Raw genomic sequence first — 225,698 nt, forward strand, 5'->3', positions numbered from 1 at the left:
GAGCCGGGCTGGCGGTTCAAGAACTGGTACATCAATCTTGAGCAGCCGCTGGTCCGTTGGGGTGGCGGAGTGGACTCCGAGGACCACTTCCTGGACATCTCCGTGCATCCGGACCGGAGTTGGCGCTGGCTCGACGAGGACGAGTTCGCGCAGGCCCAGCGGGACGGCCTGATGGCCGCTGAGACGGCCGAGCGGGTGCGGGCGGCGGGACTGGCCGCGGTGGACTCCGTACGGGCCTGGGAGGCGCCCTTCTCGGACGGCTGGCAGCACTGGCGCCCGGACCCGTCCTGGGCGGTACCGTCACTGCCCGAGGACTGGGACCGTACACCCGCGCACGTGTCCACATGAGACCCTTGATGCGCCCCCGGTCCGCAACCGTAGGATCGTCCTCCGCAAGGGCGCGTTGAGCACAACTCCCGGATCATGTGCCGGGCTTGACCGAACGTCACCGAGGGGCGGCAGGACGTGAGCGAGGGGTACGAGGGCAACACCGGCGAGCGGTGCGCGGGCCGCAGATCGTTTGCCGGTGGCACAGAAACAGCCTCCAGCCACGCCGGAATTCCGTTCCTGGGGCACGTAATCCGGGTATCGGGACTTCGGCGGGACCACCTGCGCGCCCGGCGCGCAGCCCCGGACGGACGGATTCGACACGCGTGACGGAGCACCCCACCTCCTACGAACGCCCACAGCCGGGCGTCGACCCCGCGGAGGCCCGCGGGGCGCTCCTGCGTTCCTCGCAGCCACCGGACCGGGCACAGCCGCCGGCGCAGCCCCGTCCGCTCGGCACCACCGCCTTACCGGCGCAGGCCCGCGCGGGCGAGACGCCCTCCGGTCCCGGTACCAGCACGTCCAAGGAGCACTCCGTCAACGGCCCCGAGCACGCCCAGCCCACCAGCGCTGAGCCCGATCCACACCGGCCGCGCCCCACTCCGGAGGGCATCCCGCCCCAGCCGGGCGCCGAGCAGGAGCGGGTGGCGGGTCCGCAGGAGCGCCGTACCGGACGCGGGCTGCCGCCCGGCCGTCCGATGCCGATGCGGCGGGACGGCGACCGGCTGCGTTTCGTGGGCGCCGCGACCCGGCGGATCGCCCGGGGCATAGACCTCGACGAGATCGTGATGGGGCTGTGCCGGGCGACCGTGCCGACCTTCTCGGACTCGATCCTGGTCTATCTGCGCGACCCGCTCCCGGTCGGCGACGAGCGGCCCACCGGCCCGGTGGTGCTGCGGCTGCGCCGTACCGACCGGATCCCGGAGGAGCGGGACTCCGAGGGCGGCGGCTTCCTGCCGGTGCCCGTGCCGGAGCCGGACCCGACCGACATCGGCCTGGCCGCGCTCACCGCCGATCTGTGCGAGGTACGGCCGGGCGGCGCCCTCAACGAGGTGCTGCGGGGCGTACGGCCGGTGTTCGCCGACGCCCCCGCCGCGCGCGCCGCCCTGCCCGAACTCCTCGGCGAGGGCAACGAGTCGCTCGTGCCCGGCGGACAGCACGCGATCCTCGCCCCGCTGCGCGGCCGGCGCCGGGTGATCGGCGCGGCCCTGTTCCTGCGCCGCCCGGAGCGGCTGGCGTTCGAGACGGACGACCTGCTGGTCGCCGCCCAGCTGGCCACGCACAGCGCGCTGGGCATCGACAAGGCGGTGCTGTACGGCCGGGAGGCCTACATCGCCGACGAGTTGCAGCGCACCATGCTGCCCGAGAACCTGCCGAGCGCCACGGGCGTACGGCTCGCCTCGCGCTATCTGCCGGCCGCGGAGACCGCGCGGGTCGGCGGCGACTGGTACGACGCGATCCCGCTGCCGGGAAGCCGGGTGGCGCTGGTCGTGGGCGATGTCATGGGGCACTCGATGACATCGGCGGCGATCATGGGGCAGCTACGGACGACCGCGCAGACGCTGGCGGGGCTCGATCTGCCGCCGCAGGAAGTGCTGCACCATCTCGACGAGCAGGCCCAACGGCTCGGCAGCGACCGGATGGCGACCTGCCTGTACGCCGTCTACGACCCGGTGTCGCACCGCATCACCATCGCCAACGCCGGGCATCCGCCGCCGGTGCTGCTGCATCTCGGCGGACACGCCGAGGTGCTGCGGGTGCCGGCCGGGGCGCCGATCGGGGTGGGCGGGGTCGACTTCGAGGCGGTGGAGCTGGACGCGCCGGCCGGGGCGACGCTGCTGCTGTACACCGACGGTCTTGTGGAGTCCCGGCTGCGGGACGTGTGGACCGGCATAGAGCAGCTGCGGGAGAAGCTCGCCGCGACCGCGCAGCTGACCGGTCCGGATCATCCGCCGCCGCTGGAAGCGCTGTGCGACGAGGTGCTCGACATGCTCGGGCCGGGTGACCGCGACGACGACATCGCGCTGCTCGCGGCCCGGTTCGACGGGATCGCGCCGAGCGATGTGGCGTACTGGTTCCTGGAGCCGGAGGACGCGGCGCCGGGTCGTGCCCGGCGGCTCGCACGGCGGGCGCTGGCCCGCTGGGGGCTGGAGGAACTGTCCGACTCCGTCGAGCTGTTGGTCAGCGAAGTGGTCACCAACGCGGTGCGGTACGCCTCGCGGCCGGTGACGCTGCGGTTGCTGCGCACCGATGTGCTGCGGTGCGAGGTCGGGGACGACGTGCCCCAGCTGCCACGGCTGCGGCAGGCGCGGGCGACGGACGAGGGCGGCCGGGGGCTGTACCTCGTCAACAGACTGGCCAGACGGTGGGGAGCGACCCGGCTCAGCACCGGCAAGGTCGTGTGGTTCGAGCTGAACCGGTAGCGCCGCAGGGCCGCCTGGGGCCGTCGGGAAACCGCGGACCGGCCGTGGCTGGTCGCGCGGTTCCCCGCGCCCCTGGGGAGTTGTGCCCGCGGCGTTGCCGGGTGCTGAACAGATATCGCCGTGGGACTTGAGGTTGTCGGGGAACCGCGGACCGGTCTTGGCTGGTCGCGCCCAAGCGGCGGTAGCCGCAGTTCCCATACAGCCCCGCGCCCCTTTCGGGGCGCCTCAGCCCGTGGCGTTGTGAGGTGCCGTCGTACATCGGAAGAGCCCCGCGTCCCTTACGGGGCGCGGGGCTCTCGCGTTACTGGCCGCCGCCCTGGTCCAGCGGGTTGTCGGTGATGTCACCCGTGGGGGTGGTCGCCGGTGCCGACGGGGGCGTGGTCGTCGCCGGTGGTGATGTCGTCGGCGACAGGCTCGGCGACTTCGACGGGGTCAGGGACGGGCTCGCGGACTTCGTCGGGGTCTGGCTCGGCGTCTGCGACGGGGTTTCCGACGGGGAGGAGCTGAGGGTCGGCGTCGCCGACGGCTTGACGGCCGCGCCCAGCTCGGTGTCGAGTTCGAACTTCTGCTTCTTCGTGACCCCGAAGGTGTAAGCCGCCCAGATCTGCGCCGGGTAACCGCCACCGTTGATACGGCCGGTGCCCGGGATGAGGCCCGTGGCGCCGGTCAGCGAGACCTGGTTGTGGGTCTTGGCGTCCTCGCCGAACAGGCCCACCGAGGTCACCAGGTCGGGCGTGTACCCGGTGAACCAGGCCGACTTGTTGTTGTCGGACGTACCCGTCTTGCCGGCCACCTCCTGGCCCTTGCGCAGCGGGTTCTGGGCCACCGACACCTTGGCCGTACCGTCGTCGACCACGCCGGTCAGCACCGAGGTCACCTGGTCGGCCGCGGTCTTGTTGATCACCTGGTCGCCGATCGGGTTCGGCAGGTCGACCTTGCGGCCGGCCTGCTCCGCCGACGCGATGATCGTCGGGGTGACCTTCCGGCCGTGGTTGTCGAGGGTGGCGTACACCCCGGCCATCTCCAGCGGGCTCGCGCCCATGGTGCCGAGGGTCATCGCGGGCACCGCCTGGACGTCCGTGGTGTCCAGGCCGAGGTCGTTCGCGGTCTTCAGCACGTTCTTCATGCCGACGTCGACGCCCATCTGTGCGAACACCGAGTTGACGGACTTGTTCATCGCCGTCTGGACGGGGATCTTGCCGTAGTCGGCGTCGTCCTCGTTCGGCGGTGCGAAGGCGATGTCGCTGCCCTTGACCGGGCGGCCGCTGGTGCCGTCGTAGATCGTGTTGGCGTCGATCGCCTTGCCGTCCTGCGTCTGCGCGTTCTGGTCGACCGCGGCGGCGAGGATGATCGGCTTGAAGGTGGACGCCGGCTGGTAGTCGGCGCGGGTGGCGTTGCTCGTGTAGTGCTTGTAGTAGTCCACGCCGCCGTACATGGCGAGGATCTTGCCGGTCTTGGGGTCGACGGAGACGGCGCCTGCCTGGACGTTGTTGTCGACCTTGCGCTTCTTGCCGTCGAGCTTGCTGGTGAGCTGGCTCTTGATGGCCGCCTCCAGCTTGGCCTGCTTCTTCGGGTCGATGTTCAGGGTGATCGTCCACCCCTTGTCGATGACCAGTGACTCCGCGTCGGACCTGGAGATGCCCTGCGACTTCATCAGATGGTTCTCCAGCTGGGTGTTGGCCAGTTCGACCAGATAACCCTTCTGGCCCTCCAGACCGGAGACGGCCTTCGGCTCCTTGGGGATCGGGAACTTCATGGCGTCACGCTTGGTCTTGTCCAGCCAGCCCTGGCCGACCATGTTGTTCAGGGTGTAGTTCCAGCGGTTCTGCACCAGCTTCTTGCCGACGGGACCCGCCACCGCCCAGTCGTACTGGCTCGGCGCCTGCAGCAGCGAGGCCAGATAGGCGCCCTGCTGGACGGACAGCTTCTGGGCGTCGACGCGGTAGTAGGCCTGTGCGGCGGCCTGGATGCCGTAGGCGCCGCGGCCGTAGTAGCTGGTGTTGATGTAGCCGGCGAGAATGTCGTCCTTCGTCCTCTCGCGGTCCAGCTTCAGCGAGATGACCAGTTCCTTCAGCTTGCGCGTGACGGTCTGGTCCTGGCTGAGGTAGTAGTTCTTGACGTACTGCTGGGTGATCGTCGAACCGCCCTGGGTGCCGCGGCCCATCGCCGTGTTGTAGAGGCCGCGGGCCATGCCCCTCAGGTCGATGCCGTTGTCGGTGTAGAAGGACTTGTTCTCCGCCGCGACGAAGGTGTGCTGGACGTCCTTCGGGACCTTGGAGAGGTCCACGTTCTCGCGGTTGACGGTGCCCTTGCGGGCCAGGACCGAGCCGTCGCTGTACTTGTAGACGTTGCTCTGCGTCTGCGCGAGCGGGTTGCCCTCGGGGACGCTCACCGACATGTACAGCGCGATGAAGGCGCCGATGCCCAGCAGACAGACGCCGAGGAACGCGCCGAGCATCTTCTTCCAGGTGAACAGCCTGCGTATCCGGCCCTTGGCGGGCTTGCCGTTCTTGCCCTGCTTCCCCGGCGTGCCCGGCTTCCCCTTGGCGGCGGCCTTGCGGCGCTCCGCGCGGGTGGCGCCCTCGGCGACCGGTGACTCGACCGCGGTCGCGGTCCCGCCCGACGCAGCCGGTGTCTCCGGCGCTGTCTCCGGCGCGGCCTGCTGCGGCGAGCGGTGCCCGGGCGCGGCGCGGCGGCCACCGCGCTGCCGCGCTCTTCTGTCGTCCGCTCGTCCCATGAGTCCGTCTGCTCCGCTTCGTCTCGGCTGTCAAACGTGTGTACGGCTGTCACACAAGTACGTGGCTCAGGTCAATCCCGAAAGCTAACACCGCTGCCTGAGACAGAGAGCGCACGATCTGTCCTTTTTCGGACGTGACAATCAGCACCCCGTCCAACGGAACCGACGAGCGGAGAAGGCGGAGGGTTGCGTGGCGCGATAAAGTGTTATCACTTAGATAGAAGGAAGCTAGACAGCTTGCCACTCAAGGGGACCCCATGTCCGTTCACGACTCCTCGGCGACCGCCGACATACCCGAGATGCCGGCCCCGCGCGTGCGGGAGTTCGCGGCGCACAGCATCGGCGGCGGGCCGGCCCTGCTGCTCGGGCTCGTCGGACTCGCGGCTGCCGTCGCGCTGTTCGTGGCGAGCTCCGCCGTGAACCCCGCCTTCGCCGTCGGCGGCGTCCTGGTCTTCCTCGCCGCCGTCATCGCGATGCGCGGCCTGAACACGATCGCTCCCCCACTGCCTAAAGGGCGCGGGAGGTACCCCCATGGCGAGGCCCGGGTCGTCCAGCTCTTCGGGCGGTACCGGGGCACGATCCGGGAGGACGGGCTGCGCTGGGTCAACCCCTTCACCTCGCACAGGAGGATCTCCACGCGGGTCCGCAACCACGAGACCGCCGTCCTGAAGGTCAACGACGCTTACGGCAACCCGATCGAGCTCGCCGCGGTCGTCGTCTGGAAGGTCCAGGACACCTCCCAGGCCGTCTTCGAGGTCGACGACTACACGGAGTTCGTCGCGACCCAGACCGAGACCGCCGTACGGCACATCGCGATCGAGTACCCGTACGACGCCCACGACGAGGACGGGCTCTCGCTGCGCGGCAACGCCGAGGAAATCACCGAGAAGCTGGCCGTCGAGCTCCAGGCACGGGTCGAGGCGGCCGGAGTGCGGATCATCGAGTCACGCTTCACCCATCTCGCGTACGCTCCCGAGATCGCCTCGGCGATGCTGCAGCGGCAGCAGGCCGGTGCGGTGGTGGCCGCGCGGCGGCAGATCGTCGACGGAGCGGTGGGGATGGTGGAGGCGGCGCTTGCCCGGATCGCCATGGGGGCACCTCCCACGCCCTTCAGGCTGTGGGGGAAGGACATCGTGGAGCTGGACGAGGAGCGCAAGGCGGCGATGGTGTCCAACCTGATGGTGGTGCTGTGCGGGGACCGGGCGCCGCAGCCGGTACTCAACACCGGGACGCTCTACCAGTGACGGATTCGCCCGCACCCTCGCCCGAGGAGGCGCCCCGGCGCCGGCCGCAGCAGCGCAAGCAGGTGCTGCTGCGGCTCGACCCGTCGGTGTACGACGCGCTGGCGCGGTGGGCCGGGGACGAGCTGCGGTCGGCCAACGCGCAGATCGAGTTCCTGCTGCGACGCGCGCTCGCGGAAGCCGGCCGGTTGCCCGGCGAGGCCGGTCCCCTGCCGCGCCGGGGGCGGCCGCCGGGAGGCTCCGCCCCGGGGCCGCCGGCCGGCTGAGCGCGGGGTGCGGCCTCGCCGGGTGCCGGGAGGCGGGTCCGGACCGTCACCAAGTGCCGGCCGGTGGGGGCTGGTCGCGCAGTTCCCCGCGCCCCAAAGAAGCGGGCAGTACCCGCACCTCCATAGAACGCGCAGTTCCCCGCGCCCCTCAAAACAGGGGGCTCCTAGTCGGTCATGGCGTCAGCCTCTCTCGGCAGTGCCCATGCGTCTCCCACCGGGCCCACGTGGCGCAGCTTGTCCGGGTTGAGGATCGAGCGGATCGCCTGGATTCGGCCGTCGAGGATGTCCAGGACCATGGTGCTCAGGACCCTGCCCTCGCGGTCGTGGAGGACCGCGCCCGGCTGGCCGTTCACCTCGCGCGGCTCCAGTACGACTCCGGCCCCGTGCAGCCTCGACGTCAGTGCGCCGATGACCTCGGTCACCCGTGCGACGCCGACCAGGCCGCCGCCGCTCCACAGCGGCGCCTTGCCGCCCGCGTCGCCGGTCATCCGGACGTCGGCCGCCAGCAGCGCCCGCAGGCCGTCCACGTCGCCGTCCCGGAACGCGTCGAAGAAGCGCCCGGCGAGTTTTTCGCGCTCCTTGCGGTCGGCCTCGAAGCGGGGGCGCCCGGCGTCCATGTGCCGGCGGGCCCGGACCGCGAGCTGCCGGCAGGCCGCCTCCGAACGGTCCACCGCCGAGGCGACCTCGGAGAAGGCGAAGCCGAACACCTCACGGAGGACGAAGACCGCCCGCTCCAGCGGGGACAGCCGCTCCAGGAGGAGCAGGGCGGCCATCGACACCGAGTCGGCCAGCTGGGCGGAGCGCTCCGGGTCCTCGTAGGGGTCGGTCAGCAGCGGCTCGGGGAACCAGGTGCCGACGTACTCCTCCCGTCGTACCCGGGCCGAGCGCAGGACGTCGATGGAGACCCGGGTGACCACCGCCGAGAGGTAGGCCCGTGTCGAGGCGGGACGGGTCGCTGCCGTCGTCCAGCGCAGCCAGGTCTCCTGGACCGCGTCCTCGGCCTCGCCGACGCTGCCCAGGATGCGGTACGAGATCGAGAACAGCAGCGGGCGCAGCTCCTCGAACTCCTCGGCCGGGCTCACGCCAGCGCCGCCTTGAACCCCTGCCGCCAGGACGGGTACCGCAGCTCCCAGCCGAGCTCCCGCTTCGCCTTGGCGTTGGAGAAGCCGCGGCCCTGGGTCATGATCACCACCGCCTGTTCGCCGGCCAGCAGCCGGGCCAGCCAGACCGGCGCACGGTACGGCCGCTTCGCCCCGGCGCACTCGGCCAGATACGGCAGCCAGTCGGCGGCCGGCGCCGGTTCGTCGTCGACGATGTTGAACACGCCCCGCGCCTTCTGCTCGACGGCCAGCACGGTGGCGCTCGCCGCGTCGTCCAGGTGGATCCAGCTGCTGTAGCCGGTGGCCCGGCCGACCAGGGGGTACTGACGCTTGCGTACCAGCTCCACCTGGTCGTCGATGGCACCCGGGCCGTAGAAGGCGCCGTACCGCAGGGCCGCGCCGCCGGCGCCGAGCACCGCGTCCTCCAGGTGCTGGAGAGCCAGCATGCCGCCGTGTGCGGGGGTGCCCGCCATCAGGTCCAGCGGGTCCTCCTCCGTCTTCACCCAGCCGCCCTCGCGGGCGCCGTTCCAGCTGGCGTGGCTCTGCGCGACGACATGGGGGACACCGGTCGCCTCGGCGGCGGCCAGCAGATGGTCCGTGCCCTCGGTGCGCAGCCGGTTGGTGAGGGCGAACCACCGGTCCGGGTGCTTGATGTCGGGCTTGCCCGCGTGCGCCACGGAGATCGCGGTCAGCTGGTGCACGATCACGTCCGGGCGGGCCTCGGCCACCGCCGCCCCGACCGACAGCGCGTCCAGCCCGTCCATCACGACGCCCTCGGCGCCCATTCCCCTCAGCAGCTCCAGTTTGGCGGCGCCGGTCGTCGTGGCCGTCACCTGATGCCCCCGCGCCACCAGCAGCGGCACCAGCCGCCGTCCCAGAACCCCACTGCCACCTGCCACAAAGACCCGCACGGCGATCACCTTCCAGGTACGAGAAACCGATTCCGCACCAGAGACGAGGCAGGGCCGCCCGGATGTGACATGGCGCTGTCGCACAACCGTGACAATCGGTCCCCACCTGCGCGGAAACACAGCGAACGCACAGTGGGCCGCCACCTGCACACGGTGCGTATACATACCGCGTATACACCGTGTGTAGAGTCAGCGTCATGTCCATCGGTCACACCCTTTTGGGGCTCCTGGAGTCCGGCCCGCGCCACGGCTACGACCTGAAGCGGGCCTTCGACGAGAAGTTCGGTCACGACCGGCCGCTGCACTACGGCCAGGTCTACTCGACGATGTCCCGGCTGCTGAAGAACGGGCTCGTGGAAGTCGACGGCATCGAGGCGGGCGGCGGGCCCGAGCGCAAGCGGTACGCCATCACCGACGCCGGCGTCACCGACGTGGAGAAGTGGCTCGCGACCCCGGAGAAGCCGGAGGAGTACCTCCAGTCGACCCTGTACACCAAGGTCGTGCTCGCGCTGCTGACGCACCGGAACGCCGCCGACATCCTCGACAGCCAGCGCTCCGAGCATCTGCGCAGCATGCGGATCCTCACCGACCGCAAGCGCCGGGGCGATCTCGCAGACCAACTCGTCTGCGACCACGCCCTGTTCCACCTGGAGGCCGACCTGCGGTGGCTGGAACTGACCGCCGCGCGCCTCGACAAGCTCCGCACGGAGGTGTCCAAGTGAACGCTCCCGCCGGTTCGTTGCTCGCGGCCGAGGCGCTGCGCAAGACCTACGGCCCGACCGTCGCGCTCGACGGGGCAGAGTTCTCCATACACGCGGGCGAGGTCGTCGCCCTGATGGGTCCCTCCGGCTCCGGGAAGTCCACGCTGCTGCACTGTCTCGCCGGGATCGTGACCCCCGACGCCGGGTCGATCGTCTACGCCGGGCGGGAGATGGCGACCATGAACGACGCCGAGCGCAGTGCGCTGCGGCGCAGCGAGTTCGGGTTCGTCTTCCAGTTCGGGCAGCTGGTGCCCGAGTTGACCTGTGTGGAGAACGTGGCGCTGCCGCTGCGGCTGAACGGCACCTCCCGCAAGGAGGCCGAGCGGACGGCGCTGGACTGGATGCAGCGCCTGGAGGTCGACGATCTGGGGCGCAAGCGGCCCGGTGAGGTCTCCGGCGGCCAGGGGCAGCGCGTCGCGGTGGCACGGGCACTGGTGACCAGTCCACGGGTGCTGTTCGCGGACGAACCGACCGGCGCGCTGGACTCGCTCAACGGCGAGCGGGTGATGGAGCTGCTGACCGAGGCGGCACGCTCGACCAACGCGGCCGTCGTCCTGGTCACGCACGAGGCACGGGTGGCCGCCTACTCCGACCGCGAGATCGTCGTACGGGACGGGAAGTCCCGGGACATGGAGCGCGCGGTATGAACGCCAGGCAGTGGTCCAGGGATCTGGCCATGGGGGTTCGGTTCGCCTTCGCGGGCGGGCGCGAGGGCTGGTTCCGGGCCACACTGACGGCGATCGGCGTGGGCCTGGGGGTGGCGCTGCTGCTGCTCACCACGGCCATCCCGAACGCGCTCGCCGTGCGCCACCAGCGCGATGTGGCACGGGCGGACTACACGTACGTCTTCGGCCACCCCATGAAGGCCGGCGAGAAGACGTTCGTCGTCGCGGACATCGACACCCCCTACCGCGGCGCCGACATCCGCGGCCGGATGATCCAGCGGGAGGGCGCGCAGGCGCCGGTACCGCCCGGGCTCACCAAGTACCCGGCGCCCGGCGAGATGGCCGTCTCACCCGCGCTGAAGCGGCTGCTGGGCTCCTCCGACGGAACGCTGCTGCGCGCCCGGCTGCCGTACCGGATCACCGCCACCATCGCGGAGAGCGGGCTGACCGGCTCCCAGGAGCTCGCCTACTACGCGGGCTCCGACAACCTCGCCGCCCACATCGACCCGCCGAACGTGGCCCGGATCGACCACTTCGGCAGCCCCAGGTCGCCGGACTCGGAGTCCGACCCGGTCCTCACCCTGCTCGTCCTCGTGGTGTTCGTGATCCTGCTGATGCCGGTCGGCGTGTTCGTCGCGGCCGCCGTCCGCTTCGGCGGCGAGCGCCGTGACCGGCGGCTGGCCGCGCTGCGGCTGGTCGGCTCCGACGGCTGGATGGTACGGCGGATCGCGGCCGGCGAGGCGATGGCGGGCGCGCTGCTCGGTCTTGTCCTCGGCGTCGGCTTCTTCCTGATCGGCCGTCAGCTCGCGGGCACCGCCGAGGTGTTCGGCACCAGCGTGTTCCCGAGTTATCTCAACCCCTCCCCCGTGCTGGCAGCGCTGGTGGCGGTCCTGGTCCCGGCGGCCGCCGTGCTGGTGACCCTGTTCACGCTGCGCGGGGTGGTCATCGAGCCGCTCGGCGTGGTGCGTACGGCGAAGCCCGCCCGCCGCCGGCTGTGGTGGCGGCTGCTGCTCCCGGTGGCCGGTCTGGCCGCGCTCTACCCGATGATCGGGCAGGGCCGCGGCGGGGGCAACTTCAACCAGTACCTCGTGACCGGTGGCGTCCTGCTCCTGCTGGTCGGCGTCACGGCGCTGCTGCCGTGGGTCGTGGAGACGGTCGTCGGCCGACTCGGCGAAGGCGCGGTCGCCTGGCAACTGGCCGTCCGGCGACTCCAGTTGAGCAGCGGTACGGCAGCCCGTATGGTCAACGGGATCGCGGTGGCGGTGGCCGGGGCGATCGCGCTCCAGATGGTCTTCGCGGGCGTCGAGGCCGACTACACCAAGCGGACCACCAACGACCTGACCCGCGCGCAGATGTCGGTCCAGGTTCCGGACGGCGTCCAGGTGCCCGATGTCGCCAAGGCCATGACCGCCACCAAGGGGGTGCTGAAGGTGGTCTCCATCGCCGACGGCCAAGCCGGCGACAAGGACAAGGACCCGAGCCAGACCGCCTCGGTGAGCGTCGGCAGTTGCGCCTCGCTGCGAGAGATCGCGACCCTGCCGTCCTGCCACGACGGCGACGCCTTCGCGCTGAAGGGCTCCGACTCCGAGACCGACTCCGAGACGGCGAAGCTGCTGACGGCCGCGGAGAAGCACGGCCGGACGCTTTACCTCAACCCCGCCTACGTCGGTGACATCCACCACGGCGCCCTGAGCCGCTGGACGGTGCCGACGGGGCTGAAGCAGGCGGAGTCCCGCAAGGACCCCACCGGCTACGAGCGCGGCGGTTTCCTGCTCACTCCGGGCGCACTGCCGCGCGGTGCCAGCACGGCGGTGCAGGGCGTGGTCTACCTGTCCATCGACTCCGGGGTGCGCGACGCCACGGAGTACGTGATCAACACGGCGGTGCGGATCGACCCGCTGATGCAGCCGGAGACGCTGACCTCGGTCGAGCGGGACGGCCAGTTCGAATCCATCCGCACCGGGCTGTTCGTCGGCGCCGCCGCCGTACTGGCGCTGATCGGCGCGAGCCTGCTGGTCAGCCAACTGGAGCAGCTGCGCGAACGTAAGAAGCTGCTGTCGGCCCTGGTCGCCTTCGGCACCCGGCGCCGCACGCTGAGCCTGTCGGTGCTGTGGCAGACGGCGATCCCGATCGGGCTGGGCCTGCTGCTGGCCGGCGTGGTGGGGCTGACGCTCGGCACGGTACTGCTGAAGATGGTCGGCTCCACGGTGCGCGTGGACTGGCCGGGCGTGCTGGCGATGACCGGCTTCGGCGCGGCGGTCGTCCTCGCGGTGACCCTGCTCAGCCTGCCGCCGCTGCTGCGGCTGATGCGCCCAGAGGGGCTGCGCACGGAGTAGCCGCGGCCTCCCCCTTCACATGGGCCCCTTCCCACCGGGAGGGGCCCATGTGCGGTGCGGTCACAGGCTGTGCTCCCGCACCACCCTCCGGGTCTGGGCGAACAGCATGCCGACGTTCACCGATTTACGGCAGACGACCACGGCCACCACGTCCTGCTGCTCGTTCATACGGATGAACAGGTGGGTGAGATTGTCGCTGTTGACCAGGATCTCCTGGAAGAAGTGGTTGTCGGAGGTGATGCCGCGGCGCTCCTTGAAGACGTCCTCGATCATCCCGACCGTCCGGCCCTGGAACAGGTCCAGGGTGGCGCCCGCCAGCAGGTCGAGGACCTCGGCCGGGTGGTTGTCGATCGTCTCGTACGCGAGCAGCATCCCGGTGGACATGTCGACCACTCCGGACGCGACGCACTCCGGCGCCTCGTTCCGCAGCGATTTGACCAGGCTCATCACCTGGTCCGAGAAACTTGCGGCCATGCGTTTCGTCGCCATCCCTTCACACTCCCTCTGGAGCCTTCTCGGTGAGGATCGAGCCGATGCGGTCGAGGGCCGGATGGGTCGCCCGGTGCAGGCGGTCCACGTCCATCCCCTCGTCGCCGAGGACGACCATCAGGGCGGTGTCGCCGACGGCGTAGAAGGCGACGCAGCCGTGGCTGCCGTACGTCACCGTCTGCCGCAGCACACCGCGCGCGGTGGCCTCGGCGGTGCGGCGCGCAAGGCCGAGGCCGGCGGCCGCGAGGGCGGCGAGGCCCTCCGGATCGATGGAATTCGCCGTGTCGGCGGCTATCAGCATTCCGTCGGCCGCCGCCAGGGCCGTGTCGGTGATTCCGGTGACCCGTTCGCGCAGCCCGCGCATTTCCTGCGCCAGGGCTTCGTGATCCATGTGCTCAACTCCCTTGTTCCTGACTGAATTCGACCGCTACGGCAATCAACCCGCGCTTCTCATTTGGCGGTTCCGTGCCGGAGCCGGAAGAACCCTTTCCAGCTCGCCCCGCTCTTGGACGGGCCGAGGGCTTCGGTGATGCCGCTGGCGCCCGGCTCGCGGCGCGGCAGTTCGGCGGGGACGGGGATCGGCTCCGGAGCCGGCGGCGGGGGCGGGGGCGGGGGCGGCGTTTCCCGGTGCCGTACGACCGGTGCCCGCACCGGCATCCGGATCGGGATCGGTGCGGTCGGGCCGGCGCACTCCAGCAGCCCCTCGCCGAGCATCCGGGCGACCTCCACTGTGACCGTGTAGACCCCGCGCCCGGTGCGGAAGGCCAGGTCGCGGGCGGTGCGGCGGCCGTCGGCGTGGCCCATCAGCTCCCGCTGCAGCGGGGTGAGGGGGCGGTCGACCGCGGCGGGCAGCGGGCGTTCCCGGTCGGGGCGCACGGGGTGGGGCAGGGCGGCCAGGGCGGCCAGTTTGCGGTTCGCCTCCTGGAGCAGCCGGGCGGGCGGCTCGCCGACGGCGACGGGGGCGTACGGCTCGGTGCCGAGGACCGCCTCGCAGCCGTCCACCCGGCCGGCGACGATGGCGAAGGCCGCGTCCTGCAGCGCCATCACGCAGACCACTCTGAGCTGGGCCGCCCCCGCGTAGCCGTGGGCGATCAGGCCGGCGACCGGCCAGCGGGCCCCGCCGGACTCCCGTACCAGCTCGGCCCACTGCTCGCCGTCGATGCGGTCGGAGCGCAGCAGCAGCGCCTCGGGGCCGGGGGCGCCGGGGCTGTCGGCTGCGACCACCAGCCCGGCGCGCAGATGGAAGGCACCGCCCGGGCTGCCCGGCACCCGCAGTTCTCCGCTGAATCCCTCGCGTCCGCACGCGATCAGGGCGTGCGCGAGCCGGCCGTAACCGGCCCTGCCGAGGGGATCCCGAACCTCCGACATCGCCCCCCTTGGCATATCGGCATTTCGCACAGACGCCTGACGCGTCGCACCGAGGAGGTAGGTGTATCAGTTCGAGAGCGCATTCCAGCGACGGATTTCCCACCTGTCGCCGGCTGATGGAAGTTGGACTATTAGGCCACTCAAATCACTTTGTTCGACACTCATTTGATCGAACGGAGGGCGAAGTCAGGCACCCCCGCCGAGGAGTTGGTCATCATGCGCGGCCGCATCCTCGATCTCCTCGATCTCCTCGATCTCCTCGACCGCCTCGGCCCTCTCGGTCTCCTCGGGATCGCCGACGGGGGCCGGTTCGGGTGGTGGGGCGCCGTCGTCGGGCTCCGCGTCCACGTACCACTCGTTGGAGTACTGGCGCAGATAGCTGACCACCGTGTTCGAGACCGCCACCAGCGGTACGGCCACCACCGCGCCGCCGATGCCCGCGACCATGCCGCCGGCCGCGACCGAGAGGACCACCGCGAGGGGGTGGACGCGGACGGCCCTGCCGAGGATGAACGGCTGGAGGATGTGGCCCTCGATCTGCTGCACCGCGAGGACCACGGCCAGGGTCATGACCGCCGTGAACACGCCCTGGGTGACCAGCGCGACCACCACCGCCAGGGCCCCGGAGGCGACCGCGCCGACCAGCGGGATGAAGGAGAACAGGAAGATGAAAACGGCGAGCGGGACGGCCATCGGGACGTTCAGGAAGTAGATGCCCAGGCCGATGCAGATGGCGTCGATGAGGGCGACCAGGACCGTGCCCCGGACGTAGGCGGTGAGCGTACGCCAGGCACGCGGGCCGGCGCCGCCGACGCCCTCACGGGCGGCGGAGGGGACGAGCTTCAGGAACCACTGCCAGATGCGCGCGCCGTCGTACAGCAGGAAGAGCGTCGAGAAGAAGACCAGCAGGATGCCGGTCAGGGCCTCCACGACGACCTGGACGCCCTCCAGGCCGAACGACGTTATCTGGTCGGTGTTGGCGCCGATCGCCTCGCGGAGGTTCTTGGCGATCTGGTTGATCTGTTTGTCGGTGACGTGGAACGGGCTCTTCAGCAGCCAGTCGCGCAGATCGTCGATGCCGCTCTGGATCTGGTTGGAGAGCGTGTCGGTGTTCTCCATGACCTGCCAGATCACGAACCAGCCCATCAGGCCGATCACCACGAACCCCAGGATCGCGGTGAGTGCGGTGGCCGGGCCGCGCGGCACCCCGCGGCGGCACAGCCAGGCGACCGTGGGCTGGAGCAGCGCGGTGACCAGCAGCGCGATGACGAAGGCGAAGACGACCAGTTGTACGGCGCTGATGACCCGCATCAGGACCCAGACCGTGCCGGCCAGCACCAGCAGCCGCCAGCCGGCCTCGGCGGCGACCCGTACGGCCCAGGGGACGGCCGTCACGGGGTCGGGGCGGGGGCGGGGGCTGGTCGGAGGCTTCCGGGCGGCGGGCACGGGCGTGGAGGCGGAGGCGGAGGCCGGGACGGGTGACGCCGCCGGCACGGGCGCGGGCGCTGGGGGCGGTTCCGGCTCGGTGCGCTCCACCTCGGCCCTGCGCTCGTCCAACCGCTCGCCCATCTCGGTGAGTCCCGCACCGAGCCGGCCGAGCCACTCCGGCACTCGCGACATGATCCGCCCTCTTCCCCCGCGTCCTCGGGTGCTCCTCACCACTCCCCCCTGGAGTCGTTCGGTCCGACCGTACAGGGCGACAGCCCCTCCCCCTAGGACGGGGAGGGGCTGTCGGAGGTTGAGAAAGAGGTGTGTCTCAGTACCAGCCGTTGGCCAGGTGGAACTGCCAGGCGGCACACGGGCTGCCGTACCGGCTGTTCATGTAGTTGAGACCCCACTTGATCTGGGTGGCCGGGTTGGTCTGCCAGTCGGCGCCGGCGGAGGACATCTTGGAGCCGGGCAGGGCCTGCACGAGACCGTAGGCGCCGGAGGAGGCGTTGACGGCCTGGTAGTTCCAGCTGGACTCGGTGTTCACGATGTCGCTGAAGCACTGGTACTGACCGGACGCGACCATCTGCTTGGCCATCGCCTGGACCTGCGCGACCGTGTACGAGCTCTGGACCGGGAAGCTGGACGCGGAACGGCTGGCCTCCGTCTTGGCCTGGGCGCGCTCCTTGGCCTCCTTCGCCGCCTGCTCGGCCGCGGCCTTCTTGGCGGTCGCGGTCTTGGCGGCTGCCACGCGGGCGGCCTGCTCGGCGTCCTTCTTGGCGCTCGCGTCGGCCTGGATGGCCACGGCGTCGGCCTGCTGCGTCAGGGAAGCGGTCTGCACCGTCGCCTGCTGACCTGCGGGCAGGTCGGCCAGGAGCGTGGTGTCGGCTGCTGTCGCCTCTGCGTCGTTGTTCGGCTGCGCCACGCTGCCCGAGGCAACACCGACGACGCTTCCGACAGCGGTGACCGCGGTGGCCGATGCCACTGCGAATCCCCGGACCGAAATCCGGCTCACACGGTTTCCTTCCAGCAGCGCCCGCTTGGGTGACCCTGGCGGACGCAATCGTGCCCCTGGCGCTGGCCTCCTCACTACTTGGGTCACGGGAGACACGGGCCCGGTGGGCAACTCCCTCGAAGGGAGCGCCGCGTGGTGCTCGGGCGGCATACGACGTCGCTATGGAATTGATGTGGCGCTTCTGTTGTTCCGTACCGCTGGGGGTACAGGTGTGTCGTATGCGGGGCCTGACAGGAGTGAGACTCTGCCGTAACCGGACGCCGGGAGGCAATTCCGAGTTGCGTGTGAAAGCTCACATCCCGTTTCCCCCCGGGGATTTCAGGAAACCGCCACACGCGAAGGCGCCGCCCGACTAGGCTCAGGGCCTTTGCCGGACGGCGCCAACCGGTGGGTAATCAACCCAAGTTGGACACGGCGATCAGATGTGCCCGTCCTCCAGCATTTCGGTCACAAGTGCGGCGATCTGGGACCTCTCGGACCGGTTCAGGGTGACATGCGCGAAGAGCGGATGCCCCTTCAGCTTCTCCACCACGGCGACCACACCGTCGTATCGTCCCACCCGCAGATTGTCCCTTTGCGCCACATCATGGGTCAGAACGACCCGTGAATTCGCGCCGATCCGGGACAGAACGGTCAGCAGGACGTTCCGTTCCAGCGACTGGGCCTCGTCCACGATCACGAAGGCGTCATGGAGGGAACGGCCGCGGATGTGGGTGAGCGGCAGCACCTCCAGCATCCCGCGGGCGGTGACCTCCTCGATGACCTCGCGGCTGGTGACCGCGGAGAGCGTGTCGAAGACCGCCTGCGCCCAGGGGCTCATCTTCTCCGCCTCGGAACCGGGCAGATAGCCCAGCTCCTGGCCGCCGACCGCGTAGAGCGGACGGAAGACCATCACCTTCTGGTGCTGGCGGCGCTCCAGGACCGCCTCCAGCCCCGCGCACAGCGCCAGCGCCGACTTGCCGGTGCCGGCCCGGCCGCCCATCGACACGATGCCGACGTCCGGGTCGAGCAGCAGATCGAGCGCGATGCGCTGCTCGGCACTGCGGCCCTTGATGCCGAACGCCTCCCGGTCGCCCCGCACCACCCGGATGTTGCCCTCGGCCGTCACCCGGCCGAGCGCCTTGCCGCGCTCCGACTGGATGGTCAGACCGGTGTGCACGGGGAGGTCCGCGGCCTCCGGGGCGTACACATGGCCTTCCTCGAAGAGGATGTCCACCTGTTCGCCGGACAGGGTCAGTTCGGACATTCCGGTCCAGCCGGAGGAGTCCGTGATGGCGAGTTCGGCGCGGTACTCCTCGGCGAGGAGGCCGACCGACGACGCCTTGATCCTGAGCGGCAGGTCCTTCGAGACGACGGTGACGTCGTACCCCTCGGCCTGCAGATTCCGGGCCACCGCGAGGATGCGGGAGTCGTTGTCCCCCAGGCGGTAGCCGCTCGGCAGCACACTGGGGTCCGAGTGGTTGAGCTCGACACGGATCGTGCCGCCGAGATCGCCGATCGGGATGGGGGCGTCGAGACGGCCGTGCCGGACCCGGTAGTCGTCGAGCAGGCGCAGTGCCTGCCGGGCGAAGTAACCGAGTTCGGGATGGTGCCTCTTGGCCTCCAGTTCCGTGACCACGACGATCGGGAGCACTACCTCGTGCTCCTCGAAGCGGGCCATGGCGTTCGGGTCGGCCAGCAGGACGCTGGTGTCGAGAACATAGGTGCGCCGGTCGGACTTGCGGCGCGTTGTGCTGGTCACCACGGAAGGACGTACCCCCTCGGATGAGGTCGGGGAGCGACGAAAGCGAGCTGGACCGGTCGACGGCCGCCCTGCACGGGCCGAAAACCGGCCCCCCGCTGCTTCTTCCGTGCCGTGACCGCACGGTCGGGCTGGTGCAAAGGGCCTCCCGGGCGGACGGCCCCGAGCCGCCCGCTGAGATCCGATGCCCGTGGTTCGGGCATCGACCTGCTTGGCTTATGCCCTCGAACATGCGCCGCCATGCAACGGTCTGCAACGACGCGCAGGTGAACTCCGCGTTACTCGCGCCCCGAAATGGGTGATTTACGCCTCATGGGTGACGTGAGGTCATCCACCGTGACGGATGGGTCATCCAGCGTGACGGCCCCGCCTGGCATCGTATGCCGTGTTGACGACCGCCGTCACGATGAGGTCACCCGCCGTAGCGGCGGTGGCGGGCCGCGTAGTCACGCAGGGCGCGCAGGAAGTCGACCTTGCGGAACGCGGGCCAGAAGACCTCGCAGAAGTAGTACTCGGAGTGCGCGGTCTGCCAGAGCATGAATCCGGACAGCCGCTGCTCGCCGCTGGTGCGGATCACCAGGTCCGGGTAGGGCTGGGCGCCGGTGTAGAGGTGACGGCCGATCATGTCGACGTCGACGGAGTCGGCGAGGGCCTCCATCGAGACGCCCTTGTCGTTCGCGTCGAGGATCATCGAGCGGACGGCGTCGGCGATCTCCTGGCGGCCGCCGTAGCCGATGGCGACGTTCACCAGTATTCCCTCGACGTGCGCGGTGGCCTCCTCGGCCTCCTTCAGCGCGGTCTGCATCTGCGAGGGCAGCAGGTCGGGGGTGCCGACATGGTGGACACGCCAGCGGCCGTCGGCGGCGAGGGTGCGGACGACGTCCTCGATGATGCCGAGGAGGGGGACCAACTCCTCCTTGGCACGGTCGAAGTTGTCCGTGGACAGCAGCCAGAGGGTGACGACCTCGACATCGGTCTCGGAGCACCAGCCGAGGAATTCCTCGATCTTCTCGGCGCCGGCGCGGTGGCCGTGCACGGTGGTGGAGCCCGCGGCCTTCGCCCAGCGGCGGTTGCCGTCCATGATGACGCCGATGTGCTTGGGCACCTGTGCGTGGTCCAGGTGGCCTTCCACCCGGCGCGCGTAGAGCCTGACGAGCAGGCCGCGCAGCTTGTCGCGCAGGTTCACTTGAAGTCCGCCCCTCGTGATTCGGCTGCGGGAATGCGGGAGTCCGCGGGCCGAAGCCTACCCCGCTGGGAGTTGGGCGGTGGGGCTCGGGTTGGCGCCCACAGGGGTGGGGCTTGGGCCGTTCGGCGGCGGCCGGCTTCGTCGTGGCTGGTCGCGCAGTTCCCCGCACCCCTTCGGGGGCGTGGCACCGAGGGCGCCTGAAAAGTGGGTGAAAACCGCGGACAAAAAAACGGGCCGGTCCGTGGGGGGGAGACGGACCGGCCCGAGGGGGGGTTTCCACCATAACCCTTTGTAAGTGATGCTGCGTGCATCGGCGCGCCTCAACTACTCTCCGCAGTCGCCCGACGACGCCGCGATGGGCCTGGAACGCTGGATTCAAGGGTCTCGCGTGGCCGGTTCGCAGCGGAATCCCAGGAAATGTTGCCGCATACGGGGAGATCAAGAGGGTTAGAGCCGTCTTGGGGATGCCTCGGCGGGTTGTTCGCCCATCCCCCCGACGGGCGACTCCGGCTGCGAACGGCGGCTTGACGGCAGCCCCCGGGGTATTGCGGCACCGCGCAGCCCCCTCCACTGCGCGGTGCCGCCCGCGCAGCTTTGCTCACGCGAATTACCTTGGTCTGAACTTACGTGAGTCATTTGGTTGATGTGAACCCTCAGCGGTAACGATGTGGGAACGCTGTGACAAGAGGAGATGAACGGGAAGGGTGAACATTCACTTATGCGTAGCTCCATGAACTAAGGAAGGACTTGACCTCATTGACCCATGGCGTCACGACATGCCCAGCGGGGATCGTTTGTGATCACCCGGGCCGGAGCGGGCGTCCGACGGCTCGGACGGCGGTTCCTGGCCATTCTTCGCCACCTGGCATTCCAAGGCCGGTGGATCAAGCCCGGTCCGCGACTCGCCCGGCCTGCTCGGCTCGCTCGGCCTGCTCGGCTCGCCCGGCTTGCTCGGCTCGGTGCAGGTCATGTCCCCCACGATCGCAGCGGGTTGTCGGTCCCCGCTGCTAGTTTCGTCCGCCATGACCACAGACGGCGGCAAGTACACCACTGGTGAGAAGGAAACCCTGCGAGCGAGCCTGGAACGGCACCAGGACGCGGTGCTGTGGAAACTGGAGGGCCTCGACGACGAACAGCTGCGCCGGCCGATGACCCCGTCCGGGACGAACCTGCTCGGACTGGTGAAGCATCTGGCGTCCGTGTACTACGGCTGGTTCGTGGAGACCTTCGGCGAGGAGGTCGAGCCGCTGTGGTTCGACCCGGCCACCGAGGACATGGCGGCCGGCCCCGAGGAGACGACCCAGCAGATCATCGACTTCTACGGCCGTGCGCGCGCCGCGTCCGACCGGGTGATCGCGTCACGGCCGCTGGAGACCCTGGGCCGGCCCTCCTGGCACGACATGACGGTCTCGCTCCGCTGGGTCCTGGTCGACATGATCGAGGAGACGGCCCGGCACGCCGGGCACATGGACATCCTGCGGGAACTGATCGACGGCGCGACGGGCGCACACCCACCGGTCACGGCAACGGCGTGACCGGGTCGTAGGCGGCCGCCCCCGTCCCGGAGTCGCCGCGCAGGACGAGCAGCACATACCCCTCGTCCACGGGGTGCTCCGGGTCGTCGTCGGCCGGGACGAACCCGCTCTTCTCCAGCAGCCGTACCGAGGCGGTGTTCGCGGCGAAGGGGTCGGCGTACAGGGGCCGTACGGTCTCCTCCCGGAGGAAGAGGGCGAGGGCGCGACTGCCGACGCCCCGCCTCCAGTACGCCCGCCCGAGCCAGTACCCGGTGAACCGCCGCTCGCCCTCCCACCAGGCGACGATGTTCCCCGCGACCTCCCCGTCCACGAGAACGGTCCGCACCAGGCCGCTCGGATCCCCGAGCACCCTCTCCCTCCAGTGCCGCAGAAAGGCCTCCCGCGGCCGGGGCGTGAACCTCGACCGCCGGACGGCTTCCGAGTCGTGCTCGTAGGCGAGGAAGAACTCGAGGTCGTCGTCCAGCACGGGACGCAGGCGAACGTCATCGGTCGTCGTCATGCCTGTGAGTGTGGCACCAGCCACTGACACCGCCCCTTTTGTTGCTACGGCACGAGCGGCCGGACCTCCTCCGCGGTGAACCGTACGAAGCCCTCGGGGTCGGGCTCGTCCCCCGTCGGCTGGAGGATCACGGTGTCGGCACCGGCCTCCACGAGCCGCTGCACGGACTTGGCGACGGCTCCCGCGTCTCCGGCGACACCGAGGTCGGGGACGGACTCCAGCCCCTCCTCGACAAGTTCGGCGCGAAGCCGGTCGGCGGCGTCGGGCCCGGTGGCAGTCAGGAGATAGACCACGACCTCATGCCGCTCGTCCTCCCCCCGCCCGGCAGCGGCCCGCCCCTCCTCGATGAGCCGCCGCGCCCGGCGGACGCCGTCGGGTGGGGTGGCGGCGGTGAGAACGGTCCCGTCGGCGGCCGCACCGCTGAGCCGCAGGGAGCGGGGGCCTGTGGCACCGGCGAAGACAGGAACGGGCCCGGCGGGCGGCCAGTCCAGGGCGACATCGTCGAGCCGGACGTACCGCCCGCTGACGGTGAGCCGCTCCCCTCGCAACAGCGCCCGGAGGGCGTCGAGATGCTCCCGCAGCAGGGTCACCGGCGACTCCGCACGGGCCCCGACCTGCCCCATCCAGTCCTGCACACCGTGCCCGACCCCGAGGACGGCACGCCCCGGGAACATCCGGTGCAGCGTTGCGGCCTCCATGGCGGTGATGGCGACGTTCCGCAACGGCACGGGCAGCAGCCCGACCCCGATCCGCACCCGCTCGCTCCAGGCGAGCGCGGCAGCGGCAGCCGAAATCCCCCCTTCCCGAAAACAGTCCTCCCACAGCCACAACTCTTCGAGCCCCACGTCATCAGCAAGCCGAACCACGTCACGCAGCCGCTCGGGGGGTAGTTGGGGGCGAAACACAGCGCCGAGTGCAGTCATGGGGATGTCCTACCGGGGGGCCGAGGCCGCGACAACTCCTTTTGACCGCAGAGGACTTACGAGGAAGCCGAGCTCGGATCCGGTAGACGTACTCCTGCACGGCGGGCGCGTTCGAGAGCAGCCGGACTCGCGCCACAGGGATCGGCGACGCCTCGCTTGTTCATCGGGCGCTGATGGATCACATAGAAGCGACGGGGCCCGGGGGCCGCGATGACGGCGGCGAAGCGGGGGTCGCCAGCGAACCACACTTCCCTGGCCTGCGCGGTCTTCTCACTGGCGTGGCCGCGCCCGAGACGTCGTCTCCACCACATCGACCGAATGTGCGACTTCAGAATCATCGGCAGCTTCTCATCCGGACGCTCGGGATTGGGGAAGCGCAGCCAGACGTCCCCGGCGGTGGCTTCTGGAATCTTCCCGATCCCGCTCTCCGGCTCCTCGAACGCCTGCCACGGGTAGGCGCGCAGCAACCGTCGTGTGTGGAAGGCCCAAGAGATATAGGCCGGTTGGAGAAAGGCACGGTAGGCGCAGTAGAGCAGAGGAACGAAGAGGAGCCACAGCGTCCAGCTGATCGACATGATCACGTACCAGGCCAGCAGGCCCAGCCACGCGGCGGGCCACAAGATCTGGCCCAAAAACGCGCAGGTGACCAGCCTTGCCCAGGCACTGCGGGTCGCGGGATCGTCCCAGGCCGTGGGGTGATGCGTGGGGGGCATGTCAGTCCTTGTTCGGTACGACATCGGAATCGGACGCATCCGGAAGCGGGTCTTCGAAACTGACCGAACCGGCGATGTCCCTGAGCAGATCGCGGTAGTGCTCGGCATGCCGGACAGCTGTCGTGGCCAACGAGAGAATCGCGATGCGTCGGCCGTCGAAGCACGGAACATGCGCAGTGACCTGAAGGAGTTCGTACGGGGCGCCGAGGCCAAGTTCCGATGGCGCGTCCAGACGTGTCTGCACAAGCGCGGCCGGACCGCACGGCAGGTCCAAAGACTCGATGTGCTCTGCCTCTTCCGCGCCGACGACCGCCCGTGCCGCATGGACACTGCGCGGGACCCAGCCGGTGGCTCGCCAGGCAAGCGTGAAGAGAGACAGCAGCGGTCCGCCATCCCCTTCGTCGTCCGAGTGGAGACCGAGGCAACAGTGCACCGCTCCGGCCTCCACGAACAGCCGGGCTAGCCGGAATACCGGACCGAGACCGGTGAGCGGCCCCGGCGCCTGTGCCGGATCGTGTGCAGCCGCCATCAGCTCCTGGAGTGGAAGTGGCACGAAGCCGGGAGGCAACGCGAACCAGACCTGGGCATCCTCGCTGCGGGCGGAGTCGTCGACCACATAGGCGGCACCTCTCATGACGCTTCCCCCGCACCGCGCAGCAGGAAGTGAAGCGCACCCGCTGTCGCCGGAACGTCGAGTCCCAGGGTTCTCGGCCCGTCGAGCAAGTTGTTGACCGTCTTGGCAGTGTCGTTGTCCAAGGCGCCGACGAAACTGCTCGCGACACCGTAGACGGCCGTGCCGGCTCCCAGGATCGTCGCCGGTTTGTCGACCTTCTCGACGATCGGCGCCAGCCGTCCGCCCAGCACACGGGGATGCGACAGGACGCTCACAGCTCCCTCTGCCGCTGCTGCTTCCGTCCGGATCGAGACACCCACCGTCTTGATCGACGTCCCTGCCCTGACCCCGACCCTGGCAATTCTCTGCCCCAGGGTCAGCACCTCCTCGGCCTCACCGGCCGGTCCCGCGGTGGCGGACAGCAGCTCGGGAGCTTTCATGACCCCTTTGGCCACCGCCCCCAACCCCGGCAGCATTCCGAGGAAGTCGCCCGCGACCCCCAGCAGGTTGCACCAGAAGTCGATGTCCAGTTCGCCCTTCGTGAAGCCGTCCTCCAGGGACGCCAGCACTTCCGGGTCACTGACCCGCAGGCCGAAGGCCGTTGCGCTGAGCAGGCCCGCCGCGAGGAACAACAGCCACGGGGCGATCGCCGTGAGACCCAGCAGTGCGATCACGCCCAGGACCGCGGCGCACGCGCTGAGAATGTCCGGGAGGTTGTCTCCGACCCAGTCCGTGAACTTGTCCCACGCACCCGGCTCGTGAGGCGCCAGCCTGTGCGTGGCGTCGATGATGTGCCGGGCCCGCTTGCGTGCGGTGTCCTCGTGCTCGCCCGCGAGGGAGCGGGCGCGTTTCAGCACGTCGTCAAGGTCGCCCTGTGCCGTCTCGACCCTGCTGTCCGCCTTGTCGAGAGCCACGCCCCCGTCGACGCGGGCGTGGCCCGTGCCCGACTTCGCCTTGTCCGCGTGCCCCTGCGCACGCCGCAACGCCTCACGCGCGGTCTCGGCCTCACCGTCGAGCTTCTTCGCACGCCGCTGGAACTCACCCAGTTCCATGGCCCACAGATCCAGCTGTTTCGCGGCCTTGTCGACGGATCGGGCGCCGTTCTTCAGGTTGAGCGGCAACGGCCCGCCCTCCAGTTGCTCGCGGAAGGCGACGGCCGCGTCCCCCTCCCAACAGCTGCCGTTCATCAGCCTGGCGACCTTGGAGCGCGCCTTCTCCATCTCTACGGCGCAGTCGGACAGCCTGCGGTGCATGTCCCGCACAAGGTCCATGTCACCCGGAGCCGGGTTGAAGCCGAGGTGGGGATAAGGGCCGGTGCTCGTCACTGACTCCCGCCCTTTCTCCTCGCCTTTTCCAACGCCCTCTCCAAGGCCACGTCCACCTCGTGAAAGTCGTCCTTGGCCTTCCTGGTGATCTCCGTGAGCTCCCCGATCTGTTCGGCGATCTCCTTCGCTCCGTGGTGCCAGTCCTCTTGGAACCGGTCGCACGCGTCGTCCAGATCGCCCGTGCCCAGGCCGTTGACGCCTGGGTCGTGCAACACCTTCTGCAGCGCGACGAACGAGTTCCTGGCCCTCGTCAGGTCCTTGAAGAACTTGTCGAGCTCCGAACCGTCGACCTTCAGCCGGTCAGCCATGGGCTCCTCGTCACGTCGTGGCACTCGTGCGTCAGCGGTGGGCCGACCGGACCTCCTGGACCGGGACGCCGTGGTGGTTTCGAGCGCCAGATGGAGCGGTTCACTTGGGGACTCCGGGTGGGGCTAGGGGTCTCTTGATCCACCCAACGACGTCCCGGTCCCGAGTGACACGTGTCCGGCCCCCGGAGGCATCACCTGTCGCCCACATTTGTGGATACGGTCGGTACGAGCAGCTGCGGCGGAGCCATGGAAAGAGGCTGGGCATGGGGCGCTGGCGGGATGGGCGCGGGACGTTGGTGGTGCAGCGGAGTGGGGGTGCGGCGGTGAGTGTTCCGCTGGAGATCGCAACCTCTTATCGCGCCCGCACCAAAGGGCTGTTGGGGCGGGACGGCGTCGAGGGTGCGATCCTGCTGTCCCCGGCCAACGGGATCCACACGTTCCGGATGCGCATCCCGATCGACGTCGCCTATCTCGACCGCCGGCTCACGGTGATCGCGGTGCGCACCATGCGCCCCGGCCGCCTCGGCCTGCCCCGCCTGCGCTCCCGGCATGTACTGGAGTCCGAGGCCGGGGCCATGGTGACCTGGGGCGTGGAGGCGGGCACGCGGGTGACGGTGCAGGAGCAGGAGCAGGAGCTACCGGAGTAGACCCCTGCCCACTCGACCCTCAAACAGGGGGCAGACGGTAGGCACCGGCCCCCGCCCGCGGCAGTACCGCCCACATGCGGGTGCCGCCGCCCGGTTGCCTCGCCTCGCCGAATCCCCAGTCGCCCTGGCTGACACGGACGACCTCAGCCAGGGTGGCTAGCGCGTCCCGGCGGCGGCTGTCGCATGCGGTGGCCAGGCGTGTGTTCACGTGGCGGGGGTGGCCGTCGTAGAGGATCACGCGTAGCGCGTCGTCGCGGTAGCGCAGAGCCAGGTACACCTCGTCGGTGGGAGTGAAACGGCAGGCGCAGGCGGTCAGTTCGGTGGTCACCAGCTCGGCTGTCGGCGCCACGTCCTCCAGCCCGTGGGCCCGCAGGATCGAGCAGGCCGCCTCACGGGCGATGGCCGGGCTCTGCGGAGCTGCGGGGAGGGTGAGGCTGTAGGTGAGGGATTCGGGGGCCGGCGGTTCGGGGGGCATTTCGTCACGGGTCGGGATCCAGCAGGACGCGAGGATTGCGGACATCACAACTCCCAGTGGCGGTGAATGGGTTGACCTCCGGTGGGTGGCTCGTCTCCCTGGCACGGCCTGCCCCTCCCAGGGAAGGAGACGGTGGGCTGGGTCGTGCGATGCGCTTCCGGTACGACGGAGGGGCTGTACGTAGTCGTTCAGTTACTGACTGTAGAGCGACTGGCGTTACAGTGTCCACCCGACTGGAGATAATTACCCCCACCATGGATACGGCAGACTGTGGTCCACCACACCGCGAGAAGGGACGGCATGGCCACGAGAACCACGCCGACGGAGCGGCAGAGGCGGCTGGGTGCCGAACTGCGGAAAATGCGGCTCGCAGCCGGGGTCACCACGGAATACGCCGCCGGGCTCCTCGGCATCGACCGCACTCGGCTGTCCAACATGGAGTCCGGAATCCGCTCCTTCTCAGCCGAGCGCATCTGGACGCTTGCCTGCAACTATGCCTGCGCAGACCAGAGTTATGTCGAGGCATTGGCCACGGTGGCCGAGACCAAGGACCGGGGCTGGTGGGAGCGTCATCGGGGCACCCTTCCGGCCGGGCTCCTGGACATCGCCGAGTTGGAGTGGCACGCGGCGCGGGTACGGACCGTGCAGTTCATGCACGTACCAGGGCTGCTCCAGACCGAGGAGTACGCCCGTGGCGTCTTCGCCGCCGTACTGCCGCCTCTCAGCCGACTTGAGGTCGAACTGCGGGTGGCCCACCGTATGGAGCGCCAACAGGTGTTCACACGCGCGGAGCCCCTCCCGTATGTCGCCTACGTCCATGAAGCCGCGCTACGCATGCGGTTCGGCGACACCGAGGTGACCCGGCAACAGCTTGAACACCTGGCCGACCAGTCGGAGCGCGAGGGTATCGACGTCCGGGTCGTTCCGACGGCTGTGCGCGGTTTCCCCGGAGCCGGACACGCGTTGTTGTACGCCGACGGTGCGGTGCCCCAACTCGACACCGTTCAGCTGGACTCCGCACATGGGCCTGTATTCACCGGCGCGGAGGCACAACTCACCAAGTACCGTGCACATCTGGACTGGATGGACGACGCGGCGCTGCCCCCGGCTGCCTCCCGCGACCTCATCCACGCCGTCGCCCGCGAACTCTGAGGAGCCACCATGACCGGCATCGACTGGGAAGACCCGTTCTGCGGGGAAGGCAACAACTGCTTCCGCATAGGCACCGACCCCGAAGGCAACGCCTACATCGCCGTGGCCGGCCAGGAGGAGCACCACCTCACCGACAGCCGCGAAGCCCTACGCGCGCTCATCCTCGGGATCAAGGCCGGACAGGCCGACCACCTTCTCTAGCCGAACCCGGTTCACCCCTGCGCCCCGCCGGTCACCCATTGTGATGACGAGCGTCGATTTCGCCGGTTACGGTGGACAGGCAGGCCGAGAATCCCGCCCATGGGAGGAATCATGACCGCCGAGCCCCTCGCCGAGCCGAACGCCGCGCCCGGCCGCCGCTGGCCGGTGCCGCCCCGGGACGGATACACCGTGGACGACCTGTTCACGTTGCCCGACCTCCCGCCGCACACCGAGCTGATCGACGGGAGCCTGGTCTTCGTGAGCCCGCAGCGGGATTTCCACAGCACCATGATCGACCTCCTGGTGGCAGGTCTGCGTCGAACGGTGCCCAAGGCGTTCAAGGTCCGCCGTGAGATGACCGTCGTCCTGGACCGCCGCAACGGCCCCGAACCCGACCTCTCCGTAGTCCACGCCGAAGCCGTCACCGGGCTGGAGCAGACCCGGTTCGAGGCCGCCGACGTCGTGCTCGCCGTCGAAGTCGTATCGCCGGACTCGGAGGCCCGCGACCGCGACACCAAGCCGCACAAGTACGCCGCCGCGGGCATCCCGCACTTCTGGCTGGTCGAGATGACGGGCACGGGCAAGCACCCGGTCGTACGGGTCTATGAACTCGACCCCGTGACCAAGGCCTACACCTTGGCCGGCGCCTACCGAGAGCAGCTCAAGGTCGGCGACCCGTTCGACATCGACGTGGACATCTCCCTGGGCGCGCTCCAGGAACTGTGACCGTCGCACCGCTCCCCGTCAGCGGTTCAGGTCCATGACCCCGACTCCGAGCCCCGCATAGGCCTCCGGTGCGACCGTCGCCACCAGCGCCCCATCGGGGAGCATGGAGTTCGGCCGCGCCGCATGCACGGCAGCCGCCACACCGAAGCCGACATCGACTCGGCACAACTCGGCTACGGTCACGGCTGTCGCGTAGTCGTCGTCGACGAAACGAAGGACGTCCACCAGGACGCCGACCTGAGCGACGATCCCGGAGCACTCCCGCCCGGCCTCCAAGAGACACAGAACCGGCACCCAAAGGCGCACATCATCACTTGCCGCCGCCGCGTGGATGAGTCCGGACACCTGCTTGTTGCCCCCCATTGCCAGCAGCGTGGCACTGTCGAGGACATAGTGCTCGGTGGCGTTCAACGGGGTGGCTCCGTCTCGGCCAGCTTGGTCCGGTGGGCAGCCGTGGCCTCCCGCATCTTGCGCCGCATCTCTGCGGACTCCTCGTCGGTCACGAAGTGCCCGAACCGTTCGGCAAGCAGGGTACGGGTGCGCTCGGCCCGCTCCTGGACCTGCTCGGGAGTCAGAGTCTGAGCCGCTATCTCCTGCATGAGAGCACGGAGACTGGTCCCGCGCGCCTCTGCCACGGCGGCGAGTTGGTCACGGACTTCGGCGGGCACGCGGATCATGACATCGGACATGGCGAAAGTATACGCCACGTATACGTCCAGCGGCAGGCTTCGCCGCCGCTCAGCTCCCAGTCCGCGGGAACGTGACCTCCACCCGGCGGTTCTTCTTCCTGCCCTCCTCCGTGGAGTTGTCCGCGATCGGGTACTGCTCGCCGTAGCCGCGGACGTCGAAGGTGATGTTCGGGTCGTTCAGGTCCTGGTCGAGTACGCCCTGTACGGCGTTGGCGCGCTGGCGGGAGAGGACGTCGCCGTGGGCCGAGGAGCCCAGGTTGTCGGTGAAGCCGAAGACGCGGACCTGGGTCGCGTTCTGCTTCTTGATCTCGTCGGCGATCGCGCCGATCCGCGCCTTCGCCGCATCGCTCAGCTTCGCGCTGTCCTTGCTGAACAGCACCTCGGCCTGGAGGGCGAACGTCACGTCCGCGTTGGTGTCCTCCCTGCGCTCGTCACCGCTCTGGTCCTCCACGACCGACTTGATGTCCAGGACCTTGGGTTCGGCGAGGGTCGCGCCCTCGGGGAGCTTGAGGTCGGGGTCGGTCGGGTCGATCTTCACGGGGGCGGAGGCGGAGGGTTCGGTGCCCGGCGGGACGCTCGGGTCGGTGCCGTCGGCCCTCGCGGCCGTCGCGCCGTAGAGATTCGCGACCAGGAGGAGCGTTGCGGCGCCCAGGGTCAGGGGCAGGCGTGGTGTGGTCACTTCGGCCTCACCCGGAGATCTTGATCGTGCCGCTGGAGAAGGTGGGGAGTTGGAGGGTCACTTCGGTGGTGTCGGCGGGTGGGGCGGGGAACTGCATGAAGACGGGGATGGTCTGGCCGGCCTCGATCGAAGAGAGATCGGTCGTGGTGAGCGGCCGCCCGTCCGTGTCCCGCAGCACGTAGTACCGCTTCTTCCCCTTGGAGTCCACAAGCGTGGCGCCGCCGAACGACGTGCCGTGCTGGACGATCTCCGTCTCGTCGCCCCGTAGCGCCACGGGGACCACTGCCGTTTGGGAGCCGTCGTTCTTCAGGTTCGCGTTAACAGTGAGGAAGCCGCCCGAGTCCCGGATGGCGGAGGTTACTTGAAGAACCAGTCCGGAGGGCCCCGAGAGTTCGGCGAGGGGCGCCTCGGACTTCCCCTCCTGCGCACTCGGCTGCGACCCACCGCTTCGGGAAGCAGACGCCGACGCACCAGGCTTCTTGTCGCCATCGCCACCGCTGCCGCATCCGGCCGCACCGAGAGCCAGACCGGCCGTGACGGCCAACGCGACCATCCCCCTGCGAGCCTTCGCAGTGAACCGAATGCTCATCGCACCGCTTCCTTCTTCACTCGTCGATTCGCTCGTCAGTCAGCCAGATGGACGTCGAAGAGGTCCTCGGGGCCCGGAAGATCTGTGAGATCGGTCGGGTCCAGGGTCCAGGTCCGGTCCCTGCAGGTGAGTTCGGGCAGGACGCCGTCGGCACCGGTAGGCGTGAACGTGCAGAGTTTGTCGATCACGGCGGTGGCCCGTGCCGTCTTGTGCATGTCCTCGGTGCCCGGCACGACGGAGTCGCCCACGGACTTGAGCGTCTCGGCGTCGACCTTGTAACTCAGCGGCCCGTCGGCGACGCAGCGCGCCGTCGCGTCGTTCTGGGCCGCCAGCTCGGTGGCACGCCAACACGAGTCGGGCACCCCCACCTTGCCGTCGAAGATCTCCTGCCACTTGGTCGGGTCGAGTACGTCCTTCACCCACTGGTCCGCAAGCTCGTCACGCGTGTTCATGGCCGCCGCCAGCGCCGCCGCGTCAGCGGCTGTCTGGGCACCGTTCCGGTTCACCGCGGCCTGGCCGACCGCGAAGTACGCGAACGCGAGAAAGAGCAGGCCTCCCACTACCGTGATGTAGATAGGGAAGGCCTGCCCAGAGTCGCCATAACGGCGGACTGATATCACTTGATTTTGGCGATTTGCGTCTGGATGGCCTGCATGATCGTGGTTCCGATGCTCGTACCTGTAACCGCCAGCACGATCGCCACCACCACCGCGATGATCCCCAGGTACTCGACCGCGGTCTGACCCCGGTCGTCGCCGCGCCGCTGCATCGCAACAAGCATCCTCAGCATCAAGTTGCTCATGGTGCTCCCCTCCGGGTTCGGTTCCGATCGTCGCAACGTACGACGGAACATACCCATCGGCGGAGGGTCCCAGGGCCCAAATCCGGACCCAGTTCATCCTGTTCATCTCAGACGACCCCCAGCCACTTGGCCGTCGCCTGGGCGCGGGTGGTGGTGTGGAGCTTGGCGAAGATGCGGTTGATGTGGTTCTTGACCGTCTTCTCGCTGATGAAGCAGACGGCGGCGATCTGCTGGTTGTTCATGCCGGACGCGATGAAGTCCATGATCTCCGCCTCCCTGCCGCTCAGTTGAAACCGGGACCGTGATGACTGTCCCACATTCGGTTGCATTCGCGAAAGGTTTTGCGGAGAGATTTGTGGAGGCTCGGGCCCGAGTTGGGGTTTCGGGTGTGCGGGTGCATGGTTTCTGATATGCGCCAGCAACGCATCCGTCGCGGTCGGCGTGAAGTGCGGGCGGCCGCCGCCCACGTCCCGTACCGCCTGGGTGAGCTGCTGCGTCGTGAACTCGCCGTGGACCAGGTAGCCCCCGGCGCCCAGCCGTACGGCCTCCTGGACGATCTCCGTCTCGTCGCTGTACGTCAGCATCATGACGGGGGCCAGACGGACCAGGTGCGGCAGTGCCGCCATACCGTCCACACCCGGCATGCGGACGTCCAGGAGGATGACGTCGGGGCGGTGGCGCAGGGCCGCGTCGTAGGCCGCACGGCCGTCCTCCGCCTCGGCCACCACCGTGAGGTCGTCCGCCGCGGAGAGGACCGCCGTCAGGCCCGCGCGGATGACCGGGTTGTCGTCGGCCACCAGGACGCGCAGGCCCTCCCTCGTCTCGATCATGTCAGTGGCACCTCCACACGGACCTTCGTGCCGTTGTCACCCTTGTCGGTGGTGAGTTGGATTCGGGCGCCCACGGACGCCGCTCGCTCCGTCATGCCCAGAAGGCCGAAGTGGCCGGTGCGGGCCAGGTCTTCCAGTGTCGTGTCCGGGGAGAGGCCCCGGCCGTCGTCGTGGATCGTCATCACCAGGTGGGTGGGGGTGGTCTCCGCCCGTACGTCCACCCTCGTCGCCCGCGCGTGGCGATGCGCGTTCTCCAGGGCCTCCCCCGCGATGCTCAGCAGCTGACGGGTCGTGGCGGGGGGCAGGGGGAGGGGGGCGGTGGGGCCGTCGTACGACGCCGGCAGGGCCGTACGTGTCGCGAAGTCCCTTGTGAGGGCGTGCAGTTCGGAGAGCAGGTCCGGGGCCATGTCTGCCCTTTCGCTCCGCAGGTCCGTCAGGAGGTCCCGGGATTCCGCCGCCGCCTTGCGGGCCGCGCTCGCCACCAGTTGCGCCTGCTGTCTGATCAGCGCCGGGTCCAGGCGGTCCGGGGACGCGGCCGCCGACTCCGCGAGGCCGTCGGCGACGAGCGCCACGCCGTACAGGGTCTTGGTCACCGAGTCGTGCATCTCGCGGGCCAGCCGGGCGCGTTCCGCGCTCACCGCCTCGGTTGCGGCGAGGCGGGCCCGGGTCTCGGTCAGGGCCTCGGTCGCGGTGCCGAAGCGGAGCATGAGCGTGCGCAGAGTCGAGCCCATCGCGCCCGTGATCACGCACAGGCCGGGCAGGAGGAGGGACTCGGCCACGGCCGGTGCCGGGTGCTTCAGCGTCGTCTCGACCAGGAGCAGGATCACCGACTGGAGGGACGCGAAGACGGCCGCTCCGCGCCAGCTGTAGAGGAGGCCGGCGAGGAGCGGGGTGCAGACGCTGACGTAGGCCAAGGTCGTGTCGGGGCCCGCCGAGACCAGGAGGAAGGAGCCGAAGAGGGTGTCGACGGCCAGGAGGGTGGGGTGGCGCAGGAGGAGGGGGGCGAAGCGCTGCCAGTCGCGGAAGAGGACGTACGAGATCATGAAGGTGACGACCACGGCCGAGCCGACCAGGCGTGCGCCCAGGCCGGGGGTGGCGTTGAGCAGGGCCGCGGGGGTCGCCACCGCGATCATCGCCAGGCGGAAGCCGAAGACCTGGCGGCACATCGCCTGGAGGGCGCGGATCTCTACCTTCTCGCCGGCCTCCCTGGTCGCCACGGTTGCCACGGTCGTCACCCCGTCTACTTCCCCGTGACCGAGCCGAGGTTGATCCCGGAGCCCAGCAGCAGGCCCGCCGCCAGCAGGAGCATCGTCGCCGGGACCATGAACGTAGTGATCATCAGCGTGGCCTTCGGGACCGCCCGGGCCGCCTTGCGGCGGGCGTTCTGGGCGTCCGTACGGCGCATGTCCTTGGCCAGCGCCACCAGGGTGTCGACGATCGGCGCGCCCAGTTCCTCGCCCTGCTGCAACGCGGTCACGAACATCGCGACCTGTTCGGAGTCGTTGCGGCGCCGGAGTTCCGCGAAGGCCTGGCGGCGGCTCATGCCCAGGTCCATCTGGCGCAGGGTGATGCGGAGTTCGTCCGCCCACGGGCCCTCGTAGTGGGTGGCGACGCGGTCCAGCGCCTGGCGGAAGCCGAGGCCCGCGCCCACCACGACCGCCAGGACGTCGAGGAAGTCCGGCAGGGTGCGTTCGATGACGTCCTTGCGGATGCGGATCGCCGACCAGATGCCGACCTCCGTCCAGAACGCGCCGAACAGCAGGAGGATCAGGGCCACCAGGTACTGGCCGCGCAGGAGGAAGACCAGGCAGCCCACGGCGCCCAGCGCGCCGTAGACCGCTCTGCGGGCCGCGTAGCGGTCGATGGTGAGGCCGCCGGGGTTGCCCGCGAGGTCGATCTTGCGGCGGTACTTGGCCACCAGGCGCGGGCCCATCAGGCGGAGCACCGCGGGGGCGTACCGCATGCCCATACGGTCGATGAGGGAGTTGGCGGCGCCGGTGCGGGTGGCGCCCACCTCCAGTGCGATCGCCAGGTCGGAGGGGAGTTTCGCGTCCGCCCGGTACATGCGGACGCCCGCGAAGGCGCCCCAGATGCCGAGGGCCATGAGGAGGGCCAGGATCAGTGCCATGACGACCCCTATACGTCGATTCGGCTCAGGCGGCGGATGAGGACGAAGCCGACGACGTACAGGCCGAAGGCGATGAGCACCGCCGCCTGGCCGAGCGCGGAGCCCGTCATGCGGTCCAGCGTGCCGTCCTTGACCCCGTTCATCAGGAACAGGGCGCCGATGCCCAGTGCCGGGACGGCGTACGACGTCATCGTCACCTGGGAGAGCTGGGTGCGGATCTCGCGGCGGGTCTCCTTGCGTTCCTCCAGGGTCTCGGTGAGGTTGCGCAGGGCCGACACCACCTGGCCGCCCGCCCGGTTGGAGAGGACGAGCGTGGTGACCAGGACGACCAGTTCGCGGGACGGGAGGCGTTCGGCCAGCTCGCCCAGCGCGTCGTCCATGGAGTGGCCGATCGCCAACTGGTCGGCGACCTTGGCGAGTTCCTCGCCCGCCGGGGCCTCCAGCTCCTCCGCCGCCATGCCGATCGCGGTGCGCAGGGCGAGGCCGGCGTGGGTGGCGTTGGCCAGGATGCGGGCGAGTTCGGGGAGTTGGCCGATGAACCGCTCGATGCGTTTCTGCCGCTGCCAGTTGAGGAACTGGACGGCGGCGAAGACGCCGAGGAGGCCTGCGATCGGGCCGAAGAAGGGGGCCAGGGCGGCCTGGCCGATGAGCCAGAGGGCGACGACGGTCGCCAGCATGTAGACGAAGAACTCGCCAGGGGTGACGTCCAGGCCCGTTGCCGCCAGGCGGAGTTCGAGACGGCGGCCGAGTGACGTGCGCCGCAGCCGGCGGTCCAGGTCGCGGAAGCGGCGGCGCCGGCCGGACAGCGGGACCTGGCCCGTGTAGGAGAGGCGGTCCACCAGGGCGGCGCGCTGGGCCCGGCCGGAGGCGTAGGTGTGCAGGCCCACCACGGCCAGCAGGCAGGCCAGCAGGGTGACTCCGGTGGTGAGGCCGACGAGGTCGTGGAGGGACATGGTCTACCTCGCTTCTCGGGTGGTGAGCTGGTGCAGGTGCTCGGCGACGCCGAACGCCTGCGGGATCGGCTGGCTTGCCATGTAGAGGCGGTCGGCGGTGCGGCGCGGGAGCGGGAAGTACCGGAAGTCGCCGTAGACCCGGCCGTCGTGGGTCATGGGCTGGGCGTCGAAGCGGGCCACGGTCGCCAGCCGGTACGGCTCGCTGCCGTGGCTGTCCAGCATCGCGATCTCGGTGATCCGGCGGGCGCCGTCGCCGAACCGGGTGAGCTGGACGATCACCTCGACCGCGCTGTTGATCTGGTCGTGCAGGGCAACGAAGGGGACCTCGACGTCGGACATGGAGGCCAGGGTCTGGAGGCGGGTCAGGGCGTCCTCGGCGCTGTTGGCGTGGACGGTGGCGAGAGAGCCGTCGTGGCCCGTGGACATGGCCTGGAGCATGTCGAGGGACTCGCCGCCGCGGACCTCACCGACCACGATCCGGTCGGGACGCATGCGCAGCGAGTTGCGGACCAGGTCGCGGATGGTGACCTGGCCCTTGCCCTCGACGTTCGACGGGCGGGACTCCAGTCGGACCACGTGCGACTGCTGGAGCTGGAGTTCGGCGGAGTCCTCGATGGTGATGATGCGTTCGTGGGCGGGGATGAGGCCCGAGAGTGCGTTCAGGAGGGTCGTCTTCCCGGTGCCGGTGGCTCCCGAGACGATGATGTTGAACTTCGCCTGCACCAGGCCCGCCAGCAGGAACACCATGTGCTCGTCGAGCGAGCCGAAGCCGATCAGCTCCTGGAGGGTGAAGGAGCGCGGGAAGCGGCGGATGGTGAGGATCGGGCCGGTGAGCGAGAGCGGCGGGATGATGACGTTGACGCGTTCGCCGGAGGGAAGGCGGGCGTCGACCATCGGGTTCGACTCGTCCACGCGGCGGTTGACCGTCGAGACGATCCGTTCGATGGTCTGCATCAGCTGGTCGGAGGAGACGAAGCGCAGCGGCAACTGCTCCACCCGTCCGCCGCGTTCGACGAAGATCGCGTCGGGGCCGTTCACCATGATTTCCGTGATCGACGCGTCTTCGAGGAGCGGCTCCAGGATGCCGAGGCCCAGCGCCTCGTCGACGACCCGGCGGATCAGCTGGGAGCGTTCGGCGGTCGACAGGACCGGGCCCTCGCGGCTGATGATGTGGCCGAGGACGCGTTCGAGCCGCGCCCGGCGCTCGGCGGCGGCCAGCGCGCTCATCTCCGCGAGGTCGATCTCCTCCAGGAGCTTGGCGCGGTAGGAGGAGACCAGGTGGCCGTCCTCGCCCCGGCTGCCGGTCTCCTCGGGGGAGTTGATACGTGCCCGCAGGCTCATGTTGCCGTGCTCCTCTTTCAGTGCTCGACGTTCAGTGGTCGACGGGCATCGTGGCGGACTTGGTGGCGTTGCCCAGGTCCCAGACGATCTTGGGGATGTGGACCGTGGCGGTCACGGTGACCGAGTCGCCGCCGCCGGAGGAGGCACAGCTGACGTCGATCCCGCTGCTGACCGCGCTCGCGCAGGCCGCGCCGACGTCCTCCTGCAGCGAGGCGGCCCGGGCCCCCGCCCGTGCCGCGGTCCCGGCCTGCTCGGCGGCGTAGGCGACGGCGCCGAGCTGGATGCCGGCCAGGGCGACGATGAGGAGGACGGGGATGAAGCCGAGGTACTCGACGGCGACCTGGCCGCGGTCGCGGGTGTGCCGGCGGCAGCGGGGGGACATCTCAGTGCTTCACCTCCTCCACCGTGCCGGCGTGGCCGTGCACGGTGACGGGGAAGTCGATGGTGCCGGGGAAGAGGACCGGGACGCGCAGGGAGACGTCCGCGGTCACCGTGCCGGTGCCGCCGCAGTCGTCCACGGACGCGCCCTGCCGCCAGGCGCTGGAGAGATCCTCCAGGGCGGCCTTCTGGCAGGCGGCGAAGCGCTCGCCCCGGGGGACGGCCGTGCCCGCCCGTACGCCCTCGTCGGCGGCGTTTCCGGCGAGGGTGAAGGCGTAGCCGACGAGGACCGCCTGCCAGACCAGGACGAGGGTCAGGATGATGATCGGGGTCATGCCGAGGAGTTCTATGGAGACCTGTCCGCGGTCGCGGGGGAGGGTGGCGGCGGGTCGGTGATCGTCTGCGGGCCGGTGGGGGCTGGTCGCGCAGTTCCCCGCGCCCCCATGGGGCGCTGTCCTGCGGGGCGCTTCAAAGACGCGCCTCACTGAAGCGCGCCCAAGGCGCGCGGGGAAGTGCGCGCTCAGCCCCCACGCACCCGCACCCGACCGACGACCCGCCGATCCCGAGCCCGCACCCGACCGACGACCCGGCAGCCCCGAACCCGCACCCGACCGACGACCCGACAGCCCCGAACCCGCACCCGACCGACGACCCGACAGCCACCCCGAGCCCGCATCCGACCGACGGCCCGACAGCCACCCCGAGCCCGCCCTCCCGCGCCTCACGGCAGCTCCTTCCGCCGTCTGAACCCCACCGCGGCCCGCTCCCCGCCCCGCGCCCGTCGCGTCGGTGCCGGACGGCCCTCCCCCGTCCGCACCAGCCCCAGCTCCCCGGCCAGCCCCCACAGCGCCTGCTTCACCGTGCTTCTGGAGTCCAGCTCGTGCATCCGGCCGGCGTCCACCGAGGCCTGGAGTTCCTTGAAGTTGGCCGGGATCGCCGTGCCCGCCAGTGCCGTGCCGGTGATCCGCTGGATCAGCGCCGGCTGGATCTCGGTGGCACGCGTGTACCGGTTGACCACCACCGTCGTCTCCTCGGCCTTGCGGATCTGCAGCCGGTCCCACATCCGAACGGTGCGCTTCGCCGCGCGTACGGCGACGACGTCCGGCGTGGTCACCAGGAGCGCCAGGTCCGCGGTCTCCACGGCCGCCGCGCCCGCTCCGCTGAGCTGGGCGCCGCAGTCGACGATCACCATCTCGTGGCGGGAGCGCAGGGCGCTGAGGATCTGGCGGGCGGCGCGGTCGGTGACCTCCTCGCCGCGTTCGCCTTCGGCCGGGGCGAGGAGCAGCGCCAGTCCGGAGTCATGGCGGAAGACGGCCTCGGCCATCACCCGCGGGGAGATGTCGTTGACCGCGGCGAGGTCGGCGACCGAGCGGCGGAACTGGACGTCCAGGTAGGAGGCGACGTCGCCGGTCTGGAGGTCGAGGTCGACGAGGGCGGTGGAGTGGCCGGAGGCCTGCGCGGCGAGGGCGAGCTGGACGGCGACCAGGGTCGCGCCGGTGCCGCCCTTCGCACCGCTCACGGTGACGACGGTGCCGCCGACTCCGGCGAACACGTCGGCCCCGTGGCCGAGATGGCGTCGTACGCCCGTGGACCACTGGGCGACCGCCTGCACGCGGCCGGCCAGCTCCTCGTAGCTCAGCGGGAGCCCGACCAGGCCGCGGGCGCCGGAGTCCATCGCGGCGGCGAACAGGCCGGGGCTGGTGTCGGTGGTGACGAGGACGACGCCCACGGCGGGGAAGCGGAGCGCGACCTCGCGGATCAGTTCCAGCGCCGGGACGGGGCCGATGCGTTCGTGGACGACGACGACCTCGGGGAGTTCGTCGACGGAGTCGGCGGCGAACCGGGCGAGCATGTCGACGAGTTGGGTGGAGTCGACGACGGGCGGCAGCGGCTCGGCGTCGGGGAGCTGGCTGAGCAGGGAGACGAGGGAGCGGACGGCGTCCGCGTCACCGACGGCGGGGAGGATCCTGATGGGCATGCGAGGCGCCTCTCACTTGTCCGTCGCGAGTTCGTACGTACGGTCCTTGTCCGGCACGGTGGTCGTCGTGCCGGGCGCGACCAGGGCGAGCCGGACCCGCTGGGCGAAGGACTCCGCGTAGGTGAGGCGCTGGGCGTCGAGCGTGGACAGCGCGAAGGTGATGGGGACGGCGTCGGTGGGCTGCTGGTTCTTGTTGTCCGGTTCCAGCGAGGTGAGTTCGCCGACGTCCAGGACCCGGGCGTTGGTCACGATGATCTTCGACTGGTCGGGGTCGCTGGACTGCTTGCCCTGGAAGGTGGCGTAGACGTTGACCAGCGAGCCCGGGGTGATCTTGCCGGCGACCCCGGTGGCCGCGTCGATCATGATCGCGACCTCCTGCTGGCCCGGCTTGAGCGCGGGCTGGTCGACGATCATGTCGGACTGGAGCAGCGAGCCCTTCTTCAGCGTGGTGACCGCGATCTTGCCCTGGATCCCGGCGAGGTCGGTGACCGCGTTGGGGGACAGCCACCGCTGGGGCATCGAGATCTTCTTGAACTGGCCCGAGTTCAGGGTCGTGTAGGGCGCCACGTCGGAGCGGAGTTCGTAGGCGGTGACCTCGGGGCCGACCTTGGACTTCACGTCGTCGATGACGGAGAGCACGCCGGCGAACGCGCCGAGCGCGCAGATCACCGACAGGATCAGGAGTATCACGCCGCGGCGCTGACGGGAGTTCATGGGACCGTGCGACCTCATCGGGGAAGCGGGCAAGTGGGGGATACCGTGCGGTGGTCGGAGCGACCGGCCCGAGGGCGGCCGCCGCCCTCGGACGTCAGGCCGGCGTGCGCTGTTCCAGTGCGCGGGGCGGCGGCGGGTCGTACCCGGGCGGGGTGGCGGAGCAGAAGACGCAGCGGTCGCCGATGACGTCGATGCCACACCAGTGACAGCTGGTCTGCCGTACGGAGGTGACCAGTTGGTAGAGGACCGAGAGGTCGGCGAGATAGCTGGTGAACTCGATCAGCCGGCCGGTCCCCCACCACTCGGACGACTCGGCCGGCAGCGGGGTCTCGCGCAGCCCGTGCGCGCCCCAGGACTTGGTGAGGCCGCCGATCCAGTCCGACTGCAACTGCCCCTTGGCGAGCAGCATCCAGGTGCCGAACTCGGGGCCGTTCAGCACGGCCTCCGGGCCGATCCGGACCAGCTGCGGCTCGGGGTGGGCGACGACGCCGAACTGGGTGCCGGGCATCCAGGACTTGGCGTGCGCCTTGAGGGTGATCGGGACGCGGTCCAGCTTGGCGACGGAGCCGAGGACCGCGCCGGAGTGGATGTAGTGGGTGAGCAGCCGGCCGGCCGACGCGAGCACACCGGGACTGAGGTCGCAGGAGGCCAGCTGGCGCAGCTGCCGGGTCAGGACGGCGATACCGAGGGGCGGCAGGCCGGGGCGGAACAGCGCGATCCGGTCGCTCTCCAGCAGCGAACGGAGCGTGTACAGGCGCCGGATCACGGGCTCCGGTACGGCGCCCGAGCACACGACGATCACATGTCCGTGCTGTTCGATGAGGGCCACGAACTCGGCGAGGGTCTGTTCGAGGGGCCGCTGGTCCAGGTCCCGGAGCACGACCGCGGGCATGGTCCGCTCGTCCTGCGCCGGCAGCGCCATGTCGGCGCTGGTCACGGCAATGGCAGTTGGCACGCGCAGCTCCCCGCTCTTCACACCCCGGCGGCCCACCGGTGTTACTCCAATGAGCCGGGACGACTTCATTGCGTGACTACCTCAGCACTGTATCCACGCCTCTGTGACCGGAGAACAGCGTTTGTGTAGCTGTCTGGGATCCGTGACCGCACAAGTGCCGCCAAATCGGGACAGGTTGAGCATATGACCGAGGCCAGTTCCGGCCGTCCCCTTCCCGTTTCCGGTCCCCCTCACTCCACCCCGCACCCCCTCCCCCGTTCGCGGAATTTGGTCTGGACCTATTGACAGCTGAATTGGTCTGGACCACCTTGATTGTCATGCCCAGACTCATCCCCCGACTGGCGTCCCCCCACACCGGACGGCGACGCATCCGAACCTGGTCGGCCGTGGCCACCCTCGCCACGGCCCTCGCGATGGCGGGCCTCGCCGCCTCCCCCGCCTCCGCCGCCGACGTCAACAACGCGAAGAACCCCGGCTTCGAGTCGGGTCTGAGCAACTGGACCTGCTCCGCGGGCAGCGGTACGACGGTCTCCTCCCCCGTCCACTCCGGCGCCGCCGCGCTGAAGGCGACCCCGGCCGGGCAGGACTACGCCCAGTGCAGCCAGACGGTGGCGGTGAAGGCCAACTCGACGTACACGCTGAGCGCGTGGGTACAGGGCTCCTACACCTACCTCGGTGTGACCGGCACCGGCACCACGGACGTGTCGACCTGGACCCCGAACACGTCCTGGACACAGCTGTCGACGACCTTCACCACCGGTTCCTCGACCACCTCGGTGACGGTCTGGACCCACGGCTGGTACGGCCAGGCCGCCTACTACGCCGACGACTTCTCGGTCTACGGCCCCGACGGCGGTGGCGGCTCCGACCCGGCCCCGACCGTCCCGGCGACCCCGGCCGGCCTCGCGGTCTCCGGCACGACGTCCTCCTCCGCCTCCCTCTCCTGGGGCGCGGTGTCCGGCGCGACCGGCTACAACGTCTACCAGAACGGCACCAAGGTCGCGGCGGTCACCGGCGCCTCGGCCACGGTCACCGGGCTCGCGGCCTCGACGTCGTACTCCTTCCAGGTCACCGCGACCAACTCGGCGGGTGAGTCGGCGAAGTCGACGGCGGTGACGGCGACGACCACCGCGACCGGCACGGGTGGCGGCGGCTCCCTGCCCAAGCACGCGGTGACGGGCTACTGGCAGAACTTCAACAACGGCGCCACCGTCCAGAAGATCTCGGACGTGCCGTCCTCGTACGACATCATCGCCGTCGCCTTCGCGGACGCGACCAGCACACCCGGCGCGGTGAGCTTCACCCTCGACTCCTCCGGGCTCGGCGGGTACACGGTCGACCAGTTCAAGGCCGACATCAAGGCCAAGCAGGCGGCCGGCAAGAAGGTCATCATCTCGATCGGCGGCCAGAACGGCACGATCTCGGTGAGCGACTCGGCGTCCGCGACGAACTTCGCCAACTCCGTCTATTCGCTGATGCAGACGTACGGCTTCGACGGCGTCGACATCGATCTGGAGAACGGCATCAACGCCACGTACATGAGCCAGGCGCTGCGCTCGCTGTCGGCCAAGGCGGGCTCGTCGCTGATCATCACGATGGCCCCGCAGACGATCGACATGCAGTCGACGTCCAACGGGTACTTCCAGACGGCCCTGAACATCAAGGACATCCTCACCATCGTCAACATGCAGTACTACAACAGCGGTTCGATGCTGGGCTGCGACGGCAAGGTGTACAGCCAGGGCTCGGTGGACTTCCTCACCGCGCTGGCCTGCATCCAGCTGCAGGGCGGTCTGGCCCCGTCCCAGGTGGGCCTCGGCCTGCCGGCGTCGACCAGTGCGGCGGGCAGCGGGTATGTCTCCCCGACCGTGGTGAACAACGCCCTGGACTGCCTGGCCAAGGGCATCAACTGCGGCTCGTTCAAGCCGTCGACGACCTACCCCGGCCTGCGGGGTGCGATGACCTGGTCGACGAACTGGGACGCGGCCGCCGGGAACGCCTGGTCGTCCTCGGTGGGCGCCCACGTCCACGCCCTGCCGTAACCCGTGGATGGGTCCCGGCGGCCGGGCAGGCCGCCGGGACCCGGGCGGGCTGTGGGGCGGGCGCTACGGCTGCCGCCGACCGCAGCCGTCGCATCCGCAGGTGCCGAGCTCGAACCACACGGTCTTGCCCGGCCCCTCCTGGTGGCAGCCCCAGCGCCGGGCAAGCGCATCCACCAGGTACATCCCCCTGCCGCCCTCCGAGAGGCCCGCGTCCAGCAGCCTCGGGGGGCGGCGGTCCTCGTCGGCGACCTCGCAGCGCAGCACGCCGTGCGAGGCCCACAGAGTGAGCCGGAACCGGCTCGCCGCATGGCACAGCGCGTTGGCGGCCAGCTCGCCGACCAGGAGTTCGGCCACTTCCGCCACATCGTCCTGCTCCGCCAGTCCCCACTCCTCCAGCTGCCGCCGCACCGCCACCCGGGCCTCCCCGGCCGCCGTGGGACGGGGGTCGTACTCGACGCTCAGATGACCGGCCCGGGTCGGGGGCTGCGGGTACGCGGCGTACTGAGGGTCGGGATCCGGGAGACGGCCCCCGGAGGATTGCAGCATGTCCCCCAGCCTGCCCGTCCCCGGCTCCCCGGGCAGGGGGAGGATTACCCCATTCCCTACCTGCGTATGGGCAGCCGCAGGGGTACGCGCGTACGGCATCTCGCTCACGCGTACTGGACGCGGATCCTCGCCCCGTCCCCCGGCACCCCGTCCCGGACATCGACGTACGCGCACACCTGGCGGGTGAACCACAGCCCCTGCCCCGGCGCCGGCTCCCCGCTCGGCGGCGGCACGAATCCGGCCAGCGGATCGTCGACCGCCCGGCACAGCCGCAGCTCGACCAGACAGGCCGGGGCCTCGCCCCAGGCCAGGATCTCGATCACCGGTCCGTGCGCGGTCGCCGCCTCCACCACCGCGCTGGTGAACAACTCGGAGTCCGCGGCGGGGAGTCCGAGCCCGGCCGACCAGGCGCACACCGCCTCCGGACCCGGCAGCCGGGCGGCCGACAGCGGGGGCGGCGGCAGCGGTACGACATCCAACTCACGGACCAGCACCGACGGTTGCTCGTACACCCCGGTACCCGGGTGGGCGCGGCGGGCCGCGTCGACGACGGCCGGGCCCGCCGTCCGGGTGTCGTACGCGCACAACGCCGTGGTGCCGAAGGGCGCGAAGAGGAGGTTGGCGAGGGACTCGTAGCGGATCCACTCGGTGCTCTCCCGCGCCGAACGGCCCGCGCGCCCCGCCCAGTCGGGCTCCATGAGGAGATGGATACGACCGCCGGGCCCGGCGTGGGCGGCGAGGTAACCGGCGCCCTGGGCCACGGCGTTGGCGGCGGTGCCGGTGTACCAGTCGGTGTGGTCGATGAAGCCGATCTCCTTGGCGTCGGCGCCGAGCGTGTCCCGCAGGGCGGCCAGCCGGGCGGGGGCGGCGATGGCGACGGGCGGGGGCTCGTCGGCGGCTAGGCCCTCGGCGAGGAAGGGCAAGGCGGCGGCGACGAACGCGTCGTCCGAGCCGAACACGGCCATCCGGTGGTCGAAGGGCGCACGGGCCGCTGCGGGCCGCGCGTTCGTACTGCTGCTCATCGGGTCTCCTGTGCGTCAGCGCCGGGCGGTCACCCAGGCGGCGATCTGGCTGCGGTTGCTGAAGCCGAGCTTGCCGAGGATGCGTTCCACATGGCCCTCGGCGGTGCGGCGGGCGATGACCAGGCGGTCGGCGATCTGCTGGTTGCCCAGCCCCTCGGCGACGAGTTCGGCGACCTCGGTCTCGCGGCGGGTGAGCCGGACGGGCGACATCCGCAACTCGGGCTGCCTTTCCGGTCCTTGGAGTTCCTCGTCGAGGGCGTACGCCACGATCTCCGCGAGGCCGAACGCCGCGCCCCGGCCGTACGCCCGCTCGTACCCCCCTGGTCCCAGGGCCGCCCGGGCGCTGGTCTCGCACGCGCGCCGTGCGGAGTTGAGGGCGGTGGACCCCCAGCGGTCGCGGTCGATGTCGGACCAGACGCGGTCGGCGCCGCCGAGCAGGACGGCGGTGCGCTCGGCGGCGCCGAGGCCGTCCGCGATCCTCGCGAGCAGGTCGAGGGTGAGCCCGATGCCGATGACATCGTGCACGTCGAGTTTGCGGCGCAGCGCCTGGCGGGCGCAGGGTTCGGCGCGCGGCCAGTCGGCTCGGACGGCGTGGGCGAGGGCGAGGATGCGCAGGACGTAGGAGCGGACCCAGTCCTCGCCGTGCGCCTCGCACAGCCGCAGGGCCTGCTCGCAGACGGCGGTGGCCCGGTCAGGGCGGCCGAGGAAGGCGTGCGCGCAGGCCAGTTCGACCATGTCGAGGCCGTGCAGACTGAGGTGCTGGCCGGGTACGGGGCCGCGGGCGACGGTGGTCTCGTAGTGGGCGTGGGCGGCGGTCAGGTCGTCGGCGAAGAGCTGGACGACGCCGATGACGTAGTCGGCGTGGGCGGCCTCCGCGGGGTCGCCCAACCGCTCGGCCAGGGCGCGGGCCTCGCGGGCGCGGCGCAGGCCCCGGGTGAGGTCCTCGGGGCTGCCGGCGAGGAGGGCGGAGACCCAGAGGGCGCGGGCGCGTTCGGGGGTCGGCTCGGGGTTGGCGTCGAGGGCGCGGTCGAGCCAGTGGCGGCCCTCGCGCGGGGCGCCGCAGGCATGCCAGTGGAACCAGAGGGTGCCCGCGAGCCGCAGCGCGGCGAGGGCCTCGCCCGGGGTGGTCAGGCTGAAGTCGAGGGCGGCGCGCAGATTGTCCCGGTCGGCGCGGAGCCGGGCGACGATCTCCCGCTGCCCGGGCCCGAACCAGGCGGCCTCGCAGGCGGCGGCGTACCGCTGGGTGCGGTCACGATGCCGGCGCCGTACGGCGACCTCCGCACCGGGGCGCTCACGCAGCCGTTCGAGGCCGTAGTGGCGAAGTGTGTCGAGAAGCCGGTACCGGGCCCCACCACCGTCCGGATCGTCCTCACGCACAAGCACGGACTTGTCCACAAGCCCGGCCACGGCTTCGAGGACGTCAAGCGAACCAGGGCCATGACACCCGACTTGAGCCGGAGCCGGACCCTGCCAGACGGCTTCGACCGGGGCCGGGCCCTGGCAGACGGCCTCGACCGGGGCCGGGCCCTGGCATACAGCCGGGGTGGATGCCAACCTCCGACACATGACCTCGGCCGACACCGAACCCGAGCAGCCGTCTTCGGCCGACACCGAACCCGAGCAGCCGTCTTCGGCCGAGACCGGCCCCCGGCATACGCCCTCGGCCGGCACCGGCCCGCGATGCGCAACCTCAGCCGAGACCGAACCCGAACGCCCGCCTTCGACCGAGGCCGGGCCCCGGCATACACCCTCGGCCGACACCGGCCCCCGGCATACACCCTCGGCCGACACCGGCCCCCGGCATACACCCTCGGCCGGCACCGGATCCGAGCAGCCGTTCTCGGCGCAGGCCGGGGCCCGGCATACCGTCTCGGCTGTCTCCAGGTCGAAGCTTCCGGGGAGTACCGACAGGTGGGCCCATGCCGACTGCTCCTGCTCGGTGCAGAGTTCGTGGCTCCAGTCGACGGCCGCGCGCAGCGTCTGATGGCGGGGCAGGGCGGCGGGGCTGCCGGCGGTGAGGAGGCGGTAGCGGTCGTCGAGGCGGGCGAGGAGCTGGTCGAGGCCGAGGACGCGCATCCGGACGGCGGCCAGTTCGATGGCGAGGGGGAGTCCGTCGAGGCGTCGGCACAGGCGGGCTACGGCGGCCCGGTTGGCGGGGGTGAGCCGGAAGCCGGGGAGTACGGCGGCGGCGCGGTCGGCGAAGAGGGCGAGGGCCGGGTGCGACTCGGCGGCGGAGAGGTCGCCGTCCGGGTCGGGGACCGGCAGCGGTCGTACCTCCATGAGGTGTTCCTCGGTGAGGCCGAGACGATGCCGGCTGGTGGCGAGGACGCGGACGCCGGTGGTGCCGCGCAGCAGGGCCGCGGCGAGGCCGGCACAGGCGGCGAGGAGATGCTCGCAGTTGTCGACGACGAGGAGCAGCCGGCGGTCTCGGAGCCGTTGCACCAGCGCGTCCAGCGGGGGCCGGTCGGAGTGGTCGTGCAGGCCGAGGGCGTCGGCGGCGGCCAGCGGGACCAGTTCGGGGTCGCGGAGGCCGGCTAGGGCGACGTAGCGGACCCCGTCCGGGAAGGCGCGTTCGACGCGGGACGCGATGTGGGCGGCGAGGCGGGTCTTGCCGACGCCGCCGGGACCGGTGAGCGTGACAAGGCGCGCCTTGGCCAACAGCTCGCGGCCCGCGGCCTGTTCTTCTCTCCGGTCGACGAAGCTGGTCGTCTCGACCGGCAGCCGGCAACTCCCGCGCGGCGCTGATCCGCCCATGATCAGCCAGCCCTCCTGTTGGCCGTCCGTCCACGGTCCCCCGGCTGACCGGGGAAACGCACACAGGGGTCACGCGGGCGGGTGTACTTCGGCGGGGGTCGCTTGTGCGGGCGGGGGCGGGCGTACACTGCGCGGCCCGTCTGCGGGGGCCGATTCGCACGGCCGATTTCACCCTCTTGACCTGTTCATGCCGTCGACGGCCAATGAGCGCGGACCGGGTGGCTGATGGCCGGCCGGACGGCAGTCGGGCGCAGTCACTCATTCGGGTGCGGTTGATCGATGGTGTGCGCGGGCGGGGAACGTGGTGACTAGGTTCGCAGCATGTCACGTTTCCGGATGTATCCGACGCTCGCGCAGGCGGAGCAGATGCTCCTGCATTGCGCGCACGCGCGGTACGTGTGGAATCTGGCTGTCGAGCAGCACGCGCACCGGAAGCCGGGCCGCAGGTCCGCGCCCGGTTTTGCGGAGCAGTGCCGCCAGCTGACGGAGGCCCGGCGTGACAATGAGTGGCTGGCGGCCGGGAACGCGGACGTGCAGCAGCAGGCCCTGAAGGACTTCGCTCAGGCCAGGAACGCCCGCTTCACCTCCGGCTTCGGCGAGCCGACCTGGCGCAGGAAATACCAGCACGAGGGCTTCCGCGTCATCGGCACCGACCGTGTACCCGAGTACGAACCGGACGGCAGCCCGCGGCTGAACCAGAAGACCGGTAAGCAGGTCATGGGCCGCTTGGTGGTCGTACGGAAGGTCAACCGGCGGTGGGCGCAGGTCTAGGTGCCCGGCTGTGGCTGGGTCCGCTTCCGTCTCAGCGCCAAGGGCAAGGGCGCGTGGCTTCCTGTTGCGAAGACGTTCCGGGTGACCTACCGCAACGGTCAGTGGCACATCGCGTTCGCGGTCATCCCTGACCCAACTCCCGCGCCGGGCACGGGTGAGGTCATCGGTATCGACCGGGGCGTGAGGATCACGGCGGCCCTGTCGGACGGGCGCAAACTGAACTCCCCGCAGCTCACGGTCAGGGAGCGCGCACGGATCCGCAAGCATGAGCGCCGCGCGCCCCGCGCCCCGAAGGGCAGCGCTCGCAAGACCGCCGCGTACGCGAAGGTCGCCGGACTCAAGGCCCGTGAGGTGAACCGGCGCAGGGACTGGTGCGAGAAGACCAGCACCATGCTCGCCCGCAGCTACGACCTGGTGCGGTTCGAGAAGCTGAACATCAAGAGCATGACCCGCTCCGCGAAGGGGACCGCGGAGCAGCCCGGCAGGAACGTCCGGCAGAAGGCCGGGCTGAACCGGGCCATCCTCGCCCAGGGCTGGGGCCTGCTGAGGCGACGCACGGAGCAGAAAGCTCCGGGCCTGGTCGAGGACGTTCCGGCGCCGTACACGAGTCTGCGGTGCAGTGCCTGCGGTTGGATCGAGAAGAAGTCGCGCAAGAGCCAAGCCGACTTCGTCTGCGTGTCCTGCGGGTTCACCTGCAACGCGGATGAGAACGCGAGCATCAACGTCGCGGCAGGACAGGGCGGGATCCCCCGCCCCCGGCGAACAGCCGGTGCCGGAGGGGTGACAACGGCCACCGGCCGTTCGAGCGCCCGTGAACCTCAACCCGACCGGGTTGGAATCCCCCACTTTTAAGAGGGGGAGGATGTCAAACGTACAGCGAGCTGGTGCTGTGGCCGTACGGGTACACGACGGCGGACACGGCGACCGGCATGACCGCGGACGACGCCGCCGAGATGTATCCGACGTCCAGTTCCGGGGGTGGGTTCTACCCGCCCGACGAGGTGATCGAGCGGGAGACCTCCCGGAACCGGGACGCGGTGTTCCAGTTGCTGGAGAACGCGGACTGTGTGTATCGGGCGATCGGCAAGGAAGCGCAGTACTGCAGCTAGGCGCGCGCTTCCTCGCGGCCCTCGTCGGCGTCGGTGTCGGTGTCGTCGGACGCGTCGGCACCGTCGTCGAAGTACGCGTCCAGGACCGCGTCCAGCTCCTCTTCCCACTCCTTGAAGCGGGACCGGGCCGTCGCCTCGATCTCGATCGGGTACCAGCGGCGGTCCGGGGTGTGGACGGTGATCGTGAAGCGCTTGCCGAAACGCGGCGCCTCGGTCTCGACCGCGCCGATCTCGTCCCAGCGGAACTCGCACTTCTCCTCGTCGAGGGCGAGGCGCACACCGCTGCGGTCCGCCACTATCCTGGCGCGGCGGTCGGCGGCCTCGAAGACGGGCCCCTCGGCGGGCTCTTCCTCGGCGTCGTCCGCCGCGTCCTCGGCCTCCGGCGCGACGGCCTCGGCCTCTTCCACCGCGGCCTCGTCCACCTCGGGGGCCTTCACCTCGGCAACCTTCGCCTCGGCGTCCTCCGGCGCCGCGTCCTCCGGCTCGGCGGACGCGGGTGAGGTGAGCCCGGGGATGAAGGCCGGGTCGAATCCGGCGCCTTCCAGGGGCTTGCTGTTGGCTCCTATGCGCTGCTCCACAGCGGGCAGTATGGTCGAAGAACCTGTGCCGGGCACAGCCAGCCCCAACTTCGTTATCAGACGCCTACACGAAGACGCCTACACGAAGACGCTCAGCACGGCCGCCACCGCGAACCCCACCACCGACAGCACCGTCTCCAGCACGGTCCAGGTCTTCAGGGTGTCCCGTTCGCTGATGCCGAAGTACTTGGCGACCATCCAGAAGCCGCCGTCGTTGACGTGCGAGGCGAAGATCGAGCCCGCCGAGATGGCCATGATGACGAGGGCCACGAAGGCCTGGGAGTGATGGCCCTCGGTGAGGAGCGGGGCCACGATGCCGGCCGTCGTCACGATCGCCACCGTCGCCGAGCCCTGCGCGACCCGCAGGACGACGGAGATGAGGTAGGCGAGGACGATCACCGGCAGGCCGACGCCGTTGAACGTGTCGGAGAGGGCCTGGGCGACCCCGCTCGCCTTCAGTACGGCGCCGAAGATCCCGCCCGCGCCGACCACCAGCAGGATGTTGCCGACCGGCTTGAGGGACGCGGTCGAGACGGTCTCCAGGGACTTGCGGGACCAGCCGCGCCGGAGGCCGAGCAGGTAGTAGGCGAGGACCAGGGCGAGGGTGAGGGCGACCATCGGCGTGCCGAAGAACTCCAGTACCGAGCGGCCGGTGGAGGGGCCCAGGGCGATCGAGGAGAAGGTCGAGGCGAGGATGAGGACGAGCGGGGTACCGATGATGGCGAGGACCGTGCCGAGTGGCACCGGCTTCTCCTGCGGCTCGACTCCGGCCGCCCGCTGCTCCGCCGCCACCGCCCGCTTGGCCTCCTCGGCCGCCTCGACCATGTCCTGCGGTACGGCGACGAAGATCCGCTTGCCGATCCACGCGGAGAACGCCCACGCGGCCAGCACGGCCGGGATACCGCACACGATGCCCATGAGGATCACCCAGCCGAGCTGGACGTGCAGCAGCGCGGCGGCGGCCACCGGCCCGGGGTGCGGCGGCAGGAAGGCGTGGGTCATGGAGAGACCGGCGAGAAGGGGGAGGCAGTAGAGGAGGATCGACTTGCCCCCGCGCTTGGCGGCCGCGTAGACGAGGGGCGCGAGCACGAAGATGCCGACGTCGAAGAAGACCGGGATACCGAAGATCAGGCCGGTCAGGCCCATCGCGAGCGGGGCCCGCCGCTCGCCGAAGAGGTTGAGGAGCCGGGTGGCCAGCACCTCGGCGCCGCCGCTGACTTCGAGGATCGCGCCGAGCATCGTGCCGAGGCCGATGATGATCGCGACATGGCCGAGGATGCCGCCCATGCCGGACTCGACGGTGGAGACGGCGTCCGAACGCTGCACGGTGCCGAAGAGTTCGGTGACCGAGAGACCGGCCAGCAGGCCGACGGCTATGGAGACGGCGAGCAGCGCGACGAAGGGCTGCAGCCGCGCCTTGATGATCAGGAAGAGCAGCAGGGCGATACCGATGGCGGCGACGGTGAGGAGGCCGGCCGTGCCGTCGAGGAGGAGGAGCAGTCCGCCGGTGTGGGGTGGGGCTGCGGGAGTGGTGGGGGCGGCGAGCGACAGGGACATGTGGGGGTCCTCTTCGTCGTAAGAACATGGTCCGGGGGGTTAGGGGGTTTCCCCCAAAGGGCACAGCCGGGCAGGGGGGATCGCGGCACGGCACCCGGGGCGGGCGCCGTGCCGTGACAGACGTACGGTGTGCGGGAGTCGGATCGCCGAAAGGTCAGCCGAGCACGGCGAGGGCGTCGATCTCGATGAGGAGGCCGGCGGGCAGACCGACGTAGACGGTCGTCCGGGCGGCGGGCGGGGCGGTGAGGCCCTGCTCCTCGAAGTAGGCGTTGTAGATGCCGTTCATCTCGGCGAAGTGGTCCACGTCCGTCAGATAGACGCGGATCATCATCACGTCGTCCCAGGAGGCGCCGCCCTCTTCGAGGATCGCCTTGACGTTGGCGAGGGTCTGGAGGGTCTGCTCGCGCAGCGTGGGGCCGGCCGGGGTAGGCGGCTTGCCCTCCTCCGCGGGCAGGAAGCCGACCTGGCCGGCGACCTGGAGGATGTTGCCCTTCCTGACGCCGTGCGAGAACTTCGCGGGCGGGGTGGTATGGGTCTTCGGGGTGAGCGCGATCTTCTCGGTCATCAGTCGCCGGCTTCCTTGATCGGGGTTCTGCCTGAGTACTCACCGCTGATCGCGTCCGCCGTACGGCGCACCTGCGGGAGCAGGGTGAGGAGTTGGTCGGCGGTGACGACGACGTTCGGCGCGGAGACCGACATCGCGGCGACAACGCGCCCGTCGGCGCCGCGGATCGGGGCGGCCACGCAGTTGATGGACTCCTCGTGGCCGCCGAGGTCGGTGGCCCAGCCCTGTTCGCGCACCTTGGCCAGTTCCTTGCGGAAGGCCTCCGCGTTCGGCGTCGAACGGGCCGTGTACATGGGGTAGTCGAGCTTGTCGGCGAGGGCCCGCCGCTCGGGCTCGGGCAGGTCCGCGAGGAGCAGCTTGGCGACGGCGGCGACGGTGATCGCGACGGGCTTGCCGATCCGGGAGTACATGCGCACCGGGTAGCGGCTCTCGACCTTGTCGATGTAGAGGACCTCGCCCTCCTCGAACACGGCGAGGTGCACGGTGTGCCCGCAGGCCTCGTTGAGCCGGGACAGGTGAGGGTGGGCGATCTCGCGGATGTCGAGGTTCTCCATCGCCTCCTGGGCGAGGGCGAAGAGGCGGGCGCCGAGCCGGTAGCGCTGGTCGGACTGGCGGTAGACGAGCCCGTGTTCGTGGAGGGTGCGCAGCAGCCGCAGTGCGGTCGACTTGTGCACGCCGAGGCGGTCGGCGACCTGGCCGAGGTCGGCGGGGCCCTCCGCGAGCAACGGCAGGATGCTGAGTGCTCGGTCGACGGTCTGGCTCATGGGTTGCGTACCTCCTCTTCGGCCGCGTCGGCTTGCGTCCAGCCGGGGCCGAGTCGAAGTCTCTCCCACGCGGTGTCCCCGAGAGCGGTCAGGCGGTCGGTGGTGTCGCGGGCGGGGGGTACGGCGAGGTCGGCGGGGGTGGTGAGGACGGCGGCGGCGAAGAGATGGCCGAGCCGGAGTCCCTGCCGTACGGGCAGGCCGCGCAGGGCGCCGGAGAGGAATCCGGCGGCGAAGGCGTCCCCTGCGCCGACGGTCGCTACGACGTCGACGGTGGGGGCGGGTTCGAAGGTGCCGTGGGGGTCGGCCGGGGGCGGGGTTTCACTCGCCCGCGCTTGCTGGGTGGCTCGATGGAACGCGGCTGGGCAGCGCCCCGTAAGGGGCGCGGGGCTGTATTCGATGTGCGGCTGCCGCCGCGTGGGCGCGACCAGCCCCCACCGGGCCGCGGCCGAAGAACCGCCCGCACCACCCCGCTGAAACGCCGTCGCCCCCTTCGCCCCCTCCTTCACCACCAACACCGCGGGCTCTGGCAGCAGTTCCCGAATCGCCTCCGGCCCGCCCCCCACCCCCCACGCCAGCTCCGCCTCGTCCTCCCCCACAAAGACGATGTCGGCCCGACGCGCCAGCTCCAACAGCACCTCCGCGCCGCCGGAGCCGGGCCACAGCCCCGGCCGGTAGTTCACGTCGAACGACACCACCGGCCGCCCTCCGGCGGGCGCCGTCAGCTCTCGCAACAACCCCAGGCACCCCTCCGACAACGCGGCCGTGATCCCCGACAGATGCAGGACCCGTCCCGCCCGCACCGCGCCCAGATCCACGTTGGCCGCCGACATCGCGGACGCCGCAGACCCCGCCCGGTAATAAGCCACCTCGTGCGCGTCCGTCGCCCGGTCCCCCGCCGTACGGAAGTACACGCCCGTCGGGCGCACGGCGTCGCGGCCCACGTGCGAGACGTCCACGCCGTACGACGCGACCGTCTCCACCAGGTGATCGCCGAACCCGTCCGTCCCGACCCGGCTGACCCACCGCACGGCGTGGCCGGCGGCAGCCAGCCCGCAGGCCACGTTGGACTCGGCACCGCCGATCGCACGGTCGAAGGACGGTACGCCCGCGAGCCGCCCCGGCCGGGTGGGCAGGAACGTGACCATGGACTCGCCGAGCGCGACGACGTCCGGGGCGTCAACGGCGTCAACGGCATCCGTGGCCTTCACGATGGTCGTGGCTCCTCGTCGATGGGGAGGGTCGCTGTGAGCTCCATTGACCCGGCGTTGGCGTGGATGTTAGACAGCGGTAAGCGATATACGCAATGAGCGTTGCACATAATGCAATCAGCTCGAGCAGGGAGGTTCCGTGACCCTCGCCCCCGGCACCGAAGCGCTCGCCCGTCTCGCGGAAGAACGCGTCGACCACCGCTTCAAGGGCCTCCCGCCGGACGCCGAGGGCCGCACCGTCGGCGAGCTGGCCGCCCAGCGCCGCAACCTCTTCTCCGACGGCTTCGCCACCCCGGTGCTGGCCCTCTCCGCCGAGCGCCTGGAGCACAATCTCGCGCTGATGGAGACGTACACCGAACGGCACGGCCTCGCCTTCGCCCCGCACGGCAAGACCTCCATGGCCCCGCAGCTCTTCCGGCGCCAGATCGAGCACGGGGCATGGGGCATCACCCTCGCCGTGCCGCATCAGGTGCGGGTGGCACGGGCGTTCGGCACCCGGCGGGTCTTCCTCGCCAACGAGCTCGTGGACGCCCCGGCCCTCCGCTGGATCGCGGCCGAGCTGGAGCGGGACGAGGACTTCCGCTTCCTTTGCTACGTCGACTCCGTGCGCGGGGTCGGGCTGATGGACGCGGCGCTGCGCGGGGCCGGCCGCCCGGTGGACGTCGTCGTCGAGCTCGCCGCGGGGGAGGGCGCCCGTACCGGCGTCCGTACGGAGGCGGAGTGCGCGGCGGTCGCGGACGCGGTGGCCGGGACCGAGACCCTGCGGCTGGTGGGCGTGGCCGGGTACGAGGGCGAGGTGCCGGAGGCGGGCCCGGAGCGGGTGCACGCCTATCTGCGTCGCCTCGTCGCCCTCGCCGTCGACTTCGACAAGGCGGGGCGGTTCGCGGACCTGACGGAGATCGTCGTCAGCGCGGGCGGCAGCGCCTGGTTCGACGCGGTGGCGGACGTCTTCGCCGGGATCCCCGAACTCTCGCTCCCTGTACTGAAGTTGCTGCGGTCGGGGGCGTACGTCTCGCACGACGACGGCCGCTATCGCGAGATCACCCCCTTCAACCGTGTCCCCGAGGAGGGCGCCCTGGAGCCGGCCTTCCGCCTCTGGGCGCAGATCGTCTCCCGCCCCTCCCCCGGGCAGGCCTTCGCCAACGCGGGCAAGCGGGACGCGGCCTACGACCTCCATCTCCCGTTCGCCCAGGTGATCCGCCGGGACGGCACGGAGCGTCCGGCGACCGGCGTCGAGGTGACCGGTCTGTCCGACCAGCACACCTGGCTGCGCACCGCGCCCGAGGCGGACCTGGAGGTCGGGGACTGGGTGGGCCTCGGCCTGTCCCACCCGTGCACGTCGTTCGACAAGTGGCAGCTGATCCCGGTCGTCGAGGCGGACGGAACGGTCGTCGACTACATCCGCACGTTCTTCTAAGAGGATTCCAGGAGGGATCATGGAGGATCTGGTCATCCGGGACGCGGACGTCGTCGACGGCAGCGGCGAACCCTCGTACCGCGCGGACGTGGTCGTCGACGACGGCAGGATCGTGTCGATCGTCAAGGAAGCCGCCGCGGCCGGCTGCCAACGCCCGCGCGCCATGCGCGAGTTGGACGCGGAAGGCCTGGTCCTCTCCCCCGGCTTCATCGACATGCACGCTCACAGCGACCTGGCCCTGCTCCGCGACCCCGACCACAGCGCCAAGGCCGCGCAGGGGGTGACCCTGGAGGTCCTGGGCCAGGACGGGCTGTCGTACGCCCCGGTCGACGACCGCACCCTGGAGGAGGTCCGCCGGGCGATCACCGGCTGGAACGGCCACGGCGACGACATCGACTTCGACTGGCGGTCGGTCGGCGAGTACCTGGACCGCCTCGACCGGGGCATCGCCGTGAACGCGGCCTACCTGATCCCCCAGGGCACGGTCCGCGCCCTGGCCGTCGGCTGGGAGGACCGCGAGGCGACCCCCGCCGAACTCGACCGGATGCGGCGGCTGGTGGCGGAGGGCCTGGAACAGGGCGCGATGGGCCTGTCCTCCGGTCTGACCTACACCCCCGGCATGTACGCCAAGAACGCCGAACTGACCGAGCTGTGCCGGGTGGTGGCGGAGTACGGCGGCTACTACTGCCCGCACCACCGCTCGTACGGCGCGGGCGCCCTGGAGGCCTACGCGGAGATGGTCGTCCTCGCCCGGGAGGCGGACTGCCCGCTCCATCTGGCCCACGCCACCATGAACTTCGGCGTGAACAAGGGCCGGGCACCCGAGTTGCTGGCACTGCTCGACGAGGCCCTCGCCTCCGGCGCCGACATCACCCTCGACACCTACCCCTACACCCCCGGCAGCACGACCCTCGCGGCGATGCTGCCGAGCTGGGCGAACGAGGGCGGCCCGGAGGCGGCGCTGGCCCGGCTGGCGGACGACGCCACCGCCGAACGCATCCGCCACCACCTGGAGAACGTCGGCTCCGACGGCTGCCACGGCGTCCCCATCGAATGGGACACGATCGAGATCTCGGGCGTGGCCGATCCGGCCCTGGCCGACTTTGTCGGCCATACGGTCGAGGAGTCGGCGCGGCGACGCGGCGAACCCCCGTGGACGACGGCCCGCCACCTCCTCCTGGCGGACCGCCTGGCCCCCTCCATCCTCCAGCACGTCGGCCACGAGGAGAACGTCCGCACGATCATGCGCCACCCGGTCCACACCGGCGGTTCGGACGGCATCCTCCAGGGCGCGAAGCCGCACCCCCGCGCCTACGGCACCTTTCCGCACTACCTCGGCCACTACGTACGGGAGTGGGGAGTCCTGTCCCTGGAGGAGTGCGTGGCCCACCTCACCGCCCGCCCCGCGGCCCGGCTGCGCCTGCCGGACCGGGGCCTGGTCCGCGAGGGCTACCGGGCCGACGTGGTCCTCTTCGACCCGCAGACGGTGGCGGCGGGCTCCACGTTCGAGGAGCCTCGCAAGCTGCCGACGGGCATCCCGTACGTCCTGATCAACGGCCGGTTCGTGATCGAGAACGGCCGGAGAACGGACGAAATGGCGGGACGCTCCATCCGACGTGCGCCCCGACTCGCCTAGGGGCGCGGGGCTGTGTCGATGTGCGGCTACCGCCGCGTGGGCGCGACCAGCCCCCCGCACACCCGCACCCGACAAGGGTGCGCCCAGCGGAGCGTTACGGCTTGGGCAGCGTGCACGCACTCGCGCTGAGGTTCAGCACATTCCCCGTCGTGAAGCACGCCGGAATGTTGTACGTCTCCTCGGCGTAGTTGATCCCCTGCCGGACCGTGATGTTGCCGCTCTCGTCCACCTCGCACGGGTTGTCGACGGTGCACCGCTCCCCGTCCTCGTTGCCCGTGTTGTTGATGGCGACGACCTTGCCCGTGCTGGTGTCGATCACCGGCGACCCCGACGTGCCGCCGATCGTGTTGCACGCGGAGGTGTAGCGGACCGAGTCCTTCCAGGTCCAGTCGCCCTCCTTCAGCCGGTACACGAACCCGTCGATGTTGCAGCTGTAGATCGTCTTCCAGTACCCGGAGACGACCTTGATGGCGGTGCCGGCGGTCGGGTGGGTGTCGCTGAGGGTGAGCGGGCTGATGCCGTAGGAGCTCTTGATCGCCGAGTACGTCGTGGTGGTGCGGTAGATCGTGACGTCCGTGTCGGTCATCGTCGAGTAGACGACCTGGTTCGCGCGGAGCGTGGCGACGCGCGTGCCGGAGGAGTTGAGCAGTCCGAAGGTACGGCTGGAGGACTGCCCGGTGATGACCTCGCCGGGGTCCGGGAAGCCGGTCTCCAGGCAGTGGCCGTTGGTCATCACCAGCGCCGGGTCGGTGTCCGCGGAGTTCGGGAAGCGGATGACGGACCCGGAACAGTTGCTGAGCGAGACGGTACCTGCGAAGTTGACGGTCACCGCCGCGGCCGCCTTGGCCTGCGGCGCGGCGACCGCCGGTGCCACGCCGATCCCGGTGATGGCCAGGGAGGCGAGCGCGGCGACGAGAGGCTTGTTCATGTGGGGGTCCCCTCTATACGACGAGGGTGACCGGAGATCTTCCGGCCACCCGCATTCTTGTCATGCACATTCTCAACACAACAAGGTGCGGGGGCAAGATGCTGTTTCCGGTCGACCGGAGCCGCCGAGACCTCCTGACACGGATGACGACGAACCGCCGCGGCCGGTTGGCCGGTTGCGTCACCCGGCCCAGCCCGGCTCGAACGGGGCGACCCGCACGGCCTGCCGGCCTCATGGCGCATCCCCCTAACACCCCCTAACGCCCCCTGCCGCCACCCCTCCCGTGGCCCCAGCCGTGCCCCCCGTACGTCGGGGTCGCGGTCGGCGTCGGGGTCATGGTGACGGCAGTCGGCGAGGGTGCCCCACTGGCACTACGCGTCGGGACGGTGCTCGGCGAGGGGATCGCCGATGCCGACAACCCGGCCGTGGACGTGGCGGCGGACCCGGATGCCGCGCCGGTCGCCGGCGACGCCGCGGCCGACTTCGGGGACGGGGTGGCCGACGCGCCGCGCGGGCTCTCCTGCGGCGACTCGCCGGCCGTGTGCTTCGTACGGTTCTGCTCGCCCTGCGTGCCGTCCGTCGACGAGGAGAAGGCGAAACCGGCGATCAGCGCGGCCACGGACGCGGCCCCCACCGCCCCCACGGCGACCGCCACGTGCTTCGCACGCGGGCCGCCCACGCCACGAGCCGCCGCCCGCCGCCGCTCCGCCCGGCCCGGTCCCGGTGCGGTGGGCGATATCCGGGGCAGCTCGCTCGTCTCGTCGTATGCGTTGAGCCAGCCGTGCGCGAACGCCGGATCCCGGTACTCCTCGTACTCGGGGGCGGGTCCGCCCTGGCGCTGGTAGACGTTGGGCGCCCCGGTCTCGTCCTCGGCAGGTCTCGGCATGGACGCGAATTCTAGGGAGGGCGGGCGGCTTTGAGACAGCTACCGGCGATAACAGGCCAAATCATCAGGTCGTATTCATGTCCCACCAGTGCTCCTCCCGTGTCTCACGTGGTGGAAAACACGGCCCGACGGGCGTTACCGCACCGTAAGCTCACGGACATGCAGGTGATCCAGTCGACCAAGCTCGCCAATGTCTGTTACGAGATCCGGGGCCCGGTTCTCGAGGAGGCGATGCGGCTTGAGGCGGCGGGACACCGCATCCTCAAGCTCAACACCGGAAACCCGGCCGCCTTCGGTTTCGAGTGCCCGCCGGAGATCCTGGAGGACATCCTCCGCAACGTCTCCACGGCCCACGGCTACGGGGACGCGAAGGGCCTGCTGGCCGCCCGCCGCGCGGTGGTCATGCACAACCAGACCATCGGCATCGAGACCGACGTCGAGCACGTCTTCATCGGCAACGGCGTCTCCGAGCTGATCGTGATGGCGATGCAGGGGCTGCTCGACGACGGGGACGAGGTGCTGGTCCCGGCGCCGGACTACCCGCTGTGGACCGCGGCGGTCTCCCTCTCCGGCGGTACGGCCGTGCACTACCGGTGCGACGAGCAGTCGGACTGGATGCCCGACCTCGCCGACATCGAGCGCAAGGTCAGCGACCGCACCAAGGCGATCGTCATCATCAACCCGAACAACCCGACGGGCGCGGTGTACGACGAGGCGATGCTGCGCGGGCTGACCGATATCGCCCGCCGCCACAACCTGCTGGTCTGCTCGGACGAGATCTACGACAAGATCCTCTACGACGACGCCACGCACACCCCGACCGCCTCCGTCGCCCCGGACCTGCTCACGCTCACCTTCAACGGCATGTCCAAGGCCTACCGGGTGGCCGGCTACCGGGTCGGCTGGATGTCCATCTCCGGCCCCCGCGCGCACGCCGACTCCTACATCGAGGGCCTGACGATCCTCGCGAACATGCGGCTGTGCGCGAACATGCCGGGTCAGCACGGTGTCGTGGCCGCGCTGAGCGGCCGCCAGACGATCAACGACCTGGTGCTGCCGGGCGGGCGGCTGAAGGAGCAGGTGGACACGGCGTACGAGCTGCTCACCCAGATCCCGGGCGTGAGCTGCGTCCGGCCCAAGGGCGCCCTCTACCTCTTCCCGCGCCTCGACCCCCAGGTCTTCAAGATCAAGGACGACCGGCAGATGGTCCTGGACCTGCTGCGGCAGGAGAAGATCATGGTGGTCCAGGGCAGCGGCTTCAACTGGCCGGAACCGGATCACTTCCGGGTGGTGACGCTGCCGGCGATCGGCGACCTGCGGGACGCGATCACACGGATCGGGCGGTTCCTGGACGGATACAGCCAGCGATAGGCGCCAGCCGCAGGTAGCCGCCGGGGCACCGTCCGTGAACGTGGTCAACTTTAGACGAGATCTAAGCTAGGATGGCTTCCTGTCAGAGCACAGGAGGCCATCTCCCATGTACGAACCGATCCGCACCAAGTCGGTCCACAGCACGATGGCCGGCACGCCTGCCGACTTCCCGCACCGGACGCGCGAGGAGGAGCTGGACATCCAGCTCGCCGGACATCTCGCGGCGCTGCTCGCCGTCACCGACGAGCTGCGGGCCCTCGCGCCGTCCACCGACCTCGACGCCGCCGCGACCCGGCTGGCCGAGCAGGTGACCCGGCTTCGGGGCGGACGTACACCGGTCCGCGCGTCACTCGCGGCGGCCCAGGAGCCGGCCGCGCTGCACGAGCGCGCGCACGCGTTCGCCGGCCGCGCCCTGGTGGTCGCGGCGTCCCGGGCGGACACCGCGGCGGCGATCCTCGCGGCGGAACGCATGGACGCCCACGCGGCGGCCACGGAACTCACCACAGCCGGCTGACCCACCCCCCGACGGCCCCGGTCCGCGCGCTCCCGCAGCGACGCGCGGACCGGGTTGCCATATGTCAGTACGCTGAGGTCATGGGCATGGACTACCCGAAGATGCGCGCGATCGCCGAGGACCTCGGAGCCTACGCCGAGCAGCTCGAAGGGACCTGGAGCGTCGAAATCGGTCCCTCCGGTCCGATACTGGCGATGATGTGCCCGTCGAAACGGCATGAGGGTACGGTCAGCCGCATCCGCAATCAGCTGAACACGCAACTCCAGGTCACCCACCCGGGCTACATGTGCGAGAACGGCCCGGAGATCGAGCACCCCGCCCTCGGCCGCATGCGGCGCCCCGACGCCGTCGTCATCCCCGAGGACGTGCTCGACGAGGAGGGGATCGCGGTGGACGCCTCCCACGTGCTGGCCGTCGTCGAGATCGTGTCCCCCTCCAACCCGGACAACGACTACGTCGAAAAGATCAGCGAATATCCGGCGATGGGCATCGCCCACTACATGATCGTCGACCCCCGGAGGGGCACGATCGAGGTGCACTCCGACCCGTGCGGGGACCGGTACCGGCGTATGGACCCGTACATCTACGGCGACGTGGTGCCCTTCGGTCCCTGGCGGGTGGAGACCTCCGCCTTCCGCCGGTACGGCAAGGCCGGGAACGACCCCGCCTGACCGCGCCCGACGGAGCCCGGCGCTCCGGTTGCGTTCCGGGGCGCCCCCTTCACCCCTCGTTCACCCGTTCCACCCAGGACTGAGGGATTCCGGGAGCACTCTCCCCCTCGTGAGACGTATCGCGGGAATCGTCCTCGCGGTGCTGCTGATCGGTGGCGTGGTGGCTGCCGTCGTCGCAGGCCGGAACGGGGATGGCAAGGGCACGGCAACGAAGACCGTGCGCGGTGTGATCGGTTCGGAGAAGTCGGACTTCTTCGCCGATCCCGATGTGGTGAAGGCCCTCGCCGCCAAGGGCTACACCGTGAAGACGGAGTCGTCGGGGTCCTGGGCCATGGACGGCCTGGACCTGAAGGGCTATGACTTCGCCTTCCCCTCCAGTTCGGCGCCGGCCGACCAGCTGGCCGCGAAGTACCACGCGCGCCAGCCGCTCCCCCGGCCCTTCTACTCGCCCCTCGTCGTCGTGGCCCACCGCAGCGCGGCCGACGTCCTGGCGGCGAACGGTCTCGCCGTGCTCGACGGCAAGGGCCGGGGCACCCTGAAGATGGCCGCCTATCTGGACGCCGCCCGGCACGACCGGACCTGGCAGCAGCTCAAGGGCGCGAACGGGCATGGGGAGTTGACCGGGACGCTCTACATCACGAGCACCGACCCGGAGACCTCCAACTCCGGCGCTCTCTACCTCGCCGCCGCCTCTTACGTGGCCAACGGCGGCCGGGTGGTGGCCAGTACCGCCGACGTCGCCAGGACCGCCCCGCTGCTGCACAAGCTCGTCAGCGTCCAGGGCGCCCAACAGCCCAGCAGCGACTCGGTGTTCCGGGACTTCATCAGCGGCGCCGGCAACCCGCTGGTGTGCCTGTACGAGTCGCAGGTCGTCTCGCTGCTCGCCGACCGGCACGGCGCCGACGACCTGGTCGTCCTCTACCCGGACACCACGGTGAACAGCGACCACACCATCGTGCCGCTCGACGACGCCGGCCGGGCGCTCGGCGAACTCCTCAGCGCCGATCCGACCCTGCGCAAGCTCGCCGTGCGGCACGGTTTCCGGCCGCAGGGCGATTCCGCCGAGTTCGTCGGTGCCACCGCCGGCCAAGCCGCCTACCTCAACCAGACACTGACCGGCGTCCGGCAGGCGCCCGTGCCCACCTACGCGGTGCTGCACGAGATGGCCCGCCGGGCGCGCGGCTGACGGGGGGATCCTGTGAGCAACTTCGACAAGATGGTGCCGAGCGGTGGTGAGCACACGCCCACCCTCAGCGGTGAGGACGTCTTCACGCTGACCCCGCCGGAGGCCGTCGCGCCCGTACCGCGGGAGAAGGCCGGCGGGCTCGTGCCCGTCGACTACGGCGTCCGTACGGACATGGCGCGCAAGGCCGACGACTACGTCCGGGGCCTCGCCGCCCTGGACGCGCGGTCGCCGGAGTTCGCGAGCAAGGTCGGCGAGATCACCGGTCTCGGTGCCGGCGAGATGCGCACCGCCGCCTCGCAGTCCAACCGCATGCTGGAACGGGCGGTGCGCAGCCTGCCCGACAAGGGCGGCGACGCCCAGGCCAAGGTGGCCGGCTCGCTGGTCGAACTCCGCCGGGTCGTCGAGGACCTGGACCCGCGCGACCTGCCGACGGGCAAGGGCCGCAAGTTCCTCTCCAGGCTGCCGGGCGGGAACAGGCTCCGCGACCACGTCGCTCAGTACGCCTCCGCGCAGGGGACGTTGAACAAGATCGTGGGGTCGCTGCGCGGCGGCCAGGACGAACTCCGCCGGGACAACGCCGCGTTGCAGACCGAACGGGTGCGGCTCTGGGAGACCATGGGCAAGCTCCAGGAGTACGTCGTCCTGACCCAGGCCCTGGACACCGCCGTCGAGCAGCACATCGCCCGGCTCCCCGACCCCCAGGAGGCCGACGTCCTGCGGGCGGACGTGCTCTTCCCGGTCCGGCAGAAGCACCAGGACCTGCTCACCCAGCTCGCGGTGTCCGCGCAGGGCTACCTGGCGATGGACGTCGTACGGCGCAACAACGACGAACTGATCAAGGGCGTCGAACGCGCCGCCACCACCACTGTCTCGGCCCTGCGGATCTCGGTGATGCTGGCTTCCGCGCTCGACAACCAGAAGAAGGTCATCGAGCAGGTCAACGCGTTGCACGGGACGACCGAGGACCTCATCCGGGGCAATGCCGAGATGCTCGCGACCCAGAGCGGCGAGATCCAGCGCATCGCCGCCGACCCGGCCGTAGGCGTCGAGACCCTGCGCGCCGCCTTCCAGCAGATCTACCGCACCCTCGACGCCATCGACAGCTACAAGGCGCAGGCGACCGAGGCGATGGCCGGCACCGTCCAGTCCCTCACCGACGAACTCCAGCAGGCGAGCGCCTACTTGGCGCGCAGCCGCTCGAAGGGCGCACTGGAGGACGGCCTCGCATGAACAGACGCACGCTGCCCGCCCTCCTGGCGACGACGGCCGTCGTACTGACCGGCTGCACCTCCTCCCAGGACCACGACGACGACTCCACGGCCTCGAAGCCCGGCACCCTCCGGGTCCTCGCCTCCTCCGAACTCAGCGACATGAGCGCCGTCTTCGACCGGGTCCGCAAGGACACCGGTGTCACGATCCGTCCCACCTACATGGGCACCCTGGACGCCGTCGACCTGCTGGCCAAGGGGCAGACGGACGGGAAGTACGACGCGCTCTGGCTGTCCTCCGACGACTATCTGCGGCTGCGCCCTGAGGCGGCGAAGAAGGTCGTCTCCGAGACCTCGATCATGTCCAGCCCGGTCGCGATCGGCGTGAAGACGGCCACCGTGCAGTCCCTCGGCTGGAAGCCGGCCGACGTCACCTGGTCCCGGATCGAGCAGGCCGTGGAAGCCGGGAAGCTGACGTACGGCATGACCGACCCGGCCCGCTCCAACTCCGGCTTCTCCACGCTGGTCTCGGTAGCCTCCGCGCTCTCCGGGGCCCAGTCGGCGCTCACGGACGGCGACGTCGCCAAGGCGACCCCCCGGCTGAAGAGGTTCTTCAAGGGCCAGACCCTGACCTCGGGCTCCTCCGGCTGGCTGGCCTCGGCCTACAAGCGGCGCGGCAACGTCGACGCCCTGCTCAACTACGAGTCCGTCCTCATGGGCGTCCCCGGCCTGACGGTGATCCGTCCGACCGACGGCGTGGTCACCGCCGACTACCCGCTCTCCTCCCTGGCCGCCACCTCCTCGGCCACCCGCGAGGACGTCCGCAAGGTGACCGAGGACCTGCGCACCACGGCCGTGCAGAAACTCGTCACGGACACCACCCACCGCCGCCCGGTGGTCGCCTCCGTCCCGCCCGCCTCCGGCCTGGACACGACCCGCCGCCGCGAACTCCCCTTCCCCGGCGGCCGGTCCGTGGCCGACGGGCTCATCTCCGCGTACGAGAACGACCTGCGCCGGCCCTCCCGCACGGTCTACGTCCTGGACACCTCGGGCTCGATGGAGGGCGACCGGCTCTCCCGCCTGAAGAAGGCCCTCACCGGCCTCACCGGCGACTTCCGCAACCGCGAGGAGGTCACCCTGATGCCGTTCGGCTCGGACGTGAAGAGCGTGAGCACCCACGTGGTCGACGACAAGGCCGACCTCGACGCGATCCGCAAGGACACCGACGCCCTGAACGCCGACGGCAACACGGCGATCTACACCTCCCTGGAGAAGGCGTACGCCCAGCTGAACCCCTCCCAGGACACCTTCACGTCGATCGTGCTGATGACCGACGGCGAGAACACCACGGGCGCCAAGGTCGGTGACTTCGACGACTTCTACAGCAAGCTCTCCGCCGACCGGCAGCAGATCCCCGTCTTCCCCATCCTCTTCGGCGACTCGTCCCGCGCCGAACTCCAGCACATCGCCGCCCTGACCGGCGGCCGTCTCTTCGACGGCCGGCAGGACTCCCTGGACGGCGCCTTCGAGGAGATCCGTGGCTACCAATAAGCTCCTCGGCTACCTCGAGTCCCGCAAGAACCTCACCGGCTCGGCGGGCGGCCTCCTCGGCCTGGTCCTGACCTTCGCAGGCGTGGCGGGCCCGTACTGGCCGGTGGTGGTGGCCGGCCTCTACGGCGCGGGTGCGCTGATCGCCCCGCCGGAGCGCCCGCCGCTGCCGGACTTCCCGACCCCGTCGGCCCAGTTGGAGGAGGTCCGCGCCGACTTCCGCAAGCTGGAGACCTACCTGGCGGAGGTCGGCCTGCCGGCCTCCACCGAGGCCCGCCTGACCGCACTGACGGACCTGCTGACGGCGTTGCTGGACCCGGGCTGGGCGGCAGAACTGCTGGCCCAGGATCCGGAGGGGGTCCATGTCCTCTCGCGCACGGTACGGCAGGACATCCCGGAGGCGGTCGACAGCTTCGTACGCACCAGGTGGTGGACACGCCTGACCCCGGGCCAGGAACCCCCGGAGCGCCACTTGGAACGCCAGCTCACGATGCTCAAGGAAGAGGCGGAGCACTTGGCGGCAACCCTGAGGGACACAGAGGCCAGACGCCAGGAATCCCACACCCGCTACTTGGAGGAAAGGGGCAACTGAAGCGCCCCCCACAGGCGAAGGCCTGCCGTCACCACGCTCCCGTCGGGGCGGACGGAAAAGGCGACGACAGGCCCACAAGCCCCGCACCCCATTGTGCGCGGCCTCGCCGGTTCACACCGCGGCCGGTCGTGACGATCGCTGGTCAGGGCACTCCCCCACTGCCTTAAGGGCGTGGGAGGTACCCCCAGGACCGGCCGCGGAGATCAGACGGGAGTTATCCCAGGCGCTCCACCAGCGCCTGGTACTCGTCCCACAGCTCCTTCGGCGTGTGCTCACCGAAGGTGTTGAGGTGGCCGGGGATCAGCGAGGCCTCCTCCCGCCAGACCTCCTTGTCGACGGTCAGCAGGAAGTCGAGGTCGCTGTCGGCCAGGTCGAGTCCGTTGGTGTCGAGGGCCTCGCGCGTCGGGAGGACACCGATCGGCGTCTCCACACCGGCCGCCTTGCCGTCCAGCCGCTCCACGATCCACTTCAGGACACGGGAGTTCTCACCGAAGCCCGGCCAGACGAACTTGCCCTCGTCGTTCTTGCGGAACCAGTTGACGTAGTAGATCTTCGGCAGCTTGGCCGCGTCCGCGGACTGGCCGACCTTGATCCAGTGGGCCATGTAGTCGCCCATGTTGTAGCCGCAGAACGGCAGCATCGCGAACGGGTCGCGGCGCAGCTCGCCGACCTTGCCCTCGGCGGCGGCGGTCTTCTCGGAGGCCACGTTCGCCCCCAGGAACACGCCGTGGTTCCAGTCGAAGGACTCGGTGACCAGCGGTACGGCGCTGGCCCGGCGGCCGCCGAAGAGGATCGCCGAGATCGGCACGCCCTTGGGGTCCTCCCACTCCGGCGCGATGATCGGGCACTGCGCGGCGGGGACGGTGAAGCGGGCGTTGGGGTGGGCGGCGGGCTCCGCGGAGTCCGGGGTCCAGTCCCGGCCCTTCCAGTCGGTGAGGTGGGCGGGCGTCTCCTCGGTCATGCCCTCCCACCAGATGTCGTCGTCGTCGGTGAGGGCGACGTTGGTGAAGACGGCGTTGCCCCAGAGCGTCTTCATCGCGTTGGCGTTGGTGTGCTCACCGGTGCCGGGCGCGACGCCGAAGAAGCCGGCCTCGGGGTTGATCGCGTAGAGGCGGCCGTCCTCGCCGAACCGCATCCAGGCGATGTCGTCGCCGATGGTCTCGACGGTCCAGCCGGAGACGGTGGGCTCCAGCATGGCGAGGTTCGTCTTGCCGCAGGCGCTCGGGAAGGCTGCGGCGACGTACTTGGACTCGCCCTGCGGAGGCGTGAGCTTGAGGATCAGCATGTGCTCGGCGAGCCAGCCCTCGTCGCGCGCCATGACGGAGGCGATGCGCAGGGCGTAGCACTTCTTGCCGAGCAGGGCGTTGCCGCCGTAGCCGGAGCCGTAGGACCAGATCTCGCGCGACTCGGGGAAGTGCGAGATGTACTTGGTCTGGTTGCACGGCCAGGGGACGTCCGCCTCGCCCTCCGCGAGCGGGGCGCCGAGGGTGTGCACGGCCTTCACGAAGAAGCCGTCGTCGCCGAGTTCGTCGAGGACCGCCTGGCCCATGCGCGTCATCGTGCGCATGGAGACGGCGACGTACGCGGAGTCGGTGATCTCCACGCCGAGCGCGGAGAGCGGGGAGCCGAGGGGCCCCATGCAGAACGGGACGACGTACATCGTCCGGCCCTTCATCGAGCCGCGGAACAGGCCCTTCTCGCCGGAGAAGATCTCCCGCATCTCGGCGGGGGCCTTCCAGTGGTTGGTCGGGCCCGCGTCCTTCTCCTGCTCGGAGCAGATGAAGGTGCGGTCCTCGACCCGGGCGACGTCGGTCGGGTCGGAGGCCGCGTAGTAGGAGTGGGGGCGCTTGATCGGGTCGAGCTTCTTGAAGGTGCCCTTCGCCACGAGCTCTTCGCACAGTCGCTCGTACTCGGCCTCGGATCCGTCACACCAGACCACGCTGTCCGGTTGCGTCAGTTCGGCGATCTCGTTGACCCACGAGATCAGTTCCTGATGGTTGGTGGGGATGACGGTGGGAGCCGCGATGTCGCGCGCCACGATTGCTCCTAAATGAGGGATTTTTGATCTTGCGGCCTTGTTTCAGGCCTTGTTGCCCCGTGGGGGCTGCGACCCGGATGCTTCGTAGCCGCTCATCCGGTGCCGACCGCACTCATTTGATCCTCCGACTCGATCTCCCATCTGTCCAGAGGGAGTCACAGATGAGCGACGTGAGGAAGGCCACGGTTTCCGTGTTTTCCTGCGTTTCTTTGCGTCCACGTTGAGTTCAACTGGAGATCTTTTTGCACGCTCCCGGCTGCGCAACGGGCGGGCGTGAGACGATGAGTGCGGTCGAGTGGTCGTCGTGCCGTACTGACGCGTAACCTACGGTTCCGTAGGTACGATGCGAGACATGACTGCGTCCGCCCCCGACGCGCCCTCGGAACCGCCGGCCGCCGGCCGTGGCTCCTCGGCGCTCTCTTCCCTGTCGCACCAGGTCAAGCCCAAGTTGCGCGGCTGGCTGCATCTGGGCATGTTCCCGGCCGTACTGATCGCGGGCCTCGTCCTCACCGCCCTCGCCGACTCACCGCGCGGCCGCGTGGCCTGCGGGATCTACGTCCTGACGGCATGCCTGCTGTTCGGCGTGAGCGCGCTGTACCACCGGGGCAACTGGAGTCCGCGCATGGACGGCATCCTGCGCAGACTCGACCACGCCAACATCTTCCTGATCATCGCGGGCACCTACACACCCCTGACCCTGCTGCTCCTGCCCGGGGCGAAGGGGCAGTGGCTGCTGTGGGGCATCTGGGGCGCGGCGGCCGCCGGCATCGTCTTCCGGGTGTTCTGGGTCGGCGCCCCACGCTGGCTGTACACGCCCTGCTACATAGCGATGGGCTGGGCAGCGGTCTTCTTCCTGCCCGACTTCATGCACACCGGCGGCATCGCGGTACTGGTCCTGGTGATCGTCGGCGGCCTGCTCTACAGCGCCGGCGGCGTGATCTACGGCATCAAGCGCCCGAACCCGTCACCGCGCTACTTCGGCTTCCACGAGGTGTTCCACTCGCTCACGCTGGCCGCGTTCGTCGTCCACTACGTGGGGATCTCCCTGGTGGCGTACCAGCACGCATAGTTCCACCGCCCCTCCTTCGAGTGGCCACGGCTCCCGAGCCGTGGCCACTTTTTCATGCCCTGACATCGACTCCCCATTGACAGTCTATAGATTTTGAGAGCTACTCTCATTTCATGGCTACTGTCACTCAGCTTGAAGAGACACATCAGAACCCCCGCCGGTGGTGGGCCCTGGGCGCCCTGGTCGCGAGCATGCTGGTGCTCGGCTTCGACATGACGATCCTCAACGTGGCGCTGCCGACCATGGCCGAGCAGCTCGGCGCCACGACCGGCCAGCAGCAGTGGATGGCGGACGCCTACGTGGTCGTCTTCGCGTCGCTGATGCTCCCGGCCGGCCTCCTCGGCGACCGCTTCGGCCGCCGCCGGATGCTCATCACCGGTCTCGCGATCTTCCTGGCCGGGTCCGTGATCGGCGCCCTGGCCGGCGATGTGAACTGGGTGATCGCCGCCCGCGCGGTGATGGGCGTCGGCGCGGCACTGGTGATGCCGCTGGCGCTGTCCGTACTGCCCTCGCTGTTCGGACCGGCCGAGCGCACCCGGGCCGTCGGCATCATCTCCGCCGCCTCCGCGCTCGGCCTGCCGCTCGGCCCGATCATCGGCGGCTGGCTGCTCAACCACTTCTGGTGGGGCTCGGTCTTCCTGATCAACGTCCCGATGGTCGCGATCGGCGTCACCGCCTGTGTCTTCCTGCTCCCCGAGACCAGCGACCCCGCCTCCCCCAAGGTCGACGTCCTCTCCACCACGCTCACCGCGACCGGCCTCGGCGCCCTGATCTACGCGATCATCGAGGCCCCCGACCGCGGCTGGGGCGACCCCCTGGTCATCGCCCTCTTCGCGGCGGCCGTGCTCCTGGTCGCCGGCCTCGTGCTGCGCGAACGCCAGGTCGACCGCCCCATGCTCGACATGGAGCTCCTCACCCACCGCGGCTTCCTGCTCAACGCCCTCGCGGCCACACTCGTGATGTTCGTGCTGTCCGGCCTGATGTTCGTACTGCCCCCGTACCTCCAGGCGGTCCTCGGCAACGACGCCTTCGGCACCGGTCTGCGCCTGCTGCCCATGATGGGCGGGCTGATGATCGCCGCACGGGCCGCCCAGCCGGTCGTGGCCCGCTTCGGATCACGCGCCGTGGTCAGCGCGGGCCTCGTCGTGCTCGCCTTCGCCGCGCTCCTCGGCAGCCGTACGACCGTCCACGACGGCTACGGCTACACCGCCCTGTGGCTGTCCGTCGCCGGTCTCGGCTTCGGCTTCTCCGTCGTGCCCTCCATGGACGGCGCCCTCGCCGCCCTGCCCGCGAACCGGGCCGGCAGCGGCTCCGGACTGCTGATGACCCTGCGCCAGGTCGGCGGCGCGATCGGTATCGCCCTGCTCGGCAGCCTGCTGGCGAGCACCTTCCGCGACCGCCTGGACGTGACCGGCCTGCCCGCCCCGCTCGGCCACACCGCCGGTGAGTCCGTCGTCGCCGCCCACCTGGTGGCCGCGAAGACCGGCTCCGCCCACCTCGCCGCCTCCGCGAACGCCTCGTACGTCCACGGCATGGGCCTGGTCCTGATGGTGTGCGGGATCGCCGCGCTCGTCACCGCGCTGCTGGCCGCCGCGTTCCTGCCCAACACACCGACCGCCCACCGCACCGAGGGGAACGAGGAACCGGCCGTGGCCCCCGCCACCGCCGATGCCGGACAATGACCAGCATGACGGCACCGCACACCTCCCCCACGCTCGGCCTGCGTGAACGGAAGAAGATCAAGACCCGCGAGGCGATCCGCACCGCGATGTACACGCTGGTCGAGGAACAGGGGTACGACGCGACGACGATCGAGCAGATCGCGGAGCGGGCCGAGGTGTCGCCGTCGACGGTCTTCCGGTACTTCCCGACCAAGGAGGACATCGTCCTCACGGACGAGTACGACCCGATCATCATGGAGGAGCTCCGGACCCGGCCCGCCGACGAGCCCTGGCCGGACTCCCTCCGCCATGTGATGCACCGGGCGATCACCGTGGGCATGAAGGACCCCCACGCGGTCTCCAGGCTGCGCACCCGGCTGATGGTCGAGGTCCCCGCGGTGCGCTCCCGGATGATGGAGAGCATGTCGGAGACCGGCCGGATGCTCTGCCAGGCCATCGGCGAGCGCACCGGCCGCGACCCGGAGAGCCTTGAGGTCCGGGTCTACGCGATGTCCATCGTCGGCGGCCTGATGGAGACCTCGATGTACTGGGCGGAACAGGACCACGAGCCCGACTTCGACGCCCTCGTCGACCGTGCCCTGAACGTCATCGAGCACGGCCTGCCCCCCGAAAACCACTGAGGTCACGGCCGTCTCCCGTGCCATCCTGACCAGGTGAACACTGCCGAGATCCACGTCGAAGTCGCCCCCGAGCTGGCTCTGTTCGTCCCGCACGCCCGCCGCGTGGGCGTCCACCCGCTCGCCGTCGACGGCGTCTCGACACTGGGCCATGTGATCGAGTCCCTGGGCGTCCCCCTCACCGAGGTGGGCGCCCTGGTCGTGGACGGCCGCGAGGTCCCCGTCGCCCACATCCCGGCACACGGCGAGCGGGTGACCGTACGCCCGGTCGCCCGCCCCCAGCGCGTCCCCGGCGCCCCGCTCCGCTTCCTCCTCGACGTCCACCTCGGCACCCTGGCCCGCCGCCTCCGCCTCCTCGGCGTGGACACGGCGTACGAGTCGACGGACATCGGCGACCCGGCCCTCGCGACCCGCTCGGCGACGGAGCAGCGCGTGCTGCTCAGCCGCGACCGAGGCCTCCTGCGCCGCCGCGAACTCTGGGCGGGCGCCTACGTCTACAGCACCCGCCCCGACGACCAACTCCACGACATCCTCGACCGGTTCCGCCCCGAACTACGGCCCTGGACCCGGTGCACGGCCTGCAACGGCTTCCTGAGGGAAGCGACGAAGGACGAGGTCGCGGAGCAGCTGAAGGGCGGCACGGAGAGGTCGTACGACGTCTTCGCACAGTGCGCGGAGTGCGGCCGGGCGTACTGGAAGGGCGCGCACCACGACCAACTGGAGGAGATCGTGAAGCGCGCCCTTGCTTCTCAACGCCCTTGACTGGCGCGCCCTTTAGGGGCGCGGGCAGTAATCGATATGCGGCTGCCGCCGCCTGGGCGCGACCAGCCCCCACGCACCAGCGGCCGACTAACGACGCACATCCCCCTTCCCACAGGCGACGCCGTCCCGATTCCGGTCAAGGCCCAGCGGATCATCCTTGCCGTTGACTTCCAACCGCCCGTAGTGATTCTGCTTGAGCCAGGCGCAGCGAGCCGCCGCCGTCTTCTTCACCCCCGGCGGAAACACCGTCGGCACACACACGTTGACCGACCCGTAGTGCCGGTCGCACCCGGAGATGGTGGTACTGACCGGCTGCGAGGTGCGCTTCTTCCCGGCCCCCGAGGTCTTCCCCGAGAGGGAGTCGGCGAAGGCGTGCACATGCGGACTCGCGTCCGTGCTCATCGCGGCCGGCCCCTGCAGATGCACCCACTTGGCCACCGACGGCACCCCGTTGGCGTCGACGGCGAACAGCATGTACCAGCCGGGTGGGGCCACGTCCGGGTTGCTCGTCACGTTCAGGTCGACGTTGTCGCCGTCGACGGACAACGGCAGGTCGACGAAGCGCTGGTTCGGGTCGGAGGAGTGGGTGACGGCCGCCGGGCGGATCAACTCGGCCTTGACGATGGGGTGGTCGACCGTGATCCGCTGGGTGTCGCCGTAGTGCCACTCCGTGTTGATCATCGAAGTGATCGTCGGACGCTCGCCCTTGAGAAGGTAGGGCGGGGTGTAGATCGACACGTTGTGGTTCCAGGTGCCGTTGCCCGGGTTGTCACCGGTGGCCATCACCCGGCCGTCGGGCAGCAGGAACGCGGACGAATGGTAGCCACGGGCCTGGGGGTCGGCGGCCACCGGGTCGAAGGTGTTGCTGTCGGGGTCGTAGATCGAGGCCTCGTAGACCGGATTGGCCCGGTTGTGCAGTCCGCCACCGGTCTCCAGCACCTTGCCGTCGGGCAGCAGTACGGCGGAGACGTACATCTTGCCCTGGCCGCCGGTCTCGGGGACCGGGCCGTTGCCCAGGTCGACCGTCCCCTGCGGAATCTGCGGCCCGGCGACGTAGGACGGGTTGGCCTGCTTGAGGTCGATGATGTCGGTGAGGCGGTTGGCGTCCGGGTTGGTGTCGATGTTGCCGCCGCCGATGGTGAGGACCTTCTGGTCCTGTGCCGGAGGCAGCAGCACGCTCGCCGACTGGTCGCGCTGGTCCTTGTTCTGCAGGCCCGGGACCTGGGTGATGGTGTTGGCGCCGTAGTCGTAGATCGCCGAGCCGGTCCCCGGGATGTTGTTGCCGAAGACATGGCTGCCGGAGTAGAAGAGGCGGCCGTCCTGCATCAGGATCATCGACGGGTACAGGCCCCAGTACGACCAGGTCTGGTTGACCTGCCACAGCGCCAGCCACTTCTGCTCGGCGTCCGACCAGTACTCGGCGGTCACCGAGCCGGTCGAGTCCTCGCGCAGGCCGCCGAAGGAGATGACGTCACCGTTGCCGAGTTCGGTCGCCGACGGGTACCAGTGGCCGTCGTTCAGGTCGTTCGTCCTGCTGTAGGTCTCGGTGACCGGGTCGAAGATGTACGAGTCCTTGTAGCCCTCGTAGCCGTGCGAGCCGTCCGCCGCCGGGAACGCCTTGTTGCCGCTCAGCACGAGGACGCGCCCGTCCTGCAGCTGGATGTGGCCCGAGCAGAACATGTCCTTCGGGGTCGGGATGATCTTGTAGGAGCCGTCGGCCGGGTTGTAGACGGCGGAGGTGAAGGTGCCCGCGTCGAAGTTCTCCTCGCTGTTGCCGGAGCCCGCGATCAGCAGCACCTTGCCGTTGTTGAGGACGACGGAGTGCATGGAACGGACCGGGTTCTGCGTGGGCAGCACGTCCCAGCGGCCGTTGGCGCACTCGTCCGCCGTGCCCGTGCAGGTCGCGGGCGGGACCGGGTCGGCCACCTGTTCCATGGTGTAGTCGTCGGTGGTCGCCGAGCCGGTGCCGTACACGGAGACACCCCAGGTGATGCGGTCGGTGCCGTCGGGGACCTGGGGTGTGCGGACCGTCGCCTGGGTCCAGTCCCCCTGCATCTCCAGGGTCTTGAGGTCGGTCCAGTACTGCCAGCCGGCGGTGGCGTCGTGCCGGAACAGGGTGATGTTCGCGTCCGGCGTGGTCGTCTTGTACCAGAGCCCGAGGTCGTACTGCTTGCCCACGGTCACGGTCGGCGCGCAGTCGGAGCTCTCCAGGATCATGGCCTTGCGGTCGCCGTCGACCCGCCGGGTCAGCGTGACCTTCATGGCCTTGGCCCCGGAGTGGGCGTCCGACGTGGTCTCGAAAGTGAAGTCGTTGTCGCCCCAGCCGGACTTCTCCCAGCAGTACGGCATGCCGTCCGTACCGGCGGTCTCGAAGCCCGGGTCGGTGACGAGGTTGGCGGCCTGGGCCGCTTGCGGTGCGGCGAGCAGCAGTCCGGCGGTCAGGGCGCCCACCCCGAGCAGTGCCGTCCTTCTTCTGCGCAGTGTCACGCGGCTCTCCTTGCCTCTTTCTTCCGGCGCGGCAGATACACCAACGCCTCGGTCCCCGCAAAACGCAGCACGAACGTCGTCACCAGCGCGAGCGCGGTCGCGGACAGCGCGCCCATCCCGAACCGGTCGACGAACAGGGCGATCAGCGGGATGCGCAGCACCAGGTCGGCGTTGGCGAGCAGCGCGAACCGGCCGACCCGGTCCCACCAGCGGCGATGGGCCCGCCGGTCGCGGAACAACAGGTGTTCGATGAGGACGAAGTTCCAGGCGACACCGAGCTGGTTGGCGAGGATCTCGGCGGGGACGTAGTGCAGGCCGAGGCCGGTCAGCGCCCACAGCCCCACCAGGTTGGGCACGAAACCGCTCAGCCCGATCAGCCCGAAGCCGACCATGCGGGCGACCGGCGAGGCGGTACGCAGTCCGGCCAGATGACGCAGGAAGCGCAGACCCTCCTGCGCGGTCGACTTGGACTCCCCGGCGAACCGGTCCAGGAAGACGAAGGGGACTTCCGCGACCTCCCGGGGCCTGCTCCTGACCGACAGCTCAAGCAGGATCTTGTAGCCCAGCGGCTTCAGCACATCCGCCGTGACCGCGCTTCGCCGGATCGCGAAGAAACCGCTCATCGGGTCGCTGATGCCGTGCAGCCTGCGCGGGAACAGGGACTTGGTCAGCCAGGTCGCCCCGCGTGAGACGGCCACCCGGTAGCTGCCGGCGAGCCCGGCCCGGCTGCCGCCCTTGATGTACCGGGAGGCGACGACGAGCCCGGCGTGGCTGCGCTCCCCCGTGGCCACCAACTCCGGTACCAGGGACGGCGGATGCTGGCAGTCGCCGTCCATGACGACGATCCAGTCCGAGGTGGCCGCCCGCAGCCCCTCCACCACGGCCCCACCCAGACCGCCCACCGGCTCCTCCCGGTGCAGCACGGTCACCGGGAACGGGCAGTCCTGCGCGGCCTGTCGGATGACCTCGGGGGTGTCGTCGGTGGAGTCGTCGACGAAGATGACCTCACAGGGCACCTGCGCGGGCACCGACTCGGTGATCTGGTGCAGCAACTGCCGTACGTTCCCGGACTCGTTGAAGGTCGGTACGACGATGGTGACGGCGCCCGGCTCGGGGACCTCGGTGGCCTTCAGACCCGGCACCGGGACGGTGTACTCGTGGCCGCTCAACGGGCACCCCCTGCGATCTGCCGGATCTCGATGCGGTCGGCGCCGGTGCCGAAGACGGCGACCGGGGTGGAGTGCCGCAGCGCGGCCCTGACGTTGGGCAGGTCGCGGGCATCCCGTCGTACCGTCGGGGAGGCGACCACGTAGTCGAGGTCCCGCCAGCCGTGCGGCAGGGTCTTGGTGACGGCCGGGTCGAGGTCGGCCTTGTAGAACCAGATGACGCCGAGGCCGGGCCGGTAGCCCTCGTGGACGAGGTCCAGCCAGAGCGCGTCGTCGACGAGTACGCGGGTGTCGGCGGGGTCGGCGACCTCGCGGCCGAGCCACTTCGAGGCCTGCCGGTAGGGCGCGTTGGCGTCGGCCGTGACGGCGGTGCGGTCACCGTCGTACCACTTCGGTACGACGTACGCCCCGGCGGCGAGGGCGAGTACGGCGGCCAGCGCGTACCGGCCGCCGGTCACCGCGCGCCTCTCGCCCTCGGCGCGCCATCTGCGCAGTGCGGCGTGCGCGACGGACGCGGTGGCGCCGGCGAGGACCAGAGCCAGGAAGGGCAGCGCGCCGATGATGTACATCGCGGGCAGATAGCCGCCCGGGCGCAGGGCGACGGCGGCCAGGATGACCACGGCGAGTGCCGGGCCGGCGAGCGCGCGGGCGGTGACCGACCAGCGGTGGACGACGAGCAGGAGCAGAGCCCCGGCCAGGCCGCCGACGGGCAGCACTCGGTCGTAGTACAGCCACGAGTGGAGCACGCCGTACGAGCCGGATCCCGGGTCGAGGATGAAACCCGAACCCGGCCTGGCCATCTGGTACTTGATGCCGTCCCACAGGGAGACATGGCCGGCGCCGGGCAGCAACTCGCCCTTGAGGAGGGCGAAGAGGGGATAGGAGAGGCCCGCCAGGGTGCAGGCCGTGACGGCGCCGGTGAGGGCGAACTTGCGGGTGTCGGCGTGGCCGTGGCGCCACATGGTGACCAGCAGGGCCGGGAGGACGACGAGCATCGTCTCCTTGGTCAACACCCCTGCCGCCGCGGCGAGTCCGGCGCCGAAGTGGTGCCAGAGGTGACGGCTGGGCGAAGCGGCGAGGCAGAAGGCCAGCAGCAGCCACATCACGGCGATGTTGTCGAGGAAGATCTCGCGCTGCAGGACGACGGAGAGCGGCGAGAGTCCGAAGAGGGCCATGCCGAGGCCGGCCGCCCAGCGGGGCAGCGAGAGGCGGCGGCCGAGGACGTAGACGAGGACCGCACTGGCCGCGCTGACCAGCAGCATCGCCACGCGCATCGAGCCGACGGTCATCAGGCCGGGGTCGAGGGCGGAGGGTATCCAGGTGAGCAGGGCTATCTGGATCCAGCCGAGCGGCGGGTGGTCGTACCAGTAGGTGTAGTGGGCGAGGCCCCGGCCTTCCTGGACGGCCCAGGCCTGGGCGAGGTAGGTGCCCTCGTCGTCGCTGAGGGTCGGGTAGTCGGCGATGTTCCAGCCCTGGACGGCGAGGATCGCGAGCAGCAGGACGGCGCAGAGGAGCAGGTCGGGGCGGGAGGAAAGGAGCCGGAGCGGCGGGGACGTCCGGCCGGTCGAACCCGCCGTGGGCACAGGCCGGCGTTGCGCGGGGACCTTCGGAGTGGTCACCGCGGGAAGGGTGGAGGTCACGCGGGAACGTCCTCTCGGATCGGCTCGGCCGCGGTGAGGTGCGCGCCGACGTGCGTGGTCAACTCCCAGTCGTTCCGGCCGCGTTGTTCGCGCCACACTGCGCGGATCGCCGCTCCGGCGAGGAGGACCTGGTAGAAGGGGCCGCCGACGACGAGCTTCACGTAGTGGACGAAGCGGACCCGCAGCCCGTACTGCTTGCCGAAGTCGTGCAGGCCGACCACCTCGAAGACGAAGGTGACGGCGGCGGTGACCAGCGGCAGGAAGGTGAGGAAGGCGACGCCGACCGGAACGTCGAGGAAGAGGGCGACCGCCGCGTTGAGCGGGATGATCACGCCGGAGAAGGCCTGCAGGAACGGTGTCATCAGGGTGTAGCGGGCGAGCAACCGCTGCCCGAATCCGGGGAGTTGCTGCCAGTCCTTCTTCCGGTAGACCTGGAGGAAGCCCTGGTTCCAGCGGGTGCGCTGCTTGAGCAGCGACATGAGGGAGCCCGGGGTCTCCTCGCGGGTCACCATGTCGGAGTCGTAGGCGACGACGACCTTCTTGCCGACGCTCGACAGCCGGACGCCCAGGTCGCAGTCCTCGGCGAGGCAGTCGGGATCCCAGCCGTCGGCTTCCCTGAGCACGGCCGTCCGTACGAAGACGGTGTTGCCGCCGAGCGGGATGAACCCTTTCTGCGCATGCAGATGCAGCCGGGACCGGAACCAGAAGAAGTACTCCAGGCAGTTGCGCAGGCTGTACCAGCTGGAGTGGAAGTTGATGAGCTGGACGCCGCCTTGGACGACGTCCGCGTCCGTGGTGCGGAAGGCGTGGTCGACGTGGGCGAGCAGCTCCGGGTGGACCTGGTCCTCGGCGTCGAAGACCCCGACGACATCGCCGCGGCAGTGCGGCAGCGCCGTGTTCATGGCCTTCGGCTTGTTCTTCTTCTCGTGCGTGTCGACGACGACCCGGACGCGCGCGTCACGCCTGGCGGCCGCTTCCGCGACCGCCGTGGTCTCCGGGTCGTCGTGCCCGACGATGACGATGATCTCGAAGTCGGTGTGTGTGGACTCCAGCAGCCGCTGGATGGTGTGGTCGAGCACGGCCTGTTCGTGCCGCGCGGGCAGCAGCAGCGAGAACGACAGGTGTTCACCGCCGTCGGGTCTGCCGAACCGGGTGGAGGCGAGCACTTCGGGCGTACGCCACGCGTGCATCTGCCACCACAGAGTGAAGGCCGCCATCCAGAACAAGGCGAGCGAGACGGCCGCGACGAGGACAGACGTCAGCAAGAGAAGATCCCCCCAGATCCCGAAACCCCCTGTGCGCAACGGCGAGTGACGGCCGTCGCGCCCTTGTGGAGAACCTAGGGGGGATCTGTGAAGCGCGACCCCCGATCCGATAAACAGCATGTTTCGGAACGGTGGTGCCGCAAGCGGTATCCATCCGAACAGGGGTGCATTTGGGGTCAGTTGCACCCCTGGCGCGCGGCCCTCCCCGGCAACTTCAGCCCCCGAGCGCCGATTTCAGCCGTACCGGGTCGGTGGTCGGAGCATCGCAGGTGAAGTTGCGGCAGACGTACGCGGCCGCCTCCCCGCCGACGAGCGGCCGCCCTTCGAGCAGCGGGAATTCATCACTCTCCGGAGTTCCCATCGCCACGACCGCGCCGGGGGCGGTGCCCAGAAGTGCCGTGCGGTGCAGGGTGGCCGTCTTCTCGTCCTGCGCTCCCGGTCCGACGATCGCCACCTCGCGCGGCCCGTCGAGCAGCGCCTCGGCGACGGCGAGCCCCCACCCGACGAAGCGCGGCACCCGCGGCCCGAGCGTTCTGACGACCCCCAACGCCCTTTCCGCCGCGGTGCGATGAGGTTCCGAGCCGGTGTGGGCCGCATAGCCCAGCAGGGCGCCCGCGGCGGCGGTCCACCCCGAGGGCGTGGCGTTGTCGGTCGGGTCCTGGGGGCGGCGGATGAGCTGTTCGGCGTCGGAGGCGGTGTCGTAGAGCGCGCCGGTCTCCGGGTCGGTGAAGCGGGCCAGCACATGGTCGAGGAGGAGGCCGGCGAACTCCAGCCAGACGCCCTCGCCGGTCACGGACGCGAGCGCGAGGAAACCCTCGGCGACATCGCCGTAGTCCTCCAGGACGCCCGCGTTGGCGCCGGCCTTGCCGTCCCTGCTGGTGCGGGCGAGCCGTGCGTGGTCGTCGAGATGCAGCCGTACGAGGAGGTCGGCGGCGCCGACGGCGGCCTCGACCAGGTCGGGGCGGTCGAAGTAGGCGCCGGTCTCGGCGAGCGCGGCGACGGCGAGGCCGTTCCAGGCGGCGACGACCTTGTCGTCACGGCCGGGCGCGGGGCGCTGTGCCCGTGCGGCCAGCAGCCGCTGCTTGACAGACTCGATCCGCTCGGCGTCGAAGACACCTTCCTGCCGCGGGAGTTGAAGGACGGACTGGCCGTGCTCGAAGGTGCCCTCTTCGGTGACCCCGAAGTACTGGGCAGCCAGGTGCGCGTCCTCATCGCCCAGCACCTCGGCGAGCTGCGCGGGCGTCCAGACGTAGTACGCGCCCTCGACATGCTTCCCGGTCCCGGTCCCGTCGTCGCTGTCGGCGTCGAGGGCGGAGGCGAACCCGCCCTCGCCGGTACGCAGTTCGCGGACCATGAAGTCGGCGGTCTCCAGAGCCACCCGGCGGGCGAGCTCGGACCCGGTGGCCCGCCACAGGTGGGCGTACGCCCGGCACAGCAGGGCGTTGTCGTACAGCATCTTCTCGAAGTGCGGCACGACCCAGTCGCGGTCGACGGAGTAGCGGGCGAAGCCGCCCCCGAGCTGGTCGTAGATACCGCCGCGGGCCATCCGCTCACAGGTGTCCGCGGCCATCTGCAGCGCGCCTTCGGCACCGGTCCGGGCGTGGTGGCGCAGCAGGAACTCGACGACCATGGACGGCGGGAACTTGGGCGCACCGCCGAATCCGCCGCGCTGCGCGTCGTACTCGCGGGTGAGCCCCAGCAGGGCCCCCGCGAGTTCCTGCTCACCGGGCGGCTGGGCGCCCTGATGGCTGATCTCCCGCTCGGCGAGATCCCGGACGATCTTCCCGGCGACCTCGGAGACCTCGTCCCGCCGGTCGGTCCATGCGGTCCGGACCCCCTCCAGAACCTGCCGGAAGGAGGGCATGCCGTGACGCGGGGCGGGCGGGAAGTAGGTGCCGAAGTAGAAGGGTTCGGCGTCGGGCGTGAGAAACACGGTCATGGGCCAGCCGCCCTGCCCGGTGGCCGCCTGCACGGCCTCCATGTAAACGGCGTCGACGTCCGGCCGCTCCTCGCGGTCGACCTTGATGTTGACGAAGTGCTCGTTGAGGTAGTCGGCGGTGGCCCGGTCCTCGAAGGACTCGTGAGCCATGACATGGCACCAGTGGCAAGAGCTGTACCCGACGCTCAGCAGGACGGGTTTGTTCGCGGCCCGAGCGGCCTCGAAGGCTTCGGCCGACCAGGGCCACCAGTCGACGGGGTTGTCGGCGTGCTGGAGGAGGTACGGGGACGTCTCATGGGCCAGTCGGTTCACCCTCCCACTCTCCCACGGGGTCGGGGGCGGCGTAGAAGCGCACGTTGACCCGGCGCGCCCCCTCGGGGACCGCGTCGTCGGGGTGGCCGTAGCGGTCGAGGAGTTCCTGGTAGGCGCGTACGAAGTCGTGGAGGTCGCTCTTCGTCATCCAGGTGCCGGTGCGCTGGACCTGGGCCCAGCCCTGCGGGCCCCGGTACTCCTGGTGGGCGCGGCGGAACAGCCGGGTGTCCAACTCGATCTTCAGCAGGGCGAGTTGCTCGGCCGCGGCGTACTCCTCCTGCGTCATCGCCGCCGGGTCGGGCGTGATGTGGCTGAAGGGCAGGCTCCGCCACCAGCGCTCCCGCCCGCCCGACTTCTCCGGGATCTCCTCGATGAGCCGCTGCTCGGCGAGTTTGCGCAGGTGGTAGCTGGTGGTGCCGGAGCTCTCGCCGAGTTCGCGGGCGAGCACGGTGGAGTTCGCCTCGCCGTGCCGGCCGAGGTAGTCGAGGATCCGGCGGCGCAGCGGGTTGCCGAGGGACTTGTAGAGGGCGGTGCGTTCGAGGCTGGTCATTTCGGTGTGTTCGGCGGGTGCGGCGGGCTCGGGTTCTCCGGCCGTCCGGGGCGTGCCGTCGGTCATACCGTCACCGTAACCCTGAGAACCCCGAGAAGTCCCTGATGTCTGCCGAATTTTCTTTGCAGAATTTTCTCTGCGGTCTAGCGTGGGGGCATGACGGATCGAGGCATGGCGGAGCACCAGAAAGATCCGCGGAGCCGGAACAGGACAAGGGGGATCACATGTTGGAGGGGTTAACGACGACGAAGGTGCGGCAGATGAAGCGGACGAGGCGGCTGAAGAGGTGGGCACTGATCCTTCTCGGTTCGTCCGCCGTGCTGCTCGTTCCGTGGATGGTGGTACTGGCGGTGACGCTGCCCGCCAAGACCGAGGTGCACAACTGGTCGGTGGCCTGGATAGGGCTGGACGTCCTGATGGCGGCGGGCTGCGCGGCAACGGCGGTACTGGGCCTGCGGGGCGATGTCCGGGCCCGGCTCACCGCCTCCGCGACGGCGTCGGTGGCTGTCCTGGACGCATGGTTCGACATCACCACGTCGGCGATGGGCACGGAACTGGTGGTGGCGCTGGGCAGCGCGGTGGCGGAGGCGGGGCTGGCGGCGGCGTGCGTGTACCTGGCGCTGTCGAAGGGCTGGGGCCGGATACCCGCCCACCCCGGCCGCACCGCCCAGTAGCCCGGAGAACCACACCGGCCCTTCGACGGGACGCCTGAGCGCCGGCCCGTCGGGGCGCGGAATCGGGGAACCACCACCGAACCCTCACCCGCCCTCTGATCGTCGCCCCCTCGCCATCGCGCCCCTCGGCAAGGACACTTGTACACAAAGGAGTTGCCGCTGGAGGGGGACGGGACATGCGGGACGCCCATCGGGCGGAAGCCGACCGGTTGCTGGTGCGAGCCGTGGAGGAGGAGGTCCGCCGCTCGGGCGGCCGCGTCGACGGACAGCTGCTGCTCTCACGCGCACGTGCCGGCATGGACACGATGGCGCGGTCGGCCACCGAGGAGTACGAGTCGTACACCCACGCTCTCGACGAGACGGAGGCGGTCCGGCCGAGCTTCGGCCGGCGGTACGCGAGAGACGGCGCCGGAACTCCCCTGCTGGTGGCGGCCGTCGCGGCGGTCGCCGCCACCGTCGCCGACCTCTCCCTGGGCACCGGCGCCGGTACGGCACTCGGCGCGGGTGTGGCCGTCGGTGTCGTCGGCGCGGCGGCCACGGTCGTGAAGGTCGCCGGTTCTCACCTCCCCGCCGCCCATCACCACGCCGGCGCGGCCGGTCAGCCGGGCGGTCCCGAGCAGTTGCGGCTGCAGTGGCTGACCGCGCTGGAGGTGCGGGGCATCCGTCCGTTCCTCGATCAGCAGCGGGTGCTCAGCGCCTCCACGGGCCCCAAGAAGCAGAGCCCCGGCCTGCGTGGCGCGGACAAGAGCGCGGCGGCCCGCAGGCGTACGGTGCTGCAGCAGTCGTTCGGCCAGCTCCCCCGCCCGGACGGCCCGTTCGCCGGCCGACAGCAGGAGCTGGCGCGGATCCGGCAGTGGGCGCAGGCGGCCCGGGCGACCACGGAGACCCGTCCGACGGTGGTCGTCCTGCACGGGGAGCCCGGCTCCGGCCGTACGGCCCTCGCGGTCCGTGCCACGCACGAGCTGAAGGACCTCTTCCGGGGCGCGGTCGTGGTGGATCTCCGCGGCGGCAGCCGGGGCGAGCCGCCGCTGACCACCCGGGACGCCCTGCTGCATCTGCTCAACCGGCTGGGCGCGCCGCGTGAGCAGCTGCTGTTCCGGGAGCGTTCCTCGCCCGACCAGCAGGTCAAGCGGCTGAGCGAGCTGTACCACCAGCACCTCACGGGTCTTGCGGTGACGATCGTGCTGGACGACGCCTCGGATCCGGAGCAGGTGCGCACCCTGGTCCCGGAGCGTTCGGACAGCCTGGTCCTGGTGACGGCCCGGGACCAGCTCGATCTGCCGGCGGACCTGCCGGCCTGGGTGCACCGGCTTCCGGTCACGGCGCTGGACGCGGCGGGGGCGGAGGAGCTGCTGGGCGCGGCGGCACAGGACGCGTCGGGGCCGTACGACGCGCAGTCCGCGGACGAGATCCGGGAGCTGTGCGGCGGGCTGCCGCTGGCGTTGCGGATCGCGGGGTCGTCGCTGGGGGCACGTTCCCCGCTGCAACTGGCCACGGATCTCGGCGCGTACGGGCCGGTCGAGCCGGTGGAGCGGGTGCTGTGGCTGCGCTACACCGACCAGTCGGAGACCGCGCGCCGGCTGTTGCGGAGGCTGGCGCTGGCGGGCCGGGCCTCGCTCGGCGCCGCGGCCGCGGCCGCTCTGCTGGCCACGGACGAGGCGGAGGCGACCCGCCACCTCGTCGTACTGGCGCAGGCCGGTCTGATCGACCATGTCCGCGGCAGTCGCTACCGGCTGCACAGCCTGGTCCGCTCCTTCGCGCAGGCCCGTCTGCTGGACGAGGAGGAGCCGGCCGACCGTACGGCCGCGCAGGAGCGGCTGATCGTGAACTACGCGGAGCTGGCCGACTCCGTGCTGCGGCTGGTCGACGGCAACATGTCGACCCGCTCGGACCGGTTCAGCCCGCACGGCTTCACCTCGCTCGACGAGGCGCTGCGCTGGCTGGACGACGAGTCGAGCTTCATCACGGCGGCGCTGCGGCAGTCGGAGGGCGTCGACCAGGGGGCCGTGCAGAATCTGCTGGGCGCGCTGTGCGACTACTGCCTGCTGCGCGGCGATCTCTACCGGCTCGGTGAGATCAGCGAGCTGGCGCAGGCGGTGGACCAGGGTCTCCTGGTGCGCTCGGTGCAGTGGCGGACGGGTATCGCGGCCCGTCAGCTGGGCGAGCTGGACAAGGCCCGCACCACCCTCGCCTCGGTCGTCGATCTCTACATGGAGGCGCATCACGACGCCGGCGCGGCCCGTGCGCTGTGTTCCCTCGGCATCACCCTCCACCATCAGGGCAACCTCACCGAGGCGGCGGCCAAGCTCCAGGAGGCCCTGGACCTCCAGGCGGCCCCCGAACTGGCCACCGACCGGGCCTGGACCATGCACGCCCTGGCGGCGGTGCAGCGCGACCGTGCCCGGTTGCCCGAGGCTCTGGACCTGCTGACCCGCTCACTGGTGCTGCACCATGAGGGCGGTTCGGTGCACGGCGAGGCCTGGGCACACTTCCAGCTGGGGCAGCTGGCGCTGCGCATGGGTGACGTACCGCGTGCGGAGCGGGAGCTGGGGGCCGCGCTGGAACGTTACGGCCGTACTCAGGACGCCCGTGGCGAGGCCTGGGCGCTGACCCAACTGGCGCGGGCCCGGCTGGTGGACGGCGACGCCTCCCCCGCGGTCGACGGCCTCCGCCAGGCAGCGGCCCGGCACCGGGACAACGAGGACGCGCGCGGCGAGGCCTGGACGGTCTATTACCTGGGCCAGGCCCTGGAGGAGGCGGGCAATCTCGACCAGGCGGTCCGCGAGCTGGAGCGCTCACGGACCATGTTCTCCCGGATCCGGGACGTCTACGGTCTGGCCTGCGCCCGTCATCACTCGGCCCGGACCACCCGCGACCAGCGGGCGGCCCAGACCGGCTCGCTGCGCAACTCGGGCTTCGCCCGTCAGCTCCTCGTCGACGCCCGCGCCGACTTCCAGCGCATCGGCGTCGTCCACGGCGAGGCCTGGACCTGTCTGGAGCTGGCCGTCGTGGACGCCGGCAACACCCGCACCCAGCAGGCCCTGGCCCTGTGCGACGAGGCGATCAGCCTGTTCACGTCGTACGGCGACCGCCGCGGCGAGGACTGGGCCCGCTTCCTGCGCTGCACCCTGCTGCCCTATGCCGCGCCCGGCGGCGTGGAGGTGGGCACCGCGGTCGCCCAGGAGGACCTGGCCCAGCTCTCCCGCACCGCGCATCCGCTGCGCGACGAGAAGCTGACCGAGTACGTCACGGCGTACGGCCTGCTCCTGGAACGCGGTGTGCAGCTGGAGTCCGGCTGGCAGGCCTGGCGCCTGGGCATGGTGCCCAGCCGGCACGCCCGTGAGGTGATGGGGGTGCCGGTGCCGGACGGAGCGTGACGCCGGTCAGCCCTTGGGGCCGACCGCGGGAGCCCCGGAGCCCGCCTTGGCCCCCGGGGATTCCTCGGGCTCCTTGGTCTCCTTGAAGTCGACCTTCTGCATGTGCTTCGTCATGGACTTCATCAGGCCCCAGACCGCCAGGGCCATCACCGCGAAGACGATGAAACCGAGGACGCCGGGGGTGACCTTGTTCTCGTCGACCTCCTTGGCGAGGGGAACGAGGTTCGTCAGTGCCAGGCTTGCGCTTGCGCTCATGTCAGGCATTGTCGCGGATGCCCGCAAAGAGGTCGTCCTCGGGGAGGGAGGTATCGACGAGCGACTTCGCGAGCTCGTACTCCTCGGTCGGCCAGACCTCCTTCTGGAGGTCCATCGGGACCTTGAACCAGCCGCCGTCGGGGTCGATCTGCGTGGCGTGGGCGATCAGCGCCTTGTCACGGATCTCGAAGAAGTCCGCGCACGGAATGTGCGTGGTCAGGGTGCGCTCGGTGCGCTCGAACTCGCTCCACCGCTTCAGCCAGTCCCCGTACGGCGACTCCAGGCCGCGCTCCAGCATGGCGTTGTGCAGCGCCTCGGTGCGCGGGCGGTTGAAACCCTGGTTGTAGTAGAGCTTCTGCGGCTGGTAGACGGGGCCGTACTCGGCCTCGGGGTACTTCTCGGCGTCGGCCGCGCCCTCGAAGGCCACCATCGAGATCTTGTGGGTCATGATGTGGTCGGGGTGCGGGTAGCCGCCGTTCTCGTCGTAGGTGGTGATCACCTGCGGGCGGAAGGCGCGGATCTTGCGCACGAGCTCGCCGGCCGCCTTGTCGACGTCCTCCAGGGCGAAGCAGCCCTCGGGCAGCGGGGGCAGCGGGTCGCCCTCGGGCAGGCCGGAGTCGACGAAGCCGAGCCACTCCTGCTTGACGCCGAGGATCTCGCGGGCCTCGTCCATCTCCTTCTTGCGTACCTCGTGGATGTGCTCCTCGATGTACTTGTCGCCCTGCAGCTTGGGGTTGAGGATGGAGCCGCGCTCCCCGCCCGTGCAGGTCACGACCAGCACGTCCACCCCCTCGGACACGTACTTCGCCATGGTCGCCGCGCCCTTGCTCGACTCGTCGTCGGGGTGGGCGTGGACGGCCATCAGTCGCAGCTGGTCAGTCAAGACTCAATCCTCAGTAAGTCGGCGCCCCGGTAGCTCGGGGGCAATCGGCGGCTTCTATAGTGACCGAATCGGGGGGCGAATAATTCCGGGGTCCGGTTCCTGACGGGTCCGGGGGTGGTTCTTGCCGGGAGGACGATCATGAGTACCGCGAGCACGCGGCTGCCCGAGGGCCGTTACGGCCGCACCTCGGACGAGCGCGCCGACCGCAAGCTCAGGACCGCCGGCGCGATCCTCGGCGCCCTGCTGCTCGTCCTGGTCGGTTACTGGGCCTACCACTACGTGGTCGAGAACAAGATCAGCGCCCAGGTCGTCACCTTCGACGCCTCCGCCAACGCGGTCAAGGTACATCTCGAGGTCCACAAGGACTCCGGCGCCTCCGGCTACTGCACCCTGCGCTCCCAGGCGGCGGACGGCTCCGAGGTGGGCCGTGCGGACTTCCGGTTCACCGGTTCCGCGACTCAGATCGACAGGCTGGTCACGCTCCGTACGACGGCCCGGGGCACCACGGCGGAGCTGCTCGGCTGCCACGCCGACTGACACCAGTGGGCGTCAGCCTGAATACGTAGGGCTGACCTGCGTTGACGCGACTCTAGCGGCTTATGTCCTCCCCCTTTCGCCGTTGAATTGTTAGGCTCGTGGTTTCGCCCTTCCATGGAGGAACATGCTTCTGGGTAGGGCGATGCTTTGTATTCCCAGTACCGACGAGGAGCACCTGTGACCCAGACCAGCGAGAACGTCACCTGGCTGACCCAGGAGGCGTACAACCAGCTCAGGGCCGAGCTGGAGTACCTGTCTGGTCCTGCGCGCACGGAGATCGCCGCCAAGATCGCGGCCGCGCGCGAGGAGGGCGACCTGCGCGAGAACGGCGGGTACCACGCGGCCAAGGAGGAGCAGGGCAAGCAGGAGCTCCGTGTGCGCCAGCTGACCCAGCTCCTGGAGAACGCGAAGGTCGGCGAGGCGCCGGCTTCGGCGGACGGAGCCGTCGCGCCCGGCATGGTGGTGACCATCGCCTTCGACGGTGACGAGGACGACACCATGACGTTCCTCCTGGCCTCGCGCGAATACGCGAGCTCCGACGTGGAGACCTACTCCCCCCAGTCCCCTCTTGGCACTGGTGTCATCGGTCACAAGGTGGGCGAGGACGCGGAGTACGAGCTGCCGAACGGCAAGAAGGCCTCGGTGAAGATCCTCAAGGCCGAGGCCTACTCCGGCTGACGAGGGGCCGGGCCCTGCCAGGACCTACGCAGACAGACACGAGCCTCCGGCGTCCGTGTGACGCCGGAGGCCTTGTCATGCCGTGCGTCACGCGGTGGCGGAGCGGTACTTGCGGACCGCCAGGGTCCGGAATATGGCGATGATCAGGACCGAGTAGATCAGCGAGGCCCAGACCGAGTGCTGCATCGGCCAGGCACCGGAGTGGGACTGGCCGGGGTTGCCGAAGAGCACCCGGCAGGCCTGCACGGTGGCGCTGAAGGGGTTCCACTCGGCGATATGGCGCAGCCACGGGGTCATATGACCGGTGTCCACGAACGCGTTCGAGATGAAGGTGACCGGGAACAGCCAGATCAGTCCGCTGGAGGTGGCCGCCTCGGGGGTGCGGACGGACATGCCGATCAGGGCGCCGATCCAGGTGAACGCGTAGCCGAGCAGGAGCAGCAGGCCGAAGGCGGCGAGCACCTTGCCGACGTTGGTGTCCCCGTCGGTTCCGACGCGCCAGCCGACGATCAGGGCGACCACGGCGAGGACGACCAGGGTCAGGGCGGTCTGCACCGAGTCCGCGAGGGTGCGCCCGGTCAGCACCGCGCCGCGTGCCATGGGCAGGGAGCGGAAGCGGTCGATGAGGCCCTTGTGCATGTCGTCGGCGATACCGGCACCGGAGCTGGCCGTCGCGAAGGTGACGGTCTGCGCGAAGATGCCCGCCATCAGGAAGTTCTTGTAGTCGACGGCGCTGGTGCTGCCGCCGATCTGCATCGAGCCACCGAAGACGTAGGTGAACAGCACCACGAACATGATCGGCTGGATCAGTCCGTAAATAATCATTTCAGGAATCCGGGACATCCGGATCAGGTTCCTCTTCGCGACGACCATGGAGTCGCGGAATGACTGGGTGACGGCGTTGGCGGGGGGTGCGACCCGCACGGCGTCGCTGACGGCGCTCACTTCACGGCCTCCTTGCGGGTGTCCTTACGGCCGCCCTGCGCGCCGTTGCCCTCGGGCTTCTCCTCGGCCACGTGTCCGGTCAGGGACAGGAAGACGTCGTCGAGGGTGGGGCGGCGCAGTGCGATGTCGTCGATCTCGATGCCCCGGGTGTCGAGCTCGCGGATGATCTCGGCGAGCAGCTTGGCGCCGCCGGTGACGGGGACGGTGAGCTTGCGGGTGTGCTCCTCGACGGTGGTGTCGCCCTTGCCGAAGCCGCGCAGCACGTCCGCCGCGGTCTGGATGTGGTCGCGTTCATGCACCACGACCTCGACGCGCTCGCCGCCGGTGCGGGCCTTGAGCTGGTCGGAGGTGCCCTTGGCGATGACCTTGCCCTGGTCGACGACCGCGATGTCGTGGGCGAGGTGGTCGGCCTCTTCCAGGTACTGGGTGGTGAGCAGCAGGGTCGTACCGCCGGAGACGAGCTGCTTGATGACCTCCCACAGCTGCTGGCGGTTGCGGGGGTCGAGGCCGGTCGTCGGTTCGTCCATGAACATCACGGGCGGTGAGACGACCAGGGCGGCCGCGAGGTCGAGGCGGCGGCGCATGCCTCCGGAGTAGGTCTTGGTGGGGCGGTCGGCGGCGTCGGTGAGGTGGAACTGCTCCAGCAGTTCGACCGCGCGGGCCTTGGCCTGCTTCGCCCTCATCTGGTAGAGCTGGCCGACCATCTGCAGGTTCTCGCGGCCGGTCAGGTACTCGTCGACGGCGGCGAACTGTCCGGACAGGCCGATGGAGCGGCGCACCGCGTCCGGTTGCTTGAGCACGTCTATGCCCGCGACGACCGCCTTGCCGCTGTCGGGGCGGAGCAGGGTCGTCAGACAGCGGACGGTCGTCGTCTTGCCCGCGCCGTTGGGTCCGAGCAGTCCGAGGACCGTGCCTTCGGGGACATCGAGGTCGACACCGTCCAATGCCCTTACGTCGCCGAAGGTCTTGACCAGCCCTTCGGCATAGATGGCGCCTGGCATATGAGTCTCCACGTCGTCGGGGATTCTTCGGATAAAGGCTGGATTCGCGGCCTTCGAGCCGCCTATGGTTTCTCGCCGGCGCGACGGCGGGCGGGCGCAGCCGTGCATCACGACCACGCGACACACCATAACGCGATGTATCGCGTTCGTCGACGGATTTCCCCGAACGAGTGAGGAAACAGATCCTGACCTGGTCGTTTCCCGCCCGGACGGGCGGCCGGGCTCAGTCGATGACCGTGTAGCCGGCCTCGCGCAGGGCCTGGCCGACCTCGATGCAGTGCGCGGGTCCCTTGGTCTCAAGGTGCAGCTCGACCTCCGCCTCCGCGAGCCCGAGCCGAGGGTCGGTCCGGACATGGCTCACGTCGAGGACGTTAGCGTCGACCACTGACAACACCCCGAGGAGCGTGGCGAGGGCACCCGGCCGGTCGGTCAGCCGCAGCCGTACCGCCAGGTAGCGGCCCTGTGCGGCCATGCCGTGCCGCAGCACCCGCTGCATCAGCACCGGATCGACGTTGCCGCCGGACAGTACGGCGACGACCGGTCCGGCGAAGGCGCCGGGGTCAGCGAGCAGCGCCGCGACCGGGCTGGCGCCGGCCGGTTCCACCACCAGCTTGGCCCGCTCCAGACACAGCAGCAGCGCGGCGGAGAGCTGGTCCTCGCCGACCGTACGGACCTCGTCGACCAGCTCCTCGATGATCGCGAACGGCACGTCGCCCGGCCGTCCGACCCGGATGCCGTCGGCCATCGTCACCGGGTTCTGCACGGTGACCGGGTGCCCGGCCGCGAGCGAGGGCGGGTACGCGGCCGCGCCCGCCGCCTGGACACCGACGATCCGCACGTCCGGCCTGAGCGACTTCACCGCGACCGCGATCCCGGCCGCGAGCCCACCGCCGCCGATACCGACGACGATCGTGCCGACCTCCGGGCACTGGTCCAGGATCTCCAGGCCGACCGTGCCCTGACCGGCGATGACATCGGGGTGGTCGAAGGGGTGGATGAACACCGCACCGGTCTCGGCCGCGTACTCCTGGGCGGCGGCCAGCGTCTCGTCGACCACCTGGCCGTGCAGCCGCACCTCAGCGCCGTACTCCCGGGTGGCACTGATCTTGGGCAGCGGGGCGCCCTTCGGCATGAACACCGTCGCATGCACGCCGAGCAGCGCCGAGGCCAGCGCCACGCCCTGCGCGTGGTTCCCGGCGCTGGCGGCCACGACCCCGGCGGCCCGCTCCTCGGGCAGCAGCCCGGCGATCCGGACGTAGGCGCCGCGCAGCTTGAAGGAACCGGTCCGCTGGAGGTTCTCGCACTTGAGGTGGACCGGCGCCCCGACCTGTGCGGACAGATGCCTGCTGCCCTCCATCGCGGTCACCCGTGCCACGCCCGTGAGCATCTTCTGGGCGCCTCGCACGTCGTCGAGGGTGACGTGGCGCAAGGAGTCAGCCGTGCTGTAGCTCATGACTCAAGTCTCGCAGTTCACAGGCCGAAGGCGCGGGTGTGACCAAGCTCCGAGACCGGTTTGCGCAGCGCCGGTACGGCTCGCCCCCTGTCCGCGTACTCTGTCCCCCACCACAGCACTCTTCATGAAGTGAGCCCCCGGCCATGCCCACAACACCTGAAATGTCGATGGACATGACGACCGTCGGTGACAGCGGTCTCCTGGACACGCTGCAGCACGAGGTGGCGGTGTTCGCCCGCCGTGCCGAACAGACCCGGCTCGGCGGCGTCGGGCAGGTGCGCAACTCCATGGACCGCGCCGCGTATCTGCTGCTCAACCGCCTCGACAAGGAAGGCCCCATGGGGGTCAAGGCGCTCGCCGCGAGCATGGGGATCGACTCCTCGACGGTCACCCGGCAGGTGGCTCCGCTGGTCGACACCGGGCTCGTCAAGCGCACCTCGCACCCCGAGGACGGGCGGGCCGTGGTGCTCCAGCTGTCCCCGCGCGGACTGTCGCGGCTGGAGGAAGTGCGTTCGTCGCGGCGTCAGTTGATGGCGGAGTTGACGCAGGACTGGGAGCCGGAAGAGCGCGAGACGTTCTGTGCGCTGCTCACACGCTTCAACACCGCTCTCTCCGCCCGCATGGCCGTCCCCCCGGGCACGGACACCACGCCGGCCTCCTGACCGTCCCCCGGGCACGGACACCACGCCGGCCTCCTGACCGTCCCCCGGGCACGGACATCCGTCGGGCTGCCCGACCTCCCGCCGGTCAGGGACACATCCGTCGGCCTCCCGGGCATCCGCCGGACACAGAGACCGCGGACCGCCGGAACATCCCCTCACCACCGGGTACGGAACCCATCTGTTTCCCGAACCCCCGGCCGGTCGCGGAGACCCCCCGCCCGCGCTGAAGCATCCGCCCGGCACGGACACGCACCGGCCCCGGCACACGCGCGCGCACGGACGCCCGCCGCCCTCCGAGAACATCCGGCACACGCTCGTGCTGTCCGGGTCTTGACCGTGGGGTCGCCCCTGGCCTCATATGAGACCGGGCCCCGTCGGACACGTGTCCGGGTATCGGACGCGGCGGGGCCCGTGGACGGGGAGGCATGGTGCGCGATCGGCAGGCGTCCCAAGGCGCCCGCCGGGCCCGGGAGTTCGAGGCATTCGTCGCGGGCGCGGCAGGACGGCTGCTGCATGCCGCGACCCTGCTCACCGCCGAGGCCCCGGACGCCAATCCACGCGCGCGACGCCTGCTGACGCTCGCGCTCGCGCACACGTACGCGTGCTGGGACCGGCTGCGCGGCGAGGACCCGTACGACCGGGCCCGCCAGTACCTCGCACTCCGCTTCGCGAACTCCGCCTGGCACCAGTACGGCGGCCCGCTGAGCCGCGGCCGCCCGCACCCGAAGAGCGCCCTCGCCGTCCTGACGCCCCAGGAACGCCTGATCGTGGTGCTACGGCTGTACGAGGGGGTCGCCGAGGAGCAGACGGCGGCGCTGCTCGGCCTGCCCACGGACCGCGTGCACGCCATCTGCGACCGGGCGACGGCCACACTGCTGCACCCGCCCAGGAAGCCGGGCCCCAGGGTGATGGGAGCGAAGGTGGCTCCGTCGTGAACCGCACCGAACGCGAGGCCGCCGCCCGGCGGATCATGGAACGGACGCCGCCACCGGTACCGCCCGACCTCTACGGCGAGGTGGTACGCCGGGGCAGCCGCATGCTGCGCCGCAGCCACAGGATCCGCCGGCTGCTGTGGCTGCTGCTGTGCGCGGCGGTGGTGGCGTTCACCGTCTGGGCGGTCACGGCCCACCCATGGGTGGAGCCGCCGTCCACGACGACTCCGCCCGTCATCGACTGGTGACCTAGCCCAGCGCCTGCTGCAGGTCTTCCAGCAGGTCGTCGACGTTCTCGATGCCCACGGACAGACGTACCAGGTCGGCCGGGACCTCCAGCGCGGAACCGGCCGCGGAGGCGTGTGTCATCCGGCCCGGGTGCTCGATCAGCGACTCCACACCGCCCAGGGACTCCCCGAGGGTGAAGACCTTGGCACGGTTGCAGACCTCGACGGCCGCCTCCTCACCACCGGTGACCTGGAAGGACACCATGCCGCCGAAGGCCTTCATCTGCTTGGCGGCGGTCTCGTGCCCCGGGTGCTCGGGCAGGCCGGGGTAGAGGACACGCGTCACGCGCGCGTGCCGGCTCAGCATGTCGGCGATCCTCGTCGCGTTCTCGCTGTGCCGGTCCATGCGCACCGCGAGCGTCTTGGTGCCGCGCAGCACCAGCCAGGAGTCGAAGGGCCCGGCGACCGCGCCCATCGCGTTCTGGTGGTAGGCGAGCTCCTCGCCCAGCGTCTGGTCGGACACGATCAGCGCGCCGCCGACCACGTCCGAGTGACCACCCATGTACTTGGTCAGCGAGTGCACGACGACGTCCGCGCCGAGCGAGAGGGGCTGCTGGAGGTACGGCGTGGCGAACGTGTTGTCGACGACGAGCCTGGCACCCGCGTCATGGGCGACCTGGGCGACGGCGGCGATGTCGGTGATGCCGAGCAGCGGGTTGGAGGGGGTCTCCACCCAGATCGCCTTGGTCTTCGGGGTGATCGCGGCGCGCACGGCGGACGGGTCGCTGGTGTCGGCGACGGACCACTCCACGCCCCACCGCGAGACGACCTTCGCGAACAGCCGGAACGTGCCGCCGTACGCGTCGTTGGGGATCACCACGTGGTCGCCGGGGCTGAGCAGGGTGCGCAGCAGGGCGTCCTCGGCCGCCAGACCGGACGCGAACGCGAGCCCGCGGCGCCCGCCCTCCAGGGCGGCGAGGTTCTCTTCCAGGGCGGTCCTGGTGGGGTTGGCGCTACGGCTGTACTCGTAGCCGCCGCGCAGACCGCCGACGCCGTCCTGCTTGTAGGTCGAGACCTGGTAGATCGGCGGTACGACCGCACCGGTGAGGGGGTCCGCCGTGTTGCCCGCGTGGATGGCGAGCGTCTCGAAGTGCTGACTGATGTGCCTGTCGCTCATGAGTAGTGAGCCTAGTGCTCCCGCGCGCCCGGCGCGTTTTCCACAGGACGCGCCGCCGGTTGTCCACAGCCCGGGGCACCGGTTGGCCATTTGTCGGCGTCGTCTGGTTCGCTTGACGCATGGCGATTCTCTGGGCCCTGATGGCGTTGCTCCTGCTGAGCTTCGCGCTGCTCCCCGTCCTGCGGCGGCGGCGCGGCATGATCGAGCGCGTCCACCCGGGCCACCCGGACGCCGCCGACCCGGCGGACTACGGATTCGTGCGCGAGGAGGACCTGGACGTCCGTATGCCCGGCCCCGACCAGGACCTGCTGGACGTCCTGGACATCGTGCAGCGCACCCAGGACTACCGCGCGGCCGCGCAGCTGCTCGCGGGCACGGAGATCGCGGGCGAGCTGCGCTGGCAGCGCGTGCAGGCCTTCGCGGGCGCGGCGGCGCTGGAGCTCCAGCAGCGCCCGGGCGGGGTCAGCGAGACGCCGGGCGGCCAGTGGCTGCGGGTGTGGCGGGCCGAGCAGCCCAAGGACGCGGGCGGCGCCGCCGTACACGCGGAGTTCCTGGTGCAGCAGGCGTGGCGGACGTCGACGCCGGGCACCGACGACTTCCGGATCATCATGGAGGAGGCCAGGGACGCGTGCGGGCAGGCGGCGCTGCTGTCCCCCGGTGACCCGGTGCCGTATGTCATCGAGCTGTCGGTGGCCCGCGGGCTGAACTACTCGCAGCCCGAGTTCGAGAAGCTGTGGCTGAAGATCCTGGACCGGACGCCCACGCACATGGGGGCGCATCTGGCGGCGCTGCACTACTGGTGCGAGAAGTGGCACGGTTCGCGTGAGCTGGCGTACTCCTTCGCCGAGGCTGCCGCAGCGCGCGCCCCGCAGGGCTCGCTGCTGGCCGCGATGCCGTTGTTCGCGGTCTTCGAGCACCTCCCCGAGGTGAACCTGGTGGCGAGCCTCTACCAGAGCGAGGTCGTCACCAAGGCGGTCCACGGCGCACTGCACGCCGTGCACTCGGCCCGCCAGGACGACCCGATGCTCGCCCACGTCCGGCATCTGCTGGTCTTCTTCCTGGTGCGCTCCGAACGCTGGGCGGAGGCCATGGGCGAACTGATACGCGTCGACGGGCATGTGGGGGCCCTGCCGTGGACGCTGTCCGCGAACCCGGCCGCCGAGTTCGCCCTCTACCGCGCGCTGGCGGTGGCGGGGTACGAGGCGAACGGGGGCAGTCCGGCGACGCTGCGCAGCTGAGGGCGCCGGCAGAGAGTTCCGGTCGTGTGCCGGCCGCGGGTGACGGGTGGGGGCTGAGCGCGCCCGCGCGCCAGCAGTCACGCATCGAATGCAGCCCCATGCCCCTTACGGGGCGCCTGAATTGGCGCCCTGACCTGCGGTACGGCATACTCCGGCATCCCCCCACAGCAGCATCACCAGCACCACCCGCACCACATACGGGCATCCGTCGTCATACGGCCCCGTTCGTTTTCCGTGTCGTTGTCGGTTCCCTTTTCTGGGGTCCTGTGGGGGGATCTGCCCGATGGGCGCAACTCTGCGGGCGCTGCGCGCCCTTGTTCTGCTCTGTGGTTTCTATCTGCTGAGCCTCGTCCTGCTGGCGGCGCTGGCCACGCTCGACGTGGCGGCATTCACCTGGGCGCCCGGGGCCGTCGCCGGGAAGATCGTGATCGTCTCCCTGCTGCTGGCGATGCCGGTTGTGAGGGGCATGTTCATGCTCCGCACGCCCAGGGGCGAGGGCCCGGCCGGACTCCCGGTCACGGAGGCCGACGAGCCCCGGCTGTGGGCGCTGGTGAGGGAGCTCGCGGCGGCGACGGGGACACGCGCGCCGGACACCATCGTGCTCACCGGTGATGTCAACGCGGCGGTCAGCGAGGAGCCGCGGCTGCTCGGCCTGCGTCCCGGACCGCGCCGCCTCTACCTCGGCGTACCGCTGCTGACCGGGCTGACCGAGGCCCAGCTGAAGTCCGTACTCGCCCATGAGTACGGCCACTTCACCGGCGGCGACACCCGGCTGTCGGCCCTCGTCGTACGCGGCCGGGTGCAGATCGGGCGGACCGTCGGGCACTTCCATGCGAAGGCCGACGGCAGGGAGGCGGCCGAGCGCGCCCGGCAGGAGAAGGCCGCCGCCAAGCGGACCGCGAAGGGCAAGAAGGCCAAGGAGATCGACACCGCGGGCGCCGGGGTCACCTACCGGATGATGGCGGCGATCTACACGGCGTACGCGAAGCTCTACATGCGGGCCACGCTGTCGACGGCCCGCGCGCAGGAGTACGCCGCCGACCTGGCCGCCGCACGGATCGCCGGGCGGGACGCGACCGCATCGGCGCTGCGCGAGATCCCGATCCTCGCCACGGCGCACGACTTCTACCTGGAGTCGTATGCGACGCTCGGCGTCCAGGCCCGCCGACTGCCGCCGCGCGGCCAGTTCTTCGGAGGCTTCGGCCGGATGCTGACGGCGCGTGAGGCGGAGCTGGCGAGGATGCGGGAGATGCTGCCGACGGAGCCCAGGTCGCCGTACGACTCGCATCCGCCGATCGCCAACCGGGTGCTGCGCATCGAGGAACTGCCCGCCGACGGGCGCGGCGAGGAGGCGGACGGCCCCGCGCTCGCGGTGCTCGCGGACCCGGCCCGGACGCTGGCCGCACTGGAGGACGCGGTACTGACGGACGAGGTACGGCAGTTCGAACACGCACCGGAGTGGGAGCAGTTGCTGGACTTGTCGATGGCCGCGGGGCTGGCCTCGCTCGACACCCCGCTGCACCGGGCGCTGGCGTTCCACACCGAGGCCCGGCCGTCGCTGCCCGCGCTGCTCACGGTGATCGACGACGGTCAGCTGTGGCAGCTGGCCCAGCGGCTGCCGCTGTCCGGCCAGACGGCGACCGTGGAAGGCCGGGCGTTCCGGGAGCTCGTACGGCCGGTGCTGCGGGACTCGCTGCAGAGCATGGTGCTGGCCGAGTTCAGTGCGCGGTCGTTGCTGAACTGGGAGTTCTCCTGGTCGCGTCCCGCGGCGGTACGGCTGCCCGGTTCGGCGTCGGACCTGGACGGCGAGGCGGGCACGGAGGCCGCGCTGGACGCCGCCGTGGACGCTGCGCTGGCCGACCACCCCGACACGGCTCCGCTGCGCGCACTGCTGCCCCCGGCCCCACAGCCGGCCTGACCCCGGAAGTGACGCCGAGGACGCCTGCCGACCTGGCCTGCACGGCCGCGCCCGCCCCGGCATGAGCGGAATTCGGACGGCACCCGGCACGTTGTGAGGGGTGCCGCCGCGGGGCAGACACCCCGCCCCCGGGACCGACAGGGAGACCCCATGCTCTTCGGCCGCACGCCCCAACTGCCCACCGCCGAGCAGGCACTCAAGGGCCGGTCCGCGCCCATATTCGAGGTCCCCGACCGGCACACCGTCCTGGGCAATCCCCTCCAGGGCCCCTACCCCGAGGGCCTGGAGGTGGCCGACTTCGGCCTCGGCTGCTTCTGGGGCGCCGAACGCAAGTTCTGGCAGCTCCCGGCGGGCGTGTGGACGACGCTCGTCGGCTATCAGGGCGGCCACACCGAGAACCCCACCTACGAGGAGGTCTGCTCGGGCCTGACCGGCCACACGGAGGTCGTGCGCGTGGTCTTCGACCCGAAGCTGATCTCGTACGCCCGCCTCCTGCAGACCTTCTGGGAGTCCCACGACCCCACGCAGGGCTTCCGCCAGGGCAACGACGTCGGCACGCAGTACCGCTCGGCGATCCACACCCACACTCCCGAGCAGGCGGCCACGGCCGAGGCGAGCCGCGAGGCCTACCAGAAGGCCCTCACCGAATCCGGCCACCGCAAGACGATCACCACAGAGCTCCTCCCGGCACAGCCCCGCCCCTTCTACCCGGCCGAGGCCTATCACCAGCAATACCTCGACAAGAACCCGGCGGGTTACTGCGGCCTGAGCGGGACGGGGGTCAAGCTAAGTACCCCGTTCGGCACAAACTGGGGGGCGTCCTGCCCGACCGGCATCGCTCCGGCGTCGGACGTCACGGAGAAATAGCGCGCCGACAGCGGCTCGTGCCCGGTCGGAAACGGCCTGGAGGCCGTCGGCCGGTGAGCGGGCGGAGGCGTCTGCCCCCACCCGCCAGGTGATCAGGGAGCGTCGATGAGGCCGTACTTCGGCACGGTCACCGTGCGGGCGCCCGGTGTGCCGCCGAGGACGACCTTGCGGTACGTGACGTTGTTGGTCGTGCTCTGCTCCTTGAGCCGGTTGTCGGGGTTGGCGATGACCTGGATGTAGTAGGTGCCGTTCGGCAGGTCCGTGACGTCGAAGGACTGACCGGGCCGGTACTGGCTGTAGGTGTCGCCGTTGCCGACGTCGAGCACCTCGCGCACCGAGACGGCGGTTTCCTCACCGCAGGCGGTGGCGAGGTCGGTGTTGTACGGGTGCCAGTTGGCGTTCTTCACCGTGTAGTCGATGGCGTCGGTGTTGGCCAGGCAGAACGCCTCCTTGCCGCTGCGGACGATCTCCTTCTTGTCCGCGCCGAGCAGCCGGTAGCTGGCGAAGTCGCTGAAGTGCCAGTGCTGGTGGCCCTCCCGCGGGTCCCACTCCATGGTGCCGGTGGGTGTGTACCCGACCTGCTTGCCCTTGGCGTCGTAGAAGTACTGGTACGCGTCCATCTTCTCCGCGCCGGGCTTGCGGAACCCGTCCACGACCAGCGGCGAGGGGCCACCGTTCCAGACGGTGGCGCTGAAGGCGAGGTAGTCCTTGCCGGCGACGGCACCCGCTCCGCCCTCGGCCCCATCGGTGATCGCGATGCCGTACGCGGGGAGGGCACGCAGGTCGGGCTTGGGCATGTCGGCGGCGACGGCCGCCTTGCCGACCGGGCGTTCGGCGGCCGGCTTCAGGCTCTTCGACGCGCTCTTCTGCCCGCGCTTGGCGCCGGCCAGACCCTGGCCCCCGCCGGAGTCCTGCTGCCGGACCGTCACCTTGATGGTCTGCGTCTTGTCCGGTATTCCGAACAGGTCGCGATACTTCTTCGCCACCGACACCTTCGCGGTGTAGACGCCGGCCGGCAGGTCGATAGCGTTGTCCCCACGGAAGCCCTGGGATGTAGCGGCCGCCCAGCCCTTCTCGACACCCCACACACCACCGAGCGCGAACGGGTTGTCGGAGCAACCGTCGGGGTACTTCGAGGTGGCCGGGGCATCCGGCCGGATCCGGCCCGCCCGGTTGTTCGGGCAGAACGACTGCGTGGTGTCGACCTTCTTCGCGCCCGACTCGTCGCTGATGCTGACCTTGAGGAAGCCCGGCAGGCCCGAGAAGTCCTTCACCAGGCCCTTCGGCAGGGTCTTGGTCACCGTCCGGCCGCCGGAGCGGATCACCTGCGACGCGACGACGGGGTCGTTGTAGGACTTGCGCGTCACCCGCAGCTCGAACGGTCCCCCGTCGACCGTGATGTAAGTGCCGAGGTCCAGATAGACCCCCGGCTCGCCTTCGTATCGGTCGACGGTCACCGCGGGGGTAGCGGCGATCAGTTCGAGCTTCGGCGTACCCGCCGGTGTCGCCGCTCCTGCGCCGGGCGCGGCGAGGGTTCCGGCGGCGCCGACGGTGAGGGCGGCAGCGGCGATGACCGCCGAACGCCGTAAGGCATTGGGGTGGTGTCTGGTCATGGGTGCTCTTTCTGCGTCTGGTCGGGACGAGTCGTACACGTCTTGCAGGCACGGGAGGAGGTGCTTGTGTGCCATCTGTGAAAAGGGTAAGAAGCCGACGCAGGTTGCCTGGCAACCGAAAGTCGCCTTGGATATCGGCTCGTTGCCGCCGTCGACTCGGTGATCGGAGACCGCCTGCCACTCGGCCGGGCCGGAGAAAACACGCAGACCGGTGCGCGGGTTCTGCGCCGACGGATCGCTCCCTGGGCAGTGCACACTCGCCGGCACGGGCACAGGACGCGCTCTCGGACTGAGGGCGCTGCACGAGAGGCGCCGACAGCGCCGTCTGCGACGGCTGGGGTTGTTCAACGGCTCATGACGGACTCTGCCATCCGTCGGACGCCCTGATGGATCACGAGCGGATCCCGCTCGCCGCGCCCGTCCCGCGTACGCTCGTACGTGCCGGACACATCCAAGCCCACCACCCGGGCGCGGCCGCACTCGCTGACTCCCTCTTCCGCTCCGACCGCGCACCGCACTGCCTTCACTGGTTCTGACGGCGCGCTCGCCGGCCCTGCGCAGGTCTCGTCGGCCTGTAGCCGCCCGTCGGGCCGAGCGTCACGCGTAGTGCTCGGCCCGGAGCGTGCCAGTGCCGGACCGCCTGTCCGCTCGCCGTGGTCGTGGCAGTCGCCCGGAGCCGACCAGGTTCGCCATAAGGCACTCCACATTCGCCATAAGGCGCCCCATAGAGGACAATGAGAACTCCGCGCCGGGTGAGGTGATGGCGATGCCCGCTTGGCATCTGCGTGACTATCACGACGACGATCTCGACCAGGCCATTCAGATCTGGGACCAGAGCCGCCAGGCCGACGAGCACCGGGTGTTTCCGGTCTCCGAGGTGATGGCCGCGGCCAAGGCCGGTCAGACGGCGGTGGTCGCGGTGGTCGGTGGCCAACTGGTGGGCATGGCCGTGGCGCAGGCCCACGACAAGCGGGGCTGGATCCTGCTGGTGGCACTCGCCTCACGATGGCGCGAGCGCGGGATCGGCAGCGCGCTCCTCACCGAGCTGGAACGGCGCCTGCGGGCACTGGGCGTGCGCCACGTCAGTGCCCTGCTGCCGCCCGGTGCCGCCGGAACGAAGGCTCTGGAGAACTCCGGCTACCAGTCCCGCGCCGACCTGACCTACTACGAGAAGCTCGAACCGCCCGGCACCGCCAACGCCGACGTCCTCGCCGCGCTCGGCGGCCGCGTGCTGCCCGAGGGCCTCTGGGACGCCATGGCCGGCATGGAGCGGGAGAAGCAGATCGTCGAGCGCCGTGTCGTACTGCCGCTGACCGAGCCGGCGCTGGCAGACCGCTACGGTGTCGTACCGCCCAAGTCGATCATCATGTTCGGCCCGCCCGGCACCGGGAAGACCAGTTTTGCCAAGGCAGTGGCCTCGCGGCTCGGCTGGCCGTTCGTGGAACTCTTCCCCTCCCGGCTCGCGGCCGACACGAGCGAGGGACTGGCCGTGGCGCTACGGGAGGCTTTTGCGGACTTGGCGGAACTGGACTCCGTGCTGCTCTTCATCGACGAGGTCGAGGAGATCGCCGGCGTGCGCTCCGGGAAGGCGGTCGACCCCGGGCACGGAGTGACCAACGAACTGCTCAAGCTCATCCCCGTCTTCCGCGAGCACGACGCGCGGCTGCTGGCCTGCGCCACCAACTCGGTGCGCTCCCTCGACGCGGCGTTCCTGCGGCCGGGCCGGTTCGACTACGTCATCCCCATCGGCCCGCCGGACCCCACCGCCCGCGCGGCGATCTGGGCCCGCTATCTCAGGGCCTCGGGCGACTCGGTGGATCTCGGCCAACTGGTCGAGGCCAGCGAGCTGTTCACCCCCGCCGACATCGAATTCGCCGCCCGCAAGGGTGCACAGGCGGCATTCGAATACGAGGTCACGCATCGCGAGGGGCGAGCGGCCACCACCGAGGACTACATGACCGCCATCGGTGACACCCGGCCGACTCTCACCCCGCACACGATCGAGGAATTCACCGAGGACATCGACAAGTACAGCCGGCTCTGACCTCGACTCCCAGGCGGACGTCCGCCGAAAATCAGTAGCCGTCCGATCGGGCCGACCTCACGCTGTACGCCGTGGAAGAACCGCTACGCGTGATCCGTGCGGCCTACGACGAGTCCACGATCACCGTCTACCAGGCGTACTCACCCGAGATCGGCCTGCCCGCTGCCCGTGAGGGCCGTTTCCCCGGCGTGTGGAAGCGCGACAGGATGACATGGGTCATCAAGCAGCGTTCACAGCCTCTTTTGGTGATGGGTGGCGGCGTCGGAGGCGAGACGTGGATCGTCGATCGCGTGGTGAGTTGAGCCGCCGAGCGGTGGTACCGCCTTCATCATGACAGGTTGGAGGCCGGTTTCGTAGGACGAAGGGCAGGGCTCAGCAGCCTTGTCCGGCCACTCCTGCGGCTCTGAGAATCGCCCTCATGGATCACACCGACAAGGTCGATCAGGATGCGGTGCTGCGGGCACGCACGGTGTTGCTTGGATCAGGCAGACCGAGCGTCCGCCAACAAGTCGAGGCGTACAGAGTGCTTTCGGCGGTGAGTCCGATTACGTACTTGCCGAAGCTGACTCAGGCACTGCTCTCCCACGGCTACGCGCCAGAGGTCCGAGACCGGCAGGAGGTGCGACTGGCACGCCACGCCGAGGCCGCTGCCACGGCACGGCGCATCGACTCGGGGGAGCCCAAAAGGACCGAGTTGCTCGTCCGTGCTCTGTCCGCGTACCGGTACGAGCTGTATGCCGCCGGACGAAGGGCTGAGGGCTTCGCCATATGTGAGGAGATGGCCGAGGCCGGGCGATGGGGCTTTACGCACGGACAAGTGCCAAGTCCTCTGTACGGACACTGGCAGCTGGCCAGCGTGCTGGCAGAGGACGGCAATCACCAGGAGGCCGCAGAGCTCTGCGGCCGACTGGTCCAGGCAGCTCGCTCAGAAGGGTCGGCGCAGGTCGATTTCTGGACCATGGTGGCATGGACCGCCGAGCTGGATGCGGCTGGATGTCATGACACGGCTCTGACGGCCTTCGCGGACATCGTAGATGCCAGCCGTGCCGAAGTCGATGAGGGCAACTCGGCGCTGGCCATCCTGACGTGGCAACTGGTCCAACAGGCCGGAATGCTGGACGCCGCCGGCCGACGCGTCGAGGCAGGCAGGGCCCGACAAGACGCCTTGGCCCTTCTGTCCGAGCTGGACAGGACGGGGGAACGCAAGAGCTGGAGCAACATCCTGTCGTGGTGGACCACTCTGTACGCTCTGTCCGGTCGGCCGACAGAGCCCGTCGCGCTTCCGGGTTCGCCCGCGCCTGCGTTCGGCTTCCCGTTCCATGACTGGTCACCCGACGTCAAGCAGAAATACTTCGACAGCCTGCCCACCCTCGAAGAACAGGTCGCCGGTCTGAGAGAGGCGGCCAGAACCGACCCCTGCGAACACCTTCCCGCCCTGGTAGCCCTGCACCGGAGGCTCACCATTCGCTCAGCCCTTTACCAGGAGAACCGCAGCTACCGCATCCTGAAGCCACTCCGCCCAATCTTCGATGAGAACGTGACGCTCGCGCGCCGCTTGGCCGACATGGCAGCCACGGAGCAGAGCCGGGAGGCACTGGGACAGGCGTTGACGGACCGTTCCATGTTCCTCCTCGCCGCCCACCAGTACGGCGAGGCCTACGACGACTACCGCGAGGTCGTCGATCTGCTGGGTTGACACATCACGTGATCAGCTTGCGGCAAAGGCGTGTTCAGAGAAATGGTCTACGAACGAGCCTTGACGTGGGTCATCAAGCAGCGTTCACAGACCTGCGCCGCCATGTGACCCGTGGATGATGGCCCCAGTTGTGCCATGATCGCAGGTCAGGGACACAGGTGGGCCAGGAATTCTGCACTGGCGGGGTACCCCTGCTCCTGGGGGAGCAGTCCGGTGGCTGAGTCCAGTTCACCGTTCCTGACGAGTGCGTGGATCTCGTTGGCGAGCGGAGTCACGTCGTTGATGGACACGATCCACTCGTCCGCATAGCGCGACGATGCCTCACCCGAGAGCCCCAGTTGCAGCGAGCGGTGCGGCAGGGGACGCAGGTGCAGATCGCGTTCGGGATCCCACTGGACACGGGCCGGTGCGCGCTTGAGGTCACGCTGCCAGGCGCCGCGGTCGGGATGCAGTCCGCGGACGTAACTCGACAGGCAGGCATGGCGCAGTGCCCAGTCGAAGCCGTCGCGGGTGATCTCGACGGCGAGGACGGTCTCCTGCCCCTCCTTCGTACCCCAGCCGGACCGGTACATCATCCACATGAAACTGGGTTTGATCCACGTCATGCGGCCAGGCTTCCACGCTGCCGGAAAACGGCCGTCTCGGATGGCGGGCAGTCCGATCTCAGGGGAGTACGCCTGGTAGACGGTGATCGTGGACGCCGTGTGGAGCGCGCGAATCCTGCGGAGCGGTTCTTCCATGGCGTACAGCGTGGGCTCGGTCAGCTCAGGTGACCATCGATTTTCGACCCGTTGCCCGATCCGACGGAGCAGGTCGGCCGCAAACGGCAGGCAGTTGCCCGTGCGGGCCAAGTAGCGTCCGGTACGTGGAGCGACATCTCGGCAAAGCCGTACTGCTCGGGTGCCGTCGCGGGATCGATGGAGGCGATCTCGGCCCAACTGACCCAGCTCGCGCTGCCCATCTCGCCTTGATCGATCCAGGAGCAGAGCTCTGAACGCATGTTGCTCGACAAATCGGCGGGAAGACCACGACCGGGTGCAAGCGGCCGGAAGCCTGCGTAGTTGCGGACGCCGAAGAGGAGGCCGAAGGCCGTGTAGTCGGTCTCGTCGTACAGCGGCCACAGATCCATGGCGGTCACCCATGGTTCGCCGTCGTAATCTTCGGTCCCGGCATAGGGATGACGGAACTCGATCCCACCGTAGATGTCCGTGCCCATGGCGAGGGACCCTAACGACCCTGGTCCGCACGTCGCACTGCAATATTGGCGACCAGCGGCGGGGTAGTTCAGCCCTCGGTAGATGTACAGGCTGCAGGATCCTTCGGCCTGCCGGATGGTCATGGTCAAGGTCTGTGAGCAAGGCTTGACATGAGTCATCAAGCAGCGTTCACAGCCGACAAGAACCTGTGCCTACGCGCTGGACCGGGGTCACCTCTGGGGCCGGCCTTTCGAGGCGAGGATCATGGTCCCGTGATGAAGTGGAAGAAGGAGACGCCCCCGGAAGGGCAGTCCGAGCATGAGCCCGAACTCTCGGCCTACCAGAAGGCGCTGCGGAACCGGCTTCTCGCGGCCCCGGTGATGCCCGCACCCGAACCCTGGCGGCCCGTCTTCGAGTACGAGTACGGCATCCCCGTCGGCGGACTGCTCGGGATCGGCTTCGCGACGGCCGCCGACACCGGCCGCGATCTGGTGATGGCCGTCTCCTCCGACGGTCACGGTCTCTTCGACGCCGTGATCGGCGAGAAGATCGCCAGGGACCGCGACCCCGCTCCCGAGGACAGCACCCCCGACGCCGTCGCCGACCTGTCGTGCCCCGGGCTGGGGCCGATCGCCGGAAGCCGCGTACGCATCGCCGGGCTCTTCGGCGGCGGGCTGCACACCACCACCGAAGACGGCTGGACCCTGGAAGTCGTCACCCCGGCCTGGCCGAACGAACGGGTCCTGCTGTCCCGCGACGGCGGGCTCCCCCACGCGGGTCCCAACGGAGAGGAGTGGTGGCACATCTTCCACTCGAACTACTCCACATTCCGTGCAGCCGGCTTCTCCCCCTCCGGCCGAGCGATCGCCGTAGCGACGAGCAGCGACCTCTCCCTGTGGACCCGCAGTACGGACGACCGTCATACCGACGGCTGAGACATGCCCGAGTTCGGGTGGAAGAGCAGAAGGAGGCGGAGTTGAGCGTCACAGGTGTGTGGATCGTCGGCGCGGTGCCCGAACAGGAGGTACGGAATTTGCTGAGCGCTTCGGTGCAGAACTCGGCGCAGGCGCCAGTGCACTTTGACGTGCCTGGAGAGCTGGCTTGGTGGCGAAGCAAGGCGCAGGCGTCCATGTTCACTCCGTCGAGGAGCTCTCCCGGCGATTGGAGCGCCGACGAGGACGCCCTCCGGTTGAGCGCGTTTTTTGACGCCTGCCACGACGACTCCGACCACGCGGAGGAGTTGCGTGACACGGTCATGGATAAGTTTCCCCCCGATGTCGAGGAGGGCTTGTTCGTGGCCACGGCGCGCAAGGCCGACCCGTTCTCCGCCTTGGCTTACGCACTGGGTCCCGATGCGACGCTGCGGCTGCCGGGCTGGTTCGGGGACTTCCTTCTCGATGCCGAGCAAGTCCGTGCTCAACTGCCCGCGGTCGAGGAGGCCCTCGTCCTGACCAGAACCCCACGTCGCGACGCGATCGAGCGAATCCACGCGTGGATGACCGGCTTGGGTGACGACCCCGACCACAACGCGGACGAACTTCTTGACGGCCCGCTCCGCGTTCTCCGCCACGCCGTCTCCTCGGGCCATGGGGCTGCCGGCCAAGTCCGCTGGTACTGACGTAGCCGAACACTGCACGTATCCCGTTCGGAAAGCTGCAGGTAGCATCCGCGAGCGCTTTGGCCTCCTCGGGCTGTGGAACCATGTGAGTGGGGGATTCCTCGATGACGTTTCGACTGCGCGCTGTCCGCGCGTTCGCGTTGCTGGTCGGCTTCTTTCTGATGGGCGTGGTTCTGCTGTCGGCCATGGCGGTACTTGACTGGCTGCTGATGACACGACTGTTCACGGCGCAGGCGGCCTGGTTCGAAGGCACGGTACTGACCGTCACCGTTCTGCTGTCAGCGGCGATTCTGCGGGGTCTCTTCGCCTTTCTACGGGCCGGGCGTCTGGGCCCGATGCCACACGCGGTGGCGGTCACTCCTCAAGACCAGCCCGAGCTGTGGGAACAGATACAGATCGCTGCCGAAGCGACGGGGCAGCGGCCGCCGGATGAGCTCTACCTGGTCGCTGAGGTCAACGCGGGGGTCGCCGAACAAAGCCGCCTGCTGGGCCTGCTCCACGGGCGACGCCGCATGCTCCTGGGCCTGCCGCTGCTTACCGGGCTGACCGTCCCACAGCTGCGCGCCGTCCTCGCCCACGAGTTCGGGCACTACGGCAACCTCGGCACTCGGCTCGGCGGTGTCACGATGCGCGGCCGGGAAGCAGTACTGCACACGGTGGAGGTTTTCCAGAAGGGCAGCACCCGGCTGCACTACGCGATCGGTGCCCTGTACGTCGGCTACGCCCGGATGTTCCTGCGCACCTCGCAGTCCATGGCTCGCCACCAGGAGCTGGCCGCGGACCAGATGGCCGCCCGGCACGCGGGCCGTGACGCGACGGCCGCTGCACTGCGCATGCTTCCGGTGCTCACCGGGGCCTACACCCACTACCTGGAGACGTACACCGCGATGGGTAGGTCGCTGGGAGCGCTACCGCCAGTTGGCGAGACGCACGGCGGTTTCCGTCGGCTGCTCGCCGCCCGCACAGGGGAGCAGCTCGCTGCGCTCTCCGCCGGGCAGCGTCCGCCGCGGCCGCACCAGTACGATTCGCACCCGCCGATAGCCGAACGGATCGCCTTTGTCGAGCAGTTGCCCACCGATGGCCGGCCGGATGAATCGGCCGACGAGCCGACCGGGCTGACCCTGCTGCGCGACCCCGACCGGGTGTTCGCCATGCTGGAGGCGCGCACGCTGCCGCAGGAGGCGGCGCGGCTGCGGCGCATGAGTTGGGACGACCTCGTCATGGCCCGCGCGGTCGCCGACGCCGAGGGCTGGTCTCGGCCGCTGCGGGTCGCCGTGGCCAGGGCGCTTCGCTCATCGGTGCAATGCCCAGGTGATTCGGCGGCCGTACGCCGAGATGCCTCGGCCGAGGAGGTGGCCGCCGACCTCTTGCCCGGTTTGGAGGAGATACTCGACGCGTTCGACCGCGGCCTGCTCTGGATGGCGGTCGCCGACTGCATGCCCAAGCCGTATCAGGCGGCGCGGCTGATCGGGCCGTCCGCCCGCAACTTCATTCGGCCCAAGATCTTCGACGGACTCGCGGGCATGGTCCACCTGCGCCTCGCCGAGTCCGGACACGCCAAACCGGACATCGCCTGGTCGAGGCAGCCCGGACTCTTCCTGCCCGAGTCGTGGGAGAAGGGTATGGACGATGCCATCGACGCGGCCGTCGCCGACACGCCCGACACCGCTCCGCTACGCGCCCTGCTTGCCACCCCTCACCGCGTGCCCGCATAGCCGCTGTGCGGCCGGGTTGCCCGTCAACGCAACGATTCCAGTCCGCTTCAACTCGACAAATGGTTCGTGAACACGGCTTGACGTGGATCAAGCCGTCGTTTTTGTGGATGATGTACCGCTGCGGCTGGGGCGCGAAAGCGGGACAGGAAACCGTCCTCGCTGTCGAGATCAGCCGGGACGGCTTCGAGTGGGCGCTGCGTCACGCGTGTCTGTCGAGTTACGTCCGCGGGGTGCATGCCGACCGAGCCACCTGGCAGCGTCAGTTGAAGCATGCGCCTGCTCGCGTGCAGTGGGACCCCGAGCGGGACCCGCACCTCCAGCCCCTGCCGTACCGATCTCTGCAACTCGGCCTTTCCGGGGAGGCCGTACGGCGCTACGCGGACGAGTGGACGGTCGCCATCCGCGACGTGACCCCGCTCGCCCGCGAGATCCATACCCTCGTCAGCGGCGGTGACTTGGCCTCCGCGACCCGGCTGCTGCCACAGGAACGCCCTTATCCCGATCAGGGCGACCATCTCGCCCACCTCATGGGGTGACGGGCCTGCCCGTCGTACGGCAACCCGCGGCCGATGGGCCCCATGGCAGCCGAGGTTCGCCGGGACGGGGGTGTCGTGCCCGGTCGGTTTGGCGCCGGTCGGTGGCTGTCGGTTCGGTGACCACAGCACAGGAGGTGTTCGTCTCCATGATGCGCACGCAGATCGCCCCTGCGCTGCGGGCGCTCGGGTTCAAGGGCTCGGGGCAGATCTTCGAACTGCCCCACCCGGCGTCGTGGGCTCTCCTCGGTTTCCAGAAGTCCGCGTACAACACGGCGAGGCATGTCGAGTTCACGGTCACGGCCCGGCAGCCTGGCACAGTCGCGTAGGAAGCCTCCTTCCCTCGGCCCAGGACACCTGGAGTGATCCGAGCCGCCTGACTGGTTCCGTCATGGCCGCGTTCACCGGCTACGCGCTCCCAGGCCATCAGGGAGCAGCTCCCCTCGTGACGGCCGAGCCGAGGCACTGATGTCCGGGTGAGCATCGGGTGATGCCAGGCGTGCGTACGAAGGAAGTCCGGCCATGTGCAGCCGCCATCGTGTCAGCATCGCGGCCGGCGTGTACGTGGGACGTACACCCGAACGCGCAAGGAGTTCAGGGACGTTCGCCTCCGTGGCACGGGGCCTGAATACAGAACTGCTCCAGGGCTCTCAGGACCTGGCGCAGTTCGCTGGGCAAGCTGGTCGGCCACAACCTCATGCTGGTACACGTCCCGCCGGCACCGGTCCGACTGGATCGTGCAGAAATACCCTAGGGGGCCTCAGTCGCCATGGGCGACCAGCTCGGCGTCGGCGTCCAGTGCGTCGAGCACCGCGTCGCCGTTCTCCCTGGCCCACTCGGTCAGCATGTGGATCGGATCGATCAGCGTCGTACCTAGCGGAGTGAGCTCGTACTCGACGCGGGGCGGCGCCTCGGCGTAGGCGTGGCGGCTGATGAGTCCGTGCGCCTCGAGCCGTCGGAGTGTCTGGGTGAGCATCTTGCGGGAGATGCCGCCGATCAGCCCGATCAGCTCGCCATGGCGGACCGGGCCCTTGCTGAGGCCGTAGAGCACGACCACCGTCCACTTGTCGGCGATGAGCTCGACCGCCAGACGCGCCGGGCAGTCGGCGAGAAAGGGATCACCGGAACCGAAACCGCTCATGGCGGCAAAGGTACCCGGGCCACGGGTACCTGCTGGTTCCTGTCGGAAACCTAGCCTGGGTTCTCTCCCCCCTCCAGAGCTAGGAGAGTCATGCGAGTCATCACCCAGCAGACGCTCGGCGGTCCCGAGGTGCTCACCGTCGTGGACGTGCCCGAGCCCCGGCCCCTCCCGACCGAGGTTCTCGTCCGCGTCAGGGCGATCGGGCTGAACCCGCTGGAGGCGCGCCTGCGCGCCGGTGAGTTCCCGCTGCTCGGCCGGCCGCCGTTCGTGCTCGGCTGGGACATCAGCGGTGTGGTCGAGGAGGGGTCGCAGTCGTGGCGGTTCCGGCCCGGCGACGAGGTGTTCGGGATGCCGCTGTTCCCGCGGGCGGCGAGCGCGTACGCCGAGGTCGTGTCGGCGCCGGCGTTGCACCTGGCACGCAAGCCGGCCTCGCTCTCGCACGTCGAGGCGTCGGCCCTGCCGATCGTCGGGCTGACGGCGTGGCAGGGCCTCGTCGACCTCGCCGGCGTGACCGAGGGCGACCGTGTCCTGGTCCACGGCGGAGGTGGCGGGGTCGGCCATGTCGCGATCCAGATCGCGAAGGCGCTCGGCGCGCATGTGATCGCGACCGCAAGCGGGAGCAAGCGGAAGTTCGTCGAGGGGTTCGGCGCCGACGAGGTGATCGACTACACGGCGGTCGACTTCACCGAGGCGGTCCGCGACATCGACGTCGTGCTCGACACGATCGGCGGCGACACCGTCGAGCGGTCGCTCGAAGTGCTCCGCCCGGGCGGTCACCTGGTGACGGCGGTCGCCGAGGAGGATTCGGAGCTCATCGCCAGGTACGAGGCGGCCGGCATGCGCTTCAGCGGCATCGCGGTCGACCCCGATCCGATCGCCCTGCGAGGTCTCGTCGAACTCGTCGAACAGGGCAGGCTCCGGGTCCATGTGCAGGAGACGTTCCCGTTCGAGCGTGTCGCCGACGCACACCGCCTGCTCGACGGCGGTCACCTCCAGGGCAAGCTCGTCCTCACCGTCTGATGCCGTCGTGGGGCCTCGCCGCCCCGATTCGACAAGGGCAAAGGCCTGAGGCGGAAGGCGGGAGGCCGGGCGGGGGTCAAGCTGAGCACCCCTTTCGGGGCGGCCGAGGGGGTGGCGTGCCGACAAAATCAGTGGCCGCCCGAACCCGCCGACCCCAAGCTGTACGGCATGGACCAACCGCAACGCGGGATCCGTGCGGCCTACGGGGACTCCACGATCACCGTCTACCAGGCGTACTCCCCGGAGATCGGGCTGCCCGCCGTCCGCGAGGGTCGTTTCCCCGCCGTGTGGAAGCGCGACAGGATGACCTGGACCACCAAGGCGTGGTCGTAAGATCCCCCGCTGGTGGTCGACACAGCTTGTGGGGGCGAACATGGAGAGACCGGACGACCGCATCGCATCCGTTCTGCGCTTCGCTGCGGAACTCGTCGCCTGGGTGGCCAGTCCCTGGGCCTTGTCCAAGTACTCATGGCTGCTTGCCGTCTTGGCGGTGGCGGTACTGATCGGCCTCCCGGCCGTCTTCTCCACTCCGGGAGACAAGGCGCAGGTGATCATCGCTGTTCCGGGTACGGTCACGATCCTGCTCGTGCTGCTTCAGCTCGCTGCTGCCGCGATCGCCGCATGGTTGGCGTGGCCCATCTATGCGGCAGTCCTCGTGTCTCTCCTCGTGGCCGCCACCCTCGTCACGGAACGTCAACGCTGGCAGTGGCTACTCTCCACGGACCGGCGCACTGGCTGAGCTGCGGAGAGGTGGCACCGGAGTGCCTTCGCTCGCCGGACACGCCCGCCACTTCCTTGCCTCTCCCTATCCTTCAGTGAAGTACGTATACGGCGCCACCGAGACTCCTTCGGAGACCGCGCGTTCGTCGTCCTCGCCGGCCTCCGGGTCGAGGTCGCGCGCCCACAGCGAATGCATGGACCACACGGAGAAGCCGGCGTGGAAGTCGTGGCCGATGTCTGAGGGTGTGCTTGAGTGCCCGAGGGCGTGGAGGTCCGCGACAACGTCATCCAGAAAGCGATGGGTCAGCTGAACCCCGTCGTAGTGCGCTTCGGCATCGCCGCCTTCGCCGCCGTAGCCGATCTCCACGAGTTCGACCGTCGCGTCAGCCGCGTAGGTGATCACCAGCGTGGGTGAGGTGGTGTACACGGCCCGCTGTCCACCCGGGCCGTGATACGGAGACCCGACGCGCTCCTCGACCTGCGATCGCGGATCGCCGATTCTGACGAGGGCCACGCCTTGTCCTGGAATGATCTCCATGATGACCATCCTGCCACCCAGGACAAGCACTCGGGAGTCCGCGCAGAGAGCAGAGCGCCGCCGCTCCGTCCGGCGAAGGTCTGTGAGCGAGGCTTGACATGGGTCATCAAGCCGCTTTCACAGACTCCAGTGGCCTGGGTGGCCTCTGACCTGCACCCATCCTGGCGTCTCGTACCGATGGGCATCGCCCCGGCTTCCTGCGTCGATCGACGGCAGGCAGGTCCTCGGACGTCAGTCCACCGGCTCGCTGCGCGGTTCCGGTGGGCGGATGCGCTGGCCCGGGTCGGGGGCCCGGGTGGACTTGGCCGTTCGCCACAGCAATAGACAGCACAGGACCGTCACTGTCAGACCGAGCAGCCACACGAGCACCAGGCCGACCGTCGCACCGAGTGACCGGTGACCATGGTCCGTCGTGAACGCTGCGGGAGCTGCCGCTCCGAGAGCGAGCAGCGCTACCCCTGGACAGGTGACGAAGTACGCATAGATCCACAGCAACCACGGAATGCCGAACCTGGCTGGGTTCCGGGGCGACCCAGGATTCCCAGCCGAGGCCTCCCGGTACGCGTGGACTCAGATGTTCGCGGATGTAACGGCCCAGCTGTCCGATACCGACATGGTCCTCGACGAAACGCGAGAAGTTGAACACCGCACCGGGGATGGTCAGTTGCAACGCGAGGATGTTGTGCTGAGTGGTCTGCCGTTGAAGGATCTCCTGCCTCAGGGCTACGAATTCGGCCAGTGGCCCTTCGGAATCGTGATCCGATGATGTGCTCACCCACCACCCCCGGTTGTCCCGCCGACAGCTCACTCCGATCGCGCACGGGAGCTCCGCAAGAGCGTCCGGCACCTGCCGAACGGAACACGCCTGCCGCGTCGGAGTACGCCGAGCCGCAACGACGATCGTGTCGTGCCGACGACGTCGATAGGCAGCGCGTCCCTCGGGGGCGAAGGCTGCGGCGGGAAGCGGCAATTCACGGGGAGCGGTGAGGATCACTCGATGCCCAGCGGTCCGATGCCCAGGTCCTCACGCATGATGTCGCGCATGCGCGCAGTGGCCGCGCGCCGCTGCGCTATCAGGGGCGCTTCCTCGGCGGAGCCGACAGCCATTCCTCGGGCGTAGGCGTCGCGGAGTGCGCGCAGACCGTGGAACGCCTCGTTTCCGGCCGTCACGACCTGCGGCGGTCCCACGAGCCAAAGCCGTTCACTTGCTGTGTAGATGCCGGTGCCGCGGACGGCCTCTCGTACGGCCGCGTCACGTGCCGACGCCGACATGTGATCGCCCAGGGCGACGGCTCGTATCTCTTCACCCGCGTCTTTGAGGGCGGCGACGAACACCGTGTACACCTCGCGCCGTATCTCCAGCGCGTGCCTGTCTTCTTCTCGTTGCCACCGATTGCGATCGGCGATCAGAGTGGCTGCAATCCCGATGGCGGCACCAGCCAGTGTGGAGAGCAAGGGCATCCAGTCCATGTGCCGCAGCCTGTCCGAAGCGGTGCGTCGGCGCCAGTGGGTCCCGCTGGGCACGCGTACACGTCGATGTCAGAGCACGAACATATCCCGTTGGACCCGCACATCTCGCCCACCTGAACGGATGACGGCCTCATCCACCCGACAGCCGGTTCCGGTGACCGGGCGGCGCGGACCGAGTCGGCGGCCCTGAGCAGACGGGTCACGCACTGGGGCACCTCCTCCCCGGCGGGGCCGCGACGCGGCGGGCCAACGCGCTCTTCGGCATGCGACCGCGGGTCGCCGGGGATTCATGGGGTGAGCTCGAACCGGGGCGTCGAACCGATTCGGCAAAGCCTTGCCCGTCGCCGACGTCGAAGAGCGAGGACCGGAGGGAGGCGCGCGGATGGGCCGCGCCATGCTGCCCGGTGGCTGTCTCCGACCGTGCATTACCCTCTCGACCCATGTCTGACCTGCCCGATCACACCAGTGCGATCATCGACGCGATAGTCGATCACGTCGGCCGCTCGACGCTTCCGTTCCAGCGGGCTCATCGCGAGGAACAACACGCTACGGCCTTCTGGTTCAACGAACTCGTGGAGACGACCTCCGAGGGCGAGGTCATCCGGCAGTACCTCGTGACCGCCAGTGAGCCGGCGCGGGTCGAGTTGGCCGAGTTCACCCTGCGCCCCGAACTGTGCGCACCCGCGATGAGCGCCGAGAAGCTGATGATGGTCGACTTCGCGGAGGGGTGGACCCATCTCGGCGATCTGGGGGTGGCGGTCATGCCCTCCGCCGGGCTGCACGCACACGGCGCCCGCAAGGGCTGGCACTGGACGACCGACGAGATCACCGACGGCATCGCGGCCACGGAACAGGACATCGCCGACCTCGGTGAGTCGCCGGTCCCGGCCTATCTGCTGGGTCACGTCAACGACGGGGACGTCTCCCGGGAGCAGGCTGTCGTGATCGGCCGGATCACACGCTCGGACGACGGCGGCATCCGGTGGATCGGAGACCTGCCACAAGGGTGCGTGGGCGCACCGGTGTTCATCGGCGTACCCCTCGACGACAACAGTTTCAAGCTGGTGTGCGTCGGAGTGACACTCCCCGCCGGCGACCACCACACCGTTGCCGCCTTCGACGGCATCCGCGCCGCCTTGAAGGCCTTCCCGCCGGACAGCACGTCAGCCCCTGACGGGGCCGGGACCGTTCCTCGGCCGGGCGAGCAGAAGCGGCGCTGGTGGCAGCGGCGCGGCTGACGCCGCACGGCACCGCCGGGCCTCGCGTCCGCGCCGACGGCCGCCGTTCGGATCGCCCAGGGCGGCCCTTCAGGTGATTGCGGACGCCGCATGGGCCGGACAGCGCCACCGCGGGGGTACGACGTCTCAGCACAGGACGAACCCAGAATGCCGTGAGGAGCTTGGGGATGTACGCAGCAATCCGGCGGTACGAAGGCGTGACCGATTCGGCCGAGGCGGCCCGTCTCGTGAACGAGGGGTTCGTGCCGCTCATGCGTCAGGTCTCCGGCTTCGTGGCCTACTTCTGGATCGATGCCGGGGACGGAGTGATGGTCTCGACCAGCGTCTTCCAGGACCAGGCCGGTGCCGATGAATCGATCTCGAAAGCTGCGGACTTCGTACGGGACAACCTTGCGTCACTGCTTCCCAACCCGCCCGAGGTCATGGCCGGCGTGGTGGTGGCGTCCGCGTGACAGTGCTCGGACCAGCCGCACGAGCTGGTTTCCAAGGCCGTTCCGGCCTGCGCGCTCGCGCCGATCGGAGCGGATGACGTCGGTCGGGCGGAGCCAGATCGGGCGGAGCTCGGTCGGGTGGAGCTCGGTCGGGTGAGGGGGTCGTGGGACTGGCGGACACCTGGTTGCGGCTTGGCCTGGGTACGGATCGGAGGCCCGGCTCGGTGCCGGGCCTCCTCGGCTCTGTGGTTCAGGGTTTGCCGTCGCCGCACTTCGGCTCGGCGGGCCTGGCCTGCCCGGCCGTCGGCGGGAACGGCTGGGTGCCGTTCTTGGTGACCGGCCGGAAGTAGTGGTCCAGGGCCCAGGCGGCCACATGGGCGCCGGCCCGGCAGCCGGCCACGTCCGCCGTGCGGGAGTGGACGCCGCCCCACACCCGGGCGTCGACGACGTCCCGGTCGAGGTCGTCGGCGGACCCGTAGTACCGCGTGGTGCCGGTGACGTCGGAGGGGACGTAGAGGTCGATGTGCGAGGTGCCGAGGACGCCGGTCAGGGCGCGTGCCACGGCGGCGGCGACGGTCGTATGGCCCGCGACGTAGTCCGGGTGCGGCGGGGTGACGAGCAGCGGCTCCCAGGCGGGGTCCGCCGTCGTCGCGGGGTTGCCGTCGGTGTCGGCGAGGCGGATGGCGGTGATCGGCCGCCAGGTGCCGTAGTGGAGCTTGGCGTCCCATGCCGTGATGACGGCATCGGTCGCCGACGCGTTCACCGCGGCGAACAGCCGGGCCGTCTCGGTGATGCCGAGCCGGTGCCGGGCGGCGTGGTCCCGTACGGCGGTCTGGACCTGTTCGACCAGGTTGCCGCTGAAGAAGAGGGCGGTCTCGGTCTGCTGCGCGCTCCGGCCCGAGCCGGTCTTCGCGCCCATGGCCTTCAGTTCCTGGAAGTCCTCGGCGTAGGCCGCCGAGGAGAGGGCGGGCGGTCCGCCGGGGCGGAACTGCTGCGGGGAGGCGAGCAGGAGGGGGCGGAGCCTGGCGAGCCAGGTGTCGATGAAGGGCTGGAACGCGGGTGGGGTGGGCCGCCAGATCCCCGGCGCCGGGGAAGCGGTGAAAGGAACGTCCGCGAACCTTCCGTCCCCTTCCCGGAGTTCGATGATGCGGGCGGCGGCGCGCTTTCCGTAGTCGACGCCGCGGTCTCTGGCCTGACCGGCCGGAAGAGCGGCGAGCGAGTCCGCGTAGGCGGTGTCGAGCCGTGCCTTGGCGGCAGGGAAGTAGGCGAGCAGCACGTCGTGGGCCGCGGTGGCGGCGGCCGCCGCGGAGGAGGCCTTGGCCGGACCGCGCTCGTGCCATTTGTAGAGGGCGTAGCCGCCTTCGATCCCCACCACCGCGTTGTACACGGCGACGGAGACGAACCCCTCCCAGATCGCCGCCTGCCCGGAGGGACGTGGGCCCAGGCCGGCCTTGATCGTGTCGGTGGCGATGGCGTTCCACTCGCGGACCACGGCCGCCGGGTCCGCCGCGGTTCGGGTGCCTGCGGCGGAGGGAGTTGTCGTGGCGGTGAGCGTCACGAGGGCGAGGGCCGCGACGGCGCAGATGAATCCCCGGACACGTGAACGCGGCGGAACGGCAAGAGGGGGCTCTTGATGCACAGCTTGCTCCCTGGAGTCGAGTGCCCAAGGCTTAGCAACGGCCCACTGGACGAGCAAGACAACTCGCCGCGAACCGGGCAGGCCGGGGGCGCGCTCGAAGGCCTACGGATCAAGCCGTCGTTCCGGTGGATGATGTACCGCTACGGCGGGGGCGCCTCACATCCCGCGGCGCTGCTCCCGGACGGCCTTCATGAGCTCCTCCATGGCGGACTGGGTCTCGCGGCCGCGCCGGTCGTCGATCGCTTCGAGAGCGGCGGCTGCGGCCTCGCGGATCTGATGGGGGAGCCCGTCGGCCGCCGTGAGCCGGTATGCGGCCTTGCGGCGCGCCATGCGCTCGGTGGCGTCCACCGCGTCGGGGCCGGCCAGCGGAAAGGCGGCGGCCCGGTATGCCGATATCCCGAGCACCATCATGTCCGCGATTCCGTCGGAGTATCCGAGCGCCGCGGCCTTGCCCTGGCCTTCCCGAATCGTTGCGATCATCAGACGGCGGGACAGGATCGTACCGAGCGTGCCGCCGCCGGCCAGGGAAAGTGCGCAGGTGACGGCGAGGAACGGTCCGTCCCATGCGTAGCCGGTGAATCCTCCCAGGATCGCGAGCGCGACGGTCCATGCGGCCGCTGTCCGGGCGCTTATCTGCTCGGGTGTGGTGTCCATGGCGAAAGTGTCCCAGCCGGTACGGCCGGCACCGGCGCGGGGTGGACCGCCGACGTCGGACATCGACCGTCGGAAACCGGACATCGACCGTCGGGCCATCGGCAGTCGGACGTTGGGCCGTCGGGCATCGACCGTCGGGCAGTCGCGTCAGCAGTCGGGCATCCGGCACAGGCAGTCGGCCGTCGGAGATCGGCCGACGGCGGTCAGGCCCACGGCGGTCGTCTCACGTCGGCAGTCGGGCATCCGGCATAGGCAGTCGACCGTCGGAGATCGAGCGGCGGACGGCGACAGTCGGCCGTGGGGCCGCCGGCGGTCAGGCGGCGGACGTCGGCAGTCGAGTATCGGGCCGCCGGCGGTCAGGCGTCAGGCCCCAGATGTCAGATGTCGAGCCCCGAGTCCGGCTCAGCGCCCGCGCCCTCGCCGTCACTCTCCGTCCGAGGGGCCCGATCGCAGTGGGTGCCGGTCATGGGTTTCATGGGTATGACCGGCGCCCCTCTGCCGTCCGCCGGGGCGTCTCGTGTCTGTCGGTCAGTCCTTGGCGCGGGCGGGCAGTCGCCATCCCGGGCGCGGGAAGTGGCAGGTGTAGCCGTCCGGGTAGCGCTCCAGGTAGTCCTGGTGCTCGGGCTCGGCCTCCCAGAAGGGGCCGACGGGCTCGACCTCGGTGACGACCTTGCCCGGCCACAGCCCGGACGCGTCGACGTCCGCGATGGTGTCCTCGGCGATCCGCTTCTGCTCGTCGTCCACGTAGTAGATCGCCGAGCGGTAGCTGAGGCCGATGTCGTTGCCCTGGCGGTTCTTGGTGCTCGGGTCGTGGATCTGGAAGAAGAACTCCAGGATCGCGCGGTAGTCGGTCTGCTCGGGGTCGAAGAGGATCTCGATGGCCTCCGCGTGCGTGCCGTGGTTGCGGTACGTCGCGTTCGCCACGTCACCCCCGGTGTATCCGACCCGGGTCGCCGTCACCCCCGGGAGCCGGCGGATCAGGTCCTGCATCCCCCAGAAGCATCCGCCCGCCAGCACGGCCCTCTGCGTCTGCGCAGCCATTTCGGCCCCTCCAATATCTGTCAGCTCGGTCATCCGGGTCACCCGGTCGGCACACCACCGGCATCCCACGGCCACTCACCTCAACACGCGAGGGCTCCGAGCGATTCCGAGGCCCGTTGGTCCGTCCGCCGCCCGGGTGTCCTGGTCACCGCGAGCGGAAGGTCACCTCCGGGTAGTCCGGGGAGGGGCCGTTCAGGACGGGTTCGGGGATGCTCCGTAGGTGGAGGGCGAAGAAGGCCGCCACGTAGGTGCGGGTGAGCTGGACGGCGCGTCGGGCGGAGAGCATCGTGTCCGGGGGTTCGGGGATGCCCAGCTTCTCGGCGAGGACCGGGATGTCGGTGAAACTGGAGTGATCGGAGCCGGTGACGGTCAGCCACCGTTTCCAGCCGGTGAGGCGGTTCCAGGCGTCCGTCCAGGTGGGATCCTCGTCGGTGCCCACGGGGTGGCCCATCAGCATGAACGGGCGGCCGCCCAGGCCGTCGTCGGGGACGGGCGAGAAGATGGTGCCGTCGAGGTCGACCCCCGCCAGGACACGTTTGTCATGGGCCATCGTGGAGACTGCGGCGGCGCCGCCGAGGGAGTGTCCTGCCACGCCGATCCGGCTGCTGTCGATCATGCCGGCGTGGCGCCAGGCCTGGTGGCGGCGGTTGGTCACCGCGTCGATGACGAACGAAGGTCCTTCGCCCGGCTCTCCTGGATGGTCGCGGGCGGGTACGCGTCGGGGTCGTCGCAGACGGCGCAGGTCAGGGTCTTCCCGTCGGGGAACGTGGTGCCGGTGTTCTCGTAGGTGTGGTCGACCAGGGCGACGACATAGCCACGGCTGGCCAGGTCCTCGGCGAGGCTGGTGATCTCCGTGCGGGGCATGGTGAAGCCCGGGGAGAGCAGCAGCAGCGGGTATCTGCCGTGCCGGGGGACCGCGTCGGTGTGCGACCAGGTACGGGTCCCGCTGACCGCCTCGGGCGGGATCGTGGTGCCGGGGAGCTTCGTCCGGAGCAGCAGCCGGGCGGCCTCGGTGGTCATGTAGGGGGCGGGACCGCCGGTACCGGGGCGGGCGGGGTACTACATCGACACCATGAGTTGCCGGGGGCCCGCCGAGGGGACCCAGGGGTTCTGACGGTGCTCGTCGACGAGGTGCAGGATGTGCCGGCCGACTGCGTACGGCCCGGTCGGGGCGGGCAGTTCGGCCGGGGACACGTCGGTGTCGGCGGCCGCCCGGGTGCGGTTCACGGAGGCGGCGGCCGGGGCGGCCGATGCGTGCGCCGCCGCGGCCATGGGCAGCGGCAGGGCCAGGGCCAGTAAGGCGGCGGTGACGGTGCGACGGGTTCTGGGTCGTCTGGTCATGCCGGTGACGCTAGATCCCCGGCGGCGGAGCCGGCGTCCGCTCGGAGAGGTAACCCGGTGTCCCCTCGGAGATGTAGCGGACCGTTCCTAATCAGTGAGCAGGAGTGAGTCTTGGACCCATACCTGGTCACTGCGGACACCCCGAACGGTTTTGGATGTCCTGGTCGCCCGCGTACTCGCCGCGTCCGGCGGCACGGATCGTGTCCGTGGTCCGGGGATGCGGGGGCGGGGTCCCTCACGCCCAGGGGCACGCCGGTCGGCCTGGACGGTCCGATGCCCGTGCACATCGCTCTGGTGTGCACGGGGCGGTGTCGTCCGTCGCCGGATCGGGTGCCCCTGGGCGCGTCGTCCGATCGCGATGCTCGCCGCATCGTGCCGGGTGGTCCTACGGGTGGGGCTGGCCATCGGCTTTTGCCAGTGCTGGGCGCCCCACTTACTGGTGTAGGCCGGGTCCACGGCGATGACCGCGATACCTGTGGCGTCGGCCATGGAGGCCAGCCGGGCGCGGAGCCTGCCGGTCGGCATGCCGGAGATGAGCTGCCGGAATCGGCGCTTGCGCCCGTGCTTCTCTCTGGTTTTCTCGGCCTGGAAGTCGAGGTCTTCGACCGCGATGGCCTTGACGCTGCAGCTCTTGGCCCAGTTCAGCAGCCGTGTGAGGGCGTGCCGTACCTGGGCGTCGCGGTGCTGGGCGTTGCCAGACAGGTCATAGAAGAACCGGCGCGGCTGGCCGATCGGGTTGCCGTGAGTGTCGAGGCGCCATGCGGCGAGGTGGTCGGCATTGGTGTCCACGCCGATCACGCCATCGGCGAGGGCGGCTTTGAGCGGGATGGTCCTGGTGGGTGGGATCTGCCAGGAGGCGTCCACGTACCAGCGCCGGCGCCCCGTGTCGATGGGGGTCCCCCCGCTCGAGCGAAGCCGAGAGTGGGGGAGGATGCGGTAGGCCACGGCCCGGTCGGCCTCCACGCGGTCGGCCCGCTCCTGCCCCCGGTGAGGGAACCGCACCGGCGCAGCGAGTACGTACCGGCCGTGCTTGGCGTTCGCCAAGTCGGCGAGCGGGGCCGGGAGCTTGATCGATACTGCGCCCTCGGGCGTGATGCGGATCGTCTCGTTGCCGAACCTTTTCCCCGACTCGCCGTCCGCCTGGAGGAACCAGCGCTCGGCTTCCCACCGCTCACGCCACTCGGTCTCGGTGAGCTGCGCCTTGTCGAGGTTGTGGCGGGTGCTCAGCAGACGTTTACCGCCACGCACGACACGCACCCGGCCTGCTTCCCAGTCGGCCCGAACCTGGTCGAGCCGGTCCTCCAGCACATGCAGCCGTCGCGTCTTGTGGAACCACTCGTGCGCGGAGCGGTAGCCGCCCGGAGCCTGCTTGGTGCCCTTCTCCCCGACCGGCAGCGACAGCCGGTGCCGGATCGTTGTGATACCGGCTTCGAGGGACTGCACGTGTGCGGCTTGGCCGCGTCGGGCGAGCGCCCACTGGTCATGCGTGGCCTTCGTGATCGACCCGGCCCACCTGGACGACGACTCGGCCGTCAGGTCCCTCTTACGGGCCGCCCATGACTCGGTGGAGTGCTCCAGGCCGTCAGCGCAACGCGCTTTGAGGTCCTTCGAGGCGAGCGAGCCCAGGTGCGCCCCCACCAAGCGCAGAACCTTCTCATCCTCGGGCATGAGGTCCTTGAGCCGGGCACGGATCGCTGCACCGGAGGGGCCGAGAGCCACGAACGGCGCGGCAATCGGGCGGAGGTCAGCCATGTTCGGCGGCTTCCAGTGCCTTGCGGGCGCGGTTCTTCGCCGACCTGCGTCCGTACAGGCGGGCGCAGAACGAGGTCAGCACCTCCGCCATGTCCCGCACCAGGTCGTCTTCGACCTCGCCGTCGTCCAGGACCAGCAGGCGACGGCCCGTCGCGGACAAGGCGGCCTCGACAAGCTCGACGTTCATCCGGCCAAGCCGGTCCTTGTGCTCCACCACCACGCAGGTCACGTGCGGGTCGGCCAGCAGACGCCGGGCCCTGGAACGGCAGCCGTTCATCCCGGAAGCGATCTCCGCCTCAACACGAACGACTCGGTGACCGGCCTTCGCTGCCCACGCCGACAGCCGAGCGACCTGGCGTTCCAGATCGGTCTTCTGATCGTGCGAGGACACGCGGGCATACAGGCCCAGACCGCCGATGGCCTCGGGCGTGGTGTTCGCGTCGATGTTCACAAGGATCGTGCGTGGCCCGACCCGCTGAGCCGGTACCGGCAACATCCCCTCACGGAACCAGCGATACGCGGTCTGCGGATGCACGCCCTGCGTCTTCGCCCATTCCGTCAGATTCACGCTCTGACAACGACACTCACTCATACATGGTTACGCTCACCTACCCGACTTCGAGGACCAGCAGGTGGCGACCCCCTGTAAACCCCCTGGAGAACCCGCCTACCCGGAACAGACCCGGAAATTGGGTTGCCCCGGCGCCGCCGGGACGGCTGAATGCGGTGTATGGCCGACATTCATGGCTCTTACGACGACCTGTTCACCGCTGTGCCCACCGCGCTCGCCGCACTCCTGGACGAGGGGGACGTGGGGGGCACCGTCGCCGTCTTCGTGGACGGGGAGCCCGTGGTGGACGTGTGGGGTGGGTTCGCCGACGCCGGGCGGACGGTTCCGTGGGAGCGGGACACGATCGTCGGGGTGTATTCGGTGACCAAGACGATGACGGCGTTGTGCGCGCTCGTCCTGATCGACCGGGGTGAGCTGGATCCGGACGCGCCGGTCGCCCGGTACTGGCCCGGGTTCGCCGCGGTCGGCAAGGAGAAGGTCCTGGTGCGCCAGCTGCTGTCGCACACCGCCGGACTGCCCGACTGGGACGGCCCGGTCGAGGAGTTGTACGACTGGACGACCGCCACGGCGCGGCTCGCCGGTCAGGCTCCGCGGTGGGAGCCGGGTACCGCCGCCGGGTATCACTCGCTCACCCAGGGGTTCCTGGTGGGTGAGGTGGTGCGGCGGATCACCGGGCGGAGCCTGGGCGAGTTCTTCGCCGCGGAGGTGGCCGGACCGCTCGGCGCGGACTTCCATATCGGGCTGGGGGCCGAGCACGACCGGCGGGTGGCGCTCAGCGTGCCGCCGCCCGGCAAGGACGAGGACTACGTGGCCGGTGCGGCAGGCCGCGACGCGACACCGGCCGCCGCCACCGCCCTGCGGGTCCGGGACGGCAACAGCATCGCCTGGCGTCGTGCGCAGATCCCCGCGGCGAGCGGCTTCGGCAACGCCCGCTCGGTCGCCCTCGTCCAGTCGCTGCTCGCCTGCGGCGGAACCGTCGGCGGGGTGCGGGTCCTGTCGCCGGAGGGGTGCGAGCGGGCGCGGGAGGTGCAGTTCGAGGGCGAGGACCGCGTCCTCGGCATGCCGGTCAGGTACGGCCTGGGCTACGGCCTCTTCGGCAACGCCCTCGGCTGGGGCGGCTGGGGCGGCGCGCTCGTCTGGGTCGACCCCGACGAGCGGATGGCGATGGCGTACGTGACGAACCAGATGCGCGAACCCGCGGCCGACAACCGGGGCATCGAGCTGGTCATGGCCGCGCAGGACGGCCTCAAGGGGCTACGCGCCTGAAGGGGGCTGTACGCCTGACGGAGGCTGCGCGCCTGACGGGGCTCAGCAGGGCGGCTTCGCCTCCAGGTGGTACGTCGTGTCCACCCAGAAGCCGCCCATGGCCTCCGCCTTGATCTCCAGGACGTACTGACCCGGCGTCAGCGGTGTGATGCCACCCCAGACTCCCCAGGCGAAACGGCGGATCAGGCCGGTGCGGAACGGGCCGGCGAACTCCTGCAGCCGCAGCTCGACGCCGTTCAGGAACGCCGTGGCCCTCCTGACCCCCGGTATCTGGGGAACCTTCGAATGCCCCCTGGTGTGCTGCATGTTGAGCACCGGGAAGAACACCGGCCGGTCCGAGGGCACGGCACAGGTACGGACCACCCGGCCGCCGTAGGTACCGGCAAGGAACCAGAGGTCGTCCGGCTGCTTCCAGTCGGCGTGCTCGCCGGTGGTGTCGAATACCGGGCTCACCGCGTCCGGGGCGGACAGCGCCCACTTCCACCACCGCCCGGCGAGCACTCCGCCCTGCTCGTCGCTCAGCCGCCAGGTGCTGCTGCCCACCGACTCCGTACCGCCCACGACGCCCTCCCCTGCACGCCCCCGGAAGCGGGGCCCGCCTCGATCAGAAGGTCATTATCCGGGGTGAGGCCCGGGGTTAGGCTCGCCGCATGGACGTCCAAGTGGAGATCGCCGGCGACGTGAGTCCCGAACTCGTCGACGCCTTCGGCCGGCTGCTGCCGCAGTTGTCCTCGACCGCCGCCCCGCTCGACCACGCGGCGGTCGAACGGATGCTGACCTGCGACGCGAACACGGTGCTGGTCGCCCGGGTGGCGGGCACGATCGTCGGCATGCTCACCCTCGTGCTGCTGCCCCTGCCGGCCGGGCTGCGCGGCCGGATCGAGGACGTGGTCGTGGACGGGGACGCGCGGGGCAGGGGGATCGCCGGTCTGCTCGTCCAGGAAGCGCTGCGGATCGCCGCGCAGGCCGGCGCCCGGACCGTCGACCTCACCTCACGGCCGGACCGCGAGGCCGCGAACCGGCTCTACGAGCGCATCGGTTTCGAGGCACGGCAGTCGAAGGTGTACCGGTACCCGGTCGAACGGCCCTGACCGGCCCGCACCGGCGGACAGACGGACACGCAGGCACACAGACACGCAGCAGACAGCAGACAGCAGACAGCAGACAGGGGGAGCAAGCGGAATGAGCGGTGGGATCTTTCTCATCGGTGGGGGCTGGGACGCCGTCGAGGTGTACGAGCCCCTGGTACGGGCCGCGGGTGGCGGCCGGGGTGCGTGATCGTCGACGAGGGGGACGGGGCGGAGCAGTTCGCGCGGTACGCGGGGGCGTTGCGGGCCGCCGGGGAGTGTGTGCCGCTGCTGGTGCCGCTCGGCGGAGCGTTCGAGGCAAACCTCCTGAAGGAGGGCCTGGACGGGTTGCTGGTGTGCGGTGGGCTCACACCGGCCTATCAGGAGGCGTTCGCGCACTGCCTGGAGCCGCTGCCGGAGCTGCTCGCCGAGCACGGCCTGCCCTACGCCGGGTTCTCCGCGGGTGCCGCCCTCGCCGCCCGGCGGGCCGTGGTCGGGGGCTGGCTGGTGGGCGGCGTCCCGGTCTGTCCGCCGGACACCGCCGAGGACCTGGAGGAGGTCGAGGTACGGCCGGGTCTCGGGCTCGTGCCGTTCGCGGTGGACGCGCACGCGGCGCAGTGGGGCACGCTGGGCCGGCTGGTCGCGGCCGTGTCCCGCGGGTCCGTGCCGTACGGTGTCGCGATCGACGAGAACACCGTGCTGGAGACGGCGGACGGCGAGGGCCGGGTCGGCGGGCGCGGGCGGGTGCATGTCGTACGGCCGTCGGGTGACGGGGCGGGCGCGGTCGTACGGTCCTACGCGGCCGGCGAGGCCGTCCCGCTGGGTCAGCCGCCGCTGCCGTAGGGGCGGGTGAGGATCTCCAGGCGGTGGCCGTCGGGGTCGTCGAAGTAGGCGCCGCGGCCGCCGTCGTTGGTGTTGATCTCGCCGGGGCGGCTGTGGGACGGGTCGGCCCAGTAGGTGAGACCGGCCTCCTGGACGCGGGTGAAGATCTCGTCGAAGTCGTCCTCGGAGACCAGGAAGGCATAGTGCTGCTTCGGGATGCTCCCGGGGGTGTCCATGTAGTCGAGGGTGACGCCGTTCGGCAGCGCGACCGGGGCGAACGGGCCGTAGTCCGGACTGACCTCGAGGCCGAGGATGTCGGCGAGGAACCTCGCCGAGGCATGCTTGTCGTGTGCGGCGACGATGGTGTGGTTCAGGTTCACGGTCATCGTGGGACCTCTTCCCGTCCGGCTTCCTGTCCGGCGCACCTCCGGCACCGAACAAGGCAGGGCCTGCATTGTTCGGTGCCGGGAGGATCAGATGGTCGCCGTGTCGATCACGAAGCGGTAGCGCACGTCGCTGTTCACGACCCGCTCGTACGCCTCGTTGATCTGGTCGGCGCCGATGAGCTCGATCTCGGCGCCCAGGTTGTGCTCGGCGCAGAAGTCGAGCATCTCCTGTGTCTCCGGGATGCCGCCGATGCCGGAGCTGCTCAGGCTGCGGCGGTTGCCGAAGACGGAGGAGAGAAGGATGTGCACGGGCTCCTCCGGGATGCCGACGTTCACCATGGCGCCGTCGGTGCGCAGCAGCGACAGGTAGGCGTCGAAGTCGAGCGGTGCCGACACCGTGTTCAGGATGATGTCGAACGTGCCCTTGAGATCGGCGAAGGTCTGCGGGTCGCTGGTCGCGCGGTAGTGCGTGGCGCCCAGCTTCAGACCGTCGTCCTTCTTGCGGAGGGACTGCGAGAGGACGGTGACCTCGGCGCCGAGCGCCGCCGCGATCTTCACGCCCATGTGGCCCAGGCCGCCGAGACCGACGACCGCGACCTTCTTGCCGGGACCGGCGTTCCAGTGCTTCAGCGGCGAGTACGTGGTGATGCCGGCGCAGAGCAGCGGGGCGGCGACATCGAGGGACAGGCCGTCCGGGATGCGGACGACGTAGTTCTCGTCGACGACGATCTTCTGCGAGTAGCCGCCGTAGGTGGGCTGCCCGTCCTTGCCGACGGCGTTGTACGTCCAGGTCGGGCCGCCACCGGTGCAGTACTGCTGCAGACCGGCCTTGCAGTTGTCGCACTCGCGGCAGGAGTCGACCATGCAGCCGACACCCACCCGGTCCCCCACCGCGTACTTCGTGACACCCGGGCCGGCCTCGGAGACGATGCCCGCGATCTCGTGGCCGGGCACCATCGGGAAGATCGCCGTCCCCCAGCCCTCGCGGGCCTGGTGGATGTCGGAGTGGCAGATACCGGCGAACTCGATGTCGATGAGGACGTCGAACTCGCCGACCGCGCGCCGCTCGATCGTGGTCCGCTCCAGCGGGGCCTTCGCGGCGGGCGCGGCGTAAGCAGCAACAGTGGTCATGAGGGGGGTTCTCCTAGTGGTGTCTTCGCGCCCGGTCGTCTTCTGCCTCCCCTGGCGCGCCTCCAGCCTCCTCCACGCTACGTCCGTCACCCAGCCCCCGCCTCTGCGTACGTCTGCCGTGCCTACCACTGGCGGGGTCAGGTTCCGGTGCGTACGACCGTGAATACTGGATGTATGGAAGACCACCCCCTGCCCTCCCCCACCCCCTCGGAGCCCCTGCCCTCCCCCACCCCCTCGGAGCCCCTGCCCTCCTCCGCGCCCCTGGACCGGCGCGCCGAGCTCAGCGAGTTCCTGCGCTCCCGGCGGGCCCGGCTGCTCCCCTCCGACGTGGGGCTGCCGGACTTCGGGCGGCACCGCAGGGTGCCGGGGCTGCGGCGCGAGGAGCTGGCGCAGCTGGCCGGGGTGTCGGTGGCGTACTACACGCGTCTCGAGCAGGGCAACGGACGGAACGTCTCGGCGGAGGTGCTGGACTCGATCGCCCGTGCGCTGCGGCTGACCGACGCCGAGCACGCGCATCTCATCCACCTCGCCAAGGGCAAGCAGCACAAGAAGAAGGCGTCGGCGCGGCCGCAGCAGGTGCGGGCGTCGCTGGGGCAGCTGCTGGAGGCGATGGACGGGGTACCGGCGTACATCGTGGGGCGCCGCGCGGAGATCCTGGCGTGGAACCGCATGGCGGCGGCGGTCTTCGGTGACTGGGCGGAGCTGCCGGTGACGGAGCGCAACTGGGCACGGCTGACGTTTCTGCGCCCGGACTACCGCGATCTCTTCGTGGACTGGGAGCAGAAGGCGATCGACATCGTCTGCCAGCTGCGTATGGACGCGGGCTGCTATCCCGACGATCCGCGGCTGTCCGCGCTGGTCGGCGAGCTCTCCGTGAAGAGCGAGGAGTTCCGCCGGCTGTGGGCGACGCACGACGTCAAGGAGAAGAGTTACGGGCTGAAGCGGATGCATCACCCGCTGGTGGGCGAGCTGTCGCTGAGCTACGAGTCGTTCCGTATGCCGGGCGATCCGGACCAGGCCCTGGTCACCTACCACGCGGAGCCGGGCTCCCCGTCGGCGGAGGCCCTGCGGCTGCTGGCCAGCTGGGGGACGGACGCGACCCGGGTCGCCCCCACGCGCTGAGACCACGCGCTGAGACCACGCGCTGAGCCCTCGGAACATGGAGAACGGCCCGCCGGAAGCCGCGCTTCCGACGGGCCGCTCGCTGTGGATCCACTCAGCGGCTACGACTCAGGCATGTCTCACTTGGCGTAGTACGCGTTGTAGATGGAGATCGTCGACTTGTTGCCCTTCTTGTCGGCGATCTTGGCGTGGAACGAGATGGCCTTGCCCTTGGCCGGGTTCTTGACGGTGATCCTGCCGTTGGTGACCGTCAGCTTCTTCCAGGTCCGGCCGTAGTCGTACGACACGTAGACCGTGAGGGACTTCAGGTTGCGGCCGGCGGCGGCACCCTCGACGGTGACCGGGAAGGTGACCGTCCTGCCCGCCTCGACGCGGCTGTCCAGGCCGGTCGTGGCGCCGAAGTGGACGGTGGAGGCCGGGAGCTGGACCGAGCGGCCGTTGGCCGGCTTCTTCGAGTGGAAGGTCCAGCTCGCGTCGATCCGGGTGGAGGCGGCCGCGACCTTGACCGAGCGGATGACCGAGGTGGTCAGCTTGTACTCGGCGTCGGCGGACGGCACGGTGAAGGCGTCGCCGCCGAACAGCGGGTCCTTGTTGGAGCCCACCTTGGTGCCGTTGCGGTACAGGATGGTGTTCACCGACAGGAAGTCGGAGGACCCGGGGTGCTTGTTGCCGTCGGCGAACAGCGGGACCACGCCGTAGATCTGGTTGTCCGCGCGGAACAGGCCGTACTCGCTGCTCAGGTGCGGGCCGAAGACCGCCGTGTTGAAGGTGTTCTTGTAGGTCAGGCCCGCCTTGTAGGCCTTCGGGTTGTCCAGGGTGTAGCCGGCGTCGGCGATCGGCAGGCCCTGGGCGTCGTGGCCGCTGTACTGCAGGGCGTCGAATCCCCACATGGCGCTGTCGGCGGTGGAGACGTGGAAGGTTCGGGTGCTGGGCAGCTTCTGCTCGACCGCGTCACCGATGACCACGTCCGCGCCGACGACACCCCAGGGGCTGACCGCGCCGGTCTTGCCGGGGGCGGAGGCGCCGACGGTGTTCTTCACCGTGGCGAGTTCACCGGCCTTGAAGTGCCGGACCTTGTCGCCCTGGACCTTCTTGACCTGGGCGCTGGTGGCGACGTCGTACTCCTCGTTGTCGCCCTTGGTGAACTGGCCGCTCCAGGTCTGGGTCAGACCGCCCGTGACCTCGCCGCCCAGCGGCGCGATCCGGATCTTGTCGAAGGAGTCGAAGGCGACACCGATCCCGATGCCCGCCGGGTCGTACATGTAGTCGACCATCGCGAAGTGCGGGGTGGCCTGGGCGTCCGGCACGGTGATGTCGGCCGACCTGGCGGTGCGGGCGTCGATGGTGACCGTGAGGTCCTTGGTGACGCTCAGCTTCGGCTGGACCAGCCAGTCGAGACCGCCGTCGAAGGTGGTGAAGTCCTTCGCGATCCAGGAGTCGAGCAGGTACGTGCCCTTCGGCACCCGGATCGTGGTGGTCCCGGAGTCGGACGTCGGCACATTGATGCTGCGGTCCTTGCCGAGGCCCGAGTAGCCGCTCAGGCCGGTGTTGTAGACACCGGTCGGGTTGCCGTCGCGCCCGATGTGCTTGACGGTGACGCTGTACGACTGCACCTCGCGCTGCACCGCGGCCGCCGTGCGGACGCTCTGGCCGCCGCCGGTCGCGGTGACGTACGCCGAGTAGGCGCCGTCGAGGGTGCCGCCCAGCTTGGTGTCGACGGTGAGGTCGACGGAGGCCTTGCCACCCGCCGGGACGGTCACCTTGGTGGCGCCGAGCTTGAAGAAGCCGGTCGGGGCCGCCGCGCCCTCGGGGCCGGTGGCGGACGACTTCAGCGTGAGCGTCACATCGGACGTGCCGAGGTTGCGGTAGGTCAGCTGCTTGGTGACCGGGGTGTCGTCGGTGTGCGGCCACTGCTGCACACCGAAGTTGACCGACACCGGGTCGGAGATCACCGTCTGCTTGATGGCCTTGTCGACGGCGATCCGGCCCGAACCCTGCTCGAACGGGGTGTAGTTGCCGCCCTTGGCGGAACCGGTCAGGGCCGCCTTCAGCTCCTCGTAACCCCAGTCGGGGTGCTCCTGCTTGAGGATCGCGGCGGCGCCCGCGACATGCGGGGTGGCCATCGACGTACCGGAGATGGTCAGGTAGCCGGGCGGGTTCTCGCCGACCTCCTGGTCGATGACGCTGCCCTTGGCCGCGGCCGCGGTGATGTCGACGCCGGGCGCGGTGACGTCCGGCTTGATGGAACCGTCGGCGGCGGGGCCGGTGGAGGAGAAGTCGGCCAGCTTGTCGTTGCCGTCGACGGCGCCGACGGTGAGCGCGGACTCGGCGCTGCCCGGCGAACCGATCGACTCGGGGCCCTCGTTGCCCGCGGCGATCGCGAACAGGATGCCCTTCTCCTTGGAGAGCTTGTCGACCTCGGCTTCCAGCGGGTCGATCTCCGGGGTGTCGGTGCCGCCCAGGCTGAGGTTGACGACGGAGGCGCCCTCGGCGGCCGCCCACTCCATGCCGGCGAGGATGCCGGAGTCGTCGCCGGAGCCGGTGTCGTCCAGGACCTTGCCGTTGAGGATCTTCGCGCCGGGCGCGACACCGGTGTACTTGCCGTGGGACTTGGCGCCGGTGCCGGCCGCGATGGACGCGACGTGCGTGCCGTGGCCGAAGTGGTCCATGGCGTCGGCGGCCGAGGTGAAGTTCTTGGAGGCGATCACCTGGTCCTTGAGGTCCGGGTGGGTGGTGTCCACACCGGTGTCCAGGACGGCGATCTTCACGCCCTTGCCGTTGTAGCCGGCCGCCCATGCCTTGGGGGCGCCGATCTGCGGCACGGACTTGTCGAGGCTGGCCTTGCGGACACCGTCGAGCCAGACGTGCGCGATGCCGGCGGCGGCCTTGTCCCCGTCGGTGACCGCGTCCCACAGTTCGGGCGCGTCCTTGACCGGGGTCTGCACGGCGTCCGCGTTCAGCGTCCTGAGGCTGTGGCGCAGGGTGCCGGCGTCCCGGACGTCGGCCTTGGCGGTGGTGGCGGCACCCTTGTACCCGACGATGACCTTCAGGCCGTTCTTCTGGGCCCTACGGGTCGCGGCCTTGTTCAACTCGGTGACGTCGAACAGCCGTTGGTCCAACTTGCCGGAGGTCACCAGCTGCACGGCGTCGCCGGGGACGACGAGGGTGTGCCCGTCGACCTTGCTGATCCGGAAGGGGATGCGCTCGCGTCCCTTGGCCCGCTCCAGGCCGACGACGCGGCCCTTGGCGTCGAGGGCGACACGGTCGCCGGTGATCAGGGTGACGTGGTAATTGGCGGTGAGCGACGCGGAGGCGGCCGGGACGGCGGCGCGCTGCTCCGGCTTCGCCGACGCCGGGCTGGTCATGCCTGCGGCGAGGGCGACGGCCGCTGCCGTGGCCACCGTGGCCGCGGCAGCTCTTTTCACTTGTCTGCGCAAGACTCCCCCTGGAGACGGTGTGCCGGGCGAATTCCCCGTTCACCCGGCCGGGGGCAGTCCCGTACGCACATACGTCAACCCCCCGGTACACGGAGTATGCCGGGGGGTGATCAGCGGGCTCAATAGATGAGAGACCGGTAAGAAGAGTGCGTGGCAACTGTTACGCGCCGGGGTGAACACCGTTACACAACCGCGCGGTTGTGCGAAGGGATTCGGTGTTAAGCGCCGGCGTTCTCCTTGACGGTGATCTTGCCCTTGCGGATGGTCGCGAGACGCGGGGCCTTCTTCGCGATCGCGGAGTCGTGGGTGACCATGATGAAGGTCAGCCCGTGCTCCTTCCACATACGCTCCAGTACGTCCATGATCTCGTCGCGCATGCCCTCGTCGAGGTTGCCGGTGGGCTCGTCGGCGAGCAGCACCTTGGGCTGCTTGACCAGGGCCCGGGCGATGGCGACGCGCTGCTGCTGGCCGCCGGACATCTCGCCGGGGAGGTGGCCGAGGCGCTCGCCCAGACCGACCGACGTCAGCGCCTCGGCGGCGCGTTCACGCCGTTCCTTGGTCTTGACGCCGAGGGGGACGAGGGCGGTCTCGACGTTCTCCTGGGCGGTGAGCGTCGGGATCAGGTTGAAGGACTGGAAGACGAAGCCGATGTTCTCGCTGCGGACCCGGGTCAGCTTGGTCTCGGAGAGCTTGGCGAGGTCGGTGCCGTCCAGGACGACCTCACCGGACGTCGGACGGTCCAGGCCGCCGAGCATCTGCAGGAGGGTGGACTTGCCGCCGCCGGTGGGGCCCTGGATGACCAGGCGGTCGCCGTCGGCGATGGTGAGGTCGATGCCGTCGAGGGCGCGGACGGTGTCCTTGCCGCGCGAGTAGAGCTTGGTGACGTTTCTGAGTTCGTACATGGGGGCTCCTGGAGGCTCTTGGGGTGGTGCGGTTCGGTTTCGGCCGCGGTCCGGTGGGGGCTGGTCGCGCAGTTCCCCGCGCCCCTGAAGGGGCGCTTCACAGCCGTGGCTCACATAGCCGCGGGCAGTGGTGCCGCTGGGGCGGCACGGGTGGGCGCGCGGCACCCTGCAAGCGCCGGTAAGCGACCCAACCCCCCACCCCAGCCACGACCGACAGCGGCTACTCCACGCGCCGCAACGCGTCCGCCGGGCGGAGCCGGGACGCGCGCCAGCCGCCGAACGCGCCCGCGATCAGGCCCCCGGCCACTGCCAGGCCCACCGCGAGGACGATCGTCGTCACGCTGACCGGGGCCGTCAGGGCGACCTCCAGGGTCTTCGCGGCCTGCCGGCCACCGCCGAAGCCACCGCCGAAGCCGCCACCGCCGAAGCCGCCACCGCCGCCGGGGCCGCCACCCGTGTTGCCGCCGCTGCTGCCGAGGGAGGCCTGCAGGGTGGGGCTGATCTCCGTGACGACGTACGCGCCCGCCAGACCGAGCGCGATGCCGAGCGCGCCGCCGACCAGGCCGTTGACCATGGCCTCGCCGATGACCTGCCGGGTGACCCGGCCGGACTTCCAGCCCAGCGCCTTCAGCGTGCCGAACTCACGCACGCGCCGGGAGACCGCCGAGGAGGTGAGCAGACCGGCGACCAGGAAAGCGGCCACCAGCACCGCGATGGACAGCCACTTGCCGACGTTGGTGGCGAGGCTGGAGGCGGTGGAGAGGGAGCCGGAGACGGTCTTGGCGAGGTCGGCGGAGGTGGTGACCGTCGTGCCCGAGACGTTCTTCTGGATCGCGCTCTTGACGGTGTCGATCTGCTTGGAGTCGGTCGCCTTGACGTAGATCGTGGTGACCTTGTTCTTCTCGCTGGCCAGCGTCTGCGCCTGCTGCAGCGGGATGTACAGGTTGGCCGCGGAGTCACCGGAGTTGGCGGTGGCGATGCCGATCACCGTGAACTTGACGCTCTTGATGGTGACCGTGGAGCCGACCTTGTACTTCTTCTGCTTGGCGTAGGCCGAGTCGGCCACCAGCACCTTGGCGTTCGTTTCGGACGACTTGAAGGTCCGGCCGCTGGTGATCTTCGAGGAGGTCAGCGGGCCGAGGCCGGCGTTGCCGACGTCGGTGCCGAAGACGCTGTAGCTGTTGACGTCGAAGTTGGCGCCACCGCCCCGGACTTCGCCCTGCGGCGCGCCGGTGCCGCCGCCGTTGCCGCCGCGTTCGCCGCCCTGGCCGGTGCCGCCGGAGTTCTGGTTCTGCTGGAACTGGCCCCGGGTGAACTGGCCGCTGATCTTGACCACGTTGAGGCTCAGACCGCCGACCGCGGTCGAGACGCCCTTCTGGTCGGAGACCTTGGTGACGGTCGAGGAGGCGAGGGTGGTGAACCCCTGCACCATGACCCGGTCGCTGCTCTGTGTCTTGGACGAGCCGTTGTTCTGCGCGTCGAAGTTGAATCGCGGACGCTGCGCGTCGCTCGTGGTCGCCGACGCGGCCTTGGTGACCGTCATGTCCGTACCCAGGCCGTACAGCGACTGGAGGACCTTGTCCTGCGCCTTCCCCATGCCGTTGGACACGGAGTTGACCACGATGACCAGTGCGATGCCCAGCGCGAGGCCGGAGGCGACGACGAGAGCCGCCTTTCTGCGGCGGCGCAGTTCGCGCCTCAGGTAGGTGAAGAACATGACCGCAAGTTAGGGACGCACCGTGATGGCTCGATAAGGCCGAAATGAGAGAAGCATGAGAAGGCTGTGGCGGACCCCGGAAATGCCGGTGCCGCCCCTGGGGGCGGCACCGGTGAGCTGTGCGGTGGCTGTGCGCCGGACCGAACCGGACCGGCTCAGACGGCCGAACCGGCCTTCCACTGGGTCCAGTTCATGTTCCAGCCGTTGAGGCCGTTGTCGGGGGCCACGGTCTTGTCGCCGGTGTTGGAGACGACCACGACGTCACCGACGATCGAGTGGGTGTACATCCAGTAGGCGGCCGTGGTGGTGTCGTTGGCACCCTTGGTGTCGGACAGGCCCACGCAGCCGTGGCTGGTGTTCACGGAGCCGAAGATGGACTTGGCGCCCCAGTAGTTGCCGTGCAGGAAGGTGCCGGAGCTGGTGAGGCGGATGGCGTGCGGTACGTCCTTGATGTCGTACTCGGCCTTGCCGTCGTTGTCGGTGAAGCCGACGGTCGTGCCGTTCATCCGCGTCTGCTTGTACTTCTCGGACATCACCATGATGCCTTCGTACGTGGTGTGCTCCGGCGAGCCGGCCGAGATCGGGATGGTCTTGATGGTCTTGCCGTCCTCGGTGACCCGCATCTCCTTGGTCTTGGCGTCGACGTAGGAGATCTGGTTGCGGCCGATGTGAAAAGTGACCGTCTTCTGCTGGACGCCGTAGACACCGGAGGCGCCCTCGACACCGTCGAGCGCGAGCTTCAGCGTGACGGTGGAGTTCTCCTTCCAGTAGGTCTCGGGACGGCAGTCCATCCGCTGGGTGGAGAACCAGTGGCAGGCGACCTCCTGGCCGCTGCTGGAGGTGACCGTGACGCCCTTCTGGACGGCGGCCTTGTTGGTGATCTGCTTGTCGAAGTTGATCGACACGGGCATACCGACGCCGACGGTCGAGCCGTCCTCGGGGGTGAAGGTGCCTATGAAGCTGTTGGCCGGGGAGACCGTGGTGAAGGTGGCGTTCTCGTGCGCGACCAGGCCGGCGGAGTCCTTGGCCTCGGCGGCGACCTTGTAGGTGGTGGACCGCTCCAGCTGGGCGTTGGGCTTCCAGCTCGTCTTGTCGGCGGACAGGGTGCCGGCGACCGCGGTGCCGGTCGCGGTGGTCATGGTCACGCCGGTGAGCGTGCCCTTGCTGACGGTGACGGCGGCCGAGTTGTTGATCGACGCGCTGTCGGAGCCGTCCTTGGGGGTGATGGTGATGTCGGCCTGGGACGACTTCTTGGCCGCGGCCGCGTCCGCCTGGGACTGCGAGCTGTCACCGCCGCTGCCGGAGGACGACTTGTCGTCGCCGCCGGAACACGCCGTGAGCACCAGTACACCGCCGAGCAGTGCGGACGCGGCCATCAGGCTCTTGCGCCGCTTACTGTCCGTCATCACACGCTTCTCCATCGCTGCCGAGTCCGCGAACACACGGGAGTCCCCGTCAAGAACCTTCAACGCTACGGCCGCTTCGCCCCGTTCCACATTCGCCGGATGTGTGGGGCACACCACGTCCGCCGGGGCGGCCGGTACGGGAGGGGCGGAAGGGTCCGGTCCGTGCGCCCCCTGAGACGGCGAAACCCCGGACGGCGGTTGCCGTCCGGGGTCACAGGTTCCCCGGGACGCTCAGCCGATGCCGTCCTCTTCCTCGTCGTCCTCGCCGTCATCCTCGTCGAGATCCCAGTCGGGCGAATCCGGATCGTAGGAAATGCGCTCGCTGGACCAGGAGGCCTGCTGGAGCTCGACCCCGGGCACCTCACCGACCAGGTCGAACGGATCGACGAGATAGGCGAGGGCCTCGGCGGTGTCTTCCGTCACAGCCGCCTCGGCATGCGTCCGCTCCTCGTCGGGCAGCTCGGGATCGTCCGCGATCCTGCGCAGTGCGGCCTTGGTGACCGCGTCGACGTCCTCGACTTCGACGACCAGCTCCACCCGAAGCCGTACAAAACGTGATGTCTCTGGAGTGCTCATGCCCGGAGCGTACGACCGAAACCTCCCGTGACTTTCCCGTGACCCGCGATTTTCACTAACATCTGCCCACACGGCCAATTCGCCAGCGTCACAAGGGGATCGATATTCCGTGTCATCCGCTCGCCGCCCGTTGCTGACCGCCACCGCCGCAGGCACGCTCCTGTGCGCGCTGTGGTTCGTTCCGTCCGCCAACGCGTCGCAGGACGCCCCGGCGAGAACCGGCGCGCCGGAGAGTACGACGACACAGGTCACCCAGCAGGCCAGGGCGCTGTCCGTGGCCACCACGGAGGCGACCGGGGACGCCACCCGCCTCGCCGACACCGGCAGCCCGGACACCACGCCGTACGTCGTCGGCGGCACCCTGTTCCTCGCCGTCGGCGCGGGCTTCGTGGTCTATTCGGTCCGCCGCGAACGGCTGGAATTTTAAATTACTTGACCGATCTTTGACCTGGGACCCACAGTCCTCCCATGAAGAGATCACCGGGCGTGCGGACCTGCGCCCTCGCCGTCGGCGGCGCACTGTCCCTCACCCTCATCACGGGCTGCTCCGAGGGGAGTTCGAAGGAACCGTCCGGCTCGCCCTCCGTGCGGGCGCTGAGCGCCGCGGAGTTGAAGCAGCGGATCCTCGCGCAGGGCGAGGTGGACGGCTACAAGGTGAACGCGATCGGCGAGGCCGCGCCGACCAGGAACAAGATCAAGTCCAGCGACGAGAAGTGCCGCCCGCTGGCCTACGTCCTCACCGGCCTCGCACCGGCCGACCCGGCCGCGGAGATCGGCCGCACGGTACGGGAGGACAAGAAGGACCCGACCGACGACGCGACGTCCATGGACGACCTGGCCGACGGCAAGTTCGAGAGCGCGCTCAAGGAGTCGATGGACCTGGACGTCACGTCCGTGGACCTCTCCTCGTACGACGGCAAGGGCGCGGAGGACGCCCTGAAGGCGGTCTCCGCCGCGCTCCAGTCCTGCGCGACCGGCTTCACGGGCGGCGCGTCCGGTGACGAGCAGAAGGTCACGAAGGTGACCGCGGTGAAGCCGTCGGGCGCGGGCGACGGATCGGTGGCCTTCACGGCGATCACCGACATGGACGGCGACAAGGCCCCGCTGCACGCGGAGGTGGTCCGCCACGACAACACGCTCGCGACGTACTTCACGATGAACATCGGCGCGATGATGGCGGGCAAGACGTACAAGGTACCGACAGCGGTGATCAAGGCCCAGTCGGCGAAGCTGGGCTGAGCGCTCCGGCGAAGGGGCGCTGCAGGAGCGCCCCTTAGGGGCGCGGGGAACTGCGCGGCCAGCCCCCCACCCGCACCCGACGAACTACCGCAGCGGCCCGGTCACCGTCTCCGCCGCAGCGACAACGGCCCCGCCCCGCACGAACTCCTCCGCCGCAGCAAGGTCCGGCGCCAGGTACCGGTCCGGCCCAACGCCCTGCACCCCCGCGGAGCGCACCGCCTCGATCACGGCCCGGGACGCCGGTGCCGGCGTCAGCCCCTCCCGCAGCTCGATCGCCCGGGTCGCCGCGTACAGCTCGACCGCGATGATCCGCGTCAGATTGCCCACGGCCGTCCGCAGCTTGCGGGCGGCCGACCACCCCATGGACACATGGTCCTCCTGCATCGCAGAGGACGGGATCGAGTCGGCCGACGCCGGAACGGCGAGCCGCTTCAACTCGCTGACCAGCGCCGCCTGCGTGTACTGGGCGATCATCAGCCCGGAGTCGACGCCCGCGTCGTCGGCGAGGAACGGCGGCAGCCCGTGGCTGCGGTTCTTGTCCAGCAGCCGGTCGGTCCGCCGCTCGGCGATGGACCCGAGGTCGGCCACGGCGATGGCGAGGAAGTCGAGGACGTAGGCGACCGGCGCCCCGTGGAAGTTGCCGTTGGACTCGACCCGCCCGTCGGGCAGCACCACGGGGTTGTCGACGGCGGACGCCAGCTCCCGCTCGGCCACCAGCCGGGCATGGGCGAGGGTGTCCCGGCCCGCCCCGGCGACCTGCGGAGCACACCGCACGGAGTAGGCGTCCTGGACGCGCGGCGCGTCGTCCTGGTGATGCCCGGTGAGCTGGGACCCCTTGACCACGGCGAGCATGTTGGCGGCGCTGTCGCCCTGCCCGGGGTGCGGCCGGATCGCGTGCAGCTCGGGCGCGAGCACCTTGTCCGTGCCGAGCAGCGCCTCCAGGCTCAACGCGGCGGTGACGTCGGCCGACTTGTAGAGCATGTCGAGGTCGGCGAGGGCCATGACCAGCATGCCGAGCATGCCGTCGGTGCCGTTGAGGAGGGCGAGCCCCTCCTTCTCGCGCAGCTCGACGGGGGCGATCCCGTGCTCGGCGAGGAGCTCACCGGCGGGACGGACGACCCCGTCCGGACCCTCGGCCTCCCCTTCGCCCATCAGCGTGAGGGCACAGTGGGAGAGCGGGGCCAGGTCGCCTGAGCAGCCGAGGGAGCCGTACTCGTGCACGACCGGGGTGATACCGGCGTTCAGCACGTCGGCCATGGTCTGGGCGACCTCGGGACGCACACCGGTGTGTCCGGAGCAGACGGTCTTCAGCCGCAGGAACATCAGGGCCCGTACGACCTCGCGCTCGACCCGCGGCCCCATGCCGGCCGCGTGCGAGCGGACGATGTTGCGCTGCAGCTGGGCCCGGAGCTCCTGGCTGATGTGCCGGGTCGCGAGGGCACCGAAGCCGGTGCTGACGCCGTAGACCGGCTCCGGCTTGGCCGCCAGCGCGTCCACGATCTCCCGGGCCGCCGCGAGCGCCGCGACCGCCTCCGCCGACAGTTCGATCCGGGCGCCGCCGCGCGCCACGGCGAGAACGTCGGACGCGGTGACACCGGACGTCCCCACCACCACAGTGTGCATATCCATATTCAGGAGCGTACGCATTGAATGCAGGCGCTGTCACTAGTGGGGTACAGGGCTGCCCCTTACTTGTACGTCACAGTCCCCGGCGCCCGCGGAAGCTGCGCCGCTCGGCCCGTTCCGGCGGAGGCGCGTCGGCCAGTCGCAGGACCGGGTCGTCCGGGCCCTCCCGCCCGGCCACCACCGGCCGGTCCGCACGCAGGGCCTTGGCCCGGTACTGGGCCGCGTCGGCGAGCCGGAACAGACGGCGGGCGGAGCGCACCGGGCCGATCGGGTCCGCGGTCGAGGCGATCCCGCAGGCCACCCCCTCCCCCAGCTCCAACTCCCCGGCCCGGCGGCAGAGTTCGTCGGCCGCCTTGACCACGTCGTCGGCCGCCGGGCCGACCGCCAGCAGACAGAACTCGTCCCCGCCGAGCCGTGCGGCGAGGGTGCCCGGGAGCATCGCCCCGCACAGGGACAGCACCGAGCCGAAGCGTTCGAGGAGCCGGTCGCCGACGGCGTGCCCGCGGGTGTCGTTCACCTTCTTCAGCCCGTTGAGGTCGCAGACGACGAGGCTGACCACGGCCCCCTCCGTGCGATACCGGTCGATCGCCTCGTCGAGGCCCGCGTCGACGGCACGGCGGTTGGCGAGCCCGGTCAGCGCGTCGGTGTACGCGAGCCTGCGGGCCTCCTCCAGGCGCTCGGTCTGCGCGATCCCGGCGGCGACGACGGAGGCCAGGACGGTGGCGAAGTCGGCGTCGGCGCGGTCGAAGACGGGGGCGTGGACGGGGCGGGCCACGTACAGCTCGCCCCAGGCCCTGCCGTGCAGCACGATCGGAGCGACCAGACAGCAGCCGCGGCCCCTGCGGCGCAGGGCGGCGACGCGCTGGTGCGAGTAACCGGGGCGGCCGGCGGCGGGACCCTCCGCCGTCTCGACCCAGGCGTTGGGGCCGCCGCCGCCCGCCCAGCGTTCGTGGAGGAACTCGGTGATCTCCGGGAACTGGTGCACCGGATAGGCCTCGGCCTCCGGGAACTCCTCCTCGCCCGGGGCGCGCTCCCCGACGTTCACGAGGACCCGCAGCCGGCCGAGTTCGCGCTCCCAGACGGAGAGCGCGGCGAAGCTGCCGTCCAGCGCGCGACAGGCGCCGGCCGCGGCGGCGTGCCAGCACTCACGTGGGGTGTGCGCCGCGGCCATGCCCTGCGCCAGCGCCACTACGGCGGCGAGCCGGGTGTCATCGCCCATTACTCCAGGTTAGGGATGTTTTATTTCATTTAGGACATTGATGCGGCGAACAGGTGTTGAGGCAGTGGTTCGGCCGTGGACCGGTGGGGGCTGGTCGCGCAGTTCCCCGCGCCCTGACGGGGCGCTTCACTGGCACTTCTTCATTCGCCCGGCCACTCCGGCTTGCGCTTCTCGTTGAAGGCTGCGACTCCCTCCGTGCGGTCGCCCGAGAAGGCCACCGTGCGCCAGGCCGCGTCCTCGATCTCCAGGCCCGCCCGGAGGTCCAGCCCATGGCCCAGCCGCAGCGCGCGCTTGGCCGCCCGCAGCCCCACCGGCGAGTTCGCGGCCATGCGTTCCGCCAGCGCCAGGGCGGCCGCGCGGTCCTGCCCCGCCGCCACCAGCTCGTCGACCAGGCCCAGCTCGTGCGCCTCCGCCGCCTCCACCCGCCGCGCCGAGAAGATCAGTTCGGCCGCCCGGGCCGCTCCGACCCTGCGGGGCAGCAACTGCGTACCGCCGCCGCCCGGGATCACCCCCACCGACACCTCCGGCAGGCCCACCACCGCCGTGCCGTCGGCCACGATCACATCGCAGGACAGCGCCAGTTCGAAGCCCCCGCCGAGCGCGTAGCCGTGCACGGCGGCGATCGTCGGCATCGGCAGCTCCAGCACACCGGTGTACGCCCCGCGCGACAGCGGCCGCGCCCGGTGCAGCTCCGCGTCGGTGAGCGAGTTGCGCTCCTTCAGGTCGGCGCCGACACAGAACGCCCGCTCGTGCGAGGAGGTCAGCACCACCACCCGTGCGTCCCGGTCGGCGCCCAGCGCGGCACACGCGGCCACGATGGAGCGGGCCATCTCCGCCGACACCGCGTTCATGGCCTTGGGCCGGTCCAGTACGAGCTCCACGACGTGACCGTGCCGCCGTACCAGCACGAACTCCCCGTACCGCTCCTCGCTCATGACACCCTCCGCTCGACTCGCCAACGAGTTAACGACTGTTAACCGCCCGATCATCGCAGCCGGGGCAGGCCCGGGAAAAGGCCCTCGGCCAGTCTCGAACACCCTCGTTCGGGTGACATCCCGGGAGACTCCCGGCGCACGCCCCACAGGAGCGCATAACGTGCGCTCGCCACGGCGCATCGGGGGCGCGCGGCGAGGAGGGGATGTCATGACAGGAACTCCGTCGGCCGGTCGCCGGGGACGGCACCGCAAGCCCCGGCCGCGCAAGGTGCTGTTCACCGCCGGAGGGCTCGCGCTGGCGGCCGGCGCGCTGAGCCTCGTACACCTGGTCCCGGAGAGCGGTGCCGGCGCACCCGGCACGGCGGAGGCCGAGCCCCGGCTGGACCCGACCGCCGACGCGACACCGGACCGGTCCGCGAACACGGCCGTCAGCGTCGGCGCGGTCCTCAGGGCGACCCCCTCGGCGGCCGACGTCATGGGCGGCACGAGCGCGACACCCACGACCACGGCGGCCGCCGCGCCGTCCGTGTCGCCGTCGTCCCCGCCCATCGCGCCGCCCGGCCCTGCCACGGTCCCGACGACCATCCCGACCGCCCCGGCACGACCGACGAGCCCTCCACCTCCACCACGGGCCACCAGCACCCCGGCGACCACCCCCGCCCCGTCCTCGACCGCCGGCGCGCACCAGCCCGGCGTGGGCGTCTGCCTGCCGATCGTCGGCCTGTGCGTGGACCCGCTCGCGGCCACGACTCCCCGTCGGGCCGGGTGAGCGGCCTGCGTTCACCTCGTGTCCATCCGCCACGGCCACACTGGCACGGCCCCCGGAGCGACGAGGAATCCGATGATCAGCATTCAGGTACGAGAGGAGACCGGCGACATCGTGGCGCACGGTTCGTCCCAACTGGACTGGATGACCACGCTGCAGCACGTGGACGCCGACAGGTTTCCCTTCCTGGGGAGCCTGCTGCCGTACGCGGACACGATGTTCAACTCGCGGCAGACCGTGAGGCTTCGGCAGGAGCTCGCCGACCGGTCGGTGCGTGAGCTCCTGGGACAGGACACGGCAGCGGAGATCGAAGCGCTCTGCCTGCAGGTGGAGCGCACATCGCATCTCTACCTGTGGTTCCTGGGGGACTGATCCGGCAGAGCGGTGCCGCCGGCCGGGAGGATCAGGGGGCCGGCGGTTCGTCCCGGCGGGTGAGCAGCCATGGCTCCACCACGCCCAGGCCGCGGACCGGGCGCTGCCACATCGGCTGGAGTGCGAAGCGGTACGTCGGGGGCTCCTCGCCCTCCTTCTCGGCGGTCGCCGCCTCCTCCGCGGCGGCCGCCTCCGACGCCGGGGCCTCGCCCACCCGGATCAGTTCCTCCGCGAACGCGCTGTCCACCAGGACGGCGTCGCGGGGGGCTATGGAGGTGAGGCGGGAGGCGAGGTTCACGGTCGTACCGAAGACATCGCCCATTCGGGTGGTCACGGTCCCGAAGGCCATGCCGACGCGCAGCTCCGGCATCGTCTCGTCGTGCGCCATGGTCTCGACGAGGCGCAGCGCGATGTCGGCGGCGATGCCCGCGTCGTCAGCGGCGTACAGCACCTCGTCGCCGAGGGTCTTGATGAGCCGGCCGCCACGGGCCGCCACCAGGTCGGCGGCGGTGGTCTCGAAGGCCTCGACCAGCTCGCCGAGTTCCTCCTCCTCCATGCGCCGGGTCAGCCGGGTGAACCCCACGAGGTCGGCGAACCCGACGGCCAGCCGGCGGTCGACCATCTCCTCGTCGTCGGTGGCCTGCACGACCCGGCCGGCCGAGGCGGCCAGCTGGCGGCGCCAGACGTAGACGAGGAACTCCTCCAGCTCGGGCAGGAGCAGTTCGACGATCGGGTACGTGACCTCGGTGCGGGTCATACCCGGCTCGGGAGGCTCGGTCAGGCCCTCCAGGAAGGAATCCATCTGCCACTCGGCCAGACGGGCGGTGGTCTGCCCCGTGGACCGCGCCACCTGCACGGCCATGGCCTCGCTGAGCAGCCCCGCCTCGACGAGACCGGCGAGCCGGCGCAGGGCCAGCACGTCGGCCTCCGTCAGCGCCTTGGCCTGCCCGATGTCGGCGAAGCCCATCGCGCGCCAGAACCTCGACGCCAGCTCCATCGAGACACCGGCGCTGCGGGCCGCCTGGAACGGGGTGTAGCGGCGCTCGGCTCCGAGGATCAGGCCTTCGAGGCGCAGCGCGAGGGGGTCCTCGCCGGAGTCGGCGGCGTCCGCGCCCTCGCCGGAGCCCGTGTCGTCGACGGTCACGCGTACTGCCCTTCCGATCTACCGCGGTCGCATACCGACCGGCCTCAACTCTACGGCAGGTGTGCGGTAGCTCACTTCGTGAGGTAAGCCGACATCAGAGGTTGCGGGGTGGTGAGTGCGGGGCGGTGTTGCGGTGAGCGTTCACTGGGGACTGCCGCCCCCAGACCCTCGCGGGGATCGCCTTGCGTTCCGGCTGCGGGTGAGTGGGGGCTGGTCGCGCGGTTCCTCCCCCAGCCTTCGGCGCTGGGTACCCCCAGCGCCCCTACGGGGCGCGCTGCCCTTACGCCGGTCGCAAGTGGACGATGTCGCCGGCTCCCACCGGTTCCTGGACGCCGTCCGCCGTGGCCAGGACCAGTCTTCCGTCGCCGTCGATCGCCACCGCTTCCCCCACCAGCGAACGGTCCCCCGGCAGCTCGGCGCGCACCGTGCGCCCCAGCGTCGAGCAGCCGGCCGCGTACGTCTCCTGGAGTCCGCTGCGCGCCGGGTCGCCGCCCGCCCCGCGCCAGCGCCCGTACCAGTCCTCCAACGACCGCAGGACCGCCCGCAGCAGCGGATCCCGGTCCGTGTTCACCGCCCCCGCCAGCGCCAGCGACCCCGCCTGCGGCACCGGCAGCTCCTCCACGCGGAGCGTGACGTTGATGCCCACGCCGACCACCACCGCGTCCTCCCCGGCCCGCTCCGCCAGGATGCCCCCGGTCTTGCGCTCCTCGTCACCGACGGTGACCAGGAGGTCGTTCGGCCACTTGAGTGCCGTGTCGATGCCCGCCGCCCGCGCCAGACCCGTCGCCACCGCCACGCCGGTGAGCAGCGGCAGCCACCCCCAGCGGGCCACCGGCACCTCGGCCGGCTTCAGCAACACCGAGAAGAACAGGCCCGACCGGGGCGGCGCCGTCCACTGCCGGTCCAGGCGGCCCCGCCCCGCCGTCTGCTCCTCGGCGACCAGCACCGTGCCCTCCACGGCCTTGCCCGCCGCCGCCCGGGAGACCAGCTCGCTGTTGGTGGAGCCGATGCGCTGGACGACCTCCACATCGCTCCACAGCCCGCCCTCCCGCACCACGGCCCTGCGCAGCGCCGTGGCACTGAGTGGTGGACGGTCCAGGTCGGACCAACGATTGTTGTTGTCGTCTTCTGCATCTCGCGGCGTCATGCAAGCCACCCTAGGTGTGTTGTACGCCGCACCGCCGTTTGGTAGGCACGCCACTACTCTACGAATGAGTAACCGTCCCCCCTTTTGAGCAGGCAGGGAGCCGCATCCCGATGTCCGAGCCGGAAGAGATCGACATTCACACGACCGCGGGGAAGCTCGCGGATCTCCAGCGCCGTGTCCATGAAGCGACACACGCCGGTTCGGAGCGCGCGGTCGAAAAGCAGCACGCCAAGGGCAAACTGACGGCCCGTGAGCGGATCGAGCTGCTCCTCGACGAGGGTTCCTTCGTCGAGCTGGACGAGTTCGCCCAGCACCGCTCCACCAACTTCGGCCTGGAGAAGAACCGGCCGTACGGCGACGGTGTCGTCACCGGCTACGGCACCGTCGACGGCCGGCCCGTCGCCGTCTTCTCCCAGGACTTCACCGTCTTCGGCGGCGCCCTCGGCGAGGTCTACGGCCAGAAGATCGTCAAGGTGATGGACTTCGCCCTGAAGACCGGCTGCCCGGTCATCGGGATCAACGACTCCGGCGGCGCCCGGATCCAGGAGGGCGTCGCCTCCCTCGGCGCCTACGGCGAGATCTTCCGCCGCAACACCCACGCGAGCGGTGTGATCCCGCAGATCAGCCTGGTCGTAGGGCCCTGCGCCGGCGGCGCGGTCTACTCCCCCGCCATCACCGACTTCACGGTCATGGTCGACCAGACGTCCCACATGTTCATCACCGGCCCGGACGTCATCAAGACGGTCACCGGCGAGGACGTCGGCTTCGAGGAGCTCGGCGGCGCCCGCACCCACAACTCGGTCTCCGGCGTGGCCCACCACATGGCCGGCGACGAGAAGGACGCCGTCGAGTACATCAAGCAGCTGCTGTCCTACCTGCCGTCCAACAACCTCTCCGAGGCCCCGGTCTTCCCCGAGGAGGCCGACCTCGCTGTCACCGCCGAGGACCTGGAGCTGGACACGCTCGTCCCGGACAGCGCGAACCAGCCGTACGACATCCACACGGTGATCGAACACGTCCTGGACGACGCCGAGTTCTTCGAGACGCAGGCCCTGTTCGCCCCGAACATCGTCACCGGCTTCGGCCGTGTCGAGGGCCACCCGGTCGGCATCGTCGCCAACCAGCCGATGCAGTTCGCCGGCTGCCTGGACATCAAGGCGAGCGAGAAGGCGGCCCGCTTCGTCCGCACCTGCGACGCCTTCAACGTCCCGGTCCTCACCTTCGTGGACGTCCCGGGCTTCCTCCCCGGCGTCGACCAGGAGCACGACGGCATCATCCGCCGCGGCGCCAAGCTGATCTACGCCTACGCCGAGGCCACGGTCCCCCTGATCACCGTCATCACCCGCAAGGCCTTCGGCGGCGCCTACGACGTCATGGGCTCCAAGCACCTGGGCGCCGACCTCAACCTCGCCTGGCCGACCGCCCAGATCGCCGTCATGGGCGCCCAGGGCGCGGTCAACATCCTGCACCGCCGCACGATCGCCGAGGCGGCGGCGAACGGGGAGGACCTGGAGGCGGTGCGCGCCCGACTGATCCGGGAGTACGAGGACACCCTCCTCAACCCCTACACGGCGGCCGAGCGCGGCTACGTCGACGCGGTGATCATGCCGTCCGACACCCGCCGTCATGTCGTACGGGGCCTGCGCCAGCTGCGCACCAAGCGCGAGTCCCTGCCCCCGAAGAAGCACGGCAACATCCCCCTGTAAGGAGCCGCTGTGACGATCAAAGTCGTACGGGGCAACCCGACCCCGGAGGAGCTGGCCGCCGCACTGGCGGTGGTAAGGGCGAGGGCGGCGGCCATGACGGCGGCCGTCCCCGACCAGGCCCCGGGGACGAAGGACGCATGGTCCGACCCGGCCCGCATCGCCCAGCACCGGCTACCGCAGCCGGGCCAGAGCGCCTGGAGCCGCACCTACTGGCCTGCCTAGGTATCTCAGGGGCACGGGGAACCGCGCACAGAAGTACTCCCTGGGCTCCGATTTGAGTACCCCTACTCAGGCGCCCTGGGTCGGCCGAGCCGCACGCTGGTGACATGCTGTGGTCGGACCCCGAAGACGAGCCGCCGAAGGACCTGCAGGACATGCAGAACACCCTCCGGCGGCTCGGCGTCTTCCTGGCCCTGGTGATGCTCCTGCTGATGATCGTGCTCGGCGTGAGATGAGAGTCCCCCTGTCGGCCCGCACCGATACGCTGACGCCATGCGCAGACTCGTCCTCGCCTCCCAGTCCCCCGCCCGGCTGAACCTCCTGCGCCAGGCAGGCCTCACCCCCGAGGTGATCGTCAGCGGTGTCGACGAGGACGCCGTCACCGCCCCCACCCCGGCCGATCTGGCCCTCGCCCTCGCCGAGGCCAAGGCCTCCGTCGTCGCCGCCCGTCCGGACGTGCACGGCGCGATCGTGATCGGCTGCGACTCCGTGCTGGACCTCGACGGCCAGGCCCTCGGCAAGCCCGCGGACGCCGAGGAGGCCACCGCCCGCTGGAAGTCGATGCGCGGCCGGGCCGGCACCCTGCAGACCGGGCACTGCGTCTGGGACACGGCGACCAACCGGCACGCCTCGGCGACCGCGTCCACCGTCGTACGGTTCGGCGAGCCCACCGACGAGGAGATCGCCGCGTACGTCGCCTCGGGCGAACCCCTCTACGTGGCGGGTGCGTTCACGCTGGACGGCCGCAGCGCGCCGTTCATCGACGGCATCGATGGCGACCACGGCAACGTGATCGGCATCAGCCTGCCCCTGGTCCGCCGGCTGCTCGCGGAGCTCGGCGTCGGCATCACGGAGTTGTGGGCGCCGGCGGAGTGAGCGGTCCGGCGGCCGGCGCGTCCTTCGTCACCGGCTCCGGTTCCGCTTCCGGTCCGGGGCCGTCCTGCGGACCCGGACCGGTACCGAGGCCGCCCTCGCCGCCGTCCTCGCCCCCGTCGGCGTCCGCCCCGGCGCCGGCCTCGTCCGCGCGGTCGTACGTCATCAGGAGCAGGACGACGAGCGCGAGGACGACCACCATGAACAGGAACGCCTGCCAGCCGATCAGGCCCCACACCAGGGCGCCCAGCAGGCCGTGGACGACCGCGACGCTGATCAGCAGGACCCGGCCGAGGCCGGCGGGCGCGCGGTTGCGTATGGCGACCAGCAGGGCCACCAGGGCGCAGAGCGCGAAGTAGAGGCCGAAGACCACACCGCCGATCTTCGCGGACATCGACATCTTGTCCGGGTCGAGGCCGGCCATCGACATGTTCTGCCGGCTGACGACCTCTCCCGTGAACCAGTTGAGCGCCGCGATGCCGAGTGCCTCGACGAGGAGTACGACCGCCACGACCCACGCCACCGGTCTGCGCACCACCGGTCCCCACCCACTTCCGTCTCCGGCCCGCACCGAGCCGGTGTTACTTGAAGTTCGCCCACCCGCCGCCCGACCACCACCCCTCAAGGTGGCCCTTCGGGCCGCAGTGTCTTATTCAGCATCGCGAACGCTACTAACGGGTAAAGCGGGGGACAAGGGTTCGGGCGGCAGCAAAGATTCGTTGGGCCATTCGTAGGGACTCGACAAAGAAACGTTGTGGGGCGCGGCACGCTCTCACAGAGACCTTGAGCACATCACGGGGCTAGGGTTTCCCGGAGGAGTCCTGCGTACCTCGGTGCGACAAGGGATTTCACGGGTAGGGCGAGCCTCGCATCACGCTCCGTGTGGGCAAGCTCACCATTGGGGACGGGTCGAAGTGCCGTGTCGGCCTTCCCTAAACTCGGCTTGTTTCAAGGAGGGAGCCTCAATCGTGCGCAAGGTGCTCATCGCCAACCGTGGCGAAATCGCTGTCCGCGTGGCCCGGGCCTGCCGGGACGCCGGGATCGGGAGCGTGGCCGTCTACGCGGACCCGGACCGGGACGCTCTGCATGTCCGCGCCGCGGATGAGGCGTTCGCCCTGGGCGGTGACACCCCCGCCACCAGCTACCTGGACATCCAGAAGGTGCTCAACGCCGCCCGTGAGGCCGGGGCGGACGCCGTCCATCCGGGCTACGGCTTCCTCTCGGAGAACGCGGAGTTCGCGCAGGCGGTCCTGGACGCGGGCCTGACCTGGATCGGCCCGCCCCCGCAGGCCATCCGTGACCTGGGCGACAAGGTGGCGGCCCGTCACATCGCCCAGCGTGCCGGTGCCCCGCTGGTCGCCGGCACCCCGGACCCGGTCGCGGGCGCGGACGAGGTGGTGGCGTTCGCCGAGGAGCACGGCCTGCCGATCGCGATCAAGGCGGCCTTCGGCGGTGGCGGACGCGGTCTGAAGGTCGCCCGCACCCTGGAGGAGGTCCCGGAGCTGTACGAGTCGGCGGTGCGTGAGGCGGTGGCCGCGTTCGGCCGCGGCGAGTGCTTCGTCGAGCGCTACCTGGACCGCCCCCGGCACGTGGAGACCCAGTGCCTGGCCGACACCCACGGCAACGTGGTCGTCGTCTCCACGCGTGACTGCTCGCTCCAGCGCCGCCACCAGAAACTCGTCGAGGAGGCCCCCGCGCCGTTCCTCTCCGACGCCCAGGTCGCCGAGCTGTACCGCGCCTCCAAGGCCATCCTCAAGGAGGCCGGCTACGTCGGTGCGGGTACCTGTGAGTTCCTGGTCGGGCAGGACGGCACGATCTCGTTCCTGGAGGTCAACACCCGTCTGCAGGTCGAGCACCCGGTGACCGAGGAGGTCGCCGGTATCGACCTGGTCCGTGAGATGTTCCGGATCGCCGACGGCGAGGCCCTCGGCTACGGCGACCCGGAGCTGCGCGGTCATTCGTTCGAGTTCCGGATCAACGGTGAGGACCCGGGCCGCAACTTCCTGCCCGCCCCGGGCACCGTCACCCGCTTCGACGCGCCCTCCGGCCCCGGTGTCCGCCTGGACGCAGGCGTCGAGGCCGGCAGTGTGATCGGCCCGGCGTGGGACTCCCTGCTCGCCAAGCTGATCGTCACCGGCCGCACCCGCGCCGAGGCCCTCCAGCGGGCCGCCCGGGCCCTGGACGAGTTCCAGGTCGAGGGCATGGCCACCGCCATCCCCTTCCACCGCGTCGTCGTCCGCGACCCGGCGTTCGCGCCCGAGCTCACCGGCTCCGAGGACCCCTTCACGGTCCACACGCGCTGGATCGAGACCGAGTTCGTCAACGAGATCAAGCCCTTCACCGCCCCGGCCGACGCCGAGGCCGAGGAGGAGAACGGCCGTGAGACGGTCGTCGTCGAGGTCGGCGGCAAGCGCCTGGAGGTCTCGCTGCCCGCCTCGCTCGGCATGACCCTGGCCCGCACCGGCCTCGCCGCGGGTGCCAAGCCGAAGCGCCGCGCCGCCAAGAAGTCCGGCCCGGCCGCCTCCGGCGACACCCTCGCCTCGCCCATGCAGGGCACGATCGTCAAGGTCGCGGTCGAGGAGGGCCAGGAGGTCAAGGAAGGCGATCTGATCGTCGTCCTGGAGGCCATGAAGATGGAGCAGCCGCTCAACGCGCACAAGGCCGGCACCGTCAAGGGCCTCGCCGCCGAGGTCGGCGCCTCCCTCACCTCCGGCGCCCTGATCTGCGAGATCAAGGACTGACGACACCCCGAACCGCGTCGCCCGGCGAACGGCATCCGACCGTTCGCCGGGCACCCGACTTTCTGGAACGGCCCATGCGTGCCGACGCCCGCCGCAATCACGACCGGCTGCTCGCCGAGGCCCGCACGGTGTTCGCCGAGCACGGCACCGGCGCCTCGCTGGAGGATGTGGCCCGCCGGGCGGGCGTGGGCATCGGCACCCTCTACCGCCACTTCCCGAACCGGCATGCCCTGATGAGCGCGGTGTTCGAGGACGCGGTGAACGAACTCCTGTTCCGAGCCCGCGAGTTGCTGACCGCCCCCGACCCGTGCCAGGCCCTGCTGACCTGGCTCCACGAGGTGGTCAGCCACGCGGCCGCGTACCGGGGCCTGTCGAAGGCCCTGATGTCGGCGTCTTCGGACTCGGCCCTGTCCCGCTGCGGCACCCCGATGAGGGAGGCGGGCGCCGCACTGCTGACCCGTGCCCAGGAGTCGGGGAAGGTACGCGAGGGCGTACAGATCACCGACCTGCTCCAACTCACGCATGCCATCGCCCTGGCAGCGGAGGAGTCACCGGGAGATCCGGCCTTGGCGGATCGCTTGTTGACCTTGACTCTGAACGGATTGAAGCCCTGACTCCCCAGGGGCAGGGAGCCGTATTCATGTGCGGCTACCGCCGCCGCATATCGGCGACCCGCCCCCGCTCGGCCCCGGCCGGCGGCTCCCCCAGCACCGACGCGGACCGCAGCCCGTTCCCCGGCACGCCTCGCCGCGGCCCCGGAAGGGACACGTCCCGACGCTGTTGATGCTGTTGCCGCGCCGGGACCTGGTCACCCCCCGGGTTTCCCGAAGCCCCAGCCACGGCGATCTGCACCCCCTGATCGGCGAGGGCCTGGAGCTCGGTGGCCGCCCGGTCGTCGTGGGCGGGAGGCTCGTCGGTGACCAGCCGGGTGACGAGGTCGGTCGGCACGGTCTGGAACATCGTGTCGGTACCGAGCTTGGTGTGGTCGGCGAGGACCACGACCTCCGAGGCGGCCTGCACCAGCGCCCGGTCGACGGACGCCGACAGCATGTTGGACGTGGACAGTCCCCGCTCGGCCGTCAGGCCACTGCCCGACAGGAAGGCCTTCGAGACCCGCAGCCCCTGCAGGGACTGCTCCGCACCGGAGCCGACGAGGGCGTAGTTGGAACCGCGCAGGGTCCCGCCGGTCATCACGACCTCGACTCTGTTGGCATGGGCCAACGCCTGCGCCACCAGCAGGGAATTGGTGACGACGGTGAGTCCGGGTACCCGCGCCAGGCGGCGTGCGAGTTCCTGTGTGGTGGTTCCCGCCCCGACCACGATGGCCTCGCCTTCTTCGACGAGGCCCGCGGCGAGATCGGCGATGGCCGTCTTCTCGGCGGTCGCGAGATGAGACTTCTGCGGAAAGCCGGACTCCCGCGTGAACCCGCCCGGCAGTACCGCACCGCCATGCCGGCGGTCGAGGAGTCCTTCTGCCTCCAGTGCGCGCACGTCCCGCCGTACGGTCACTTCGGAGGTCTGGACGACGCGGGCGAGCTCACGGAGCGACACGGCCCCGTTCGCTCGCACCATTTCGAGGATCAATTGGCGACGTTCTGCAGCGAACACGAAACTGACAGTAACCCCAACGACCGTCTGCTTTCAGCAGTTTGCGCCGAATAGCAGAAGTTGTTCGCACGGCAGGGTCGTAAGTGGTATAGGGCCTGGGCCAGCCGCCTATGCCGCACGCATGCTCGACAACTCCCCGTGACCAGCGGGGAGTCGGTTCCGGCCGTCAGACCTCGCTGCCGGTCTTCCGTGTGTGCAGCTGCCGTGCGACCTCGGCGATCGACCCCGAAAGGGACGGATACACGGTGAACGCGTTCGCGATCTGTTCGACCGTCAGATTGTTGTCGACGGCGATCGAGATCGGATGGATGAGCTCCGAGGCGCGCGGCGACACGACCACACCGCCCACCACGATCCCCGTCCCCGGCCGGCAGAACAGCTTCACGAAGCCGTCCCGGATGCCCTGCATCTTGGCGCGCGGGTTGCGCAGCAGCGGCAGCTTCACCACCCGGGCGTCGATCTTCCCGGCGTCCACGTCCGCCTGCGTGTAGCCCACCGTCGCGATCTCCGGATCGGTGAACACGTTGGACGACACGGTCTTCAGGTTCAGCGGCGCCACGGCATCACCGAGGAAGTGGTACATGGCGATACGCCCCTGCATGGCGGCCACCGACGCGAGAGCGAAGACACCGGTCACGTCACCCGCCGCATACACACCCGGCGCGCTCGTCCGGCTCACCTTGTCGGTCCAGATGTGCCCGGAGTCGCGCAGCTTGACGCCCGCCTCCTCCAGCCCCAGCCCCGCGCTGTTCGGAATGGCACCCACGGCCATCAGACAGTGCGACCCGCTGATGACCCGCCCGTCCGCGAGCGTGACCTCGACCCGGTCCCCCACCCGCTTGGCGGCGGCCGCACGCGACCGGGCCATGACGTTCATGCCACGCCGCCGGAAGACGTCCTCCAGCACAGCCGCCGCGTCCGGGTCCTCACCGGGCAGTACCCGGTCCCGCGAAGACACCAGCGTGACCTTCGACCCCAGCGCCTGATAGGCACCGGCGAACTCGGCACCGGTCACACCCGACCCGACCACGATGAGCTCCTCGGGCAGCTCGGTCAGGTCGTACACCTGCGTCCAGTTCAGGATCCGCTCGCCGTCGGGCAGGGCGTCGGGCACCTCACGGGGATGACCACCGGTGGCGATCAGCACCGCGTCCGCGACGAGGGTCTCCTCACTGCCGTCCGCGGCGGTGACGACGACCTTCCGCGACCCGTCCAGGGCCTGCATGCCCTCCAGCCGCCCCCGCCCCCGCATGACCCGCGCACCCGCACGCGTCACCGAGGCCGTGATGTCGTGCGACTGGGCGAGCGCAAGCCGCTTGACCCGCCGGTTGACCTTCCCCAGATCGACCCCGACCACCCGCGCCGCCTGCTCCAGGGGCGGGGTGTCATCGGCGACGATGATCCCCAGCTCTTCGTACGACGAATCGAAGGTCGTCATGACCTCGGCCGTAGCGATAAGGGTCTTCGACGGCACACAGTCGGTCAGCACCGACGCCCCGCCCAGACCGTCGCAGTCGACGACGGTCACCTCCGCGCCGAGCTGCGCGGCCACCAGCGCCGCTTCATAGCCGCCGGGTCCGCCACCGATGATCACGATCCGAGTCACGTACTCCATTGTCCCGCACGCCTCAAGGTGCTACTGCCCGGGGGCGGCACCCGGTGCTTCCTGGGGCAGGAGTGACGCGCGGGACGGCTGCCGTACCCTCTCTCCATGTCGTCGCTCTACGCCGCGTATGCCGGCAATCTCGACGCGCGGCTGATGTCCCGCCGCGCCCCGCACTCCCCCCTGCGCGCCACCGGATGGCTGAACGGTTGGCGGCTGACCTTCGGCGGGGAGCAGATGGGCTGGGAAGGCGCGCTGGCGACGATCGTCGAGGACCCCCTCTCCCAGGTCTTCGTCGGCCTCTACGACATCGCGCCGATGGACGAGGAGTCCATGGACCGCTGGGAGGGCGTCGGCCTGGGCATCTACCGCCGCGCCCGGGTCCGTGTCCACACCCTGGAGGGCGAGGAGACCGCCTGGCTCTACGTCCTGGACGGCTACGAGGGCGGCCTCCCGTCCGCGCGCTACCTGGGCGAGGTCGCGGACGCGGCGGAATCGGCGGGAGCGCCCCACGACTACGTGATGGAGCTGCGCAAGCGCCCCTGCTGAGGCGGGCCGCAACGGCCGGTGGCCGGCTGATCGACAAGGGCATCGCCTCCTGATCTCCCACGACGAGGACGTACGCATCACCGACGAGTGACCACCCTCACCCGCACCCCTCGTTGGAAACGACAAGACAACGATCGCCATCCCGTGACCTCCGTCATCTACGCGCGTAGGCCCAGACCAGCTACTCTCATCGGCGTGAACGCATCTCTTCTTCCGGACGACATCCAGGGCGACCCCCACGCCGCCGCCGACGCGGCCGCCGCTCGCCTGCGCGAGCTCACGGGCGCCGACACCCACGACGTCGCCCTCGTGATGGGCTCCGGCTGGGCTCCGGCCGTCGACGCCCTGGGCGCTCCCGACGCCGAGTTCCAGGTCACCGAGCTGCCCGGCTTCCCGCCGCCGGCCGTCGAGGGGCACGGGGGCAAGATCCGCTCCTACGCCATCGGTGACAAGCGCGCGCTGGTCTTCCTGGGCCGCACGCACTACTACGAGGGCCGGGGCGTGGCCGCCGTCGCACACGGCGTCCGCACCGCCGTGGCCGCCGGCTGCAAGACGATCGTCCTCACCAACGGCTGCGGCGGCCTGCGCGAGGGCATGCGCCCCGGCCAGCCGGTCCTGATCAGCGACCACATCAACCTGACGGCGACCTCCCCCATCGTCGGCGCCAACTTCGTCGACCTCACCGATCTCTACTCCCCCCGCCTGCGCACCCTGTGCAAGGAGATCGACCCCAGCCTCGAAGAGGGCGTCTACGCCCAGTTCCCCGGCCCGCACTACGAGACCCCGGCCGAGATCCGCATGGCCCGCGTGATCGGCGCGGACCTGGTGGGCATGTCGACGGTCCTCGAAGCGATCGCCGCGCGCGAGGCGGGCGCCGAGGTGCTGGGCATCTCGCTGGTGACCAACCTCGCCGCGGGCATGACGGGCGAGCCGCTGAACCACGAGGAGGTCCTGCAGGCGGGTAGGGACAGTGCCGCGCAGATGGGTTCCTTGCTGGCGCAGGTACTGGGCAGGCTCTGAAGGACGCCGTAGGGGGTGCCACGTACGGTCGTAAAGCGTCTACGGGCTCGTGGTGGCTGGTCGCGCAGTTCCCCGCGCCCCTGACGGGGCGCTGCAGCCACCGTCCGGCAGACAGGCGACGACGAACCCGGGGCGCCGCAGTCACCGTCTCCGAGGTTGGTGGGACTCTGGAGCCGCCCACGGCGGGAAGGGGACGGGGTGGGGAGTCTCCGCCCGCAGCGGTCGGCGTTCGACACCCCGCGCAACCCGAGAGACAGCACCACCGGTCCGAGGACGGAGACTCCCCTCCCCGGCCCACCCACCACCCGTAGGCGCCACGCGCACCCCCACCGAAGCCGCACCGGCGCCGCAGGCATCCACGCGAACCACCCGAGACCAGGAGACCGACCGTGCAAGACGATCTCATCGCCCGGGCCAGGACCTGGCTCGCCGAGGACCCCGACCCGGACACCCGCGACGAGCTGGCCAAGCTCATCGACACCGGCGACGCGGAGGAACTGTCGGCCCGATTCGCCGGCACGCTGCAGTTCGGCACCGCCGGCCTGCGCGGTGAGCTGGGCGCCGGCCCGATGCGCATGAACCGCGCCGTCGTGATCCGCGCCGCGGCCGGTCTCGCCGCGTACCTGAAGAAGCAGGGCCAGGGCACCGGCACCGTCGTCATCGGCTACGACGCCCGCCACAAGTCCGCCGACTTCGCCCGGGACACCGCCGCCGTGATGACGGGCGCCGGCCTCCGTGCGGCCGTGCTCCCCCGCCCCCTGCCCACCCCCGTCCTGGCGTTCGCCATACGCCACCTGGGCGCGGTCGCCGGCATCGAGGTCACCGCCAGCCACAACCCGCCCCGCGACAACGGCTACAAGGTCTACCTCGGCGACGGCTCCCAGATCGTCCCGCCGGCAGACGCGGAGATCGCGGCCGAGATCGACGCGATCGCGAGCCTGCACGACGTCCCCCGCCCGGACACCGGCTGGGAAACCCTCGACGACACCGTCCTGGACGCCTACCTGGCCCGTACGGACGCCGTCCTGGCCCCCGGCTCCCCCCGCACCGCCCGCACGGTCTACACGGCCATGCACGGCGTGGGCAGGGACACCCTCCTCGCCGCCTTCGCCCGCGCCGGCTTCCCCACCCCCGTCCTCGTCGCCGCTCAGGCCGACCCGGACCCGGACTTCCCGACCGTCGCCTTCCCCAACCCGGAAGAACCCGGCGCGATGGACCTCTCCTTCGCCCAGGCCCGCGAGACGGACCCCGACCTGATCATCGCCAACGACCCCGACGCGGACCGCTGCGCGGTGGCCGTCAAGGACGGCGACGCCTGGCGCATGCTCCGCGGCGACGAGGTCGGCTCCCTCCTCGCCGCCCACCTGGTCCGCCGCGGCGCGACCGGCGTGTTCGCCGAGTCGATCGTCTCCTCCTCCCTCCTCGGCCGGATCGCCGAGAAGGCGGGACTGCCGTACGAGGAGACCCTCACCGGCTTCAAGTGGATCGCCCGAGTGGACGGCCTGCGCTACGGCTACGAGGAGGCCCTCGGCTACTGCGTCGACCCGGAGGGCGTCCGCGACAAGGACGGCATCACCGCGGCCCTCCTGATCACGGAACTCGCCTCACAGCTCAAGGAGGAGAACCGCACCCTCCTCGACCTCCTCGACGACCTCGCCGTGGAACACGGCCTGCACGCCACCGACCAGCTCTCGGTCCGCGTCCAGGACCTCTCCCTCATCGCCGACGCGATGCGGCGCCTGCGCGAGCAGCCCCCCACCGAACTCGCGGGCCGCGCCGTCACCAGGGCCGAGGACCTCACCCAGGGCACCGACAAGCTGCCCCCCACCGACGGCCTGCGCTACACCCTCACCGGCGCCCGGGTCATCGTCCGCCCCAGCGGCACCGAGCCCAAGCTGAAGTGCTACCTGGAGGTCGTGGTCCCGGTGGCCGCGCACGCCGGCCTCCCGGCGGCCCACGCCGAGGCGGCCCGCACCCTGGCCGCGATCAAGCACGACCTGTCGGCGGCGGCCGGCATCTGACACCCCGTGGGGGTGCCTCCCCGCCCGGGGGCACCCCAACGGGTGATTTCGCGGCGGCGACCGCCCCACCCACCGCTCCCCGCCCCGGCTCCCGGGGAACGGTGAACCGGTACCGAACGAACCGCTGCCGAACGCACCGGTACCGCCCGCCGCAGCCGTCGCACTGGAGCCGCCGCCGTGTCCTCGACCGCCCCCGACACCGTCCCCAGCGGGCACATCCCGGGCACCCGACGACGACCCCACCGACCCATGGCGCCCGTCCCCCGGCACGCGCTGCGCCGGGCGGCTCCCGCACTCGCCGCGTATCTCGCCGTACGGCTGACCGGGCTGGCGTTCTTCGCCGTCTGGGCGCACCGGCGGCACCACGGGGTGTGGCCGATGCTGGCGACGCAGTGGGACTCCCGCTGGTATCTCGGGATCGCCGACCACGGGTACGCGCACGAGCTGGGCCTCGCGTACGACCACAACAACCTGGCGTTCTTCCCGCTGTACCCGCTGCTGGTGAAGGCCGTCGCCGTGCTGACCCCGGGCACCCGGGCCAGCACCGGTCTGGGCATCGCCATGCTCGCGTCGCTCCTCGCGGCCTGGGGGGTGTTCGCGGTGGGCGACCGGGTGGCCGGGCGTCGCACAGGGGTGCTGCTCACGGTGTTGTGGGCGGCGTACCCGGTGGCTCTGGTCCAGTGGATGGGGTACACCGAGTCGCTGTTCACGGCGTTCGCCGCGTGGACGCTGTACGCGGTGCTGGACGAACGCTGGCTGTGGGCGGCGGCGGGCTCGGTCCTCGCCGGGCTGACCCGGCCGACGGGCATCGCACTGGCCGCGGCCGTCACCGTGACCGCGCTGCTCTCCCTGCGCTCCCGCTTCTCGGCACGCGCCCTGACGGCGGCTCTCGCGGCCCCGCTCGGCTGGTGCGCGTACGTCGGCTGGGTGGGGCTCAGACTCGGCCGCTGGGACGGCTATTTCGCCGTACAGCGGATGTGGCACAACGAGCTGGACGGCGGGGCGCAGACCGTGCGCTGGCTGCGGCAGCTGTTCGGGCAGGTCTCGCGGCCGGAGCTGTTCCTGGTCGTGGTGAGCCTGACGATGCTGGTGTCGGTGGTGCTGTTCGGGTGCGCGGTGTGGGACCGGCAGCCGGTGCCGCTGCTGGTGTTCACCGGAGTCCTCCTGGTGATCGTGCTGGCCAGCGGCGGCGTCTACTTCCCGCGCGCCCGCTTCCTCCTCCCCGGCTTCCCGCTGCTGCTGCCGGTCGCCGGGTATCTCGCCCGCGCCTCGGGACGACTGCGCGCGCTCGTACTGGCGGCGACGGTCCTGGGATCCGCGTACTTCGGGGCGTACATGCTGCTGGTGTGGCCGAGCGCGCCGTGACACCTGCCCCGCCCGGAGGCCTCGGTCAGAGCCGCACGAGGTAACTGAAGCCGGTGTCCGGGCCGACACAGGACTGGAGCGTGAGATCGCCCCAGTACAGCCCGGCCGCGGGTACTCCCCGGCCGGGGGTCACGTAGTCGGCGTACACCTCGTAGGTGTAGGTGCCCCTGGTGGTGGTGAGGGTGACCCGGGTGCCCTTGGGGAGCTGCGCGAAGCGGTCGTAGCCGCCGCAGTAGTCGTGGCCGACGATCACGACGGTGCGCAGCTTGTAGCCGTCCTCGCGGCCGATGTCGGGGCCGGTCCACTGCACGGCGTTCCGGCAGGCGTCGACGGCGTCCTGGCCCCCGCGGGCGACGTACGACGACCAGTCGCCGATGCGGATGACGGCGCGGCCGACGGCCGCGGTGAGGCCGGCGGCGGCCTTGGCCGTCGCCTTCGCGGAGGCGGTGGGCGAAGGGGACGGGGTCCGGGAGAGATCGGGCCCCTTGACGCGGGTGGCCGCGGGGGTGGGCGACCGGGTCGTAGCCGTCGGCGCGGGCACGGGCACGATACGGGTGCGCGTGCGGGTGGCGCTCGGGGAGGGCGACGCGTGGGCGGGCGGTACGGCACGGCCGGTGTCCCCCGCCGCGACGGCGGCACCGGACCACGTGGCCGACGCCGTGTCGCCCGTCCGTGCCGCGTCCACCCCCTCCGCCTCCGCGCAGCCGGCGAGCAGGATCCCGGCGAGCAGGGCGACGAGTGCCCGCAGCGCCCGTCCCGGACCGGCCGTCACCCGAACCGTCCGTTCACGTAGTCCGACGTGCGCTCGTCCTGCGGGGAGTCGAACATCGCGTCCGTGTCACCGTGTTCGACGATCACACCCGGAGTGCCCTGGGCGGCGAGGAAGAACGCGCACTTGTCGGAGACCCGGACCGCCTGCTGCATGTTGTGGGTGACGATGACGATGGTCACCTCGGACTTGAGCTCGGCGATGGTCTCCTCGATGCGCCGGGTGGAGGTCGGGTCGAGGGCGGAGCAGGGTTCGTCCATCAGCAGCACCCTGGGTCGTACGGCCAGCGAGCGGGCGATGCACAGGCGTTGCTGCTGACCGCCGGAGAGCGCGCCGCCGGGCTGGCGGAGCCGGTCCCTGACCTCTTTCCACAGGCCGCCCTTGGTCAGGCACTCCTCGACCAGGTCGTCCTTGTTCTCGCGGGTCGCCTTCACGCCGTTGAGCCTGAGTCCGGCCACGACGTTGTCGTAGATCGACATCGCCGGGAACGGATTGGGCTTCTGGAAGACCATGCCGATCTCACGGCGGGCGTGGGTGATGCGGCGGCCGCGGTCGTAGATGTCGTCGCCGTCGAGCAGCACGCGGCCGGAGAGCGAGGCGGAGCCGATCAGCTCGTGCATCCGGTTGAGGATGCGCAGGAAGGTCGACTTGCCGCAGCCGGACGGGCCGATGAGCGCGGTCACCCGGCGGGCGGGCATGGTCAGCGAGACCCGGTCGAGGACCTTGTGGTCGCCGAACCAGGCGGAGACCTCCTCGGCCTGGAGGGTGGCCGGTCCGGCGGCGGGTCCGGCGCCGGGGACGACGGCCGGCTGGACGATCGTGTCGATGAAGTCGGACGACGACACCGTGCATCAACTCCCGTATCAGAACGCTATTTCATGGGGTCACAGGACGTTCGGCAGCAGCCGGGTGAGGGCCGAGGAGACGGCGAGCCCGAGGGAGAGCAGGACCGGCACCGCGCAGATCCAGGTCTGCCAGTGGCCCCAGGCCCGGTACGTCCACACGGTCAGCAGCGCGGCGGCCAGCAGCGCCTGGGACCAGAGGAAGACCGCGAGCCAGGCATCGCCGTCGGTGCCGAGGGCCTCCTCGGCCGGGGTGATCCAGCCGGTCTGCAGCAGCCGGGGCGGGTTGGGCTGGACGGCGGTGACCAGGCGGGCGTCGACGCGCAGCACGCCGTTCGGGGTGTACGGGCCGCCGGTGGCCGTGATGAGGGTCAGCCTGCCCTGTCCCGAGGTGAGGGGGGCGGGCAGTTCGTCGCCGGCCCGGCGGATGCCGGTGACCTCGTAGACGGACCTGCCCTGGCCGGTGGTGAACTCGATCCGGCTGCCGACGGGCAGGTCGCCGATCTTGAGGAAGGGGCTGCCGTAGGCCCACTGCCGGCCCATGATCACGACGGTGCCGGCCTGGCCGGGCAGCGGGGTGTCGCGGCGGTGCCCCGGCCCCTTCATGAGGATGCCGGAGGTGGTGCCCTCGCCGACGACCTCCTTCGTGCCGAGCGCGGGGATGCGCAGCAGGGCGACCGGGGCGCCGGGGGCGAGGGGCTTGCCGTCGTAGGTCCGCTGGCCCACGGGGGCAGTGCCCTCGGCGAGTTCCTTGCGCAGTTCGGCGTACTGGGTGCGCTGGTCCCGGGCGTGCTGGAGGTGGCCGACGAGGGTGAGGTTCGCGGCGAAGCCGAGCAGCACGGCGGCGAGCACGCACAACGCGGCCCCGGCCAGGGCGAGCCCGGGGCGCGCAGGCGGCCGTTCCCCGGCCTGCCGGATGAGGGGAGGCGCCGGGGGCGGCGGGGCGAGCACGGTCACGGTGGTGCGCTCCTCAGGCGGATGCGGCCCGGGACGGGTTCGGTTCCGTCCCGGGCCGGTCGGGTGTACGTGGGCTCACAGGTGCTTCGGGGTGTCGCTGTTGCCGCCGCCGAACACGTCGGCGAAGGTCAGCAGGCCCTTGCGGCGGACGTGCACGACCAGCGCGGCACCCGCGCACAGCAGGGCGACCGCGCCGGCGCCGTACGCGCCGATCTGGGCGCCGGTCGAGGCCATCGCACCGCTTCCCGAACCGCCGGACGAGCCCGCGGAGGAGCCGCTGCCGGAGGTGCCGGAGCCGGAGGTGTCACCGGCGGACGGGCTCGGGCTGCCGCTCGACGCGCCCGTGGTGAACGGGAAGTCGACGCTGTTGCCGCCGGCCTGGGCGAGGGTCAGGACGTGGTCGCCGTCGGCGATGTCCTTCGGCACGGTGAAGGAGTAGTCGGTGACGGTGCCGTCGGTGTCGGCGGTGGCGTCGTCGAACTTGGCGTCGCTGTCGGCGAGGGTGACGCCGACCGTGGCACCGGCGTCGTAGCCGCGGGCCGTGATCTTCACCTTCTCGCCGGCCGTCAGGTTCGGGTCGGCCCCGAGGGTGTTGCCGTCCTCGTCGGTGACGGTGAGGTCGGGGTTCGTGGACTCGGACGCGGACGCGGAGGGCGAGTCGCTGGGCGAGGACGAGCCGCTGGGGGACGCGGAGCCGCTGGGGCTCGGGCTGGTGCTGGTGCTGGCGGAGGGCGACGGGGAGGGGCTCGGCGCAGTGATCACCACGCGCTGCGAGGCCTCGCTGGGGCTGTAGGCGTCGGTGCTGGTGGGTGTGAACGTGGCGTAGTACAGGTAACTGCCCGCGGTCGCCGGGGCCGTGGTGGTCAGCACCGCCTTGCCGTCGGTGACGGTCGCCGTGCCCAGTGAGGTGCGCGTGGCGTCGGCGCTCGTGGCGTACGAGAAGGCGACGGTTCCGGCGGCGCCGCTCGGGGTCAGCGCGGCGGTGAGGGTGAGGGCGGCGCCGGTCGTGCCGCCGTCCGCGGTCAGGGCGGTGCTGGTGGGCTGGGCCTGGACGAGGCTCCAGGTGGTCCCGCTGACCTGGACGGTGGCCATGAACGCGGCGGCCGAGGTACCCGCGCCGCAGGCCAGGGCGAGCGTGTACCGGCCGTCCAGGGAGGAGCCGTCCGTGATGTAGCCGCGCAGCCGGGTCTCCAGGGACGGGTTGCCGGTGCTGCCGGTCATCGGGACGGTGAACGGCGCGGTCGTGGAGATGGTGTCCCCGGCCGAGCTCTTGGCGAGCTGCAGGCCGGCGGTGGTACTGCCCGGCTTGAGCAGCCACATGTACATGATCGTGGCGGCGCTCGGGCAGGGCGAGTCGGTGGTGGCGGACGTGATCGCCATCGGCGCGTCGGTGATGCTGCCGGAGGCGGGCGACAGCGTGAACTTGCCCGCCGAGGTGAAGGCGCTCGCCCGGCCGGCGAACGCCAGCACGCTCGCGAGCGCGCCCAGCAGCAGCGCGCAGCACATCAGCAGCGAGACGGGTGATCGCAGCGGCGATCTCGGTGTTGCCTGGCCGTTCATGAGGTGGTCCCCCCAGAGGTGGTTGCGGTCGGGAACGGGGCGTGGGAAGCGCCGCTGGGCCGGGCACCCGCGAGGGGTGCCCGGCCGTGGTGCGGTTCAGGGAGAGGTGCTGGTCAGCGCTCGCCCTTGAGGGTGGTGGTGCCGCAGTTGCTGATCGCGCCGAAGCCGTAGAGCTCGATCGTGGCGGTCTCGGCGCAGACGCTGGAGTTCGCGCCGACGAAGGTCGGGTTGATGACCGAGTCGCTCAGCTTCGAGGTCGGGACGACGTCGTAGACGTCGCGGGAGTAGGGGAAGCTGACGTTCAGGGTGCCGTCGGCCTTGGTCGGGGAGACGCCGTTGACCTTGCCGAGGACGGTGGCGCCGTGGATGTCGTCGACCACACCGCTGGTCTGCGCGATGTACTTGGCGATGGAGTACGGCGCGATGTTGCCGGCCGCCGTCAGGTACCGGCCGTCGTGCTCCTCCATGGTGCCGACGCAGGAGCCGACCTGGGCCTCGGTCACACCGATCTGGCCGAGGAAGAAGGAGCGGGTGCCGGAGTTGGCCTGCGGCAGCAGCGGGGCCAGGGTCACGCCGTTGAGGGTCGTGGTCTGGCAGGTGTAGATGGCGGCCAGCTGAGCCGTGGTCAGGTTCAGGTTGTTGTTCAGCGCGCTGTCCGAGCGGACCGCGACGGTCACGGCGTCCCGGGCGAACGGGATCCAGGTGAGGTCGGTCGTGGAGGTGTCGGCCGGCACCCGCGAGGAGCGCGCGAAGTCCAGGCAGCCGGTGTTGTTGTCGACGGCGTTGCGCAGCGCGTCGATGCCCGCCGAGGAGCCGTTGGGTCGGTTGATGACACAGCCGGTGTCACGCGTCTGGATCGTGGCGGAGCCGGTGGCGTCGTAGGAGGCGATGGTGCCGCCGCCGTCGACCGTCTCGCTCAGGCCGTTCACGACGTCCTGAGTGGTGTCGGAGCCGACGCCGGCAAGCAGACGGTGGCTGCCGTCCGCCGGGTCCGCGACGGCCGGTGCGGCCATGGCACCGAGGGCGAGGGCGGCGACGCCGACGACAGCACCGAGACGTGCACGGGACTTGACGTTCACTGTTTCTCCTCCGTGAATACGAATTCCGGGGAATGCACGGTTTCCGGGGAATGCACGGCCGGAACCGGTTTCCCGAGGCCGACCGCCGTAAACAATTCCGCACGGCAGATCGCGGCGGCCACCAAATCCAGCCGCCCATTGAGTTAAGAGAACATTTCCAAGGTCACACATAGAGAATTCATTGATCGGTACGCGTTTTCCCCGGCGGAGCGTCCGCCGGGGAAATGCCGGCGGTATCAGCTCATCGGGCCTCCCCCGCCGTGGTGGCGCCGCGCCGTGCGGACAGCCGCCACAGCACCGGTCCGCTCAGCGCGGCGGCGCCGCCGACGATCAGCACGGCGAGCAGCACCCAGCGGATGATGCCGAGCGCCTCGGCGGGGGTGAGCCCGCCGGAGGAGGCGACGTTCTGCTTGGCCGGATCGCCGGGCGCGGCGGACGGGCCGGCGGAGCCGCCCGATGCCGAGCCGGGCGCGGTGGCGGAGGCGTGCGTTCCGGCGCCCCCGCCGGCCGTTCCGGTTCCGCCGGCCGCGCCGCCCGCGCTTCCGGCGCCGCCGGAACCGCCGCCCGACGAGCCGCCGCTGCCGGAATTGGCGACACCACCGCCGTCATCGGAACCGGTGACGCCCTTTTCCAGGACGGCGGCGGCCTGTTCGGCCTGGGTGCGCCAGGCGATGGGCAGCGGTGCGTACCCCAGGGGCAGTTCACCGCGGGCGGTGCCCTGGGTCTGGCCGGCGCCGGCCGCGTAGCGGATGAGACGCGCGTAGTCCTGACGGACGTCCTTGGCCTGGTCGACCGAGGCGGCGGCGTAGACCGGGATGGCCAGCGGATAGGCGCCGTTCCTGGCCTTGCCCGGGGCGGGCGCCTTCACGCCCTTGACCGAGGAGTCGGGCATCTCGGCCGCGGCCTTCAGCAGCGAGGTGCCGGTCGGCTTGACGTAGTCGCCGTCGGCGTTCTTCAGTGCGGCGATGTCGAGCTGGTAGCGGCTGGCCGAGGCGGCGTCCGTGATGGCGTAGGCGCGCCGCTGCCCCGCGATGGGTGTGTCGCCGACCAGCTTCGGGGGGATGTTCTCGCCGACCCGGTAGGCGCTGCCCTCGTTGCCCCGGCGGGTTTTCAGTGCGGCGTCGTGCATGTCCGCCGCGTACGGACCCAGGTCCAGGACGCCGTAGTCGAGGGACGCCGTGCCCGCGGTCACCGTGGTGGTGGTGGGGTCGGCCTTGGGGAAGTCACTGACGGTGGTGTCCGTGGCCAGGTTCAGTTCCTTGTAGTAGGGGTTTATTTTCATCCCCCACGGATCGGCCTTTCCGATCAGGAAGTTCCGTGCGTCGGTATCGGACCGCAGGTAGTTCCAGACCACCTTGTTCACATCGGAGTTGTCGGTGGTCACCATGACGGGAAACGGCGCGTCGGCATCGATGGCACCCTTGAACTCCGGATTCAGTTCCAGGAACTCGGGGTCCGAGACGATGGATATCGGATTTCCCTTGAGATGATCGGGGACCGTCTGCCCCGACGTGAGCAGCCGCACATCCCTCGAATAGGACTCGGTCAGCATCTTCGCGAGCAGCCGGGCGTTCAGTCTCATGTCCTTCATGTGGCCGCCGAGCTTCGGGTCCTCCCACAGGAAGCCGACGGCCAGACCGCTCAGCGCGACGGGCGCCTGGACCACGGGCGCCGCCCCCTCGGGGGCCACGACGGGATCGACCGTGAAGGCCAGGCCGGGGGACGAGGTGCCGGGGTCGGTGATCTGCGACCTGGCGTAGTCCTCGCCGCTCTGCGTGAACGTGAACCGGTTGCCGCCTCTCTCGCACAGCTTGGCCTGCCACGAGGTGATCGCATCGGTGACCAGTTCGGAACCGATCACCCGGCGCTCCGCCTTGTCGGCGGCGCAGTTGTCGCCGACGGGCAGGAAGTCGAGGCGGAAGACGATCCGCTGGTTCCAGTTGGACTGGCTGAGCGCGGAGGTGCGCAGCTGGTTGTCGCTGGGCGAGCTGCCGTCCGGGTCGTGCGTACCACGCGGGACCACCACCAGCCAGCAGGGCTCGATCGCGCCCGAGGAGGTGGTGCGGGCCCCGCAGCCCAGGTGCGGGGACTCGCGCGAGGACTTCATCTCGAAGACCGTCTCGCCGCTGCCGTCGGCCTGGTCCGGCAGGAACGACTGGGAGTTGGTGTCCTCGGGGCCGAAGTAGGTGTGGTCGGTGGACGAGGTCGTCGCGGCTCCCGACACGGGCTTGAAGGGCACCCAGGCGTTGGTGAACTGGTCCGGGTCCTTCAGCGTCTCCGCCGGGTCGCCGAGGATCTGCGGAACCTGCCGCAGGGCCTCGTAGTAGGTCGAGGCGCCCGCCTCGGTGCCGAACTCGCACTGCGTGCGGTCCGGTCCGTTCGCCGCGTCGTCGCCCCAGCACTGCATGACCTGGAGGAAGTTCACGTGCTTGCCCTCGGCGTTGCCCGGCCCGCCCCCGGTCCAGGTCACCTTCACCCCCTGCCCCCGCAGATCCTTCGTCTGGTGCACGGTGACCTTGAGCCGGGAGAAGTCGTCGTACGGCCCCTTCGCCCCGGACTCGGTCACCGCCGAGTCCTCGGTGCCGGCCGCCGTGGCGGGCTGCGCGGGCAACGGCGCCAGCCCCACCAGCACCGCCGCGACCAGCGCGCCGACCCCGGCCGCCACCCGGGCACGTCCGGCGGACCGGAACGCCACGAACCTCATGCCGCACCGCCTCTGCGCCGGGCTCGCGCCGCCATCGTGCGGGCGACGAGCGGCGGTCCCACCACGACCCCGAGCAGCAGCACCGCGGACAGCGCCATCAGCGCGCCGCGCATGCCGAGTTGGGAGCCGTAGCCGACGTTCATGGGATTCGCGGCGACGTTGGTGGTGCCGCTGCTCGCCCCGTCGCCGAGGACCTGGCCGGTGTCGGGGTCGACGGAGGCGCCGCCCGTGCCGCCGGCCGAGGTCCCCGTGCCGGGCTTGCCGTCACCGTTGGCGTCGGTGCCGCCCGCGGAGCCGGAACCCCCCGTCGTACCGGACGAACCGCCGCTGCCCGAGCCGCCGCCGCTGCCCGACCCGCCGGATGTGGACCCGCCGTTGGCCGACTGGTTCACCTGGGTCGGGGTCTTGGCGCCCGCCGTGCCGTCGGAGCACTGCGTGGTGCCCTTCTTGTCGCAGGACTTGGGGTACGGAGCGTTCTTGATCAGGGTGTTGACGCCGCCGGAGAAGGTGGGGTTGCGGCAGTCGTTGATGTTGATGGACGACGTCGGTGCGCCGGGCACCTTCTCCAGCTGGTCGAACCCGGCCTGCACCAGGTTCTTCGGCAGCGGCGAGTAGCCCAGCTCCTCGGCCTGCTGCTGGCCGTCGCAGAGGAAGTAGCGGCCGAAGGTGCCCAGCGAGAGGCCCTTGGCCTCGGTCATCGGGTTCTTGTCGCCGCCGATCGACGTCGGCAGGATCATGTAGCTGTAGCTCGACATCGGGTAGGTGCGGCGGTCGCTGTTCTCGTAGACGTTGTCGAGGATCTGCGTCAGGTAGTTGGACGAGCTCTTGTCCTGGTCGATCTGCGCGCCGGTGAGGGCGACGGCCACGCTGGAGGCGGTCGGCTCGACGTAGTAGCCCGAGCTGTTGAGCATCTTGGCCACCGGGAAGCCGGTCTTGATGGCGTAGGAGTACTCGACGTAGGTGATCGAGCCCTCGGCCTGCGGCTGCCGGACGAAACCGGAGACGCCGAGCGAGCCGGACTTGGCGATCATCGAGGAGCCGGTCAGCACCGGGTAGTACGAGGTCATCCCGCAGTTGCTGCCGCGCCCGACCTGTGCGCAGTACGCGTTCCAGGTGGCCGGCTGCTCCTTGGCCATCCAGGTGGTGAACTGGGCCGTCGTACCGGAGCCGTCGGAGCGCACCACCGGGACGATCCGGCGGGCGGGGAGGGTCAGACCGGGGTTGTCGGCCTTGATCTCCGGCGCGTTCCACATGGTGATCCTGCCGGTGAACATCTTGGCGATGGAGTCCCCGGACAGCCGGAGGTTCGTCACCGCCTTGCCGCCGATCTTGAGGTTGTACATGAAGGCCGTACCACCGGCCACGATCGGCATGTACGCGTAGCCGCGGGTCGGCGGCGCGTCGGTGACCCCCTGCTCGGTGAGCCCGTACGGGATCTCCGACACGGCGAAGTCGACGACACCGTTCTTGAACTGCTCGCGGCCCTGCGAGGAGCCGTTGGCGGTGAAGTTGACGGTCATGCCGAGGTTGGCGGAGATGTTGCGCCGCCACTGGTCGAGCGCGTTGGAGCTCCAGGTCGAACCGGAGCCGGTGATCTTCGTGTACGACACGGCGTGGGCGTCCGGCGGATGGACGGCGAGCAGCGCGCACAGCAGCGCCGCGACGGTCGCCCCCAGACGGAAGGCGGTTGCGGGTCTCACGGGAGAACTCCTCGTATGCGTACGGGCGTTGGGGTCGGGGGCTAGGTGCCGACGGCGTCTTGGGGGGTGCTGGGGGTCTCGCGGTCGCGGGCCGCGAAGCGCTGGGCGTCCCGGCGGGAGGCGGTGACACGGCGGTGTTCCTGGCGGCGGGTGAGATGGCCCGGGCCGCGGCCGCCGATGATGCGGGCGGCCACGAACAGCAGCAGCACCAGCGCCAGCAGGGTGGCCGCGGTACCGAAACCGCGGGCGATCATGGCGGGTTCGGGCGACTGGACGAAGGTGAAGGTGGCCAGCGGCAGGGAGACCATCGGGCCCGAGGTCGGGTCGAGGTTCATCTCGGCGGTGAAACCGGCGGTGAGCAGGACCGGGGAGGTCTCGCCGATGCCGCGTGCGGTGCCGAGGATGACGGCGGTGGTCAGCCCTGACCGGGCGGTGGGCAGCACGACATGCCACACCGTGCGCCAGCGCGAGGCGCCGGTGGCGTACGCCGCCTCGCGCAGCGTGCCGGGCACCAGGCGGATGACGACGTCGGCGGCGCGGATGATGATCGGCAGCATCATCACCGACAGGGCCAGTGCGGCGGCGAGGCCGGAGCGGTCCAGCCCCAGGCCCAGGATGAGGGTCGCGTAGATGAACAGACCGGCGACGATCGAGGGCAACGCGGTCATCGCCTCGACGATCGTCCTGACGAACCGGGCGAAGCGGCCGGGGACCTCGTTGAGGAACACCGCGCAGACCAGGCCGATCGGTACCGTCACGACGAGCGCGATGGTGATCTGCATGAGCGTGCCGGTGATCGCGTGCAGGATGCCGCCGACGCTCAGCGGGTCCAGCGGCCCGGCCAGCTTCATGTCCTGGGTGAAGAAGTTGAGGTGGGGCAGCGCCCTGCGGCCCTCCCACAGCGCGTACCCGACGACGAAGACCAGTACCGCGACCAGCAGCAGCCCCATCGACCTGACGAAGGCCCCGGCGATCCGGTCGGCCACGGCCGGGCCGTCCTCGTCGAAGGACACGAGCAGCGCGTACAGCGCCAGGAACAGCGCGTAGGCGATGACGACGAAGCCGACCGGGCCGTCGAAGGGCAGCAGCCTGGTGAACAGCAGCCAGGTCAGGGAGAGCGACGCGAGGGCGGCGCCGACGACCGCGAAGACGTCGCTGGTGCGCAACCGCGCGAGGGCGCGGCGCCGCTCCCCGCCGGGCCGGCCGGGGCCGGGGGCGGGCAGGACGGTGCGCGGTGGTCCGGAGGCCGCGGTCGACGCCTCGGGTACGGCGACCGCGGGCGTGTCGGGAACCTGGGGCGCGAGGGTCATACGCGCTCTCTCCTTGTGAGCCCGGAAACCCGTGTGGACCGGGAAAGCGGTGTGAGTCGGGAAAGCGGTGCGGGTCGGGACAGCCGCGCGAGCCGGGAAAACCGCGCGAGCCGGGAAAACCGCGCCGGTGCCGACGGCGCAGCCAGCACTGACGGCCCTGCCGACGCGGTCAACCCAGCCAGCACTGGCGGCCCTGCCGACCTGGACGGCCCAGCCGGCACTGACGGCCCAGCCAGTCCAGCCGGCACTGACGGCCTGGTCGGCCCAGCCGGGCTCATGCGTCGCTCGTCGCGCCGGACCTGCTGCGGGCGACGATCGAGGAGGCGGCGAAGTTGACGACGAGGGTCATCAGGAACAGGGCGAAGCCGGCCGCCATCAGCGCGGACATGCTGAACTCGCCGGCCTCGCCGTAGCGCAGGGCGATCAGCGAGGAGACCGAGCTGGTGCCGGACTGCAGGATGTGCGGCTGGACGGCGAAGACCGGCGAGATGACCATGTAGACAGCGATGGTCTCGCCGAGCGCCCGTCCCAGCCCGAGCATGGTGCCGCCGATCATGCCGCCCTTGCCGAACGGCAGGACGACGCTGCGGATCATGCCCCACTTGGTCGCGCCGAGCGCGTACGCGCCCTCGCGCTCACCGGCCGGGGCCTGGGAGAAGACCTCGCGCATGATCGAGCAGATGATCGGCGCGACCATCATGCCGACGACGAGGCCCGCGATGAAGGTGGACGAGGTGTAGACGGTCTCGGGCGCGAGCGGATCGTGCGGATCGGCGCCGTCGACCTTGAAGAGCGGGATCCAGCCGAAGTACGTGGCGATGAACCGCGCCGTCGGCAGCACATGGCCTTCGAGCCAGAAGAAGCCCCACAGGCCGTACACCACGGAGGGCACGGCGGCCATCAGGTCGACGACGCTGATGAGCGTCTGCCGCAGCCGGGGCGAGGCGTACTCGGAGATGTACAGGGCGGCACCGGTGGCCAGCGGTACGGCCACGCACACCGCCACCAGCGCGATGAGCACGGTGCCGAGCAGCACGGCCGCGATACCGAAGTGGCCGCTGTCCGGGTCCCAGGCGGCCGTCGTCAGGAAGGACCAGCCCGCCCTGCGCAGCGCCTCCCAGGCCCTGAGCAGCAGGAAGCCGCCGACCAGGAGCATGACGGCGAGCACCAGGCCGCCACCGCCCCGGGCGACGGCACGGAAGACGCGGTCGGGTACTCCCGGGTCCGCGAACAGCCGTCTGGGTACGTCGTCCGCCTCACCGGCCGCGGGCAGGGGTCGTCTCTTCAACGTGGGCACGGGTCCGACGCTCCGGCCGCCACGTTGACATGCTCATCCCGAGGTGTGAACTACGGGTTCCCTAAGGGCAACTTCGGTCCCCGGCGCACGGGCACGCCTCATCCGCAACCAGGGACTCTGCGGCTCCGGTTGGCGGAAGAACGTGGACTACGCCCGCGGACTGGCGGGCTCTTGACCTACTCGCCCCATAACTCCGGCCCCGCATAGACCAGTTCGGCGATCGTCGCGCGGAACCGGTCATAGGACGCGCGGCAGGTGGCATGCCTCTCGTACGTCCGCGCCGAGCCGGCCAGATGGCGGCCGGACTCGTCCCAGACCGCCCACACCCAGCCGCCGCCGTCGGAACTGTGCTGCACTCCGCCCCCCGTACGGGAGTGCAGCGCGCACATGCGGTGGAACGCGGCGCGACATCGGGCGTGGGTGTCGTGCGCGGTGAGCGACACCGCCACCGATCTCCCGTTCGGCGCCACCATGCGCCAGCCGAATCTGCCCTGCCCGTCGATGTCCACCTGGCATCTCATTCCGGCTGCCCCGGCGGCAGGTCTTGCCGCCCTCTCGGACCGGTCCATGTCCCCACCCCCGCCGCCCAATCAAGAAGCAAAATCCGCAGGTACGGCACTCCGGGGCGGCAGCAGCAATCTACTGAGAGGCAGGTGACGGCGCCCGGACAAAACTGACCGTCGAGGCCACGCTTCATGTAGAGGTATCCCCTAGGTAACCCGTAGGCAAGACACAGAGAAAGCGCTCCCACCCGGACCGGGACAACGTTGCCAATTGGGGCGCGGCCACGACCGGTTGCTTTACAACCCCGCCTCGAACCAGAGCAGCTTCCCGGCCCCGCGATCCAGCGGGCCGCTTTCGAGGGACCAACCGCCCCAGCGGGGGGCGTACTCCTGCACGAGGCAGCGGCCGCGCCCGCCCTGGGCGCCCGCCGGGGCAGGCGGGACACGATCCCCGGGCGGCTCACCGAAGGGGGCGGGAACGCGCGGATGCCCGCCCCAGACCCCGACCCGCAACCGCCCGTCCGCGAGGGCGGTGAGGCGCAGGGAGACGGGCCCGCCGGCGTGCAGATAGGCGTTGGTGACCAGCTCGGACGTCAACAACTGCACGGCGTCGAGGACTTCACTCCTGCCATGGCTGTCGAGGACGGACCGTACGGGCATACGTGCGGCGCGCGGGTCATGGGGCAGACGGAGGGCGTACACCCAGGTGTCGCGCGGGACTACGGTGGCCATGAACGGCTCCTACGCCGGAAGGACTCGGCCCGCCCGACGGACCCGACCGTGAACCACAGGCTCCTTCATGCCGGATCGGGGATGTCCGCTCGCCCCGGGAATGCCGGTGGCGGGTGGGATGGCCGGTCGGCGAGAATGACCGGCTGTGGCAGAACACGCACAGCCGGATCGGCAGTCGTGGACGGTGACCCTCGTATGCGGCGCGTCGGGAGTGGGCAAGTCGAGCATCGCGATTCCGCTGGCTGCGCGGTACGGAGTTCCACTGGCCGAGGCGGACGACATCGTCACAGCGCTTCAAGCGCTGACGACCCCGCAGCAGTCGCCCATGCTGCATTACTGGAGCACCCACCCCGAGGCCCAGTCCTGGGCACCGGAGAGGATCGCTGAACTGCATTTCGCGGTGGCCGACGCGCTGCGTCCCGGAGTCGAGGCAGTGATCGCCGATCACATCAAGTTCGGCGCCCCGGTCGTATTCGAAGGTGATTACCTGGTGCCGGAGCTCGCGGACGGGTTCGGTGGCGCGGCCCGTGCAGTCGTCCTCGGCGAACCCGACGATGAGCGAATCACCGCAAATCTCCGGGCGCGTGAGTCCGACAGGGGCGACCAACGGCACCGCGCGAGGGTCAGCACCCTGGTCGGCGCGCAACTCACGAAGCGCGCGAACGCAGTCGGCATGCCAGTGGTGCCCGCGCGGCCCTGGCACGACGGACTCGACCGGGTGGACCGTGCGCTGCGCGGCTGGCGCCGCTCCGCTTGAACTACGACCGAGGCCCGCCGCGGCCTGCCACTCGCACCGACCTCCGCGCAGTGGACCGTTCAGTCCACTGTAGGCGTCAGCCCGCGAAGACCGTGCTGGCCAGCGCCACGCTCACGACGGTGCCGCCGACGATGCCCAGCAGGGCGTTGCGGCGCCACAGGTGCAGGCCGACGGTGACCGCCAGGGCGGCCAGGGACGCGACGACGCGGGACTGGGTCAGCGGCAGGTCGCGCAGACAGTAGACGAAGAGGATCACCATGACGCCGGCGGGCATCCGGGCGCCGAGGTAGCGCACGGTGCCGCTGGCCCGCAGCGAGGCCAGGACGGTGAAGGGCAGGGCACGCAGCGCCCAGGTGACGGCGGCCGAGACGGCGACGGCCAGCAGCAGGTAACGGGTGTCAGGCACGGGACTCCTCCACGCGGCTCTCCATACGGCTCTCCATATGACTCTCCTTGCGGCTCTCCATACGACTCTCCTTGCCGCTCTCCTTGCGGCTCCGGACCAGCAGCGCGGCGGTGAACAGGGCGAACGCGGCGAGCAGCATCTGGCCGGGCAGGACCAGCCTCGCGACCAGGGCGCTGAGCAGCGCGAGGAGCGGGGTGGGCAGGTCGCCGCTCCGCTCCCGGACGGCGTCCAGAGCCAGTACGGCGAACAGGGCGGTCATCGCGAAGTCCAGACCGGTGACGCTGTCGGGCACGGCCGAGCCGAGCAGGGCACCGGCGGTGGCACCGCCGACCCAGTACAGCTGCATGAAGAGTTGCAGCCACAGGATGCGGGCGCCGGACCAGGACCGGGCCCGGTCACCGGTGGTCAGGGCGTAGGCCTCGTCGGTCAGGGCGAAGGTGCTGTAGGCCTTGCCGAACCGGCCCCGCACGCGGTCGAGGGGGAAGGACAGCGCGTAGAACACATGCCGGACGTTCACCAGGAAGGCGGTGAGCGCGACCGCCGCCAGCGGGGTGGCCGCGACGGCCAGGTTCACGAGGAGGAACTCGAGCGACCCGGCATAGACGACGGCGGTGAACAGGCTCGCGCACCACCAGGGCAGGCCGGCGTGGGTGATCAGCACCCCGAAGGCGAGACCGAGCGGGAGCAGGCCGAGCCCCACGGAGGCGGAGTCCTTCAGCGCGGCCAGGGCCGTGGACCGGAGCGGCGGCGGAGAGGCGGGAGCGGACCGGGGAGGATCGCCCACGGCGACGGAAAGCGTGCGCATATTGAAATTTTAGGAGGATTGTCGCCACATATGGTTTCCAATAATTCCCGTAAGCTGATGTGATGCGCAATGAATTGCAGCTCGATGCCATCGACCGGGACATTTTGTTTCACCTGCGCCGGGACGGTCGGCTGACCAACGTCGAGCTGGCCAAGCGGGTCGGGCTGACCCCGCCGCCGTGTCTGCGCCGGCTGAAGCGGCTGGAGGACGCCGGTGTCATCACGGGCTACCGCGCCGTCATCAACCCGGAGTCCGTCGGCCGAGGCCTGGAAGTCATGATCGACATCGAGGTCTCCGCCAACGACCTGAAGACCGTCGAGACCCTGGAGGAGACGCTCTCCTCGTACGAGGAGGTCATCGAGTTCCGCCGGATGTACGGGCGCCCCGACTATTTCCTCCGCGTGGCCGTCGCCGACGATGCCGCGTACAACGCCTTCCTCATCGGCAAACTCACCGGACTCCCCGGCATCCTGCGCGTCGAGTCCCACCTGACGATGAAGAAGATCAAGACCGACGACTGACGACTGACAGCTGACGACAGACGACTGACGGGCCGCCGCCCACGGCAGGCCCCGTCAGTCCAGATGGCGGCGGTTCCATACGACCACCCGGAAGGAGACGCGGTCCGGCGCTCCTGTCTCGTCCTTCCGGACGCCGGTGATGCGCAGCATGGCGACGAGGTCGTCGCTGGTGATGTCGCACAGTACGCGGCCGGTGCGGATACCGCCTGCCGCCAGCTTCACGCCGTAGTCCTGTTCGTCGGCGCAGTCGGTGAAGGTGCCGGCCTTTCCCGGAGGCAGTACGGCCATGTCCGCGTTCCGCAAGCCGGTGAGCGCGCGCGCCGACTCGAACTCGACGTCCGCGGACGGTGGACCCGGGTCGCCGGTGACGCCCCAGCCGCGCGCCGTGGAGTCCAGATCCACGACCTGATCCGGCACCAGCTGCAGAGTTCCCTGCCGGCGTACGGGCACCTCGTCCACGACGGTGCCGCCGGTGCCGGCGCTGGTGCCGGTGCGTGTCCCGGAGGACCGGTGGGGTGTCCGGTGCCCGTCGTCGCGGGCCACGGCGAGGGCTCCCGCGGTGGCCGCCAGAGCCACGCAGGACGCGGCGACGGCCCTCACAAGGCGACGTGGGCGACGTCGTCCGCTGGACGCGGGAACGGCGTCCAGGGACGGGGGCAGGTCCGGCTCCGGGGCATTCGGGGCCGGTTGGGGTGCGGTGCCGGGAACAGTCACGGCGGGGGATGCCGGTGCCGCCGCCCCCTCGGACAGCTCCTTCTTCACCGCGTGCCAGCGCCGCGCCCACTCGGCCTGGGCGGACTGATCTCCCCGGCAGGCGCGCACGAAGGCCAGCGTGGCCTCCAGGGTGGGGAAGCGGCGGCCCGCGGCGGCCGTGGACAAGGTGCTGGGAGCACACCCCGCACGGCGGGCCATCGACCGGTAGTCCGGGTTTCCCACCGACTCACGCAGGATCTGCAAGTCGTACGCGAACCGTTCCCCCGGACCCGCCTGTGGATCCGGCCGATTGCGTAAGCCCGCCACGAGGTTCCCTCCCGCGCCCTGCCCAGCCTCCACGGTGTTCTGACGCACCCCATGTTCGACCTGGTCACCGCCGCGCACAACGCCGCGTGTTCGAAGTGTTCGACAAGAGGTGTCAAACAACAGCCCATGGGCTCTGCCCGGCTCGAGCTACCCCACCAGCAGCAGGATCACCAGCAGCACCGCTCCCGCCACCGCCGGCGCGGCCACCTCGTACGCCCACCGCACCGTGACCTCGCCCTGCGCCGACTCCGCCGGGCCCCTGTTCTCCAGCATCTCCCGCAGGTCGTCCATGATCTTGTCGGTCTCCGCGCGCGTCGGCCCGGTCGCGTCGTCGGCGTCCCGCAGTCCCCCGAACCCGCCGCCGAACCCGCCGATCCCGGCACCGATCCCGCCGGACCCACGCCCCGCGGACCCCGTCCGCCCACGCCGCGCGTCCGCCTCCGCCTTCGCGCTCCGGCGCGCCGCCTTCTTGCGGCCCCGCAGGGACACCGGAATCGCCCACAACTGGTACTTCGTACCCGACTTCGCGATCACCTCGTTCGAGTAACCGGAACGGAAGGAGGCGACCTCACCCCATGGCAGCGTGATCACCCGGAACGGGTTGCGCACCCGCAGCCGGTCCTCGCCCGCGAACACCGCCGGGCGCAGGGTGAAGGCGACGACCAGCGGCACGATGAGGATCAGCGCGGCGAGCGCCAGCCATGGGGCGTGGCCGTGGCCCCGGAGCAGCGCGTCGATGCCCAGCCAGCCGACGATCGCGAGCAGCAGGACACCGCCGATCAGCGCCTGGGGCGAGCGGTAGATGCGGTCCTTGACGAGGGGCGAGGTCATAGGGCCGATTCTGCACCAGACGTGCGCGGGGGCGCCGTGGGGGCGGCATCGCCGTATGCGAGTACAGGTGGACTGTGGTTGCTCGCGCAGTTCCCCGCGCCCCTTCCAGGGGAGTAGCCCCACCGCCCTCCAGAAGAACCGTTCCCTCGGGGTGTACAGCTGCTACGCGCGTAGATATGCTCGGCTGGTGACCATGCCCACCACCGCACCCCACGCACTTGCTGACGTCACCGCGTCCGACAGCACGCTGCGCCGCTTCCTCCACGGGCTGCCCGGCGTCGACGCGGTCGGCCTGGAGGCGCGTGCCGCCTCGCTCGGCACCCGTTCCATCAAGACCACCGCGAAGGCGTACGCCATCGACCTCGCCATCTCGATGGTCGACCTGACGACGCTGGAAGGCGCGGACACCCCGGGCAAGGTCCGGGCGCTCGGCGCCAAGGCGGTCCATCCGGACCCGACGGACCGCACGACCCCGGCCACGGCCGCCGTCTGTGTCTACCCCGACATGGTGGCCGTCGCCAAGGAGGCCGTCGCCGGCTCGTCCGTCAAGGTCGCCTCCGTCGCCACCGCCTTCCCGGCCGGCCGCGCGGCGCTCGACGTCAAGCTCGCCGACGTGCGGGACGCCGTGGCCGCGGGCGCGGACGAGATCGACATGGTCATCGACCGCGGCGCGTTCCTCGCGGGCAACTACCTGAAGGTGTACGACGAGATCACCGCCGTACGCGAGACCTGCGGAACCTCGGCCCGCCTCAAGGTCATCTTCGAGACCGGCGAGCTGTCGACGTACGACAACATCCGCCGCGCCTCCTGGCTCGGCATGCTCGCCGGTGCCGACTTCATCAAGACCTCCACCGGCAAGGTCGCCGTCAACGCCACCCCCGCCAACACCCTCCTCATGCTGGAGGCCGTCCGCGACTTCCGTGCGCAGACCGGTGTCCAGGTGGGCGTGAAGCCCGCCGGCGGCATCCGGACCAGCAAGGACGCGATCAAGTTCCTCGTCCTGGTCAACGAGACCGCGGGCGCGGACTGGCTGGACAACCACTGGTTCCGCTTCGGCGCCTCCTCGCTCCTGAACGACCTGCTGATGCAGCGTCAGAAGCTGGCCACCGGCCGCTACTCCGGCCCCGACTACGTGACGGTGGACTGATCACCATGGCCAAGGAAAAGATGACCACCGCATTCGAGTACGCGCCGGCGCCCGAGTCCCGCTCGGTCGTCGACATCGCGCCCTCCTACGGCCTCTTCATCGACGGCGAGTTCACCGACGCCGCCGACGGCAAGGTCTTCAAGACCGTCAGCCCGTCCACCGAGGAGGTCCTCTCCGAGGTCGCCCAGGCGGGCGAGGCGGACGTCGAGCGCGCCGTGAAGGCCGCCCGCAAGGCGTTCGAGAAGTGGTCCGCGCTGCCGGGTTCCGAGCGCGCCAAGTACCTCTTCCGCATCGCCCGCATCATCCAGGAGCGCAGCCGTGAGCTGGCCGTCCTGGAGACGCTGGACAACGGCAAGCCGATCAAGGAGACGCGCGACGCGGACCTCCCCCTGGTCGCCGCGCACTTCTTCTACTACGCGGGCTGGGCCGACAAGCTCGACCACGCGGGCTACGGCGCGAACCCGCGGCCGCTCGGCGTCGCCGGCCAGGTCATCCCCTGGAACTTCCCGCTCCTGATGCTGGCCTGGAAGATCGCCCCGGCGCTCGCCACCGGCAACACGGTGGTCCTGAAGCCCGCCGAAACGACCCCCCTCTCCGCGCTGTTCTTCGCGGACATCTGCCGCCAGGCGGGCCTCCCCAAGGGCGTCGTCAACATCCTCCCCGGATACGGCGACGCGGGTGCCGCGCTCGTCGCGCACCCCGACGTGAACAAGGTCGCCTTCACCGGCTCCACCGCCGTCGGCAAGGAGATCGCGCGCACGGTCGCGGGCACCCGCAAGAAGCTCACGCTGGAGCTGGGCGGGAAGGGCGCGAACATCGTCTTCGACGACGCTCCCATCGACCAGGCCGTCGAAGGCATCGTCACCGGGATCTTCTTCAACCAGGGCCAGGTCTGCTGCGCGGGCTCCCGTCTCCTCGTCCAGGAGTCGATCCACGACGAGCTGCTCGACTCCCTCAAGCGCCGTCTTTCGACCCTCCGCCTCGGCGACCCGCTGGACAAGAACACGGACATCGGCGCGATCAACTCCGCCGAGCAGCTGGCCCGCATCACCACCCTCGCCGACCAGGGCGAGGCGGAGGGCGCCGAGCGCTGGTCCCCGGCCTGTGAACTCCCCTCCTCCGGCTACTGGTTCGCTCCGACGCTCTTCACGAACGTCACCCAGGCGCACACCATCGCCCGCGACGAGATCTTCGGCCCCGTCCTGTCGGTCCTGACCTTCCGCACGCCCGACGAGGCGGTTGCCAAGGCCAACAACACGCAGTACGGCCTCTCCGCCGGCATCTGGACCGAGAAGGGCTCCCGGATCCTGGCCGTCGCGAACAAGCTGCGCGCCGGTGTCGTCTGGTCCAACACGTTCAACAAGTTCGACCCGACCTCGCCGTTCGGCGGTTACAAGGAGTCGGGCTTCGGCCGCGAGGGCGGCCGCCACGGCCTGGAGGCGTACCTCGATGTCTGACCGCACCAATGAGCGTCTGAGCGTCTTCAAGACCTACAAGCTGTACGTCGGCGGGAAGTTCCCGCGTTCCGAGAGCGGCCGGGTGTACGAGGTGACCGACTCCAAGGGCAACTGGCTGGCCAACGCACCGCAGTCCAGCCGCAAGGACGCCCGGGACGCGGTCGTCGCCGCCCGCAAGGCGTTCGGCGGCTGGTCCGGGGCCACGGCCTACAACCGGGGCCAGGTCCTCTACCGCGTCGCGGAGATGCTGGAGGGCCGCCGGGACCAGTTCGTCCGCGAGGTGGCGGACGCCGAGGGGCTGGGCAAGTCCAAGGCGGCCGCCGTCGTGGACGCGACGATCGACCGCTGGGTCTGGTACGCGGGCTGGACCGACAAGATCGCCCAGGTGGTCGGCGGCGGCAACCCGGTCGCGGGCCCGTTCTTCAACCTCTCCTCCCCCGAGCCGACGGGCGTGGTGGCCGTCCTGGCCCCGCAGGAGTCGTCGTTCCTGGGCCTGGTGTCGGTGGTCGCGCCCGTGATCGCCACGGGCAACACGGCCGTCGTCATCGCCTCCGAGAAGGCCCCGCTGCCGGCCCTCTCCCTCGCCGAGGTCCTCGCCACCTCCGACGTCCCCGGCGGGGTCGTCAACGTCCTCTCCGGCCGTACGGCGGAGATCGCGGCGCCCCTCGCCGCCCACCAGGACGTCAACGCGATCGACCTCGCAGGCGCCGACGAGGCGCTGGCGAAGGAGCTGGAGATCGCGGCGGCCGACAACCTGAAGCGCGTCCTGCGTCCACAGCCTGTGGACGACTGGACGGCGACGCCGGGGACCGACCGCATGACGGCGTTCCTGGAGACCAAGACGGTCTGGCACCCGACGGGGGCGCTGGGAGTGTCCGGCTCTTCTTACTGATTTCGTCCCTGCGAGTGGGGAACTGCGGGCCGTCCGTGGCTGGTCGCGCAGTTCCCCGCGCCCCTTGCAGGGCGCTCAGCGCCCCAGAATCTTCCCGACCAACGGAAGCGACCCGATCGACGGCGCCTGCGCCAGCGGCCCTGTCAGCATCTTCGACGTCAGCGGCTTGAAGTCGGCCAGTTGCGCCCCCACCCCGTTGTCCAGCGGGTCAACGCCGGTGCCCGCGAGCGGGTTGGGCTTCAGCCCCGCCACCGGCCCCGTGACGTACGGCAGTACACCGCCCAGCACCTTCAGGCCCGCCTGCGGGTCGATCTGGCCGAGCGTGGTGGGGTGGGTGCGGACCACGTCCAGCGCGGGCCGGGTGTCCGCGGCGGCCGTCGCGGCGCCCGCGCCGAGCGCCACCCCTGCCGTGGCCAGGGCGGCCAGGGCACGCCGAGCGGTCGGGTTCGGGGAGGACGCGTGTCGGGGCATCGCTGGTGCCACCTTCCGGTGCGCAGGGTAACGAGGTCGGCACATAGGGTAGTTGAGGTGTGACTCACGCTCCAAAGCCGACCCGCGGGGTCGGCAGGAGGCCCCCCATGCGTCAAACTGGTGTTCCGTGAGCATTCATCCTCCGCCCCCCGCCCGCGTCGTGCTGCTGTGCGGCCCCTCGGGTTCGGGCAAGTCACTCGTCGCCGCCCGTTCCGGGCTTCCCGTCCTGCGCCTCGACGACTTCTACAAGGAGGGCGACGACCCGACTCTGCCCCTGGTGGCGGGGAGTGCGGACATCGACTGGGACCACCCGGAGTCCTGGGACGCGGAGGTCGCGGTCGAGGCGATCGGCCGGCTGTGCGCCACGGGCTCGGCGGCGGTGCCGGTGTACGACATAGCGCTGAGCGCCCGCACCGGCGAGGAGATGCTGCACATCGGCCGCACCCCGCTGTTCATCGCGGAGGGCATCTTCGCCGCCGAGATCGTGGAGCGCTGCCGTGAGCTGGGGCTGCTGGCCGACGCGCTCTGTCTGAGCCGGGGTCCGGTGAAGACCTTCCGGCGCCGTTTTCTGCGTGACCTCAAGGAGGGCCGCAAGTCGGTGACGTTCCTGCTGCGCCGCGGCTGGCGGCTGATGCGGGCCGAACGCACGATCGTGAGCCGTCAGGTGTCGCTGGGCGCGCACCCGTGCGACCGGGACGAGGCGCTGGGCCGGATGGCGGCGGCCGCGGTGGGCCGACAGCACCGGGACCGGACACAGGCACCGGCGTGACAGCCGAAGAAGAAGCGCCGTAGAGCAGTCGTAGAAAAAGTCGCAGGAAGAAGTCGTAGAAAAAAGCGGGACTGGATGGACCCCCCGGCCCTCCAGTCCCGCTTCCCCCGTTGCTCCGCCGAACACCCCCGTGTCCCCCGTGGCGGAGCTCCCCCGTGCTTTCCCCCCAGGTCCCCCCGGACCCGCTTTTCCCCCGTGAGTCCCCCCGGACCCTCCCCCAGGTCCCCCGTGTTCCCCCGGTTCTCCCCCGTCAGGATCCCCCCGGATCCCCTTACCTTCAGGCGACGAGCTCCCCGAAGGCGTCCTCCTCGTCACGGCCGAAGCTGAGGACCTCGTCCTCGCGCAGCCGGCGGAGCGACCGCCAGATGCTGGACTTCACCGTGCCGACACTGATGTCGAGGATCTCCGCGATCTCCGGGTCCGTGCGGCCCTCGTAGTAGCGCAGGACCAGCATGGTGCGCTGGAGTTCGGGGAGCCGGGCGAGCGCCTGCCACAGGACCGCGCGCAGCTCCGTGCCGCTCATCGCGTCCGTGTCGCCGGGCGTCTCCGGCAGTTCCTCGGTCGGGTACTCGTTGAGCTTGCGGCGCCGCCAGGCGCTGATGTGCAGGTTGGTCATCGTCCGCCGCAGGTAACCGCCCACGGCCGCCTTGTCGCTGATCCGGTCCCACGCCTTGTACGTCGAGAACAGCGCGCTCTGCAGCAGGTCCTCGGCTTCGTAGCGGTCACCGGTCAGGTGGTAGGCGGTCGCGTACAGGGAGGCGCGGCGCTCCTGGACGTAGGCGGTGAACTCCGCCTCGGTCAGCGAGCGACGCTCCCCCGTGTCCTCCCTGTATGCGGTTCCCCCGTGTGCTTCCCCCGTGAAGCCGTCAACCACCGTCATGTAACCGGTGTGCTGACGCCCGGTGCCGCGAGCGCACCCCCGCCCGCTCACGGCACCGGACTTCTCGGAACCCCGGTGCACGTCGTGCAGACGCGTGACTACTGCGCTGGTGCTGTGGCTGATCAGCGTGTTCATCTCGCGCCCCCCGTCGTGGACTTCCGGTAGTTCGGCTTGCCCAGGCTCTGCGCCGCCCGGCTCTTGGCCGCTTGCTCGTCTGCCTGTGCCGAGAACTCTGCCGGGCCACCTTCACGGCCGTATCCGCCGACTGTCACAGACCTGTCACAGGGGTTCGGTACAGAGCGTCCACAGTCGATGCACAGGTGGTGGCGCTAAGGAGGTTTGCGGGCACCTGCGAGCCGCACAGGTCGTACGACGGGCCCCGCATGGGCCAGAATGAGCCCGTGCCTTCCCTGTTGCTGATCGAGGACGACGACGCCATCCGTACGGCCCTGGAGCTCTCACTGACGCGCCAGGGGCACCGGGTGGCCACCGCTGCGACCGGTGAGGACGGTCTGAAGCTGTTGCGTGAGCAGCGGCCCGATCTGATCGTCCTCGACGTCATGCTGCCCGGCATCGACGGGTTCGAGGTGTGCCGGCGCATCCGGCGCACGGACCAGCTGCCGATCATTCTGCTAACCGCGCGCAGCGACGACATCGATGTGGTGGTCGGACTGGAGTCCGGCGCCGACGACTATGTCGTCAAGCCCGTCCAGGGCCGGGTGCTCGACGCCCGGATCCGGGCCGTGCTGCGACGCGGGGAGCGGGAGTCCACCGACTCGGCGACGTTCGGCAACGTCGTCATCGACCGGTCCGCGATGACCGTGACGAAGAACGGCGAGGACCTCCAGCTCACCCCGACCGAACTGCGGTTGCTCCTGGAGCTGAGCCGGCGGCCGGGGCAGGCGCTGTCCCGGCAGCAGTTGCTGCGGCTGGTCTGGGAGCACGACTACCTCGGTGACTCCCGGCTCGTGGACGCCTGTGTGCAGCGGCTGCGCGCCAAGGTCGAGGACGTGCCCTCGTCCCCGACCCTGATCCGTACCGTGCGTGGTGTCGGCTACCGCCTGGACGCCCCTCAGTGACCGACCGGCAAGAGGGTTTCCGCGGCTGGGCCGCGGATCGCAAGGGAGCCGTGTCCCGGCTGCGCTTCACCAGTCTGCGGCTGCGTCTTGTGGTCGTGTTCGGCCTGGTGGCGCTGACCGCCGCGGTGTCCGCGTCCGGTATCGCGTACTGGCTCAACCGCGAGGCCGTGCTCACCCGTACCCAGGACGCGGTGCTGCGTGACTTCCAGCAGGAGATGCAGAACCGGGCCGGCGCACTGCCCGTCCATCCCACCCAGGACGAACTCCAGCGCACCGCCGGGCAGATGGCCAACAGCAGCCAGCGTTTCAGCGTGCTGCTGGTCGGCGAGGACACCGGCGGCAAGGTGGTGTACGGCAATTCGGGCGGGCTCAGCGGGTTCGCGCTGGACGACGTGCCGACGTCCCTGCGCAAGGCCGTCGACAAGCAGCAGAAGATGTCCGACAGCAACAAGTCGGCGTACCACCTGTACTGGCAGCGGGTCGTCGACCACGGCACGCCGTACCTGGTGGCCGGGACGCGGCTGATCGGCGGCGGGCCGACCGGCTACATGATGAAGTCCCTGGAGCCGGAGGCGAAGGACCTCAACTCGCTGGCGTGGTCGCTGGGGATCGCGACCGGGCTGGCGCTGATCGGCTCGGCGCTGCTCGCGCAGGCCGCCGCCACGACCGTGCTGAAGCCGGTGCACCGCCTCGGAGTCGCCGCCCGGCGGCTCGGCGAGGGCAAGCTGGACACCCGGCTCCGGGTCTCCGGCACGGATGAACTCGCCGATCTCTCCCGGACGTTCAACGACGCGGCCGAGGCGCTGGAGAAGCGGGTCGACGACATGGCCGCGCGCGACGACGCGTCCCGGCGCTTCGTCGCCGACATGAGCCATGAACTGCGGACCCCGCTCACCGCGATCACCGCCGTGACGGAGATCCTGGAGGAGGAGCTGGAGGCGGAGTCGGGGTCGATCGACCCGATGATCGAGCCCGCCGTCCGGCTGGTCGTCAGCGAGACACGGCGGCTCAACGACCTCGTCGAGAACCTCATGGAGGTCACCCGCTTCGACGCCGGTACGGCCCGGCTGGTCCTCGACGACGTCGACATCGCCGACCAGATCACCGCCTGCATCGACGCCCGCGCCTGGCTGGACGCGGTGGACCTGGACGCCGAACGCGGTATCCACGCCCGCCTCGACCCGCGCCGCCTCGACGTCATCCTGGCCAACCTCATCGGCAACGCCCTCAAGCACGGCGGCTCGCCGGTGCGGGTGTCGGTGCGGATGGAGCAGGAAGTGGGCGGGGACCTGGTCATCGCCGTGCGCGACCACGGTCCGGGCATCCCCGAGGACGTCCTGCCGCACGTCTTCGACCGGTTCTACAAGGCCAGCGCCTCCCGCCCGCGCTCCGAGGGCAGCGGCCTGGGCCTGTCCATCGCGACGGAGAACGCCCGTATCCACGGTGGCTCGATCACCGCCGCGAACTCCCCCGAGGGCGGTGCGGTGTTCACGCTGCGGCTGCCCCGGGACGCCTCGGAACTGGCCGAGGAGACCAAGGACGGCGGGGCGAAGGACGCGTGATGCAGGTACTGCGGGTACGAAGACTCCTCGCCGTCGCCGGGCTGGCGCTCGCGCTCTCCGGGTGCGGGATCCGGGCCACCGAGGTGCCGACCGACTTCGGCGGGGCACCCTCGCGGGTGCCGTGCTCAATGACCCAGCCGGATCTGTCGGCCCAGGAGGAGCACGGGGTGCCGCTGCAGGTGTTCCTGCTGTGCGGCGCCTCGCTGGTGACCGTCGACCGGGAGGTGCGGGTCCCGGACGGTACGGCGGACGCCAAGCGGCGGGTGATCGTCGCGCAGGGGCTCCTCGACCAGCTCGCCGAGACGCCGTCGGCCGCCGAGAAGGAGGCCGGCTACACGACGTATGTGCGCGGCGGGATGAGCGTGGGCGGGCCGCGGGCCGGGGACCCCGACGACACGCTGCGGCTGAGCACGTCGCCGCCGCAGCTGACGTCGTACGCGCTCGCGCAGATCGTGTGCACGCTGTCCGACTCGGCGGCGGCGGAGGGGGACGGCTCGGTGATCCTGGGCGGGCCGGGGACGGAGCCGTTGCGGCGGTACGAGTGCACGGACGCGGTGCGGAACTCTCCGAGTGGGAACCGGCCGCCGTCCAGTGAGGTTGCTTCCGGGTGAGGGGCGGTTTGGCGCCTCAGGGGGTGCCACCTGGGGTTGTGGGGCGGGTGCGGGTCGTATCGGGTTGCTCGCGCAGTTCCCCGCGCCCCTGACGGGGCGCTGTTGCCAGCGTGTGTTTGAGGCCTCACTGCCCTATCCGGAACCGATCGTGTGCGTGGGTGCGTCTTGGGGGGCGTGCAGCGTCAAGGCTCCATCGGCGGCAGCGCCGCGATCCGCGTCCGTGTGACAGGGGGTGTCCTCCTTGTCGCACATCTCGCGTTCGTCGCCTGGCTGATGCTGCGGCCGCTGGACGTGCCCTGGGTGATGCCCGCCAACCTGCACCCGTTCGCCGGTATCCGTACCGACCTGTCGCTGGGCTGGCGGGAGGCGGCGCACCGGATCGGTGAGGGGCTCGCGCTGCTCGCCCCGCTGGGTGTGCTGCTGCCGATGGTCCACGGCAGACTCGACGCCTCCCCGCTCGGCTCCCTGATCCGTACGGCCACCGCGGGCGCCCTGATCTCGCTGGGTATAGCCCTGCTGCAGACCGGGGTGCCCGGTCGTGTGGTGGACGTCGACTCGATCCTGCTGAACACGACCGGTGTGGTGCTGGCGCATCTCGCCGTGGTGCCGGCAGGCCGGTCCCGGCTGCGCCGCAAGGGGGAGCGGGTGGGGCGTACGGCCGTACCGCAGGAGGAGACGGCTCAGGGTCGCACCCCGACGATTCCCAGGGTCGGGATCGCCCCGTAGAGCGACGCTTCGACCCGGTTCGTCACCGTAGCGTGGAGGGCAGTTGAGGGGCCGCACGGGCCGCCTCGCACCGGACGCTCACGAAGGAGCCGCAGATGTCCAGCCTCGCCCGCCCCACCAACGGCCGCATGATCGGCGGAGTGTGCGCCGCGCTGGCCCGGCGCTTCGGCACCTCCGCGACGACGATGCGGGTGATCTTCCTGCTCTCCTGCCTGCTGCCGGGCCCGCAGTTCCTGCTCTACATAGCCCTGTGGATCCTGCTCCCCGCGGAGGAGAAGGCCTCGGCCTGGTAGTCCCTTGCACGACAACGCCGTTGGGGCGCCCCGGTCGGATCCGGGGCGCCCCGACGGCGTTCGCTCGGGCGGGATCAGCCGAGCGGAATCCCGTTCACGGGCAGGCCATGCGTGGGCAGGCCCTGGAGCGGCAGTCCGCCGAGGAGGCCGGCGACGGGCTTGGTCGGGCCCGCGGCGAGAAGCTGCTGGGCGGCGGGCTGGGCGGCGGCGAGCCCCGCACCGAGGGCGGCCTGCCCCTGCCCGAGGACCTCACCGGCACCGGGCAGGGTCTTGGCGACGTTCTCGGCCGGCAGCGTCCTGGTGACGGTGTCCAGGGCCTGCGGGGCGTCCGGGACGGCCGGGGCCGCGTTGGCCGCGCCCGCACCGACGGCGGCGAAGGCGGCACCGAGGGCGGCGACACCGAGGGTCTTGGCAGCAGACTGCTTCATCGTTGATGCGTCCTTGGATTTTGGAATGCGGTGACGGGGTCGATAACACGCTGAGCGGTCCACGACCGTAAACACGACGGACCGCCCGCCGCAAACACCGAAATGCGGACGACTTGTGAACACCCGTCCGCATTCCGCGCCCCGTCCGGACGCCCGGTCAGCCCTCCGGGTCGACAGAACCGCTGGTGGAGGCGGTCTGCCGGAACAGCCATTCGGATTTCAGCTCCGCATAACCCGGCTTGACGACGTCATTGATCATCGCCAGGCGTTCATCGAAAGGAATGAACGCTGATTTCATCGCATTGACGGAGAACCACTGCAGGTCGTCGAGCGTGTAATCGAATGCCTCGACGAGATGCTCGAATTCCCGGCTCATGCTGGTCCCGGACATCAGCCGGTTGTCGGTGTTCACGGTGGCCCGGAAGTGCAGCCGGCGCAGCAGCCCGATCGGATGGTCGGCGTAGGAGTCGGCAGCGCCGGTCTGGAGGTTGGAGCTGGGGCACAGCTCCAGCGGGATCCGCTTGTCGCGGACGTACGACGCGAGCCGGCCGAGCTTGACCGTGCCGTCCTCGTGGATCTGGATGTCGTCGATGATCCGCACGCCGTGCCCGAGCCGGTCGGCGCCGCACCACTGGAGGGCCTGCCAGATGGACGGCAGTCCGAAGGCTTCGCCGGCGTGGATGGTGAAGTGGTTGTTCTCGCGCTTGAGGTACTCGAAGGCGTCGAGGTGCCGGGTGGGCGGGTAGCCGGCCTCGGCGCCGGCGATGTCGAAGCCGACGACGCCCAGGTCCCGGTAGCGGTTGGCGAGTTCGGCGATCTCCAGGGAGCGGGCCGCGTGCCGCATCGCGGTGAGCAGGGCGCCGACCCGGATCCGGTGGCCGTTCTCCCGCGCCAGGGCCTCACCCTGCCGGAAGCCCTCGTTGACGGCCTCGACGACCTCTTCGAGGGACAGGCCCTGTTCGAGGTGCTGCTCGGGCGCGTAGCGCACCTCGGCGTAGACGACGCCGTCCTCGGCGAGGTCCTCCGCGCACTCGCGGGCGACCCGGATGAGCGCGTCCCGGGTCTGCATCACGCCGACGGTGTGCGAGAAGGTCTCCAAGTACCGTTCCAGCGAGCCGGAGTCGGCGGCCTCGCGGAACCAGATGCCGAGTTTGTCCGGGTCGGTCTCGGGGAGCTGGGAGTACCCGCCCTCCCGGGCCAGGTCGGCGACGGTACCGGGACGCAGGCCGCCGTCCAGATGGTCATGCAGCAGAACCTTCGGTGCCCGGCGGATCTGCTCCGGCGTCGGGGTGTTCGCGGTGCTCTGGCTCGTCATTTCCGCACTCTAACTCCTACGCGCGTAGATCGCTCGGTGTCCCACGTTTTACCTATTCGTCGATACGTAACGGTGACCGCACGGACCGGTGGCGTACACCGCTTCTTCTGACACTGTTCTGTCATGGCACAGCAAGCGACGCCGGTCCGAACGGCCAGACTGGGCAGGGCAGTCGGCCAGGAGCCGACGACGGTGACCGGGGTGGTCCTGCTGCTCCCGGGCGGCGAGGAGATCTCCGAGCGCAGACCCTCCCCCGTATGGGCGACCGGCCTGGTCCGCGCGGTCGGCCGCCGGCTCGCCCGGGACGGCCGCGACGAGGGGCTGGCCGCGCACATCGTCCACTACCGCTATCGCGGCTGGAACGGCAGCGAGGCGCATCCCGCGGGGGACGCGACCTGGGCCGCGGACGAGGTGGTGCGACGGTACGGCGATGTGCCGGTGTGCATGCTGGGGGTGGGCATGGGCGGCCGGGCCGCACTGCGCGCGGCCGGGCACGAGGCGGTCAACTCCGTCGTCTCCGTCGCCCCTTGGCTGCCGGAGACGGATGTGGCGGCACCCGAGGAGCCGGTACGGCAGCTGGCGGGGCGGCGGGTGCTGATCGTGCACGGCACGAACGACGAACGGACCGATCCCGAACTGTCGTTCCGGCTGGCGGCGCGGGCGAAGAAGGCGAACCGGGAGGTGTGCCGGTTCGAGGTGCACTCGGACGGGCACGGGCTGCATCAGCACCGGGACGAAGTCCTCGCGCTCACTTCGGACTTCGTCATGGGCGCGTTGTACGGGGATGCGGTGTCGCGGCCGGTGGAGGACGCGTTGGCCGCGCCGCCGCCGATCGGGTTGCGAATGCCACTTGCCGCGGGCTTCGGCCGGTCGCTCCGTAAGGGCTGATGGTCGGCTTCAGGGTGCGGGTTGTGTGTGGCTGGTCGCGCAGTTCCTCCCCCAGCGCCCCTGAAGAGGCGTTGTTCCTAGGTCGGGAGCAGGTTGCCCCTTCTTGACAGCAGGAACTTCTTGAAGGCTGCCACCGGTGGGGTGTCCGGGTGGCCTTCCAGCCACGCCACGCCGATCTCGCGTACCGCCCGTGGCGCCGTGACCGTCAGTTCCGCGACTCCCGGGCGGGGGAACGCCGGTGGCGGCAGCAGCGCCACCCCCAGTCCGGCCGCGACCAGGCCCCTCAAGGTCTCCGCCTCCTCGCCCTCGAAGGCGATGCGCGGTGTGAAGCCCGCCTCCTTGCAGAGGTCGTCGGTGATGCGGCGCAGACCGTAGCCCGGTTCCAGGGTCACGAACGTCTCCTCGGCCGCCTCCGCCAGGCGGATGCGCTTACGGGTGGCCAGGGGGTGATCCACGGAGACCACCAACCGCAGTTTCTGCTCGTCCAGGCGGCGCGCCACCAGGTCGGGGGCGTCCGGCACCGGGGAGGTGAGACACAGATCCAGCTCCCCCGCCCGGAGCTTCTCGATCATCGCCTCGCCGTAGTTCTGGACGAGGCTGAAGCGGATGCGGGGATGGTCGGCGCGGAAGGCCTGCAGGAGACCGGGAACGGTCTCCACGCCCATCGTGTGCAGGAAGCCGAAGGCGACCTTGCCGGTGGTGGGGTCGGCGTCGGCGCGTACCTCGTCGGCGGCGCGCCGGACCTCGGCGAGGGCGCGTTCGACCGAGGTGAGGAAGGTGCGGCCGGCCGGGGTGAGGGAGACGGTCCGGCCGTGGCGGCTGAAGAGGTCGACGCCCAGGTCCTGTTCCAGGCGGACCATCGCACGGGAGAGCGTGGACTGGGGGACGCTGAGCTCCTGCGCCGCCCTGGTGACATGCTCCGTGCGGGCCACGCCGGCGAAGTACGCGAGGCGTGGAGCCAGCAACATCGTCATGTCTTCTGTGTCACTGTACGGTGACAGGCGCTCGGCTGACCTCTGCTGATGCATCACAGGAACGATTATGACGATTCCATGCATTGGACGGATGACGGCGGGGTCCGTACGTTCGAAGTATGTCTCCCGCCAGTACCGGGGCGTCCACCATCGTGGGCGCCGCAACGACCGTCCCCGCCCCCGACTCCCGGCTGACCCCGGGCGGCCCCGGCTACCGCCGGATGAGCTTCGCCCTCTTCCTCGCCGGTGTCGCGACCTTCGCCCTCCTCTACTCCACGCAGGCCCTGCTGCCGCTGATCTCCAACGGCTTCGGGGTGAGCGCGAGCGACGCGAGCTGGACAGTGGCGGCGGCGACGGGCGGCCTGGCGCTGTTCGTCCTCCCCATGAGCGCCCTCTCCGAGCGCTTCGGGCGGCGTACCGTCATGACGGCCTCGCTGGCGGTGGCGGTGACCGTCGGACTGCTGGTCCCCTTCGCGCCCTCGCTGGGCGTGCTGGTGGTACTGCGGGGCGTCCAGGGTGCGGCGCTGGCCGGACTGCCGGCCTCGGCGACGGCGTATCTGGCGGAGGAGGTCCGCCCGAAGGCGCTGGTCACGGCGATCGGTCTGTTCGTCGCGGGCAACAGCGTCGGCGGGATGAGCGGCCGGGTCATCACCGGCTGGGTCGCGCAGGAGTGGGGCTGGCGCATCGCCGTCGGCGTCGTGGGCGCGATCGCCGTCGGCTGCGCCATCGCCTTCCGGCTGCTCCTCCCGGCCCCGCAGCACTTCAAGGCGGGCTCGCTGCACCCGCGCCGGCTGCTCGGCACGGTCCGCGACCACCTCGCGAACCCGCTGCTGCGCCGCCTGTACGCGATCGGCGCACTGTTCATGACCGTCTTCGGCGGCGTCTACACGGTGATCGGCTACCGCCTGACCGAGGAGCCCTTCTCGCTCCCCCAGGGCATCATCGGCTCGATCTTCCTGGTGTACCTGGTCGGCACGGTGTCGGCGTCGACGGCAGGCCGGCTTGTGGGCCGGCTGGGCCGCCGAGGCGCCCTCTACCTGGGCGGCGGTACGACGGCCGCCGGTCTCCTCCTCTCCCTGGCCGACTCGCTCCCGCTGGTCCTGCTGGGCCTGGTCCTGATCACCGCGGGCTTCTTCGCGGGCCACGCAGTGGCCTCCTCGGCGGTCAGCAAGACGGCGACCCACGGCCGGGCCCAGGCCTCGGCCCTCTACCAGTCCGCGTACTACATCGGCTCCAGCGCGGGCAGCACGGTCGGCGCGATGGCCTTCCACGCGAGCGGCTGGTCGGGCACGGTCGGCGTCGGCCTCCTGGCGATCCTGGGCGTCGTGACGATCACGGTCCTCGGCTCCCTGGCCGCGCGCCGCGCACCGGTCGCCGCCTGAGACCTGGGACCTGGGACCTCAAGAGACGTTCCGTGCGGGTGCGCGCCGGGTACGGCGACGACGTGGCCGTGTAGCGGCTGCCGGCACGGCTGAGCGGTGCCGAGGAGGCGGGCGTGGCCGTCAACCCGGCGTATCTGCTGGACGCGCTGAACTCCTTCGAGGGGCCCGCGCTCCGGGTGGAGCTGCTGAGGTCGGGGCAGCGGGCGTTGCTGTCCTGCGGCAGTTCGCACCGGCATCTGCGCATGTCGGTGAAGCAACTGGTCTGAGCTGGGCTTTTCCGCACTTCAGGGGCCATTGTCAGTGGGCTGCGGTAGCTTCCGAGGTGCTGGGGCGCAACGGCGCGCGAACAGGAACGGCCACAGGGGTGGGTGGACGGACGATGAGTGACAGCACGGCGACGGTGAACCTCGACGTCGCTCTGGAGAAACACCGGACCGAGCTGACCGGGTACTGCTACCGCATGCTCGGTTCGTCCTTCGAGGCCGAGGACGCCGTGCAGGACACGCTGGTGCGGGCCTGGCGGAGCTACGACAAGTTCGAGGGCCGCGCCAGCCTGCGGTCGTGGCTGTACCGGATCGCGACGAACGTGTGCCTCGACATGCTGAGCGCCGGCAACAAGCGGGCCCGCCCGATGGACCTCTCCGAGTCGACGCCGCTGGCCCAGGCGGCGCTCTCCCCCCGGCCCGACAACACCTGGCTGGAGCCGGTGCCGGACGCGCGCGTGCTGCCGACCGTGGACGACCCGGCGGAGGCGGCCGTGGCCAAGGAATCCATCCGGCTCGCCTTCATGGCGGCCCTGCAACAACTGCCGCCGAAGCAGCGGGCGGTGCTGATCCTGCGCGAGGTGCTGGCCTGGAAGGCGAGCGAGGTCGCCGAGCTGCTCGGGACCTCGGTCGCGTCGGTCAACAGCGCGTTGCAGCGGGCCCGGGCCACGCTGGCGGAGCAGCAGCAGTCGGGGGCGGCCGCCGAGGTCTCCGATCCGCTGGACGAGGAGCAGCAAAAGCTCCTGGAGCGCTATGTCGCGGCCTTCGAGGGCTACGACATGGCCGCGCTCACGGCGCTGCTCCACGAGGACGCCGTCATGACGATGCCGCCGTTCGACCTGTGGCTCACCGGCCACGACGACATCACCGGCTTCATGACCACCATCGGCTCCGCCTGCGAGGGCTCCCGGCTCTTCCCGGTCCAGGTCAACGGCCTGCCCGGGTTCGCCCAGTACAAGCCCGACCCGGACACCGGCGGCTGGAGCCCCTGGTCCGTCCAGATCCTGGAGATCTCAGACGGCCGGCTCACCGGGTTCCACTTCTTCCTCGACACCAAGCGCTGGTTCCCGCTCTTCGGCCTCCCCCTCCACCTGGAAGCGAAGACCGACGAGACGGAGAAGGGAGCGTAGGGCCGGGTCGGGGTCCCGCAGCCGTATCCGCCCGCCGGCCCGGCGGGCCGCCAGCTCCAGCCGGGCCAGCAGATCGACGACGGCGAGCCCGGGCGGCCCCACACCGCCCACATCGCAGACGACGACCCCGGCCCCGGTGACATCGAGTAGCTCACGCACCGCGTCGCACAGCCCCGGCACCTCGTCCCTGGCGACGGGGCCGGACAGCACGAGTACGGCGGGGGTCACGGCATCCACGAACCGGTAGACCGGCGGCGGTCTGACAACTCATCGGTAGGGCAGCGGGCTCCCGCTGGGTCACGTAGATCACAAGGGTCATAACGTTGACCTGCGACTGACCGGACCCGAGGGTTAGGTGCATGCCCCACGGATCACCTCACGGATCAGCACCGCCCCGGACGACCCGCGGGCTCCTTCCCCGCAAGGGGGTGCCGTGCAGGGGGTGTTGAGCGGCTTCGCGGTGATCGCGATCGTCATCGCCGTCGGCTACCTGCTCGGCCGCGGCGGCCACCTCGGCACCAACGGCCGTGAGGTCCTCACCAAGCTCGCCTTCCACGTCGCCTCCCCCGCCCTTCTCTTCACCACCCTCGCCAAGGCCGACCTGGCGGTGATCTTCTCCAGCCGCCTCCTGGTGACGGCCTTGTCCACGGCAGCGGCGGCGGGCGCGTTCGTGGCGGTGGGTGTCGGGCGCCACTGGGGCGTGGGCCGTACGACGATCGGCGCGCTGTGCTCCAGCTACGTCAACTCGGGCAACCTCGGCATCCCGATCGCGGTGTACGTCCTGGGCGACGCGTCCCTGGTGGCACCGGTGTTGCTCTTCCAGGTCGTCGTCCTCACCCCGGTCGCCCTGACGATCCTGGACCTGTCGGGCGCGGGCGAGAAGGGTCCGTGGTGGCGCCGGCTGCTGACCCCGCTCCGCAACCCGATAGCCGTCGGCTCACTGTCCGGCGTCGCGGTCTCGGGGCTCGGCATCCATGTCCCCGGCCCGGTGACGGACCCGCTCACCCTCATCGGCAACATGTCCGTGCCGGCCGTCCTGCTCGCCTTCGGCATCTCCCTGCGCGGCAGCACGCTCCCCGGCCGGGGCCGCGAGCGCCACCCGGTGTTCCTGTCCGTCGCCCTGAAGTCGGTGGGCCAGCCCCTGGTCGCCTGGGCCCTGGCGTCGGCCGTCTTCGACCTGCACGGGGCGCCCCTGCTCGACGTGACGGTGACATCGGCGCTACCGGCCGCGCAGAACCTGTACACGTACGCCAGCACCTACCGGGTGGGCGAGGAACTGGCCCGGGACTCGATCCTGCTGTCGACGGTGCTGTCGGTACCGGTGCTGGTGTTGGTCGCGGCGCTGCTGGGGTGACACCCCTGCAGCGCCGCATCCGAGCTGGTCAGGCGATGCGTTCCAGCACGACGGGCGACGCCGTGAACTCCGTGCCGGCCGCCGCGATGTCGTACGAACCCTCGACCGACTGGAGCGCGTACTCGAAGCGCTCCGGGGTGTCCGTGTGGAGGGTGAGGAGGGGCTGGCCCGCGGTCACCGTGTCGCCGGGCTTGGCGTGCAGTTCGACGCCCGCGCCCGCCTGCACCGGGTCCTCCTTGCGGGCGCGGCCGGCGCCCAGGCGCCAGGCGGCGACGCCGATGTCGTAGGCGTCGAGGCGGGTCAGCACGCCGGACGACGGCGCCTTGATCACGTGCTGTTCCCTGGCCACCGGGAGCACCGCGTCCGGGTCGCCGCCCTGGGCCGCGATCATCCGGCGCCAGACGTCCATCGCCGAACCGTCGGCCAGCGCCTTCGCCGGGTCCGCGTCCTTCACACCGGCCGCGTCGAGCATCTCGCGGGCCAGGGCGATGGTCAGCTCGACGACGTCCGCCGGGCCGCCGCCCGCGAGGACCTCGACCGACTCGCGGACCTCCAGGGCGTTGCCCGCCGTGAGACCGAGGGGGGTGGACATGTCCGTGAGCAGCGCGACCGCCTTCACGCCGTGGTCGGTGCCGAGGCCCACCATGGTCGAGGCCAGTTCGCGGGCGTCCTCGATGGTCTTCATGAAGGCGCCGGTGCCGACCTTCACGTCCAGGACCAGGGAGCCGGTGCCCTCGGCGATCTTCTTCGACATGATCGAGGAGGCGATCAGCGGGATCGCCTCGACCGTGCCGGTGACGTCGCGGAGCGCGTAGAGCTTCTTGTCGGCGGGGGCCAGGCCGTCGCCCGCCGCGCAGATCACCGCGCCGGTCGTGTCGAGGACGTTCAGCATCTCCTCGTTGGAGAGCAGGGCGCGCCAGCCGGGGATCGACTCCAGCTTGTCGAGGGTGCCGCCGGTGTGGCCGAGGCCGCGGCCGGAGAGCTGGGGGACGGCCGCGCCGCAGGCCGCCACCAGGGGCGCGAGCGGCAGCGTGATCTTGTCGCCGACGCCGCCCGTGGAGTGCTTGTCGGCCGTCGGACGGGACAGCGACGAGAAGTCCATTCGCTCGCCGGACGCGATCATCGCGGCCGTCCAGCGGGCGATCTCGCGGCGGTCCATGCCGTTGAGGAGGATGGCCATCGCGAGCGACGACATCTGCTCGTCGGCGACCTCGCCGCGCGTGTACGCGTCGATGACCCAGTCGATCTGCTCGTCGCTGAGCTCACCGCGGTCCCGCTTGGTGCGGATGACGGAGATGGCGTCCATGGCCATGACGTTCCCTTCGAAGCATTGCGAAACGCGCGGCCCCTCCGGGCGACGGGCGGGGAGGGGCCGTACGGGATTACCTGGATTACATGGTGAGATGGGCCGGGCCGAAGGCCTGGGGCAGCATCTCGGAGAGGGGCAGGACGCCCTCCGGGGTGTCCAGGAGGAGGTCGGGGCCGCCGAACTCGTAGAGGAGCTGGCGGCAGCGGCCGCACGGGACGAGGAGTCCGCCGGTGCCGTCCACACAGGTGAAGTGCGTGAGGCGGCCGCCGCCCGTGCGCTGCAGCTGGGAGACGAGTCCGCACTCGGCGCACAGGCCCAGGCCGTAGGACGCGTTCTCCACGTTGCAGCCGGTGACCGTGCGGCCGTCGTCGACCAGGGCCGCGACCCCGACCGGGAAGCCGGAGTAGGGGGCGTAGGCGTGGGACATGGCCTCGCGCGCCTCGGCCCGCAGGGGCTCCCAGTCGAAGTCCGCGGCCGCGGCCGTCACTTGCCCTGTCCCTTCCGGTACGGCAGACCGTCCGCCTTCGGCATCCGCAGGGACTGCGCGGACAGCGAGAGCACCAGGAGGGTGACGATGTACGGGGTCGCGGTCACGAGCTGGCGCGGGACCTCGTTGGTGGTGGCGTACCAGATGAACATCAGGACCGAGACGACGATCGTGATGACGGCCGGGACGTACTTCTTGCGCCAGGCCAGGTAGACGGCGCCGAACACCAGGAGGATCGCGATCAGCAGGATCAGCGCGTGGACGTTCACCGTGCCGCCGCGCAGGTTGAGGCTGTCGGTGTAGCCGAACAGGCCGGCGCCGAGGGCGAGGCCGCCCGGCATCCAGTTGCCGAAGATCATCGCGGCGAGACCGATGTAGCCGCGGCCGGCCGTCTGGCCGTCGAGGTACACGTTGGAGGCGACGATGGACAGGAAGGCGCCGCCGAGGCCCGCGAAGCCGCCGCTGATGAGCACGGCGATGTACTTGTACTTGTAGACGTTGACGCCGAGGGACTCGGCCGCGACCGGGTTCTCGCCGCAGGAGCGCAGGCGGAGGCCGAAGGCCGTGCGCCACAGGACCCACCAGGTGACCGGGACGAGGGCGACCGCGAGGACCGTCAGCGGGGAGAGGTCGGTCAGCAGACCGCCGACCAGGCCCGCGATGTCGGAGACCAGGAACCAGTGCTTCTCGTTGAGCGTGTTCAGCCAGTCGGAGAGGCCGGGGACGCTGAACGTGCCGGGCGAGTTGATCGGCGGGGACTGCTTGGAGGAGCCGCCCTGCGCGTTCTCGAAGGTGAACTTGGAGAGGTAGCGGGTGGCGCCCAGGGCGAGGATGTTCAGGGCCACACCGGAGACGATGTGGTTGACGTTGAAGGTGACGGTGGCGATGGCGTGCAGCAGGGCGCCGAGCGCACCGCCGATGATGCCGAAGGCGACGCCGGCCCACGGGCCCCACTGGTAGCCGGCCCAGGCGCCGAACCAGGTGCCGAGGATCATCATGCCTTCGAGGCCGATGTTGACGACGCCCGCGCGCTCGGCCCACAGACCGCCGAGACCGGCGAGGCCGATCGGGACGGCGAGGCGCAGCGCGGTGGACATCTGGCCGGTCGAGGTGATGCCGTCGGCGCCGGTGATGAGGCGGACGGCCGAGGTCAGGACCAGTACGCCGGCGATGACCAGCAGCAGGACCGGGAGCGACATTCGGCGGCCGCCCTTGCGGGGCTGCTTCGCCTGCGGCTTGGCGACGGTCGCGGTGGACATCAGGCCGCCACCTCCTTCTTGGTGTTCTGGGCGGCGGCCGCGGCGAGTTCCGCGCCGACCTGGCGCTGCTGGCGGCGCAGGCCCCACTGGCGTACGGCTTCGTAGGAGATGACGACGGAGAAGACGATCAGGCCCTGCATGATCGTGGCGATCTCCTTCTCGTACGCCACCGGGGTGGCGTAGTCGAGGGCGGGCGAGGCCTTGTCGAGGAAGGACCACAGAAGGGCGGCGAAGGCGATGCCGCCGGGGTTGTTGCGGCCGAGCAGGGCGATGCCGATGGCGGTGAAGCCGAGGCCGGCCGGGAAGTCGAGGCTGTAGGTGTGGGAGTCGCCGAGCAGCAGCGGGAGGCCCGCGAGACCGGAGACTGCGCCGGAGATCAGCATGGAGACCAGGACCATGCGCTTGGCGTCGACGCCGGAGGCGGCCGCCGCGGACTCGGAGGCGCCGGTGGCACGCAGGTCGAAGCCGAAGCGGGTGCGGTTGAGGACCACCCAGTAGCCGATACCCAGGGCGATGGCGACGAAGACCATGCCGTAGATGTCGCCGACGTCGGAGCCCAGGTTGATGCCGGGGAACCAGCCGGACTTCTTCATCACGCCGGTCGTCATGTTGTTGCCGACCTGGACGCCCCACACGTTCGCGAGGGTGACATAGCCGATGACGCTGGTGGCGATGGCGTTCAGCATGATCGTGGAGACGACCTCGCTGACCCCTCGGGTGACCTTGAGGACGCCCGCGATACCGGCCCAGAAGGCGCCGGTGAACATGGCGACCAGGAGCAGCACCGGGATCTGGAGGAAGGCGGGCAGGCCGATGTTGGCGCCGACCACGGCCGTCATCACGGCGGCGAGGCGGTACTGGCCGTCGACGCCGATGTTGAAGAGGTTCATGCGGAAGCCGAGGGCGACCGCGATGGCCGCGATGTAGTACATCGCCGCCTGGTTGATGATCAGGACCTGGACGTCCGAGTACGGCAACTGCTGGAGCATCAGCACGTACGGCTCGAACGGGTTGCGGTTCGAGGCCAGCAGCACGATCGAGGTGAGTGCGATCGCCAGGACGAGCGCGATGACCGGGCCGGCCACCGCCAGGAGCACCCGCTCCTTGTTGAACTTCTTCATCGGTCCTGGTCCTCCCCGGACACACCGTCGGAATCGTGATGCTCCAGGTGGCCGGTGGCGGCACCTGTCATGGCCGAGCCCAGTTCCTCGGGCGTGATGGTGGCCGGGTCGGCGTCGGCGACCAGCTTTCCGTCGTAGATCACCCGCAGGGTGTCGGAGAGGCCGATCAGCTCGTCGAGGTCGGCGGAGATCAGCAGCACGGCCAGGCCCTCGCGGCGGGCGTCCCGGATGCGGTCCCAGATCTGCGCCTGGGCGCCGACGTCCACACCGCGGGTGGGGTGGGCGGCGATCAGGAACTTCGGGCTGTGGCTCATCTCGCGGCCGACGATCAGCTTCTGCTGGTTGCCGCCGGAGAGGGAGGCGGCGGTGACGTCGATGCCGGGGGTGCGGACGTCGTACTCCTCGACGATCCGGCGGGTGTCGTCCTGGGCGCCCTTGATGTCCAGCCAGAAGCCCTTGGCGTTGGGCTTCTCGGTGACATGGCCGAGGATGCGGTTCTCCCAGAGCGGGGACTCCAGGAGCAGGCCCTGGCGGTGGCGGTCCTCGGGGATGTAGCCGACGCCGGACTCGCGGCGCTTGCGGGTGGCCCAGCCGGTGATGTCCTCGCCGAGGAACTCGATCGAGCCGGAGTCGGCGTTGCGGGTGCCGATGAGCGCGTCGATCAGCTCGGTCTGGCCGTTGCCCTCGACACCGGCGATGCCCATGACCTCACCGGCGTGGATGGTGAAGGTGACGTCGTCGAGGACGCGCTTGGCGGCGCCGGGGGTGGTGGCCTCGGTGAGGACGTCGGCGCCCGGTGCGGCGCCGGCCGAGCCGGCGGTCGCGGTCTCGGGCTGGGCGCCGAGCTCGCCGAGGGAGGCGATGCCGCCGCTGGCGTAGACGGTGAGGTTCTTCACCGTGACGACGGGCTGGTCGGTGACCGTGGACTCGGCGGTCTCCGGGGTGGGCAGCTCGCTGCCCACCATCAGCTCGGCGAGCTGGCGCGGGGTGGTCTGGGACGGGATCGCCGTGCCCACCGTCGTACCGCGGCGGATGACGGTGATGTCGTCGGCGACGGACAGCACCTCGCCGAGCTTGTGGGAGATGAAGATGACCGACAGGCCCTCGGACTTCAGCTCGCGCAGGTTGTCGAAGAGCGCGTCGACCTCCTGCGGGACGAGGACGGCGGTGGGCTCGTCGAGGATCAGGATCCGGGCGCCGCGGTAGAGGACCTTGAGGATCTCCACGCGCTGCCGGTCGGCGACACCGAGGTCCTCGACCAGGAGGTCCGGGTGGATGCCGAGGCCGTAGCGGTCGGAGATCTCCTTGATCTTCTTGCGGGCGTTGCCGCCGATGCCGTACAGCTTCTCGCTGCCCAGCACGACGTTCTCGAGCACGGTCAGGTTGTCGGCCAGCATGAAGTGCTGGTGGACCATGCCGATGCCGCGCGCGATGGCGTCGGCCGGGGACGAGAAGGCGGCCTGCTCGCCGTCGACCGCGATGGTGCCCTCGTCCGGCTTCTGCATGCCGTAGAGGATCTTCATCAGGGTCGACTTGCCGGCACCGTTCTCCCCGACGAGGGCGTGGACGGTGCCCTTGCGGACGGACAGGTGGATGTCGTGGTTGGCTACGACACCCGGGAATCGCTTGGTGATCCCCGCCAGCTCGACCGCGGCTGTCGTCTCTGCGGTGAGCGGAGGGCTGCTGGACGCGTCGATGGCGCACTCTCCTAGGGAAAGGGGCCGCTCTACGCGCGTAGCGCCCCTGCTTTAAATAGTGCCCGGACCTGACCGAGTTTTTACGACTCTCGATCCGTTCCGAGCATTCTGCCGCGCGAACGAGGTGTGTCCCCGCCGTAGACCGTCTGGACGGTACTGGTTCTACGGCAGGGGCGCGGGAAGGTCATCCTTCCCGCACCCCGTTCCGTGGCCGTAACGCTGCCATTACAGCGTTCTTTTGACCATGGGCCGAGCGGCCCGATGACGCCGGATCAAGAAGTCTTGACCGTGATGGAGCCGTCCTTGATGCCGGCCTCGGCCTTCTTGAGCGCGGCCTGCAGGGTGGCGTTGTTCTTGAAGACCGGGTTGGAGTCGGCCAGGCCGACGCCGCCGTTGTTCAGGGAGCCGCGGACCTCGCCGGACAGCGGCTTCTTGTCCTTGATGACCGACTTGGCGAGGTCGTAGACCGCGCCCTCGACGTTCTTGAGGGCCGAGGTCAGGATGTAGTTCTTGTACTTCGACAGCGCGGCCTGGTTGTACTGGTCGGAGTCGACGCCGATCGCCCACACCTTGTGCGCGGCGGCGGCCTTGATGACGCCCTGGCCGGAGAGGCCGGCGGCGGCGTAGACCACGTCGGCACCGGCGCCGATCTGGCCCTCGGCGGCGGCCTCGCCCTTGTCGGGGCTGGAGAAGCCGCCCTCCTGGGCGGTCTGGGTCAGGTACTGGGCCTTGACCTTGACGTTCTTCTTGGTGGCCTTGACGCCCTGCTCGAAGCCCGCCTCGAACTTGTGGATCAGCGGGACGTCCACGCCGCCGATGAAGCCGACGGTGTTCGACTTGGTGGTCAGCGCGGCGGTGACGCCGGCCAGGTACGAGGACTGCTCCTCGTGGAAGACCATGTCGGCGATGTTGCTCGCCTGGTCCTCGTTGTCGTCGATGATGCCGAAGCTGATCTTCGGGAACTTCGCGGCGGCTTCCTTGACGGCGGGCGCGTAGGCGAAGCCGACGCCTATGACGGGGTTGTAGCCGGCGCGGGCCAGGGTCTCCAGCCGCTGCACCTTGTCGGCGTCCGTCTCGTTGTCCTGCGGCTCGATGTCCCGGCCGGTGACGCCGAAGTCCTTCTCGGCCTTCTGGAAGCCGGCGTAGGCGGCGTCGTTGAAGGACTGGTCGCCCTTGCCGCCGACGTCGTACGCGAGACCGACACCCTTGGACGCGCCGCCCTTGCCGGCGGACGAGCTGGACGAGCTGGACGAACTGCCGCACGCTGAAACGGTGACGGCGAGGGCTGCGGTTGCAACGCCTGCAACCGCGATACGGGACACCCGGCGCATGGAACTTGACTCCTTCGTGCAAGCGCCCAAACCAGGCGCTGGTTCCGCGGCAGCGTAACGCGCGTAGACCAGACGGAAAACCCCCAATGTCCGGTCCGTTATCTAGCTGTGGCCACAGTCACGGCCGAGGTGACGGACAGCAGTGCGCCCCTTGCGGGAGGCAAGGGGCGCACGAACTGCAACGGGGCACGGCGGCCGCACGTCCGGCCGTCCGCATACGGCCCGGTGATCACCCGGCCGTATATATATGTCCCATTACTTGGTGTTGACGGTGACCTTGCCGTCGATGATGTCCTGCTTCGCCTTGTCGACGGCGGCGACGACCTTGGTCAGGGCCTTGTACTTCGGGTTGGTGTCGGCGAAGCCGACACCGCCGGTCTTGAGGGTGCCCTCGATGACACCGCTCTCCGGCTTGCCCTGGTAGACGGACTTAACGAGGTCGTACACCGCGCCGCCGACGTTCTTCAGGGCGGAGCCCAGGATGTAGTCCTTGTACTTGGCGAGAGCGCTCTGGCCGTACTGGTCGGAGTCGACACCGATCGCCCAGATCTTGGCGGTGGCAGCGGCCTGGATCACACCCTGCCCGGAGAGACCGGCCGCGTGGTAGATCACATCCGCACCCGCGTCGATCTGGCCCTGCGCCGCGGCCTTGCCCTTGTCCGGGCTGGAGAAGCCGCCCTCCGCAGGCGTCTGGGTCAGATACTGCGACGAGATCTTGATCTTGGGGTTGACCGATTTGGCACCCTGGTCGAAGCCCGCCTCGAAGGTGTGGATCAGCGGGATGTCCACGCCGCCGATGAAGCCGATGTGGTCCTTCTTGGTCGCGGAGGCCGCGGCCACACCCGCGAGGTACGACGACTGCTCCGCCGCGAAGACCATGTCGACGACGTTCTTGGCCGTCACTTCGTTGTCGTCGATGATGCCAAAGGTGATCTTGGGGTACTTGGCCGCGATCTCCTTGACCGCCGGCGCGTACACGAAGCCGACACCGATGATCGGGTTGTAGCCGGCCTTGGCCAGCTGGTCGAGCCGCTGCACCTTGTCGGCGTCGGTCTCGTTGTCGGCGGGCTCGACGTCCCGGCCGCCGATGCCGAAGTCCTTCTCGGCCTTCTGGAAGCCGGCGTAGGCGGCGTCGTTGAAGGACTGGTCGCCCTTGCCGCCGATGTCGTAGGCGAGGCCGATGCCCTTGCCGTTGTACTTGCCGGACGAGCTGGTGCCGGAGGCACCGGTGTCCTGGCTGGACTTACCGCACCCAGCGGCCGCGAGGGCGATGACGGCGACGGTCACCGCAGTTTGGGAGAACCTCGTCCTCCGAGAGACAGAACGCACAGCACGTACCCCTTCGTCCCCACGGCACCGTCACCGGCCCGCTTCCCCAACCGGCCACCTGCGGTGGCGATTTCGGCGCACAGTAACGCGCGTAGAAGCGGAGGGGAACGGGGTTTCTCCGGGCCGTTATCGAACCGTGCCGACTCCGGGTTACAAGCGGAGATCGCCGGTTACAGCGGGGTGACACAAGGGGGCGAATGGGTGCTGATCAGGCACCCATTCGCCCCTGCGTCAAGCTGACCGTTTCTCCAGCCGTTCGAACCGTTTCTCCAGTCGTCCGATACGACTCCCGCCGATGCGACTACCTGGTCGCGTCGATCAGGGCGGCGGCCGTGAACAGCTCCACGCCCACGGTGATCGCCCGCTCGTCGGCGTCGAAGTCACCCTGGTGCAGGTCACGCACCGTCCGCTCGCCCGGCGTCCGCACCCCGAGCCGCGCCAGCGCGCCCGGCACCTGCTCCAGGTACCAGGAGAAGTCCTCGCCGCCGAGGCTCTGCTCGGTCCCCTCGATGGAGTCGGTCCCGCGCCGGGCGGCCATCGCGTCCCGCAGCAGTTCGGTGATCACCGGGTCGTTGACGACCGGCGGCACCCCGCGCACGTAGTTGATCTCGGACTTGGCCCGGTGCAGGGTCGCGACCTCGTCGATCGCTGCGTGCACCACGTCCGGCGCCTGCCGCCAGGCCTCCAGGTCCAGGCAGCGCACGGTCCCGGACAGCTCGGCGTGCTGCGGGATCACGTTCGGCGCGTGTCCGGACTCGATCCGTCCCCAGGTCACGGCGAGTCCGCTACGGCTGTCCACGCGCCGCCCGATGATCGCGGGCACGTCGACGGCGACCCGGGCGGCGGCGGTGACCAGGTCGGTGGTCAGATGCGGCCGGGCGGTGTGCCCGCCGGGCCCGTCCAGGGCCACCTCGATACGGTCGCAGGCGCTGGTGATGGCCCCGGTCCGCAGCCCGATCCTCCCCACGTCCACCCTGGGGTCGCAGTGCACGGCGATGATCCGCCCCACCCCGTCCAGCACCCCGCAGTCGATGGCCTCGGTGGCACCGCCGGGCAGCACCTCCTCGGCGGGCTGGAACAGCAGCCGCACCGGACGGGGCAGCAGCCCCCGCTCGTGCAGCTCGGCGAGTACGAGCCCGGCGCCCAGCACGACTGTCGTATGCACGTCATGTCCACAGGCGTGGGCCCGGTCCGGCACGGTCGACCGGTAGGCGCACTCGGTCTTCATGTCCGGGATGGGCAGCCCGTCGATGTCGGCCCGCAGGGCGAGCATCGGCAGCCCGTCCCCCACCGGCCCGATGTCACAGATGAGTCCGGTCCCCATCGCGAGGACACGCGGCCGGAGCCCGGCCTTCTCCAGCCGTTCCTTGATCGCGGCCGTCGTGCGGAACTCCTGGTTGCCTAGCTCGGGGTGCATATGCAAGTCGCGGCGGAAGGCCACGAGTTCGGCGTGCAGCTCCTCGCTGAGCACGCCGGGGAGCACATCCCCGGGGAGGTCGGCCTCGGACTCTAGGGACATCAATTGGTTCACCCTCTGAAGGGTAGGACGCCCGGACGGTCAACTGACCCGAGATCAACAAAAGTTCAACCCGTTAGGTGAAGAAAATCTGACCGCGGAGGTATGACCTGGGGCGTGGCTGGGTAACACTTATGTTTCCTCTTCCACGCATACCACGCCTCTCGACGATCGCGCCGGTCCTGTCCATCCACCGGAACAGGACCGGGCCGGAACCAGGCCGGAACCGCGACTTCCCCACGCCGGGCGCGCCCGACCGGTAGCGTGCGCGACCGTGACGGACTCGGACACGACCGATTTCATAGAGACCACCCGTACGTCCTACGACACGATCGCCAAGGACTACTCCGCCGAATTCCCGGGCCTGCCCGACCGGCCGGTGGACATGTCGTTGATCGCCGCCTTCGCCTCACTGGTGAAGGCGAACGGCACCGCCCCCGTGGCCGACCTGGGCAGCGGCCCCGGCCACATCACCGCCCATCTGAACGACCTGGGCGTCCCGGCCTTCGGCATCGACCTCTCCCCCGCCATGGTCGCCCTGGCCCGCGAGAGCCACCCCGGCCTGCGCTTCCACCGGGGCTCGATGACGTCCCTGGACCTGCCCGACGAAACCCTGGGCGGCATCCTCGCCCTCTACTCGATCATCCACATCCCCGACGCCCACCTCCCGGCGACCTTCGCCGGCTTCCACCGGGTCCTGGTCCCGGGCGGCCATGTCCTGCTCGCCTTCCAGAAGGGCGAACAGGCCGGCCTCCACGTCACGGAACGCTTCGGCCACGAGATCGACCTCCACTACCACTGGCGCCCGGCGTACGCGGTGGGCGACATGCTCGTGACGGCGGGCCTGGAGGTGGCGGCGACGCTGATCCGGGAACCGCTGGGCCCGGAGAAGTGGCCCCGGGCGTTCGTACTGGCCCGCAAGCCGGGCTGACCACCCGCCGAACCACCGACAGGCCGCCCGCTCGCTCCGCTACCGCCCGGGGAAGCGGACGGCCCCGACGGTCACTCCTCGACGAACAGGTCCGTGGCGTCGGTGACGTGCATCGCGCGCTGGGCCCAGACCTCGAGCCGGTCCAGCTCGGTGCAGGCATCCGCCCGCTCCCGTACGGCGTCGCTCACCGGAACACAGCGCCACTCCAGAAGCCGCAGGACCATCTGGGCGCGTTCCTGGACACGCCCCTGCTCACGCCCTTCTTCCCGCCCTTCCTCGCGCACCTGCTCCGCCAGCGGGTGCCGCCAGAAGTACTGGATCGCCGTCATCAGGTCCCTCCACATCTGCTTCGCCTGAGGATCAACCAGGCACGAGTCGACGAACTGCACGAACACCGCGGCGCTGTCGCGGTCGATGGTCTTCAAGGCGGCTGCGAGCGATTCCAGTATGGGCGCGGCGTTCGGGCCCCGCCCGTGTGTCATGGCCGAAAGCACCGCAAGGGGTACGTCCCGTTCGGCCTCCCGCTCGTCCGCGATCACCGGCACGTTGTCGGGCCCCAGCACGCCTTCTACCACGACCGCTGGGAGCCGGGCGTCGTCCGCCTCGTCACCTCCTTCGCGACCACGGCGGACGGCGTCGACGGTCTGGTCGACGCCGTCCGCCGGCTCGCGGTCTGACGCCTCGCCGTCCGACGGCCACGGCACCGACGGTCACGGCACCGCGGGCGACGGTCTCAGTTCCAGGGCGCGTTGAACGACCGCCCCGGTACCGGCTTGGCGATCAGCGCGATCGGGATGAAGAAGTTGACCTGGCCGATCACGAACATCAGAGTGGCGAGCGCCTTGGGCTCGTAGTGCTCGGCCGCCTGTGCGTACAGTTCGTCGGAGACCCGCTCGCCCTCCGCCGGCGGCTGGAGGACCGCCTCCACCAGGGCCAGCGCCGCCCGCTCGGGCGCCGTGAAGTACGGCGAGTCCTGCCACGACACCACCGACGTGATCCGCTCCTCCGACTCCCCCGCCTTGCGCAGGAAGCCCGTGTGCAGCACGGTCAGATACGTGCTGCCGACGATCTGACCGGCCCGCAGCTGGACCAGGCTGATCGTGGGACGCGGTACCGAACCGTTGCCGGCGGCCCGGAACAGCGCCGCGGACACCTCCGCCAGCTCGGGGACGAGCTGCGCCGGGTCCTCGGACATCCGCGGGCCCATCGGAACCTCGGCCGTGATCGCACGTGTTTCCATCACCGTCTCCTCAGCGCTTGTGTGTTGCTGTCATCGCACTGACGGATCGGGACGGGAGAATGTGACCGACGGGGCTACGACCCCGTCGGCGCGGGGCTCGCGCGGGTGAGGCGGGCACGCAGGCGGGCCGCGTCCTGGACCGGGGGGAGGCCGTAGGCGGTGCGGTACTCGCGGTTGAACTGGGTGGCGCTGACGTAGCCGACGGCCTGGGCGATCTGGGCCGCCGTCGCGTCGCCCGCGACCAGGCGGCGCCGGGCCTCCTGGAGGCGCAGGTGTTTCTGGTAGCGGAGCGGGCTCATGCCGGTCGCCGCCTTGAAGTGGCGGTGCAGCCCGGCCGCGCTCATGTGCGCCACCGCGGCGATCTCGTCGATGCTCAGCGGCTCCGCGTAACGGGCGCGGATCCAGCGGGCCACCTCGCGCACCCGGGTCGCGGTCGAGTCGGCCAGCGACCACTGGCGCAGGACCGGGCCGAGGGAGCTGCGCAGCAGCCGGTAGAGGATCTCGCTCTCGATACGGCCGGCGAGGGGGCGGATGTCGTCGGGGGTGTCGAGGAGTTCGACCCAGCGGGCAACCGCGTCGGCGAGTTCGGGGGGCATGGGCGCGGCGGCCTGCGCGGAGGTGGCCGACGGGGCGGTCCGGACGGTCTCGTCCAGCTCCACCAGCAGCTCCGTCAGCGGCTCACCGTCGAGATGCAGGGACGCGGACCGGTACGGCACCTGCTCCAGGTCCGCGGTGACGGGCAGGTCGATGGTGGTGAGGAGCATCTCGCCGGGGCGTGCGACCCGGACCAGCTCGCCCGCGGTGGTGCGTTTCGTGCCGGCGGCGACGAAGCAGATCATCGGTTCGTAGAGGATGTGGGCGGGTTCGACCGGCTCGTCGACCGAGGCCAGGGAGAGGCGGGGCACGGCGGTGCCGGAACCCGGTCGCTCGCTGTGCCGGTCGATGGCGGCGACGAGTCGGTCCAGCACGGCGCACTCCGTTCCTGAACAGTTCTTGAGACAGTCCCCCGGACGGCCCCTGAGAGAATCAGGCAATCCTATGCGAGCGGTGGCCCATGCCCCCCGGGGGCCGCGTCCCTAGCGTTGACGGCATGGCACAGGACAGTACTCACACCACACCCCTCCCCCGGCGCACCCTCGGCACCCAGGGCCTCACGGCCGGCGCGATCGGTCTGGGCACCATGGGCATGACCATGGCCTACGGCGCCCCCGACGAGCAGAGCAGCATCGCCACCGTCCACCGGGCCCGTGAACTCGGCGTCACCCTCTTCGACACGGCCGAGCTGTACGGCCTGGGCACCGGCAGCAACGAGCAGCTTCTCGGGCGCGCGGTGAAGGGCTTCCGCGACGAGATCCTGATCGCGACCAAGTTCGGCTTCGACCTCTCCGACCCGAGCCGGATCGGACGCGGCCTGGACAGCCGTCCCGAGCACATCCGCGAGGTCACCGAGAACAGCCTGCGCCACCTGGGCACGGACCGCATCGACGTGCTGTACCAGCACCGCGTGGACCCCGACGTCCCCATCGAGGACGTGGCGGGCACGGTCGGCGAGCTGATCGCCGAAGGCAAGGTCCGGTTCCTCGGGCTGAGCGAGGCCGGCCCGGAGACGATCCGCCGCGCCCATGCCGTGCACCCCGTCTCGGTGCTCCAGTCCGAGTACTCGGTGTTCGAACGGGCCGTGGAGGCCGAGATCCTGCCCGCGGTCCGGGAGCTGGGTATCGGCTTCGTGCCGTACTCCCCGCTCGGCCGCGGCTTCCTCACCGGCGCCGTCAAGCCGGCCGCCGAGTACGACGCCGACGACATGCGGCGCACCATGGACGAACGCTGGCTGCCCGGCAACTACGAGAAGAACGTCGCCGCGGTCCGCGAGCTGACCGTCCTGGCGGAGGGCAAGGGCGCCACGGTCACCCAGCTGGCGCTGGCCTGGCTGCTCGCGCAGGGCGACGACATCGTGCCCATCCCGGGCACCCGCAGCCCGCGCCGTCTGGAGGAGAACGTGGCCTCGGCGCACGTCACCCTCACGCCCGAGGACCTGGCCCGCGTCCAGGAGATCCTGCCGCACGGCGCGGCCGGCTCCCGCTACCCCCAGGCGGTCATGCCCACCTGGGAGTGAGTGGGCCCCGAGTGCCCCCGAGGACCGCCGGTCACGCCGGGCTCGTCACCGCCGCCAGCCGGTGTACGTCCTTCGCCGTCCCCGTGACACCGGAGAGGAACCCCTGCGCCCGAGGTGACGCGTTCTCCGTCAGCCACGCCGGGTCGATGTCGCAGACGGCCACCCGGACGCCCGTGCCGACCAGGGCGAGGGGCAGGGTGTGCACGACGGTCGAGGGGAAGCTCAGGATCGTACGGCCGATGGGCCCGCGGCGGGCGATCAGCTCCAACGGCAGATCCGGGCGGACTATCTCCAGGCCCGTCTCGGCCGCCAGCCGGTGCAGCTTGTCCGTGCTCTCGCGACGGTGCGCGAAGTAGCGGGTCGCGCCATGGGCCTTGGCCAGGGTCTGGACGGCCTCCAGGTAGCGGTCGCCGTCCACGACTCCCGTCTCCACCAGCGAGGTGCCGACCATGTCCGCGCCCTTGGTGATGCGCGGCGGCCCGAAGCGGGCCCGGGTCCAGGAGAAGTCGTTCGCGGTGACCGTCACGCCCTGCGGCGTCTCCGTCATCGGCATGGAGGAGAAGACCTCCACCCGGCGGCGGGAGCTGGGGGTGAGGCGGCGGCGGGCGGAGGACGAGACCGGGGCGAAGAGCAGGTCCCGGGCGCCGGGCCGGCCGCCCTTGCGGTGCCAGCGGACCAGGCGTTCACCGCGCGCGAGCTGGCCGACGAACTCCATCGTCGCCGTGCCGTCGTCGACGACGACCAGGTCCCGGGCACGGGTGATCGTCAGGAGCAGCTGTACGTAGCGGGAGAACGGATCCCCCATCACGATCCGGTCGGCCCGGCGGAGGGCACCCGCCAGGCCGCCGATCGTCTGGAAGGGCGCGGTGGTGCCGCCCCGCGCCTCCTCCCAGCGGACCCGGTAGCCCTCGTCACGGGCCAGGTCCGCCATCCGGCGGAGCTGGCCCCGGGTCATGGGGTCGGTCGGGGACAGGACGACGATCGTGAGTTCCGCGCCGGGCGCAGCTATGCCGGACACCGAGCGCCGTACCTGTCCGGGTACGGTCGGCCGCGGCTCCGCCGACCCGCGCAGGGCATGGACATGCGCCCACTCCAGCACGTTCAGCAACTGCACCGGACTCTCGACGAACGCGAGTGTGTGGGGGCCGGTGTTCCCGGCGCGGGGGCTCATCGACGTACGACCGTCCCGTCGTCTTAACAAAGGGGTCAGACCTGGACCGGCTCGCCGGCGGCCGCGGCGATCTCCGCCTCGGCGACGACACCGGTGACGCGGCGGAGCTTCTTCATCGGGCCGAGCTCCGAGTCGTAGACCTTCTTGACGCCGTCGCCGAGGGAGGCCGAGATGGTGCGGATGTCGCGGACCAGGCGGGTGAGGCCCTGCGGCTCGACGGAGGCGGCCTGGTCGGAGCCCCACATGGCGCGGTCGAGGGTGATGTGACGCTCGACGAAGGTCGCCCCGAGCGCGACCGCGGCGAGGGTGGTCTGCAGGCCCGTCTCGTGGCCGGAGTAGCCGATCGGGACGTTCGGGTACTCCTTCTCCAGCGTGTTGATCACGCGGAGGTTGAGCTCCTCGGCCTTCGCCGGGTAGGTGGAGGTGGCGTGGCAGAGGAGGATGTTCTCCGAGCCCAGGACCTCGACCGCGTGGCGGATCTGCTTCGGGGTGGACATGCCGGTGGAGAGGATCACCGAGCGGTTGGTGGCGCGCAGGGCCTTCAGGAGCTCGTCGTCCGTGAGGGACGCGGAGGCGACCTTGTGGGCCGGGACGTCGAACTTCTCCAGGAAGGCGACGGCCTCGGTGTCCCACGGGGACGCGAACCAGGCGATGCCCTTCTCCTTGCAGTACTCGTCGATCTGGCGGTACTCGTCCTCACCGAACTCCACGCGGTGGCGGTAGTCGATGTAGGTCATGCGGCCCCAGGGGGTGTCGCGCTCGATGTCCCACTGGTCGCGCGGGGTGCAGATCTCCGGGGTGCGCTTCTGGAACTTGACGGCGTCACAGCCGGCCTCGGCGGCGACGTCGATCAGCTTGAAGGCGTTCTCCAGCTCACCGTTGTGGTTGATGCCGATCTCGCCGCAGATGTAGACGGGCTGACCGGGGCCGACCTCACGGGAACCGAACGTGCGCAGACGGGAGTTGCTCATGACTGTGGGGTGTCCTTACTTCGGGAGGGAATCGAGAGAGGGGCCGAGGATCCAGCTGGCGATCTCTCGGATCGCGCCGTCACCGCCGGGGAGGGTGGTGACCGCGCGTGCGGCGCCGCGTACGACGTCGTGGGCGCTCGCGACCGCCACGGGCCAGCCGGCAACGGCGAAGCACGGGAGGTCATTGACGTCGTTTCCGACGTAGAGCACGCGCTCGGGAGCGATGCCCTGCTCCTCGCACCACTGCTTGAGTGCGAGGTCCTTTCGGTCGATGCCGTGCAGGACCGGGATCTGGAGTTTCCGGGCCCGGGCGGCGACGACCGGGTTCTGCTCCGTGGAGAGGATCAGCATCCTGAGCCCGCTCTTTCGCAGGGCGGCGATGCCGAGTCCGTCGCCGCGGTGCACGGAGACGAACTCCTTTCCGTCGGCGTCGATCAGCACCCGGTCGTCGGTCTGGGTGCCGTCGAAGTCCAGTACGACCGCGTCGACGTCGTCGGCGGTCGGCAGCGAACCGGGGCGGTCCGCGTCGAAGAGGGGGGCCAGCGCGCGGGCGCGGGCGAGCTCGTGCGGGTCGTCGATCTCCAGCACACGGGCGGGGTCGGTGCGCACCAGCTCGGTGTGGCCGAAGAAGCGGTGCTGGTGCTCGCGGAAGCCGTCGGCGCGCATCGCGTAGGCGGCGCCGGTCTCCAGGAAGTCCTGGGGGCGGTCCTGGCGGCGCGGGCGGAACGACTTGTCGTGGTTGACGCCGAAGCCGCCGCTGACGGAAGCCTCGTCGGCGCCCGCCGGTACCGGCGCGTGCACCTCGTCGCGCCAGACGAAGCCGTGGAACGGGGCGACGGTCAGGGCCGTGTCGGCGCCGTTCTCGACGACCGCGCCGGCCACCCCGTCGATGTCCTCGCGGACGATGAACGGGCTGGTGCACTGTACGAGCAGCACGACGTCGACCGGGGCGCCGTGCAGCGCCTCGTGGGCGTCCATGGCGTGCAGGACGGCGGCCTCGGAGGTGGCGGTGTCACCGGCGATGGCGGCGGGGCGCAGCACCACCTCGGCGCCGGCCGAGCGGGCGGCGGCGGCGATCGCCTGGTCGTCGGTGGAGACGACCACGTCGGTCACCAGGCGGGCGGCGACGCACTCGCGGACCGCGCGGGCGACCAGCGGGACGCCGCCGACCGGTGCGAGGTTCTTCGCGGGCACGCCCTTCGAGCCGCCCCGGGCGGGGATCACGGCGAGGACGCGGGGGACGACGGCGGTTTCGGGGTGGGGCATCGGCTCTGTTCCTTCGGCAACTGACGCTTGACGCGGGATCCGGTCGCTCACAGCTCTCCCATTCGTCGGATCACGGGGGCCACTCGCTGGACGCCGTGGCGGTAGGCGCCGCGTGCGGCCCGGCGCACGATCTGGCGGACGGGGCCCGGGGCCTTGTCGGCGGCCGGTGCGCCGGGCAGCGGGACACCGTCGGGGCCGAGGTGGTGGCGGGCCAGGATGCCGGGCAGGTAGCCGGGCGCGGTCTCGGGTGTGTAGTACGGGTTCAGCGGCGGCAGCCCGCCGGGCCGGTCGAGCAGCTTCGCGATGCGCTCGCGGGCCGCGTCGAAGGCGGTGGCGTACGTACCGTCGGCGGCGACGCCCTGCCGGGCGACCCAGTCGGCGTCGGGCGCCGGGCGGTGGCCGGCGTCGAGCTGGTCCCAGGAGGCGAGGCACCCGGAGCCGACGAAGTGGTGGTTGCCGAGCGCCTCGCGGATGCCGAGGTCGGTGAGGACCACGGTCGGGATCCGGCGGTGCAGGGCCTCCAGGGCGGCCGTGGAGCTCATGGTGACGAGCAGGTCGGTGTGGTCGAGCACATCGCCCATGTGCCCGTACACCAGCCGGAAGTTGGCGGGCACGTCCTTGCCCTGGACCAGCTTCTGGTACGGCAGTTCCTCGATGTGGGTGGTGTGCTCGCCGGGCTTGGAGCGCAGCTTGAGCAGCACCTCCCGCTCGGGGTGCTTGCGGGCGTGCTGGATCAGCCGGTTGAGCAGGTAGGTGCGGTCCCTGCGGCTGTCGGGGACCGACGGCTGGGCGGCGAACACCACCGTGTACGGCTTGTACTCACCTTCGTACGGCGCCCCGCCGAGGAACGGCAGCGCGACCTCGGTCACCGACGAGGAGTCGGCGCCGACCCCCTCGTAGACGGCCCGGAAACGGTCCGCGTCCTGCCGGGAGTTGGCGAGGACCAGGTCCGCGCCGTGCCGCAGCAGCAGGCCGTCGGCGAGCTTCTCGTAGACGACGCCGACATAGCCGGTGACGACGACGGGCCGCTTCTCCCGGCCGGCCCAGGCGCTGCGCAGCCCGTGCAGCATGGCCTGCACCCCGCCGCCGACGAGGGAGAGGACGAGGATGTCGTACGACTGCTGCTCCATCTCTCTCAGGAACTCGACGGCCGTCACCTCACGGAGCGAGTCCGCGTGGACGCCGACTTCCTGGAGCTGGCGGGCGGTGGGGGTGGCACGGCCCCGCAGGAGGTAACCGTCGAGCCTGATCTCCGAACCGTCGCTGTCGTTGGGCATCAGGCGCTTCGCGGTGAGCGCCCCCCACTTCCACCGAGTGTCGGAATCCGCCAGGACGGCCACCCGCAGGGACTTCGTTGCACTTGCTGGCACACCGAAGACGCTAGGAAGCCATTCCGAGGATCTCCCGAACCCGAATCCAACAAACGGTTAACAACACATCGCCGAATGGCGAATCAGCCCGGGATCGCCCCTCAAAAAGGCCCGGTTCACGACCTCGCCACATGTCGTTCACCTGGTATCAAGGCGGCGGTCAAGACGCACGACGGGGGCTCCTCTAACGTCCCCCACGTGGTCAAGCTCTCCGTCATCGTGCCGTTCTACAACGTGCAGCAATACGCGCCCGACACCCTGAGGAGTCTGCGCGCGAACGCGCGTGACGACTTCGAATTCATTCTCGTCGACGACTGTTCGACCGACGGGACCCCAGAGATTCTCGCGCGAGCCGAGCGCGAGTTGCCAGGGGCGGTTCATGTCAGACACGAGAAGAACGGAGGGCTGGCCACCGCGCGCAACACCGGCATCGACAAAGCGCGCGGCGAGTACGTGACCTTCCTGGACGGGGACGACTGGCTCGCGCCGGGCTACTACCCGGATCTGGTGTCCGCCATCGAGTCCCTGGGCTGCGACTTCGTCCGTACCGACCATGTGCAGTGCACCGCGCGGGCCCGGCTCGTGCAGCGGGCGCCGATCGGTCGACGCAACGTCGTGATGGACCCGCGCAAGGCGATCCTGCCCGCGGACCGGTCCACCTCCGTCGACTACGCGTACGCGTGGGCGGGGGTCTATCACCGCCGTCTGGTGGACAAGGGACTGGTGCATTTCACCGACGGACTGCGGACGGCCGAGGACCGGCCGTGGATCTGGAAGCTGCACCGGGAGGCGGAGTCCTTCGCCGCGGTGAACCTGCTCGGTGTCTTCTACCGGCGTGGCGTGGCCACGTCACTCACGCAGATCGGCGATGTCCGTCAGCTCGATTTCATTCGCGCGTTCGACCAGGTGGTCGAGGAAACCGCACAGGACGCCGACGCGAAGGATCTCCTGCCCAAGGCCGTCCGTACGTATTGCGCGATCATTTCCCATCACCTGGGATCCATCGAAAGGTTCGAGCCCGCGGTGGCGAAGAAGCTGAAATCAATGAGTGCCGCCGCGCTACGGCGCATGCCGCAGGACGTGCTGGACGACGCCCTGGACTCCATGGACCTCCAGCGCGCGACCAAGCTGCGCCGGCTGCGCCGCCGTCCCGCCCCCGCGGGAGCCGCCGCGTGACCACCCAGATCTTCCAGGCGTCCACCCTCTACGGCACGGCCACCCTCGCCGCCGCCCTGGACTCCGGCGCGTTCCGCCCGGCCGACCGGCGCATCCTGCTGGTCTGCAACAACGCGGCGACCCCCGAGATCACCCCGGGCCTGGACGAGACGCCCGGCTTCGAGCGGCTGCGCGACCGGTTCGACGACGTGATCTCGTACAACGAGACGATCTTCCCGTTCCACCCGGGCGGCTGGGCCCCCCGGGTGGAGGACATGCCCCTGTGGGAACGCTTCCTGCGCCACGAGTGGCAGCTGGGCGACGAGGACGTCGAGCTCGCCGTCGAGTCGATCCAGGTCAACCCCTCGCTCAGCCTCACCCAGATCTTCAACGGCGCCCCGGTCACGGTCTACGCCGACGGCCTGATGAGCTACGGCCCGACCCGCAACAAGATCGACCCGCTGGTCGGCACCCGCGTGGACCGCGTCCTCCACCTCGACCTGGTGCCGGGCCTCAAGCCCCTGCTGCTCACCGAGTTCGGCGTCGAGGGCGAGGTCGTCCCGACCGCCGCGTTCACCAAGGTGCTGGCCGAACTCGCGCCCAGCGGCGACGAGCTGCCCGAGATCGAGGAACCGGCCCTGCTGCTCGGCCAGTACCTCTCCGCGCTCGACATCCTCACCGCGGAGCAGGAGGAGAACCTGCACGTCCGGATGTTGAAGGGCGCCGTCGAGCTCGGCCACACCAAGGTCGTGTTCAAGCCGCACCCCTCCGCACCGGCCCGGTTCGCCCGCACCCTGGAGCAGGAGGCCGAGAAGCTCGAGGTCGAGCTCACCGTCCTGGACACCACGGTCCTCGCCGAGGTGCTCTACCAGCGGATGCGCCCCGCCCTGGTGGTCGGCTGCTTCTCCACCGCGCTGCTCACCGCGTCCGCGCTCTACGGCCTGCCGACCGCCCGTATCGGCACCGACACGCTTCTCGACCGGCTCACCCCGTACGAGAACAGCAACCGCGTCCCGGTCACCGTCGTCGACGCCCTGGTGCCCGCGCTCACCGACCGCAAGGCGGTCCAGGAGCAGCGCCCCGGCATGAGCGTCGAGGCGCTCGGCGAGCTGATCCGCGCGGTGGGCTTCGCGATGCAGCCGAAGATCTACCCGTATCTGCGCACGGAGACCGAGCGCTACCTCGCCGGCCATCTGAAGGACCGCTCCATGCGCTACTTCAAGCGCAAGCGCCTGACCTCGCTCGGGCTGCCCGGTGGCATCCCGGGCCGGCTCGCCTTCATCCCCCGCAACTCCACGGCCCGGCGGATGGTCCGCCGGGCCCGAGCGTTGCAGAAGGCCGTCAAGCGCTGAACCGAGGCCTCCCGGCCCATAGAGCCCCTTGTGTTCCAGGTGTGAAAAACCTATGGAACCCAAGGGGCTTCTTGCATCCCGATTTCCTTTTTTGTCCACCTGCGCCAACTCCGTGTCGCACAGAGTTCACCTACGCTTCCCCATTGATTCGGATGCACGCAGGACAAGGTCGTATTTCATTCACTCACAAGAAGGAACGGGTGTGATCACAGTAAGAAACTGTGATTGAACCCAGTGAGGATTGATTGCGTCCATGCGTATCGCTGTGTTTGTCGAGAACCGCAACGGTGTCGGCCTCGCTTCGGAGATCATGCGGGCACCCGGAGCCGGGACCCACTCCTTCCACCTGGTCACGGCGGACCGGGACGGCGATGTCGCCGGATGGATCGAGCAGGAGGCGGCGGCCCGCTTCGACAGCCTGAAGGTGCACAACCTGTTCCAGGTCGACGAGGCGCTCAGCGGTGCGGAGTTCCTGGAGGAGGTCGGCCACCGCATCCACGCCTTCACCGACCAGGAGCGCATCGACCGGCTGGTGTTCTTCAACGACCAGTCGCAGCGCGGCCGCCGGGTCGCCGGCGAGCTGGGCGGCACGCTCCCGCTGGTCCTCGTCCAGGACGGGCATCTGGACTTCCACTTCAAGAAGACCGACCCGGGCCTGCGCGACCAGAACTGGTACTACGGTTCCTCCTCCCCCGCCGCCGTCTGCGTGTGGGGACCGGCGACGGCCCACCATCTGATGTTCCGCTCGGCGGACAGCGACGCACCCGTCCACATCACCGGCGCACTCGGCCACAGCGACGACCCCCAGCTGCTGCGGGCGGCCCGCTCCACCACCCACCGGCACGCCAAGCGCCCCGGTGAGCCGCTGCGCATCGTCGTCCTCGACCAGCCGCTCAGCGACCAGCGCAAGCTCTCCAGGAACGACCACCGCGAGGCGCTCACCGAGCTGTGCGCGGCGCTCACCGCCTTCGGCGAGGTGGAGATCAAGCCGCACCCCTCCACGCTCCGCGGCCACCTCGAATGGCTGCAGAACCTGCCCGACGTGACCGTGCTCGACGAGAGCGTGCTGCTGGAGGCCGAGACCCTCGACGGCTACGACCTCGCGATCACCTTCTTCTCCACCACCTATCTGCAGACGCTGCGGGCGGGCACACCGCTGATCCTGTTCAGCCCGCCGGCGCTGAACATCGTCTTCCCGACGGTCAACCACCCGCTGCTGCGCAACGTCGGCACGGTCGGCGAACTCGTCGACGTCGCCGCCGAACTACAGCGCACGGGCAAGTTCACGCCCAACGCCCACGGCGAGCCCGTCGAGCACTTCCTCACCTTCCACGACGACGTCCCCTCCCGCGTGCTGCGCCGGATCGAGGAGGCCGAGGTCCCCGTCGAGCGGGCCGCGCCCCGCTGGTCGGCCCCGGAGGGCGGACCGCGGGCCCACGTCCCGCGCGCCGAACGCGCCCTGCGCGCCGTCGAGGGACGGCTGAACCGGCCGCGTTCACTGGCCGTCCTCGGCCTGGGCTTCTCCTACGTCACCGGCGTGGCGATCCCCGTGCTCACGTACACCCAGGCGCTGCTCGCCCAGAGCCCGGTCGACATCCGCTACTTCGACCTCGGCGTGTACTCGCGCACCGAGGACGTCCTGGCCGACCTGGAGGACGCCGAGGTCGTCCTGATCAACAGCCTCGCCCCGTTCTGGCGTTCGCCGCTCGCCAACGAGCTGACGGAGGCGCTGCACGCCCTGGGCCGCTCCGTGGTGCTGTACGCCCACGAGACCGAGTACGTCATGAACTTCGAGGGCGAGCAGCACGCGCTGCGGCACGCCGAGATGCTCCAGGTGCTGCCCAAGATGACGGTGCTGTGCGTCTCCACCGCCCAGGCCGACATGTTCCGGCAGCTCGGGGTGAGCGACCCGGTCGTCGTCTACAACACCGTGCCGCTGGACACCCACCGCGCCCGGGCCCGGCAGACGCCCGGTGAGCGGCCGCGGATCGTGATGGTCGGCTCGATGCAGGACCGCAAGGGCCTCGACCTCTTCTCCCGGGTCGCGGAACTCGCGTACGCGCAGGGCCTGCCGTGGCGGTTCGCGTGGATCGGCCACAAGACCTGGCGGATCGGTGCCTCGACCCTGCTGTCGGACCGCGTCGAGTGGATGGGTGCCCTCTCCCGCGACCGGGTGCGCGAGGAACTCGCCGCCTCCGACGTGTTCTTCCTCTCCAGCGTCGACGACCCGATGCCGCTGTCGGTGGTCGAGGCGGTACAGCAGCGGCTGCGCACGGTCACCTACCACCGGGTGGGCTCCCGTGAGGTGCTGGAGGGGGTGTCCGGCTACCGCTCCTTTGCCGAGTACACGCCCGAGGCGGCGCTGGACGCGCTGCGGCACGTACTCGACGAGCAGGTGTCGGAGGAGGAGTACCGGGACGTCGAGGAGCTGTTCGACATCTCCGCCTTCACCGCCCGGATGACGACGGCCCTGAACCTGGCGGGCCCCGACGACATGGCGCGGACCCTGCCCGCCGAGGCCCCGGGACAGGAGCCGGACGGCGAGACGTCGTACGCCGAAGGGCCGTTCTCCGCGGTGCTCTCCCGGCACGCCAAGTACCTCGCCGAGGACTTCACCCGGCATTTCGCCGCGGGGCGGCAGGACGAGGCGCTGCGTGTGGGCACGGAGATCCTGCGCCGCCGGCAGCCGGTGGACGTGCTCATCGGCATGGCCGAGATCCGTGCCTCGCGCGGTGACACCGACGAGGCGTTCCGGCTGCTGTCCGCCGCCGCGATCGCGGGCGGCGAGCGCGGCCGGGTGTGGTCGGAGATCTCCCGGGTGGCCGGGCACATCGGCGCCCGGGGCAAGGCGATACGGCAGATCGCCCGCAAGGAGGCGATCCGCATCGACCTCGCCAACCGCTCCGCCCGGCTGCTGAAGTCCGAATGAGCGCGGTGTGAAGCCACCGGTACGGCCGTGCCGGTCCGACCACACCCGTCACGGCCGTACCGGTTACCCGGGCAGCCCGTCGGGCCGGCCCCAAGGGCCGCCTGCGCCCTGGGGACTTGGGAACACCCCTGATCGCCGACGGCTCATGGCCGCACCGCCGGCTGGCTGTCGCCGGCGCGTCCTCCGGGTGAACAACGCGCCGCCGTCACAAGAACCGTCGAAGCCGCCGACCACACGGCTGCGGTGATTCGCCCAGGTGACGGCGGTGTGCCTCCTTCGTACCGGGGATGTCCAGGCTGATCGGATGATTAGCAGCCCGGGTGCGGGTAGGCGTGCCGCACCATGTCACTCGCATCCCCCACGCTGGCGCCCCCGCCCGCGAAGACCGCCGTCGCCCCGGCCCCACCCGGACGACCGCACACCCGGCTTCTCGCTCTCGACGGACTGCGGCTCGTCGCCGCGCTGATGGTCTGTCTCTACCACTACACCGGCCGCGGCGGAGTCGTCTCCGCGTCCTGGCACCAGAACCCCGACCTCGTCTTCCCGACCCTGTCCGGGGCGGCCGCCTACGGCTGTCTCGGCGTCGAGTTCTTCTTCGTCATCAGCGGTTTCGTGATCTGCATGAGCAGTTGGGGCCGCTCCCTCGGCGACTTCTTCCGCTCCCGGGTCGCCCGCCTCTACCCCGCCTACTGGGTCGCGCTGTTGCTGGTCACCGGTGCGTCCCTGGTCCTGCCCGCGGTCGTGCACGCGGTGCGGCCCGACGAGTTCCTGGTCAACCTGACGATGCTGCAGCAGCCGATGGGCGTGCCCCGCGTCCTCGGCGTCTGCTGGACCCTCTGGGTCGAGGTGCGCTTCTACGCCCTGTTCGCGCTGACGGTCGTCCTGCCGGGCGTCACCTATCGCAGGGTGGTGCTGTTCTGCTCGGTGTGGACCCTGGCCGCCGTCCTGTCCACCGCGGCCGGCGGCCCCTGGGCCGAGCTGGTCGTCATGCCCGGGTACGCCCCCTACTTCATCGGCGGTCTGGCCCTCTACCTCGTCCACCGCTTCGGCGGCCGGCTGCTGCCCTGGGGCATCGTGGCGGTCTCCTGGATCCTCGGACTGCGTATGGCCACCCAGGGGCTGTGGCGGGCTGGCGCGCCCCGCGACCCGTATGTCGTGATGCTCGTCGTCACCCTCGCCTTCGCCGCCGTCGCGGCGGTCGCGGCCGGCTGGACGCACCGGGCGAACCGGCCCTGGCTGACCACGGCCGGGGCACTGACATATCCCTTCTATCTGGTCCATGAGCACCTGGGCTGGTTCGTGATCCGGGTGCTGCACCGCGCATGGGGGCTGCCGCCGTGGCCGACGCTCGCGGTGACGGTGCTCGGGATGCTCGGTCTGGCCTGGCTGATCCACCGGTTCGTGGAGAAACCTTTCGGGCCACGCCTGAAGAGGGCACTGAAATACGCGTGACGTCGAAGAACGCCTGATTCAGCCGGAATTCACTTCGCATTAACCCCTGGATGTTGGCCCGTCGTTCATCTCTGGATGGGTTTCGGAGTGGCACGGCGGGCAGGCACCTTAGAACCTTGCCCGTACACAGGCTTTCCGCAGGGATTCCACAGACAGCCGTATCGCGTATCGAGGGAGTGCCTCCTCCGCATGGCCATCACCACCCAGGAAACGACCCGACCGCCCCGCCGTCTCGACGACGTCCCCGGCTGGTTCCCGGTGCTCGACCAGTTGCTCTTCGACTGGTTCCTGAACCGCCAGGAGGCCGCCGGCATGCAGGGTGACCTGCTGGAAGTCGGGGTCTACATGGGCAAGAGCGCGATCTTCACCGGCAGACACCTGCACCCCGGCGAGAAGTACACGGTGTGCGACCTCTTCGAGGGTGACGCCCCGGACGACGCGAACCGGGCCGAGTCGACGAAGTCGTACAGCAAGCTCACCCGGCGCATCTTCGAGGAGAACTACCTCGCCTTCCACGACGAGCTGCCCCGGGTGCTGCAGGGCCCCAGCTCGGTAGTCTCCTCCGAAGTCGCGCCCGGCTCCTGCCGGTTCGTGCACATAGACGCCTCGCACCTGTACGAGCACGTGCACGGCGACATAGGGGCCGCGCACGACCTGCTCCTGCCCGAGGGGATCGTGGTCCTCGACGACTTCCGCTCCGAGCACACGCCCGGCGTCTCCATAGCGACCTGGGAGGCCGTCCTCAACCGCGGTCTGAACCCGATCTGCATCAGCACCCAGAAGCTGTACGGCACTTGGGGCGACGCGGGCCCGGTGCAGGAGGCGCTGCTGGAGATGGTGCAGGGGCGGACCGACTGCGATCTGAGCACGCAGGAGGCGGCGGGGCACCGGATCATACGGCTGAAGTCGAGGGGGATGCGGGCGCCGGAGTTCCCGCCGTCCCGCTACGCGGACGTGCCGGAGGAGCCGGTGGAGCCGACTCCCGTACCTGCGGCGCCGCCGGTGGTGGCCTCGACACCTCGGCAGCGGAGTCGGGTGCGGCGGGTGGCAGTGGATCTGATGCCACCGGTGCTTACCCGGGCTCTTCGGAAGGCGATGCGGTAGCGCCTGTCAGAGTGCCTCGACGGACCCGTGGGCGACTGCGGGTTCATCGTGGCTGCTCGCGCAGTTCCCCGCGCCCCTGGCGAGGCGCGGGTCAGTTGATTTCGTACCGTGCGCCGATTCCCGCGATCACCAACTCCAAGCCCTCCTCGAAATGGTGGGCGTAATTCGTGAAGATCTCCCGGCCCACCGCCGCCGCCAGTGGGAAGTCGGCCAGCAGGCGGGCACGTTCCTCGACGTCGTACCCCTCCCGGCGTTCTCCCGGGAGGGGTACGACGCCCTGTTCCTCGGTCACGAAGCCGATGGTGTAGGCGTGCGTGGTGCGGCCCGCTGCCGCCGCCTGGGCGAGGGTGAGGCCCGCCTGAGCCAGGACGCGCAGGTTCGCCTCCTGCTCAGGGGCGTGGTCCATGCTCGTGAAGCGTGAGCCGCTGAAGACCTTGGCGCCGTCGCGGTAGCCGAGCAGGGCCGTGCGCAGTCCCCGGTTCACCTTGCGCAGCCGGTCCTGCCAGGTGTCGGCGGGATCGAGTTCGGTGCCCGCGACCATCCGGCGGTACATCTCGGTCGCCATCTCGTCCAGCAGCGCCTGTTTGTCCTTGAAGTGCCAGTAGAGGGCCGGGGCCTTGACGTCCAGCTCCCTGGCGATGGCCCGGAGGGTCAGTCCCTCCAGCCCGACCTCGTTCAGCAGGCGCAGGGCCGTGTCGGCGACCCGCCGGCGGTCGAGTGGCGCGCGTCGTTCCGTACTCACACTTGACAGCTTAACAGCGTTAAGGGCAGCCTTGTCATCCACGGCACTTAACATCGTTAAGGAGATTTGTGATGGATGTACTGATCGTGGGCGCCGGCCCGACCGGACTCACCCTCGGCATCGACCTGGCCCGGCGCGGGGTGGACGCGCTGGTCGTGGAAGCGGGCGAGAAGCTGTTCCCCGGCTCGCGCGGCAAGGGGATCCAGCCCCGCACCCAGGAGGTCTTCGACGACCTCGGGGTGCGCGACGCGATCCGCGCGGCCGGCGGCCTCTACCCGCCCCGGCTGCTCTGGAAGAACGGCGAACGGATCGGGACGGAGCCGATGTTCGACGAGGTGACGGGGGACGAGGGCACGCCGTACACGGATCCGCTGATGGTCGCGCAGTGGCGGACGCAGGAGGTGCTGTACGCGCGGCTGCGGGAGCTGGGCGGCCGGGTCGGGTTCGGGCGCGGCGTGACGGATCTGGAGCAGGACGCGGACGGCGTGGCGGTCCGCTTCACCGACGGTACGACGGCCCGCGCGCGGTTCGTGGTGGCGGCGGACGGGGGACGGTCGACGGTACGGCGTGCGGTGGGCGTCGGCATGACCGGCGAGCCGGTCGACCCGAGCCCCTTCCTGGTGGCCGACCTGCGGGTGCGGGGCCTGGACCGGGAGCACTGGCACACCTTCGCCGGCGCCGACGGGAACGGCGTGGCGCTGTGCCCGCTGGCCGGCACCGAGGACTTCCAGCTGGCGGCGAAGCTGCCGCGGGGCACGGTCCCCGACCTGTCCCTGGACGGGATACGGCGGCTGGTGACGACGTACTCCCACCTCGACGCGGCGGATGTCACCGAGCTGCGCTGGGCCTCCGACTTCCGCACCCGCGCCGCCCTGGCCGACCGCTTCCGGGTGGGGCGGGTCCTCCTGGCCGGGGACGCGGCCCATGTCCACTCCCCGGCCGGCGGCCAGGGCCTCAACACCAGCATCCAGGACGCCTACAACCTGGGCTGGAAACTGGGCGCGGTGCTCGACGGCAGCACCCCGGACGGACTTCTCGACACCTACGAGGAGGAGCGGCGCGCCAACGCCGCCGCCATGCTGGACCTCTCGACGGGCGTACACCGGGGCGAGGTCCGGCGCGGCGAGGCGACGGTCCAGCTCGGCCTCGGCTACCGGGACTCCTCACTGACGGAGGAGACCCGGGCGAACCCGGGGCCGGTGCGGGCGGGCGACCGCGCACCCGACGGGCGCAACGCGGACGGGGTGCGGATGTTCGACGCGTTCCGGGGCCCGCACTGGACCCTGCTGGCCCCGGACCCGGTCGACGGCGTCCCGGACTCGGTACGCCGGCTCCCGGCCCCGGAGTCGTACGGCCCCGGAGTGTTCCTGGTCCGCCCGGACGGCTATGTGGGCTGGGCGGGTGCGACGGCCGAGGGGGTGCGCACGTACGCGGAGCGCACCGGGGCCCTCGGCGGCGCGTAGGACGCGCGGATCACGCGGGAGCGGTCCGCGGGCCTCTCTGCAGAAGACGCAGCCCGGCCCGCACCGCCGGCAGCAGCGCCCAGCACAGGGACGCCCAGTGACGGTCTGATCGAGGTCACCGGGACCGGCGCGCGCCACCGCCGCGAGTACGGCATCACCGACGCGGGGCGCGCGGAACTGCGCCGCTGGCTCACCGAGCCCGGTCTCGATCTCGCCTTCCGCAGCGCGGCGCTGCTCCGCGTCTTCTTCCTGTGGACCCTCAGCCGTGAGGAAGGCGTCGACTACCTGGAGAAGTTCGCGCAGGTGAACCGGGAGCGGGTCGCCGCACTGGAGTCCATCCGGGACAACGCCGAATGGGTCGGGGACCCGGTCCAGATCTGCGGCTGGCTCATGCTCGAGTACGGCCTGCGCGGCTCCACGACCTCAGAGGAATGGGCGGGTTGGGCCGCCGAGCGGCTCACCGAACACCTGTGAGCGCTCAGGCGCTGGCCAGGGTCAGCTTCACCGCGAAGCCGAGGAACAGCACGCCCGCCGCCGAAGTGGCCGTCGCCGACATCCGCTTCCGGCGGCGGAACGCGTCGGCCAGCCTGGTGCCGCTGAATATCAGGGCGGTCAGGTAGAGGAAGCTGGCCAGCTGGGCGAAGGCGCCGAGGACGACGAAGGACAGGGCCGGATAGGCGTACCCCGGGTCGACGAACTGCACGAAGAAGGCGACGAAGAACAGGATCGCCTTGGGGTTGAAGAGGCTGATCACCAGGGCCCGGCGGTACGGCCGCTCATGGGCGGCGGCGACCGGCGCCGACTGCTCCGCCGTCCGCTCCTTCCGCGTCCGCCACATCCCCCAGGCCGCCCGCAGCATGCCTATCGCCAGCCAGGTCAGATAGCCGGCGCCCGCGTACTTCACGATCCCGAACAGCGCGGCGTTGGCCTTCAGCAGCGAGGCCACCCCGGCCGCGGACAGCGTCATCAGCACCATGTCCCCGCACCACACGCCGGCGGCGGCGGTGTAACCGGCCCGTACGCCCTGCCGGGCGGCGACGGACAGCACATAGAGGGAGTTGGGGCCGGGCAGCAGGACGATCAGGACGAGTCCTGCCAGATAGGTGGGGAGATCGATGACGCCGAACATGTGAAGAAGTCTCGCACGGACGTCCGACAATGCCCCCCGTCGCGGGTCAGAAGGCGTCGGCCGGGACGTACACACCCCACACCTCCCGCAGCGCGTTGCACACCTCCCCCACCGTCGCCCGGGCCCGCAGCGCCTCCTTCATCGGGGGCAGGACGTTGTCCTCGCCCCCGGCGGCCTTCCTCAGGGCGGCGAGAGCCGCGTCGACGGCCGGCCCGTCCCGGTCGGCGCGCAGCCGCGCGAGACGTGCCACCTGCTGGGCCTCGATGGCCGGGTCGACGCGGAGCGGCTCGTACGGCTCCTCCTCGTCGAGCCGGAAGCGGTTGACGCCGACCACCACCCGGTCGCCGGCGTCCGTCTCCCGGGCGATGCGGTAGGCGTTGCGTTCGATCTCGGCCTTCTGGAAGCCGTGCTCGATCGCCGCCACCGCGCCGCCCAGGTCCTCGACCTTCCGCATCAGCGCGACGGCGGCGCCCTCCACGTCGTCCGTCATCCGCTCCACCGCGTACGAACCGGCGAAGGGATCCACCGTCGCCGTCACATCGGTCTCGTGGGCCAGGACCTGCTGGGTGCGCAGCGCCAGCCGCGCACTCCGGTCCGTGGGCAGGGCGATCGCCTCGTCGAAGGAGTTGGTGTGCAGCGACTGGGTGCCGCCGAGGACCGCGGCCAGGGCCTGCACCGCCACCCGGACCAGGTTCACCTCCGGCTGCTGGGCCGTCAGCTGCACCCCTGCGGTCTGCGTGTGGAAGCGGAGCATCAGCGACCTCGGGTCCCGCGCCCCGAACTCCTCCCGCATCACCCGGGCCCAGATCCGGCGCGCCGCGCGGAACTTGGCGACCTCCTCCAGCAGCGTCGTACGGGCCACGAAGAAGAAGGACAGCCGGGGTGCGAACTCGTCGACGCCCATGCCGGCCGCGACCGCCGTCCGCACGTACTCGATGCCGTCCGCGAGGGTGAAGGCGATCTCCTGCGCGGGGGACGCCCCGGCCTCGGCCATGTGGTAGCCGGAGATGGACATGGTGTTCCACCTTGGGATCTCGGCCCGGCAGTACTCGAAGGTGTCCGCGACGAGGCGCAGGGAGGGCTTCGGAGGGTAGATGTACGTTCCCCGCGCGATGTACTCCTTCAGGATGTCGTTCTGGACCGTTCCCGTCAGCCGGTCGGCGGCCACCCCCTGCTCCTCCGCCACCAGCTGGTACAGCAGCAACAGCACGGCCGCCGGGGCGTTGATCGTCATCGACGTGGAGACCTTGTCGAGCGGGATCCCGTCGAACAGCACCCGCATGTCGTCGATCGAGTCGATCGCCACGCCCACCTTGCCGACCTCGCCGTGCGCCAGGGGCGCGTCGGAGTCGTGGCCCATCTGGGTGGGCAGGTCGAAGGCGACGGACAGGCCCGTGGTGCCGTGGGCGATCAGCTGCCGGTAGCGGGCGTTGGACTCCGTCGCCGTACCGAAGCCGGCGTACTGGCGCATCGTCCAGGGGCGGCCGGTGTACATCGTCGGGTAGACACCCCTGGTGAAG

The 225,698-nt window shown here is 70.3% G+C and carries 216 protein-coding genes and 4 pseudogenes (2 of these 220 cut by a window edge); 97 read left to right on the forward strand and 123 right to left on the reverse strand.

Going from position 1 to position 225,698, the window contains the following annotated elements; translation table 11 throughout:
• Together EDD90_RS20685 and EDD90_RS20690 are read left to right on the forward strand one after the other, a co-directional pair.
• Positions 1–348, forward strand: the final stretch of a protein-coding gene (locus EDD90_RS20685) for a DUF402 domain-containing protein (protein WP_185149171.1). It extends 378 nt beyond the left edge of the window; only the last 348 of its 726 coding nucleotides appear in the window; its start codon lies off the left edge, out of view; its stop codon occupies positions 346–348.
• Between the two features lie 305 nt (positions 349–653).
• Complete coding sequence (locus EDD90_RS20690) at positions 654–2,750, forward strand: ATP-binding SpoIIE family protein phosphatase (protein WP_123974455.1); 2,097 nt, start codon at positions 654–656, stop codon at positions 2,748–2,750.
• Between the two features lie 301 nt (positions 2,751–3,051).
• On the opposite strand, the gene EDD90_RS20695 is transcribed toward EDD90_RS20690, so the two are convergent.
• Positions 3,052–5,487, reverse strand: a complete 2,436-nt coding sequence (locus tag EDD90_RS20695; RefSeq protein ID WP_123974456.1) for a transglycosylase domain-containing protein — start codon at positions 5,485–5,487, stop codon at positions 3,052–3,054.
• Positions 5,488–5,744: 257 nt separating this feature from the next.
• On the opposite strand from EDD90_RS20695, the gene EDD90_RS20700 reads away from it, so the two are divergent.
• On the forward strand, positions 5,745–6,731 hold the full coding sequence (locus EDD90_RS20700; RefSeq protein WP_123974457.1) for an SPFH domain-containing protein: 987 nt from the start codon (positions 5,745–5,747) through the stop codon (positions 6,729–6,731).
• Positions 6,728–6,994, forward strand: a complete 267-nt coding sequence (locus EDD90_RS20705) for a hypothetical protein (protein WP_260327961.1) — start codon at positions 6,728–6,730, stop codon at positions 6,992–6,994. The genes EDD90_RS20700 and EDD90_RS20705 overlap by 4 nt, the downstream gene beginning before the upstream one ends.
• 164 nt (positions 6,995–7,158) lie before the next feature.
• Here EDD90_RS20705 and EDD90_RS20710 read toward each other — a convergent pair whose 3' ends face one another.
• Both EDD90_RS20710 and EDD90_RS20715 read right to left on the reverse strand, forming a co-directional pair.
• Positions 7,159–8,076: an RNA polymerase sigma-70 factor gene (locus EDD90_RS20710; RefSeq protein WP_123974459.1), complete on the reverse strand. Its 918-nt coding sequence runs from the start codon at positions 8,074–8,076 to the stop codon at positions 7,159–7,161.
• Positions 8,073–9,014: an NAD(P)-dependent oxidoreductase gene (locus EDD90_RS20715; protein WP_260327962.1), complete on the reverse strand. Its 942-nt coding sequence runs from the start codon at positions 9,012–9,014 to the stop codon at positions 8,073–8,075. Before EDD90_RS20715 ends, EDD90_RS20710 begins: the two co-directional genes overlap by 4 nt.
• A gap of 188 nt (positions 9,015–9,202) precedes the next feature.
• Here EDD90_RS20715 and EDD90_RS20720 point away from each other — a divergent pair, with 188 nt between their 5' ends.
• The 3 genes from EDD90_RS20720 to EDD90_RS20730 are packed head-to-tail and all read left to right on the forward strand — an operon-like array spanning position 9,203 to position 12,767.
• Positions 9,203–9,727, forward strand: a complete 525-nt coding sequence (locus EDD90_RS20720; RefSeq protein ID WP_123974461.1) for a PadR family transcriptional regulator — start codon at positions 9,203–9,205, stop codon at positions 9,725–9,727.
• Positions 9,724–10,413 carry an ABC transporter ATP-binding protein gene (locus tag EDD90_RS20725; RefSeq protein WP_123974462.1) on the forward strand — a complete coding sequence of 230 codons (690 nt, stop codon included), beginning with the start codon at positions 9,724–9,726 and terminating at the stop codon, positions 10,411–10,413. The genes EDD90_RS20720 and EDD90_RS20725 overlap by 4 nt, the downstream gene beginning before the upstream one ends.
• The gene (locus tag EDD90_RS20730) at positions 10,410–12,767 is read left to right on the forward strand and encodes an ABC transporter permease (RefSeq protein ID WP_123974463.1); all 2,358 of its coding nucleotides are present in this window, start codon (positions 10,410–10,412) and stop codon (positions 12,765–12,767) included. The genes EDD90_RS20725 and EDD90_RS20730 overlap by 4 nt, the downstream gene beginning before the upstream one ends.
• Before the next feature lie 60 nt (positions 12,768–12,827).
• On the opposite strand, the gene EDD90_RS20735 is transcribed toward EDD90_RS20730, so the two are convergent.
• The 7 genes from EDD90_RS20735 to EDD90_RS20770 form a co-directional block, all read right to left on the reverse strand.
• Positions 12,828–13,256, reverse strand: coding sequence for a hypothetical protein (locus EDD90_RS20735; RefSeq protein WP_123974464.1), 429 nt, complete (start codon positions 13,254–13,256; stop codon positions 12,828–12,830).
• A 4-nt stretch (positions 13,257–13,260) separates the two neighbouring features.
• Positions 13,261–13,647, reverse strand: a complete 387-nt coding sequence (locus EDD90_RS20740; RefSeq protein WP_185149172.1) for a roadblock/LC7 domain-containing protein — start codon at positions 13,645–13,647, stop codon at positions 13,261–13,263.
• A 59-nt stretch (positions 13,648–13,706) separates the two neighbouring features.
• On the reverse strand, positions 13,707–14,624 hold the full coding sequence (locus tag EDD90_RS20745) for a MarR family transcriptional regulator (protein ID WP_123974465.1): 918 nt from the start codon (positions 14,622–14,624) through the stop codon (positions 13,707–13,709).
• A 186-nt stretch (positions 14,625–14,810) separates the two neighbouring features.
• Positions 14,811–16,244, reverse strand: coding sequence for an AI-2E family transporter (locus EDD90_RS20750; protein ID WP_123974466.1), 1,434 nt, complete (start codon positions 16,242–16,244; stop codon positions 14,811–14,813).
• Positions 16,245–16,380: 136 nt separating this feature from the next.
• Entirely contained in the window at positions 16,381–17,067 is a 687-nt protein-coding gene (locus EDD90_RS20755; protein WP_123974467.1) for a transglycosylase SLT domain-containing protein, read from the reverse strand.
• A gap of 418 nt (positions 17,068–17,485) precedes the next feature.
• Positions 17,486–18,811 (reverse strand): PhoH family protein, encoded by a 1,326-nt coding sequence (locus tag EDD90_RS20760; protein ID WP_123974468.1) that lies wholly within the window; start codon positions 18,809–18,811, stop codon positions 17,486–17,488.
• A 409-nt stretch (positions 18,812–19,220) separates the two neighbouring features.
• On the reverse strand, positions 19,221–19,994 hold the full coding sequence (locus EDD90_RS20770; RefSeq protein WP_123974470.1) for an isoprenyl transferase: 774 nt from the start codon (positions 19,992–19,994) through the stop codon (positions 19,221–19,223).
• Positions 19,995–21,016: 1,022 nt separating this feature from the next.
• Here EDD90_RS20770 and EDD90_RS20775 point away from each other — a divergent pair.
• Positions 21,017–21,529: a DinB family protein gene (locus tag EDD90_RS20775; RefSeq protein WP_123974471.1), complete on the forward strand. Its 513-nt coding sequence runs from the start codon at positions 21,017–21,019 to the stop codon at positions 21,527–21,529.
• On the opposite strand, the gene EDD90_RS20780 is transcribed toward EDD90_RS20775, so the two are convergent.
• From EDD90_RS20780 to EDD90_RS20805, 6 genes are read right to left on the reverse strand one after another with little or no spacing between them, the layout of a single operon-like run.
• Entirely contained in the window at positions 21,513–22,028 is a 516-nt protein-coding gene (locus tag EDD90_RS20780) for a GNAT family N-acetyltransferase (RefSeq protein ID WP_123974472.1), read from the reverse strand. The two genes, EDD90_RS20775 and EDD90_RS20780, sit on opposite strands and share 17 nt — an antisense overlap.
• Positions 22,029–22,072: 44 nt before the next feature.
• Positions 22,073–22,951 carry an LLM class flavin-dependent oxidoreductase gene (locus tag EDD90_RS20785; protein ID WP_123974473.1) on the reverse strand — a complete coding sequence of 293 codons (879 nt, stop codon included), beginning with the start codon at positions 22,949–22,951 and terminating at the stop codon, positions 22,073–22,075.
• Positions 22,952–23,007: 56 nt separating this feature from the next.
• Positions 23,008–23,664, reverse strand: a complete 657-nt coding sequence (locus EDD90_RS20790) for a hypothetical protein (protein ID WP_185149173.1) — start codon at positions 23,662–23,664, stop codon at positions 23,008–23,010.
• A 1-nt stretch (position 23,665) separates the two neighbouring features.
• Positions 23,666–24,280: a hypothetical protein gene (locus tag EDD90_RS20795; protein ID WP_123974474.1), complete on the reverse strand. Its 615-nt coding sequence runs from the start codon at positions 24,278–24,280 to the stop codon at positions 23,666–23,668.
• 14 nt (positions 24,281–24,294) lie between these two features.
• The gene (locus EDD90_RS20800) at positions 24,295–25,602 is read right to left on the reverse strand and encodes a WXG100 family type VII secretion target (protein WP_260327963.1); all 1,308 of its coding nucleotides are present in this window, start codon (positions 25,600–25,602) and stop codon (positions 24,295–24,297) included.
• Positions 25,599–25,910: a hypothetical protein gene (locus EDD90_RS20805; RefSeq protein WP_123974475.1), complete on the reverse strand. Its 312-nt coding sequence runs from the start codon at positions 25,908–25,910 to the stop codon at positions 25,599–25,601. The genes EDD90_RS20800 and EDD90_RS20805 overlap by 4 nt, the downstream gene beginning before the upstream one ends.
• Positions 25,911–26,173: 263 nt before the next feature.
• Here EDD90_RS20805 and EDD90_RS20810 point away from each other — a divergent pair, with 263 nt between their 5' ends.
• Positions 26,174–26,557 carry a DUF192 domain-containing protein gene (locus EDD90_RS20810; RefSeq protein WP_123974476.1) on the forward strand — a complete coding sequence of 128 codons (384 nt, stop codon included), beginning with the start codon at positions 26,174–26,176 and terminating at the stop codon, positions 26,555–26,557.
• A 19-nt stretch (positions 26,558–26,576) separates the two neighbouring features.
• Here the strand turns inward: EDD90_RS20810 and EDD90_RS20815 are convergent, their stop codons facing one another.
• Positions 26,577–27,077, reverse strand: coding sequence for an ATP-binding protein (locus EDD90_RS20815; protein ID WP_260327964.1), 501 nt, complete (start codon positions 27,075–27,077; stop codon positions 26,577–26,579).
• Positions 27,078–27,332: 255 nt separating this feature from the next.
• On the opposite strand from EDD90_RS20815, the gene EDD90_RS20820 reads away from it, so the two are divergent.
• The 3 genes from EDD90_RS20820 (at position 27,333) to EDD90_RS20830 (ending at position 29,111) form a co-directional block, all read left to right on the forward strand.
• Entirely contained in the window at positions 27,333–28,184 is an 852-nt protein-coding gene (locus EDD90_RS20820) for a helix-turn-helix transcriptional regulator (protein WP_123974477.1), read from the forward strand.
• 9 nt (positions 28,185–28,193) lie between these two features.
• Positions 28,194–28,385, forward strand: coding sequence for a hypothetical protein (locus EDD90_RS20825; RefSeq protein WP_123974478.1), 192 nt, complete (start codon positions 28,194–28,196; stop codon positions 28,383–28,385).
• A gap of 111 nt (positions 28,386–28,496) precedes the next feature.
• Positions 28,497–29,111: a Uma2 family endonuclease gene (locus tag EDD90_RS20830; protein ID WP_123974479.1), complete on the forward strand. Its 615-nt coding sequence runs from the start codon at positions 28,497–28,499 to the stop codon at positions 29,109–29,111.
• A gap of 18 nt (positions 29,112–29,129) precedes the next feature.
• Here EDD90_RS20830 and EDD90_RS20835 read toward each other — a convergent pair whose 3' ends face one another.
• From EDD90_RS20835 to EDD90_RS20910, 16 genes are all read right to left on the reverse strand, one after another.
• Positions 29,130–29,522 carry a hypothetical protein gene (locus tag EDD90_RS20835; protein ID WP_123974480.1) on the reverse strand — a complete coding sequence of 131 codons (393 nt, stop codon included), beginning with the start codon at positions 29,520–29,522 and terminating at the stop codon, positions 29,130–29,132.
• The gene (locus EDD90_RS20840; protein ID WP_123974481.1) at positions 29,519–29,800 is read right to left on the reverse strand and encodes an Arc family DNA-binding protein; all 282 of its coding nucleotides are present in this window, start codon (positions 29,798–29,800) and stop codon (positions 29,519–29,521) included. Before EDD90_RS20840 ends, EDD90_RS20835 begins: the two co-directional genes overlap by 4 nt.
• A 49-nt stretch (positions 29,801–29,849) precedes the next feature.
• The gene (locus tag EDD90_RS20845) at positions 29,850–30,479 is read right to left on the reverse strand and encodes an OmpA family protein (protein WP_123974482.1); all 630 of its coding nucleotides are present in this window, start codon (positions 30,477–30,479) and stop codon (positions 29,850–29,852) included.
• A gap of 7 nt (positions 30,480–30,486) precedes the next feature.
• Positions 30,487–31,068, reverse strand: coding sequence for a hypothetical protein (locus EDD90_RS20850; protein ID WP_123974483.1), 582 nt, complete (start codon positions 31,066–31,068; stop codon positions 30,487–30,489).
• 35 nt (positions 31,069–31,103) lie between these two features.
• Positions 31,104–31,688, reverse strand: a complete 585-nt coding sequence (locus EDD90_RS20855; RefSeq protein WP_260327965.1) for a pilus assembly protein TadG-related protein — start codon at positions 31,686–31,688, stop codon at positions 31,104–31,106.
• A complete protein-coding gene (locus EDD90_RS20860; protein ID WP_123974484.1) occupies positions 31,685–31,870 on the reverse strand; it encodes a hypothetical protein in 186 nt (61 codons plus the stop codon). The genes EDD90_RS20855 and EDD90_RS20860 overlap by 4 nt, the downstream gene beginning before the upstream one ends.
• 107 nt (positions 31,871–31,977) lie before the next feature.
• Positions 31,978–32,700 (reverse strand): response regulator transcription factor, encoded by a 723-nt coding sequence (locus tag EDD90_RS20865; protein ID WP_123974485.1) that lies wholly within the window; start codon positions 32,698–32,700, stop codon positions 31,978–31,980.
• Entirely contained in the window at positions 32,697–33,917 is a 1,221-nt protein-coding gene (locus EDD90_RS20870; protein ID WP_398924923.1) for a sensor histidine kinase, read from the reverse strand. Before EDD90_RS20870 ends, EDD90_RS20865 begins: the two co-directional genes overlap by 4 nt.
• A 23-nt stretch (positions 33,918–33,940) precedes the next feature.
• Positions 33,941–34,828 carry a DUF5936 domain-containing protein gene (locus EDD90_RS20875; RefSeq protein WP_123974486.1) on the reverse strand — a complete coding sequence of 296 codons (888 nt, stop codon included), beginning with the start codon at positions 34,826–34,828 and terminating at the stop codon, positions 33,941–33,943.
• Positions 34,829–34,836: 8 nt separating this feature from the next.
• On the reverse strand, positions 34,837–35,781 hold the full coding sequence (locus tag EDD90_RS20880; RefSeq protein WP_123974487.1) for a type II secretion system F family protein: 945 nt from the start codon (positions 35,779–35,781) through the stop codon (positions 34,837–34,839).
• Positions 35,782–35,784: 3 nt separating this feature from the next.
• A complete protein-coding gene (locus EDD90_RS20885) occupies positions 35,785–37,122 on the reverse strand; it encodes a CpaF family protein (RefSeq protein WP_123974488.1) in 1,338 nt (445 codons plus the stop codon).
• Between the two features lie 31 nt (positions 37,123–37,153).
• A complete protein-coding gene (locus EDD90_RS20890) occupies positions 37,154–37,504 on the reverse strand; it encodes a TadE/TadG family type IV pilus assembly protein (protein ID WP_123974489.1) in 351 nt (116 codons plus the stop codon).
• A 1-nt stretch (position 37,505) separates the two neighbouring features.
• Positions 37,506–37,835: a pilus assembly protein gene (locus EDD90_RS20895; protein ID WP_123974490.1), complete on the reverse strand. Its 330-nt coding sequence runs from the start codon at positions 37,833–37,835 to the stop codon at positions 37,506–37,508.
• A 386-nt stretch (positions 37,836–38,221) separates the two neighbouring features.
• Positions 38,222–39,478, reverse strand: a complete 1,257-nt coding sequence (locus EDD90_RS20900; RefSeq protein ID WP_123974491.1) for a P-loop NTPase — start codon at positions 39,476–39,478, stop codon at positions 38,222–38,224.
• A gap of 12 nt (positions 39,479–39,490) precedes the next feature.
• Positions 39,491–40,192, reverse strand: coding sequence for a Flp pilus assembly protein CpaB (gene cpaB, locus EDD90_RS20905; RefSeq protein ID WP_123974492.1), 702 nt, complete (start codon positions 40,190–40,192; stop codon positions 39,491–39,493).
• Between the two features lie 94 nt (positions 40,193–40,286).
• Positions 40,287–41,114, reverse strand: a complete 828-nt coding sequence (locus EDD90_RS20910) for a hypothetical protein (RefSeq protein ID WP_260328737.1) — start codon at positions 41,112–41,114, stop codon at positions 40,287–40,289.
• A 350-nt stretch (positions 41,115–41,464) separates the two neighbouring features.
• Here EDD90_RS20910 and EDD90_RS20915 point away from each other — a divergent pair, with 350 nt between their 5' ends.
• Positions 41,465–43,189 carry a chitinase gene (locus EDD90_RS20915; RefSeq protein WP_123974493.1) on the forward strand — a complete coding sequence of 575 codons (1,725 nt, stop codon included), beginning with the start codon at positions 41,465–41,467 and terminating at the stop codon, positions 43,187–43,189.
• A 63-nt stretch (positions 43,190–43,252) separates the two neighbouring features.
• Here the strand turns inward: EDD90_RS20915 and EDD90_RS20920 are convergent, their stop codons facing one another.
• The 3 genes from EDD90_RS20920 to EDD90_RS57450 form a co-directional block, all read right to left on the reverse strand.
• A complete protein-coding gene (locus tag EDD90_RS20920; RefSeq protein WP_260327966.1) occupies positions 43,253–43,735 on the reverse strand; it encodes an ATP-binding protein in 483 nt (160 codons plus the stop codon).
• Positions 43,736–43,839: 104 nt separating this feature from the next.
• Positions 43,840–44,757 (reverse strand): MEDS domain-containing protein, encoded by a 918-nt coding sequence (locus EDD90_RS20925; protein WP_123974494.1) that lies wholly within the window; start codon positions 44,755–44,757, stop codon positions 43,840–43,842.
• A gap of 15 nt (positions 44,758–44,772) precedes the next feature.
• A complete protein-coding gene (locus EDD90_RS57450) occupies positions 44,773–47,511 on the reverse strand; it encodes a LuxR C-terminal-related transcriptional regulator (RefSeq protein ID WP_260327967.1) in 2,739 nt (912 codons plus the stop codon).
• Between the two features lie 321 nt (positions 47,512–47,832).
• Between EDD90_RS57450 and EDD90_RS57455 the strand changes: the two genes are divergently transcribed.
• The 3 genes and pseudogenes from EDD90_RS57455 to EDD90_RS20945 form a co-directional block, all read left to right on the forward strand.
• Positions 47,833–48,282: a helix-turn-helix domain-containing protein gene (locus tag EDD90_RS57455; RefSeq protein ID WP_260327968.1), complete on the forward strand. Its 450-nt coding sequence runs from the start codon at positions 47,833–47,835 to the stop codon at positions 48,280–48,282.
• Positions 48,283–49,134 carry a transposase gene (locus EDD90_RS20940; RefSeq protein ID WP_260327969.1) on the forward strand — a complete coding sequence of 284 codons (852 nt, stop codon included), beginning with the start codon at positions 48,283–48,285 and terminating at the stop codon, positions 49,132–49,134.
• Positions 49,135–49,151: 17 nt separating this feature from the next.
• Positions 49,152–49,391 (forward strand): annotated as a pseudogene (locus tag EDD90_RS20945) (zinc carboxypeptidase); the annotation flags it as partial.
• Here the strand turns inward: EDD90_RS20945 and EDD90_RS20950 are convergent.
• From EDD90_RS20950 to EDD90_RS20970, 5 genes are all read right to left on the reverse strand, one after another.
• Positions 49,388–49,969, reverse strand: coding sequence for a hypothetical protein (locus EDD90_RS20950; RefSeq protein ID WP_123974495.1), 582 nt, complete (start codon positions 49,967–49,969; stop codon positions 49,388–49,390). The pseudogene EDD90_RS20945 and the gene EDD90_RS20950 sit on opposite strands and share 4 nt — an antisense overlap.
• Before the next feature lie 78 nt (positions 49,970–50,047).
• Positions 50,048–51,526, reverse strand: a complete 1,479-nt coding sequence (locus tag EDD90_RS20955) for a GntP family permease (protein WP_123974496.1) — start codon at positions 51,524–51,526, stop codon at positions 50,048–50,050.
• 154 nt (positions 51,527–51,680) lie between these two features.
• Positions 51,681–52,091, reverse strand: coding sequence for a RidA family protein (locus EDD90_RS20960; protein WP_123974497.1), 411 nt, complete (start codon positions 52,089–52,091; stop codon positions 51,681–51,683).
• Positions 52,091–52,855, reverse strand: a complete 765-nt coding sequence (locus EDD90_RS20965; protein ID WP_123974498.1) for an IclR family transcriptional regulator — start codon at positions 52,853–52,855, stop codon at positions 52,091–52,093. Before EDD90_RS20965 ends, EDD90_RS20960 begins: the two co-directional genes overlap by 1 nt.
• Positions 52,852–54,000, reverse strand: a complete 1,149-nt coding sequence (locus EDD90_RS20970) for a sugar kinase (RefSeq protein ID WP_123981441.1) — start codon at positions 53,998–54,000, stop codon at positions 52,852–52,854. Before EDD90_RS20970 ends, EDD90_RS20965 begins: the two co-directional genes overlap by 4 nt.
• 202 nt (positions 54,001–54,202) lie before the next feature.
• Between EDD90_RS20970 and EDD90_RS20975 the strand changes: the two genes are divergently transcribed.
• Positions 54,203–55,480, forward strand: a complete 1,278-nt coding sequence (locus EDD90_RS20975; protein WP_123974499.1) for an amino acid deaminase — start codon at positions 54,203–54,205, stop codon at positions 55,478–55,480.
• Between the two features lie 19 nt (positions 55,481–55,499).
• Entirely contained in the window at positions 55,500–57,116 is a 1,617-nt protein-coding gene (locus tag EDD90_RS20980; protein WP_123974500.1) for an amidohydrolase family protein, read from the forward strand.
• A 94-nt stretch (positions 57,117–57,210) separates the two neighbouring features.
• Here the strand turns inward: EDD90_RS20980 and EDD90_RS20985 are convergent, their stop codons facing one another.
• Together EDD90_RS20985 and EDD90_RS20990 are read right to left on the reverse strand one after the other, a co-directional pair.
• The gene (locus tag EDD90_RS20985; RefSeq protein ID WP_123974501.1) at positions 57,211–58,044 is read right to left on the reverse strand and encodes a serine protease; all 834 of its coding nucleotides are present in this window, start codon (positions 58,042–58,044) and stop codon (positions 57,211–57,213) included.
• Positions 58,045–58,300: 256 nt separating this feature from the next.
• Positions 58,301–58,930, reverse strand: coding sequence for a hypothetical protein (locus EDD90_RS20990; protein WP_123974502.1), 630 nt, complete (start codon positions 58,928–58,930; stop codon positions 58,301–58,303).
• A gap of 159 nt (positions 58,931–59,089) precedes the next feature.
• Here EDD90_RS20990 and EDD90_RS20995 point away from each other — a divergent pair, with 159 nt between their 5' ends.
• The 7 genes from EDD90_RS20995 to EDD90_RS21025 all read left to right on the forward strand — a co-directional run bounded on the left by EDD90_RS20995 (position 59,090) and on the right by EDD90_RS21025 (position 66,020).
• Positions 59,090–60,301: a pyridoxal phosphate-dependent aminotransferase gene (locus tag EDD90_RS20995; RefSeq protein ID WP_123974503.1), complete on the forward strand. Its 1,212-nt coding sequence runs from the start codon at positions 59,090–59,092 to the stop codon at positions 60,299–60,301.
• A gap of 106 nt (positions 60,302–60,407) precedes the next feature.
• Positions 60,408–60,815 (forward strand): hypothetical protein, encoded by a 408-nt coding sequence (locus EDD90_RS21000; protein WP_123974504.1) that lies wholly within the window; start codon positions 60,408–60,410, stop codon positions 60,813–60,815.
• 86 nt (positions 60,816–60,901) lie between these two features.
• Positions 60,902–61,486, forward strand: a complete 585-nt coding sequence (locus EDD90_RS21005; RefSeq protein ID WP_123981443.1) for a Uma2 family endonuclease — start codon at positions 60,902–60,904, stop codon at positions 61,484–61,486.
• A 109-nt stretch (positions 61,487–61,595) separates the two neighbouring features.
• Positions 61,596–62,672, forward strand: a complete 1,077-nt coding sequence (locus EDD90_RS21010) for a substrate-binding domain-containing protein (protein ID WP_123974505.1) — start codon at positions 61,596–61,598, stop codon at positions 62,670–62,672.
• A gap of 30 nt (positions 62,673–62,702) precedes the next feature.
• Positions 62,703–63,902 (forward strand): toxic anion resistance protein, encoded by a 1,200-nt coding sequence (locus EDD90_RS21015; RefSeq protein WP_123981445.1) that lies wholly within the window; start codon positions 62,703–62,705, stop codon positions 63,900–63,902.
• On the forward strand, positions 63,899–65,431 hold the full coding sequence (locus EDD90_RS21020; protein WP_123974506.1) for a substrate-binding domain-containing protein: 1,533 nt from the start codon (positions 63,899–63,901) through the stop codon (positions 65,429–65,431). Before EDD90_RS21015 ends, EDD90_RS21020 begins: the two co-directional genes overlap by 4 nt.
• Complete coding sequence (locus EDD90_RS21025; RefSeq protein WP_123974507.1) at positions 65,418–66,020, forward strand: hypothetical protein; 603 nt, start codon at positions 65,418–65,420, stop codon at positions 66,018–66,020. The genes EDD90_RS21020 and EDD90_RS21025 overlap by 14 nt, the downstream gene beginning before the upstream one ends.
• A 214-nt stretch (positions 66,021–66,234) precedes the next feature.
• Here EDD90_RS21025 and EDD90_RS21030 read toward each other — a convergent pair whose 3' ends face one another.
• On the reverse strand, positions 66,235–68,058 hold the full coding sequence (locus EDD90_RS21030; protein ID WP_123974508.1) for a phosphoenolpyruvate carboxykinase (GTP): 1,824 nt from the start codon (positions 68,056–68,058) through the stop codon (positions 66,235–66,237).
• A gap of 352 nt (positions 68,059–68,410) precedes the next feature.
• Between EDD90_RS21030 and EDD90_RS21035 the strand changes: the two genes are divergently transcribed.
• From EDD90_RS21035 to EDD90_RS21050, 4 genes are all read left to right on the forward strand, one after another.
• On the forward strand, positions 68,411–69,127 hold the full coding sequence (locus EDD90_RS21035) for a hemolysin III family protein (RefSeq protein WP_123974509.1): 717 nt from the start codon (positions 68,411–68,413) through the stop codon (positions 69,125–69,127).
• Between the two features lie 113 nt (positions 69,128–69,240).
• Positions 69,241–70,809 (forward strand): MFS transporter, encoded by a 1,569-nt coding sequence (locus tag EDD90_RS21040; protein ID WP_123974510.1) that lies wholly within the window; start codon positions 69,241–69,243, stop codon positions 70,807–70,809.
• On the forward strand, positions 70,806–71,429 hold the full coding sequence (locus EDD90_RS21045) for a TetR/AcrR family transcriptional regulator (protein ID WP_123974511.1): 624 nt from the start codon (positions 70,806–70,808) through the stop codon (positions 71,427–71,429). Before EDD90_RS21040 ends, EDD90_RS21045 begins: the two co-directional genes overlap by 4 nt.
• A gap of 33 nt (positions 71,430–71,462) precedes the next feature.
• On the forward strand, positions 71,463–72,188 hold the full coding sequence (locus EDD90_RS21050; RefSeq protein ID WP_123974512.1) for a Mut7-C RNAse domain-containing protein: 726 nt from the start codon (positions 71,463–71,465) through the stop codon (positions 72,186–72,188).
• An 87-nt stretch (positions 72,189–72,275) separates the two neighbouring features.
• On the opposite strand, the gene EDD90_RS21055 is transcribed toward EDD90_RS21050, so the two are convergent.
• The 6 genes from EDD90_RS21055 to EDD90_RS21080 all read right to left on the reverse strand — a co-directional run bounded on the left by EDD90_RS21055 (position 72,276) and on the right by EDD90_RS21080 (position 81,613).
• Positions 72,276–74,675: a galactose oxidase early set domain-containing protein gene (locus tag EDD90_RS21055; protein ID WP_123974513.1), complete on the reverse strand. Its 2,400-nt coding sequence runs from the start codon at positions 74,673–74,675 to the stop codon at positions 72,276–72,278.
• Entirely contained in the window at positions 74,672–75,844 is a 1,173-nt protein-coding gene (locus EDD90_RS21060; protein ID WP_123974514.1) for a glycosyltransferase family 2 protein, read from the reverse strand. Before EDD90_RS21060 ends, EDD90_RS21055 begins: the two co-directional genes overlap by 4 nt.
• Positions 75,841–77,481: a glycosyltransferase family 39 protein gene (locus EDD90_RS21065; protein ID WP_123974515.1), complete on the reverse strand. Its 1,641-nt coding sequence runs from the start codon at positions 77,479–77,481 to the stop codon at positions 75,841–75,843. The genes EDD90_RS21060 and EDD90_RS21065 overlap by 4 nt, the downstream gene beginning before the upstream one ends.
• Positions 77,478–78,746: a glycosyltransferase gene (locus EDD90_RS21070; protein WP_123974516.1), complete on the reverse strand. Its 1,269-nt coding sequence runs from the start codon at positions 78,744–78,746 to the stop codon at positions 77,478–77,480. Before EDD90_RS21070 ends, EDD90_RS21065 begins: the two co-directional genes overlap by 4 nt.
• Before the next feature lie 214 nt (positions 78,747–78,960).
• Complete coding sequence (locus EDD90_RS21075) at positions 78,961–80,997, reverse strand: thioredoxin domain-containing protein (RefSeq protein ID WP_123974517.1); 2,037 nt, start codon at positions 80,995–80,997, stop codon at positions 78,961–78,963.
• Positions 80,978–81,613: a helix-turn-helix transcriptional regulator gene (locus EDD90_RS21080; RefSeq protein WP_260327970.1), complete on the reverse strand. Its 636-nt coding sequence runs from the start codon at positions 81,611–81,613 to the stop codon at positions 80,978–80,980. The genes EDD90_RS21075 and EDD90_RS21080 overlap by 20 nt, the downstream gene beginning before the upstream one ends.
• Before the next feature lie 194 nt (positions 81,614–81,807).
• Between EDD90_RS21080 and EDD90_RS21085 the strand changes: the two genes are divergently transcribed.
• Positions 81,808–82,221 carry a hypothetical protein gene (locus EDD90_RS21085; RefSeq protein ID WP_123974518.1) on the forward strand — a complete coding sequence of 138 codons (414 nt, stop codon included), beginning with the start codon at positions 81,808–81,810 and terminating at the stop codon, positions 82,219–82,221.
• A gap of 176 nt (positions 82,222–82,397) precedes the next feature.
• Positions 82,398–85,598 carry a tetratricopeptide repeat protein gene (locus tag EDD90_RS21090; protein WP_123974519.1) on the forward strand — a complete coding sequence of 1,067 codons (3,201 nt, stop codon included), beginning with the start codon at positions 82,398–82,400 and terminating at the stop codon, positions 85,596–85,598.
• A gap of 6 nt (positions 85,599–85,604) precedes the next feature.
• Here EDD90_RS21090 and EDD90_RS21095 read toward each other — a convergent pair whose 3' ends face one another.
• A complete protein-coding gene (locus EDD90_RS21095) occupies positions 85,605–85,862 on the reverse strand; it encodes a hypothetical protein (protein ID WP_123974520.1) in 258 nt (85 codons plus the stop codon).
• Positions 85,855–86,736, reverse strand: a complete 882-nt coding sequence (mca, locus tag EDD90_RS21100) for a mycothiol conjugate amidase Mca (RefSeq protein WP_123974521.1) — start codon at positions 86,734–86,736, stop codon at positions 85,855–85,857. The genes EDD90_RS21095 and mca overlap by 8 nt, the downstream gene beginning before the upstream one ends.
• Before the next feature lie 138 nt (positions 86,737–86,874).
• Here mca and EDD90_RS21105 point away from each other — a divergent pair, with 138 nt between their 5' ends.
• Both EDD90_RS21105 and greA read left to right on the forward strand, forming a co-directional pair.
• Positions 86,875–87,273: a DUF4307 domain-containing protein gene (locus EDD90_RS21105; protein WP_123974522.1), complete on the forward strand. Its 399-nt coding sequence runs from the start codon at positions 86,875–86,877 to the stop codon at positions 87,271–87,273.
• Positions 87,274–87,450: 177 nt separating this feature from the next.
• The gene (gene greA / locus EDD90_RS21110) at positions 87,451–87,951 is read left to right on the forward strand and encodes a transcription elongation factor GreA (RefSeq protein ID WP_123974523.1); all 501 of its coding nucleotides are present in this window, start codon (positions 87,451–87,453) and stop codon (positions 87,949–87,951) included.
• A gap of 87 nt (positions 87,952–88,038) precedes the next feature.
• On the opposite strand, the gene EDD90_RS21115 is transcribed toward greA, so the two are convergent.
• From EDD90_RS21115 to ilvA, 3 genes are all read right to left on the reverse strand, one after another.
• Positions 88,039–88,896, reverse strand: coding sequence for an ABC transporter permease (locus tag EDD90_RS21115; RefSeq protein WP_123974524.1), 858 nt, complete (start codon positions 88,894–88,896; stop codon positions 88,039–88,041).
• Entirely contained in the window at positions 88,893–89,897 is a 1,005-nt protein-coding gene (locus EDD90_RS21120; protein ID WP_123974525.1) for an ATP-binding cassette domain-containing protein, read from the reverse strand. Before EDD90_RS21120 ends, EDD90_RS21115 begins: the two co-directional genes overlap by 4 nt.
• Positions 89,898–90,120: 223 nt before the next feature.
• The gene (ilvA, locus tag EDD90_RS21125) at positions 90,121–91,350 is read right to left on the reverse strand and encodes a threonine ammonia-lyase (RefSeq protein ID WP_123974526.1); all 1,230 of its coding nucleotides are present in this window, start codon (positions 91,348–91,350) and stop codon (positions 90,121–90,123) included.
• A gap of 161 nt (positions 91,351–91,511) precedes the next feature.
• Between ilvA and EDD90_RS21130 the strand changes: the two genes are divergently transcribed.
• From EDD90_RS21130 to EDD90_RS21140, 3 genes are all read left to right on the forward strand, one after another.
• Positions 91,512–92,012 carry a MarR family winged helix-turn-helix transcriptional regulator gene (locus EDD90_RS21130; protein ID WP_185149620.1) on the forward strand — a complete coding sequence of 167 codons (501 nt, stop codon included), beginning with the start codon at positions 91,512–91,514 and terminating at the stop codon, positions 92,010–92,012.
• Between the two features lie 428 nt (positions 92,013–92,440).
• Positions 92,441–92,947, forward strand: coding sequence for a sigma factor-like helix-turn-helix DNA-binding protein (locus tag EDD90_RS21135; RefSeq protein ID WP_123981451.1), 507 nt, complete (start codon positions 92,441–92,443; stop codon positions 92,945–92,947).
• On the forward strand, positions 92,944–93,192 hold the full coding sequence (locus EDD90_RS21140) for a hypothetical protein (RefSeq protein WP_123974527.1): 249 nt from the start codon (positions 92,944–92,946) through the stop codon (positions 93,190–93,192). Before EDD90_RS21135 ends, EDD90_RS21140 begins: the two co-directional genes overlap by 4 nt.
• 1 nt (position 93,193) lies before the next feature.
• On the opposite strand, the gene EDD90_RS21145 is transcribed toward EDD90_RS21140, so the two are convergent.
• Positions 93,194–94,348: a cystathionine gamma-synthase gene (locus tag EDD90_RS21145; protein WP_123974528.1), complete on the reverse strand. Its 1,155-nt coding sequence runs from the start codon at positions 94,346–94,348 to the stop codon at positions 93,194–93,196.
• Positions 94,349–94,467: 119 nt separating this feature from the next.
• Here EDD90_RS21145 and EDD90_RS21150 point away from each other — a divergent pair, with 119 nt between their 5' ends.
• From EDD90_RS21150 to msrA (EDD90_RS21160), 3 genes are all read left to right on the forward strand, one after another.
• Positions 94,468–95,586: a hypothetical protein gene (locus EDD90_RS21150; protein ID WP_123974529.1), complete on the forward strand. Its 1,119-nt coding sequence runs from the start codon at positions 94,468–94,470 to the stop codon at positions 95,584–95,586.
• Between the two features lie 283 nt (positions 95,587–95,869).
• Positions 95,870–97,504 (forward strand): M48 family metallopeptidase, encoded by a 1,635-nt coding sequence (locus EDD90_RS21155; RefSeq protein WP_123974530.1) that lies wholly within the window; start codon positions 95,870–95,872, stop codon positions 97,502–97,504.
• Positions 97,505–97,654: 150 nt separating this feature from the next.
• Positions 97,655–98,371: a peptide-methionine (S)-S-oxide reductase MsrA gene (gene msrA / locus EDD90_RS21160; RefSeq protein ID WP_123974531.1), complete on the forward strand. Its 717-nt coding sequence runs from the start codon at positions 97,655–97,657 to the stop codon at positions 98,369–98,371.
• Between the two features lie 92 nt (positions 98,372–98,463).
• On the opposite strand, the gene EDD90_RS21165 is transcribed toward msrA (EDD90_RS21160), so the two are convergent.
• On the reverse strand, positions 98,464–99,984 hold the full coding sequence (locus EDD90_RS21165; protein ID WP_123974532.1) for a lysyl oxidase family protein: 1,521 nt from the start codon (positions 99,982–99,984) through the stop codon (positions 98,464–98,466).
• A 760-nt stretch (positions 99,985–100,744) separates the two neighbouring features.
• Here EDD90_RS21165 and EDD90_RS21170 point away from each other — a divergent pair.
• The 3 genes and pseudogenes from EDD90_RS21170 (at position 100,745) to EDD90_RS21180 (ending at position 103,724) form a co-directional block, all read left to right on the forward strand.
• Positions 100,745–102,028 (forward strand): ATP-binding protein, encoded by a 1,284-nt coding sequence (locus EDD90_RS21170; protein WP_221305118.1) that lies wholly within the window; start codon positions 100,745–100,747, stop codon positions 102,026–102,028.
• A gap of 71 nt (positions 102,029–102,099) precedes the next feature.
• A pseudogene (locus tag EDD90_RS59045) lies at positions 102,100–102,246 on the forward strand (DUF4291 family protein); the annotation flags it as partial.
• Between the two features lie 200 nt (positions 102,247–102,446).
• Positions 102,447–103,724, forward strand: coding sequence for a hypothetical protein (locus EDD90_RS21180; protein WP_123974535.1), 1,278 nt, complete (start codon positions 102,447–102,449; stop codon positions 103,722–103,724).
• A 146-nt stretch (positions 103,725–103,870) separates the two neighbouring features.
• Here the strand turns inward: EDD90_RS21180 and EDD90_RS21185 are convergent, their stop codons facing one another.
• Positions 103,871–104,464: a DUF4291 domain-containing protein gene (locus EDD90_RS21185; RefSeq protein WP_123974536.1), complete on the reverse strand. Its 594-nt coding sequence runs from the start codon at positions 104,462–104,464 to the stop codon at positions 103,871–103,873.
• A gap of 20 nt (positions 104,465–104,484) precedes the next feature.
• Positions 104,485–104,940 (reverse strand): hypothetical protein, encoded by a 456-nt coding sequence (locus EDD90_RS21190; protein ID WP_123974537.1) that lies wholly within the window; start codon positions 104,938–104,940, stop codon positions 104,485–104,487.
• Between the two features lie 255 nt (positions 104,941–105,195).
• Here EDD90_RS21190 and EDD90_RS21195 point away from each other — a divergent pair, with 255 nt between their 5' ends.
• The 5 genes from EDD90_RS21195 (at position 105,196) to EDD90_RS21215 (ending at position 109,115) form a co-directional block, all read left to right on the forward strand.
• Positions 105,196–105,855, forward strand: a complete 660-nt coding sequence (locus EDD90_RS21195; protein WP_123974538.1) for a hypothetical protein — start codon at positions 105,196–105,198, stop codon at positions 105,853–105,855.
• A 17-nt stretch (positions 105,856–105,872) separates the two neighbouring features.
• Positions 105,873–106,538, forward strand: a complete 666-nt coding sequence (locus tag EDD90_RS21200) for a hypothetical protein (RefSeq protein ID WP_123974539.1) — start codon at positions 105,873–105,875, stop codon at positions 106,536–106,538.
• Positions 106,539–106,642: 104 nt separating this feature from the next.
• Positions 106,643–108,253: a M48 family metallopeptidase gene (locus EDD90_RS21205; protein ID WP_123974540.1), complete on the forward strand. Its 1,611-nt coding sequence runs from the start codon at positions 106,643–106,645 to the stop codon at positions 108,251–108,253.
• 59 nt (positions 108,254–108,312) lie between these two features.
• Positions 108,313–108,789: a DUF4291 domain-containing protein gene (locus tag EDD90_RS21210; protein WP_123974541.1), complete on the forward strand. Its 477-nt coding sequence runs from the start codon at positions 108,313–108,315 to the stop codon at positions 108,787–108,789.
• A 116-nt stretch (positions 108,790–108,905) separates the two neighbouring features.
• Positions 108,906–109,115, forward strand: coding sequence for a DUF4304 domain-containing protein (locus EDD90_RS21215; RefSeq protein ID WP_123974542.1), 210 nt, complete (start codon positions 108,906–108,908; stop codon positions 109,113–109,115).
• Positions 109,116–109,546: 431 nt separating this feature from the next.
• On the opposite strand, the gene EDD90_RS21220 is transcribed toward EDD90_RS21215, so the two are convergent.
• Positions 109,547–109,927: a helix-turn-helix domain-containing protein gene (locus EDD90_RS21220; protein WP_123974543.1), complete on the reverse strand. Its 381-nt coding sequence runs from the start codon at positions 109,925–109,927 to the stop codon at positions 109,547–109,549.
• Positions 109,928–110,017: 90 nt separating this feature from the next.
• On the opposite strand from EDD90_RS21220, the gene EDD90_RS21225 reads away from it, so the two are divergent.
• The 3 genes from EDD90_RS21225 to EDD90_RS21235 all read left to right on the forward strand — a co-directional run bounded on the left by EDD90_RS21225 (position 110,018) and on the right by EDD90_RS21235 (position 111,686).
• The gene (locus tag EDD90_RS21225) at positions 110,018–110,947 is read left to right on the forward strand and encodes an NADP-dependent oxidoreductase (RefSeq protein WP_123974544.1); all 930 of its coding nucleotides are present in this window, start codon (positions 110,018–110,020) and stop codon (positions 110,945–110,947) included.
• 168 nt (positions 110,948–111,115) lie between these two features.
• A complete protein-coding gene (locus tag EDD90_RS21230; RefSeq protein WP_123974545.1) occupies positions 111,116–111,280 on the forward strand; it encodes a DUF4291 family protein in 165 nt (54 codons plus the stop codon).
• A gap of 40 nt (positions 111,281–111,320) precedes the next feature.
• On the forward strand, positions 111,321–111,686 hold the full coding sequence (locus EDD90_RS21235) for a hypothetical protein (RefSeq protein WP_123974546.1): 366 nt from the start codon (positions 111,321–111,323) through the stop codon (positions 111,684–111,686).
• Between the two features lie 66 nt (positions 111,687–111,752).
• Here EDD90_RS21235 and EDD90_RS21240 read toward each other — a convergent pair whose 3' ends face one another.
• Positions 111,753–112,205, reverse strand: coding sequence for a hypothetical protein (locus EDD90_RS21240; RefSeq protein ID WP_185149174.1), 453 nt, complete (start codon positions 112,203–112,205; stop codon positions 111,753–111,755).
• A 613-nt stretch (positions 112,206–112,818) separates the two neighbouring features.
• Between EDD90_RS21240 and EDD90_RS55565 the strand changes: the two genes are divergently transcribed.
• Positions 112,819–112,971, forward strand: a complete 153-nt coding sequence (locus tag EDD90_RS55565; protein ID WP_185149175.1) for a hypothetical protein — start codon at positions 112,819–112,821, stop codon at positions 112,969–112,971.
• A 224-nt stretch (positions 112,972–113,195) separates the two neighbouring features.
• On the opposite strand, the gene EDD90_RS21245 is transcribed toward EDD90_RS55565, so the two are convergent.
• Positions 113,196–113,675, reverse strand: coding sequence for a hypothetical protein (locus EDD90_RS21245; protein ID WP_260327972.1), 480 nt, complete (start codon positions 113,673–113,675; stop codon positions 113,196–113,198).
• 440 nt (positions 113,676–114,115) lie between these two features.
• Between EDD90_RS21245 and EDD90_RS21250 the strand changes: the two genes are divergently transcribed.
• Both EDD90_RS21250 and EDD90_RS21255 read left to right on the forward strand, forming a co-directional pair.
• A complete protein-coding gene (locus tag EDD90_RS21250) occupies positions 114,116–114,913 on the forward strand; it encodes a hypothetical protein (RefSeq protein ID WP_123974548.1) in 798 nt (265 codons plus the stop codon).
• A gap of 167 nt (positions 114,914–115,080) precedes the next feature.
• A complete protein-coding gene (locus tag EDD90_RS21255) occupies positions 115,081–115,365 on the forward strand; it encodes a hypothetical protein (RefSeq protein ID WP_123974549.1) in 285 nt (94 codons plus the stop codon).
• Between the two features lie 229 nt (positions 115,366–115,594).
• Here EDD90_RS21255 and EDD90_RS21260 read toward each other — a convergent pair whose 3' ends face one another.
• From EDD90_RS21260 to EDD90_RS21285, 6 genes and pseudogenes are all read right to left on the reverse strand, one after another.
• A complete protein-coding gene (locus EDD90_RS21260) occupies positions 115,595–116,902 on the reverse strand; it encodes a vanadium-dependent haloperoxidase (RefSeq protein ID WP_185149176.1) in 1,308 nt (435 codons plus the stop codon).
• Positions 116,903–117,139: 237 nt separating this feature from the next.
• Positions 117,140–117,637 carry a hypothetical protein gene (locus EDD90_RS21265; RefSeq protein WP_123974550.1) on the reverse strand — a complete coding sequence of 166 codons (498 nt, stop codon included), beginning with the start codon at positions 117,635–117,637 and terminating at the stop codon, positions 117,140–117,142.
• Between the two features lie 528 nt (positions 117,638–118,165).
• Positions 118,166–118,678: a peptide-methionine (S)-S-oxide reductase MsrA gene (gene msrA / locus EDD90_RS21270; protein ID WP_123974551.1), complete on the reverse strand. Its 513-nt coding sequence runs from the start codon at positions 118,676–118,678 to the stop codon at positions 118,166–118,168.
• Between the two features lie 145 nt (positions 118,679–118,823).
• Positions 118,824–120,019, reverse strand: a pseudogene (locus EDD90_RS21275) (alpha/beta hydrolase family protein).
• Between the two features lie 87 nt (positions 120,020–120,106).
• Positions 120,107–121,771 (reverse strand): IS200/IS605 family accessory protein TnpB-related protein, encoded by a 1,665-nt coding sequence (locus EDD90_RS21280; protein ID WP_123974552.1) that lies wholly within the window; start codon positions 121,769–121,771, stop codon positions 120,107–120,109.
• Complete coding sequence (locus EDD90_RS21285; protein ID WP_123974553.1) at positions 121,764–122,339, reverse strand: IS607 family transposase; 576 nt, start codon at positions 122,337–122,339, stop codon at positions 121,764–121,766. The genes EDD90_RS21280 and EDD90_RS21285 overlap by 8 nt, the downstream gene beginning before the upstream one ends.
• A 162-nt stretch (positions 122,340–122,501) precedes the next feature.
• On the opposite strand from EDD90_RS21285, the gene EDD90_RS21290 reads away from it, so the two are divergent.
• Positions 122,502–123,608: a serine hydrolase gene (locus tag EDD90_RS21290; RefSeq protein WP_123974554.1), complete on the forward strand. Its 1,107-nt coding sequence runs from the start codon at positions 122,502–122,504 to the stop codon at positions 123,606–123,608.
• A 42-nt stretch (positions 123,609–123,650) separates the two neighbouring features.
• On the opposite strand, the gene EDD90_RS21295 is transcribed toward EDD90_RS21290, so the two are convergent.
• Entirely contained in the window at positions 123,651–124,169 is a 519-nt protein-coding gene (locus tag EDD90_RS21295; protein ID WP_260327974.1) for a hypothetical protein, read from the reverse strand.
• Between the two features lie 89 nt (positions 124,170–124,258).
• On the opposite strand from EDD90_RS21295, the gene EDD90_RS21300 reads away from it, so the two are divergent.
• The gene (locus EDD90_RS21300) at positions 124,259–124,699 is read left to right on the forward strand and encodes a GNAT family N-acetyltransferase (RefSeq protein ID WP_123974555.1); all 441 of its coding nucleotides are present in this window, start codon (positions 124,259–124,261) and stop codon (positions 124,697–124,699) included.
• A 183-nt stretch (positions 124,700–124,882) separates the two neighbouring features.
• Positions 124,883–125,518, forward strand: a complete 636-nt coding sequence (locus EDD90_RS21305; protein WP_260327975.1) for a hypothetical protein — start codon at positions 124,883–124,885, stop codon at positions 125,516–125,518.
• Here the strand turns inward: EDD90_RS21305 and EDD90_RS21310 are convergent.
• On the reverse strand, positions 125,500–125,883 hold the full coding sequence (locus tag EDD90_RS21310) for a VOC family protein (RefSeq protein WP_123974556.1): 384 nt from the start codon (positions 125,881–125,883) through the stop codon (positions 125,500–125,502). The two genes, EDD90_RS21305 and EDD90_RS21310, sit on opposite strands and share 19 nt — an antisense overlap.
• Positions 125,884–125,970: 87 nt before the next feature.
• Entirely contained in the window at positions 125,971–127,014 is a 1,044-nt protein-coding gene (locus tag EDD90_RS21315; RefSeq protein WP_123974557.1) for an NAD(P)-dependent alcohol dehydrogenase, read from the reverse strand.
• Positions 127,015–127,188: 174 nt separating this feature from the next.
• Between EDD90_RS21315 and EDD90_RS21320 the strand changes: the two genes are divergently transcribed.
• The gene (locus tag EDD90_RS21320) at positions 127,189–128,136 is read left to right on the forward strand and encodes a helix-turn-helix domain-containing protein (RefSeq protein ID WP_123974558.1); all 948 of its coding nucleotides are present in this window, start codon (positions 127,189–127,191) and stop codon (positions 128,134–128,136) included.
• Between the two features lie 119 nt (positions 128,137–128,255).
• Here the strand turns inward: EDD90_RS21320 and EDD90_RS21325 are convergent, their stop codons facing one another.
• The 5 genes from EDD90_RS21325 to EDD90_RS21350 form a co-directional block, all read right to left on the reverse strand.
• Entirely contained in the window at positions 128,256–131,561 is a 3,306-nt protein-coding gene (locus EDD90_RS21325) for a S8 family peptidase (RefSeq protein ID WP_260327976.1), read from the reverse strand.
• Positions 131,562–131,791: 230 nt separating this feature from the next.
• Complete coding sequence (locus EDD90_RS21335; RefSeq protein WP_123974560.1) at positions 131,792–132,475, reverse strand: ABC transporter ATP-binding protein; 684 nt, start codon at positions 132,473–132,475, stop codon at positions 131,792–131,794.
• A 220-nt stretch (positions 132,476–132,695) separates the two neighbouring features.
• Positions 132,696–134,192, reverse strand: a complete 1,497-nt coding sequence (locus tag EDD90_RS21340; protein ID WP_123974561.1) for an ABC transporter permease — start codon at positions 134,190–134,192, stop codon at positions 132,696–132,698.
• Positions 134,193–134,347: 155 nt separating this feature from the next.
• The gene (locus EDD90_RS21345) at positions 134,348–135,598 is read right to left on the reverse strand and encodes an Ig-like domain-containing protein (RefSeq protein WP_260327977.1); all 1,251 of its coding nucleotides are present in this window, start codon (positions 135,596–135,598) and stop codon (positions 134,348–134,350) included.
• A gap of 231 nt (positions 135,599–135,829) precedes the next feature.
• Positions 135,830–136,174, reverse strand: coding sequence for a hypothetical protein (locus tag EDD90_RS21350; protein WP_123974563.1), 345 nt, complete (start codon positions 136,172–136,174; stop codon positions 135,830–135,832).
• A gap of 109 nt (positions 136,175–136,283) precedes the next feature.
• On the opposite strand from EDD90_RS21350, the gene EDD90_RS21355 reads away from it, so the two are divergent.
• Both EDD90_RS21355 and EDD90_RS21360 read left to right on the forward strand, forming a co-directional pair.
• The gene (locus EDD90_RS21355; RefSeq protein WP_123974564.1) at positions 136,284–136,601 is read left to right on the forward strand and encodes an LAETG motif-containing sortase-dependent surface protein; all 318 of its coding nucleotides are present in this window, start codon (positions 136,284–136,286) and stop codon (positions 136,599–136,601) included.
• A gap of 41 nt (positions 136,602–136,642) precedes the next feature.
• The gene (locus EDD90_RS21360; protein ID WP_260327978.1) at positions 136,643–137,413 is read left to right on the forward strand and encodes a hypothetical protein; all 771 of its coding nucleotides are present in this window, start codon (positions 136,643–136,645) and stop codon (positions 137,411–137,413) included.
• A gap of 84 nt (positions 137,414–137,497) precedes the next feature.
• On the opposite strand, the gene hutH is transcribed toward EDD90_RS21360, so the two are convergent.
• The 3 genes from hutH to EDD90_RS21375 all read right to left on the reverse strand — a co-directional run bounded on the left by hutH (position 137,498) and on the right by EDD90_RS21375 (position 141,193).
• Entirely contained in the window at positions 137,498–139,036 is a 1,539-nt protein-coding gene (gene hutH, locus EDD90_RS21365; protein WP_123981459.1) for a histidine ammonia-lyase, read from the reverse strand.
• Positions 139,037–139,112: 76 nt separating this feature from the next.
• On the reverse strand, positions 139,113–140,258 hold the full coding sequence (locus EDD90_RS21370; protein ID WP_123974565.1) for a sensor domain-containing diguanylate cyclase: 1,146 nt from the start codon (positions 140,256–140,258) through the stop codon (positions 139,113–139,115).
• A gap of 140 nt (positions 140,259–140,398) precedes the next feature.
• Positions 140,399–141,193: an enoyl-CoA hydratase/isomerase family protein gene (locus EDD90_RS21375; protein ID WP_123974566.1), complete on the reverse strand. Its 795-nt coding sequence runs from the start codon at positions 141,191–141,193 to the stop codon at positions 140,399–140,401.
• A 208-nt stretch (positions 141,194–141,401) separates the two neighbouring features.
• Between EDD90_RS21375 and EDD90_RS21380 the strand changes: the two genes are divergently transcribed.
• Together EDD90_RS21380 and EDD90_RS21385 are read left to right on the forward strand one after the other, a co-directional pair.
• The gene (locus EDD90_RS21380) at positions 141,402–141,962 is read left to right on the forward strand and encodes a hypothetical protein (RefSeq protein ID WP_260327980.1); all 561 of its coding nucleotides are present in this window, start codon (positions 141,402–141,404) and stop codon (positions 141,960–141,962) included.
• 72 nt (positions 141,963–142,034) lie between these two features.
• Positions 142,035–142,331 carry a hypothetical protein gene (locus EDD90_RS21385; RefSeq protein ID WP_221305119.1) on the forward strand — a complete coding sequence of 99 codons (297 nt, stop codon included), beginning with the start codon at positions 142,035–142,037 and terminating at the stop codon, positions 142,329–142,331.
• Between the two features lie 31 nt (positions 142,332–142,362).
• Here EDD90_RS21385 and EDD90_RS21390 read toward each other — a convergent pair whose 3' ends face one another.
• Positions 142,363–143,475 carry an adenylate/guanylate cyclase domain-containing protein gene (locus EDD90_RS21390; protein ID WP_123974567.1) on the reverse strand — a complete coding sequence of 371 codons (1,113 nt, stop codon included), beginning with the start codon at positions 143,473–143,475 and terminating at the stop codon, positions 142,363–142,365.
• 280 nt (positions 143,476–143,755) lie between these two features.
• Entirely contained in the window at positions 143,756–144,622 is an 867-nt protein-coding gene (locus tag EDD90_RS21395; RefSeq protein WP_123974568.1) for a biotin--[acetyl-CoA-carboxylase] ligase, read from the reverse strand.
• A gap of 110 nt (positions 144,623–144,732) precedes the next feature.
• Here EDD90_RS21395 and EDD90_RS21400 point away from each other — a divergent pair, with 110 nt between their 5' ends.
• From EDD90_RS21400 to EDD90_RS21410, 4 genes are all read left to right on the forward strand, one after another.
• On the forward strand, positions 144,733–146,328 hold the full coding sequence (locus EDD90_RS21400; protein ID WP_123974569.1) for an acyl-CoA carboxylase subunit beta: 1,596 nt from the start codon (positions 144,733–144,735) through the stop codon (positions 146,326–146,328).
• Between the two features lie 9 nt (positions 146,329–146,337).
• Positions 146,338–146,550: an acyl-CoA carboxylase epsilon subunit gene (locus tag EDD90_RS21405; RefSeq protein WP_123974570.1), complete on the forward strand. Its 213-nt coding sequence runs from the start codon at positions 146,338–146,340 to the stop codon at positions 146,548–146,550.
• Positions 146,551–146,654: 104 nt separating this feature from the next.
• The gene (gene mmpB, locus EDD90_RS57460; RefSeq protein ID WP_260327982.1) at positions 146,655–146,783 is read left to right on the forward strand and encodes a morphogenic membrane protein MmpB; all 129 of its coding nucleotides are present in this window, start codon (positions 146,655–146,657) and stop codon (positions 146,781–146,783) included.
• 37 nt (positions 146,784–146,820) lie between these two features.
• The gene (locus EDD90_RS21410; protein WP_123974571.1) at positions 146,821–147,423 is read left to right on the forward strand and encodes a nucleoside triphosphate pyrophosphatase; all 603 of its coding nucleotides are present in this window, start codon (positions 146,821–146,823) and stop codon (positions 147,421–147,423) included.
• Here EDD90_RS21410 and EDD90_RS21415 read toward each other — a convergent pair.
• Positions 147,395–147,958, reverse strand: coding sequence for a hypothetical protein (locus tag EDD90_RS21415; RefSeq protein ID WP_260327983.1), 564 nt, complete (start codon positions 147,956–147,958; stop codon positions 147,395–147,397). The genes EDD90_RS21410 and EDD90_RS21415 overlap by 29 nt on opposite strands.
• 430 nt (positions 147,959–148,388) lie before the next feature.
• Here EDD90_RS21415 and EDD90_RS21420 point away from each other — a divergent pair, with 430 nt between their 5' ends.
• Both EDD90_RS21420 and EDD90_RS21425 read left to right on the forward strand, forming a co-directional pair.
• Complete coding sequence (locus tag EDD90_RS21420; RefSeq protein WP_123974572.1) at positions 148,389–150,161, forward strand: biotin carboxylase N-terminal domain-containing protein; 1,773 nt, start codon at positions 148,389–148,391, stop codon at positions 150,159–150,161.
• A gap of 74 nt (positions 150,162–150,235) precedes the next feature.
• Positions 150,236–150,775: a TetR/AcrR family transcriptional regulator gene (locus EDD90_RS21425; protein ID WP_123974573.1), complete on the forward strand. Its 540-nt coding sequence runs from the start codon at positions 150,236–150,238 to the stop codon at positions 150,773–150,775.
• A 34-nt stretch (positions 150,776–150,809) separates the two neighbouring features.
• Here the strand turns inward: EDD90_RS21425 and EDD90_RS21430 are convergent, their stop codons facing one another.
• Together EDD90_RS21430 and EDD90_RS21435 are read right to left on the reverse strand one after the other, a co-directional pair.
• Positions 150,810–151,769, reverse strand: coding sequence for a DeoR/GlpR family DNA-binding transcription regulator (locus tag EDD90_RS21430; RefSeq protein ID WP_123974574.1), 960 nt, complete (start codon positions 151,767–151,769; stop codon positions 150,810–150,812).
• 166 nt (positions 151,770–151,935) lie between these two features.
• Positions 151,936–153,384: an NAD(P)H-quinone dehydrogenase gene (locus tag EDD90_RS21435; RefSeq protein WP_123974575.1), complete on the reverse strand. Its 1,449-nt coding sequence runs from the start codon at positions 153,382–153,384 to the stop codon at positions 151,936–151,938.
• A gap of 96 nt (positions 153,385–153,480) precedes the next feature.
• On the opposite strand from EDD90_RS21435, the gene EDD90_RS21440 reads away from it, so the two are divergent.
• From EDD90_RS21440 to EDD90_RS21455, 4 genes are all read left to right on the forward strand, one after another.
• On the forward strand, positions 153,481–153,921 hold the full coding sequence (locus EDD90_RS21440) for a gamma-glutamylcyclotransferase (RefSeq protein ID WP_123974576.1): 441 nt from the start codon (positions 153,481–153,483) through the stop codon (positions 153,919–153,921).
• A 195-nt stretch (positions 153,922–154,116) separates the two neighbouring features.
• Entirely contained in the window at positions 154,117–154,941 is an 825-nt protein-coding gene (locus EDD90_RS21445; protein ID WP_123974577.1) for a purine-nucleoside phosphorylase, read from the forward strand.
• A 389-nt stretch (positions 154,942–155,330) separates the two neighbouring features.
• Positions 155,331–156,962: a phospho-sugar mutase gene (locus tag EDD90_RS21450; RefSeq protein ID WP_123974578.1), complete on the forward strand. Its 1,632-nt coding sequence runs from the start codon at positions 155,331–155,333 to the stop codon at positions 156,960–156,962.
• 177 nt (positions 156,963–157,139) lie between these two features.
• Positions 157,140–158,327 carry a hypothetical protein gene (locus tag EDD90_RS21455; protein ID WP_123974579.1) on the forward strand — a complete coding sequence of 396 codons (1,188 nt, stop codon included), beginning with the start codon at positions 157,140–157,142 and terminating at the stop codon, positions 158,325–158,327.
• A 25-nt stretch (positions 158,328–158,352) separates the two neighbouring features.
• Here EDD90_RS21455 and EDD90_RS21460 read toward each other — a convergent pair whose 3' ends face one another.
• The 11 genes from EDD90_RS21460 to EDD90_RS21510 form a co-directional block, all read right to left on the reverse strand.
• A complete protein-coding gene (locus EDD90_RS21460) occupies positions 158,353–159,099 on the reverse strand; it encodes a hypothetical protein (protein ID WP_123974580.1) in 747 nt (248 codons plus the stop codon).
• Complete coding sequence (gene pstB / locus EDD90_RS21465; protein WP_221305205.1) at positions 159,096–159,914, reverse strand: phosphate ABC transporter ATP-binding protein PstB; 819 nt, start codon at positions 159,912–159,914, stop codon at positions 159,096–159,098. Before pstB ends, EDD90_RS21460 begins: the two co-directional genes overlap by 4 nt.
• A gap of 66 nt (positions 159,915–159,980) precedes the next feature.
• Positions 159,981–160,895: a sortase gene (locus EDD90_RS21470; protein WP_123974582.1), complete on the reverse strand. Its 915-nt coding sequence runs from the start codon at positions 160,893–160,895 to the stop codon at positions 159,981–159,983.
• A gap of 75 nt (positions 160,896–160,970) precedes the next feature.
• A complete protein-coding gene (locus EDD90_RS21475) occupies positions 160,971–162,455 on the reverse strand; it encodes a hypothetical protein (protein WP_123974583.1) in 1,485 nt (494 codons plus the stop codon).
• 113 nt (positions 162,456–162,568) lie between these two features.
• On the reverse strand, positions 162,569–163,534 hold the full coding sequence (locus tag EDD90_RS21480) for a substrate-binding domain-containing protein (RefSeq protein WP_221305120.1): 966 nt from the start codon (positions 163,532–163,534) through the stop codon (positions 162,569–162,571).
• 241 nt (positions 163,535–163,775) lie between these two features.
• Positions 163,776–166,238 carry a hypothetical protein gene (locus EDD90_RS55570; RefSeq protein ID WP_185149177.1) on the reverse strand — a complete coding sequence of 821 codons (2,463 nt, stop codon included), beginning with the start codon at positions 166,236–166,238 and terminating at the stop codon, positions 163,776–163,778.
• On the reverse strand, positions 166,235–167,938 hold the full coding sequence (gene pstS, locus EDD90_RS21490; protein ID WP_221305121.1) for a phosphate ABC transporter substrate-binding protein PstS: 1,704 nt from the start codon (positions 167,936–167,938) through the stop codon (positions 166,235–166,237). Before pstS ends, EDD90_RS55570 begins: the two co-directional genes overlap by 4 nt.
• A gap of 41 nt (positions 167,939–167,979) precedes the next feature.
• A complete protein-coding gene (gene pstA, locus EDD90_RS21495) occupies positions 167,980–169,248 on the reverse strand; it encodes a phosphate ABC transporter permease PstA (protein WP_123974584.1) in 1,269 nt (422 codons plus the stop codon).
• 274 nt (positions 169,249–169,522) lie between these two features.
• Positions 169,523–170,545 (reverse strand): phosphate ABC transporter permease subunit PstC, encoded by a 1,023-nt coding sequence (gene pstC, locus EDD90_RS21500; RefSeq protein WP_221305122.1) that lies wholly within the window; start codon positions 170,543–170,545, stop codon positions 169,523–169,525.
• Between the two features lie 176 nt (positions 170,546–170,721).
• The gene (locus EDD90_RS21505; RefSeq protein WP_123974585.1) at positions 170,722–171,054 is read right to left on the reverse strand and encodes a hypothetical protein; all 333 of its coding nucleotides are present in this window, start codon (positions 171,052–171,054) and stop codon (positions 170,722–170,724) included.
• A gap of 291 nt (positions 171,055–171,345) precedes the next feature.
• Entirely contained in the window at positions 171,346–171,780 is a 435-nt protein-coding gene (locus EDD90_RS21510) for an ATP-binding protein (RefSeq protein WP_123974586.1), read from the reverse strand.
• A 145-nt stretch (positions 171,781–171,925) separates the two neighbouring features.
• On the opposite strand from EDD90_RS21510, the gene EDD90_RS21515 reads away from it, so the two are divergent.
• The gene (locus tag EDD90_RS21515) at positions 171,926–172,537 is read left to right on the forward strand and encodes an AAA family ATPase (protein ID WP_123974587.1); all 612 of its coding nucleotides are present in this window, start codon (positions 171,926–171,928) and stop codon (positions 172,535–172,537) included.
• Between the two features lie 76 nt (positions 172,538–172,613).
• Here EDD90_RS21515 and EDD90_RS21520 read toward each other — a convergent pair whose 3' ends face one another.
• Both EDD90_RS21520 and EDD90_RS21525 read right to left on the reverse strand, forming a co-directional pair.
• Positions 172,614–172,943: a branched-chain amino acid transporter permease gene (locus EDD90_RS21520; protein ID WP_123974588.1), complete on the reverse strand. Its 330-nt coding sequence runs from the start codon at positions 172,941–172,943 to the stop codon at positions 172,614–172,616.
• On the reverse strand, positions 172,936–173,748 hold the full coding sequence (locus tag EDD90_RS21525) for an AzlC family ABC transporter permease (RefSeq protein ID WP_123974589.1): 813 nt from the start codon (positions 173,746–173,748) through the stop codon (positions 172,936–172,938). Before EDD90_RS21525 ends, EDD90_RS21520 begins: the two co-directional genes overlap by 8 nt.
• Before the next feature lie 62 nt (positions 173,749–173,810).
• On the opposite strand from EDD90_RS21525, the gene EDD90_RS21530 reads away from it, so the two are divergent.
• The gene (locus EDD90_RS21530) at positions 173,811–174,269 is read left to right on the forward strand and encodes an Lrp/AsnC family transcriptional regulator (protein ID WP_123974590.1); all 459 of its coding nucleotides are present in this window, start codon (positions 173,811–173,813) and stop codon (positions 174,267–174,269) included.
• Between the two features lie 54 nt (positions 174,270–174,323).
• Here the strand turns inward: EDD90_RS21530 and EDD90_RS21535 are convergent, their stop codons facing one another.
• Positions 174,324–175,226, reverse strand: a complete 903-nt coding sequence (locus EDD90_RS21535; protein ID WP_123974591.1) for a helix-turn-helix domain-containing protein — start codon at positions 175,224–175,226, stop codon at positions 174,324–174,326.
• 210 nt (positions 175,227–175,436) lie between these two features.
• The gene (locus tag EDD90_RS21540; RefSeq protein ID WP_123974592.1) at positions 175,437–176,120 is read right to left on the reverse strand and encodes a PH domain-containing protein; all 684 of its coding nucleotides are present in this window, start codon (positions 176,118–176,120) and stop codon (positions 175,437–175,439) included.
• Positions 176,121–176,313: 193 nt separating this feature from the next.
• On the opposite strand from EDD90_RS21540, the gene deoC reads away from it, so the two are divergent.
• The 3 genes from deoC to EDD90_RS21555 are packed head-to-tail and all read left to right on the forward strand — an operon-like array spanning position 176,314 to position 179,616.
• Positions 176,314–177,267: a deoxyribose-phosphate aldolase gene (deoC, locus tag EDD90_RS21545; RefSeq protein WP_123981471.1), complete on the forward strand. Its 954-nt coding sequence runs from the start codon at positions 176,314–176,316 to the stop codon at positions 177,265–177,267.
• Between the two features lie 20 nt (positions 177,268–177,287).
• On the forward strand, positions 177,288–178,724 hold the full coding sequence (locus EDD90_RS21550; RefSeq protein ID WP_123974593.1) for an aldehyde dehydrogenase family protein: 1,437 nt from the start codon (positions 177,288–177,290) through the stop codon (positions 178,722–178,724).
• A complete protein-coding gene (locus EDD90_RS21555) occupies positions 178,717–179,616 on the forward strand; it encodes an aldehyde dehydrogenase family protein (RefSeq protein ID WP_123974594.1) in 900 nt (299 codons plus the stop codon). The genes EDD90_RS21550 and EDD90_RS21555 overlap by 8 nt, the downstream gene beginning before the upstream one ends.
• A 75-nt stretch (positions 179,617–179,691) precedes the next feature.
• Here EDD90_RS21555 and EDD90_RS21560 read toward each other — a convergent pair whose 3' ends face one another.
• Entirely contained in the window at positions 179,692–180,087 is a 396-nt protein-coding gene (locus EDD90_RS21560; RefSeq protein WP_123974595.1) for a hypothetical protein, read from the reverse strand.
• Between the two features lie 127 nt (positions 180,088–180,214).
• Between EDD90_RS21560 and EDD90_RS21565 the strand changes: the two genes are divergently transcribed.
• Positions 180,215–180,856 (forward strand): uridine kinase, encoded by a 642-nt coding sequence (locus EDD90_RS21565; RefSeq protein ID WP_260327986.1) that lies wholly within the window; start codon positions 180,215–180,217, stop codon positions 180,854–180,856.
• A 277-nt stretch (positions 180,857–181,133) separates the two neighbouring features.
• On the opposite strand, the gene EDD90_RS21570 is transcribed toward EDD90_RS21565, so the two are convergent.
• Positions 181,134–181,871 (reverse strand): SigE family RNA polymerase sigma factor, encoded by a 738-nt coding sequence (locus EDD90_RS21570; RefSeq protein ID WP_123974596.1) that lies wholly within the window; start codon positions 181,869–181,871, stop codon positions 181,134–181,136.
• A 266-nt stretch (positions 181,872–182,137) separates the two neighbouring features.
• Between EDD90_RS21570 and afsQ1 the strand changes: the two genes are divergently transcribed.
• The 5 genes from afsQ1 (at position 182,138) to EDD90_RS21595 (ending at position 186,007) form a co-directional block, all read left to right on the forward strand.
• Complete coding sequence (afsQ1, locus tag EDD90_RS21575) at positions 182,138–182,815, forward strand: two-component system response regulator AfsQ1 (protein WP_177232965.1); 678 nt, start codon at positions 182,138–182,140, stop codon at positions 182,813–182,815.
• The gene (locus tag EDD90_RS21580; protein WP_123974597.1) at positions 182,812–184,377 is read left to right on the forward strand and encodes a HAMP domain-containing sensor histidine kinase; all 1,566 of its coding nucleotides are present in this window, start codon (positions 182,812–182,814) and stop codon (positions 184,375–184,377) included. Before afsQ1 ends, EDD90_RS21580 begins: the two co-directional genes overlap by 4 nt.
• Positions 184,377–184,988: a hypothetical protein gene (locus EDD90_RS21585; protein WP_185149178.1), complete on the forward strand. Its 612-nt coding sequence runs from the start codon at positions 184,377–184,379 to the stop codon at positions 184,986–184,988. The genes EDD90_RS21580 and EDD90_RS21585 overlap by 1 nt, the downstream gene beginning before the upstream one ends.
• 174 nt (positions 184,989–185,162) lie before the next feature.
• The gene (locus EDD90_RS21590; RefSeq protein WP_123974598.1) at positions 185,163–185,714 is read left to right on the forward strand and encodes a VanZ family protein; all 552 of its coding nucleotides are present in this window, start codon (positions 185,163–185,165) and stop codon (positions 185,712–185,714) included.
• A gap of 95 nt (positions 185,715–185,809) precedes the next feature.
• Positions 185,810–186,007 carry a PspC domain-containing protein gene (locus tag EDD90_RS21595; protein WP_123974599.1) on the forward strand — a complete coding sequence of 66 codons (198 nt, stop codon included), beginning with the start codon at positions 185,810–185,812 and terminating at the stop codon, positions 186,005–186,007.
• Between the two features lie 74 nt (positions 186,008–186,081).
• Here EDD90_RS21595 and EDD90_RS21600 read toward each other — a convergent pair whose 3' ends face one another.
• Positions 186,082–186,435, reverse strand: coding sequence for an ATP-binding protein (locus EDD90_RS21600; protein ID WP_123974600.1), 354 nt, complete (start codon positions 186,433–186,435; stop codon positions 186,082–186,084).
• A gap of 157 nt (positions 186,436–186,592) precedes the next feature.
• Entirely contained in the window at positions 186,593–187,750 is a 1,158-nt protein-coding gene (locus EDD90_RS21605; RefSeq protein ID WP_123974601.1) for an adenosine deaminase, read from the reverse strand.
• 123 nt (positions 187,751–187,873) lie between these two features.
• On the opposite strand from EDD90_RS21605, the gene EDD90_RS21610 reads away from it, so the two are divergent.
• Positions 187,874–188,638 carry a S9 family peptidase gene (locus EDD90_RS21610; RefSeq protein WP_123974602.1) on the forward strand — a complete coding sequence of 255 codons (765 nt, stop codon included), beginning with the start codon at positions 187,874–187,876 and terminating at the stop codon, positions 188,636–188,638.
• A 77-nt stretch (positions 188,639–188,715) separates the two neighbouring features.
• Here EDD90_RS21610 and EDD90_RS21615 read toward each other — a convergent pair whose 3' ends face one another.
• On the reverse strand, positions 188,716–189,669 hold the full coding sequence (locus EDD90_RS21615) for a LysR family transcriptional regulator (protein WP_123974603.1): 954 nt from the start codon (positions 189,667–189,669) through the stop codon (positions 188,716–188,718).
• Between the two features lie 62 nt (positions 189,670–189,731).
• Here EDD90_RS21615 and EDD90_RS21620 point away from each other — a divergent pair, with 62 nt between their 5' ends.
• The 3 genes from EDD90_RS21620 (at position 189,732) to EDD90_RS21630 (ending at position 192,387) form a co-directional block, all read left to right on the forward strand.
• Complete coding sequence (locus EDD90_RS21620; RefSeq protein WP_123974604.1) at positions 189,732–190,994, forward strand: MFS transporter; 1,263 nt, start codon at positions 189,732–189,734, stop codon at positions 190,992–190,994.
• Between the two features lie 113 nt (positions 190,995–191,107).
• Positions 191,108–191,260: a hypothetical protein gene (locus EDD90_RS59050; protein ID WP_398925003.1), complete on the forward strand. Its 153-nt coding sequence runs from the start codon at positions 191,108–191,110 to the stop codon at positions 191,258–191,260.
• Positions 191,261–191,373: 113 nt separating this feature from the next.
• The gene (locus EDD90_RS21630; RefSeq protein ID WP_123974605.1) at positions 191,374–192,387 is read left to right on the forward strand and encodes a sigma-70 family RNA polymerase sigma factor; all 1,014 of its coding nucleotides are present in this window, start codon (positions 191,374–191,376) and stop codon (positions 192,385–192,387) included.
• Here EDD90_RS21630 and EDD90_RS21635 read toward each other — a convergent pair.
• Entirely contained in the window at positions 192,271–192,624 is a 354-nt protein-coding gene (locus EDD90_RS21635; protein ID WP_123974606.1) for an STAS domain-containing protein, read from the reverse strand. The genes EDD90_RS21630 and EDD90_RS21635 overlap by 117 nt on opposite strands.
• Before the next feature lie 196 nt (positions 192,625–192,820).
• Here EDD90_RS21635 and EDD90_RS21640 point away from each other — a divergent pair, with 196 nt between their 5' ends.
• A complete protein-coding gene (locus EDD90_RS21640; protein ID WP_123974607.1) occupies positions 192,821–193,741 on the forward strand; it encodes an AEC family transporter in 921 nt (306 codons plus the stop codon).
• Between the two features lie 28 nt (positions 193,742–193,769).
• Here the strand turns inward: EDD90_RS21640 and EDD90_RS21645 are convergent, their stop codons facing one another.
• The 8 genes from EDD90_RS21645 to EDD90_RS21680 all read right to left on the reverse strand — a co-directional run bounded on the left by EDD90_RS21645 (position 193,770) and on the right by EDD90_RS21680 (position 203,793).
• Positions 193,770–195,053 carry a thymidine phosphorylase gene (locus tag EDD90_RS21645; RefSeq protein ID WP_123974608.1) on the reverse strand — a complete coding sequence of 428 codons (1,284 nt, stop codon included), beginning with the start codon at positions 195,051–195,053 and terminating at the stop codon, positions 193,770–193,772.
• Positions 195,054–195,132: 79 nt separating this feature from the next.
• Positions 195,133–195,537: a cytidine deaminase gene (locus tag EDD90_RS21650; RefSeq protein ID WP_123974609.1), complete on the reverse strand. Its 405-nt coding sequence runs from the start codon at positions 195,535–195,537 to the stop codon at positions 195,133–195,135.
• Positions 195,534–196,796, reverse strand: a complete 1,263-nt coding sequence (locus tag EDD90_RS21655; protein WP_123974610.1) for an ABC transporter permease — start codon at positions 196,794–196,796, stop codon at positions 195,534–195,536. The genes EDD90_RS21650 and EDD90_RS21655 overlap by 4 nt, the downstream gene beginning before the upstream one ends.
• Complete coding sequence (locus tag EDD90_RS21660; protein ID WP_123974611.1) at positions 196,796–197,917, reverse strand: ABC transporter permease; 1,122 nt, start codon at positions 197,915–197,917, stop codon at positions 196,796–196,798. Before EDD90_RS21660 ends, EDD90_RS21655 begins: the two co-directional genes overlap by 1 nt.
• On the reverse strand, positions 197,914–199,614 hold the full coding sequence (locus EDD90_RS21665; RefSeq protein ID WP_123974612.1) for an ABC transporter ATP-binding protein: 1,701 nt from the start codon (positions 199,612–199,614) through the stop codon (positions 197,914–197,916). Before EDD90_RS21665 ends, EDD90_RS21660 begins: the two co-directional genes overlap by 4 nt.
• Before the next feature lie 272 nt (positions 199,615–199,886).
• The gene (locus tag EDD90_RS21670) at positions 199,887–200,945 is read right to left on the reverse strand and encodes a BMP family protein (RefSeq protein ID WP_123974613.1); all 1,059 of its coding nucleotides are present in this window, start codon (positions 200,943–200,945) and stop codon (positions 199,887–199,889) included.
• Positions 200,946–201,200: 255 nt separating this feature from the next.
• Entirely contained in the window at positions 201,201–202,232 is a 1,032-nt protein-coding gene (locus tag EDD90_RS21675; protein WP_123974614.1) for a BMP family protein, read from the reverse strand.
• Positions 202,233–202,575: 343 nt separating this feature from the next.
• On the reverse strand, positions 202,576–203,793 hold the full coding sequence (locus EDD90_RS21680; RefSeq protein WP_123974615.1) for a M20 family metallopeptidase: 1,218 nt from the start codon (positions 203,791–203,793) through the stop codon (positions 202,576–202,578).
• A gap of 271 nt (positions 203,794–204,064) precedes the next feature.
• Between EDD90_RS21680 and EDD90_RS21685 the strand changes: the two genes are divergently transcribed.
• A complete protein-coding gene (locus tag EDD90_RS21685; RefSeq protein WP_123974616.1) occupies positions 204,065–204,721 on the forward strand; it encodes a class I SAM-dependent methyltransferase in 657 nt (218 codons plus the stop codon).
• Positions 204,722–204,792: 71 nt separating this feature from the next.
• Here the strand turns inward: EDD90_RS21685 and EDD90_RS21690 are convergent.
• Positions 204,793–205,284 (reverse strand): annotated as a pseudogene (locus tag EDD90_RS21690) (hypothetical protein); the annotation flags it as partial.
• On the opposite strand from EDD90_RS21690, the gene EDD90_RS55575 reads away from it, so the two are divergent.
• Positions 205,195–205,398 carry a hypothetical protein gene (locus tag EDD90_RS55575; protein WP_185149703.1) on the forward strand — a complete coding sequence of 68 codons (204 nt, stop codon included), beginning with the start codon at positions 205,195–205,197 and terminating at the stop codon, positions 205,396–205,398. The pseudogene EDD90_RS21690 and the gene EDD90_RS55575 sit on opposite strands and share 90 nt — an antisense overlap.
• Before the next feature lie 56 nt (positions 205,399–205,454).
• Here the strand turns inward: EDD90_RS55575 and EDD90_RS21695 are convergent, their stop codons facing one another.
• Both EDD90_RS21695 and EDD90_RS21700 read right to left on the reverse strand, forming a co-directional pair.
• A complete protein-coding gene (locus tag EDD90_RS21695) occupies positions 205,455–205,961 on the reverse strand; it encodes a carboxymuconolactone decarboxylase family protein (protein ID WP_123974617.1) in 507 nt (168 codons plus the stop codon).
• A gap of 74 nt (positions 205,962–206,035) precedes the next feature.
• Positions 206,036–206,929: an AraC family transcriptional regulator gene (locus EDD90_RS21700; RefSeq protein WP_123974618.1), complete on the reverse strand. Its 894-nt coding sequence runs from the start codon at positions 206,927–206,929 to the stop codon at positions 206,036–206,038.
• 122 nt (positions 206,930–207,051) lie between these two features.
• Here EDD90_RS21700 and EDD90_RS21705 point away from each other — a divergent pair, with 122 nt between their 5' ends.
• Positions 207,052–208,074, forward strand: a complete 1,023-nt coding sequence (locus EDD90_RS21705; protein ID WP_260327987.1) for an aldo/keto reductase — start codon at positions 207,052–207,054, stop codon at positions 208,072–208,074.
• Positions 208,075–208,105: 31 nt separating this feature from the next.
• On the opposite strand, the gene EDD90_RS21710 is transcribed toward EDD90_RS21705, so the two are convergent.
• From EDD90_RS21710 to EDD90_RS21725, 4 genes are read right to left on the reverse strand one after another with little or no spacing between them, the layout of a single operon-like run.
• Positions 208,106–209,245, reverse strand: coding sequence for a hypothetical protein (locus EDD90_RS21710; RefSeq protein ID WP_123974620.1), 1,140 nt, complete (start codon positions 209,243–209,245; stop codon positions 208,106–208,108).
• A gap of 35 nt (positions 209,246–209,280) precedes the next feature.
• Positions 209,281–210,216, reverse strand: a complete 936-nt coding sequence (locus tag EDD90_RS21715; RefSeq protein ID WP_123974621.1) for an N-acetylneuraminate synthase family protein — start codon at positions 210,214–210,216, stop codon at positions 209,281–209,283.
• A 15-nt stretch (positions 210,217–210,231) separates the two neighbouring features.
• On the reverse strand, positions 210,232–211,482 hold the full coding sequence (locus EDD90_RS21720) for an acylneuraminate cytidylyltransferase (protein ID WP_123974622.1): 1,251 nt from the start codon (positions 211,480–211,482) through the stop codon (positions 210,232–210,234).
• Positions 211,483–211,529: 47 nt separating this feature from the next.
• On the reverse strand, positions 211,530–212,852 hold the full coding sequence (locus tag EDD90_RS21725) for a DUF6716 putative glycosyltransferase (RefSeq protein WP_123974623.1): 1,323 nt from the start codon (positions 212,850–212,852) through the stop codon (positions 211,530–211,532).
• 198 nt (positions 212,853–213,050) lie between these two features.
• On the opposite strand from EDD90_RS21725, the gene EDD90_RS21730 reads away from it, so the two are divergent.
• The 5 genes from EDD90_RS21730 to EDD90_RS21750 all read left to right on the forward strand — a co-directional run bounded on the left by EDD90_RS21730 (position 213,051) and on the right by EDD90_RS21750 (position 220,844).
• The gene (locus tag EDD90_RS21730) at positions 213,051–214,028 is read left to right on the forward strand and encodes a glycosyltransferase family 2 protein (RefSeq protein WP_123974624.1); all 978 of its coding nucleotides are present in this window, start codon (positions 213,051–213,053) and stop codon (positions 214,026–214,028) included.
• The gene (locus EDD90_RS21735; protein ID WP_123974625.1) at positions 214,025–215,359 is read left to right on the forward strand and encodes an alpha-2,8-polysialyltransferase family protein; all 1,335 of its coding nucleotides are present in this window, start codon (positions 214,025–214,027) and stop codon (positions 215,357–215,359) included. Before EDD90_RS21730 ends, EDD90_RS21735 begins: the two co-directional genes overlap by 4 nt.
• 253 nt (positions 215,360–215,612) lie before the next feature.
• Positions 215,613–218,288 carry a glycosyltransferase family 4 protein gene (locus tag EDD90_RS21740; RefSeq protein WP_123974626.1) on the forward strand — a complete coding sequence of 892 codons (2,676 nt, stop codon included), beginning with the start codon at positions 215,613–215,615 and terminating at the stop codon, positions 218,286–218,288.
• 342 nt (positions 218,289–218,630) lie between these two features.
• Positions 218,631–219,740 (forward strand): acyltransferase, encoded by a 1,110-nt coding sequence (locus tag EDD90_RS21745; RefSeq protein ID WP_123974627.1) that lies wholly within the window; start codon positions 218,631–218,633, stop codon positions 219,738–219,740.
• A 189-nt stretch (positions 219,741–219,929) separates the two neighbouring features.
• A complete protein-coding gene (locus tag EDD90_RS21750; RefSeq protein WP_123974628.1) occupies positions 219,930–220,844 on the forward strand; it encodes a class I SAM-dependent methyltransferase in 915 nt (304 codons plus the stop codon).
• A gap of 91 nt (positions 220,845–220,935) precedes the next feature.
• On the opposite strand, the gene EDD90_RS21755 is transcribed toward EDD90_RS21750, so the two are convergent.
• On the reverse strand, positions 220,936–221,586 hold the full coding sequence (locus EDD90_RS21755; RefSeq protein WP_123974629.1) for a TetR/AcrR family transcriptional regulator C-terminal domain-containing protein: 651 nt from the start codon (positions 221,584–221,586) through the stop codon (positions 220,936–220,938).
• A gap of 71 nt (positions 221,587–221,657) precedes the next feature.
• Here EDD90_RS21755 and EDD90_RS21760 point away from each other — a divergent pair, with 71 nt between their 5' ends.
• Together EDD90_RS21760 and EDD90_RS57470 are read left to right on the forward strand one after the other, a co-directional pair.
• Entirely contained in the window at positions 221,658–223,049 is a 1,392-nt protein-coding gene (locus EDD90_RS21760; RefSeq protein ID WP_123974630.1) for an FAD-dependent monooxygenase, read from the forward strand.
• 231 nt (positions 223,050–223,280) lie between these two features.
• Complete coding sequence (locus EDD90_RS57470; RefSeq protein ID WP_260328742.1) at positions 223,281–223,523, forward strand: hypothetical protein; 243 nt, start codon at positions 223,281–223,283, stop codon at positions 223,521–223,523.
• Between the two features lie 4 nt (positions 223,524–223,527).
• Here EDD90_RS57470 and leuE read toward each other — a convergent pair whose 3' ends face one another.
• Together leuE and EDD90_RS21775 are read right to left on the reverse strand one after the other, a co-directional pair.
• On the reverse strand, positions 223,528–224,178 hold the full coding sequence (gene leuE, locus EDD90_RS21770) for a leucine efflux protein LeuE (protein ID WP_123974632.1): 651 nt from the start codon (positions 224,176–224,178) through the stop codon (positions 223,528–223,530).
• Positions 224,179–224,224: 46 nt separating this feature from the next.
• A protein-coding gene (locus EDD90_RS21775) for a methylmalonyl-CoA mutase (protein ID WP_123974633.1) crosses the window boundary here: on the reverse strand, positions 224,225–225,698 show its 3' portion. It continues 107 nt past the right edge of the window; the window shows 1,474 of its 1,581 coding nt (coding positions 108–1,581); its start codon lies beyond the right edge, outside the window; the stop codon is at positions 224,225–224,227.

Origin of the sequence: Streptomyces sp. Ag109_O5-1, assembly GCF_003814875.1 — a bacterium.
Taxonomy (GTDB): Bacteria; Actinomycetota; Actinomycetes; order Streptomycetales; family Streptomycetaceae; genus Streptomyces; species Streptomyces sasae.

Bases quoted from the DNA above. Each gene is read 5' to 3' on its own strand.
- EDD90_RS20695 (WP_123974456.1), bottom strand. From the start codon at position 5,487: ATGGGACGAGCGGACGACAGAAGAGCGCGGCAGCGCGGTGGCCGCCGC.
- EDD90_RS20700 (WP_123974457.1), top strand. From the start codon at position 5,745: ATGTCCGTTCACGACTCCTCGGCGACCGCCGACATACCCGAGATGCCG.
- EDD90_RS20720 (WP_123974461.1), top strand. From the start codon at position 9,203: ATGTCCATCGGTCACACCCTTTTGGGGCTCCTGGAGTCCGGCCCGCGC.
- EDD90_RS20730 (WP_123974463.1), top strand. From the start codon at position 10,410: ATGAACGCCAGGCAGTGGTCCAGGGATCTGGCCATGGGGGTTCGGTTC.
- EDD90_RS20735 (WP_123974464.1), bottom strand. From the start codon at position 13,256: ATGGCGACGAAACGCATGGCCGCAAGTTTCTCGGACCAGGTGATGAGC.
- EDD90_RS20740 (WP_185149172.1), bottom strand. From the start codon at position 13,647: ATGGATCACGAAGCCCTGGCGCAGGAAATGCGCGGGCTGCGCGAACGG.
- EDD90_RS20745 (WP_123974465.1), bottom strand. From the start codon at position 14,624: ATGTCGGAGGTTCGGGATCCCCTCGGCAGGGCCGGTTACGGCCGGCTC.
- EDD90_RS20750 (WP_123974466.1), bottom strand. From the start codon at position 16,244: ATGTCGCGAGTGCCGGAGTGGCTCGGCCGGCTCGGTGCGGGACTCACC.
- EDD90_RS20775 (WP_123974471.1), top strand. From the start codon at position 21,017: ATGACCACAGACGGCGGCAAGTACACCACTGGTGAGAAGGAAACCCTG.
- EDD90_RS20780 (WP_123974472.1), bottom strand. From the start codon at position 22,028: ATGACGACGACCGATGACGTTCGCCTGCGTCCCGTGCTGGACGACGAC.
- EDD90_RS20785 (WP_123974473.1), bottom strand. From the start codon at position 22,951: ATGACTGCACTCGGCGCTGTGTTTCGCCCCCAACTACCCCCCGAGCGG.
- EDD90_RS20790 (WP_185149173.1), bottom strand. From the start codon at position 23,664: ATGCCCCCCACGCATCACCCCACGGCCTGGGACGATCCCGCGACCCGC.
- EDD90_RS20805 (WP_123974475.1), bottom strand. From the start codon at position 25,910: ATGGCTGACCGGCTGAAGGTCGACGGTTCGGAGCTCGACAAGTTCTTC.
- EDD90_RS20810 (WP_123974476.1), top strand. From the start codon at position 26,174: ATGGGGCGCTGGCGGGATGGGCGCGGGACGTTGGTGGTGCAGCGGAGT.
- EDD90_RS20815 (WP_260327964.1), bottom strand. From the start codon at position 27,077: ATGTCCGCAATCCTCGCGTCCTGCTGGATCCCGACCCGTGACGAAATG.
- EDD90_RS20820 (WP_123974477.1), top strand. From the start codon at position 27,333: ATGGCCACGAGAACCACGCCGACGGAGCGGCAGAGGCGGCTGGGTGCC.
- EDD90_RS20825 (WP_123974478.1), top strand. From the start codon at position 28,194: ATGACCGGCATCGACTGGGAAGACCCGTTCTGCGGGGAAGGCAACAAC.
- EDD90_RS20830 (WP_123974479.1), top strand. From the start codon at position 28,497: ATGACCGCCGAGCCCCTCGCCGAGCCGAACGCCGCGCCCGGCCGCCGC.
- EDD90_RS20840 (WP_123974481.1), bottom strand. From the start codon at position 29,800: ATGTCCGATGTCATGATCCGCGTGCCCGCCGAAGTCCGTGACCAACTC.
- EDD90_RS20850 (WP_123974483.1), bottom strand. From the start codon at position 31,068: ATGAGCATTCGGTTCACTGCGAAGGCTCGCAGGGGGATGGTCGCGTTG.
- EDD90_RS20860 (WP_123974484.1), bottom strand. From the start codon at position 31,870: ATGAGCAACTTGATGCTGAGGATGCTTGTTGCGATGCAGCGGCGCGGC.
- EDD90_RS20865 (WP_123974485.1), bottom strand. From the start codon at position 32,700: ATGATCGAGACGAGGGAGGGCCTGCGCGTCCTGGTGGCCGACGACAAC.
- EDD90_RS20875 (WP_123974486.1), bottom strand. From the start codon at position 34,828: ATGGCACTGATCCTGGCCCTCCTCATGGCCCTCGGCATCTGGGGCGCC.
- EDD90_RS20880 (WP_123974487.1), bottom strand. From the start codon at position 35,781: ATGTCCCTCCACGACCTCGTCGGCCTCACCACCGGAGTCACCCTGCTG.
- EDD90_RS20885 (WP_123974488.1), bottom strand. From the start codon at position 37,122: ATGAGCCTGCGGGCACGTATCAACTCCCCCGAGGAGACCGGCAGCCGG.
- EDD90_RS20890 (WP_123974489.1), bottom strand. From the start codon at position 37,504: ATGTCCCCCCGCTGCCGCCGGCACACCCGCGACCGCGGCCAGGTCGCC.
- EDD90_RS20895 (WP_123974490.1), bottom strand. From the start codon at position 37,835: ATGACCCCGATCATCATCCTGACCCTCGTCCTGGTCTGGCAGGCGGTC.
- EDD90_RS20900 (WP_123974491.1), bottom strand. From the start codon at position 39,478: ATGCCCATCAGGATCCTCCCCGCCGTCGGTGACGCGGACGCCGTCCGC.
- cpaB (WP_123974492.1), bottom strand. From the start codon at position 40,192: ATGAACTCCCGTCAGCGCCGCGGCGTGATACTCCTGATCCTGTCGGTG.
- EDD90_RS20910 (WP_260328737.1), bottom strand. From the start codon at position 41,114: ATGGCGCTGCCGGCGCAGGACGAGCGGACCATGCCCGCGGTCGTGCTC.
- EDD90_RS20915 (WP_123974493.1), top strand. From the start codon at position 41,465: ATGCCCAGACTCATCCCCCGACTGGCGTCCCCCCACACCGGACGGCGA.
- EDD90_RS20920 (WP_260327966.1), bottom strand. From the start codon at position 43,735: ATGCTGCAATCCTCCGGGGGCCGTCTCCCGGATCCCGACCCTCAGTAC.
- EDD90_RS20925 (WP_123974494.1), bottom strand. From the start codon at position 44,757: ATGAGCAGCAGTACGAACGCGCGGCCCGCAGCGGCCCGTGCGCCCTTC.
- EDD90_RS57450 (WP_260327967.1), bottom strand. From the start codon at position 47,511: ATGGGCGGATCAGCGCCGCGCGGGAGTTGCCGGCTGCCGGTCGAGACG.
- EDD90_RS57455 (WP_260327968.1), top strand. From the start codon at position 47,833: ATGTCACGTTTCCGGATGTATCCGACGCTCGCGCAGGCGGAGCAGATG.
- EDD90_RS20955 (WP_123974496.1), bottom strand. From the start codon at position 51,526: ATGTCCCTGTCGCTCGCCGCCCCCACCACTCCCGCAGCCCCACCCCAC.
- EDD90_RS20960 (WP_123974497.1), bottom strand. From the start codon at position 52,091: ATGACCGAGAAGATCGCGCTCACCCCGAAGACCCATACCACCCCGCCC.
- EDD90_RS20965 (WP_123974498.1), bottom strand. From the start codon at position 52,855: ATGAGCCAGACCGTCGACCGAGCACTCAGCATCCTGCCGTTGCTCGCG.
- EDD90_RS20970 (WP_123981441.1), bottom strand. From the start codon at position 54,000: ATGGTCACGTTCCTGCCCACCCGGCCGGGGCGGCTCGCGGGCGTACCG.
- EDD90_RS20980 (WP_123974500.1), top strand. From the start codon at position 55,500: ATGGAGGATCTGGTCATCCGGGACGCGGACGTCGTCGACGGCAGCGGC.
- EDD90_RS20985 (WP_123974501.1), bottom strand. From the start codon at position 58,044: ATGAACAAGCCTCTCGTCGCCGCGCTCGCCTCCCTGGCCATCACCGGG.
- EDD90_RS20990 (WP_123974502.1), bottom strand. From the start codon at position 58,930: ATGCCGAGACCTGCCGAGGACGAGACCGGGGCGCCCAACGTCTACCAG.
- EDD90_RS20995 (WP_123974503.1), top strand. From the start codon at position 59,090: ATGCAGGTGATCCAGTCGACCAAGCTCGCCAATGTCTGTTACGAGATC.
- EDD90_RS21000 (WP_123974504.1), top strand. From the start codon at position 60,408: ATGTACGAACCGATCCGCACCAAGTCGGTCCACAGCACGATGGCCGGC.
- EDD90_RS21005 (WP_123981443.1), top strand. From the start codon at position 60,902: ATGGACTACCCGAAGATGCGCGCGATCGCCGAGGACCTCGGAGCCTAC.
- EDD90_RS21015 (WP_123981445.1), top strand. From the start codon at position 62,703: ATGGTGCCGAGCGGTGGTGAGCACACGCCCACCCTCAGCGGTGAGGAC.
- EDD90_RS21020 (WP_123974506.1), top strand. From the start codon at position 63,899: ATGAACAGACGCACGCTGCCCGCCCTCCTGGCGACGACGGCCGTCGTA.
- EDD90_RS21035 (WP_123974509.1), top strand. From the start codon at position 68,411: ATGACTGCGTCCGCCCCCGACGCGCCCTCGGAACCGCCGGCCGCCGGC.
- EDD90_RS21040 (WP_123974510.1), top strand. From the start codon at position 69,241: ATGGCTACTGTCACTCAGCTTGAAGAGACACATCAGAACCCCCGCCGG.
- EDD90_RS21045 (WP_123974511.1), top strand. From the start codon at position 70,806: ATGACCAGCATGACGGCACCGCACACCTCCCCCACGCTCGGCCTGCGT.
- EDD90_RS21080 (WP_260327970.1), bottom strand. From the start codon at position 81,613: ATGACCGACGGCACGCCCCGGACGGCCGGAGAACCCGAGCCCGCCGCA.
- EDD90_RS21085 (WP_123974518.1), top strand. From the start codon at position 81,808: ATGAAGCGGACGAGGCGGCTGAAGAGGTGGGCACTGATCCTTCTCGGT.
- EDD90_RS21090 (WP_123974519.1), top strand. From the start codon at position 82,398: ATGCGGGACGCCCATCGGGCGGAAGCCGACCGGTTGCTGGTGCGAGCC.
- EDD90_RS21095 (WP_123974520.1), bottom strand. From the start codon at position 85,862: ATGCCTGACATGAGCGCAAGCGCAAGCCTGGCACTGACGAACCTCGTT.
- EDD90_RS21105 (WP_123974522.1), top strand. From the start codon at position 86,875: ATGAGTACCGCGAGCACGCGGCTGCCCGAGGGCCGTTACGGCCGCACC.
- EDD90_RS21120 (WP_123974525.1), bottom strand. From the start codon at position 89,897: ATGCCAGGCGCCATCTATGCCGAAGGGCTGGTCAAGACCTTCGGCGAC.
- ilvA (WP_123974526.1), bottom strand. From the start codon at position 91,350: ATGAGCTACAGCACGGCTGACTCCTTGCGCCACGTCACCCTCGACGAC.
- EDD90_RS21130 (WP_185149620.1), top strand. From the start codon at position 91,512: ATGTCGATGGACATGACGACCGTCGGTGACAGCGGTCTCCTGGACACG.
- EDD90_RS21145 (WP_123974528.1), bottom strand. From the start codon at position 94,348: ATGAGCGACAGGCACATCAGTCAGCACTTCGAGACGCTCGCCATCCAC.
- EDD90_RS21150 (WP_123974529.1), top strand. From the start codon at position 94,468: ATGGCGATTCTCTGGGCCCTGATGGCGTTGCTCCTGCTGAGCTTCGCG.
- EDD90_RS21155 (WP_123974530.1), top strand. From the start codon at position 95,870: ATGGGCGCAACTCTGCGGGCGCTGCGCGCCCTTGTTCTGCTCTGTGGT.
- msrA (WP_123974531.1), top strand. From the start codon at position 97,655: ATGCTCTTCGGCCGCACGCCCCAACTGCCCACCGCCGAGCAGGCACTC.
- EDD90_RS21165 (WP_123974532.1), bottom strand. From the start codon at position 99,984: ATGACCAGACACCACCCCAATGCCTTACGGCGTTCGGCGGTCATCGCC.
- EDD90_RS21170 (WP_221305118.1), top strand. From the start codon at position 100,745: ATGGCGATGCCCGCTTGGCATCTGCGTGACTATCACGACGACGATCTC.
- EDD90_RS21180 (WP_123974535.1), top strand. From the start codon at position 102,447: ATGGATCACACCGACAAGGTCGATCAGGATGCGGTGCTGCGGGCACGC.
- EDD90_RS21185 (WP_123974536.1), bottom strand. From the start codon at position 104,464: ATGGAAGAACCGCTCCGCAGGATTCGCGCGCTCCACACGGCGTCCACG.
- EDD90_RS21190 (WP_123974537.1), bottom strand. From the start codon at position 104,940: ATGGGCACGGACATCTACGGTGGGATCGAGTTCCGTCATCCCTATGCC.
- EDD90_RS21195 (WP_123974538.1), top strand. From the start codon at position 105,196: ATGAAGTGGAAGAAGGAGACGCCCCCGGAAGGGCAGTCCGAGCATGAG.
- EDD90_RS21205 (WP_123974540.1), top strand. From the start codon at position 106,643: ATGACGTTTCGACTGCGCGCTGTCCGCGCGTTCGCGTTGCTGGTCGGC.
- EDD90_RS21210 (WP_123974541.1), top strand. From the start codon at position 108,313: ATGGTTCGTGAACACGGCTTGACGTGGATCAAGCCGTCGTTTTTGTGG.
- EDD90_RS21220 (WP_123974543.1), bottom strand. From the start codon at position 109,927: ATGAGCGGTTTCGGTTCCGGTGATCCCTTTCTCGCCGACTGCCCGGCG.
- EDD90_RS21225 (WP_123974544.1), top strand. From the start codon at position 110,018: ATGCGAGTCATCACCCAGCAGACGCTCGGCGGTCCCGAGGTGCTCACC.
- EDD90_RS21230 (WP_123974545.1), top strand. From the start codon at position 111,116: ATGGACCAACCGCAACGCGGGATCCGTGCGGCCTACGGGGACTCCACG.
- EDD90_RS21235 (WP_123974546.1), top strand. From the start codon at position 111,321: ATGGAGAGACCGGACGACCGCATCGCATCCGTTCTGCGCTTCGCTGCG.
- EDD90_RS21240 (WP_185149174.1), bottom strand. From the start codon at position 112,205: ATGGAGATCATTCCAGGACAAGGCGTGGCCCTCGTCAGAATCGGCGAT.
- EDD90_RS55565 (WP_185149175.1), top strand. From the start codon at position 112,819: ATGGTCCTCGACGAAACGCGAGAAGTTGAACACCGCACCGGGGATGGT.
- EDD90_RS21245 (WP_260327972.1), bottom strand. From the start codon at position 113,675: ATGGACTGGATGCCCTTGCTCTCCACACTGGCTGGTGCCGCCATCGGG.
- EDD90_RS21250 (WP_123974548.1), top strand. From the start codon at position 114,116: ATGTCTGACCTGCCCGATCACACCAGTGCGATCATCGACGCGATAGTC.
- EDD90_RS21255 (WP_123974549.1), top strand. From the start codon at position 115,081: ATGTACGCAGCAATCCGGCGGTACGAAGGCGTGACCGATTCGGCCGAG.
- EDD90_RS21265 (WP_123974550.1), bottom strand. From the start codon at position 117,637: ATGGACACCACACCCGAGCAGATAAGCGCCCGGACAGCGGCCGCATGG.
- msrA (WP_123974551.1), bottom strand. From the start codon at position 118,678: ATGGCTGCGCAGACGCAGAGGGCCGTGCTGGCGGGCGGATGCTTCTGG.
- EDD90_RS21280 (WP_123974552.1), bottom strand. From the start codon at position 121,771: ATGGCTGACCTCCGCCCGATTGCCGCGCCGTTCGTGGCTCTCGGCCCC.
- EDD90_RS21290 (WP_123974554.1), top strand. From the start codon at position 122,502: ATGGCCGACATTCATGGCTCTTACGACGACCTGTTCACCGCTGTGCCC.
- EDD90_RS21300 (WP_123974555.1), top strand. From the start codon at position 124,259: ATGGACGTCCAAGTGGAGATCGCCGGCGACGTGAGTCCCGAACTCGTC.
- EDD90_RS21310 (WP_123974556.1), bottom strand. From the start codon at position 125,883: ATGACCGTGAACCTGAACCACACCATCGTCGCCGCACACGACAAGCAT.
- EDD90_RS21315 (WP_123974557.1), bottom strand. From the start codon at position 127,014: ATGACCACTGTTGCTGCTTACGCCGCGCCCGCCGCGAAGGCCCCGCTG.
- EDD90_RS21320 (WP_123974558.1), top strand. From the start codon at position 127,189: ATGGAAGACCACCCCCTGCCCTCCCCCACCCCCTCGGAGCCCCTGCCC.
- EDD90_RS21335 (WP_123974560.1), bottom strand. From the start codon at position 132,475: ATGTACGAACTCAGAAACGTCACCAAGCTCTACTCGCGCGGCAAGGAC.
- EDD90_RS21340 (WP_123974561.1), bottom strand. From the start codon at position 134,192: ATGTTCTTCACCTACCTGAGGCGCGAACTGCGCCGCCGCAGAAAGGCG.
- EDD90_RS21345 (WP_260327977.1), bottom strand. From the start codon at position 135,598: ATGACGGACAGTAAGCGGCGCAAGAGCCTGATGGCCGCGTCCGCACTG.
- EDD90_RS21350 (WP_123974563.1), bottom strand. From the start codon at position 136,174: ATGAGCACTCCAGAGACATCACGTTTTGTACGGCTTCGGGTGGAGCTG.
- EDD90_RS21360 (WP_260327978.1), top strand. From the start codon at position 136,643: ATGAAGAGATCACCGGGCGTGCGGACCTGCGCCCTCGCCGTCGGCGGC.
- hutH (WP_123981459.1), bottom strand. From the start codon at position 139,036: ATGCACACTGTGGTGGTGGGGACGTCCGGTGTCACCGCGTCCGACGTT.
- EDD90_RS21370 (WP_123974565.1), bottom strand. From the start codon at position 140,258: ATGGGCGATGACACCCGGCTCGCCGCCGTAGTGGCGCTGGCGCAGGGC.
- EDD90_RS21375 (WP_123974566.1), bottom strand. From the start codon at position 141,193: ATGAGCGAGGAGCGGTACGGGGAGTTCGTGCTGGTACGGCGGCACGGT.
- EDD90_RS21380 (WP_260327980.1), top strand. From the start codon at position 141,402: ATGACAGGAACTCCGTCGGCCGGTCGCCGGGGACGGCACCGCAAGCCC.
- EDD90_RS21385 (WP_221305119.1), top strand. From the start codon at position 142,035: ATGATCAGCATTCAGGTACGAGAGGAGACCGGCGACATCGTGGCGCAC.
- EDD90_RS21395 (WP_123974568.1), bottom strand. From the start codon at position 144,622: ATGACGCCGCGAGATGCAGAAGACGACAACAACAATCGTTGGTCCGAC.
- EDD90_RS21400 (WP_123974569.1), top strand. From the start codon at position 144,733: ATGTCCGAGCCGGAAGAGATCGACATTCACACGACCGCGGGGAAGCTC.
- mmpB (WP_260327982.1), top strand. From the start codon at position 146,655: ATGCTGTGGTCGGACCCCGAAGACGAGCCGCCGAAGGACCTGCAGGAC.
- EDD90_RS21410 (WP_123974571.1), top strand. From the start codon at position 146,821: ATGCGCAGACTCGTCCTCGCCTCCCAGTCCCCCGCCCGGCTGAACCTC.
- EDD90_RS21425 (WP_123974573.1), top strand. From the start codon at position 150,236: ATGCGTGCCGACGCCCGCCGCAATCACGACCGGCTGCTCGCCGAGGCC.
- EDD90_RS21435 (WP_123974575.1), bottom strand. From the start codon at position 153,384: ATGGAGTACGTGACTCGGATCGTGATCATCGGTGGCGGACCCGGCGGC.
- EDD90_RS21440 (WP_123974576.1), top strand. From the start codon at position 153,481: ATGTCGTCGCTCTACGCCGCGTATGCCGGCAATCTCGACGCGCGGCTG.
- EDD90_RS21475 (WP_123974583.1), bottom strand. From the start codon at position 162,455: ATGAACGGCCAGGCAACACCGAGATCGCCGCTGCGATCACCCGTCTCG.
- EDD90_RS55570 (WP_185149177.1), bottom strand. From the start codon at position 166,238: ATGAGGTTCGTGGCGTTCCGGTCCGCCGGACGTGCCCGGGTGGCGGCC.
- pstA (WP_123974584.1), bottom strand. From the start codon at position 169,248: ATGACCCTCGCGCCCCAGGTTCCCGACACGCCCGCGGTCGCCGTACCC.
- EDD90_RS21510 (WP_123974586.1), bottom strand. From the start codon at position 171,780: ATGGCCACCGTAGTCCCGCGCGACACCTGGGTGTACGCCCTCCGTCTG.
- EDD90_RS21525 (WP_123974589.1), bottom strand. From the start codon at position 173,748: ATGCGCACGCTTTCCGTCGCCGTGGGCGATCCTCCCCGGTCCGCTCCC.
- EDD90_RS21530 (WP_123974590.1), top strand. From the start codon at position 173,811: ATGCGCAATGAATTGCAGCTCGATGCCATCGACCGGGACATTTTGTTT.
- EDD90_RS21540 (WP_123974592.1), bottom strand. From the start codon at position 176,120: ATGACCTCGCCCCTCGTCAAGGACCGCATCTACCGCTCGCCCCAGGCG.
- deoC (WP_123981471.1), top strand. From the start codon at position 176,314: ATGCCCACCACCGCACCCCACGCACTTGCTGACGTCACCGCGTCCGAC.
- EDD90_RS21550 (WP_123974593.1), top strand. From the start codon at position 177,288: ATGACCACCGCATTCGAGTACGCGCCGGCGCCCGAGTCCCGCTCGGTC.
- EDD90_RS21555 (WP_123974594.1), top strand. From the start codon at position 178,717: ATGTCTGACCGCACCAATGAGCGTCTGAGCGTCTTCAAGACCTACAAG.
- EDD90_RS21560 (WP_123974595.1), bottom strand. From the start codon at position 180,087: ATGCCCCGACACGCGTCCTCCCCGAACCCGACCGCTCGGCGTGCCCTG.
- EDD90_RS21570 (WP_123974596.1), bottom strand. From the start codon at position 181,871: ATGAACACGCTGATCAGCCACAGCACCAGCGCAGTAGTCACGCGTCTG.
- EDD90_RS21585 (WP_185149178.1), top strand. From the start codon at position 184,377: ATGCAGGTACTGCGGGTACGAAGACTCCTCGCCGTCGCCGGGCTGGCG.
- EDD90_RS21595 (WP_123974599.1), top strand. From the start codon at position 185,810: ATGTCCAGCCTCGCCCGCCCCACCAACGGCCGCATGATCGGCGGAGTG.
- EDD90_RS21600 (WP_123974600.1), bottom strand. From the start codon at position 186,435: ATGAAGCAGTCTGCTGCCAAGACCCTCGGTGTCGCCGCCCTCGGTGCC.
- EDD90_RS21605 (WP_123974601.1), bottom strand. From the start codon at position 187,750: ATGACGAGCCAGAGCACCGCGAACACCCCGACGCCGGAGCAGATCCGC.
- EDD90_RS21610 (WP_123974602.1), top strand. From the start codon at position 187,874: ATGGCACAGCAAGCGACGCCGGTCCGAACGGCCAGACTGGGCAGGGCA.
- EDD90_RS21620 (WP_123974604.1), top strand. From the start codon at position 189,732: ATGTCTCCCGCCAGTACCGGGGCGTCCACCATCGTGGGCGCCGCAACG.
- EDD90_RS21630 (WP_123974605.1), top strand. From the start codon at position 191,374: ATGAGTGACAGCACGGCGACGGTGAACCTCGACGTCGCTCTGGAGAAA.
- EDD90_RS21645 (WP_123974608.1), bottom strand. From the start codon at position 195,053: ATGGCCATGGACGCCATCTCCGTCATCCGCACCAAGCGGGACCGCGGT.
- EDD90_RS21655 (WP_123974610.1), bottom strand. From the start codon at position 196,796: ATGTCCACCGCGACCGTCGCCAAGCCGCAGGCGAAGCAGCCCCGCAAG.
- EDD90_RS21660 (WP_123974611.1), bottom strand. From the start codon at position 197,917: ATGAAGAAGTTCAACAAGGAGCGGGTGCTCCTGGCGGTGGCCGGCCCG.
- EDD90_RS21670 (WP_123974613.1), bottom strand. From the start codon at position 200,945: ATGCGCCGGGTGTCCCGTATCGCGGTTGCAGGCGTTGCAACCGCAGCC.
- EDD90_RS21680 (WP_123974615.1), bottom strand. From the start codon at position 203,793: ATGTCCCTAGAGTCCGAGGCCGACCTCCCCGGGGATGTGCTCCCCGGC.
- EDD90_RS21695 (WP_123974617.1), bottom strand. From the start codon at position 205,961: ATGGAAACACGTGCGATCACGGCCGAGGTTCCGATGGGCCCGCGGATG.
- EDD90_RS21705 (WP_260327987.1), top strand. From the start codon at position 207,052: ATGGCACAGGACAGTACTCACACCACACCCCTCCCCCGGCGCACCCTC.
- EDD90_RS21710 (WP_123974620.1), bottom strand. From the start codon at position 209,245: ATGAGCCCCCGCGCCGGGAACACCGGCCCCCACACACTCGCGTTCGTC.
- EDD90_RS21715 (WP_123974621.1), bottom strand. From the start codon at position 210,216: ATGAGCAACTCCCGTCTGCGCACGTTCGGTTCCCGTGAGGTCGGCCCC.
- EDD90_RS21720 (WP_123974622.1), bottom strand. From the start codon at position 211,482: ATGCCCCACCCCGAAACCGCCGTCGTCCCCCGCGTCCTCGCCGTGATC.
- EDD90_RS21740 (WP_123974626.1), top strand. From the start codon at position 215,613: ATGCGTATCGCTGTGTTTGTCGAGAACCGCAACGGTGTCGGCCTCGCT.
- EDD90_RS21745 (WP_123974627.1), top strand. From the start codon at position 218,631: ATGTCACTCGCATCCCCCACGCTGGCGCCCCCGCCCGCGAAGACCGCC.
- EDD90_RS21750 (WP_123974628.1), top strand. From the start codon at position 219,930: ATGGCCATCACCACCCAGGAAACGACCCGACCGCCCCGCCGTCTCGAC.
- EDD90_RS21760 (WP_123974630.1), top strand. From the start codon at position 221,658: ATGGATGTACTGATCGTGGGCGCCGGCCCGACCGGACTCACCCTCGGC.
- leuE (WP_123974632.1), bottom strand. From the start codon at position 224,178: ATGTTCGGCGTCATCGATCTCCCCACCTATCTGGCAGGACTCGTCCTG.